Consider the following 161,544-nt stretch of genomic DNA (forward strand, 5'->3'; position numbering starts at 1 on the left):
AAACAAATAAACCCCCCGACCAAGGGTCGGGGGGTTTATGTAAGTCCGGCGGCGTCCTAGTCTCCCACAAGGTCCCCCTTGCAGTACCATCGGCGCTGAGAGGCTTAACTTCCGGGTTCGGGATGGGACCGGGTGTTTCCCTCTCGCTATGACCACCGAAACACTATGAGGATAGCATTCGAAGCCTACGAAAAGCCAATATTGAATTATTGCATTTTCGAGGTTCCCGACCGTATCCCGGGAACCTCACAGTGGACGCGTAGCATCTTTGTAGAAACAAGCCCTCGGCCTATTAGTATCGGTCAGCTCCGTGCATTACTGCACTTCCACATCCGACCTATCACCCCATGGTCTATAGGGGGCCTTACCAGATTAATCTGTGGGAGCCCTCATCTTGAAGCGTGCTTCCCGCTTAGATGCTTTCAGCGGTTATCACTTCCCAACGTAGCCAACCAGCCGTGCTCTTGGTAGAACAACTGGCACACCAGAGGTTAGTCCGTCCCGGTCCTCTCGTACTAAGGACAGCTCTTCTCAAGACTCCTACGCGCGCAGCGGATAGGGACCGAACTGTCTCACGACGTTCTAAACCCAGCTCGCGTGCCGCTTTAATGGGCGAACAGCCCAACCCTTGGGACCGACTCCAGCCCCAGGATGCGACGAGCCGACATCGAGGTGCCAAACCATGCCGTCGCTATGGACGCTCGGGCAAGATCAGCCTGTTATCCCCGGGGTACCTTTTATCCGTTGAGTCCTGGCGCTTCCATGTGCCACCAGAAGATCACTAGTCCCGACTTTCGTCCCTGCTCGAGATGTCTCTCTCGCAGTCAAGCTCCCTTGTGCACTTACACTCGAAACCTGATTGCCAACCAGGCTGAGGGAACCTTTGGGCGCCTCCGTTACCTTTTAGGAGGCGACCGCCCCAGTCAAACTACCCATCAGGCACTGTCCCTGATCCAGATAATGGACCTAGGTTAGATAACCAGAGTGACCAGAGTGGTATTTCAACGATGACTCCACCTGAACTGGCGTCCAAGCTTCAAAGTCTCCCACCTATCCTACACAAGTCACACCGATCACCAATACCAAACTATAGTGAAGGTCCCGGGGTCTTTCCGTCCTGCTGCGCGTAACGAGCATCTTTACTCGTAGTGCAATTTCGCCGAGTCCATGGTGGAGACAGCGCCCAAATCGTTACTCCATTCGTGCAGGTCGGAACTTACCCGACAAGGAATTTCGCTACCTTAGGATGGTTATAGTTACCACCGCCGTTTACTGGGGCTTAAGTTCAAGGCTTCGCCGTGAGGCTAACCCTTCCCCTTAACCTTCCAGCACCGGGCAGGAGTCAGTCCGTATACATCGTCTTTCGACTTAGCACGGACCTGTGTTTTTAGTAAACAGTCGCTTGGGCCTGGTCTCTGCGACCCTCAACGCTTTCGAAGTAAATTCTAATACGCATCAGGTCCCCCTTATCCCGAAGTTACGGGGGTATTTTGCCGAGTTCCTTCACCATGGTTATCTCGATCGCCTTAGTATTCTCTACCTATCCACCTGTGTCGGTTTGGGGTACGGGCGGCTCATATCTCGCTCACGAAGCTTTTCTAGGCAGCATAGGATCACTCTTACGGCCACAAAAGTGACCGACCCATCATGTCTCAAACATATAGAACGCGGATTTGCCTACGTTCCGTCCTACACACTTAGCCCGGGGATATCCAAACCCGAGAAGAGCTACCTTCCTGCGTCCCTCCGCAGCTTGCCTACTACAAGATTGGGTCACAGACTCAGCCAGCCACGATCCGAAGACCACAACCGACCTCGCATGCTTAGCATCACTCGCCTCAGCACGGACGATATTTCGCCGGTACGGGAATATCAACCCGTTGTCCATCGACTACGCCTGTCGGCCTCGCCTTAGGTCCCGACTTACCCAGGGCAGATTAGCTTGACCCTGGAACCCTTGGATATTCGGCGGACGGGTTTCTCACCCGTCTTTCGCTACTCATGCCTGCATTCTCACTCGTGTGCTCTCCACGGCTGGGTCACCCCGCCGCTTCACCGCGCACACGACGCTCCCCTACCCATCCACGCAGCCTTACGGCCTAAACACGTGAATGCCATAGCTTCGGCGGATAACTTGAGCCCCGCTAAATTGTCGGCGCAGAATCACTTGACCAGTGAGCTATTACGCACTCTTTCAAGGGTGGCTGCTTCCAAGCCAACCTCCTGGTTGTCTCCGCAACTCCACATCCTTTTCCACTTAGTTATCGCTTAGGGGCCTTAGCTGATGATCTGGGCTGTTTCCCTCTCGACTATGAAGCTTATCCCCCACAGTCTCACTGCCGCACTCTCACTTACCGGCATTCGGAGTTTGACTGATTTCGGTAAGCTTGTGGGCCCCCTAGACCATTCAGTGCTCTACCTCCGGTAAGAAACATGCGACGCTGCACCTAAATGCATTTCGGGGAGAACCAGCTATCACGGAGTTTGATTGGCCTTTCACCCCTATCCACAGCTCATCTCCTCGGTTTTCAACCCAAGTGAGTTCGGGCCTCCACGACGTCTTACCGTCGCTTCACCCTGGCCATGGATAGATCACTCCGCTTCGGGTCTAGAGCACGCGACTAAAACGCCCTATTAGGACTCGCTTTCGCTACGGCTACCCCACACGGGTTAACCTCGCCACGTACCACTAACTCGCAGGCTCATTCTTCAAAAGGCACGCCGTCACCCTTACAGGCTCCGACGGATTGTATGCGATCGGTTTCAGGTACTATTTCACTCCCCTCCCGGGGTACTTTTCACCTTTCCCTCACGGTACTTGTCCGCTATCGGTCACCAAGGAGTATTTAGGCTTAGCGGATGGTCCCGCCAGATTCATGCGGAATTTCAGGGGTTCCGCACTACTTGGGGTAACGCTCGAGAGTGAACAACTTACGTCTACAGGAGTGTTACCTTCTATGCTGTGGCCTTCGCAGCCACTTCGACTTCCCTGTCCATTTCTTACTCTCTGACCGCATGACAGCACGGTCCGAACGGCCCCACAACACCCCATGTGCAACACCTGTCAGCTATCACACACATGAGGTTTGGCCTCTTCCGCTTTCGCTCGCCACTACTCACGGAATCACAATTGTTTTCTCTTCCTGCGGGTACTGAGATGTTTCACTTCCCCGCGTTCCCTCCAACTACCCTATATATTCAGGCAGAGGTTGCCGGACATGACTCCGGTATTTCAAGGTTTCCCTATTCGGACATCCTCGGATCAAAGCTCGTTTACCAACTCCCCGAGGCTTATCGCAGGTTACAACGTCCTTCTTCGGCTCTTGGTGCCAAGGCATCCACCGATCGCACTTAGTAGCTTGTTAATCTACAAAGATGCTCGCGTCCACTGTGAAGTTCTCAAAATACGGGCGAGCCCACACCCAACCACCCACAAACAGATGATCAGACCTGGTCCGCACAGAAAAGCCGCCGCACAAGCGACCGACCCTTCAAAACCCAACAGTGTGCTTAACCCAACCTCCACCCGACCCGCATTCCACTCCCCCAAAAAAGGAGGCTGTACTAACGAACCAGACTTCTGACCAGGCATACAAAATCAATGTTCCACATTCCGGTGCCGGCCGCGCCGGGAACAGACGCCCCAGAACACGACCATGAGCCCCACCACACAGTGATGACGCTACAGGCTCCTTAGAAAGGAGGTGATCCAGCCGCACCTTCCGGTACGGCTACCTTGTTACGACTTAGTCCTAATTACCGGTCCCACCTTCGACGGCTCCCTCCACAAGGGTTAGGCCACCGGCTTCGGGTGTTACCGACTTTCATGACTTGACGGGCGGTGTGTACAAGCCCCGGGAACGTATTCACCGCAGCGTTGCTGATCTGCGATTACTAGCGACTCCGACTTCATGGGGTCGAGTTGCAGACCCCAATCCGAACTGAGACCGGCTTTTTGAGATTCGCTCACCCTTACAGGTTCGCAGCTCTTTGTACCGGCCATTGTAGCATGCGTGAAGCCCTGGACATAAGGGGCATGATGACTTGACGTCATCCCCACCTTCCTCCGAGTTGACCCCGGCGGTCTCCTATGAGTCCCCGGCATTACCCGCTGGCAACATAGGACGAGGGTTGCGCTCGTTGCGGGACTTAACCCAACATCTCACGACACGAGCTGACGACAGCCATGCACCACCTGTAAACCGACCAAAAAGGGGCATCCATCTCTGGATGTTTCCGGCATATGTCAAACCCAGGTAAGGTTCTTCGCGTTGCATCGAATTAATCCGCATGCTCCGCCGCTTGTGCGGGGCCCCGTCAATTCCTTTGAGTTTTAGCCTTGCGGCCGTACTCCCCAGGCGGGGTACTTAATGCGTTAGCTGCGGCACGGAGAACGTGGAATGTCCCCCACACCTAGTACCCACCGTTTACGGCGTGGACTACCAGGGTATCTAAGCCTGTTTGCTCCCCACGCTTTCGCTTCTCAGCGTCAGGAAAGGTCCAGAGAACCGCCTTCGCCACTGGTGTTCCTCCTGATATCTACGCATTCCACCGCTTCACCAGGAATTCCATTCTCCCCTACCTTCCTCAAGTCTGCCCGTATCAGAAGCAGGCTCAGGGTTAAGCCCTGAGTTTTCACTCCCGACGCGACAAACCGCCTACAAGCTCTTTACGCCCAATAAATCCGGACAACGCTCGCACCCTACGTATCACCGCGGCTGCTGGCACGTAGTTAGCCGGTGCTTCTTCTGCAGGTACCGTCACGTTAGCTTCGTCCCTGCTGAAAGCGGTTTACAACCCGAAGGCCGTCATCCCGCACGCGGCGTTGCTGCATCAGGCTTCCGCCCATTGTGCAATATTCCCCACTGCTGCCTCCCGTAGGAGTTTGGGCCGTATCTCAGTCCCAATGTGGCCGGTCGCCCTCTCAGGCCGGCTACCCGTCGAAGCCTTGGTGAGCCACTACCTCACCAACAAGCTGATAGGCCGCGAGTCCATCCATGACCGCCGGAGCTTTCCAACCAATCCCATGCGGAAAAGGCTCATATCCGGTATTAGCACCTGTTTCCAGATGTTATCCCAAAGTCAAGGGCAGGTTACTCACGTGTTACTCACCCGTTCGCCACTCGTGTACCCCCGAAGAGGCCTTACCGTTCGACTTGCATGTGTTAAGCACGCCGCCAGCGTTCGTCCTGAGCCAGGATCAAACTCTCCGTTGAAAAATATCGGAAACAAACCACCCCAAAAGAGGCAGCCCGCAAACCGTCACAAACAACTTCGAATCAAACACTGACCAAAATCCATCACTGGATCAATCAAAATTTCACTCAAAGAAACCCAACACGCAACCCCAAAAAAGAGGCCACGCGACGGGAAAACGCAAAACAAGACCACAAAGGCCCTGCAGTGCAAAAAAAATTGGCATTGACTTAAAGCACACTGTTGAGTTCTCAAGATTCGGGCACTCCCAGACATCAACCACGAAACCGTGACATCCACCCTGGGGCAACTCGACCAACCTTACCCACACACGACCAGTCCGTCAAATCGAACCGACAAGCACCAGAACGTTGTGTGAGATGGTAGAAACCTCTGTGACAAGGAGTCTTCCGGTTGAGCACCGCCGAAGCGGCCCGACCAACTTTACCTACACCGTCTGCGCCTGTCAAACCGACAGATCCGCGACCGATCGCTGTTGAGTTGTTCCCAGCCTTCCCGGCCCGACCCGGGACGTTGAGCGGGCTCCATGCGAGCGCACACTCATCCCGTTCGCGATGAGAAGGATGGTGCCTCTGGTCCGTCCTGAACGTCCGGTGCACCAACAAGGCTCGACGAACAGTACACGCGTCCCCGCGCCCGCGCAAACCCGAGCGGTCGTGGTGGGCGCACCGTCGGTCACGTCGTAGCCTTGGCCCATGCAGAAGCGTGCCTTACTCCTGCCGGCGCTGGCGGCGCTGGTTCTCACCGGTGCGTGCGCGCCCACCGGCCTTGGCCCCGCCGGACCGATGCCCGGCAGCGGGACGCCGGCGGCGTCGCCCTCCGCGTCGGCCTCAGCTCCGTCGCCCGAGGCGCCGTCGCCCTCCCCCTCGCCCACCTCGTCGTCGCCCGCCCCCATGCGGGAGGTGACCATCAATGTCAGCGGTGACCTGCTGTGGCACAACTCGCTGTGGAACAGCGCCGAGGTGGACGCCAAGAGCACAGGCGAGCCCCGCTTCGACTTCTTCCCGCAGCTCGCCTCGCTGCAGGGTTACGTCTCCGCCGCGGACCTGGGGATCTGCCATTCGGAGGTCCCGTTCGCCGAGAAGGACGGCCCCTTCCGCAACTATCCCCTCTTCGCAGCGCCGCAGGAGATCGCCCCTGCCATCAAGGAGGTGGGATGGGACCTGTGCACCACCGCCTCCAACCACACCATGGACGCCGGGTGGGAAGGGCTGGTGCGCACCATCGACGTGCACCGCGCGGCCGGCATCCTGACCGCCGGGTCCTACGCCACCGAGGAACTCGCCGCCACCCCCGTCATCTACACCACGGAGTCAGGCGTCGATGTCGCCGTCATCAGCCAGACCTACGGCCTGAACGGCATTCCGAAGGCGAAGGGGAAGGACTGGTCAGTCGAGCTGCTCGACGCCGATCTGGCGATCGCGCAGGCGCGGCGGGCCCGCGAAGCGGGGGCGGACATCGTCGCCGTTCACATCCACGCCGGCGACGAGTACTCCAGCACCATCAACGAGCAGCAGCGCGCCTACGCCGAGGCGGTCACCGCGTCGCCGGACGTCGACTTCCTGTTCGGCCAGCACGCCCACGTGGTGCAGCCGATCGACAAGGTCAACGGGAAGTGGGTCGTCTACGGCGCCGGCAACCTGATCGCCGCAAGCGGTCCGGCGAAGCCGCGCACCTACGACGGGTACCTCGCCCAGGTCACCTTCACCGAGCAGGCGGACGGCTCCTTCGTCGCTTCAGCGGCCGAGTACGCCCCCACCATGATCACGAAGCACTCGGGCTCCCGACCGGCGAGGGTCTACCTCATCCCCGACGAGCTGGCGGCCGGCAACCCGCTCGCCGAGGAGATGCAGGCGTCGGCTGCCCGCACCCGGAAGACGGTCTACAGCCTGGGCGTCGAAGGGCTGACCGAGCGCAGCTGACTCAGGGACGGTAGACGCCGCCGACGGTCTTGCGCCCGCGACGCAGGACCGCGAATCGGCCGTGGACGAGGCGGTCCCCGGTGAGGACCAGGTCCGGATCGTCGATCTTGACGTTGTTGAGGTAGGCGCCGCCCTCGGCGATGGCCCGCCTGGCCGCCCCCTTGGACTCGACGATCCCAGCCATGGCCATCGCCTCCACGATGGTCAGGTCCTCCTCCACCGGCTTCCCGCCGACCTCCCGGAGCACCCCCTCCAGCGTGGACGGCGCGAGCCGCTCCAGCTCACCGCGGCCGAACAGCGCCGACGCGGCCGCCACCGCGGCCTCCCGCTCGGCGGGGCCGTGCACGAGGTCGGTCACGTCGTCGGCGAGCGCCCGCTGCGCCTCACGTTTGAAGGGCGCGTCGATCGTGGCCTGCTCGAGCGCCTCGATCTCCTCACGTGACCTGAAGGAGAACACCTTCAGGTAGTCGACGACCTTGGAATCCTCGGCGTTGAGGAAGAACTGGTGGAACGCGTACGGCGAGGTGAGCGTCGCGTCCAGCCAGACGGTGCCGGACTCGGTCTTGCCGAACTTCGTGCCGTCCGCCTTGGTCAGGAGCGGCGTCGCCATGGCGTGCACGCGGCCCTGATCGCTGCGCCGGATCAGCTCCACACCGGCGGTCAGGTTGCCCCACTGGTCCGATCCGCCCGTCTGCAGCGTGACGCCGTGACGCCGGTAGAGCTCGCGGTAGTCCATGGACTGCAGGAGCACGTACGAGAACTCGGTGTAGGAGATCCCGGACTCGAGACGCCGGGCGACGACGTCCCGGGCGAGCATCCGGTTCACGGGGAAGTGCTTCCCCACGTCGCGGAGGAAGTCGAGCACCGACATCCGGCTGGTCCAGTCGAAGTTGTTGACCATGGTGGCGGCCGCGGGGCCGTCGAAGGTCACGAACCTCCCGACCTGCTCGCGGATCCGCTCGACCCAGCCGGCCACCACGTCCGTGGAGTTCATGATCCGCTCCCCGGACTCCTTGGGATCCCCGATGAGGCCCGTCGCTCCGCCCACCAGCATGAAGGGCCGGTGCCCGGCGTCCTGCAGGCGCCGGGCGAGGAGGAGCTGAACCAGGTTGCCGGTGTGCACGCTCTGCGCTGTGGGGTCGAACCCCACATAGAACTTCACGGACCCCTCGTCGAGATGCGCGGCCAGCGCATCCGGGTCTGTCGAATGGGCGAGTAGCCCACGCCAGCGGAGGTCGTCGAGGAGTGCGTTCACGCCGGTCAGCATAGCCTCATGGCGCCCGCGGTCAGCCCGCCAGGAAGTCCGCCAAGCCACCCCGCGCCGCGTCGAGCTCCAGGAGCTGCTCGCGGACCCGCGACGGCGCGGTGCCGCCCCGGCCGTCGCGCGAGGCGACGGAACCCTCCACGGTCAGCACCTCAAGGACCGACCCGTCCAGCACCGGAGAGATCGCCGGGAGATCCTCGAGCGTCAGGTCCTGCAGCGTGATTCCACGCGACTCGCAGTACCGCACCGTCTCCCCCGCGACCTCGTGCGCCACGGCGAAGGGGACCCGCGAACGGACCAGGTGGTCGGCGACGTCGGTGGCCAGCGAGAAGCCGTGGGGCGCCACCTCAGCCATGCGCGTCGGGTGGAACGTCAGCGTGGCGACCATCCCGGCGACGGCGGGCAGCAGCACGTGGAGTTGGTCGATGCCGTCGAAGATGGGCTCCTTGTCCTCCTGCAGGTCACGGTTGTAGGCCAGGGGAAGCCCCTTCAGCGTGGCGAGCAGCCCCGACAGATTGCCGATGAGACGCCCGGCCTTCCCACGGGCGAGCTCCGCGACGTCCGGGTTCTTCTTCTGCGGCATGATCGAGCTCCCCGTCGACCAGGCGTCGTCGAGCGTGGCGAAGCCGAACTCCGCGGTGCACCAGAGGATCACGTCCTCCGACAGCCGCGACAGGTCCACACCCACCTGCGCCAGGACGAACGCGGCCTCGGCGATGAGATCCCGCGAGGCGGTGCCGTCGATCGAGTTGGCCACCGAGGAGGTGAACCCCAGCTCGCGGGCCACCAGTGCAGGATCCAACCCGAGCGACGTCCCCGCCAGCGCCGCCGAGCCGTAGGGGCTGACCGCGAGTCGACGGTCGAGGTCGCGCAGACGCTCGATGTCGCGGACGAGCGGCCACGCGTGCGCGAGCAGGTGGTGGCTGAGCAGGATGGGTTGCGCCGACTGCAGGTGCGTCCGCCCCGGCATCACCGCCCCCAGGTGGCGCTCCGCCTGGCCGCTCAGGGCCTCGACGACGCCGTCGATGTCCTGCGCGATCAGCCGGACCTCCTCACGCAGGTAGCTGCGGATCAGGGTGGCGATCTGGTCGTTGCGGGACCGGCCGGCGCGCAGGCGTCCGCCCAGGTCCGCGCCGACGATCTCCTTGAGGCCCCGCTCAAGGGCCCCATGGACGTCCTCGTCGGTGTCCGCCGCGACGAACGCGCCCGACTCCACGCGCCCGGCCAGCTCCGCCAGCCCGGCGTCCATCGCCGACGCCTGGTCCGCGTCGAGCAGGCCCGCGGCGTGCAGCGCCTTCGCGTGGGCGCGCGAGCCAGCGATGTCGTGCAGCGCCAGCCGCCAGTCGAACTGGGTGGACCGGCTCAGCGCGAACATGGCCTCGCTCGGACCGCCGGCGAACCGGCCTCCCCAGAGTCTCCCCTGCTCAGTGCTCATCGTCGCGTCCTCTTCCCGGTCGGCCACTCTTCGTCATCTCGGATATCCGCACCACCACGTCCTCGGCCGCCCCCTCGTCGGTGGCGATCACCAGGATGGTGTCATCCCCGGCGATCGTACCCATCACCCCCGCGAGCGCGGCGGCGTCGAGGCTTGCCGCGAAGTACTGGGCGGCGCCGGGCGGCACCTTCAGCACGATCTGGTTGCCGGCGGCGCGCAGGGACTGAAGCATCTCCGCGCAGAGGCGGGCCAGCTTGTCCATGGTGACGCCCCGGTCCTCGTCGGACCCCGCGGCGTAGACGAGCGAGCCGTCCGCGGCCCGCTGCCGGACGGCGCCGAGGACCAGGAGGTCCTTCGACAGGGTGGGCTGGCTCACGCTGATGCCCTCGGCTGCCAGCGCCTCGATCAGGTCCGCCTGCGAGGCGTATCTGGCCTCGTTGACGAGTTGACGCAGGGTGGCCAGCCGGCCGGCCCTCGTCACGTCAGACATGCGGGTCCAGCAGCCCTGGGAGCGCGTCGAGGAAGCCCTGCAGGTCCTCCGGCGCCGAGATCAGCGGCGGCGCCAGCCGGAGCACGCCCGGCCGGGGCGCGTTGATGACGAAGCCCGCGTCGAGCGCCGCGTCTGCGACCTCGCCCGCGACCGGCCTGGTCAGCAGGACGCCCAGCAATAGTCCGCGGCCGCGCACCCCGTCGATCAGCGGATGGCCGAGGTCGCGCACGGCCGCGGCCAGCCAGGCACCAACGGAGCGGGCGTTGTCGAGGACGCCGGACTCCAGCGCGTCGAGCACCGCGTTGCCCGCGGCCGCCGCGACCGGGTTGCCGCCGAAGGTGGTGCCGTGGAGGCCCGGCTGCAGAAGCGACGCCGCCTCCCCCGTGGCCAGGCAGGCTCCGATCGGGAACCCGTTGCCGAGGCCCTTGGCCAGCGTGATCAGATCCGCCACCACCCCGTCGGCCCGATGCGCCAGGTACTCGCCGCAGCGTCCGAGGCCCGTCTGCACCTCGTCGATCCACAGGAGGGCACCGTTGGCGGTGGCGATGTCACGCGCCGCGGCCAGGAATCCGTCCGGCGCGGGGACCACGCCGTTCTCGCCTTGGACCGTCTCCAGCACGATGGCGGCCGTCCGCTCGTCCACCGCCGCGCTCAGGGCCTCCACGTCACCGAACGGTACGAAGGTCACCTCGCCAGGGAGAGGCTCGAACGGCTCCCGGTACTTGGCGTTGTGGGTGAGGGCCAGGGCGCCCATGGTCCGGCCGTGGAACGAGCCCTCCATCGCCACCAGCCTCGTGCGGCCGGTGAGCCGCGAGAGCTTGAAGGCCGCCTCGTTGGCCTCGGTGCCGGAGTTGGTGAAGAACACCCTGGTCTGGGGGTTCCCCGTGAACCCCGCCAGCCGCTCGGCGAGGCGGATCTGCTGCTCGCTGGCGAAGAAGTTGGACACATGGCCGAGGCGGCCGAGCTGCGAGGTGATCGCCGCCGTGACCGCCGGATGGTTGTGCCCCAGCGCGTTGACCGCCAGCCCGGAAAGAAGGTCGGTGTAGCGCCGGCCGTCGGCGTCGTACAGGTGCACCCCCTCGCCGCGCTCGAACACCCGCTTGGGCGGGCCGAACGCGTTCATCATGACGGCGCCGTAGCGGGCGGTGAGCTCGCTCTGGGTCATGGCTGGACCTCCTCGTTGGTGACCATCGTGCCCACGCCCTCGTCGGTGAAGATCTCCAGCAGCAGGCAGTGTGGGATCCTGCCGTCGATCACCGTGGCGGAGGTCACGCCGCCCTCCACGGCCCGGACGCAGGCCTCCATCTTGGGGATCATCCCCGCGTCGAGGCTGGGGAGCATGGCGCTGACCTCTGCCGTCGAGATCTGGGTGATCACCGACTCCTCGTCGGGATAGTTGGCGTAGACGCCGGCGACGTTGGTGAGCATCACCAGCCGCTTCGCCCCGAGGGCGACGGCCAGGGCGGCCGCGGCGGTGTCGCCGTTGACGTTGTGCACCTGGCCCTCCACGTCCGGCGCCACGGTGGCGACCACGGGGATCCTGCCCGCGTCGATGAGGTCGAGGATGGAGGCCGGGTCCACGGACTCGACGTCGCCCACCAGGCCGAGGTCGATCTCCTCGTCGTCGACCACCAGGCCGCGACGCTTGGCGGTGAACAGCCCCCCGTCCTCCCCGGACATGCCGACGGCGAACGCCCCGTGCTGGTTGATGAGGTTGACGAGCTCGCGGCCGACCTGGCCGACGAGCACCATCCGGACCACGTCCATGGCCTCCGGGGTGGTGACGCGCAGGCCGCCCCGGAACTCCGAGGCGATGTCCAGCCGCTTGAGCATCGACGAGATCTGAGGGCCTCCACCGTGCACGACGACCGGCTTCACCCCCACGCGGCGCAGGAAGACGATGTCCTCGGCGAACGCGAGCTTGAGCGACTCGTCGGTCATGGCGTTGCCGCCGTACTTGATGACGACGGTGCGGCCGGCGTACTCCGCCAGCCAGGGCAGCGCCTCGATCAGGGTGCCGGCCTTGGCGATGAGCTCGGGCTGTTGCTGGATGCGGGTCTTGGTCATCATGGTTTCCCCTGGGAGTGCGGCGCGGGCGGGACGTGGGCGGATGGTCGGCCCAGACTCACGTCGAGTACTCCGCGTTCTCCTTCACGTAGTCGTAGGTGAGGTCGTTGGTCAGGATGGTGGCCGTCTCGACGCCGGCGTGGAGATCCACGAGGACCCTCACCTGGCGGGGGCCGAGGTCCACCAGACCGCGATCGTCGCCGATCTGGCCGCCCCGGCACACCATGACGCCGTTGAAGGACACGTCGAGCTCGTCAGGGTCGAAGGCGGCGTCCGTCACGCCGATGGCGGACAGGACCCGCCCCCAGTTGGGATCCCCGCCGAAGATGGCGCACTTGAAGAGGTTGGATCTGGCGATCTCGCGACCGACGACCTCCGCGTCCCTCTCGGAGGCCGCCCCCACCACCTCGATGGCGATCTCGTGGGAGGCGCCCTCCGCATCGGCGATCAGCTGCCGGGCCAGGTCCTGGCACACCTCGGTCAGGGCGGCCTGGAAGGCCGCCGGGTCCGGCGACTCCCCCGAGGCGCCGCTCGCCATGAGGAGCACCGTGTCGTTGGTGGACATGCACCCGTCAGAGTCCGCGCGGTCGAAGCTCAGCCGGGTCGCCTCGCGCAGCGCGCCCTGCAGGGCCTCTGCGGGGACCACGGCATCCGTGGTGAGGACCACCAGCATCGTCGCCAGGCCGGGCGCGAGCATGCCTGCCCCCTTGGCCATCCCGCCGATGGCCCAGCCGCCTACCACGATGCCCGCCTGCTTCGGGACCGAGTCGGTGGTCATGATGGCGGTGGCGGCTGCGGCTCCGCCGTCGGGTGACAGGGCCGCGCATGCGTCGTCGACGCCGTTGAGGAGCAGGTCCATGGGGAGTCGCAGCCCGATGAGGCCGGTGGAGCAGACGGCCACGTTGTCGGTGATCACGCCCAGCCGGTCGGCCACCCTGGCGGCGGTGGTGGCCGAGTCGGTGAACCCCTCGGCGCCCGTGCACGCGTTGGCACCGCCGGAGTTCAGGACCACGGCCTGCACCTGTCCGTCCGCCACAGCCTGCCGGGACCATTTCACCGGCGCGGCATGGACGCGGTTGGAGGTGAACACCGCCGCCGCCGACATCCCGGGGCCGAGGTTGTGCACGACGGCCACGTCCGGCCTGCCGCTCGCCTTGAGCCCCGCGGTGACGCCGGAGGCGGAGAAACCCTGCGGGAGGGTGACTCCCACGCCCGCGTCCGACGCGGATTCAGTATGGGACATGTTCATTGCCTTTCAGGGCGCGACGCCGACGGAGGACAGGCCCTGGGTCTCGGGGAGCCCCAGCGCCAGGTTCATCGACTGGATGGCTCCGCCCGCGGTGCCCTTGGTGAGGTTGTCGATGGCCGAGATGGCGATCAACCGGCCCGCGGCCTCGTCGACGACGACCTGGACCGTCGCCCGGTTCGAGCCCGAGACGGCGGCCGTCTGCGGCCACACCCCCGGTGACAGCACCTCGACGAACGGCTCGTCGGCGAAGAACTCCGTGTACGCCGCGTACGCCGACGCAGTGGTGACGCCGGGGACGATCGGCGCGGAGCAGGTGGCCAGGATGCCTCGGGGCATGGGTGCCAGGAGTGGAGTGAAGGACACGTTGACCCGGGTGCCGGCCACGGCGGAGAGGTTCTGGACGATCTCCGGGGTGTGCCGATGCACGCCCCCGACCCCGTAGGGGCTCATGTTGCCCATCACCTCGGACCCGAGCAGGTTGGGCTTGAGCGACTTCCCTGCTCCCGAGGTTCCGCTGGCCGCGACGATGACGATCTGAGCCGGGTCGATGAGGCCGGAGGCGACCGCCGGGAGCAGCGCCAGAGTCGACGCCGTGGGGTAGCACCCCGGGACGGCGATCCTCGTCGCTCCTGCGAGGCGCGCCCGCTGCCCGGGCAGCTCCGGGAGGCCGTAGGGCCAGGTGCCCGCATGCGGCGTGCCGTAGAAGCGCTCCCAGGCGTCGGCGTCGGTCAGCCGGAAGTCCGCGCCGGCGTCGACGACGATGACGTCGTCGTCCAACTCCGCCGCGATCGCGGCGGACGTGCCGTGGGGCAGGGCCAGGAACACCACGTCGTGACCGGCCAGTTCCTGGGCGGTGGTGGCCGCGACCAGCCGGTCGGCGAGCGGATACAGGTGCGGCTGATGGTTCACCAGGCGGTCTCCCACGCTGGAGTTGCCGGTGAGCGCCCCGATCTCCACCGCCGGATGCTGGAGCAGCAGGCGGAGGAGCTCGCCGCCCGCGTATCCGGTGCATCCCGCGACTGCCACTGTGTAGGTCATGGGCGTGAGTATTCCACTTCTCCGATAGATATTCCACTTGCTGCGGCAACTACCCTGAGATCCGTACCCAAGGGAGGCATGGTGGCCGGTTTCGTGCGTTCGCTGCTGGCGCTGCTGCTCATGTCGGCGGGCGTCATGTCGGCGCTGGGCGGGGTGGCGGCGCAGTGGCTGGACACGACCGCCCGCACGTCCGAGCCCATGCGGGTCATCGTCGGGCCCGTGGCGTCGGATCCCCGGGTGCTCGGGGCCATCGCTGTGGAACTCACCGCTGCAGTCGTCGAACAACTCCCTCCCGTGGTGGATCGCATTCCCGGCGTGCGGGACCAGGTGGAGGAGCTCGTCACCCTCGCGATGAATCAGATCGCTGGGAGCGAGGGCTTCAACCAGGCCTGGGAGGAGAGCATCGACCTCTCGAGGGCCGACTTCGTGGCGGGCCTGGACCTCATGCGGTCAGGTGGGGACGCACCCACGCTCTGGCTGACCCTCGACCCCTTCGTCGAGCTGGGGATGAGCCGGCTGGTGGAGATCTCGCCGGAGATCCTGCGCCCGTACGTGACCCAGATCCCGATGAGTGGGGACCTGCGCGTCGCCCTGGGACGCCCGGACACCGTCCAGGCGGGGTATGCCGCCGACGCGCTGAGCCTGGCACGCCACTGGATCTGGTTCTACGCGGCAGCCGCGGCGCTGGCGGTCATCGGCCTGGCCGTCGGATCGTGGCGAGGACGCTGGGTGGCATGGATCCTCGCCGTCGCAGGAGGTCTGGCCGGCCTGACCTTCGCGCGGGGCCTCCTTGCCGAGCGTGCCGCCGCTGCGGGAGGAGACTCGCTTCAGGCGGTGGTCCAGGCCGCCCTCGTCGACGGCGCCACGTCGTCGCTGCTGACCTGGACCGCGCCGGCGGTCACCACAGGCTGGGTGCTCCTGGTGCTCGGCGGTGTGGCGCTGGTGGTTGCCTGGGTGTGGCGGCCACGAAGCCGCTAAACCGGGCTCGGCCGTCGGCCTCCGGCTGCCGCGCGATAGGTTGACGCGGTCGAGAGGACCGCCATGTCAGCCATCACCTACCAGGGCATCGCCATGGTCGTGTACTTCGCCGTGATGATCGCCATCGGGATCTGGGCCTACTACCGCACCACCGATCTGAGCGACTACATGCTTGCCGGACGAGGGCTGGGCCCAGTGGCAGCCGCGCTCTCGGCGGGAGCCTCCGACATGTCCGGCTGGCTGCTGATGGGCCTGCCGGGGGCCCTCTACGCCGCGGGCATGGTGGAGTTCTGGATCGCGATCGGACTCACCGTGGGCGCCTGGCTCAACTGGAAGTTCGTCGCCCCACGCCTCAGGGTCTACACGGAGGTGGCCGGCGACGCGATCACCATCCCCAGCTTCTTCGGCAACCGGCTGAGGGACTCCACCCAGATCCTGCGGATCACCGCCGGGGTGATCATCCTGGTCTTCTTCACCTTCTACGTGTCCAGCGGGATGGTGGCGGGCGGCAAGTTCTTCAACGCCTCCTTCGGCATGGACTACCGGTTGGGCATGGTGCTCGTCGCCGGCATCGTGGTGCTGTACACCCTCGTCGGCGGGTTCCTGGCCGTCTCCTACACCGACCTCGTCCAGGGGCTGATGATGGTGGCCGCACTGGTGGCGGTGCCGGTGGCCGGCGTCATCCACGTCGGCGGCCCGGTGGCCCTCTACGAGGCGGTCACCACCCTCGACCCGCACACCTTCGCCCTCTGGGGCGCCACGACCACGGTGCTCGGCATGGTGTCCTCGGTGGCGTGGGGCCTGGGCTACTTCGGGCAGCCGCACATCATCGTGCGGTTCATGGCCCTGCGGACCCCTCAGGAGGCGGCACCCAGCCGTCGCATCGGGATTGGCTGGATGGCGTTGTCGTGCCTGGGTGCCGCCGGGACCGCACTGGTCGGGATCGCGGTGTACGGGCGCGACGAGCAGCGCCTCGCGGATCCGGAGACCGTGTTCATCGCGCTCGGTCAGATGCTGTTCCACCCGCTCGTCGCGGGCTTCATGCTGGCCGCCATCCTCGCCGCCATCATGTCCACGATCTCCTCGCAGCTGCTGGTCACGGCATCAGCGCTCGTGGAGGACCTCTACCGCGGGCTCGCCAGGCGGAGCCTCGACCAGCGAACCGGGGTGCTCCTCGGCCGCGCGGCGGTGCTCCTCGTCTCCGTCGTCGCGGCGGCGATGGCCTGGGAACAGAACGACACGATCCTCGCCCTCGTCGCGTTCGCCTGGGCCGGGTTCGGCGCCGCCTTCGGGCCCACGGTCCTGCTCAGCCTCTACTGGCGCCGGCTCACCGCCTGGGGCGCGCTGGCGGGCATGGTGGTGGGTGCCGTCACCGTCGGCGTGTGGGGCTCGCTCGAGGGCGGAATCCTCGACGTCTACGAAATCCTCCCCGGGTTCGTGTTCAACCTCGTGGCGGCTGTCGCGGTGTCCGTGGCGACACGGCGCCCGGATCCTCAGATCGACGCCGAGTTCGACGAACAGGTCCGGCTGCTGGCCCGGGCGTGACCTGCGGCACCAACCGCCACGCCCACGCGGCCCCCGCCCAGCACAGCGCGCCGACGACCGCTCCCGCCATCGTGATGGGCCACGCCAGGGTCACGACCGCCACGAGCCCGGGCGCCAACAGCCGGCCCGCGCCGTTGATCGTGTTCCACCTCGCGAGGTGACGCGTGCGGTGCTCCTCCGGCGAGAGATCGACCCCCAGCGTCATCACGATGCCGGCCCCGAAGCCGTTCCCGAAGGCCACGAGCGAGGCGGCCGCGACGAGCGCCCAGAAGGCAGCCGTGCGCGACGCGTCGGTGAGGGTCGCGGTGAGCCCCGCGAGAAGGAGGTACCCCGCTCCCGAGAACACGAGGCATGGGACGAGGACGGCGGTGCGGCCGTAGCGGTCCATCAGCGTCCCCGCCGGCACGAACATCGCGATCTCGACCACCGCCGCGACGGCGAACACGAGCGAGATCTCGTCGCCGCGGAGCCCGAGCATCGCCCCGAGCAGCGGAAGGATGAGCGGCCGGCAGATCCGCGACATGGTCAGCGGGACAGTCGCCAGGCCCGCGAGGACCATGGTGACCCCGGCTGTGCGGTCCGGGGCGTGGGGCGACGGCGCGACCGGAAGCCGACCTGACGCCTGCCGGACGGTGGGGCGCCGGACCGTGCGATCCCCCGGGAGCATCGTGGCCGCGACCATGATGGTGGCCAGAGCCATCGCGGCGGCGTCGACGCCGATGACCCAGCCCTCGTGACCGATCGCGATGATGCCGGCGCCGAGCAGGGGGCCGATCACCAGCCCGATGCGCATCATGCCCCCGAAGGTGCTCATCCCGCGCGCGCGTAGTTCCGGGGGCAGCACGGTGCCCAGGTAGGCCTGCCGGCCGATGATCCACACCTCGTGGGAGAGGGAGGAGATCACGAGCGCCACGACGAACCCCACCTGATGCCAGAGCGTGACGCCGGCGGTTCTGGCGTGCTCGATCAGCAGAAGCGATCCGATCTGGGTGGCTGTGACGGCGGTCCCCGTCGCGATCATGGCGCGACGCTCCCCCACCACGGTCATCAACGTGCCCAGGGGGATGGGTCCGAGCACGCCGACCACGCCCGTGATCATCGCCAGGGTCGCGGCCCCGGGGACCGAGAACCCCAGCTCCAGCGCGATCAGCGGGATCACCGGCATGGTTGCGGCCATGCCGACGGCCTGGGCCAACGTCGGCGCGTAGACGGGCCAGGCCAGGGAGCGCATGACGGCCCCCGCGCTCCGTTCGCTCATGCGCCGCGCGCACCCCCCACGCCTGACGTGAAAAGGGCAAGGCCCCAGGAGAAGTCGCGCTCGTGTGCCGCGGCGTCGAAGTGCGGCACCACCCCCAACTCGTGCATCTGCGCCTTCGTCTGCTCCTCGAGGACGTGACCCAGCACGAAGTGCAGGAGTGCCGCCATGGTCGCGGCCGGCTCGGGGGTGCCGTGGCGCTCCAGCCACTCACGCCCGGGCGCGCACGGGTCCACGGCGCCCAGCCCGAGCGCGTGCGCCGACGCGACGAGCTCCGCCGCGTCGCGGTGCGCCAGCAGCCGCTGGCGCAGACCGGACGCCCATCCCACCAGCCAGTCGTCGATCGGCGAGGCCGGCTCAGGGCTTGCGGGAGGGCCGGCGAGGATCTCATCGGCAACCGCCGCCAGCAGCGACTGCTTGTTGGGGACGTGGTAGTAGAGGGCCCCAGCCTGTACCCCGAGGGCGTCGGCCACGCGCCGCATGGAGAGGTCACCCAGCCCGTACTCGTCCAGGATCCGGAGACCGGCCTCGACGATGGACCGCCGCGTCAGCGCCACGCGCCTCAGCCCTGGTCGCTCAACTCGAACCAGCCCGACGCCGCGATCGGCACGTAACCGAGGCGTCGGTTGATGTCGAGCATGTAGGAGTTCTCGGACGCGTTGCCCGTGATGAGCCTGTGGGTCTCCGGCCAGGCGGAGCGCACCTTGGCGTGGCTGTGGGTCTTGGCGAACCAGCCGAGCCCGCGGCCCCGATGGCCGCGGATGACGAGTGTCTCCCACTGGTCCACCACCGGGCGCCCGTGTTCCCTGATCAGCCTGGTGAAGGCGACGAGGCGCCCGCTCGGGACGTGACGCACCGCGGTGTAGAAGGACTCGCACCCGCCTCTGATGATCGCCTCGTCGGCGCTGGCCACCCGCTCCTCGTCGACGACCTCGGCCTCGAGGGCCGCGTCGCCCTTGGGGACGTCCGTGCTCATCGCGACCATCAGGTCCGCGACGTCGCCGCGCCAGTGCTGTGGAGTCGACCCCAGCCACTGGACGACGTCGTAGTCGTCTGAGGTGGCCGCCCGAGCCGCGGCAGCGTCCGCGTCCAGCCGCGACTGGGCGGGCAACGTCAGACCCGAGACCGTCTCGACCTGCACCAGCCTGAATCCGCGCCCGAGCAGGAATGCGGCGCCCGCTGAATCGGGATCGATCGAGCCGTCCCCCTCGGCGGCTGACAGGGTCCTGGTCCCCGACGGAGTGGCCGGCTCCCATGTCCAGGCCTGGAATGTGGTGCGCCCGTCTGCCCGCGCCTCCTCCAGCGCACGCTCCAGGAGTGCCGAAGCGATCCCGCGGCGGCGATGGGTCTCCGCCACCGCGATGCTGAGGAACGCCAGGTGACGGTTGTCGATCCTGGGCAGTTCCATGAACGCGACCGCGACGGCCTCCGAGGAGTCGTAGGCCACGAACGGCACATGGGTGGAGTACTCGGGACGGGTGCCCTCAGCCCAACGGCGCAGTGCCGAGTGGCTGAGGTCGTCGTTGCCGAAGAGGCCCTGGACCACGCCGGTCCAGAGCTTCTCGTCGAGGTCGAAGACCCAGAAGTCCGCGTCCTCTGGTCCCGCTGGGTAGTCGAGGCGGGTGATGTTCACCCCCGCAGCCTACTGGCCAGCCGGGTCCCCGCCTACGACTGCATCCCTGTGGTCAGGCCCTCTGCACGGCTCCGAAGCGCTCGACGGCAACGGCCACCGCTGCCTGGCGGGCGCCGGCGGCCTCTGCGTCGGTCAGCGTGCGGTCCGCCCTGAACCTGAGCGCGAACGCCAGCGACTTCTTGCCTTCGCCCACCTGGTCACCGGTGTAGACGTCGAACAGCGCGATCGATTCCAGCAGGTCGCCGGCTCCCTCCGCCAGCGCCTCCTCCACCTCGGCGGCCGGCACGTCGCGGTCAACGATCAACGCGACGTCCTCCTTGGCGAGGGGGAACGACGAGAGTGAGCTGATGGTCCCCCCGGGGACGGCCTGGGACAGCAGGAGGTCGAGATTGAACTCCACGGCGGCCACCCGCTCCGGCAGGCGCAGTGACGAGACCACCGCGGGGTGCACCTCACCCGCATAGCCGAGCACGATGCCGTTGACCGACAGTTCGGCGCATCGCCCCGGATGCCACGGGGCCATCTCGACGTTGCGCCGGGTGAGTCGCACCCCGACGGCGGCGGCCGCCGCCTCCGCCAACGCGACGACATGTGTCCAGTCAGCGGCGACGGCGGGGCCGGCCCACCCCGCGGCTCGCCAATTGCCCGCGACCACGGCCGCCACCGTGTGCGGTTGGGCAGGAATCGACGCGTCGATCTCGGCCACCTCCTGGTCAGAGGGGCGATGCGCGACGCCCGGGCGGGGCGCGGCGCCCTCGCCCCCGTCGAAGAAGGCCTTCCCCTGCTCGACCAGCGCAAGGTCCGTCAGGCTGCGCGAGGTGTTGCGGGCGACCGCGGCGAACAGGCCGGGCAGCAGCGTGGTCCGGAGGAAGGGGTGCGTCTCCGAGAGCGGGTTCGCCAGCCGGATCAGCCGACGGCGGGGATCGTCACCGTCGACCCGCAGCTGGTCCAGTTCCTCCGACGAGGCGAACGGCAGGGACATCACCTCGGTGAAGCCCAGCGCGGCCACCGCTCGGAGCGCGGCCCGCCTGTCGCGGACACGCGGGGACAGGCCGCGGCTCACTGGCGGAACCGGCACCTTCAGCCCGATCCGGTCGTAGCCGATGTGCCGGCCCACCTCCTCGACCACGTCATAGGGGTCGACGAGGTCCGCTCGCCAACTCGGGACCTCGATGGTGAGCGAGTCGCCCAGCGCGGTGACCGTCGCACCCGCGGCGGTCAGCAGCTTGACGCTCTCCTCCTGGTCGACGCGGGTTCCCAGCACGGTGGGGATCAGGCCGGCACGCAGCGAGACCTTGTGCGGGACCGGCGTCGATCCGACGACGGTCTCGGCCGTCACGGCTCCCCCGCCGTGGGTCGTGAGGAGCCGCGCCGCGCGGCGGGCGGCGGCGTAGGGAACCTGCGGATCCACCCCTCGCTCGAACCGCTTGGACGCCTCCGACGGCAGCCCGTGCCTGCGGAACGTCCGCGACACCGACGCGGGGTTGAAGTGGGCTGCCTCGAGCACGATCCGGACGGTCGTCGAGGAGACCTCGGTGGCCTCGCCGCCCATCACGCCGGCCAGCCCGATCGGACCGCTGTCGTCGGTGATCAGCAGGTCGTCGGTGTCCAGCTCCCGGTCCTGTCCGTCGAGCGTGCGGAGACGCTCGCCGGCGCGCGCCGCCCGGACCCTGATGGGGCCCTGCAGCGTGTCCGCGTCGTAGGCGTGGAGGGGTTGCCCGGACTCCAGCATGACGTAGTTGGTCACGTCGACGGCCAGGGAGATGGACCTCACCCCGCAGGCCCGCAGCCGGTCAGCCATCCAGGACGGGGTGGGGGCCGCGGGATCGATTCCGTCGATGGTGAGGGCTACGAAGGCGGGGCACCGCTGATCCTCGAGCACCACGGGATGGCCCCCGTCCGTGGCTGCGGGGAGGTGGTGACGGTACGGGTCCTCAAATGAGACGGCGTTGGCGATGGCCGCCTCCCTGGCGAGACCGCGCATCGACAGGCAGTAGCTGAGGTCGGGGGTGACCTCGAGGTCCAGCACCTGGTCGGCCGTCCACAGCAGGTCTACCGCGGAGTCTCCGGGTTCACCCGCGCCCGCCGGCAGGACGATGATCCCGTCGTGGTCCTCGCCGAGACCCAGTTCGAGCTGCGAGCAGATCATGCCGTCGGAGATGTGGCCGTAGGTCTTGCGAGCCGCGATGTGGAAGTCCCCGGGGAGGACGGTCCCCGGGAGAGCCACCACCACGAGGTCGCCCTCGGAGAAGTTGTGCGCCCCGCAGACGATGCCACGGCTGGCGGGGAACTCCTCGGTGGCCTCGTCGTTGTGCGAGCCGACGTCCACCCGGCAGTACCGGATGGTCTTGCCGTTCTTCTGCGGCTCGTCGACGGAGGTCAGCACCCGCCCGACGGTCAGCGGCCCGGTGACGGGCGACTCGGTGGACTCGATGTGCTCGACGGTCAGTCCGACGGCGGTGAGCTGTTCCGCCAGCCGTGCGGTGGTGACGGATGCGGGGAGCGTGACCAGGTCACGCAGCCAGGAGACGGGGGCCTTCATCGGGCTCCTCCCAGGATGGAACGGCTGAAGCGGATGTCACCCTCGACGAAGTCGCGGAGGTCTGGGGCGCCGGTGCGGAACATGACGGTGCGGTCCACGCCCATCCCGAACGCGAACCCGGAGTACACGTCGGTGTCGATGCCGCAGGCCGCGAGGACCCTCGGGTTGACGACGCCGCAGCCGCCCCACTCGATCCACCCCTCGGAACGGCAGGTGCGGCAGGGGCGGTCGGGATTGCCCACGGACTCGCCGTGGCAGACGAAGCATTGGAGGTCCACCTCGGCGCTCGGCTCGGTGAAGGGGAAGTAGTGGGGCCTCATCCGCGTCTCCACGTCTCCGAACATGGCGCGTGCCAGGTGGTCGAGCGTGCCGCGCAGGTCCGCCATCGAGATGCCCTTGTCGACGACCAGGCCCTCGAGCTGGTGGAAGACAGGAAGGTGGGTGGCGTCGTACTCGTCCGCCCGGAAGACCTTGCCGGGGCTGATCACATAGAGCGGAACCCCCCGCTCGAGCAGAGCACGCACCTGGACCGGGGAGGTCTGGGTGCGCAGCAGCTTGCCCGCGGACGGAGGGTCGATCCAGAGGGTGTCCTGCAGGGCCCGCGCCGGATGGTCAGGGGCGAGGTTGAGCGCGTCGAAGTTGTACCACTCCGCCTCCAGCTCGGGGCCGTCGGCCACCTCCCATCCCATGCCGACGAACACGTCGATCATCTCGTCGATGAGGGCGGTGACCGGGTGCTGGGCGCCCCGCGGGGACAGCTCCACGGGGAGGCTCATGTCCACCCGCTCGGCGACGAGGGCCGCCTCGAGCTCTGCGGCGGCGAGCGCCTCCTGACGCTCCGCGACGGCCTTCGCGACGGCGCCGCGGGCCTGCCCGACGCGCTGGCCGGCCTCCTTGCGGGCCTGCGGCGGCAGGGCGCCGATCTCGCGGTTGGCCAGCGCCAGCGGCGAGGTGTCCCCCGCGTGGTCGAGGCGGGCCTGCTTCAGTTCCGCCGTGGTGGAGGCGGCCGCCACCGCCGCGAGCGCGGCCTCGACGGACGCGGCGATGGCGTCCGCGTCGAGCGCCGCCACCTGCTTCGGATCAAAGTTGTCATTGGGCCCGGACATGGTCGGGTCCTCCTTCACCGGTTCGACGTTGCGCTGACGCGGTGGCGTAGAGGCACACCGCTGCCGCGCTGGAGAGGTTGAGGCTCTCCGCCTGCCCCCACATTGGCACGGCGACCACCTCGTCCGCCAGCCGGGCGTCCTCGTCCGGCAGCCCCCATGCCTCGTTGCCCATGATCCAGGCAACAGGGCCGCTGAGTTCGCCGGCAGCGGCCTTCAGGTCCAGGGGGTCCCCATCGCCATCGGCCGCGAGCACCTTCATACCGAGCCGCTTGACCCGATCGACGGCGTCCGCGAGGGGCACCCCCGTCAGGATGGGCATGTGGAACAGGCTGCCGACGGTCGAGCGGACCGTCTTGGGGTTGTAGATCTCGACGCTGCCGGACGTCAGGATGACGGCATCCGCGCCGAACGCGTCCGCGCACCGGATGACGGTGCCCGCGTTGCCCGGATCCCTGACCTGGGCGCAGATCACCACGAGGCGGGCGCCGTCGAGCGCGTCCCATCCGAAGTCCAGCTGCCGGCACACGGCCACGATGCCCTGCGGGGTCACGGTGTCGCTGAGTTGGCGCATCTCATGCTCGGCGGCGCGCCAGACCGGCACCCGCAGCCCGCTCAGGAGGTCTGCGTGCCTGGCCGGGTCGTCGACGATGATCTCCTCGACGACCGTGCCGGCGGCGATCGCCTCGCGTACCGCCTGCCGGCCCTCGACCAGGAACTTGCCCGCCAGCTCCCGACCGCGGCGTTGGGTGAGACGACGAACCGAACGCAGCACCGGGGCGGGGAGGCCGGGGGCGGCGTTCGGTTCCATCGTCACGGGGACGGCCTTCAGGCTGCGGCGGGCTGGTTGTCCTTGGCGACCGCGACCAGGGCGTTGAAGGTGGCGGTGTCGTTGACAGCGAGCTCGGCGAGGATCTTGCGGTCGACCTCGACGCCGGCGTTCTTCAGACCGTTGATGAAGCGGTTGTAGGTCATGCCCTCGGCGCGGACAGCGGCGTTGATGCGCTGGATCCAGAGGCTGCGGAAGTCGCCCTTCTTGGCGCGACGGTCGCGGTAGGAGTAGGTGGCCGAGTGCAGCAGCTGCTCCTTGGCCTTGCGGTACAGGCGCGAGCGCTGGCCACGGTAACCGGAGGCGAGCTCCAGGACTTCACGGCGCTTCTTGTGCGCATTCACAGAACGCTTCACGCGTGCCATGTGGGTTCTCCTTGAATGTGGTCGGCCTCGCCGACGGGTGGTCTGGGTGGGGATGGCGGCAGGGCCGCCGGGCGGTGTGGCTCAGCGGCCCTTGTGCTTGCCGAGCAGCTTGCGCATCTTCTTGGCGTCGGGCGCCGAGACGGTCTCGGGGCTGCCGAGGCGACGGGTGCGCGTCGACGACTTGTGCTCGTTGAGGTGGCCGAGGTTCGCCTGGCGACGCAGGAGCTTCCCCGTCCCGGTGGTCTTGAACCGCTTCTTCGCGCCGGAGTGCGACTTCATCTTCGGCATATCAAATGCTCGCTTTCTTTATGTGATCGACCTCGTCAGAGGTCGATGTCGGGGTCCATGTTGTCTGCGGGTCCGCGCCGCTTCTTCGGCGCCGGCGCCGAAGTGGCGTGGGCGCGCATCTCGGCCTCCGCCTGGCGCTCCTGCTCGGCGTGCTCACGCCGCTCGGCCATGCGCCGGTCGCGGTCTGCGGCCAGCTCGACCTTCGCTTCGGTCTTCTTCTTCGTGGGGCCGAGGACCATGATCATGTTGCGGCCGTCCTGCTTCGGCGAGGACTCGACGTAGCCGAACTCGATCACGTCTCCGGCAAGGCGCTTGAGCAGTTCCATGCCCAACTCCGGGCGCGACTGCTCGCGTCCACGGAACATGATGGTGATCTTGACCTTGTCACCGGCCTTGAGGAACCGGACGACGTGGCCCTTCTTGGTCTCGTAGTCGTGCGAGTCGATCTTGAGCCGGAGCTTCATCTCCTTGGTGCTCACGTTCGACTGGTTGCGCCGGGCGTCGCGCTCCTTCTGAGCGGCCTCGAACTTGAACTTGCCGTAGTCCATCAGCTTGGCAACCGGCGGCCGGGCCATCGGCGCCACTTCGACAAGATCCAGATCGTTCTCCGCCGCGAGACGCAAGGCGTCCTCGACGCGCACGATGCCTACCTGCTCGCCTTTGGGGCCGACGAGCCGGACTTCGGGTACTCGGATGCGATCATTGATCCGCGGTTCAGTGCTGATGGGTCCTCCAGTGTGAGATGTGTCTGTCATGCCGGCAACACAAAGGCCCCCGCACATGCGGAGGCCACTGTAGCCGGGCACACGGAAGACCGTCCGCCTCAGGCGACCCGGCCGCCTGGGGCGGCGCGGGTGGGAGTGACTCCACTTTGCGCGGCAGCATGAGCCGCCGGATAACTCGCAGGAGTCTACGCCGGTGCCGGAGCTTTCACCAAAAGCACCGCGGTCACTCGGCGCGGACCCAGGCGAACGACCCGTCCCCCAGCTCGGTGAGCGCGTTCCCGTCGGCCATGAGCGCCACCGCGTCCTCCCCGATGACGAAGGGCACCGGACCGGCCACGTCCAGGAGGAGTTGCGTGGCGCCTGCCGGCCCCACCGTCGCGCACAGTTCGTCGAGCAGGCACGGCACGGGGCGGGCATCAGCCTGCCACGCGCGCAGTGAGTCGTAGCCGGTGAAGGCCAGGAGGTAGGTGCCCGACGCGTCACTGAGGGTGACCGCGGCCATCTCCGCGTGCCTGTCCGGGTCGTGGTGGCCCGTGTCGTCGCCGCTGGCGACCATGGGCAGCAGCAGCCGGCCCGCGCAGAGCGCGACGAGCGCACGCGCGTATCCCACCTGCTCAACCGCACCGGCGATCGCCGCGCGCACCGCAGGGTCCGGGGAGCCGTCGTCCCCCTTGAAGCGGGCGCTGGGCTGGGCGAGGGAGCGCGGTTCGGGCATGGGCCGAGCCTATCCGTCCCCAGGGGAGACGAGGCGTTGTGCCAGACTGGGGGCATGCCTGTGACACTGCTGATGACCATCGGGTTGACCATCGTGATCCTCGCCGTGGCGGCGGGGTTGACGGCGCGCTCGCACCGCGCCCGCCCTGCGGTGATGGGCGTGGGCCTGGCCCTCCTCCCGGTGGGGCTGTACCTCACCGGCATCACCCAACTGGTGGCCGACGGCGTCCGCGCGCTGATCGACTGGTTCATGCGCACCCCCTGGACGGTCGTGACCAGTTGGGGCCTCGGCCTCTTCGTCGGCGGGGTGCTGCTCATCGTGGTGGCGGCATTCCTGCCGAAGACCCGCAGTGTCGCGGCTCCGGGCAGCCCGGCATCCAAGCCGCCCGCCCAGGGACGCCCCCAGGTGGCTCAGCCGGCGGCCAAGCCGGCACCCGCCAAGCCCGCGGCGAAGGGCGTGGATCCCGAGGACGCCGAGATCGAGGCGCTGCTCCGCAAGCGCGGCATCATGTGACTCATTCCTCCGGGCGCGGCACTCCGAGGTCGTCCAGGTGGCTCGGATCGACGTCGCGGCTCGTCGCGCCCTGCTCGACGAGCCATCGTCGCAACTCCACCACCTTGCGCTGAGCGGCCTCACCCTCGAGGAACTGGATGGCCAGCACTGGACGGCGCCGAAGCTCGTTCTCGCCCTTGATGAGCAGCGAGGACCAGGCATCGCCCGGGCGCAGCCGGACCCCGGCCACCTCGTCGATGCGGTAGCGGTGCAGGAACGGGCCGTTGCGAACCGTCACCCCGTCCTCGTTGGCCCAGAGCCGCGAGTACCCCAGCGACAGCATGATCGCCACCATGACCAGGACGAAGAAAAGCAGGGTCCCCGCCTGGGGCCAGGTGACCCGGTCCCTGACGTCCTTGCCCAGCGCCCACCAGAAGAACAGCGACGACGCCATCAGGACGATCGAGAGAACCACCCCGGTCATCAGCGCCGGAGGGCTCGTGTAGGAGAGCCGCTCGGGGCGCGACGCGCCGGTCACAGCCTGCAGGCCGCAAGCTCGGTCAGCAGAATGCCGCGAGCCCCGGCCTCGTAGAGGCGGTCCATCAGGAGGTGGGCGCCCTCGCGCGGGACGAGCACCCGCACTGCGCACCACCCGTCCTTGGCGAGCGCGGAGACGGTGGGCCCCTCGACGCCCGGTGCGAGCGCCGTGGTGTCGGCCAGGTTCTCCTGAGCCACGTTGTAGTCCATCATCAGGTAGTTCTGGGCCACCAGCACCGAGTTGAGCCGCGTCTCGAGGCCCGCGACCCCCGGAGGCAGGGCGCCGTCCGTGCGCCGGATGAGGATGGCCTCGGAGGAGCAGATCGAGTCCCCGAACAGCTCGAGGCCGGCCCGCTTCAGGGTGGTTCCGGTGTCCACGACATCGGCGACGACGTCGGCGACACCGAGCCGGATGGCCGACTCGACGGCGCCGTCGAGCTTGACCATCTCCGCCTGGATGCCGAGCTCGTCGAGGTAGGCCTGGAGCAGGCCCGGGTACGAAGTGGCCACGCGCTTGCCTGCGACATCCGACACGGAGAGGTCCCCGCCGCCGGGAGCGGCGAACCGGAACCGCGAACCGCCGAAGCCGAGCGCCATCATCTCCGTGGCGGCGGCCCCAGAGTCCAGCAGCATGTCGCGGCCGGTGATGCCCACGTCCAGGTGGCCGCGACCGATGTAGACGGCGATGTCGCGGGGGCGCAGGTAGTAGAACTCGACGCCGTGGTCCGCGTCGATCAGGGTGAGGTCCTTGGCGTCGGTGCGCTGGCGGTAGCCGGCGGCGCGCAGCATGGCGGCCGCCGGTTCGGCCAGGGCGCCCTTGTTGGGGACGGCGATGCGCAGGAGGCGGTCAGTGCTCACGAATAATGCCTTCGTCAGAGGTAGCGGTAGATGTCTTCGAGGTCCAGATCGAGCGCCAGCATCAGCACCTGGAGGTGGTAGAGCAGCTGGCTGATCTCCTCGGCGGCCTGTTCCTTCGACTCGTACTCGGCGGCCATCCACACCTCGGCGGCCTCCTCGACGATCTTCTTGCCGATCCCGTGCACACCGGCATCCAGCCGGGCCACGGTGCCGGAGCCCTCCGGACGTGTGCTGGCGGTCTCGGACAACTGCTCGAAGAGCTGGTCGAAGGACTTCACGGGGCGCAGCCTACCGCCTACAGCCGGATGCCCAGCAGCGCGTCGATCGCGGTGGTCATCTCCGCGACCGCCTCGGTGTCGTCGCCCTCGATGGCGAGGCTGCCGGCCACCCAGGTGTCCACCGCGTCCAGCGCGGCCGGGGTGTCGAGATCCGTGCGCAGCGCCCGGCGCATCGCGGCGATCGTCTCGCCGGCCGGCAGCGCGGCGGGGTTGTTGAGCACCCCGCGCCAGCGCTGGAGGCGCGCAGTCGCGGCATCGAGCTGGTCCCGGGTCCACTCCCAATCGCTGCGGTAGTGGTGGTTGAGCAGCGCGAGCCGGATCGCCATGGGGTCGGCGCCGCTGTGGCGCAGCCGGCTGACGAGCTCGAGGTTGCCCTTCGACTTGCTCATCTTCTCGCCGTCGAGGCCCACCATGCCCGAATGCACGAACGCCTCGGCCATGGGCTCCCCGGACGCCGCGATGGACTCGGCGGCGCACATCTCGTGATGGGGGAACACCAGGTCGGAGCCTCCGCCCTGCACATCGAAGTTGGCCCCGAGGAAACGCAACGAGATCGCGGTGCACTCGATGTGCCAGCCCGGCCGCCCGGCGCCGAGCGACGACGCCCAACTGGGCTCCTCCGGGCGCGCGAACCGCCACACCAGGCAGTCGAGCGGGTGGCGCTTTCCGGGGCGGTCCGGATCCCCGCCGTTCTCCCGGAAGAGCTCGATCATCCGCGCCTCGTCGAGGTTGCTGACCCCGCCGAAGCCCTGTGCTGCCACCGTGTTGAAGTACCAGTCGGGGTGCTCCTCGTCGTCGACCTGATAGACCAACCCGCTGGGGAGAAGCTGTTCGATGAGCTCGATGACGCAGGAGATGGACTCCACGGCGCCGATGTAGTTGTCCGGGGGGATGACCCGGAGGTCCTGCATGTCGCTGCGGAAGAGTTCGATCTGGTCCTCGGCCAGCTCCTCCCACTCCTGGCCTGTGGCCGCGGCCCGCTCGAGGAGGGGGTCGTCCACGTCGGTGACGTTCTGGGTGTAGTCGACGGCGACGCCGAGGTCCCGCCACACCCGGTTGGCCATGTCGAACGCGACGTAGGTGTTGGCGTGGCCGAGGTGGGTGGCGTCATAGGGCGTGATCCCGCACACGTACATCCGTGCCGCGCCCTCGCTCGGGCCTACCGGCACCAGGCTTCTGGTGGCGGTGTCGAAGAGGCTCAGACGGTCGGGAACGTCGCCCTGTGACTCGGGGAGACTGGGGACGGTGACGGGTGCCCACGCATACATGGGCCCAAACCTACCGCGTTGGTTGAGAGCTAAAGCGGTGGCCAGGGGATGCCCGGCCGCAGGCCGCTCGGCTCCGGGAGGCAACCGGCGGCCAGCAGCGCGTCGGCGCGCGCGACGAGGGCCTCCCACTCCTCGTCGGCCAGCCCGGGCGCGAGGGGTGCCGTCATGGCCGCCACTTCCGCGGCCAGGGCGCGCTCGGCCTCGTCGAGCGGATCCCCCGCCCAGCCCCACAGGACGGTGCGCAGCTTGTCGTCGGTGTGCATGCTCACGCCGTGGTCCACCCCCGCGAGCCGGTCACCGCGGTCGATCAGGTGCCCGGCCTTCCGATCGGCGTTGTTGAGCAGGGCGTCGAACAGCGCCACCCTGCGCAGCAGGGGGTGATCGCGATGGGCCAGGACGACGGGTTGGTCGTCCTGCGTCACGGCGCTGAGGATGGGCATCCAGGCCTCGGTGATCTCCTCGGGCCGGAGCAGGTCGATCAGCCCGGTCGGCTCCCCCTCGACCCATGCCTGGGCGGAGCCCTCCCCCAGCGGGCCGTCCACCCAGAGGGTGAGCGGGACGAGGTCCAACCCCAACGCGTTCGACAGGGCGTAGGCCGCCACCTCTCGCCGGCCCAGGGTGCCGTCGGGGAAGTCCCACAGGGGCGCCTCCCCCGCCACGGGCTTGTACACCCAGCGGCCGCCGGCTTCGTCGAGACCCAGGAACGTGCCGTTCGACGCGCCGACGAGGCGGCCGATGAGGCGCAGTTCGCCCTGGGGGCCGGTCATGTGAACAGGGGTCCCCGGTAGCCGTTGGCGCGGGGGCAGATGTGGCCGGCCGGGTCCAGCGGCTGGGCGCAGGCCGGACAGGCGGGCCGTCCGGAGGCGACGACCTGCTCTGCCCGGACGGAGAAGTCCCGCGCCATGGGCGGGGTCATGAGGACCTGGAGCAGGGAGGTCTCCCCTTCGTCGTCCACCTCGTCGGAGAAGAGCTCCAGCACCAGCCGGCCGCGCTCCTGATCCCAGGCCAGCCCGATCGCCGCGGCTCGGAAGGCCACTGTGACCGGCGCGTCGAGTGGACCCATGTCCGCCGGGGTGCGCCGCTCGGGGACGTCGTGCCCAAGCTCGGCCAGACGGTCCAGGACCTCCCCCACGCGCATGCCGAGGAGTTGAGCCTGCTGCTTCTCAAGCGCGACGGCCGCCAACCGGCTGCCCTGGGCCACCTGGATGAGGAACAGGCGGTGGCCGGGCTCCCCGATGGTGCCGACGACGCATCGGTCGGGGCGCTCGAACTCCAGCAGCATGCCGTCCAGCCTAACCCTGGTCCACGGACCCGGGGGCGACGTCGCCGCCCCCGACCACCGGAGGCGCGGAGGAGCTGAGCAGGGCGGGGAGGTCCGAACCCGCGTTGACGCACAGCACCATGGGGCGGCCACCGGCGTAGTCCACCACGCTCAAACCTGCGGGGCCGACGTGGAGGCGCTGGAAGTCGTCGAGGGCCATCCCGAAAGCGTGGGCGAGGATGGCCTTGATGGGGTCGCCATGGGAGAAGACCACGACCGTCTCACCGGCCCTGTGCCCGGCTGCCAGGGTGGTCACGGCCTCCACTGTGCGCTCGAACATCTCGACCATCGACTCCCCTCCCGGGAACGCAACGGACGACGGGGTGGACTGGATCTCGGCCCAGAGGCTCTCCTCCCGCAGGGTGGACAGCGATGCGCCCGTCCACACGCCGTAGTCGCACTCGCTGAGACCCTCGAGCACCGCGGCGTCCGGGTAGCCGGCGAGGAGCGCCGTCTCGCGGCAGCGCTCGATGGGCGAGGTGTAGGCGGCGGCGATGGCGGCACCCGCCAGCAGATCCCTGATGTCGCGGGCCTGGCGACGCCCCACCTCGTCGAGCCTGACCCCCGGCATCCGGCCGGCCAGCACGCCCTCGGCGTTGGCAGTGGATCTCGCGTGCCGGATCAGGACCACCTTCGTCATACGTGCCAGCGTAGTCGTCGCCAGATCGGCGCCCGGCGGTACAGTGTCGCCCGGCGTCGACGAAGGGGACTGTGACGTGAACTGGTTCGAAGCGATCGTGTTGGGCATCGTGCAGGGGCTGACGGAGTTCCTGCCCATCTCGTCGAGCGCCCACGTCTCGATCATCGGACAGCTGCTGTTCGATGGCCGCGACCCCGGTGCCGCCTTCACTGCAGTCACCCAGCTGGGCACCGAGACGGCGGTGCTGGTCTACTTCCGCAAGGACATCTGGAGGATCATCACTTCGTGGGTGGGCAGCCTGCGCGGCACCGTCGACCGCTCCGATCCGGACGCCCGGATGGGTTGGCTGGTGATCATCGGCTCGGTCCCCATCGTCGTGTTGGGGCTGCTCTTCCAGGACGCGATCGACACGTCGCTGCGGAACCTGTGGATCACCGTGGCGATGCTGGCGGGTGTCGCGATCTTCCTCGCGGTGGCGGACCGCATGGCCGCAGACAACACCCGGGAACTCAAGCAGCTGACGTGGCGCGACGGGGTGCTCTTCGGCCTGTTCCAGGCCGCGGCCCTCATCCCCGGCGTGTCCCGCTCCGGCGCCACCATCTCCGGCGGACTGTTCATGGGCTACAAGCGCGAGGCCGCCACCCGCTACGCCTTCCTGCTGGCCATCCCCGCGGTCTTCGGCTCCGGCCTCTACAAGCTCAAGGACATCGGCGGGGAGCAGGCCACCGCCTGGGGGCCGACGATCGCCGCGACGGTGCTGGCCTTCTTCATCGGCTACGCGGTGATCGCCTGGCTGCTGCGCTACATCTCCACGCACGACTTCCGCATCTTCGTCCTGTACCGGCTGATCCTCGCCGCCGTCGTCGCCGTGCTGATCCTCACCGGCGTGCTGTCCGCGTAGGGTCAGGCACATGCAACTGCGGCCCCTCGGCGCTTCCGGCCTCCACGTGTCGCGGCTCGGCCTGGGGACCATGGCCTGGGGCCGCGACGTGGAGTGGCCCGCCGCCAGGGACCTCATCGCGGACTTCGTCGACGGCGGCGGCAACCTCGTGGACACGGCCCCGGCCTACGGTGCGGGGGTCGCCGAGAGGATGATCGGGAAGGCTCTCGCCACGGGAGTGCCCCGAGAGTCTCTAGTGATCGCCACCAAGGCCGGATTCGTCATCCGCGACGGCAAGCGGGTCATCGACACCTCGCGCGGCGCCCTCCTCAGCGACCTCGAGCAGTCGCTGCGCCGCCTCAAGACCGACCACGTGGACCTGTGGCAGGTCCACGCCTGGGGCGATGCCCCCCTGGAGGAGACCCTGTCCGCGCTGGACTCCGCGGTGAGCCGCGGCATGGCCCGCTACGTCGGCGTCTCGAACTTCGTCGGGTGGCAGACCGCGACGGCGGCCACCTGGCAGCAGGCGGACCGCGGGAGGACGCCGCTGTCCAGTGTCCAGGTGGAGTACTCGCTCCTCGCCAGGCGCGCGGAGGTCGAGGTGGTGGGATCGGCGCAGCATCACCGCATGGGGGTGCTGGCCTGGTCCGGCCTCGGCCGCGGCGCGCTCACCGGCAAATACCGCGACGGGCGTCTCCCCCGGGATTCGCGGGCAGCGTCTGACCACTTCGGATGGTTCCTCGAGCCGTATCTGCAGCCCAGGTCCGCGGCCATCGTCGACGCGGTGGCGCACGCCGCGCAGGGGCTGGGGCTCACCCCGGCGCAGGTGGCCCTGATGTGGGTCCGCGACGCTCCCCAGGTGGCTTCGGCGCTGGTCGGCCCCCGGACCTCGGACCAGCTGGCCGAACTGCTCGACGCCGAGGAGAAGGAGCTCGTGGCACCCATCGTGGCAGCCCTGGACGACATCTCCGGCGGGACCAACGCCTACCGCTGAGACCGCTCAGCTGATGTCGAACGCGATGTGATGCACCCCGTCGGGATCGATCTCCAGCGTCAGCGTCCCGGTCACGCCCTCCAGCTCGCCCGTGCCCGACCCGGGCACCAGCTCGTAGCGCACCTCCTGCTCGCCACCACGCATGGTGCCGAACTGCTGGAAGGCGACGCTGCCGGTGCGTGAGCCGATCCGTCCCTCGAAGACCTCCAGGGCGACGTATCCAGCGGTCCCGTCGGCGGGCTCGCCGGCCGACAGCATGACCCCACGGCTGGCGCCGACGGCCTCACCCTCCCAGACCTTGGCGAACTCGAAACGTCGAGTCTCCGGCAGCAGCGCCTCTTCGGGCGTGATAGCGATCTCGAACGTGGCGTTGACCATCATGGCGTCCTCCTCGGGTGCCCCCAGCCTAGGGTGATTTGCGCAGACCCGGTGGGCGCCTGCTAGAGTTCCTTGTCGCTCCCCCTTGGGGGACACCACCAGTCCGGGTGGCGGAATAGGTAGACGCGCTAGCTTGAGGTGCTAGTGCCCGTAAAGGGCGTGGAGGTTCAAGTCCTCTCTCGGACACAAGTTGAAACCCCCAGTCAAACCGGCAAATAGCCGCTCTGACTGGGGGTTTTGTCATTCCAGGCTTCCGCCACTCTCCGCCAGGAAGCGCCCATCCGTAGCATGTTGACGGCACGCTCGCCGCACGATCGTCACCGACGTGGGTCGAGAGGCCGAGCCGGTCGCTGACCGACAGTTCGATGCGCGACTCGAGCACAGTCGTCACCAGAACCAGACTCAACGCCAGGATCCGCGCAGAAGGCGCGTTCCCAGAGCGGTTCTGAGCCGGACGCGCCAGTTCACCCCGTGTGGGTCAGGGGTTGGTCGGAGGGCCGGCCGGGAACCGTTTCCACACCCGGTGGGCGGCCAGCAACTTGGCCAACTTCGCCACGGCCTCAGCGGGCGGGGCGATCACCACCCCTGCCGCCGACTCCGGGACCCCGGCCGCGACCAGCGCGGCCGTGGCTTCGGGCGCCACCGCGATCGCCTTGCAGTGGCGGTACATCTCGGAGAGCATCTTGGCCACTCGCGGATCGACCGGCTCCCCGGCCGTGTCGTGCCCGGCCTTGGCGTCGAACGTCTCCACCGCGTCGGGTGCCGGAGCAGGCGCGTCGACGACGAGAACGGCGTCGAACTCGATCGAGGCCGCGGTGAGGAACGCCCGGTCGATGACCACCTCACCCAACTTCCCGCCGCGTGGTGCTGTCACCAACGGCAGCATGCCCGCGGCGCGCACCGCGTCCCTGGCTGCCGCGACGGCGTCGGGCGGGGTATCGGCGTCCACCACGACGGCGATCTTGCGGCCGGTCACCGGCCAGCTGCCTCGAATCTGTGACAGTGCGGCGCTGGGCGGGGCATCGGAAGCAGGCGGGATCGTCGGTTCCGGCGCCGGCAGGCCGAGACCTTGGGCGACCTCGGCGCAAAGGTCGGCGTCGATGTTGGCCAGGCACTGGAGCTGCCGGACCCGCACCGACTCTTCGTAACACTTGCCCAGCTCGAAGGTGTAGGCGCGGGCCATGTGCCGGCGCTCCACGTCGGTCAGGGAACGCACGAACAGGGTCGCCTGGCTGAAGTGGTCGTCGAAGCTGGCCGAGAGCTCACGCACCTTGTCGCCGGCCACAGGGGTGGGCACGTCGATGAAGGCGCCCGCCTTCCCGTCGGCCTCGGCCGGGTTGCCGCCGTCGAGGGAGTTGGGCCGGTAGGGGGCCACCCCGCCGTGCACGGCGCTCTGGTGGAAGCCGTCGCGGAACATGTCGTTGACCGGGCATTGCGCGCGGTTGATCGGGATCTGGCTGAAGTTGGGGCCGCCGAGGCGCGTGATCTGCGTGTCGATGTAGGAGAACAGGCGTACCTGCAGCAGCGGGTCGTTGGTCACGTCGATCCCGGGCACCAGGTTGCCCGGGTTGAACATCACCTGCTCGGTCTCGGCGAAGAAGTTGACGGGGCGGCGGTTGAGGGTCATGGTGCCGATGATCTGAACCGGGCACAGCTCCTCGGGCACGAGCTTCGTCGGATCCAGCAGGTCGATGCCTTCAAAGGTCTCGTCCTCGGTGTCCGGCATCACCTGCACTCCAAGGTCGTAGGACGGGTAGGCGCCGGCGTCGATGGCGTCATAGAGGTCGCGGCGGTGGAAGTCAGGGTCGTTGCCCGCCGTCAGCTGCGTCTCCTCCCACAGTTGCGAGTGGATGCCCTGCTTCGGCTTCCAGTGGAACTTCACGAGCGACGTCTCGCCGGCGTCGTTGATCAGCCGGAAGGTGTGGACTCCGAATCCCTCCATCATCCGATATGACAACGGGATCCCCCGGTCCGACATCACCCACGCCACGTGCGCCTGCGCCTCCGTGTGCAGGGAGACGAAGTCCCAGAAGGTGTCGTGCGCGCTCTGCGCCTGCGGGATCTCCCGGTCCGGCTCCGGCTTGACCGCATGCACGATGTCCGGGAACTTGATGCCCTCCTGGATGAAGAACACCGGCATGTTGTTGCCGACGAGGTCGTAGTTGCCCTCGGAGGTGTAGAACTTCGTCGCGAACCCGCGCGTGTCGCGGACCGTGTCAGACGACCCGCGGAAGCCCTGCACGGTCGAGAACCGGACGAACACCGGCGTCTCCACCCCGCGCTTGAGGAATGCCGCCTGGCAGAGCTTGGTCGCGCGACCGTTGGCCACGAACACGCCGTGAGCCCCTGTCCCGCGCGCGTGCACGACGCGCTCCGGGATCCGCTCATGGTCGAAGTGGGTGATCTTCTCGCGCAGGTGATGGTCCTGCAACAGCACCGGGCCCCGGGGCCCCGCCTTCAGCGCGTGATCCGTGGTGCGCAGCCGCGCGCCCTGCGAGGTGGTCAGGTACTCGCCCTGCTGCGCCATCGCCTCCGCGGGCGCCCCGGTTGGGGCACCCGTAGGCGTGACGGTGGCCGGCCCCTGCTGCGACGGCTTCGGCGGAGGCGGCGCCACCGGCGCGGTGGGCTCCTCGAGCGCGGGCCCGGGGACGCCTGGCCCCTGCGGCGGGGTCAACGGCTCGGTGGGCTTCGATGGGGTGGGCGACATCTCTGGTGCTCCTTCACCTCGACACCCGGGGCAGGCCGCCATCGGACTGCCGACGGGTCACTGCCTGTCAGGTCACTGCCTCGCCGGAACCAGCCCGCGGGCCGGTCCCGACGTCCCCCTCGTACCCAGGCCAGTGCGACCTCAAACAGGAAGGCGCCGCCCGTGCCCGGTCCGCTCGGCTCATCGGCGCCGCGAGGAGGGGGTCAGCAGTTCGTCAGATCCAGGTCGACGTCAGTCGTCGTCGTCGGAGACCGTCCGCAGGAAGTTCTCGAATTCGGCGCCGAGCTGATCGGCTGAGGGGATCTCGGAACCCTCGGCGGCCCACAGGTTCGGACGGTGCTGCCCCTGGACGAACGCGTCGTACTGCTGCTCAAGCGCAGCGACGACGGCGCGCACCTCGTCGTTGCCTTCCACCTCGGAGGCGATGGCGCGACGGTTCTCCTCGGCCAGGGCGACGAGGTCGTCGTTGGGGAGGTTGAGCCCGGTGACGTCGACGATGGCGTTGAGCGCCGCGAGGGCGCCCTCGGCGAACTCCGATGCCGCGAGGTAGTGGGGGACGTGGACGGCGAAGCCTGCGGCCTGGTGCCCGGACTCCCCGAGGCGAAGCTCGAGGAGCGCACCGATCGAGGCGGGCACCTGCACGCGCCCGAAGGGTGAATGGACGTCGCGGATGAGGGCGGCGTCCGTGGCGTGCGCCGTCATCCCCACGGGCCGCGTGTGCGGCACGCCCATGGGGATGCCGTTGACGGTGACCACCAGCCTGACCCCGAGCTCGACGACCAACTCGCGGATGGCCTCGACGACCCGCTCCCACTGGAAGTCCGGCTCAGGGCCGGTCAGCAGGTGATACGGGTGGCCGTCGCGGTCCGTGAGCCGCTGCAGCACCATCGACGGCGCCTCGTAGTCCGACCACCTGTTGGTGTCGAAGATCATGGTTGGGCGCCGGCCGCGATAGTCGAAGAGCTGGTCGATGTCGAACGTGGCCACCATCGAGGCATGCCCGGTCCCGATGAGATGCTCACTGAGCATGCGTTGCACCTGTCCGGCGTCGATGAAGGCGCCGAGGGCCACGACGAGAACCCCGGAGCCGCGCTCGCCGCGGTGAGCGTCGGTGGTGAACCGGTAAAGATCGGAGGGGTTCTGCACGGCACGCGCCTTTCACGACAGGTGGATCTTCTCCTGGGCCAACGACCGGATGCCCCCACGGATTCCCGCATCACGTCACACGAATCGTTGGGAAACAGGTAGTCCGACTCTACCCTCCAGCCGTGGGGGCCACGACGCCCGGAACGGGCGGCTGGGCGTAAGATCCGACGCCAGACTGAATCGGCGAAAAGCGAGGCGTGCACGTGCGGCAGGAGCGGGACACTGCGACACCGGCCTCGCGCGCCCACGCGGTGTGGACCACGGAGACGGGCCCGACGCCGTCCACCATCGTCATCGGCGACCTCTGCCTGGACCTGAACGAGGAGGGTGGGCGGGTTCTCGAGCCCGCGTGGGGGTCACCCGCGCTGTTCATCGCCCGGCAGTTACAGACCTCATATGGGCTCACCGCCCTGGTGAGCGGGTCCTACGGGACAGACCTGCTGGGCCTGCTGGGCGACTTCCGGCTGGACCGGGGGCCGGACGGCCTGCGCTCGCTGTCCTACAGCAATGTCGTGGAGGCCGCGCTCCGCGACAATGACTCAGCCGGGTGTACGCCCCCACGGGTCCAGTACTGGCGCCCCTCGGATCGGGAGCCCGCGCCGATCAGCAGGCAGGCCCTCGACACGACCCACGACCTGCTGTACTTCTGCCCCCTGATCCCCGACCTGGATCGGGCCGCCGACATCGCGGCGATCAGGGATGCCCACGGGGGCGCCGCCGAGGTTCGGGTCCTGTTGGCGCAGGGACTGATGCGAACCAGCGGGACGCCCGGGGACCGCTCGTACACGCCCGTTCTCCGCCGCGACATCGGCGACGAGGAGGCCGCGACCTGGTCCTGCTTCGACATCGTCGTCTTCTCCGACGACGATCAACCGACGGCGGTGGAGAGGGCGACGCGCTGGTCTGCATCCTCCCCGGGCACCGGTTTCATCGTGACCCGCGGGCACCTGGGCGCCACCCTGTGCATCGAGGGCACCGCGACGCCGATCAGCACCCGGCCGCTGCTCCATCCCGCCACCACCGTCGGGGCGGGCGATGTCTTCGCGGCCGTCGTAGGGGTGGAGTTCCATCGGGCCCACGTGGTGGCGGGCATGCCACGGTCACCGGCGATGTACCGGGCCGCGGTCAGGGCTACGGCCGCCGCATCGGCCTTCGTGCGTTCGGGGCCGGCTCCCGCGCGCAAGGACAGCTCGGACAGCTCGAACCTCCTCGTGCACGATGCGATGATGGCGGAATGAGCCTCCCGCTGCGCATCCTGTTCGACTCGCCGCGGATCCCGAACAACACGGGCGCGACGATGCGGCTGGCTGCGGTGACCGGCGCCGAGCTGCACCTGGCCCGGCCGTTGGGCTTCGACATGGACGAGGCCAGGCTGAGGCGCGCGGGCCTCGACTACCGCGACGAGGCGGCCACCTTCATCCACGAGTCCCTCTCGGCAGCGTTGAGCGCCTTGGCGCCGGCGCGGGTCTTCGCCTTCACCGCCCACGCCGAGACGGTCTACACAGACATCGCCTACCTGCCCGGCGACGTCATGCTCTTCGGTCCTGAACCCACGGGGCTGGCCGAGGAGGTTCTGGCTGATCCTTGCGTGACCGCTCGGTGCCGGATCCCGATGCGGCCGGGCATGCGTTCGCTCAACCTGGCCAACGCCGCCGCCATCGCGGTCTACGAGGCCTGGCGCCAGCTGGGGCACCCCGGCGCGCGCGCCTGAACGCTGGGGGCAGGTGGTTGCACGTGCCCCGGACGGGGACGTCAGCCCTCGACGAGCGCCCTGCGGGGCAGGGCTGGCTCCACCACACCGTCCGGGACAGGCTGGTCTGACAGTGTCGCCTCTCCGCCCGGCTCCATCATCTGCGCGACGACGGCGGCGGAGGGCCGCTCCGCGGGATCCTTCGCCAGGCATGCGGTCACCAGCGCCGCCAGGTCCGACGGCGTCTCCTCAGGCAGCGGGGGCGGGGTGTCGCGGACGTGGGCCAGCGCCGTCGCGATCGGCGTCCCGCGGTCGAAGGGGCGGGAACCGGTCAGCATCTCGTGCGCCAGCACCCCGAGCCCATAGATGTCGGAGGCAGGGCCCAGCTTCTGCCCGAGTGCCTGCTCCGGGCTCAGGTAGTGCGAGGTGCCGAGGACCTGCCCGGTCAGCGTGTGCGACTCCCCCTCGACAGACCGGGCGATCCCGAAGTCGGTGAGCTTCGCGCCGGTCTCCGGCACCAGCACGTTGGCGGGTTTGATGTCGCGGTGGATGATCCCCGCCTCGTGCGCCACCACCAGTGCCGACGCCAACTCGTAGAGAAGGGTGCGGGTCGCGTCGTGACTGAGCGGACCGGAGGACAGGAGCGTCGCGAGCGTGGGCCCGTCGACGAACTCCATCACCAGGCAGGACAGGCCGTCCACGTCGACGTAGTCATGGACGGTGACGATGTTGGGGTGCACCAACTGGGCGGCGAAGCGCGCCTCGTCACGGAACCGCTCCACGAGAGCGAACTCGTCCTGGGTGTGGGGGTGCATGATCTTGAGCGCCACCCGCCGCTCCAGGACTTCGTCGAAACCCTCCCAGAGCTGCCCCATCCCGCCGGAGGCCACATGGCCGATCAGACGGTAGCGCTCCGAGAGCACCAGTCCCGGTTTCAGTCGCTGCACCCAATCCTCCGATCCACCCGCCGGAGGGGCGTGAACCTACCGAGCATAGCCCGCGCGGGCCCCCGAACCCGCATGGCCGCTCCAGCGTTGCCCACCGCACCGGCCTTCAGGCCATGGACGCTGCGTAGATGTCGGCGATCGAGGAGTCCAGCATCGCGTCGAACTCCTCATCGCTCTGGCTGACCTGCAGCCCCTCCATCAGCGCCCGAGCGAAGCTCGCGACAACGCCGTGCTGCCTCGCCAGGCGGGCCGTGGCCTCGGCCCTCGAGTACCCGCCCGAGAGGGCGAACACCCGCAGCACGCGAGGATGCGACACGAGGTCGGCGTACAGGTCGTCGGTCTCGGGAAGGGTCAGCTTCAGCATCACCCTCTCCCCCTCCGGCAGCTCGTCCAGGCCTGCCGCGAGGAGATCGTGGACGTGCCGCTCCGCGTCGGCCTTGTGGGGTGAGGCGATGTCCACCTCGGGCTCCAGGATGGGCACCAGACCGCCCGCGAGAATGCGCCGCCCCAGGTAGATCTGCTGCGCGACGGCGGCCTCGGCGCCCGCACCGGCGGCCCGCACCACGGAGCGCATCTTGGTGCCGAAGATCCCCTTCTGACCCGCGGCCCGCACCATCTCGTCCAGACCGTCGATGGGCTTCATCAGCTGGGCGCCGTCGACCTCATCCTCCAGCCCGCGATCGACCTTGAGGATGGGCACGATGTGCTTGACATCCCACAGGAAGCGCGGCGTCGGCTGCCCCTGCACCTCTCGGTCCATGGTCTGGGCGAACAGGATGGTGGCGAGGATCCGCTCGCCGTCAAAGCTGGGGCTCGACATGATCCGCGTTCGCATGGCGTGCACCAGATCGAACATCTCCGCCTCGTCGGCCCACTTCTCCAGGCCGTAGCGCTGCAGCGTCTTCGGGGTGCTCCCGCCGCTCTGGTCCAGCGCCGCCACGAAGCCGGGTGCCTCGGCCATCTTCTGATACTGCTGCTCGAACATCTTCAGCCTCCTCGTCACGCGCGAGCATGAGGGGCGGCGGGCCGTCGGGCGTCGTCGCCCGCTCCTGTCCTCCCAGTGTCCCACCGCTCATCCTCCGGTGCTGCGAAACGGCCCCGCCCCATGGGCTGGACGCGTAACGTCATTACCCCATGGAGAGGAGCCACCATGACCGGCGAGCAGCACGACGAGGTCTACGACCCCGAGGTCCACCCCAGCCAGGACATCCTGCAGCCGGACGCGGCGCCTGGCCACACCGTCCTCGACCCAGACGCCGGCGGCCACGCCCACCATCCCGTCTCGGGCGAGTTGCCTGGAGACTCGCTCGGAGGACTGAGCAATGCGGAGAGCGAGACGCGCTTCGACTGACCCCGCGGACGGCCCGGCACCGGAGGCCTGGGGGCAGGCGCTACGGTTGGGGGATCGACGACGAAGGGCGGACCATCATGGGCTTTCTGGACAAGCTGCTGCGGCGCGATACCGGTGACGACGACGGGCCGGTGCAGCTCTCCCCCTTCAGCTCCGAGGCGGTCCAGCCCGCGCTCAGCGACCTGATCGAGGCGCTGGAGGCGCTCATCGACGCGATGGACTCGGACGAGGCCCCGCTGTCCAATCCGGGCTGGCGGGGCAGGCTCCACGACCTGCGCGAGTCCCGCGGAGGGTTGCGGATGCTGGCCCGCAAGCCCTCGTTCACCAAGGAGGACCTCTTCGAGGAGCTGGTGTGTGTGCGGCCGCTGTACCGCGGAGCCCCGCCGAAGGACTTCGCCAACCTTGCACCGCTCAATGATCGGGTGATCGAGACCATCGAGGCCGTGCACCGGGCCGCCGCATCCTAAGGGAGCCACCCCGGGGCTTTCCTGGCACCCCCTGCTTTGTCATGACGAGGGGTGAGTCCATAGTGAATCATGGCGACTTTCGCGGACACAGCAGCTATCAACCTCCGCCTCGGCCTGCTCGGTCTTCCGCTCCCCTCTGAGGGTGCGGCCGGGCGCGCAGTGGACCTGGTGAGGCCCATCCTGGCCCGCCAGCGGGAGCTCAACAGGCGCCTCGCCCACCGGCTCCCCGCCGTCGACACCCGAGTCCAGAACTTCCTCGACACCTACCTCGAGGGCACCGGGACCCGGCCGTGCCTGCCGCGCCAGACGCTGGTCCTGGACCAGGCCGGCCTCGCCCGCGACATGTCACTTCCCGTCGACGGCGACACGTTCACCTCCGACCTGCTGACCAGCTACCGCCTCGTCAACGGAATCCTGCACAACCCGGCCAACGACCGCCGCACCACCAAGGGCGTCTTCCACATCGCCGAGGGCGGCCTGCCGATCCAGGACGACAAGATCGCGGTGCCGAGGGAGACCTTCGGGCGGCTCATGGAGCAGGCGTTCCAGCCGCCGGACGAGGCGATGGTGTTGCCCTACACCTCGAACCACCCTGACCGGCCGAGGTGCTGGGTGTCCCTGCTGCTGCGGCCGATCGTGGTTCCGGCGGTGCCCGGCTACACCGTCGAGCGCCGGATGGAGACCCGCTTCATCGCGCCCGCCACGATGATGGCCAACCTCGACTTCGTCGAGGGGATCTTCGGCAACGGCGGCGACCCATACCTTCCGGAGAACGACGCGTCGCTGAACCCCGAGACCTGGACCGGGCACACCGGCCTCGTGGTCCTCGCCCCCCATCTGACGCGGCTCACCAAGAAGGAGCTCGGGCTTCCGCACTTCGACGAGGCCACCGACCGCCAACGCCGCGACGGCATGTGCTGGCGCACAGAGGACGAGCGCTACAACAACGGTTCGGCGTTCAAGGCGTGCGCCCGCGACGAGCGTGGCGTGATCGTCACCGTGATCGCGGACAACTACTTCGGCTACTGCAAGAAGGAGGTCAAGGCCCAGATCAGCTACTCGGCGAACCTCCTCGGGCTGGTCGAGGAGGAGCACTCCGGCGGCGCCATCACCTTCCCCCGCTACAACCTCGGCCAGACCTACACCCACACGTACTGGGATCCCTCCTACCGCTTCGACGACGTCATCGCACGCGACCCCGACCGGTTCGAGCGCCGGCCCGAGGGCCACGCCGTCGACCTCGAACAGCGCCACATCGTGCTGGTGCCAGGGACCGCGACCTTCTCCCTCCGCGACAGCACCATCACGTGGACCGTCGACGGCGTCCCCCAGACCATCGCCCTGCGTGCCGAGACCCACTACGTGCTGCCGGACGGCTACGTGGTGGAGCTGGCCCACATCGAGGCCGACGGCGACCAGTGGACCCTCCTGGGCACCTCCCCCGTCGCCACCTCGTGCCACAAGCCGGCCACCGTCTCCGGCGGCGGCAAGTCCGAGATCTCGAAGTCCATCACCGACGCGTTCGTGTTCGGCAACGCCTACATCGCGGACTTCGCCGACGACATGGCGCAGGTGGCGGCCATCGTCGACCGCGACTTCACCGACCGGTTCCGCGACTCCTCCGCCGTCGACCCGAGGCCCCTCCTCTCGGATGCGCGGTCCGTGGGCAGCGTGATCAAGCTCCTCACCCCCAGCCCCGACTTCACCGACGGCTACAACGCCTGGGTGGAGTCCATCCCGCACCACATCAAGGAGCTCGTCTTCGTCGTCAAGCGGTTCTACCGCCCCGAATGGGGCTCCGACTGGGCCTCGCACTTCTCCGTCGGCCGGATCAACGGCCGCGCGGGTCACGCGCTGCGCCTGGACGGCGACAAGATCACCGTCAACATGCTGCGGGTCGGCTTCGCGCCGGACGGCTCATGGCGGCTGTTCGGGCTGCGGCACGACTTCCACCCCGCGGCCAAGGTCCAGACCGAGGACGACATCACCGCGAGCATCGTCGTGCCGGGCGACGTGGCCGGCCGCGAGGACGGGCTGTCGCGCAAGTTCGTGACCAACTGCGAGCAGCTCCTGTTCCAGCGGCCCGACGACGCCATCCACCGCGGCTACGACAAGCAGGCCGAGTACGACATCGCGCACGGCGCCTTCCTCAGCAACTTCGAGCCCCTGACGACGGCCGACGCCCGCGACCTCGTCAACGACGCCATCGCCTTCTCCCGGTTCTCCAAGCCCATCCAGAAGCTGATCCGCAAGGTGGCCAAGGGGGGTCCGGGCGTGCCCGGGTACTTCGTCTCCTCTGCACACCCCCGCCTCATCAACGGGGCGCGGTCGAAGAACCCGCGCTATCTCCAGGTCCGCCAGGACCTCGCGCGCCCCCGCGGTACCGCGTTGGCGGAGATGGTGGCGCGGCTGCATCGCCGACTGCCGATGCGGGCGCCGCTGCGTCTGCCCGTCGACGTGGTCGCGGCCGGCCGGCGCAACAACGCGGCCGAGGACGGCGTTCCCCCGCTCTGCGCCTACGCTCCCCTCCACTACATGGAGCTGCCGGAGCTGTTCATGGAGTTCATCTCGTCGATGACCGGCAAGTCGCCGTCCACAACGGGCGCCGGCTCCGAGGGCGCCATGACGAAGGGCCCCTTCAACGCGCTCCCCTCGGTGATCGACCTCAACGCGGCCTTCCTGTCGTTCGCCCTCACCGGCTACGACGGCTGGCTTTCGAGCGCGGGGGTCATCGGCCCCAACGTGCGGGTCGACCACGACATCTCGCTGCTGGTGCCGGAGGTGTTCTCCAGGATGACCCCGGACGAGCGCAGCGCCGCGGCACTGATCGCCGAGGGCGCCCTGGAGCGGGTGCCCGACTTCGAGCACGACGGCGAGACGATCGAGGCGAGCCGGCTCGGCTACCGGATGACCTCGAAGTTCCAGTCGAAGTACTTCGGCCGGATCTTCATGCACCCCCACGTCGTGTTCTCGGAGAACATGCTGAAGCCCGAACTCCAGGATGTGGAGGCCTACGTCGAGTCAGTGCGCACCATCGTGACCACCCACAAGCGGGTCGCCCAGTCCTACATCGACGACGGCACCATCGCGCTGGCCGTCCCGCCCATCCGAGCACTTCTGGAGATCATGGCCACCGGCGTGTCCGACGGCATGACGCTGGCTGACGAGAGGTTCAGGCGGCTGTTCGACCGGGACGAGGTCCTCAACTCCGACTGGTACCGGGCGCGGCTCGAGTCGCAGTGCGCCTCGGACGCCACCCACCAGCGCAACGCGGTGGCGTCGATGACCAGGTTCGTGGAGGAGCCCACCAACGCCGCCGCCGCTGAGCGGCTGGGCATCCGGTCTCGGATCGAGGCGATGCAGGCGGGGCTGGAGGCCTCCACCAGCCCCGACGCGGCCGACCGGCTGAGCGGCACCCTGGGGCGTCAGGTCACCTGGCAGCTGCGGTAGGCACGAGGCCCTCGACGAGTTCGTGCGTGAGCTCGTCGAGGGTCGCGATCACCCTCGTCCGGGCCAGCAGTTCGGGCGCGGGCGGGTGGAAGTGCGGGGGGACGGCGATCACCGTCATGCCCGCCGCCAGGGCTGACAGCAGGCCGTTGGGTGCGTCTTCGACGGCGATGCTGCGCAGCGGGTGGGCGCCGAGCAGCTCGCAGGCCCGCAGGTAACCGTCGGGCGCCGGCTTGCCCCGCTCCACCTCCTCCGTGGACACGGTCGCGGCAAGGACATCGGCCAACCCGAGCGCCTCCACCGCCGCGTCGATCAGCGTCCGGGGCGACGAGCTGGCGATGGCCACGGGGTACCGCTCGGCCATCCGCCGCACGGCCTCGACGGCCCCAGGCAGGACCGTGATGCCCGTGCGGTAGTGGGCTGCCATGGCCTCCACCGTCGACTGCGCGGCGCGTTCCGGGGTGACGGGCAGCCCGACGGTCTCGACGAGGAAGGTGCTCCACTCCCTGGTGCTCATGCCCATCATCGCCTGGGTGGCGCCGTCGGGCCAGGGCAGTCCGGCGTCGGTGGCCAGCTGGCGACGCACCACGTCCCAGGTGGCCTCCGTGTCGGTCAGGGTCCCGTCCATGTCGAAGACGACGGCGTCTGGCAGCATTTCGCACTCCTCGGGGGTGGGGTGCTGGCCAGCCTACCGGTGGGGTAGGGTGTGGCCGTTGGCAGGTGAATCCGGTGTGATCCCGGAACTGTCGCGCAACCGTGATCCCACTGGTGGGGAGTCGGACCGCCCGTCAACGCGAGAAGGATGTTCACTTCCGTCGCGACCAGCGGAGAGGCCTTGGCCGACGGACCTAACGGATAGAGGTCCACATGTCCCCCACCCCGTCGACTCGGCGACTGGCCATCCCCGCCGCCCTCCTGCTCGCGGTCGGCCTGGCCACCTGGGCGCCCACCGCCTCTGCGGAGGTCACCGCCTCGGAGTGCGTGGAGGCCGGTAATGTCTGGGTCCACGTCGAGATCGAGGACGAGTACACCGGCGCCTGCGCCACGGAGTTCTCCACCGGCACCGAGGCCATGATCAGCAGCGGTCTCGCCGAGGACCAGGGGAACTGGGTTCAGACCATCGCCGAAGTGACGGCTGAAGACCCGGAGTGGTGGAGCCTCTGGACCTCGGTCCCTGAGAGCGACGGCGCGTTGAGCGAGTGGGAGTTCTCTCAGGTCGGCATCGCGGACCTGGAGCCGGAAGCGGGCAGCGTCATCGGCTGGCGCCTCCTGCCCGACTGGAACCTCGAGGCCGAGGCCCCAATGTTCAACCCCGCAGCCGAATCGGATGAGGCCCCGGAGGGCGAGACCCCCCTCGAGGAGACCGACGACGACACTTCCGCAACCCCCCAGCCCGAGGACGACTCCGCTCCTGCCCCCGGCCTGCCCAGCACCGGCAACTGACCCGATGTCCCGACGCCTCGGTTCCCTGGCCTCGGCTGCGGCTCTCGCCGTGGCCGGGGTGTGGTTCCTCGCACCCCAGGCCGGCGCCGAGGTGTCGGACGGGCACTGCAGCACGGCCACCGGTGTGACGGTGGTGGTGGACTTCCAGGAGTTGGGAGGTGGCACCGTCGTGCGCTGCGTCGAGGACGTCGAGGCGGGCACCACCGGGCTCCAGGTCCTGCGCCTGGCGGGCCTGTCACCCGAGGGCACCATCAAGGAGGGCCCCTCCTTCGTATGCAGGATTGCCGGACGCCCGAGCGCCACCGAGACGCTGCCGGTCACCGGCACCGACGGGTACCGGGAGAGCTGCGTCCAGGCGGCGCCAGACACGGCGTTCTGGTCCTACTGGCACGCCGACAACGGCGGCTCCTGGGCATTCTCGAACTACGGGGCGTCCGCGCGGGAAGTGATCCCCGGCGGCTACGAGGGATGGTCGTTCTCCCTCAACAACACCGGCTCCAGCAACCCGGCTCCGGGTGTGACCCCCGCCCACGACGTTGCGAAGCCCACCCCCAGCGCCAAGCCGACCACCCCACCTCCCCCCACGGCTCAGCCTGCGCCCACCGCCAAGCCGAGCACCACCAAGGCGACCCCCTCCCCCACCCGCTCGTCCACCGCGCCGACCACCCTCAACCCGGCCGCCAGCTCCACCGCCGCCGCGCCACCCAGCGCCACCCCGTCGGCGCCGCCGAGCGCCTCGCCGTCAGCGTCCGCGGCCCTGGGCACCTCGTCGGCGACGGCTGCTGCCGACACCCCGACGGCTGAGCCCGACGCGGTGTCCCCCTCGGCCCCGCCGGCCGCCCCACCTGTGGCCGCGCTGCCGCCCTCCGGCGTCCCGACCGGAACGCTCATGGGTGCCGGCGCCGTCGTCGCGTTGGGAGTCGGCGGCGGTGTGGTGTGGTGGCGCCGTCGCGGGCTCTGATGCTCCGGCGCGCACTCCCCCGGCAGCTCCACCCCTTCGCCTGGTGGGCCTACGCACTCACGCTCACCGTCGCGGCGTCCTCGACGACAAACCCCCTGCTCCTGCTGGCCCTGATCGGTGTCGCCTGCCTGGTGACGATGTCGCGCCGCGGTGACACGCCCTGGGCGCGGTCCTTCTCCCTGTACCTGTGGCTGGCCCTCTTCATCGTGGTCCTCCGCGTGGCGTTCAGGGTGCTCTTCGGCGGCGGCGACGGCCCGACCATCCTGTTCACCCTTCCCCAGATCCCGCTGCCCTCATGGGTGCAGGGGATTCGCCTGTTGGGACCGGTGTCGCTGGAGTCCCTCCTGGCTGGCCTCTACGACGGGTTGCGCCTGGCCACGATCGTCGTGTGCATCGGCGCCGCCAACGCCCTGGCCAACCCGAAGAAGCTGCTGGCCAGCCTCCCCGGCGCCCTCTACGAGCTGGGCACCGTCATGGTCGTGGCCGTCAGCGCGTTGCCGCAGCTGGGAGAGTCGCTGCAGCGGGTGATGCGGGCTCGCAGACTCCGCCGGACGCCTGCGCGGCGGACGCGGCGAGACCGCCTCCGCGCCGTCGAGACCATCATCGTGCCGGTGCTCTCCGATGCGCTGGAGCGCTCGCTTGCGCTGGCGGCGTCCATGGACGTGCGCGGCTACGGGCGTGCCGGGCTCGCCACCAGGGGCGGGCGCTACCTGTCGGCAGGCCTCGGCCTGCTGGGGATGATGCTGCTGGCCGTGTGGTCCTTCCGCTTCCTCGCGGCGGCGCCCGAGCCGACCGTGCTCGGCATCCCCCTGGTCTCCGTCGCGTTGGTCGGCGGTGGCATCGCGTGCGCTGTCGCGGCCCTGCGGATCTCCGGGTCCACCGTCCATCGGACCCAGTACCGGCCCATCCGATGGAGGCTGGCCGAGAGCGCGACTGTCGGCTGCGGCCTCGCCGCGGCGGGCATCGTCGGATGGATCGCAGCCCGGGGCAACGCCGCCGTGCTCTACCCCTCCATCATCCCGTTCGTGTGGCCGACGCTGACTCCGCTCCTCGTCGTCGCGCTGACCATCGCCGCGCTGCCCGCCTTCTTCACCCCTGCACCCGTCGCCGCGAGGACCCCGACATGATCCGATTCGAGGACATCTCATTCCGCTACGCCGGCAACGACACCCTCCGCCTGCTCGGCGCGTCCTTCCGGATCGAGGAGGGCGAGCTGTGCCTCGCCGTCGGTCCCACGGGGAGCGGGAAGTCCACCCTGCTCGGCTGCATCAACAACCTCGTCCCACGGTTCACCGGCGGCGTCCGGACGGGCCGGATCCTGATCGACGGCCGCGACACCACCATGCTCCAGCCCCGCGAGCTCGCCACGACGGTGGGCTACGTGGGCCAGGATCCGCTAGCTGGATTCGTCACCGACACCGTCGAGGACGAGATCGCCTACTCGATGGAACAACTCGGCTTCGCCCAGGCCGATATGCGACGACGGGTGGAGGAGACCCTCGATCTGCTCGGCATCGCGGACCTCCGCCACCGCGCGCTGCGGACGCTGTCCGGGGGGCAACAGCAGAGAGTGGCGATAGGCAGCGTCCTGGCCGCGTCACCGAGGGTTCTGGTGCTCGACGAGCCCACCTCTGCGCTCGACCCCATCGCCGCCGAGGAGGTCCTGGCCACCATCAGCCGCCTCGTCCGCGACCTCGGCACCACGGTGGTGATCGCCGAGCACCGGATGGAACGCGTCATCGAGTTCGCCGACACCGTCCTGCTGGTGGGAGACACGGTCCTCCACGGCCCCACCCGTGAGGTTCTCGCCCACGCCCCGATCCGCCCGCCGTTGGTGGAGCTGGGCGCTGAGCTCGGATGGACCCCGCTCCCGCTCACTGTCCGCGAGGGCCGACGCGCGACCGCAGAGCAGCGACGGGCCTGGGTGGAGGTGCCGCCGACGCTTCCCTCCGCTCCGGCGCACTCGGGCCCGGCCCTGTCCGGTCACGGCGTGGTGGTCCGCTACGGCGCGAAGGTGGCGGTGGCCGACGTGGACCTCACGCTCCACGCGGGCGAGGTCACGGCCCTCATGGGCAGGAACGGATGCGGGAAGTCCAGCCTGCTCTGGGCGCTGCATGGCGCCGGGCGCCGCGAAGCCGGCACGGTGCGGCTCAGCGATGACGCACGGGTTGCCCTGGTGCCGCAGACACCGGCCGATCTGCTCTACCTCACCACAGTCGAGGCGGAGTGTGCCGCCAGCGATGACAGCTCCGGCCTCCGCGCGGGCTCCACGCTGGCGTTGCTCAGGCGTCTGGTCCCGACGATCGACGCCTCGGCCCATCCACGGGATCTGTCTGAGGGACAGAAGCTGGCGGTGGTCCTCGCCGTGGAGCTGGCCGGCGACCCGCCCGTCGTGCTGCTCGACGAGCCGACGCGCGGCCTCGACTACGCGGCGAAGGCCGTGCTCACCGACATCGTCGAGTCCATGGCGGCGGCGGGACGGGCGGTACTCATCGCCACCCACGACGTGGAGATGGTTGCTCAGACCTGCTCACGCGTGGTGGTCATGGCAGAGGGCGAGATCGTCTCCGACGGGCCCACGCGCGACGTGCTTGCCGGGTCGGCGCTCCTGGCCACCCAGGTGGCGAAGCTGGCCAACCCCACCCCGGTGCTCACGGTGAAGGAGTACCTCGATGCCGCCACGTGACCCCACCCTGGCCGTTCCCGCCCCGATCGTTGGCGTGCAGCTGGGCCCCCGGACCTGGGCGGTGATCCTCGCCTCGTCCCTGCTCGGGCTCTTCGCCCTCGGCTGGCCACTGCTCATCCCCGCCGTCGGCGTCGCTCCGGAGCACTCGGGCGACGCACCGTTCGTGTTCGCCGCCCTGCTCCCGATCGTCCTCCTTCTGGTCGTCGCGCAGTTGAGCGAGGGAGGACTGGACGCCAGGTCCCTGGCCGTTCTGGGGGTGCTGTCGGCCGTCAACGCGGCCATCCGTCCCGCGCTGGGCGCCGGCACCGCCGGGGTGGAGTCTGTGTTCTTCCTCCTCGTGCTGGCAGGGCGGGCATTCGGGCCAGGTTTCGGGTATCTCCTGGGCTTCACCTCGATGTTCGCCTCGGCGCTGCTGACGGCGGGGGTCGGGCCCTGGCTCCCCTTCCAGATGCTGTGTTCCGCGTGGGTCGGCCTCGCTGCTGGATTGCTTCCCAGGCGGGTGACGGGCAAGGCGGAGATCGGCATGCTCATCGCGCTGGGCATCCTGGCGGCCTACGCCTACGGCGCCCTGATGAACATGTGGTTCTGGCCGTTCATCAGCGGCATCGGCATGGAGGGCGCGGGTGGCAGCCTCGACTACGTGCCAGGTGCTCCCATCAGTGAGAACCTGGTGCGTTTCGGCTGGTTCACCCTCATCACGTCGACGGCCAGTTGGGACACGGGGCGCGCCATCACGACATCGTTGGCGCTGCTCATCGTCGGGCGGCCCGTGCTCACGGTGCTGCGCCGGGCGTCCGGGATGGCGCGAGTCGTCGCCCCGGAGGCGGGGTCCCCCCTTCTGGCCGCGAGCGCGGACCGCGGTGATACGCTCAGCGGGCAGGCCCTGAACCCGGTGCGATCCCGGGACTGACGCGCAACCGTTACTCCGTTCGGAGGAGTCGGACCAGGGTCGGCTGATCATCTCCGATCATCCGCCCGTGGGCGGCGACGCGAAAGGATCTCATGAGAGTCCATCTGCGCCTGGTGGCGCTCCCCCTCATCCTCGGCCTCGTGGTCGGATCGGCTGCGCTCCTCCCCGCCCCGGCCCGGGCGGACACCAGCGACCTTCCCAAGGCCGCGCCGGCGATGACCTGGCTGGCGAACCAGACCAACTCTGCCGGGCTGCTCGAGTCGAGCGCCGGGTACGGCGATGTCGGGCTGACGCTGGACGCCGTCCTTGCCGGCGCCGCGGCCGGCGCGCCCCAGGCGACCTTGGACCGGTGGATGGACGGCGTGGCCGCGGCGATCCAGCCGAAGGTGATCTTCGACGACGGGTCGGGCACGCTCACCAGGGACACGGGCACCATCGCCAAGGCCCTCCTCGCTCTCGCGGTCACGCGCCGCAGCACCACCTCCTTCGGCGGCATCAACCCCCGCTCCCTGACGGAGGAGGCACTCACCCAGGGCGCAGAGCCGGGCTGGGCCGGTGCCCCTGCCCAACCCACCGGCACCAACGCGTTCGGACAGGCGTACGCGATGCTCGGCCTGGCCCGCACGGGGGCGCTCGATCCGGCAACTGTCGGATTCGTCGCCGCCAAGCAGTGCGCCGACGGCGGATTCCCGATGTTCTTCTCCGCCGGGAAGACGTGCGCGGCAGCCGGGTCCTCCTCGGACCCCGACGGCACCGCCATCATGATCATGGCCCTGCGTGCCGCACAGGCCGAAGGCATCGCCGCCGCCACGACGCCACTGACCGATGCGGTGAGCTACCTCACCGCGGTCCAGGAGACCAACGGATCGTTCCGCTCGGCCAGGGTGGTCGCCGGACAGGACCCCCCGCAGAACTCCAACACCTCAGGTCTGGCGGCCGCGGCCCTCGCCGACCTCCGCTCCGACGCCGTGGCCGACGTGCGCACATGGATGGCCACCATGCAGCTGACCACCGGCGCCGACGCGGGCGCGATCGCCCACACCGCCGTGGACAAGACAAAGGCGATCACGGCCGCCTCGCGTGGCGTGTGGGTCCGGGCGACCACGCAGGGCGTCCTGGCCTTCGCACCCGTCGACTTCTCCACGCTCACGCCCTTCAGCGTGTACACGCGACCCGGCACGCACACCTTCAACGGACGCCAGTGGCGCACCCGCTGCGAGCCGTACTCCCAGACCACACGCTGCTTCACCGACATCTGGGCCAGCCAGGTGCGCCAGGAGAACGGCCGCTTCGTCCTGGTGAACGGCTGGACATTCAACAATCTGTCCTACCTCCCGTCGCCCCGCTCGCTGTGGGCGGCGAACAACCTCGCCAACGCCGCGCCGGGTACATCGAAGACCTGGACAGCCGAGAACGGGCGGCTGTGGAAGACCGAGTGCGACACCGCGGTGACCGGCCGCAATGGCTGCCGCGCCTACATCTGGGGCAGCTTCATCGCGAACGTGGCCCCCGCCGGGCAGCCTCCCCGCTACCAGTGGAAGCAGGACTGGGTTTTCAACAACCTGGTCTACTTCTCCTGATTCACCCGCCCGCTCTCCTCACCCGTCCGGGAAGCCGGAACGTTCCACCCTCGCCGTCGGCGAGCCACCCGGATTCCACCAGCTCCCATGCGTTGGACAGCACGTCCAGCATCGTCTGACCCGTCCGGGCGGCCAGCTCGGCGGCCGTGACCTCCTCCTTGCTGCGCACCGCCTCGCGGATCTCCCGCAGATGAGGCGCGAGCGTGTCGATGGGGCGGCGCCCACCGCGACCGGTGGGCTCAGGGAGGGACCCGATCGGGGCCAGCAAGGCGCTGACCTCCTGTCCGCTGCTCACCAGCACGGCCTCGCCGTCGCGGATCAGGCGGTGCGGCGTGGCAGACAGCGACGACGTGATGGGGCCTGGTACCGCCATCACGGGGCGGCCCATGGCCAACCCCCAGGACGCGGTGTTCTTCGCGCCCGACCGGCTCGACGCCTCCACCACCACAACCGCCTTCGCCAAGGCGGCGATCATCCGGTTGCGGGCCAGGAAGGCATACCTGGTGGGCCGGTGACCGGGTGGCAGCTCGGAGACCAGTGCTCCGCTCCGGCTGACCGCGTCGGCGAGCCTGGAGTTGGCCGAGGGGTACGGGTCGTCCAGCCCGCTCGCGACGACCGCCAGCGTGAGCCCGCCCACCCCCAGCGCCCCGCGGTGTGCCGCGGCGTCTATCCCGAAGGCCAGGCCCGAGACCACGGGCGTCCCGGACGCCGCGAGGTCCGCGGCCAGTGTGACGGCCGCCTGCTCCCCGTACGACGTGCAGGCCCGCGCCCCCACCACGGCGACGCCTCCCGCGAGTCGGTGCAGCGGCTCCCCCTTCACCCACAGCCCTAGAGGAGCGCCGGTCTGGCTCGAGACCACCGCCCCGGACAGATCCGACAACGCCGTGGGCCACTCCTCGTCCGCTGGGGTGAGGAACCGGGCGCCGCAGGTCCCGGTGTCCCGCTCGACGGCACCGAGGTCCACGGCCGCAGCCTTGCGCGACAGCGGCCCACCCTCCGGGTCCGCCAGGAGTCCGCGCCACACGTCCACGGCCCCGAACTCCTCCACCGCTGCCACCAGCGGGGCCGAGCCCATCGTCGCCAGCGCGCACAGACCCATGCGCGCCTCACGGTCCGTGACCGTCATGCCGCCCCCCTCCGCTGCTCGCCCTGCCTGAGGTGCAGGGCCGCGCGCAGTTCGCGCTCGCCGATCGCGTCCTGCCCGGCCAGATCAGCCAGCGTCCACGCCAGCCTGATCACCTTGTCCACCCCTCGTGCGCTGATCAGGCCTCGTTGCAGCGCGGTGTTGAGCACCCCGAGATCCTCCGGGAGGCTGAGCTGCTGCCTGAGGTAAGAGCCCGGCACCTCGCCGTTGGTGGCCCAGGGCGTGCCCGCAAGGCGACGCCTCTGCCTGTCACGCGCCTCCACCACCCTGGCCAGCACCGTGGCGCTGGACTCGGAGGCGTCGGCCGCGACGTCCAGGAGCACCCGGTTGACGGTGGCCATCTGGTGCTTGATGTCGATCCGGTCCAGGATGGGCCCGCTCAACCGCTCCTGGTACTTCCGCACCCGGACGGGTTCGCAGCGACACTCCAGCCCTGCCACCCCGTGATTGCCGCACGGACACGGGTTCGCTGCCATGACCAACTGGAATCGGGCCGGGAACCTGGTGCTGTGCCGGGCCCGGCTGACGGTGACGGTCCCGTCCTCCAGCGGTGTGCGCAGCGCGTCGAGCTTGGAGCCGAAGTCCGGGCACTCGTCGAGGAACAGCACCCCCCGGTGGGCCAGGGAGATGGCGCCGGGCTTGAGCTCGGCGGTCCCCCCACCGACCAGCGCCGCCGGGGTAGCCGAGTGGTGGGGATCCGAGTAGGGCGGCCGGACGATCAGGCCGGTCAGCTCACGCCCTGCCAACGAGTGGATGGCAGACACCTCGACGGCCTCGTCCTCGGCGAGATCAGGGAGGATGGATGGAAGCCGCGACGCCAGCATGGTCTTGCCAACGCCCGGAGCGCCGTGCAGAAAGAGGTGGTGCCGGCCCGCCGCGGCCACCTCCAGCGCGAACTTCCCGTCCTCGTGGCCGACCACGTCCGCCAGATCCGGCGTGAACGCCGCCGGCTGTTCCAGGGGCGGTGACGACGACGGCGCGGCCTCCGTTGGGTTGAAGACGGGCTTGCCCTCCAGCAGGTCCACCACCTCCGCGAGGCGACCGGCCCCCCAGACAGTGATGCCTGGAACGAGGGATGCCTCCGCCTGCTGCCCCGCGGGGACGATCGCCCGCTCGAATCCCGCCCGGGAGGCCGCCAGCATGGCCGGCAGCACGCCACGCACCTTGCGGATGCGTCCGTCCAGGCTCAACTCTCCGATCAGAACGGTGCGGGTGTCCGAGACCAGCTCCATCTGCTCCTCGGCGATGAGGGCCGCCACCGCGATGGCCAGATCGAAGTGGGTGCCGGCCTTGGGAAGGCTGGCCGGCGACAGGTTGATGGTGACCAGGCCGGGCGGCCAGGACAGGCCGGTGGCCAGGACCGCGGCCCTCACCCTGGCCTTGGCCTCGCTCAGCGATGCGTCCGGAAGCCCGACGAGCTGAACCCGTGGGAGGCCACCCCCCTTGGCTGCCTCCACCTCGACAGGGAAGCCGTCGATCCCTGACAGCGCAACGGACCACACCCGCCGGCCTACCACTCGTCGATCCCCCGGGCATAGGTGAACTGGCACTCGCCGCCCCGTGGCCATAGCACCCCGACGGCGTCCACCCTGATCAGCCGGGGCCGCAGCCCGGACTGTCTGACATAGAGCGCCGCCAGCCGGCGTAGCCGACAGGCCTTGGCGTAGGTGATGGTCTCCAGTGGGGCACCGTAACGCAGACCCGCCCGGGACTTGACCTCCACCACCACGAGAGTGCTGCCGTCGGGTTCCAGGGCCACGATGTCGATCTCGCCCTCGCGGCACCGCCAGTTTCTCTCCACGACGCGCCACCCACGCGCTTCCAGGAACTCGGCCGCCCGGTCTTCACCCCGACGGCCGAGTGCTTGCGTTGGGCTCTCCATCGCCACCACCTCCGATCACCTTGATCGGAAACGCGACGCCCTATCTCCCGTTGTCCACAGGAAGACGGGTCACTGGTTCTCGGGCACCTGAAGATCCGAGTGCGCGATCTCCTCGATCGACACGTCGCGGAAGGTCAACACCTTGGCCGACTTCACGAACCGTGCAGGCCGGTACATGTCCCAGACCCAGGCATCCCCCATGGACACCTCGTAGTAGACATCGCCACCCTCGGTCCGGACCTTGAGATCCACGACGTTGCACAGGTAGAAGCGCCGCTCCGTCTCCACCGCGTAGGTGAAGATCCCCACCACGTCCTTGTACTCGCGGTACAGGTCAAGCTCGAGCTTGCTCTCGTATTGCTCTAGGTCTTCGGCGCTCATGGTCCCATCACTCTAGCCGTTCGGGCCACGTTGTCGAAGCACCACCTGTGGATCTCCGACGGGCCGTGCTCGTCGAGTGCCGCCTGGTGCAGCGCCGTGCAGTAACCCTTGTGGATCGCGAAACCGTAGGCCGGGTACGTGGGATCGTGCGCGACCATGATGCGGTCGCGGGTGACCTTGGCGACGATGGAGGCCGCGCTCACGCAGGCCGCCACCTTGTCCCCCTTCCACATCGCCAGTCCGGGCACGCCCAATCCGTCGACGGCGAACCCGTCCGTGAGGACGAAGTTGGGCGCCACGTCCAACCGCCCCACCGCCCTGCGCAGCCCCTGGAGATCTGCCTGATGCATGCCCAGCTGGTCGCACTCGTCGGCCTCGACCACCGCCACCGCCACCGCGACGGCCCGGCGCATGATCAGGTCGTGCAGGCGCTCCCGCGTGGCCTCGCCGAGCACCTTGGAGTCATCCAGGCCGGCGATCGGACGATCCGGATCGAGGATGACGGCAGCGGCCACCAACGGACCCGCGCACGCGCCGCGGCCGGCCTCGTCGGCGCCGGCCACCGGGCCCAGCCCTGCCCGCACCAGTGCCCGCTCGTACCCGTAGGCGCCTCGCCCGAGACGGATCATCAGCAGCCAGGCTCCACGTGGATGAGGTCCGGGTCCTCGGGTGCGGGACCGTCGGCAACCGGCACGTCGAGGAAGGTCCGCGGGAGCGTGAACGTCGCCAGCCTGTCCAAGGGCGCGACGATGGCGACGGCCGCACCCACCACGTTCGAGACCGGGACGAACGCCCGCTCCCCCGGTGTCTGGGACACCTCCGCCAGGCGGCATCGCGAGTCCGCGGACGCGTTGCGGTGATCACCCATCACGAACAGCCGGTCCGCGGGGACAACGATGTCGAAGGGCACCGTCACCGGCGCAACCTGGATCCCACTCTCGCTGTAGAGGTACGACGTCTCGTCCAGGACCGATCCGTTGACCTCGATCTTCCCGTCCTCCGTGCTGCGCACATGGTCTCCCGGCATCCCGATCACCCTCTTGATGAGGTGCTCGGTGCCGGAATTGGGCAGCACGCCGACGAACTCCAGGGCGATCTTGACGGGATTGGTCGACGGCACGCTCGGGGCGAGCCACTCGCCGGGGTCTTCGAAGACCACGACGTCGCCGCGCTGGAATCCCCCGAACTTGGCCACGAGCACCCGGTCGTTGACCTGCAGGGTGTTCTCCATGGAGCCGGAGGGGATCACGAACATCTGGCCGACGAAGGTGCGCAGGAGTGTGGCGATGACGATCGCCCCGACGAGGATGAGTACGCCCTCGGTGAGCCACCCCAGCAGGCGTGCCCCGAAACTCCGGGTTCCCGGCCGGGCGTCATCGGTCGGGTTCGTCGTCGGTTCCACAGATCAGTCCTTCAGTGGCATGGGCGTAGCGCTCCCCTGAGCATACCGCGACCCCACACCGGGGCCGGACGCGAGGAACCGCCGGCGGCCCAGGGCCACCGGCGGTTCGTGAAGTGCGCGGAGCGAGGCGCTCAGTAGCGCTTCTCCTTGATCTTGGCGGCCTTGCCGCGCAGGCCGCGGAGGTAGTACAGCTTGGCGCGACGCACGTCACCGCGACGCTCGACCTCGATCTTCTCGATGATGGGGCTGTGCAGCGGGAAGGTGCGCTCGACACCGACGCCGAAGCTCACCTTGCGGACCGTGAAGGCCTCCTGCACGCCACCCGCGTTGCGGGCGATGACGACGCCCGCGAACACCTGGACGCGGGAGCGGGTGCCCTCGACGACCTTGACGTGGACCTTGACCGAATCGCCGGCGCGGAACTCCGGGATGTCGTCGCGGAGCGAGGCCTTGTTGATCTCCTGGATCAGCTGGTTGGTCATTTCCTAACCCTTCCGTCAGTGCCACAGGTCACCGCGGTTCGTTCTGACCGGACCGCCTCAGACAGTCCCCCAGTGGCAGGAGCTGCGACGAACCCGGGCTGCCCGAGTGCGGGCAACGACTAGTCATTATGGCAGAGGGAGACGAGGGGCACGAAATCGAGGCGGGGACGCCGTCGGGCGACGCCCCGGCTGACAAAGAGGGCCCCTGGGACCAAGTCCCAGGGGCCCTCTCAGTGGCGGATCAGATCTTGCCGTCCTTCTTGAACAGCGCGGAGATGAGGTCCCTGTTGAGCTGCGAGATCGACTCCAGCGGGATGCCCTTCGGGCAGACCGCCGCGCACTCGCCGATGTTGGTGCAGTTGCCGAAGCCCTCTTCGTCGTGCTGCGCCACCATCGACTTCACGCGACGGTACCGCTCGGGCTGGCCCTGCGGCAGCATGGCCAGGTGCGTGATCTTCGCCGCCGTGAAGAGCATGGCGGAGGAGTTCGGGCAGGCGGCGACGCAGGCGCCGCAGCCGATGCACGTGGCGTTGTCGAAGGCGACGTCGGCCTCCCGCTTGGGGGCGGGGGTGGCGTGCGCGTCCGGGGCCGATCCGGTGTTCGACGAGATGAACCCGCCGGCCTGGATGATCCGGTCGAACGCGGTGCGGTCCACGGCGAGGTCCTTGAGCACCGGGAAGGCGCCCGCCCGCCACGGCTCGATGTCGATGGTGGCCCCATCGGCGAACGAACGCATGTGCAACTGGCAGGTGGTGGTGCGGACACCCTCAGGTGCGCCGTGCGCGACGCCGTTGATGACGACGCCACACATGCCGCAGATGCCCTCGCGGCAGTCGTGGTCGAAGGCCACCGGCTCCTCGTTGCGCTCCGTGAGGTTCTCGTTGAGCAGGTCAAGCATCTCCAGGAAGGACATGTCGTCGGACACGCCGTCCAGGTCGTACTCGACCATCCGGCCGGCTGCACCGGGGCCGGCCTGACGCCAGATACGTAGCTTGAGCTTCACTTGTAACTCCGTTGCTTCAGTTCGATTGCCTTGTAGATCAGCGGCTCACGGTGCAGCACGGGCTTGCCGCCCTCGCCACCCCACTCCCAGGCGCCGACGTAGAGGAACTCGTCGTCGTGACGCAGCGCCTCACCCTCCTCGGTCTGGGACTCGCCGCGGAAGTGACCACCGCAGGACTCGCGTCGGTGCAGGGCGTCCACGCACATGAGCTCGCCGAGCTCGAAGAAGTCCGCAACGCGACCCGCGCGCTCGAGCGCCTGGTTGAAGTCCTCGTTCACGCCGGTGACGCGCACGTTCTTCCAGTAATCGGCCTTGAGCTCCCGGATGAGGCCGATGGCCTTCTTCAGCCCGGCATCCGTGCGGTACATGCCGCAGTACTCCCACATGATGTGGCCGAGTTCCTTGTGGTACGAGTCGACCGAGCGGGTGCCCTGGATGGACAGCAGCGTGTCGATCCGCGCCTGAGCCGATTCCCTGGCCTCGACGACCGCGGGGTGATCGTCGGCCACCTTCTCGAACGGGGCGTCGGCCAGGTAGTCGTTGATCGTGTTCGGCAGGACGAAGTAGCCGTCCGCGAGGCCCTGCATGAGCGCCGAGGCGCCCAGGCGGTTGGCGCCGTGATCGGAGAAGTTGGCCTCACCGGTCACGTACAGGCCGGTGATCGACGACTGCAGGTCGTAGTCGACCCAGAGGCCGCCCATGGTGTAGTGCACCGCGGGGTAGATGCGCATGGGGGTCTCGTACGGGTTCTCGCCAGTGATCTGCGCGTACATGTCGAACAGGTTGCCGTACTTGTTCTCGACAGTCTTCTGCCCCATGCGGTTGATGGCATCGGAGAAGTCGAGGTACACGCCGCGACGGACCTGACGCTCGGTGCCGTCCGAATCGCGCTCGGTGACCGCCGGGCCCACGCCGCGACCCTCGTCGCACATGTTCTTGGCCTGCCGCGACGCGATGTCGCGGGGAACCAGGTTGCCGAAGGCCGGGTAGATGCGCTCCAGGTAGTAGTCGCGATCCTCCTCGGCGATCTGGCGGGGATCCTTGGCGCAGTCCTCGGCCCGCTTCGGCACCCAGATCCGGCCGTCGTTGCGCAGCGACTCAGACATCAGCGTGAGCTTCGACTGGGTGTCGCCGTGCACCGGGATGCAGGTGGGGTGGATCTGCGTGTAGCAGGGGTTGGCGAAGTAGGCGCCCTTGCGGTGCGCACGCCACGTGGCGGTCACGTTGCAGCCCATGGCGTTGGTGGAGAGGAAGAACACGTTGCCGTATCCGCCGGTGGCGAGCACGACGGCGTCCGCGGTCCACGTCTCGACCTTGCCGTTGATCATGTTGCGCGTCACGATGCCGCGGGCACGACCGTCGACGATGATGATCTCGACCATCTCGTGGCGGGCGTACATCTTCACGGTGCCGGCCGCGATCTGGCGCTCCAGCTGCTGGTAGACGCCGATCAGCAGCTGCTGACCGGTCTGGCCGCGGGCGTAGAAGGTGCGCTGCACCTGCACGCCGCCGAACGAGCGGGTGTCGAGCAGGCCGCCGTACTCGCGGGCGAAGGGGACGCCCTGGGCGACACACTGGTCGATGATGTTGGCCGACACCTCTGCCAGGCGGTAGACGTTGGTCTCGCGGGCGCGGTAGTCGCCGCCCTTGACCGTGTCGTAGAACAGACGGTGCGTGGAGTCGTTGTCGTTGCGGTAGTTCTTCGCCGCGTTGATGCCGCCCTGGGCCGCGATCGAGTGCGCGCGACGGGGGCTGTCCTGGTAGCAGAAGTTGAGGACGTTGTAGCCGGCCTCGCCCAGTGTCGCGGCGGCCGCGCCGCCGGCCAGGCCGGTGCCGACGATGATGACGCTCAGCTTGCGACGGTTGGCCGGGTTGACCAGGCGGGCCTGGAACTGACGCGTCTTCCACACCTTGTCGATGTCGACGCCGCGGGGGGCCTTGGTGTCGGCGATATCGGCGCCGTCGACCCAGTACTGGTCGGCGACCGGGGGGGTCGTGGTGGTTGCAGTCATCAGATACCAACTCCAAACAGGACGGCCAGAGGCATGATCATGAAGCCGATGAACAGGACCACGGCCACGATGATGGCCAGCAGGTTGAGCAGCGAGGCCGCCTTGGCGCTCGTGTTTCCACCCAGGGTCGTGAACGCGCTCCAGAAGCCGTGACGGACGTGCATGCAGATGAGCACCATGCACACGGCGTACAGAACCACCATCCACCACAGCTCGAACGCGGCCAGCACCATGGTGTGGGGCTCGTCGCCCGTACCGCCGCTGACGGAACCGGGGACGATGGTGAACTGGATGAGGTGGAAGATCAGGAAGGCCGCGACGATGATGCCGCCCCAGCGCATGGTGCGCGAGGAGTAGGTCTGGACCTTCTTCTGGCTGTTGACGTACTTGCTGCCGCGGTTCCGGCGCGTCTCCATCGAGAGCGTGTACGCGGACCAGATGTGCAGGATCACGGAGAGGACAAGGGCCGACCGGAAGATCCAGATGAACCAGCCGGCCGGGAGGATCGGATAGAGGATCCCACCGTCTTCGGTGGTTCCCTTCAGCCAATGGGCGTAATGATCGAAGGCCTCGGGACCGAGGAACATCTTCAGATTGCCGTACATGTGCACGAGGAGGAAGGCGATCATGATCAAGCCGGTCACTGCCATGATGACCTTCTTGACGACCGTGCTTCGCAACGCCCGTTGATGAATGGTGAGTGTTGTTGCCACGGGGTCACTCTAGCCAACGGGACGAACATTCGGGCAGTGGGGTGACCTTATCGAAGGGGCGATTCGCTAGGGCATTTACGTTCCGATTGACTCACGAAATGTCATGCGAGAAGGTCCGGCCGGCGCTCCGCCGTCCGGCGGAGCGCCTGTTCACGCCGCCACGCCTCGATGAGGGCGTGGTGGCCGCTCAGCAGCACCTCCGGCACCGGCCTGCCCCGCCACACCGGAGGCTTGGTGTAGTTGGGGTATTCCAGCAACTGCTCATGGCCCTGCGAGTGGGATTCCTCCACAAGCGACTCCGGATTCCCGAGGACCCCGGGCAGCAGGCGCACCACCGCCTCGACGATGGCCAGGGTGGCCACCTCACCGCCGTTGAGGACGTAGTCCCCCAGCGAGACCTCACACAGCTCGTAACGCTCCGCGCAGTGGTCGATCACCCGCTGGTCGATGCCCTCGTAACGCCCGCACGCGAACACGAGCCGCTCCCGGCCCGCCAGATCGTAGGCCATCTCCTGAGTGAATGGCACGCCCGCGGGGCTGGGCACCACCACTGTGATGGGGAGTGGCGATGCGGACTCGAGCGCGTCCAGGGCCTCGCCCCAGGGCTCAGGCTTCATCACCATGCCCGCGCCTCCCCCGTACGGCGTGTCGTCGGTGGTGCGGTGCCGATCGTGGGTCCAGTCCCGCAGGTCATGGACGGCGAGGTCCACGATCCCGGTCGAGATGGCCTTACCCACGAGGCTCAGTCCGAGCGGGCTGAAGTAGTCGGGGAAGATCGTGACGACGTCGAGCCTCATTCGATGTCCTCCAGAAGGCCCTCGACGTCCGCGAGCCGGACGTGTCCGGACTCCAGGTCCACCTCGGGGACAAGGGCGCTCACGAACGGGATGAGCCGCTCGCCGCCCTCCACGGCGACCTCCAACACATCCTGGGCCGGGAGGTGCAGCACCTCACGGACGGTGCCCACCCGGCTGCCCGCGTGATCCAGCACTGCCAAGCCCACCAGCTGACGGTCGAAGTACTCCTCCGCCTCACTCGGGCGCTCGTCAGCGGGCACCCTGGCGCCCAGCGACTGCCCCACCAAGGGCTCGACGGTGGTGCGGTCGGGATACCCGAGGAAGGTCAACATGAGCCTCCCGCGGTTCCAACGCACCGTCGCAATCTCGACGGTCCGTCCCGACTCGCCCAAGCTGAGCTTCGTGCCGACGGCGAATCGCCGGCCCGGCTCGTCGGTGCGAAGGTCGATGAATACGTCGCCACGCACTCCATGCGGGCGGCCGATGATGCCGACCGTCACGTCCACCATGTCGCCCACGGTTCACTCCTTACGATCAGGTCCACGCTCCGCGGGGACGACGATGCCCCGGACCCGTTGGGGTTTCCGGGGCATCGCACGGGGTTGTGTCAGGGGCGACGGGGACGGTCCACGTCCACGAAGTCCACCCGGACGCTCTCCTTGCCGGCCAGAGCCGCGACCACGGTGCGCAGGGACTGAGCGGTGCGGCCCTGGCGGCCGATCACCTTGCCGACGTCGTCCGGGTGCACCCGCACCTCGAGAAGACGCCCGCGGCGCAGATCCTTGTCCTTGACGCTCACGTCGTCCGGGTTCGACACGATCCCGGCGACGAGGTGCTCAAGAGCCTCGGCGAGCACTCTCAGGCCTCTTCGGACGGAGCCTCGGCCGCATCGGCCGCGGGGGCCTCAGCCTGGGGGGCGTCGTCAGCGGGCGTGGCCTTGGCGGCGGCGTCGTCGGCCTTCTTCTTCGCCTTCGAGATGGCGGGCGCGGTGGCGCCGCTGTCCTCGGCGAGCGCCTTGGCGAACTCGGCCTCGCGGTCGCGGCGCTCAGGCTGCGGGTCGACACCGGAGGGCGTCTTGTCGCCGGTGAACTGCTGCCAGTCCCCGGTGCGCTTGAAGAGGGCCACAACGGCCTCGGTGGGCTGGGCACCGACCGACAGCCAGTACTGAGCGCGCTCGGAATCGACGCGGATGACCGACGGATCGTTCTTCGGGTGGTAGAGGCCGATCTCCTCGATGGCCTTGCCCTCACGCTTGGCGCGCGAGTCGATGACGATGATGCGGTAGTGGGGCGAGCGAATCTTGCCGAGTCGCTTCAGGCGGATCTTGGTTGCCACGGGTGTGGTTCTCCTGTTGATGAAAGTGTCTGCCAGCAGACGATGCGGATGGACGCTCACGACGTGTGGGGCACGCCGCGCGCAAACCTAGGGGCCTCGACGCTCGGATGAGAGGGCCCGGGCAAAGAGGTGCATCCGACATTGTGCCAGATCGGCGGGCGAGGGCCAATCCGGGTGCCGACGCAGGCGACGTACCATCTGCCACGTGCACATCTCAGAAGCCCGGTTCGAGGCGATCGTGGACGAAGCGCTCGGCGCGCTTCCCGAACAGCTCGTCGCGAACCTCGACAACGTCATCTTCGTCATCGAGGACGAACCGGAGGACGGTTCCGACTCGCTGGGCTGGTACGAGGGCACGGCCCTCACCGAGCGTGACCAGTACGGGTACGGGCAGTTGCCCGACAGGATCGTCCTGTTCCGCGGCCCGCTCACGCGCATGTGCCACACCGAAGACGAGCTGTACGAGGAGATCTGGATCACCCTGGTCCACGAGCTGGGCCACTACCACGGCATCGACGAGGAGGCCCTCCACTCACTCGGGTGGGGCTGAGCAGCGGGGCGGCGGGTCGCCTCACCGTCAGCACAGGCCCTCGACGCTGCCGGAGAGCGCCAACGGCTGTGCCGCGCGGCAGAAGGCGGGGCTCAGCACCGGCACCACCCCGTCGCCGGTCTCCACTGCGGGCGCGGCGCCGAACGGCCTCCCGACACCCAGGAACACCTCCCACGTGCTGGGCTGGCGGATGGCCTCCACCCGCGTGTCGGCCGGGTCCAGCCCGGCTGCCTCTGCGGCGTGGCGGAAGAACTCGTCGCGGCCGAGCACGCCGTCGATCAGGCCGTACTCCTGCGCGCGCACCGAGTCGTACAGGTGCGCCCCGATCTGATCACGGATCGCCGCCTCGCTGATGTCGCGGTGCTGCGCGACGTGGGCCACGAACGTGTCGTACTCAGCTGCCAGCCCTGCGGTGTAGACGGCCCGCTCCTCGTCGGTGATGGGCCGGAAGGGATTGCCGAAGTCCTTGCCCTCACCCTGGGTGAGGTACTCGCGCGTGATGCCTCCGGTGGTGGTCACCCCGGACTCGAACAGGGTGCCGCTGGTGGCGACCACGTCCGTGTACTGGTCGAACGGGCCGAAGATGACGCCGATGGAGCCCACCAGCGCCCCATGGTCGACGATGATCTCGTCCGCCGGCGCCGTGGCGTAGACCCCGCCCGAGGCGGAGATGGAGCTCACGTGAACCAGGACCTTCTGACCGGTGCGCTCCTGGTAACGAAGCACGGCATCGCTGATGGCGCGGGATCCGGCGATGCTGCCTCCCGGGGTGTTGACCAGCAGCACCACCCCGGCCGCATCGTCGGTGGTCAGTTCGTCGAGCTGGGCCGCGATCTCGTAGCCGTACGATCCAGCGCTGAGCAGCGCCCCGTCGGAGGCGTCCGCCAGGATGGGGCCGGCCACCGTGATGGCGCGGAGGCTCTGGCTCCCACTGCCCCAGATGGTGGCCAGCTGCGTGGTGGCAACCCCCCCGGCTGTCGAGACGAGCGTCATCGAACCGATGATCGTGACGGCGCCGAGCACGAGCGCCATGAGCAGCGACGCCGCCCCGAGGCCCAGCCCGATGCCCGCTCCGATGCCGAACCCGCGGCCGAATCCGCCCTGGGCCCTTGGCGCGGGGGGCAGGACCGGCCCCGGAGCCACGGGACGAGCGGGCTGGGGCGAGGGTGCCGGCTGGGGCAGATCTGTTGAGCGCTGATCCACGCTGGGTGGCGGGAACGACTGGCTGGGGTCGGACACGGTGGGGCCTCCTTCGGTCAGCCGCCACAGTACCCAGTCAGCCGACCACCGTGCCGCGGAGGATCAACGCGCGAGGCCGACGGAGTGTCGAGAGGTCCTCGCGGGGATCGGCATCGAGCACGATGAGGTCCGCGCTCGAACCTTCCGTCAGCGAGTCCGCACCGAGCCAGGACCGCGCCCCCCAGCTGGCCGCGCCCAGCGCGAACTCCGTGCCGCCGAGCTCCGCCAGTGCCTCGATCTCGTCGCGAATGCGGCCGTGCTCGACGACCGTCCCAGCGTCGGTCCCTGCGAACACGGGCACGCCGGCCTCGATCGCGGCACCGATCGTCTGCTTGCGGCGAGCGTAGAGATCCATCATGTGCGCGTAGTAGGAGGGGAACTTGTCGCGCGCCGGGGTTGCGTAGCGGGGGAAGTTGTCCAGATTGATCATGGTGGGCACCAATGCGGTGCCCCGCTCGGCCATCTGCGCGATCCCGTCGTCCGAGAGCCCCGTGCCGTGTTCGATGCAGTCGATGCCGGCGGCCACCAGCTCGTGGACGGACTGCTCCCCGAAGCAGTGGGCCGTCACGCGTGCGCCCTCCTCGTGCGCGGCGGCGATGGCCGCGGCGGCCACATCCGCCGGCCACAGCGGGGCCAGGTCTCCCACTGACCGGTCGATCCAGTCCCCCACGAGCTTGACCCAGCCGTCTCCGTCGCGCGCCTCATGCCGCGCCTGCTCGACGAGCTGCTCGGGCTCCACCTCGACGCCGAGGTAGCGGATGTAGCGCAGCGGACGGGCGATGTGCCGTCCAGAGCGGATCAGGCGTGGCAGCCCGGCGGTCCGCTGGATCCACCGGGTGTCCGACGGCGATCCGGCGTCGCGGATGAGCATGGTCCCGGCGGCCAGATCGGTCTCGGCCTGCCCGCGGGCCGTGTCCGCGCTGACTGCGCCCTCAGGACCAAGCCCGATGTGACAATGCGCGTCGACGAGCCCTGGGAGCACCCAGGCGTCCGAGGCGACCGTCTCGGCGCCCGCCACCGGCTCCTCCGAGATCACACCGTCGGCGATCCACACCTCCCTCGGCTCGGCGTCGGGGAGGAACACCCCGGTGAGATGAAGAGCTGACATGGAGGCTCCTAGAACTTGGGCTTGTTCTCGTTGAACATCTTCTGCAGGTCGGGCGGCAGCTGGAAGTCGTCGATGGTCTGCGGGACCGGCGGCAGCCCCGCCTGCGCGGCCGGCTGCTGGCGCACACCCTTGGGGCCCTTGCGCTGCTGCTTCTTCGGCTGCTGCTTCCTCTGCTGGGCCCGGCGGCCGCCGCCGATGCCGGGCGCTCCAGGCATTCCGCCCATCCCCGGCATTCCGCCGCCCGCCATGGCCTCCATCATCTTGCGGGCCTCCACGAAGCGGTTGACCAGCTTGTTGACCTCGGAGACCTGCACGCCCGCGCCCTTGGCGATGCGGGCGCGCCTGGAGCCGTTGAGGATCGAGACGTCGTCGCGCTCCTTCGGGGTCATCGAGTAGATGATCGCTTCGATCCGGTCGATCTCCTTCTCGTCGATCTCGTTGATCGCCTGCTTGAACTGACCTGCACCGGGAAGCATGCCGAGGATCTTCGACATGGGGCCCATCTTGCGCAGCTGCTGCATCTGGGAGAGGAAGTCCTGCAGGCCGAACTTCCCCCGGCCCATCAACTTCTCGGCAGCCGCGCGGGACTCCTCCGCGTCGAACGTCTTCTCAGCCTGCTCGATCAGGGTGAGGACGTCCCCCATGCCCAGGATCCGCGACGCCATCCGGTCCGGATGGAACATGTCGAAGTCGGCCAGGCCCTCGCCGCTGGAGGCGAACATGATGGGCTTGCCGAGCACCCGCGCCACCGAGAGCGCCGCGCCACCGCGAGCGTCGCCGTCGAGCTTGGTCAGGACGACGCCGTCGACTCCGACGCCCTCGTCGAACGCCTTGGCCGTGTTGACTGCGTCCTGACCGATCATGGCGTCGACGACGAACAGGGTCTCGTCAGGGTTGACGGCCGCCTTGATGTCCGCGGCCTGCTGCATGAGCTCCCGGTCGATGCCGAGGCGACCGGCCGTGTCGACGATGACCACGTCGTAGAGCTTCGACTCGGCATGGGCGATCGCCCGCCGGGCCACCTCCACCGGGTCTCCGACCCCGTTGCCCGGCTCCGGCGCGAAGACGTGCACGCCGGCGCGCTCCCCGACGATCTGCAACTGGTTGACCGCATTGGGGCGCTGCAGGTCAGCGGCGACGAGGAGTGGGGTGTGCTGCGCGGACTTCAGCCAGCGCGCGAGCTTGCCGGCGAGGGTCGTCTTGCCGGCGCCCTGGAGGCCGGCGAGCATGATGACGGTGGGCGGGCGCTTGGCGAACCTGACCTGGCGCGCCTCGCCTCCGAGGATGCCGATCAACTCCTCGTTGACCACCTTGATGATCTGCTGCGACGGGTTGAGTGCCTTCGACACCTCCGCATCGAGCACCCGTGACTTGACCGCGGCGACGAACTCCTTGACCACGCCCAGGTTGACGTCTGCCTCGAGCAACGCGATGCGGATCTCCCGCATCGTGGCGTCGATGTCGGCCTCGGTGAGGCGCCCCTTGGAGCGCAGCCCCTTGAATACCGACGACAGCCGGTCCTGCAGCGTGTCGAACACTGATCTGAGCCCTTCGGAGATGATGCAACCGCACCAGGATAGGCGAGTGGGCCCCGCCCGGGACAACGGCCCACCCGGGCGTTAGGCTCCTTCAGGACTGAACCCGCCGGCGAAAGGACCCCCACGCATGAGGATCGGCATCCCCAACGAGGCCCCCGGGACGCGCGTCGCCGCGACGCCCGTGACAGTGGCCGCGCTGCTGAAGCTGGGCTACGACGTCGTGGTGGAGAAAGGGGCCGGCGTCCTTGCCGCCCTGCCCGATGCGGCGTTCGTGGAGGCCGGGGCCACCGTGGTGGACGCGGCCGAGGTGTGGGCGGCCGACATCGTCGCGATCGTCGGGGAACCGACACCCGATCAGGTGTCGCGGCTGCGCGCCGAGCAGATCCTCATCGGATTCCTGCACCCACGCACCGGCACGGACCTGGTGGAGGCGCTCGCCGCCCGGGGCGTGACGGCGCTCTCGATGGACATGGTGCCGCGGATCTCCCGGGCGCAGTCCCTGGACGCCCTCAGCTCCATGGCCAACATCTCGGGCTACCGAGCCGTGATCGAGGCAGGTCACGCGTTCGGCCGGTTCTTCGCCGGCCAGGTGACCGCTGCAGGCAAGGTCCCCCCTGCGAAGGTGTTCGTGATCGGCACCGGGGTCGCGGGGCTCGCCGCGATCGGCACCGCCGGCAGCCTCGGCGCCGAGGTGTACGCCACGGACGTGCGGCCGGAGACCGCCGAGCAGGTCGAGTCGATGGGCGCCAGGTTCCTCACCGTGGCACACGACGATCAGGGCGTGTCGTCCGACGGGTACGCCAAGGCCACCACGGCCGATTACGCCGCACGTGCCGCCGAGCTTTACGCCCAGCAGGCCCGCACGGTGGACATCATCATCACCACCGCGGCCATCCCCGGCCGCCCGTCGCCGAAGCTCATCACCGCGGAGATGGTGGCCTCGATGCGTGCCGGGAGTGTCATCGTCGACCTCGCCGCCAGCGGGGGCGGCAACTGCGAACTCACCCGCCCCGGCGAGTCCTACGTGACCGACGGCGGCGTGCACATCGTGGGGTACACCGACCTCGCCAGCCGCCTCCCTGGTCAGGCGTCCCAGCTGTACGGCACCAACGTCGTGAACCTGATGAAGCTGCTCACCCCCGGCAAGGACGGCGTCGCGCAGCTCGACTTCGACGATCAGGTGCACCGCCAGATGACCGTGGCCCGTGGCGGCGAGGTCACCTTCCCGCCACCGCCCATCGAGGTCTCGGTGGCCTCCGCCGCCCCGGTGGCGAGCCTTGCCGCCGCGCCGCCGCCCCCCGCTCCGCCGCGCTCCGAATGGTCCCGGTTCCGACTCGTTCTCATGTTGGTTGCCGCGTGGCTCCTGCTCTCGCTCGTCCTCCCGGTCAGTTTCCTGTCCAGCATTCTCGTGTTCGGTCTGGCGTGCGTGGTGGGCTACTACGTCATCTGGGGCGTCCAGCCCGCGCTGTACACGCCGCTGATGAGCGTGTCCAACGCGGTCTCCGGCATCACCATCGTCGGTGCCATCACCCAGCTGACCTCTGACCTGCTGCACGTGCAGATCCTGGCCCTCGTCGCCATCGTGCTGGCGGGGATCAACTGCGTCGGCGGGTTCGCCATCACCCATCGCATGCTCGCCATGTTCCAGAGGAGCTGACCCAAATGCTGGCCAACATCGTCTACGGCGGATACATCGTCGCGGCACTTCTGTTCATCCTCGGCATCGTGGGGCTCGGGAAGCAGGAGACGGCCCGCAGCGGCAACGCCTACGGCATCGTCGGCATGACGCTGGCCGTCGTGGCCACCGTCCTGCACACCTTCAGCCAGCGGTGGGACACCACCGGCTTCATCCTGCTTCTCGTCGGTCTCGCCGCAGCATTCGCGGTCGGCCTTCCCTACTCCGCTCGGGTGGCGATGACGGGCCTGCCCGGCCTTGTCGCGCTGTTCAACGCATTCGGCGGCCAGGCATCGGCCCTGGTGGGCATCAACTCGGCCCTCGGGACCGACGCCTACCCCGTCCTCGCGGACCAGATCGTCCACGGCGTGGAGGTGTGGTTGGCCGTCTTCGTGGGCGCGCTCACGTTCTCCGGATCGGTAGTGGCCTGGGGCAAGCTCGGCGGCAGGATCACGTCCAAGCCGGTCACGGTGCCCGCCAGGGGCGTGGTCATGACCCTGTTGGGCATCGGGCTGCTCGGCTCACTCGCCTGGCACCTGGCCACCCCGAATCTGTGGGCCCTGATCCTCACCCACCTTCTCGGCTACGTGGTGGGCATCGTCATGGTCATGGCCATCGGCGGAGCCGACATGCCGGTGGTGGTGAGCTTCCTGAACTCGTTCTCCGGCTGGGCAGGGGCGCTGTCGGGGTTCGCAATCGGCTCCGATCTCCTCGTCGTGGCGGGCACGATCGTCGGCATGTCGGGCATCATCCTCTCCGTCGTCATGGCCCGCGGCATGAACCGCTCGATCACCAACGTGCTCCTCGGAGGCTTCGGCACCGCCGACTCGACGGGCACATCGGCCCCCGTCCTCGACGCCCAGGGGAACCCGATGACCGCCGTCAGCGCCGACGCCGACGAGGTCGCCGGTTGGTTGCGGGACGCGGACTCGGTCATCATCGCACCGGGATACGGCATGGCCGTTGCCCAGGCGCAGCACCCCGTCGCAGAGCTGACACGCCGCCTCATCGCTCAGGGCAAGACCGTGCGGTTCGCCATCCACCCCGTCGCGGGCCGGCTTCCGGGACACATGAACGTGCTCCTGGCGGAGGCGAGGGTGCCCTACGACATCGTGCTCGAGATGGACGAGATCAACGACGACTTCCCACGAACCGACGTGGTGCTGGTCATCGGGGCCAACGACACCGTCAACCCCGCGGCGATGGAGCTGGGATCGCCCATCTCCGGCATGCCTGTCCTGCACGTGTGGGAGGCGCGTCAGGTCGTGGTCTTCAAGAGGTCCATGGCCGCCGGCTACTCAGGCGTGGAGAACCCGCTCTTCTTCCGTGAAAACACCGCCATGCTGTTCGGGGACGCGAGGTCCAGCGCTGACGCCCTGGTGGCGGCCATCGGTGCACCTGTCCCTGCCGTCTAGACGGTGTGGGGAAGAGCGACGTCGAGCACCCAGGTGTCCTCGGCGTCGGAGACCTCGAACCGTCCCCCGAGGAGGTCGACGCGCTCGCGGATGCCGGCCAGCCCGTAGCCCAACGACAATGCGGAGCTTCGACGGCGACTCGGGAGGGCATTGGCGATCCGGAGCGAGACCTCGTCGTCGTGCACGGTGAGCGTCAACCGGCACGTCGCGTCCCGACGGCCGTACCTGAGGATGTTGGTCACGCCCTCCTGCATCACGCGGGTGAGGGTGCGCAGAGTAGGGGCGGGAAGCGAATCGGAGAGCGGATCGACAGAGACGGCGACTCGGAAGCCGTTGTCCCGCAGCGTCTCGGCCAGAACGCCGACGACGGTCGTGGGACGCACCAGTGCCATGCCGGTCGCCTCTCCCCCGGTCTCTGCCATGATGCGGCTCAGCAGTTCCATCTCCTCCTCGGCGCCGGTCATGGACCGTTCCATCCTGGACAGCGCCGTCCGTAGCTCATCCGGACTGTCGCTCTCGCCGTACGCCATCGACTGGAGCGTGGCCACCGACAGATGGTGCGCCACGACGTCGTGCAGTTCGCGCGCCAGAAGGTTGCGCTCCTCGGTGCGGATGCCCTCCGTGGTGCGACGCAAGGCTGCCATCATGTCCAGCTGGCGGCGCCTCGTCGTCAGGAAGTGGCGGGCTGCGACGAAGACGGGAAGGGCCACCAGGACCACTGCCGCCACGATCGCCCTCTCGCGCACGGCCCCGACGTCCGCCACGGTGGCGGCGACCAGGGCGAGGAAGGAGACGACTCCCAGCACGACGGCCACCCAGCGCTGCGACAGCCGGGCCGCCTGCCAGCACGCGACCAGCAGAATGGCCGCCAGGGCCGCGTCATCGGAGTGCGGCGTGAGGAGCATTGCGACGGCCGCGACGCCGGCAGGCACGAATCCGACGATCGGCCACCACAGCAGGAGACCGGCGGCGATGAACCCCGCCACCTCCCACACCGCGTCCCACGGAATCCTGCCGTTGAGGAAGGCATCTGCGAGTCCAGCCCCCGCCGTCAGCCCGCCGATGGTCAACAGCATCGTCAGCGCACCGCGCGCGGTGCCGGCCGTGACCCAGCGCCGCCATCCGGACTGAGGTGCGTCCCTGTTCTCCCCGCGAGGTGGTTCGATGCCGGGCGGGAGTGCGAGCTGCACGCTCCTCCCGCCCGCATGGCGCTCCCACCTGAGGCTTCCACCCAGCGCCTCGGCCCTCTGCCGGAGCCTGTCCATGCGATGCTCGTGGCCGTCCGCGCTTCCCCGAAGGTCCGGATAGTGGGCGTCCATGGTGATCCAGCCACGGCGTCGGTCGATCGTGACGAGCACCTCGGCGCCGTCGGCGTCCGACGCGAGGACCGCGTCCACGACCTCCTCCATCACGCGGGTCAGGGTGGTCTGCGTGACGCTGCTCACCCGGTCGAGCTCGACGAGGACCGAGGCCCTCACCCTCACGCCGTGTTCCTCCAGGCGATCACGGAGTCGTCTCAGCGAGGTGGTGGCGGCCGGACCGGCAACCGACTCGTCCTGTCCTGCGGCCATCGGGTCTTCGCGGAGGATGCCCACCAGGGCCCGCACCTCGCCGAGGGCGCCGAGGCAGGCCTCGTTGACCCGGCTGATCGCGGCCCTCATCGCCTCTGGATCTGTGAGCCCGTGGGCCGCCTTCAGCACCGAGGTGCTGTCGGCCAGCCTCACCGAGACCAGGGAGCGCAGCTCGGCCGCGAGCAGGGCGCGCTCTTCACCGCGGATCCGGAGAGCGTCCTCCTCCATCACCTGGACGCCCCCCTGCCCGCGACGCCGCGCAACCAGCATGGCCCGCAGCAGAAGGCCGGCCGTGACGCTCAGGGTGAGCAGGATGAGGTAGGCACCCGCGACTTCCCACTGCTGCGCCTGGAGACTCCGGGCAGCGGCGTATCCCAGGAAAATGCCGACGACGCCGACCACCTCACGCGGACGCGCCACCGCCGCGAAGGTGGCGGGAACCAGGAGGTGCACAAGGAGGTCGGCCTCCATGGTGCCGAACCACAGCGTCAACGCCATGGGGACCAGTGCGGCGATGAGTCCGGCCCGCGGACGCCACAGCACCAGGACGCAGGCGACGCCCTCAGCGAACTGCGCGATCGGCGAGACGGCTGTCTGCCAGCCCACCCGCTGCCATGTCACGAGGCCGCTGAAGGACCCGTACAACACCATGGCGGCAATGACATAGCGGGCGAGGTTGAGCAGCGGGGCGTCAGATGAACGACTCACAGGACTTCCTGCTGCGTCACCGGACTCCCAGAGTGATCGTGCGCGGTCAACACTGACTGGCAGAGTCCGCGCGGTGCGAAGGCTGGGGGTCAGTGACGGCACACGGGGAAGGACGGCCAGATCTGGCAGATGAACTGCGGGCTGACCTCACCGGTCGACCCACCGATCGGCGCGGGCGCAGGATCGGTCTTGGGGGCTGCCAACGCGGTGGGAGCGATCGCCACTGCGAGGAGCAGGCCTGCCGCAAATGTACGGAGTCTCATGGGAATATCCTTTTCGCGGGAGAAAGACATGTTCCGTCATAGTCAATCGCTGTCTCGCCAATTCTGATACTGACTATTGGCCAGAGTTTACTGTCGCTGGGCCCGACAATGACGGGGACGCACCACCCCGATAGGGTAGTCACATGAACATGGCGCGGCGCATCCTCGTCGTTGATGACGACCCCGTGGTACGCGAGGCCTACCGGACCTTCTTCTCCCGACACGAGAACTTTCAGGTGGTCGGAGAGGCCCGGGACGGCAGGGAGGCAGTTGAGGCGTATCGCCGCCTCCGTCCGTCCATTGTTCTGATGGATCTGCAGATGCCCGAAAAGTCAGGGGTCGACGCCACGCGTGACATCTGCCGTGAATGGCCCAGCGCCTGCATCGTGGCCCTGACCACGTTCGGCACCCGCGAGTACATCGTCGCCGCTCTGCGCGCGGGCGCCTCCGGCTACCTGCTCAAGGATGCCGGCGGGCCTGCGCTGCTCGCCGCCATTGACCAGGCGATCGACGGTGACATGCCACTGTCGGCGGCCGTGCGCAAGGAACTCGTCTCCAACGTGGTGGACACACCAGACCCCGCGCGTTCACCGCTGCCGGACCCCGGCCTGGCTCCGCGCGAGAAGGAACTGCTCAAGTGGTTGGCCCAAGGCCTGACCAATCAGCAGATCGGCGGGCGAATGTTCGTGTCGGAGGGAACGATCAAGCAGTACCTGTCCCACATCGGGGACAAGATGGGCCTGAAGTCGAGGACACAGATACTCGTCCGGGCGATCCAGCTGGGCGTGGTCGACCTCACTGAGACAGATCCCACCAGCGGCCTCTGACGACGGCGTAAGCCGGGCGACCGGACTCAGCCCAGGCCGCCCCGGGCGAGCGTACCCACCGTCGGGACACTCATCCCCGTGACCTCCAGCAGCGTGCGCTCGGTGGCCACGTCCTCCTCCGCGAGCTCCAGCATGCCGAAGTTGACGGCCGCTTCCGCCACACCTTCCACCGTGAGGCCCCGGACGAGAAGCGCGACCCCGTCCTCGGTGATGCGCGGGGTGACCGTGGCGCCCATCCCGGCTAGGAGGTCGTAGAGCTCAGTCTGTCGCTCGGCGCGCACCCGAACAGCGCGCCTCCCGCTCCGGGCGAGGAACTCGTCGACCGTGCACTCAGCAACCAGCCTGCCGTTGCCGATGACCACCAGGTGGTCCGCGACATGCGCCATCTCAGTCAGTGAGTGCCCCGACACGAGGACCGTCTTGCCGCGGGCCGCAAGGCCCCGTAGCACCTGGCGCATCCACCGGGCGTCCTCGGCGCCGAGGCCTGCGAACGGCTCGTCGAAGATGTAGTGGTCCGGGTCGGACTGCACGGCCGTCGCGACCGCGGCCCGCCTCCGGAGCCCGGCGGGGGTCAACCATCGCCGGTGATGAGACCTGCCGATGCCGCTGAGCCAGTGACCGTCCATCATCGCGCCCACCGTGTTGGCAGGACGCTCGAGATCGGCGAACTGACGGCCGTTGATCAGCGCCCGACCGGCCGAGGGGCGCTCGAGCCCGAGGATCATCCTCAACGTGGTGGTGACGCCGGCCCCGGAGGGTCCGAGCAGTCCGGTGACGACGCCTGGCAGGACGCGGAAGTTGAGGTCGTCCACCACTGTCCGGCGGCCGAAGCTCTTCGTCAGATGGATCACCTCGATCATGATCCGATCATGGCTGCGCGCCTGTGTAGGACGCCATGCACGAACGTTAGCTGTCGGGCGTCCGGACGGCCACGGCCCTACTCCCCCAGGATGCCGTGGACGAATCCCTGGGGATCGAACGGCGCGAGATCATCGACGCCCTCGCCGAGGCCCACCAGCTTGACGGGGACCCCGAGCTCGCGCTGCACCTGGATCACGATGCCGCCCTTGGCCGAACCGTCCAGCTTGGTCAGGACGATGCCGGTGACGTCCACCACGTCCGCGAAGATCCGGGCCTGCGTCATGCCGTTCTGGCCCGTGGTGGCGTCGAGCACCAGAAGAACCTCGGTCACGCCCGCCCTCTTCTCGATCACGCGCTTCACCTTGCCGAGCTCGTCCATGAGTCCCGCCTTCGTGTGCAGCCTTCCGGCGGTGTCGACGATCACGACGTCGACGCCATTCTCCGCGCCGACCGCGACGGCGTCGAAGGCGACCGACGCCGGGTCCGCCCCCTCATCTCCACGGATCGTGTCCACGCCGACGCGCGCGCCCCAGGTCGCGAGCTGCTCGGCGGCGGCGGCCCGGAAGGTGTCGGCGGCACCCAGGATCACGCTGCGCCCCTCCGCCACGAGCACCCGGGCCAACTTACCGACCGTGGTGGTCTTGCCCGTGCCGTTGACGCCCACCACGAGGACCACGGCCGGGTCCCCCGGCTTGGCCGGGGTGAGGTTCAGCGAGCGGTCCAGCGAGGGATCCACGAGCTTGAGGAGCTCGTCGTAGAGCACCGCCCTCGCCTGCGTGGCATCGGCCACGCCGTCGACCGCGAGGCGTCTGCGCAGCGCCTCGGTCAGCTCGGTGGCGGGGCCGACTCCCAGATCCGACGTGATGAGGGTGGTCTCGAAGTCGTCCCAGGTGTCCGCGTCGATCCGGTCGACCGACAACAGGTCCGCCAAGGCCCGCGCGAGCGCGTTGTTGCTGCTGGAGAGGCGGCGGCGCAGGCGCGCCCAGCGGGACGCAGGCGCCTCAGGATGATCGATCGTGGGTGCCGGGGGCTCGACGACCACCGGGGCCTCGGGCTCGGCGACGACCGGCTCGACCGGCGCAGGCTGAGGCTCCGGTGCAGGCTCCGGGCTGACCGCAGGCTCGGCCTCGGGCGGAACCACCACATCCGGGCGGCGCTCGGGCTCTGCGAGCTCCGGCTTCTCGCGGTGTTCGAGTTGTCGGCGCCGGTCCAGCGCGACGACCAGACCGCCGATGAGGATCGCCAGACCGACGATCGCGATGATGACCCAGAAGAACCAATCCACGCGGTCATCCTAGTGGTTGGCTCAGCCGGCCCGATTGTCCAGTCTCTCGAGGAACTTCGGCACCTCGCCGACGCCGTTGAGGTGTCGGTTGGCCTCGTCGATGGCTCGCCCCCATTTGGCGTCCTTGACGTCGAGACGTCCGGCGGAGACGGCCACCACGACGAGCAGGGCGACGGCGAGGAGGAGGACGAGGACGAGAAAGACCGCGATGACGGCGACGCTCATGGGCAAGACTCCTTTCGGAGGGCTGGGGAAGCTGCTCCATACTGCCGAACGCCCGGCGCTGCGCGTGAATCCTCGGCGTGTCCCCCGGGCGGGCGACACCCCATTGTGCGTCTCAGCGTTCGTGCAGGCGCTGCGACACGACGGTGGATATCCCGTCTCCGCGCATGGTCACGCCGTACAGCGAGTCCGCGATCTCCATCGTCCGTTTCTGGTGGGTGATGATCAGCAGCTGGGAGGACGCGCGCAGCTCCTCGTAGATGGACAGCAGCCTGCCCAGGTTGGCATCGTCGAGGGCGGCCTCCACCTCGTCGAGGATGTAGAAGGGGCTGGGGCGCGCCATGAAGAGCGCCACGAGGAATGCCACGGCCACGAGCGACCGCTCGCCTCCGGAGAGGAGCGACAGCCGCTTGACGTGTTTGCCCGCCGGTCTGGCCTCGACGTCCACGCCTGTGGTAAGCCAGTCCCCCGGATCGGTGAGGATCAGCCTGCCTTCGCCGCCCGGGAACAACCGGCCGAAGACGTCGGTAAAGCTGGCCTCGACATCGCGATAGGCCGCCTCGAAAACCTCCTGGACCCGACGGTCCACCTCGCCGACGATCTCGAGGAGGTCCACCCGGGTCTGTTTGAGGTCGTCCAACTGCTCAGCCAGGAACTGGTGCCTGGCGGTCATGGCGTCGAACTCCTCCAGCGCGAGCGGGTTGACGCGCCCCAGCACGGCAAGGTTCCGCTCCGCGGAGCGCAGCCGCGCGGTCTGCTGGTCGCGCGAGTAGGGCACGGGGTCCGGCTGCTCGTCCTCGTCGGACAGCGCGGAGCCGTCCGGGCGGGTCAGGACCGGAACCGGCTGGTCCGGGCCGTACTGGGCCACCAGATCGTCGGCCTCGAGCCCCAACTCGCTCAGCGCCTTGTCGACCAGCTGCTCCACACGCATCCGGTGCTCGATCCGGACCATCTCGTCGCGGTGCGCCCCTCGGACGATCTCGTCCAGGCGGGCGGAAGCCGCTTTGGCGGCGTGCCTGGCCTGCGTGGTCGCGGATTCCGCCGCACGCCGCGCCTCGTCAGCCGCGTCGCGGCTCGCGGCCGCCCGCCCGCGCGCACCCTCCACCAGCTCGGCGAGCCGCAGCGCCGCCTCGTGCACGGCGGCAGCGACGGCGGCCTCGCGCCTCAACTGCTCGGCGCGGGCCTTGGCCTTGGCGCGGGACTGACGCTCGTTCTGGGCGGCCCGGGCCAGCGATTCAGCCCGTCCGGAGATGGCCTTCACCTGTTCCTCCGCGGTGCGCAGGGCCAGCCGGGCCTCCATCTCGGCCTGCCTGGCGCGGCGCGCCTCCGCGGCCTTCTCGTCCCGATCGGCGGGCTCGGGTTCGACGTCGTCGCCCTCAGATGACGCAGCCGCCAGGCGATCAGCGAGCTCGGCCAGCTGCTCCTCGTCCCTGGCGCGTGCCGCGAGGGCGGCGTCGATCGCCTCGCCGAGCTTCTCTGCCTCGCGCAGGGCTGCGGCCTGGCCCTGCCGATGAGCGTTGAGCTCCTCGGCGACGGCGGCAAGCCTCGCATCGGATGCGTGCAGTTCCGCCAGAGCATCCGCGGCCTCGCGGGTGGAGGTCGCGAGCCGTTCGCCCACCTGCCCGGCCTGGAAGCGTGCGCGGTCGGCGTCGTGACCGCAGGCCTCGAGTTGGGCCTCGGCTTCGGCGAGCTGTGCCTGGACCTCGATGAGCGACGGGGCGGCCGTGGATCCCCCTTCGACGAGCCACGACGAGTAGAGGTCCCCGGAGCGGGTCACCGCGACGACATCGGCGTGCGCCGCCACCACGTCCGCCGCCTCATCCGCGGTCTCGACGGCCACGGCCGCCCCGAGGAGACGCGCGAGCGCCCCGGACAGCGCCTCTGGGGCCCGGACGAGCCCTTGGAGCGGGCGCCCGGTCCCTACCCGCACATCGTGCGGCGGCGCGCCCGCCACGACGAGCGGCGCGCGCCCGAGGCCCCCGTCGGCCAGGTAGCGCGACGCGGCAAGGGCCCCGTCCATGCTCCGCACGACGACCGACTCCGCCATCCCGCGCAGTGCGGCCGCCACCGCCGCCTCCCATCCCGGCTCGACGGTGACCAGATCGCTCAGCCGTCCGAGGACGTCGTCGTGACCCGAGTCGATGAGGTCCGCCGACCCGTCACGGCGCTGTGCCATGAGGCGCAGCGCATCAACCCTGGCCCCGAGCGCGGCCCTGCGGCGCTCGATCTCCGCAATCCGCTCACGCAGATCGGCCGCCTCGGCCTCGGTCCTCTCCACGACCCCGGCCGCCCGCTCGTAGACGTCGTCGAGGTCCGACTCGGACGCGCCGAGCCCCGCGAGAGACGACTCGGTGATATGGAACCTCCGTTGCGCCTCCTCGGCCCGGGCCAGCGCCTCGGCGCGCCGCGCCGACAGGCGTTGGACCTCTTCGTTGGAGGCCTCGAGCCTGGACTTCATGGCGTTGACCCGTCCGGTCAGCCGGGCCAACCCCTCGCGTCGATCCGCGATGGCCCGCAGCGCCGAGCTGTAGGCCTGCTCCGCGGCGGCATGCCTCTGCTCCGCTGCCGAGCGCCTGAGCGAGGCGTCCGCCAGGTCCGACTGGGCCTGCTCCACGCGGGCCCTGAGCGCCAGCTCTCTGCCCCGGACCTCGGCCGCCTCGGCCTCCATCGCCTCGGGATCGCGTCCGCCGACATCGAGGGTGGGCTGGTTCGCGCCCGCGCGCATGCGCTCGGCGGCGATGGAGACGGTGGTGGTCACCCGCTCCCGGAGCCCGGCCAGCGCGTACCAGCGCTCCTGGGCCGCATCGAACTCCGCGGCGGCCTCCCTGAGCCGCCGTCCGGCCTCCTCCTCGGCCTCCAACGTCCGCCTCACGGCCTCTTCGGCCCGCTGCTTCGCCTCAGCCGCGGCGGCCTCGTCGGCCAGCTCCGCCGACAACTGCGCCTGGGCCGCGGCGAGATCGTCGGCGAGCAGCCGGGCCTTCGCGTCGCGTAGCTCTGCCTGGATGACAGCGGCACGACGGGCGGCCTGAGCCTGCCGCCCCAGTGGCTTGAGCTGGCGCTGCAGTTCGGAGACCAGGTCGCCGAGGCGCTCCAGGTTCGCCTTGGTCGCCTCCAGCTTGCGCAGCGCCTTCTCCTTGCGCTTGCGGTGCTTCAGCACCCCCGCGGCCTCCTCGATGAAGCCGCGGCGGGACTCCGGTGTGGCCTGGAGGATCGCGTCCAGCTGACCCTGGCCGACGATCACGTGCATCTCGCGGCCGATCCCTGAGTCGCTCAGCAGCTCCTGCACGTCGAGGAGCCGGGCGGGAGCTCCGTTGATGGCGTACTCGGAGCCACCGCTGCGGAACATGGTGCGGGTGATCGTCACCTCGGCGTACTCGATGGGCAGTGCGCCGTCGGAGTTGTCGATCGTGAGCTCCACCTCGGCGCGGCCGAGGGGAGCACGCTTCGCGGTGCCCGCGAAGATGACGTCCTCCATCCTCCCGCCGCGCAGGGTCTTGGCGCCCTGCTCCCCCATCACCCAGCTGAGGGCATCGACGACGTTGGACTTGCCCGAGCCGTTCGGGCCCACGACGCACGTGATACCGGGTTCGAAGACCAGCGTGGTGGCCGACGCGAAGGACTTGAACCCTCGGAGGGTGAGCTGCTTGAGGTACATGGCGCGCTCTAGGCTGCCTCGACCGGCCTGGGGGTGCGGATCGACCGGAAGGTCCAGAACTTGTTGAGCAGGAAGCTCACGGGGATGGTGAACATGATCATGATCAGCTGCGCCCAGTAGAACTTGGTGCGCAGTCCGCTGCTGTTGTCGAACACGTCGCTCGGCAGGGCGATGGGCGACTGCTCCCACATCAGCAGCGTCAGCAGCGCCATGCCGATCAGCTGCGCGATGAGGCCGACGGTCAGGAACGGCCAGTACTCCCGCCACCAGCCTGAGTGCCGGTGGGAACCGAAGGTCCACCACCTGTTGAGCTGGAAGTTGAACAGGTTGGCCACCACGAAGGCGACCATGCTCATCACGTGGTACCACCGGACGTTGAACTCGGTCCCGGGGATGGCCCACCAGGCCCCACCGCCGAACGCGGCGCCGGGCCAGAAGATCGGCAGGGTGTGGCGCTGCACCCAGATGACCGCCATGTTGACCACCACGCCGAGACCGCCGACGAGCCCGAAGCGGAGGAACTGACCGATCGAGTGCCGGTAGCGGTGCACCACGTCCCTGATCACGATCGTTCCTTCCGTGGCCTCTGACACCTCGGACAAAAATAGCTGCTGCGGTTCATGAAGGCCCGCCTGACGATGGGCGTGGCGCACCGCGGGCAGGGCGCGCCCTCACGCCCGTAGGCCGCCAGCGCGCGTGAGAAGTAACCGGACTGGCCGTTGACGTTGACGTAGAGGGAGTCGAACGACGTGCCACCCTGGGCCAGCGCCTCCTCCATCACCTCGCGCGCGGCTTGGAGCACGCCCCGGGCCTTGGCGGGGGTCAGCGTGTCAGTCGGCGTCTCGAAGTGGAGCCGTGCGCGCCACAGCGCCTCGTCTGCGTAGATGTTGCCCACCCCGGAGACCAGTCGCTGATCGAGCAGCGCGCGCTTGACGCCCGTGCGCCTGGCCAGGAGCCGGGTGCTCACCGCCCGTTCGTCGTAGGCGGCGTCGAAGGGGTCGAGGGCCACGTGGGGCACGGGACACTCGGAGGCTCCCGGGCGCCAGTCCAGGCCGCCGAACATGCGCTGGTCGACGAATCTCAGCTCGTGACCGTCGTCGAGCGCGAACACCAACCGGGTGTGGCGGACGTGCTCGTCTCCGGGCTGGTTGATCCGGAACTGCCCACTCATGCCGAGGTGCACCACCAGCGCATCCTCACCGAGGACCCACCACAGGTACTTGCCCCGGCGGCGGATGCCGTCGACGGGTCGTCCGGTCACTGAGGCGACGAAACCGTCCGGGCCTGAGGGATGCGTGCGCACCGGGCGGGGGTGCAGGACGGTGACGCCCTCGATGCGCCGGCCGCCCAGGTGGGTGGCCAGGCCGCGCCTCACCACCTCCACCTCCGGCAGCTCAGGCACCGGCTAGCGCCTCGCACGCCACTCTGGCAGCGATCTGCTCGGCATGCTTCTTGCTGGGGGCCGTGCCATGGCCGCGCGGTTGGTCCTCGACGACCACGACGGCGGTGAAGACCCGCTGATGGTCAGGGCCCTCACCACTGACGTCGTAGCGGGGCAGCGCCCAGCCCTGCTGGGCGCAGAGTTCCTGCAGGGCGGTCTTGTAGTCGGCGTAATCGCGGCTGCGCTCGGCCTCGAGGATGAGGTGATCGAGATTGCGGTGGATGAATCGACCCGCGGCCTCAGCGCCGGCCGAGATGTAGACGGCGCCGATGACCGCCTCCATGGTGTCGGCGAGGATCGACGTCTTGTCGCGGCCACGGGTGGCGATCTCGCCCTTGCCGAGCAGGAGGTGGTCGCCGAGTTCCAGCGTGCGGGCCACGTCCGCGAGCGCGACGGAACTGACCACACGAGCCCTGAGCTTCGCCAGATGCCCCTCCGGCAGCTCCGGATAGCTCCGGAAGATGTGCTCAGTCACCACGATCTGGAGGACCGCGTCGCCGAGGAACTCGAGCCTCTCGTTGGACTCGATCCCACCGTTCTCGTAGGCGTAGCTGCGGTGGGTGAACGACAACTCAAAGAGCTGGGCGTCAACCTCGACGCCCAGCTCCTCCAGCTGTGTGTGCAGTCTGCTCATCCCCGCCGAGACCTCGCGGGAACCAGTTCCGCTCAGGCCTCGAGGACCTGGCGACGCTGACCACGCGGGCCGTACTGGCCGCAGCTGGTGCAGGCGGTGTGCTGCAGGTGGGGCTCGCGGCAGGCCGGGTTGGCGCACACGACGGTGGGAACGACGGTAGTCTTCCACTGCGCACGGCGCGAACGGGTGTTGCTGCGCGACATCTTCCGCTTCGGAACGGCCACGATCTTCTCCTTCGTCAGGAACTACAAAAGTCTGCTCATTGGGGATTGTCCCCGCTCAGCCCGGTCAGCTTCTCCCACCTGGGATCGATGCGCTGATCGTGCGTGTGCTCGGGATCGTCATTGAGGTCTGCTCCGCATTCGGGGCAGAGACCCAGGCAATCATCCTCGCACAGGGGCGTGAACGGCAACTCGAGCACCACGGCGTCACGCAGGGCCTCTTCGAGGTCGATCAGCTCATCAACGATGAGGCTCTCGTCCTCCTCCATCTCCTTACCGGGATAGAAGTAGAGCTCCTGCACATCGAAGGAGGCCTGCTCCTCGATGCTGTCCAGGCAGCGGGCGCACTGGCCGTGGAGTTCCACGGTCGCCGTGCCCGTCACCAGGACGCCTTCGGTCACCGCCTCGAGCCGGAGATCCAGCTCGATGCCGGTGCCCTGTGGCACCCCGATCACCACGGTGCCAAGGTCGGCCGGCGCGGGCACCGTCGCGGACACCTGTTTCATCGTCCCAGCCCTGCGCGCCAGCTCGTGGACCTCGAACACGAGGGGCGAGCGGCGATCCGGGTGGGGATGCACGGGTGACACGTCGGAAAATCCCTTCGTAGACCGTCCATGACCTCGTCATGACCGACCGCCAACTCTACCGACGGCGGGGCCGATTCCCAAAATGGCGAAGGGGTGGGCCTAGGCGCGGTTCGCGCGCCGCAGTTCGTCGATGGCCGCGGCGACGTTGGCCGGGACGTACGCGGTGACGTCGCCTCCCAGCCGCACCACCTGCCGGATGATGGTCGACGACAGGGTGACGTGCTCCTTCGCCGCCGGGAGGAGCACCGTCTCCACCGGCCCCATGGCGTGGTTCATGTGTGCCATCTGGAGCTCGAAATCGAAGTCCGAGCCGAACCGCAGGCCCTTGACCACGGCGGTGATCTGCCGTTGGCGACAGAAGTCCACCAGGAGGCCGTCCATGGGCTCGACCGTGATGTGGTCCAGGTCTGTCGTGGCCTCCTGGACGAGACGGACCCTCTCGTCGAAGCTGAAGAGGTAGTTCTTCGTCGAGTTGTTGCCGATCGCCACGACGACGGCGCCGAACAGCGCGTGCGCGCGGCGGATGACGTCGAGATGACCCACCGTGATCGGGTCGAACGACCCGGGGCACAAGACCGGCATGCGTTGCTCCTAGTCCACAGCTCCGAAGAAGAGCGTCGTCTCACCGTAGCCGCGATGCCAGGTGTCTGTGAACCGGTCCGGCCACGCGGGGGCGCGGTCCCGGGCTGAGCGTTCGACCACCACCAGGCCGCGCTCCGCGACGGCACCATCGGCGAGCACGCCGAGGAGAGCCTCCACGTTCTCGGTGGGCAGGTCGTAGGGAGGGTCGAGGAAGACCAGGTCGAACCGTCCCCCCGGGGCCTGGGCCGCCGCCTCGGCCTTGACCGCGCGGACCTCCACCGCGAGGCCGGTGGCCCTGGCGTTGTCCTGGATCAGCCGCGCGGTGGGCCTGTCGTGTTCGACCAGCACGACGGGGCCCGCCCCCCGGCTGGCCGCCTCGAGGCCGACCGCGCCCGATCCCGCGAAGAGGTCCAGCACGGACACCCCGGCGAGGTGCTCGGACGCGTCCGCGTCGGCCGTGCCGAACCAGCTCGCGAGCGCCGAGAAGAGGGCCTCCCTCGTGCGGTCGGTGGTGGGCCGGGTGCGGGCACCCTTCGGGACGGCGAGGCGGTGACCCTTCGCCCGTCCGGCGATGATCCTGCTCATGTCTTGTCCATCCACTCTCCGGCCGCGACCGCCTCCGCCTTGGTCATCAGGTCCGCCAGGAGCGGGTCTGCGGCGGCCCGCTCGTCGGCCAGGACACGTTCCGCGAGGACCTTGGCCGCCTTGATCACCTCCGCGTCGTCGAGGGCGCGCAGCAGCTTGAGGGTGCCCCCGCCCGACTGCGCCGCGCCCAGGACGTCGCCCTCTCGCCGGAGCCGCAGGTCCAGCTCGGCCAGCTCGAAGCCGTCCGTGGTGGAGACCATGGCCTGCAGGCGCGTCTCCGCGTCGAGGTTCTCCCCCACCGCGGCCAGCAGCAGGCAGAGCCCTGCGTGCCCACCGCGGCCGATCCGCCCGCGGAGCTGGTGGAGCTGGCTCAACCCGAATCTGTCGGCATCCAGCACCACCATCACCGAGGCGTTCGGCACGTCCACGCCCACCTCGATGACTGTGGTGGCCACGATGACGTCGAGGCGCCCCTCGGCGAACGCCGCCATGGCCTCGTCGCGCTCCGCCGCCGGCTGCTTTCCGTGGACGGCCCCCACCCGGAGTCCCGCGAGCGGGCCTTCCGCCAGCTCCGGCGCCAACACCTCGACGGCGGCCACCGGCCCCGCACCCGCGCTCTCTGCCTCCTTCGCGCTGATCGCCGGACACACCACGAACGCCTGGCGGCCCTGCGCAACCTCTTCCCTGATCCGCTGCCACGCCCTGGCGACCCAGTGCGCGTTCCTGGCGGTGTCCACGAACACGGTCTGCACCGGCGCGCGCCCCGCGGGGAGCTCACGCAGCTCGCTGACCTCGAGATCCCCGAACACGGTCATCGCGATCGAGCGCGGGATGGGGGTGGCGGTCATGACCAGCGTGTGCGGCTTCCGCTCCGCCTTGGCCGACAGCGCCGCCCGCTGCTCGACGCCGAACCGGTGCTGCTCGTCGACCACGACCAGGCCGAGGTCGAAAAAGGCGACCGGATCGCTGAGCAGCGCGTGCGTGCCGATGACGATGCCCGCCTCACCGGTCACGATGTCGTTGAGGACGCCCCGCTTGGCCGCGGCGGAACGGCTGCCGGTGAGCAGGACCACGCCCGTCGCGTCCGGGTGCGCACCGAGCTGGCGCCCCTGGCCGAGATCCCCCAGCAGCCTCGTGATGGTCTGGTGATGCTGCTTGGCAAGCACCTCGGTGGGAGCCAGGAGGACCGCCTGACCCCCCGCGTCGACGACGGCGAGCATGGCCCTCAGCGCCACCAGCGTCTTGCCCGAGCCCACCTCGCCCTGCAGCAGCCGGTTCATCGGGGCGCCCTTCGCCAGCTCGTCGAAGACGGTCTCTCCGATCTCCCGCTGTCCGGCGGTGAGGGTGAACGGCAGCCTCCGGTCGAACTCCTCCAGCAGCCCGCCGCGCCGCCGTGGCCGGGGCGTCGCCAGCTCACCCGCCGCGTCCCGCCGCCGCGCGGCCATGGCGAGTTGGATGCCGAAGGCCTCGTCGAAGCGCAGCCTGGCCTGACCGAACTCCGCCTGGCGGAGCTCGACCGGCTCGTGGACCGCGCTGAGGGCCTCCGGGAAGGGCAGGACGCCGGCCTCCTCGACCACCCAGCCGGGCAGCGTGTCTCCGGTGAGCGACGGCAGCACCAGCTGAACCGACTCGGCGATCACCCAGGTGGGCAGCTTCGAGGAGGCCGGGTACAGGCCGATCATGGTGGCGCGCTGGACGCTGCGCGCCATCGCCGCCTGCTTCGTCGAGGACTTGCGCCCCGAGACTCGCGTGCCGTCGAGCATCACGAAATCGGGGTGGGCGAGCTGCAGCTCCCCGTTGAAGCTCCCCACCCGGCCGATGAAGATGCCCCTGGACCCTGGCTGCAGCAGGCTCACCCACCACTTCAGGTGACGCTCATACCGCGCGAACAGGGTGACGGACAACCTGCCGTGCCCGTCGCTCAGCACCGCCTGGACCCGGGCGCTCGGGATGGTGCCGAAGGTCTTCGCCCCCAGGACCTCGGCGACGACCGCGACCTCCTCGCCCACGCGCAGCGTCGCGAAGTCCGACATCCCGGTGCCGGAGATGTAGCGGCGAGGCACGTGGCGCACCAGGTCGTCGACGGTGACGAGGCCCAGCTTCTCGAACCCGTCGGCCGTCTTCGAGCCGAGCACATCGACGAGGCGGCGGCCCAGCTCGCGGTAGATGGGGGTGCGCCAGGAGGACATGACCCGACCCTACCGGGCGCCCCCGACGCTCCGGTGGGCCGACCGCAGGGGACACGGGAACCGGCGGCCCGCCGAAGCGGACCGCCGGTTACTGCGTTCAGGGATGCGGACTAGCGCGAGACCTTGCCGGCCTTGAGGCAGGAGGTGCACACGTTCACGCGCTTCGGCGTGCCGTTGACGGTGGCACGCACGCGCTGGATGTTCGGGTTCCAGCGGCGGTTGGTCTTCTTCTTCGACCAAGGAACGTTGTGACCGAAGCCGGGTCCCTTGGCGCAAACATCACACGTGGCGGCCACTGGAATCTCCTTGTTGTCTGTGCCCAGGATTGAAGCCTGGATTGCTCTTGAGGTGTAGCCCACGCGAGCAGGCAACCGCACAATGTTAACCCGCCCGCGTGGAAATGGCCAAATGAGGCCCTACTTGCGGCCCCGTCGACGGGGCGACCGGCGCTCGCCGCCGTCCGAGGGCGCCTGCGAGTCCACGGGCTCCTCGAAGCGCACGTAGCCGGCGCCCTGACAGTGCTCACACGGCTCGGTGAAGGCCTCCTGGAGGCCAGTGCCGATGCGCTTGCGCGTCAGCTGCACCAGGCCGAGGCTGGTCACCTCCGCCACCTGGTGGCGCGTGCGGTCCCGGCCGAGGCACTCGACGAGCCGGCGCAGCAGCAGTTCGCGGTTGCTGGGCAGGACCATGTCGATGAAGTCGATCACGATGATGCCGCCCAGGTCCCGCAGGCGCAGCTGCCGGACGATCTCCTCCGCCGCCTCCAGGTTGTTGCTGGTGACGGTGGCCTCGAGGTTGCCCCCGGCGCCGGTGAAGCGGCCGGTGTTGACGTCGATGACCGTCATGGCCTCGGTGCGGTCGATGACGAGCGAGCCCCCGGAGGGGAGGAACACCTTGCGGTCGAGCGCCTTGGCGATCTGGTCGTCGATCTTGAACTGCGCGAAGGCGTCGCGTCCGTCCTCGGCCGCCTCGAAGCGGACGAGGCGCTCGGCCAGGTGCGGCGCGACGTGGCTGACGTAGGCCGAGATGGCGTCGTAGGCGTCGTCGGGGCCACCGTCGCCCTGGACGATGAGCTGGCCGAAGTCCTCGGTGAACAGGTCGCGGACGATCCTGAGGGTGAGGTCGGGCTCCGAGTAGAGCGCCTGAGGCGCGCTGCCCTGCTTGGCCTTCTTCTCGATGACCTCCCACTGCGCCTTCAGCCGGTTGACGTCGCGGATCAGCTCCTCCTCGCTGGCCCCCTCGGCGGCGGTCCGCACGATGACGGACTCGTCGTCGGAGATGAGCGAGCCGAGGACGGTGCGCAGCCTGCTGCGCTCCTGGTCCGGCAGCTTGCGGGAGATGCCGGACAGGTGGCCGCCGGGCGAGTAGACGATGTAGCGGCCGGGCAAGGAGATGTGGCTGGTCAGCCGCGACCCCTTCGCGCCCACCGGGTCCTTGGTGACCTGGACGAGGACGCTCTGGCCGGACTTCAGGACGTTCTCGACCTTGCGGTTCTCGCCGGTCACGCCGAAGGCGGCCCAGTCCACCTCGCCGGCGTAGAGCACGGCGTTGCGTCCCCGGCCGATGTCGATGAACGCTGCCTCCATGCTCGGGAGCACGTTCTGGACGCGCCCGAGATAGATGTTGCCGATCAGCGAGGTGGCAGAGGCCTTGTCGACGTAGTGCTCGACGAGGATGTTGTCCTCGACGACGGCCAGCTGCGTGTAGTCCTCGGACTGGCGGATGACGAGCTTGCGGTCCACCGACTCGCGGCGCGCGAGGAACTCGGCCTCGCTGAGGATCGGCGCACGCCGGCGGCCCGCCGCGCGCGACTCCTTGCGGCGCTGGCGCTTGGCCTCCATCCGCGTGGACCCCTCGATGCCGGTCACCTCGTCGGAGGACGTGGACTCGGCGTCCGCGCCCTCGCCGCGACGGCGACGACGGCGGCGACGGCGGGTGGTGCCGGAGTCGTCGGCTTCGGTATCGGACTCGCCCTCGGCTTCACCCTCGGGCTCCGCCTCCGCCGACTCGTCGTCGCGGGGGGTCCCGGAGGCGTCGGCCTCGGATTCGTCGGCCTCGTCGGCCTCATCCTCGTCGGCGTCGTCGCGGGCGCTGCCACGGCGGCGACGACGGCCTCCGCGCCGACGGCGGCGGCGGGACGGGCGGTCACCGTCGGCCTCGTCCTCGACGACGTCCTCGTCCTCGGGCTCCCCCTCCAGGTCCGGCTCCTCGGCGCCGGGCTCGAGCGAGGCGTCCTGAAGGTCCTCGTCGGCCTCCGGCTCGTCCTCCTCGGCGGCTCCCGCGATGGCGCCCGCCAGGGCCGCCAACTGCTGCTCGCGCGCGGCGGCGGTCAGGAACGGATCCGTCAGCAGAGCCCTGCGGGCCTCGGCCAGCTCCTCCGCGGCACGGAGCGCGTCGCCGATCACATCCTCACCGTCGCCCTCGACGGGCGCTGCGGGCGCGGCGGCGGCGCGGGTGGCGCGACGACGACGCCCACGACCCTGCTCGGCGGCGGGCTGCGTGGGCGCAGCCTGCTCCTCAGGTCCCGCCTCGGGCTCAGGCTCCGGGGAGGTGGCCACCTGTACCTCGGAAGCGCTCGGGGCGGCCACCGGCTTGGAGGCAGCCACCGGCTCGGGGGCAGCCACGGGCTCCGGGGCGGCGGCGGGACGCGACGCCCGCCGGCGGCGCGCCGGGGGCGGCGACTGCGGGGCCTCCGCTATCACGGCCTCGGCGGCCGGCTGCTCGGCTTCGGGCTGCTCCGCCGGGGCGGGAGCCTCGTCCGGTGCGACGGCCACGGCCTGCTCCGGCTGAGCGGCGGGCTCGGGCGGAGCCGTTCGGCGCGTGGCCCTGCGGCGCACCGGCTTGACCGGGGCCTCCTCGGCAACCTGCGCCTCCTGGGCAACCGGCGCCTCGTCGGCAACCGTCGGCTGCACGGGCTCCGCGACCGGCTCGACCACGGGGGTGTCCTCCGCGGACCCGGCGGGCTCCACGGCCTTGACGCGACGGCGGCGCGCGGGGGCCGCTTCGCCGTCGGGCTTCGACGCCACCCGTCGGCGCTTCGGGGTCAACGTGGGCGAGTCCGCTTCGGCCGGGGCGGCCGAGGTGTCCGCCGGGGTGGCCGAGGTGTCGGCCGGGGCGGCCGACGCAGCGGCTGCGCCCTCCTGGGGCGGACCGGCCGGACGGCCCGCCGCGCGGCGGCGCCTGACCGGGGTGGCGGGGATGGTGGTGTCTTCGGCGGTCGTGCCGTCGTTTTCAGTGTCGAGCATGGGGCTCCTTACACGCGGATGCGCGGACAGGCACAGACGCGCTGTGCGCTAAGACTGAGGCCATCCGGGGCAGTGCGAGCAGTCGCGGCAGACATGCCGCGGTGCAGCCTCGCTGCTCCAGGGTGACACCGGGCGGTGCCGTGACCTGTTCGTTATTCTCGCACACCGACCAACCCCATCGCGTATCGCGACACGATCAACGCAGCGGATCCCCGATGCCGTCCTCCCCCAGCGGCCCCTGGCCCAGACGGGTCAGCAGTGCCTGCGACGGCACCCGCGGGTCCAGCGCGCGGAGGGCGGTCACGACGTCGTCGGGGCGCACCAGCGGAGTCTGGTGGATCGAGCGAAGGTGGAGCGTCTCGTCGTCGGCGACCTCGAGCGAGACGATGGCGTCGCGGACGTCGAACAAGCGGATGCCGTTCTTGGTCATGCGCTCAACGACGTGGGCCTCCTGGGCCAGCAGCGCGGTCACGGCCTGGGCGAGCACGCCCGCTTGGGCCCCGGCCAACGAGACCACCCAGTCGGACGCCTGCAGCAGGTCGCCCAGCGGCGCCTTGAGGGCCTCGGCGACATCGAGGACGACGAAGCCGTGCGGCAGGACCTCGTTCAGCGCCTCCATCACCCTGACCGGGTTGCACACCTCACTCAGGCCGAGTTCCACGTACTCGGCCTCGGAGGCCGCCGATGTGGGGGCGGCGTTGGCATAGGAGATGCGCGGGTGGGGCGAGAAGCCCGAGGAGTAGGCCATGGGGATCTCCGCACGTCTCAGCGCGCGCTCCAGGGCGCGCCCGAAGTCGCGGTGCGAGGTGAAGCGCCCCGGCCCGCGCTTGGCGTAGCGCAGCCTCAACTTCTGCGCCGGAGGTGCCTGCTGGACCGGCGGCTGTCGATTTCCCACGCGGCGCAGTCTAGTGGGCGTGCATGGGGACGCCGGTCACCGCTTCCGGTACAGCTTCTTGCTCTGGAAGACCGGCTCGCTGGTCACGTTGACGCCGAGGTTGCGGAAGATGGCCTCGTCCACCGGCCCGAGGATCACCGAGGTGTGCACGTCGCACCCCCGCAGGTGGGCGAGCTCGGCCAGCGCGCGCCGGGCGTTCTCGTCGTAGGTGGCGCCCACGGAGAGGGCGATGAGCACCTCGTCGGTGTGCAGCCGCGGGTTCGCGCTGCCCAGGTGACGGGTCTTCAGCGTCTGGATGGGCCCGATGGTCTCGGGCGCCAGGAGGTGCACGTCGTCCGGCAGGCCCGCGAGCAGCTTGAGCGCGTTGAGCAGCAGCGCCGATGAGCTGCCGAGGAGCGCCGAGGTCTTGCCGGTGACGATCGAGCCGTCCGGGAGCTGCAGCGCGGCCGCGGGGCCCTTCGTCCGGCGTTCGAGCTCCAGGGCGGGTCCGACGACGGGTCGGTCGTCGGCGCTGATGCCCAGCTTGCTCATGGTGAGCGCGATCCTGTCCGAGAGGGTGGGCTCGAGCTCGTCGCGCCGCTCGTGGACCAGCGCCTTGTAGTAGCGGCGGATGACCTCCTGCCGTGAGGCCTCCCGGCAGACCTCGTCGTCGGAGATGCACAGGCCCGCCATGTTGACGCCCATGTCGGTGGGCGACTGGTAGGGCGAGCTGCCGGTGAGCTGCTCGAACAGCAGCTTGAGCACCGGGAAGATCTCGACGTCGCGGTTGTAGTTGACGGCCTGCTCACCGTAGGCGGCGAGGTGGAAGGGGTCGATCAGGTTGACGTCGTCCAGGTCCGCCGTCGCAGCCTCGTAGGCGAGGTTGACGGGATGGTCGAGCGGCAGGTTCCAGATCGGGAAGGTCTCGTACTTGGCGTAGCCGGAGGGGATTCCGCGCTTGTGGTCGTGGTAGAGCTGGGACAGGCAGGTGGCCATCTTGCCGCTGCCCGGGCCTGGGGCGGTGACCACGACCAGGTCGCGGGTGGTCTCGATGTAGTCGTTGCGGCCGTAACCGTTGTCGCTGACGATCAGGGCAACGTCGCTGGGGTAGCCCTTGATCGGGTAGTGCCGGTACACCTTCAGCCCCAGGCGCTCGAGCTTGCGCTTGAAGGCCCGTCCCTGGCGGTGCTCGTCGGTCATCTGCGTGAGGACGACGCTGCCCACGTAGAGGCCGTAGGACCGGAACTCGTCGATCAGCCTGAGCACGTCGGACTCGTACGTGATCCCGAGATCGGCGCGCACCTTGTTGCGGGCGAGGTCGTGGGCGCTGATGACGATGACCACCTCGACCTCGTCCTTGAGCGTCTCCAGCATCGTGATCTTGTTGTCCGGGGTGAAGCCGGGCAGCACGCGGGAGGCGTGGTGGTCGTCGAACAGCTTCCCGCCGAACTCGAGGTACAGCTTGCCGCCGAAGCGCTTGCGCCGCTCGTCGATGTGCTGAGACTGGAGGGCGAGATACTTCCCGCTGTCGAACCCGATCCTGCGCGCGCTGTCCACGGACCGCGAGCCTAGCGCTTCCGCTATGCGAGCGTGGGCCGGGTCACGGAGAGCGGCAGCAGGACCTTGCCGGTGGGGCCGATCTGGATCTGGGTGTCCATCTGAGGACACACCCCGCAGTCGAAGCACGGCGTCCAGCGGCAGTCCTCCACCTCGCGCTCGTCGAGCGCGTCCTGCCAGTCCTCCCACAGCCAGTCGCGGTCGAGGCCGGCGTCGAGGTGGTCCCAGGGCAGGACCTCCTCATATCCGCGCTCGCGCGTGGTGTACCAGTCGAGGTCGACGCCGAAGGCGGCGAGCTCCTCCGCCGCGGCGGCGGTCCAGCGCTCGTAGCTGAAGTGCTCACTCCAGCCGTCGAACTTGCCGCCCTCGCGCCACACCCGCTCGATCACCCGACCGATGCGGCGATCGCCCCGCGACAGCAGGCCCTCGATCACGCCGGGCTTCCCGTCGTGGTAGCGCATGCCGATGGCCTTGCCGTAGTTGCGGTCCTGGCGGATGGTGTCGCGGAGCAGCTGGAGCCGGTGGTCGATCGTCTCCGCGCTCGCCTGCCCCGCCCACTGGAACGGGGTGTGGGCCTTCGGCACGAACCCGCCGATGGACACGGTGCACCGGATGTCGCGCGTGCCGGAGGCCTTGCGGCCGGTCTCGATCACCCGGCGCGCCAGGTCCGCGATGGCCAGGACGTCCTCGTCGGTCTCGGTGGGCAGCCCGCACATGAAATAGAGCTTCACCTGGCGCCAGCCGGAGGAGAAGGCGGCGGCGACCGTGTCGATGAGGTCGTCCTCGGTGACCATCTTGTTGATCACCTTGCGCATCCGCTCGGAGCCGCCCTCGGGCGCGAAGGTGAGCCCCGAGCGGCGGCCGTTGCGGCTGAGCTCGTTGGCCAGGTCGATGTTGAAGGCGTCCACGCGCGTCGACGGCAGGGAGAGTGAGACGTTGGAGCCCTCGTACCGGTCCGCCAACTGGCGGGTGACCTCCGCGATCTCGGAGTGGTCCGCCGACGACAGCGACAGCAGCCCGATCTCCTCCAGGCCGGTGGCCTTCAGCCCGCCGGCCACCATGGCGCCGATGGTCTCGATGGACCGCTCCCGGACCGGGCGGGTGATCATGCCCGCCTGGCAGAACCGGCAGCCGCGGGTGCAGCCGCGGAAGATCTCCACCGAGTAGCGCTCGTGCACCGTCTCGGCCATCGGCACGATGGGGTGCTTCGGGTAGGGCCACTCGTCGAGGTTCATCAGCGTGTGCTTGCGCACCTGGAACGGCACACCCTCACGGTTGGGCGCGATCCGCTGGATGCGCCCGTCGTCGAGGTAGTCCACGTCGTAGAACCGGGGCACGTAGAACGCGCCGGTGGAGGCCAGGCGAAGCAGCAGGCCGTCGCGGCCGCCCTCGCGCGCGTCGAGCTTCCACTCCCGGACGATGTCGGAGATCAGAAGCGACGCCTCCTCGCCGTCGCCCAGCACCGCGACGTCGATGAAGTCCGCGATGGGCTCCGGGTTGAACGCCGCGTGCCCGCCGGCGACGACGATCGGCTCACCGTCCTGGCGATCTGCCGCGTGCAGCGACATGCCGGCCAGGTCGAGGATGTTGAGCAGGTTCGTGTAGCCGAGTTCGGTGGAGAAGGACACACCCAGCACGTCGAACATGCCGACGGGGCGGTGCGCGTCCAGCGTGAACTGCGGCACCCGCGCCTCCCGCATCCTGGCCTCCATGTCCGGCCAGACGCAGTACGTCCGCTCGGCCAGGATCCACTCGCGCTCGTTGAGGATCTCGTAGAGGATGGCCACGCCCTGGTTGGGCTGGCCCACCTCGTAGGCGTCCGGGTAGGACAGGCACCAGCGCACGGCGACCGACTCCCAGTCCTTGACGACGGAGTTGTGCTCCCCGCCGACGTACTGGATGGGCTTGCTCACCTGCGCGAGCAGGGGCTCCAGCCGTCCGAAGAGCGAGTGGGTGGGCAGCGCGGGAAGTGTAGTCATGGCGCCGCCCAGGATAACCGCGGCTGCCGGTTTGACCTAGAGCTCGCCGAACCAGAGCGCGATCTCGTGGGCCGCCGATTCGGGCGAGTCGGAGGCGTGGACCGCGTTGCGCCGGGTGGACTCGGCGAAGTCCGCGCGCACCGTCCCGGGCTCGGCCTTGGCCGGATCCGTCGCCCCGTGCAGGGCTCGGACGCGCGCGACGGCGTCGTCGCCGGCCACCACCATGGCGATGAGGGGGCCCTCGGTCATGAACTCCCGCAGCGGGGGGTAGTACTCGCGCTCCACGTGTTCGGCGTAGTGCCGGTCCGCGAACTCCGGGTCGATCCGGCGGAACTCCATGGCGGCCAGGCGCAGCCCGGCCTCCTCGTACCGCGACACGATGGCCCCCACGTGGCCGGCCGCCACGGCGTCGGGCTTGATGATGACGAACGTCTGCTCGCTCATGTGTTGTCCCTTCCGGCCTGCGCCGCTTCCAGTCTCTTGCCGAGCACCATGCAGGTCACCCAGATCATGGCGAAGATGATCCCCATGGCATACATCCACGGGGTGAGCAGGCCCAGCCCGATGATCACCACCTGCGCCACCCACCCGACGACGTAGCCCCACCTCTTCCTGAGGCCGGCGGACGCGGCCACGCACAGCAGCGTCGTCACGGCGCACCAGGCCGCCGCGACCCAGAGGTTGACCCCTGAAACCTGGATCATGCCGATGAAGGCGAGCCAGACCACGATGATCTCGAAGACCAGCACGGACATGGCGGCCGAGCGGAGCGGGTTGCCGGGGTCGAGGGTCACGATTCATCCTTCTTCAGCAGGTCGCGGGCCTCGCCGGCCGCGATGACGGACCCCGCTACCAGGACGCCCGCCTGGGCGCTGGAGGTGTCGGCCAGCATCACGGCCAGGTCCAGGGCCTCTGCAACGGTTCGGGCGCGGTGGACCTGGTGCGTCGACCAGATCGTCTCGGCCACCGCCGCGAGGTCGTCGACAGACCGGGCCCGGGGCGAGGAGGACACCGCGGTGATCACCACCTGGTCCATCTGCTCGGCGAAGATCTCGAGCGTCTCCTCGGCGTTCTTGTCCTGCATCATCGCCACCACCCCGATGAGCGGATCGAAGGTATAGGACTCGGCGACGGCGTCGATGGTGGCGCGGGCGGCCGGCGGGTTGTGCGCCGTGTCGATGACGATGGGAGGAGACGTCCGGACCAGCTCGAGCCGGGCCGGCGCCTCGACCGCGCCCAGCGCCTCGACGATGACCTCAGGGCTGAGCGGCTGCCCGCCCAGGAAGGCCTCCACGGCCGCAACGGCCAGGGCGGCGTTGCGGGCCATGTGCTCCCCGAAGAGGGGTAGGAAGATGTCGGCCACCGGGCCGCCCGCGGTGTCGATCCGCAGCAGCTGGCCGCCGACGGCGAGGCTGCGGTCCAGGAGCCCGAAGTCCGGCCCCTCGACCTTCACGGGGGCGCCCACCTCGATGGCCCGCTCCAGCAGCACCCGCGCGGCCGCCGGGTCCTGGCCGGCCAGCACCGCCGTCGACCCGTGCTTGATGATGCCCGCCTTCTCCCCCGCGATCTCCACGATGGTGGAGCCGAGGATGTGCATGTGGTCCAGCCCGATGGGCGTCACCACCGCAACCGCGGCGTCCGCGATGCTCGTGGCGTCCCATCGACCGCCGAGACCCACCTCCATCACCGCCACATCGACGGGGGCGTCGGCGAAGGCCGCGTAGGCCATGCCGGTGATCACCTCGAAGAATGTCATCGCGACGCCGTCCAGCTGCTGCTCGTCGACCATGGCCACGTAGGGTTCGATGTCGCGCCAGACCTCGTCGAAGCGCTCCTCGCTGATGGGCTCCCCGTCGATGCTGATCCGCTCGCGCACGTCGCTGAGATGTGGGCTGGCGAACCTGCCCGTGCGCAGCCCGGCCGACCGCAGGAGCGTCTCGATCATGATCGCGGTGCTGCCCTTGCCGTTAGTGCCGGCCACCTGGATCACGGGGAAGGCCCGCTGCGGGTCCCCGAGAAGGTCGACGAGGGCCGCGATGCGGGTCAGGCTGGGCGCCACCCGGTGCTCGGGCCAGCGGCTGGTCAGGGCGGCTGTCAGCTCGGCGTGCGTGGAGTGAGTCATCGTGGCCCCAGCCTAGTGGCGGCCCGCAGCGGCACGGGCATCCTCCGTCGAGCGGCAGGACGGCGCACGGGTCCGGTTGAGCGTCGCGGTTAGGATGACCTCGTATCAGCCGCCCGGCCTGGCCGGGCATCTGACTGCCTTCATCACGCCCCACAGAGGAGCTTCGTCCTATGGCCAACAATTCGCAGATGAGCAAGCGTGCGGCGCTGCGCCAGCAGCAGGAGCTGGAGGAACGCACCAAGCGGACCCGGCGCATCCTCGCCGTCGGGGCAGGGCTGGTGGCGGTCACGGTCGTCGCGGTGCTCGCCATCGTGATCATGCAGGCCCTTGCCAAGCAGGCGCCCGTCGCCACGGAACAGCTGACGCCGCCCAACGCCACGGAGTCGACGGGCATCGTCCTGGCCGGCAAGCAGCCGCAGGAGGGAACGCCGCACCTCGTGGTCTGGGAGGACTTCCAATGCCCGGCGTGTGCCGCGCGTGAGGAGAGCTACGGCCCCGTCATCGAGCAGCTGGTCGCCGACGGCTCCATCACCGCCGAGATCCGTACCGCCTTCTTCCTCGACGCCGGCCTCCGCAACGACTCGTCCAAGCGCGCCGCACTGGCTGCTGCCGCCGCCGACGAGGTGGGCGCGTTCGACGAGTTCCACCGCGTGGTGTACGCCAACCACCCTGCGCAGGAGGGCACGGGCTTCACCGAGCAGCAGCTCCGGGTGGACTTCCCCACCCTTGCCGGGATCGAGGGCGACAACCTGACCCGCTTCCAGGAGCTGTACGACACCCGCGCCTTCAACGACTTCACGGACAAGGCCAACCAGAAGTTCAACGACGACCAGATCGGCGCCACCCCCACCTTCCTGGTGAGCGGGCAGCAGCTGGAGTTCTACAACCAGGAGACCCAGGAGGTGCTGATCCAGCCCACCGCCGAGTCGATGATGGCGGCCATCACCGCCGCGTTCGAGGCCGGGGGCCAGCAGCTCGAGAGCTGACCAGACGACGGTTCGGGAGGGCGCGCGCGGCCCATTAAGATCGGGTCCCATGACCGATCCGAACGCGTCGACGCGCGCCCTCCCCGACAAGCCCGTCCTCGAAGGCCTCGAGGCCAAGTGGGGCCAGGTATGGGCAGGGGAAGGCACCTACGCGTTCACCCGGCCGTCGAGCCGCGACGAGGTGTTCAGCATCGACACGCCCCCGCCCACGGTCTCGGGCTCGCTCCACGTGGGCCACGTGTTCAGCTACACCCACACCGACACGGTGGCCCGCTACCAGCGGATGCGCGGCAAGCACGTGTTCTACCCGATGGGCTGGGACGACAACGGGCTCCCCACCGAGCGGCGGGTGCAGAACTACTACGGCGTGCGGTGTGACCCGTCCATCGCCTACGACGCGGACTTCCAGCCCCCCGCGAAGCCGGACCCCAAGCGTCAGGTCCCGATCAGCCGCGCCAACTTCATCGAGCTCTGCCACGAGCTGACCGCCGTCGACGAGCAGGCCTTCGAGGACCTGTGGCGCCAGCTCGGCCTGTCGGTGGACTGGTCCACGCTCTACACCACCATCTCGGCGGACTCCCAGGCCGTGGCGCAGAAGGCGTTCCTGCGCAACCACGCCCGCGGCGAGGCCTACCTCAGCTACGCGCCCACGCTGTGGGACGTGACCTTCCACACCGCGGTCGCACAGGCTGAGCTGGAGGCCCGCGAGTACCCGGGCGCCTACCACCGCGTGGCCTTCCATCGCGAGGGGGGCGAGCCGGTGCACATCGAGACCACGCGCCCGGAGCTGCTGGCATCGGTGTGCGCGCTCATCGCGCACCCGGACGACGAGCGCTACCAGCCGCTCTTCGGCACCACGGTCACCTCACCCCTCTTCGGCGTGGAGATCCCGGTCCTGGCGCACGAGGCGGCGGAGCCGGACAAGGGCGCAGGCATAGCCATGTGCTGCACCTTCGGCGATCTCACCGACGTCACCTGGTGGCGCGAGCTGAACCTCCCCACCCGCACGGTGATCGGCCGCGACGGCCGGATCCAGGGTGAGACCCCCGAGTGGATCGTGAACGCCGCCGCCTTCGAGGCCATCGCGGGCAAGACCGCGTTCTCGGCCCGCGAGGCCACCGTCGCGATGCTGCGCGAGAGCGGAGACCTCGACGGGGAGCCGAAGCCCACCACCCGCATGACCAACTTCTACGAGAAGGGCGACAAGCCGCTCGAGATCGTGGCCACGCGCCAGTGGTACATCCGCAACGGCGGCCGCGACGAGGACATCAAGCAGACCATGCTCGCGCGCGGGCGGGAGCTGAAGTGGACGCCGGAGCACATGTCGCACCGCTACGAGAACTGGGTGGGCGGCCTCAACGGGGACTGGCTGATCTCGCGTCAGCGCTTCTTCGGGGTGCCGTTCCCCGTCTGGTACCGCCTGGACGCCGACGGCGAGCCCGACTACGACGCCCCCATCGTCGCCGACGAGGCAACTCTGCCGATCGATCCGGTCACGGACTGCCCGCCCGGCTTCACGGCTGAGCAGCGGGACCAGCCGGGCGGGTTCATGGCGGACCCGGACGTCATGGACACCTGGGCCACGTCGTCGCTCACGCCCCACCTGGCCACCGGCTGGGAGCGCGACGACGAGCTCTTCTCGCTCACGTTCCCGATGGACGTGGCGCCGCAGGCCCACGACATCATCCGCACCTGGCTGTTCAGCCGCGTGGTGCGCGCCCACTTCGAGAACGGCTCGCTGCCGTGGAAGCGGGCCACCATCTCCGGCTTCGTGGTGGACCCGGACCGCAAGAAGATGAGCAAGTCCAAGGGCAACGTGGTGGTGCCCACCGACATCCTGGACAAGTACGGCTCCGACGCGGTGCGGTGGCGCGCGGCGATGGCCCGGCCCGGCATGGACTCGCCGTTCGACGAGACCCAGATGAAGGTGGGGCGCCGCCTCGCCATGAAGATCCTCAACGCGGGCAAGTTTGTGCTCACCATGGCCGAGAACCCGGGCGGCGTCCCGGCCGTGACGAACCCCGTCGACCTGGCGATGCTCGCCGGGCTGCGGGCCGTGGTCGAGGCCGCCACAAGCTCGTTCGAGGAGTTCGACTACACCGGAGCCCTCGAGGCGACGGAGTCCTTCTTCTGGTCCTTCTGCGACGACTACCTGGAGCTGGTCAAGGAGCGCGCCTACGGCGCCCAGTCCCCCGCCGAGCAGGCGTCGGCTCAGGCGGCGCTGGCGCTTGCGCTCGACGTCCAGCTGCGGCTGTTCGCGCCCATCCTGCCCTTCGTGACCGAGGAGGTGTGGCGGTGGACCAACGACACCTCCGTGCACCTCGCCCCCTGGCCCACGGTGGACGAGCTACCGTCGGGTGACGCCACCCTCATCGCGGATGTGGCCACCGCGCTCATCGCCATCCGGGGCGCGAAGTCGACGGCCAAAGTGTCGATGAAGGCGGAGGTGGCGCGGGCGGCGTTCTCCGGCCCCGCGGCCGTGGTGGCGCGCCTGCGCACCATCGAGGCGGACCTCCGCGCGGTGGGCCGGCTCGTGGGCGAGGTCACCTGGGCCGACGTCGAGGCACCCCTCGGCGTCGAGGTGGAGCTCGCGCCCCCTGCCGATCACTAACCTTCGGGTGCTTGTCACACCTAAATAGGCATTGAACACACAATTTCCTGTGAACCCCTTGTGGGGAATTGTGTGTTCTGCCTAAGCTCCCCGTAGATCGATCTACAGCCCCTCCTGTCGGCGCCGACCGGAGGGCCCCCTGCAGTCTCTGTCCGAGGAGATCACCCATGTCCCCCACCCGACGACGGGGCGCGGCCATCAGCATCGCCGCCGCCCTGACCCTTCTCTCGACGGCCGTCGTGCCGGCGTTCAACCAGCTGGCCGCGGCCGACGGCCCAGACCTCAGCGTGTGTCCCTGGATGGACACCACGCTCACGGCGGATCAGCGCGCGCAGCTGCTGCTCGACGCGAGCTCGCAGCATCAGAAGTACCGCTGGATGAACGAACACTCCGCCAACTCCCCCACCCAGACGGTGTTCTCGGGCGGTGTGCAGTACCCCGCTCAGCTCCCGTGCACTCCCCGCGTCGTGTATGCCAACGGCGCCGAGGGCGTCCACAACAAGGCCGGCACGACGGCGTGGCCGGCCCCCATCGCCATCGCCGCGACCTTCAACGAGGCCCTGGGCGAGACCAAGGCCGCCATGCAGGGATCGGAGGCGTTCGACGGCGGCAACGCCGTCATCCTCGGCCCCGGCATCGCCTCCGGCCGCACCCCGCTGTCGGGCCGCACGCCCGAGTACTTCGGCGAGGACCCGGTGCTCAGCGGTGTCATGGGCGCCGCCGCGGTCCGCGGGCTCGAGGACGGCAACCCGGGCAAGGGCGTCATCGCCAACCCGAAGCACTTCGTGGGCAACGAGCAGGAGCTGGACCGGCAGTCCAGCTCGTCGAACATCGACGAGCGCACGCTCCAGGAGCTGTACGTCCTTCCCTACGAGATCGCCGTGCGCGAGAGCGACCCCGATTCGGTGATGTGCTCCTACAACCAGATCAACGGGATCTGGGCGTGCGAGAACCCGATCATGAACGAGGATCTCAAGGACCGGATCGGCTTCAACGGCTACGTGATGAGCGACTTCGGCGCCGTGCACTCCACCGCCGACGCACTCAACGCCGGCCTCGACCAGGAGCTGAACCGGCCGATCTGGTTCACGCCAGAACGCCTCGACGCGGCCCTGGACGCCGATGAGATCACCCAGGACGCGATCGACGAGGCCGCCTTCCGGGTTGTCCGGGCCTACATCAACGTCGGCCTGTTCGACAACCCCGTCCCCTCGCCCGGGCTGACCGGGGTCTCCACCGCCGAGCACAAGGCCGTGGCCCGCGAGCTGGCCGAACAGAGCACCGTCCTGCTGAAGAACGACGACGTCCTCCCGCTGGGCAAGGCACCGAGCGTGGCCATCCTCGGTCCCACCGCCTCGTTGCTCCCCAACGATGCCCTCGTGACCGCCAAGAGGGCCTGCGCGGCCAACGGCTTCCGCGGGAACGCCCCCCTGCTGAACTGCGATGCACTTGTCGACCCGCTGACCTCGATCACCGAGCGTGTCGAGGCCGCCGGCGGTTCTGTCGTGTTCAACGACGGTGACGTGCCCGCCGAGGCCGCCGCACTGGCCGCCTCCGCCGACGTGGCGATCGTGTTCGGCCATATCGGCATGGGCGAGTTCTCCGACATCACCGATATCCGCCTCGACCACAACGGTGATGCTCTCGTCGAGGCAGTCGCGGCGGCCGCCGAGCGCACGGTCGTGGTGCTCAACTCCGGCACCGCCGTCGAGATGCCCTGGATCGACGACGTCGACGCCGTCCTCCAGGCCTGGTACGGCGGCGAGCAGTTCGGCCCCGCCCTGACCGGCATCCTGTTCGGCGACGTGAACCCCTCGGGCAAGCTCCCGATGAGCTTCCCGAAGTCGCTGGCCGACACGCCGACCTCCACCCCGCAGCAGTACCCCGGCATCTTTGCCAACGGCTCCACTGTGCGGGCACAAGGCTCGACCGAGATCCGCCAGGTCAACTACACCGAGGGCCTCAAGGTGGGCTACCGCTGGTACGAGGCTGAGGACATCGACCCGCTCTTCGCCTTCGGCCACGGCCTGTCCTACACGGACTTCGAGTACTCGAAGGTCAACGTGACCCCGAAGAACAGCGACGGGTCCACGGCCATCCGGGTCAGCTTCCGGATCACCAACACCGGCAAGGTGGCGGGCACCGACGTGGCGCAGGCCTACGTCGACCTGCCCGCATCGGCGGACCTGCCCTCGCAGCGCCTGGTGGGCTGGGAGCGGGTCACCCTCAAGCCCGGTCAGCACAAGAACGTGACGATCGAGCTCACCCGTGAGGACCTGGCCAACCGGCACCTCCTACAGGTCTGGGACGTCGAGTCCGACGGCTGGGTCACCCCCACCGGCACCGTGTCGTTCCGCGTCGGCGGCGCGTCCGACGATCTCTCGGCCCCGGTGTCGATGACGCTGCGCTGAGCTGATCCCGGCGGTATCCCGCCGGGTGATGGAGGGGCGGGTCGCGCGTGCGGCCCGCCCCTTCGCCGTCCGGTCCGGCCGACCACTACGCTGACAGCCACACCCCGAGCAAGGAGAAGCCATGGCGGTTCGTGCCAACGCCACGATCGCCGACGTGGCCGTGCAGGCCGGAGTGTCCCGCGCCGCCGTGTCGAAGGTGATCCGCAACGCGTACGGGGTCAGCGACGACATGCGCAGCCGGGTCGAGGCCGCCATCGAGGTGCTCGGCTACCGACCCAGCGTCGCGGCCCGCGCGATGCGTGGATCCAGCTTCACCCTGGGCGTCGAGCTGCCCACCCTGGCCAACAACCTGTTCGACTCGGTGGTCCAGGGCGCGATGGCCCAGCTCAGTTCCACCGACTACCAGCTGATCATCGCCCCCGCCGGTCCGGATCACGACAACGGGCCCAAGGCGATCCAGGCCCTCGCCGACCGGCAGGTGGACGGCATCCTGGCCGTCTCACCCGCCGTCGCGCCCGACTGGTTGGAGGCGCTCGGCCGCTCGGTTCCGCTGGTGATGCTGGGCCGACACGATCAGGCCCAGCACTACGACACCGTCGTGGGCGATGACCTTCAAGGCAGCCGGCTGGCCGTGGACCACCTCATCGGGCTGGGGCACCGCCGGATCGCGCACGTCACCCTGACACCGGAGGCCGAGCGGAACCTGCCCCAGGCGCCCCACGCGCTGCGCACCGAGGGTTACCGGGCGACCATGCACGCCGCCGGGCTCGACGACTTCACTCGCGTCGTGCACGTGTCCCCCACCGAAGAGGCGACGTATCGCGCCGCGCTCGCGCTGCTGGACGAGCCGCACCCGCCCACCGCGATCGTCGCCGGGCACGACGAGCTGGCGATGGGCGTGCTCAGCGCGGTTGCGGAGCGCGGCCTGACGCCGTCCCAGTGCTCGGTGGTGGGCTACGACGACACCAACATCGCCGCCCATGCGCTGGTCTCGCTGACCAGCGTCAATCAGTGCGCCCCGGAGATGGGCGCGGCGGCCGTGCAGATGCTGCTCGAGCGCATCGACGGCCGCACAGCCCCGGTGCACCGGATGTTCACGCCCTCGCTGGTGGTGCGCCGCTCCAGCGCGCCCCCGCCCATCGGCTAGAGGCCCAGCCTGGCCAGGTAGGCGTTGATGAACCGCCGGGCCGGGTCCATCCGGCCGAGCAGCGCGGCGAAGTCCGCCCAGCGCGGGTACCGGGCGGCCACCTCGTCGCCGGGCAGGGTGAACACCTTGCCCCAGTGGGGGCGCGCCGTGGCCGGCAGCGCGGCCTCCAGTTCGGGCAGGAGTGCGCGCACCGCCGCCTCGTCTGGCTTCCAGGTGAAGTGCAGCCCCACCGTGTCGGAGCCGTAGGCCGGGGAGAGCCACAGGGTGTCCGCGGCCATGGTGCGGATCTCGCAGACGAACAGCAGCGGCGAGATGCGCTCCGCCATCCGCGCCACCGCCTCCACCGCCGCGACAGCATCAGTCCGCGGCACCAGATACTCCGACTGCAGCTCGGCACCCACCGACGGGGTGAACTCCAGCCGGAAGTGGGGCAGGCGGTCGTACCAGGGGCCGTACTCACCCAGCTGCGGCGTGCAGGGAGTCGGGTCGATGCCCGCGATGGGATGCCGCGGCCCGTCGGAGGGCCGGCCCCCGGCTGCGACGATCCCGCCCACCTCGGGCTCCCCCGCCGACTTCACCCACACCTGCGAGACGACGGCGGGGTCCTGCCAGGTGGTGAACATGCTGACGCTGTCCCCGGCGCCCGTCACCGCAGACAGGTCGTCTAGCACCGCGTCGAGGCGCACGCCTTCGAACACGCGCTGCGCCACCGGCCGGGCCGGGGCGACGTCCAGCTCGACGTGCGTCAGAACCCCCAGCGCACCGAGCCCGACGACGGCGCCGTCGAAGTCCGCGTCACCCCGCGCGAGGCGGACCAGCTCGCCGCGACCGTCCACCAGGTCCAGCGCGGAGATCTGCGTGGCCAGCGAGCCGATCCGGTCCCCGGAGCCGTGCGTGCCAGTCTGGACCGCGCCCGCCACCGAGATGTGTGGCAGCGAGGCCAGGTTGGCCAGCGCCACGCTCTCTGCGCGCAGCGCGGGGACCAGGTCCCCGTAGCGGAGCCACGCCGGGACCCGGAAGGTCCCGTCGGACACCCTCGCAGGGCCCTCCGTCCGCAACCGGGCCAGGGAGACCTGCACCCCCGAGGTGTCGGCGATGTCGTTGAAGCAGTGCCGCGACCCCACCACCCGCACGCGCTCTTCGGAGCGCACCAGCTCTTGCAGCTCCTCGATGGAGGTGGGCTCTGCCAGGCGCGTGGCCGAGTAGGTGATGTTTCCCGCCCAGTTCGTGGTCATGCCCGGTCCGCCTTACGTGCGAAGCGGGCCGCGTCCAGCTGCGGTGCCCGCGCGGCGGGGCGCTCTTCCAGGCGCCCGAGCGCCTCGTCGATCGCCCGGTCCAGCTGGACGTCGCCATCGGACTCCCACTCGGCGGGCCCCGTCTCCACCACGATGTCGGGGTCCACGCCGTGGTTCTCCAGGCCGAACCCGTACCGGTCGAACGCGATCCAGTACCGCGGCTGGGTGACCTCCGTGCCGTCCACCAGCGTGAACCGCCCGTCGATGCCGACCACGCCGCCCCAGGAACGCTCCCCGACGACCGGGCCCAGCCCCAGCTCCTGGGCCGCGGCCGTGACGATGTCGCCGTCCGATCCGGCGTAGGCGTTGGTGAGGAACACCACCGGGCCTCGCGCCGCCTGGCTGGGGTAGGTGGTGACGTCGTCGTGGTGCCGGGCGCCGTTCCAGCCCACGGCCCGCCTCGACAGGCGCTCGATGACCAGCTCGGAGGTGTGCCCGCCGGCGTTGAACCGGACGTCGACCACGACGGCCTCGCAGCGCATGGCGGCGTCGATGAGGCGGTGGAACTCGGCCCATCCCCTGGCCACCATGTCCGGCACGTGCACGTAGCCGACGCGGCCCCCCGAGCGGGCCCGGGTGTAGGCCACCCGGCCCGCCACCCACTCGTGGTAGCGCATCGGAGCCTCGCTGGAGGTGGGCACCACGGCGACCCGCCTGCGCTGGCGGCCCTGCACGAGTGTGAGCTCCACTACCTTGTCGGCCGCACCCTGGAGGAGCGCGCCGATGCTCGCCACGTCGGCGGTGGATCGGCCGTCCACCGCCGCGATCACGTCGCCCGGCTGGGCCGCGACACCGGCGGCCCTCAGCGGTGACCGCGCGGACGGGTCCGAGGTCTCACCCGGCAGGATGCGGGCGATCACCACCTCGCCCTTGGCGTTGCGCGAGTACTCGGCGCCGAGGAACGCCACGTGCCCGCCGTCGTGGTGGTGCGACGGCCCGTCCACGTAGGCGTGCGAGGTGTTGAGCTCCCCGACGGTCTCCCACAGCACGTCGACCAGCTCGTCGTGGGTGGTGATGCGGTCCAGCAGCGGGCGGTAGCGGGCGACGGCGGCCGCCCAGTCCGTGCCATCGAAGTCCTCGCGCCAGAAGTGGTCGCGCATGAGGCGCGAGTTCTCCTCGAACATCTGCCGCCACTCGGCCCGCGGGTCCAGCTCGCGGCGCAGGCGGCCGAGGTCCACCGGGATCTTGGCGTCGTCGCCGTCGGGCTCGTGGTTCGCCTGCTGGACCCAGATCTCGTCCCCGTTGCGCACCACCAGTCGTTCGCCGTCGCCGCTGACGGCCGCGCCGTCGCAGCCCTCGACCACCACGGTGAGCTTGCGGGTCTTGAAGGAGAAGTGCTCGATGTGGTCCTTGACCTCTCCCTCGACCCCGGCCCGCACCGCCCCCAGCTCCCCGGTGGAGCGGAGCGCCAGCCAGACCAGGCCGTCCTTGGCGGCCTGGAGCGACGCGTAGCGGGCCGAGGCGACCGGCAGCGGCACCATCCGGTCCTCCACGCCGTCGAGGTCGAAGACCACCGACGGCGGGGCGTCCTCCGCCTGCTCCTTGGGGTCGGCGTCCTTCTTCTGCTCGTCCTTCTTGTCCTCGTCCTTGTCGTCGGGCTCGCTGATGGGCCAGCCGTCGGCCGACGGTCCGAACGGGGCGGGCTCGGTGGCGCGCAACGGCACGAGCCACGGCCTGGTGGAGTTGGTGAACGACAGGTCGAATCCGAGCTCGTCGTAGGTGGGGTCGATGGTGCGGCTGGAGAGGAAGCACAGGTACTTCCCGTCCGGCGTGAACACCGGGGAGAAGTCGTTGAACTGCCCGCGGGTCAGCGTGAAGGACGACTCCTCAGTGAGGTCGTATCCGACGAGCTGGCCGAGCATGCCCTCGTGCGCCACGGCGTTGCGCCAGACGAGGTAGCGGCCGTCCGGCGACCACGTGAGCCCGGTGGGCTCGCCGACCGGCGAGCGGCCCACCCGCTTGGCGGACCCTCGGGCCACGTCGACAACGGAGACGGTGCCGTCGTGGCTGCCGACGGCCACCTTGGTCCCCTCCGCGTTGGGTTCGAGCGTCATGACGCGGCCGAGCCGGCCGGCCGCGAGCCTCCGGGCGGGCCCGTAGCCGTCGAGCTGGCGCACCTCCAGCGCGTCCTCGCCGGTCTCGTCGGTCACCCACACGCCCCGCCCGGTCTGCGCCAGGAAGTGGGGCTCCCGGATCCTCGCACCGGGGGTGTCGGCCACGGCCCGCGCGGGCCCGCCGCGATGCGTCAGCAGGTAGGCCGCCCCACGCCACTCGATCAGAGACGAGTCGCCGCCGTGGTCCGGCGCGATGGTTTCGAGGCGGTCGGTGGGGGCCACCGGGATGGGCTGGGGGCGTCCCACGGGGACGGTGATGTCCAGGACCTGGGGCTCGGCCTTGAGGGAGGCCATGTAGTGGAGGCGGCCGCGCGAGTGGTAGACCACCGCCTGGCCGTCCGTGGTGGCGTCGCGGACGTAGCCCTGTTCGGGGGTGTGGTGCGTGTGCTGGCGGAGATCCTTGCCTGCGGAGTTGACGGACCACACCTGGGCCTGCACGTCCGGGCCGTCGCCGAGGTCCGAGGTGAACATCAGCCGTTCCCCCACCCAGGCGGGCCAGAACATGCCGGCGGTCACGTCCGGGAGGAGGCGCTTCCAGTCTCCCCCACCGTCGGGCGAGAGGTGGAGCCGGGCCGCCATGCCGCCTCGGTAGCGCTTCCATCCCGACGGGTCGCGGAAGTTCGCCGACGCCACAGCCACGCGCCCCTTCCGGTGCACGGCGGCGGAGGTGGCCAGGCCCCAGGGCAGGCGCGTCAGCTCCCCTTCCAGGGAGAGCGAGTACATCGAGGAGTCCACGCGGTGGAAGCCCTGGTGCTGGGAGCAGAGCAGGATGTGGTCCGCGTCGAGCCAGCCGGAGACGAGCATGGGCCTGCCGCTCAGCCAGGTGAGCCGCCTCGTGCCGCCGTCGAGGTCCACCACGTAGGCATCCCATCCGCCGTTGGTGGTGGCGGTGAACGCCACCCGCGCGCCGTCCGGCGACAGCCGCGGGTTGCGCGGAGTCTCCTCGCCCAGCGTGATGCGCGACGCGCGGCCCCCCTCCAGCGAGCCCAGCCAGAGGTCGTCATCAGCGACGAAGACGACGGTGTCGCGGTTGAGGTGGGGAAAGCGCAGGTAGCCATCAGTCACCGCCCCACGATACCGCCTACGCGAGAGCCCGGACCGCCTCCAGGGTGTCGGCCTCGGCCGCCGTCTTGTCGTCGCGGTAGCGCAGGACCCGGGCGAATCTGAGGGCCACTCCACCCGGGTAACGGCGGGAGCGCTGCACCCCGTCGAAGGCGATCTCGACCACCTGCTCGGGACGCACGTGGACGACGTGACCCTCCCTGCGCGTCTCCAGCTCGAGGAAGCGGGCGGTCTGCCAGGCGAGCACGGCGTCCGTCATTCCCTTGAAGGTCTTCCCCAGCATCGTGAACCCGGCCCCGTCGCGTGCGCCGAGGTGGATGTTCGAGAGCAGGCCCTGCCTCCGCCCGCTCCCCCACTCCACCGCGAGGACCACGAGGTCCAAGGTGTGTCTGGGCTTGACCTTCACCCAGCCGGAGCCGCGACGCCCCGCGTCGTAGGGCGCGTCGAGATCCTTCACGACGACGCCCTCGTGGCCGAGCCCGATCATCCGGGCGCTGAATCCGCTCGCCACTACGGGGTCGTCCGTGACGATGCGCGGCGCCCGGGCCGCGTCGGGCACCACGCGCCCGAGAGCCTGGAACCGCTCACTGGCCGGCGCGTCGATGAGGTCGGTGCCGTCCAGGTGGAGCACGTCGAAGAACAGCGCCGTCAGGGGCACCTTGTCGCTGAGGCCGGCGTCGCGGCTCATCGCGCGCGACCCCGTCTCCTGGAACGGCCTCGGCCGGCCGTCGGCACCCAGCACGACGGCCTCGCCGTCGAGGATCACGGCTGTGACGTCGAGCGCAAGAGCGTCCTCGACCACCTCTGGCAGCCGGGCGGTGATGTCGTCCAGGGATCTGGTGAAGACGGTCACCTCACCGCCCGAGCGGTGCACCTGGATGCGGATGCCGTCGATCTTGCAGTCCACGGCCACCTCGCCGCCGAAGCCGGCCAGCGCCGCGTCCACGTCCGGGGCCGACGAAGCCAGCATGGGCCTGACCGGCCTGCCCACCTCGAGCCGGAAGGCCGCCAGCGCCTCGCGGCCGCCGAGCAGGGCCGCGGCCGCGACGGGGCCGGTGGGGGCAGAGAACATCGCGGCCCGCCGCACCACGCCCACCGGGATCTCGGCCGCCTCGGCGATCGCCTCCAGCAGCAGCGCGTCCAAGGCTCCCTGGCGCAGCTCCCCCGAGATCACCCCACGCAGCCACTCCTGTTCGGCCGCCGTGGCGGCGCCGAAGAGCGCCCCCACCTCCCCGGCCCGCTGCTCCTGCGAGCCCGGGCCCGACAGCCCGGCGATGCGATCGAGCGTGTCGTCGACGACGGCCGGGGTCAGCGTGGGTACGGGAGCCGGCCCGGGAAGGTCCGAGAGGGTGCGCCACCCCACCCCGGTGCGGCGCTGCCGGATGCCGCCGGAGAGGAATGTGGCCACCACGTCCACCTCGTCGGGGCCGGCCGCGCGCAGCGCCCCGGCCAGGAGGCGTCTCTTCTCGAGGCGTGACCTCGTCGCCGAGACGGCCGACGACGTGGCGACGAGATCATGCAGGAGCATGGTCCCGATCATGCCCGTGGACGGGCGCCCGCGGAAGGTCAGGCGGAGAGGTCGCGGCGCCGGGCGAGCTTGGCGCGGGGCACCATGGTGGGCGGGGCCACGCCGTCGACGGCGTCCCGGGTGACCAGCACCTGCGCCACGTCGTCCTCGGAGGGTACGTCGAACATCACGTCGAGGAGGAGCTCCTCGAGGATTGCGCGCAGGCCGCGCGCCCCGGTGCCGCGGGCGAGAGCCAGGTCCGCGATGGACCCCACGGCCTCGTCGGTGAACTCGAGCTGCACGCCGTCGAGCTCGAAGAGCTTCTGGAACTGGCGCACCAGCGCGTTCCGGGGCTCCACGAGGATCCGCACGAGCGCCTCGCGGTCCAGCGGGGAGACTGAGGTGATCATGGGCAGCCGACCGATGAACTCCGGGATGAGGCCGAACTTGTGGAGGTCCTCCGGGCGGACGGAGGCGAACGGGTCACCGTCGGGCCTGCGGGCGTCGGCCGAGTTGTTGAACCCGAGCGGCCGCTTCCCGATGCGTTGGTTGATGATCTCCTCGAGGCCGGAGAAGGCGCCGCCGACGATGAACAGCACCTTCGTGGTGTCGATCTGGAGGAAGTCCTGGTGGGGGTGCTTGCGTCCCCCCTGGGGCGGAACGGAGGCGACGGTGCCTTCGAGGATCTTCAGCAGCGCCTGCTGCACGCCCTCACCCGACACGTCCCGCGTGATCGACGGGTTCTCCGACTTGCGGGCCACCTTGTCGATCTCGTCGATGTAGATGATGCCGGTCTCGGCCTTGGCGATGTCGAAATCCGCCGCCTGGATCAGCTTGAGGAGGATGTTCTCCACGTCCTCGCCGACGTAGCCGGCCTCGGTGAGCGCGGTGGCGTCCGCCATGGCGAACGGCACGTTGAGCATCTTCGCCAACGTCTGTGCCAGGTAGGTCTTGCCGCAGCCGGTGGGGCCGATGAGCAGGATGTTGGACTTGCCCACCTCGACGTCGTCGTGCTCCGCGCGGCGGCCGTGCGACTCGTGCTGCGACCGGATGCGCTTGTAATGGTTGTAGACCGCCACCGACAGCGCCTTCTTTGCGCCGTCCTGGCCGATCACGTAGGTGTCGAGGAAGTCACGGATCTCGCGAGGCTTGGGCAGCTCGGTGGCCAGCGTGCCGGCATCCGAGGGCTCGGGGAACTCCTCCTCGATGATCTCGTTGCACAGGCCGATGCACTCGTCGCAGATGTAGACGCCGGGACCTGCGATGAGCTTCTTCACCTGCTTCTGGCTCTTGCCGCAGAAGTTGCACTTGAACAGGTCGCTCGACTCGCCGATGCGTGCCATGTCGTCCACCTCCCTCGCTCTAGAAAGCGTTGCTGCCTGGTCTCTCCCCACCCTACCTGCGACCACCGGCCCCGGGGCGGCGAAACGCCCTCCCGGGGCCGGAGGTCATCGGGTGCCTCAGCCGAGCCCCTTGAGGGACGGCAGGATGTCGTCGACGATGCCGTACTCGACCGCCTCCGGGGCGGTGAGATACTTGTCGCGCTCGATGTCCTTGCTCACCTTGGCGAGCTCCTGGCCCGTGTCGGCGGCGAGCATGTTCTCCATGAGTGCGCGGATGCGCAGGATCTCGCGGGCCTGGATCTCCAGGTCCGAGGACTGCCCGTAGCCGCCCTCGGTGGCCGGCTGATGAATGAGGATGCGCGAGTTGGGCAGAGCCAGACGCTTGCCCTTGGTGCCCGCGGCGAGCAGGACGGCAGCCGCTGAGGCCGCCTGGCCGAGGCACACGGTCTGGATGTCCGGCTTGATGTAGCGCATCGTGTCGTAGATGGCCGTCAGAGCGGTGAAGGATCCCCCGGGAGAGTTGATGTAGATCGAGATCTGACGCTCGGGGTCCATCGACTGCAGGCACAGCAGCTGCGCCATGACGGCGTTGGCCACGTCGTCGTTGATGGGGGTGCCGAGGAAGATGATGCGGTCCTCGAACAGCTTGGTGTACGGGTCCACCCGGCGCATGCCGTAGCTGGTGCGCTCCTCCCACTGCGGGATGTAGTAGCTCATGTCCATTCCGGTGGGTGCGGCGCCCTGGGGCAGGTTGGTCATCACTGGTTCGGAGCCTCCGACTTGATCTGGGATGCGCGCTCGTAGACGTGGTCGATGAACCCGTACTCGAGGGCCTGTTCGGCGGTGAACCAGCGGTCCCGGTCCGAGTCGGCCTCGATCTGGTCCACCGTCTGGCCCGTGTGCTTGGCGATCAGCGAAGCCATGGTGCGCTTGATGTGCAACGACTGCTCGGCCTGGATGCGGATGTCCGACGCCGTGCCGCCGAGGCCGCCCGACGGCTGGTGCATCATGATCCGGCTGTGGGGCAGCGCGAACCGCTTGCCGGGCGTGCCTGCGGAGAGCAGGAACTGGCCCATGGACGCGGCCAGGCCCATGGCGACGGTGGCCACGTCATTGCTGATCCACTGCATGGTGTCGAAGATGGCCATGCCCGAATCAACGGACCCACCCGGGGAGTTGATGTAGAGGTAGATGTCCTTGTGCGGGTCCTCCGCGTTCAACAACAGCATCTGCGCACAGATGGCGTTGGCGTTCTCGTCGCGCACCTCCGACCCGAGGAAGATGATCCGGTTGGCCAGGAGGGACGAATACACGTTGTCGGTCATGCCGAGGCCGGCGCCCGAGGGCCCGGCCATCCGGATGTCGTTTCGAGTCTCAGTCACCCCACTAACCTACCGGCATTCCCGCCGGACCCAAGCGCGCGGGGCAGTGTTCGCCCGAGGCGTCACCCGAGACGGCGAGATCGCCGCGGGCGTAGGCCCACGGCGATCTCGGTGAAGGGGTTGGTGACGGCTACTTGGCGTCGACCTCGGCCTCTTCGGCCTCCTCCTCGGCGATGACCTCTTCGGCCGCCTCGATGGCGTCCACGGCCAGCGAGGTGTCGACGACGTTGCCCTCGGCGTCGGTGACCTTCGCGGCCGCGCAGATGGCCGCCAGCGCCTTGCCGCGGCGGATCTCCTGCATCCACTCCGGCATGTGGTTGTGCTCCATCATGTGGTTGATCTCGTCCTGCGGGCTGGAGCCGTTCTGCTGCGCCTTGCGGAAGATGAGCTCGGTCAGGTCCTGCTGGGACACGTCGATGGTGTTGGTGTCGGCGTAGACGTCGAGCACAACCTGGGCCTTGAGTGCCTGCTCGGAGCGCTTGTCGATCATGGCCCAGAACTCGTCGGCGTCCTTGGCCTCCTCGTCCTCGGCGTTGGCGAGGTAGTCCTCGACCGTCATCCCGCCACCGGCGAGCTGGCGCTGGACCTCGCCCCGGCGGGCCTCGAGCTCCCGGGCCAGGATGGCCTCCGGCAGCTCGAAGTCCGTGGCGGCGAGGACCGCCTCAAGCACCTTGTCGCGGGCGTCGGCCAGCTGGTCGGCCTTCACCTGCTGCTCGGCACCCTTGCGCAGGTCCGCCTTCATCTCCTCGACTGTGTCGAACTCGGAGATCAGCTGGGCGAACTCGTCGTCGACCTCGGGGAGCTGCTGCTCGGAGACCTTGACGACGGTGACCTCGATCTCCGCATCCTGGCCGCGGAACTGCCCGCCCACCAGGGTGGAGGTGAAGGTCTTCGTCTCGCCGGCCTTCAGGCCCGTCACGGCCTCGTCGAGCCCGTCAAGCATGTTGGACTCCTGCCCCACCTTGTAGGTGAGGCCCTCGGCCGTCGCCTCGGGGAGCGGCTCGCCGCCCTGGGAGGCGACCAGGTCGATGGTGAGCACGTCGCCCTCGGCGGCCGCGCGGTCCACCTCGCTGGTGGTGGCGAAGCGCTCGCGCAGCAGGCCGATGCGCTCGTCGACAAGGTCGTCGATGCTGGCCGCGTTGTCCACGGTGGCCTCAACCGTGGTGAAGTCCGGGAGTGTGACCTCGGGGCGGACGTCGACCTCTGCGGTGAACTCGACGAGCTCCTTGTCCTCCAGCTTGGTCACCTCGACCTCCGGCTGAGCCATGGGGACCACCTTGTGCTCCTCGACGGCGGCGTTGTACGCCGGCGGGATGGCCTCATTGATGGCCTCCTGCAGCACGACGCCACGCCCGAAGCGCTGGTCGATGACCGTGGAGGGCACCTTGCCCTTGCGGAAGCCGGGGATGTTGACCTGCTCGGCGATCCCCTTGTAAGCCTGATCGAGGTAGGGCTTGAGGTCGGCGAACGGGATCTCGACGGTGAGCTTGACCCGCGTCGGGCTCAGCTTCTGGGCGGTGCTAGGCACGAATGGACTCCTGAACTTGGATTGATCGGGGTTGAGTCTATCCGTCAATGCCCGGCCGACCAATCGGCCCGGTGGCCGCGCATCCGCCGTGCTCGCCGGCCCTTCTAGAGTGTGTGGACGTGATCACCACCAACGTGTCCGATACCGCGCTGATCTTCGAGGGCGGCGGCATGCGCGCGGCGTTCTCTTCCGGCGTGGCGGCCGCGCTGCTCGAGGCCGACATCCATCTGGACTGGGTGGGCGGCATCTCCGCCGGTTCCAGCTGCACCGTCAACTACGTCTCGCGTGACCCCGGTCGGGCCGAGCGGTCGTTCGTCGATGTGGCGGCCCACCCGCAGTTCGGCGACTGGCGCACGTGGGTGGCGGGCAAGGGCGTGTTCAACGCTGAGTGGATCTACGAGCACACCTCGCTCCCCCACCAGGTGCTTCCGCTGGACCTCGACACCTTCCGCGTCAACCCGGCCCAGGTGCGCATCGGAGCGGTCCGGTGCGCCGACGGCCAGATGGTCTACTGGGGCCGCGAGGATCTGATGGACGTCGCCTCGCTGGCCAAGCGGGTGCGGGCTTCGTCGACGATGCCGCTCCTGATGCCGATCACCACGATCGACGGGGTGGACTACTGCGACGGCGCCCTCGGTCCCACCGGAGGGTTCGCCGTCGACCAGGCGGTGGCCGACGGGTACGACCGGTTCCTGGTGGTCATGACGCGCGAGCGCGGGTACCGCAAGCCTCCGGTCCGCTCCACGGCCGCGATGAGGATGCTCTTCCGGCGCTACCCGGCAGTGGCGAGGGCGCTGATCGAGCGACCCGCCAACTACAACCGCTCCGTCGCGGAGCTGCTCCGGCTGGAGCGCGAGGGCCGCGCGTACCTCGTCTTCCCCGACTCGATGCCGATCCGCAACTCCGAGCGACGCGTTCCCGTGCTGCGCTCGGTGTTCCAGGCGGGGCGCTCCCAGACGGAGCGCGAACTCGGCGCCATCCGCGCCTTCGTCGGCCTCTGAGCGGCCCCGCCAGACGACCGCTCTCCCCCCCCCCGACCCGGCCCTCGTGTGCACGACACGCCGTCGGACGTTGAGCCCACACCTCCCACGAGTCGCGTGCAGGTGGTGCGACGGCGTTTCGTGCGCGCGTCGAGTAGCTCAAACCGGCACATTCGCGCCGTTCTGCGCCGCCAGGCTCCCGCACGAGGGCCGGGGGACCCATAACGGTGCGAACGTGCCGATTTGATCTTGACGGAGCCCCCTCGCCGGGCCACAATGGATCAACCGGCACGCTCACGCCGATTGGAGATGCTGTGGATCTCGCACACACGGTTGAAACACGACGCAAGGCCATGCGTCTCACACAACTTGACGCCGCCGAACTCTCGGGGGTGTCCGAGCGCTTCGTTCGCGCAGTCGAGGCGGGCAAGGGCTCAGTCCAGTTGGACAAGCTGTGCGCCCTACTCGACGCCCTCGGGCTGGAGCTCTCTGTGACGGTGAAGCGGTGACGAGCGCCGAGGTGTACAAGGACGGCCTCCTTGCGGCCACCCTGACCGCCGACGGCACGGACACCACCTTCGAGTACCGGGGCGGTTACGGTGGTGCGCCCGTCGCGCACACACTCCCGTTCGGCACGCGATTCGTCCGCCCCGGCCGCACGCTTCCACCGTTCTTCACCAACCTCCTGCCGGAGGGCCGGCGCCTCGCGGCGCTCCAGCGCGCCGTCAAGACCTCGGGCGACGACGACCTCAGTCTCCTGCTGGCCACAGGCTCGGACACCATCGGCGACGTGCAGGTGGTGCCCGCAGGTCAGACTCCCGGGCCGGCGGCGCCCCTGGTCAGAGCAGATGCTCCACTGGACTTCGCCGCGCTGATGCAGGACTACGGAATCGACCCGGTCGCCATCCCGGGAGCCCAGGACAAACTGTCGGCCGGGATGATCACCCTTCCAGGCCGGTCGCCCTCGGGTGCCCCCGCGATGGTGAAGCTCACGCCCCCTGACTACCCGTTCGCCGTCGAGAACGAGGAGTACTTCCTCCGCCTGGCGCGCTCCCTCCGGGTCGCCGTCGTCGAGGCTGCGATCGTGCGAGACGTCCACGGAGCCCCGGGGCTCGTCGTGCGACGCTTCGACCGGGAGCGCGGGCGCCGAGCCGTGGAGGACGCGTGCCAACTCCTCGGGCGCTATCCCAGCGACAAGTACCTCGTCTCCGCGGAGGAGGTGGCGACGGCGGTGGCGGACGTCTGCGCCGCCCGGCCCGTCGCGCTGCGCAACGTCTTCATCCAGGTGGCCTTCGCGTGGCTGGTCGGCAACGGCGATCTGCACGCGAAGAACATCTCCGTCCTGCAGGAGCCTGGCGGGGAATGGCGGGTCTCCCCCATGTACGACGTGTTGAGCACCCTGCCCTACCGCGATCACACGCTGGCCCTCACCGTCGGCGGGCGCACCGACGGCCTCATCCGGCGGCACCTTGTGGGATTCGGGCGCGACATCGGTCTTCCGACCGGCGTCGTCGAACGCGGCATCGATCTGGTGCTCCGCGCGACGGCGTCGCTGGACGACGACCTTGCCTCCGGCGCCCTGCCCTTCAACGACTCGATCACCCGCGACGTCCGGCGCCAGTTGGCCAGGCGTCGCCGCGATGCCGAGGCCTGACCTCGTCGAATCGCGCGACCTCGCCGACGGCTGGTACACTCATCGACGGTTCTGCGGATGTAGCTCAATGGTAGAGCCCTAGTCTTCCAAACTAACTACGCGGGTTCGATTCCCGTCATCCGCTCGAAGTTGCTGGAGCCCTTGTCAGACGTCCGTTCTGCAAGGGCTCCAGCCTTCACCGGGGCGTAGCGTAGTGGCTAGCGCGCCTGCTTTGGGAGCAGGAGACCGCAGGTTCGAGTCCTGTCGCCCCGACCACAAAACCCCTAGCCAAAGGGGCCTTCGTTCCCGTCATCTCTGGTTCGTGCAATACACGTGCGATAACTGATCGGGCCGGTGTCGGCAAGCAGCTGCGCCCGCATCACGCGGCGCAACTCCACTGCCGATCATCCGGCGTCGCTGGCATCGAGGGCTGGTGGACGCATCGCGTCCACGTGGGAGAGGGCCGACAATATCCGCTTATCCGCATCCACGGATATGGTGGGGTTGTGAAGAGGCATGTCATTGACTTCCCGCCGCCCGTTGATCGACTGGATGTGACGGCCGGACTGTTTCGCGCGATGTCGGACCCGACGAGGCTGCTGCTACTGATGGCTCTACACCAGGGCGAGCGGACGGTGGGTGAGCTGGTCGAGTTGTGCAGTCGGCCCCAGAGCACTGTGAGTCGCCAGTTGGCTCCTCTGCGGCAGGCCGGTCTCGTGATGGCGCGCAGGGAGGGGCCGCGCGTGCATTACCGTCTCACCAACGTCCATGTGGCCGACATGTTGGCGCAGGCGTTGGGTCATGCTGAACACCTTGTGGGCGACATTCCGCACGACCACGGGGACGAGTCTTGAGCTCAAGCATGGTGACGGTCCTTCGCAACCCGCGCTTTGCGCGTTTCTACGCGGCGCAGGCTGTGAGCCAGTTGGGGGATGCGATTCTGTGGGTGGCCCTGGCGCTGTTGGCGGTGCGGCTGGAGGGGGCGGCGCGGGCGCCGGTCGTGGTGGCCACCGCGTTGACATTGCGGGTCGTCGTCTATGTGGCGTTGGGGCCGGTGGCGGGGGTGGTGGCTGACCGCGTCGATCGGCGTCTCCTGTTGGCCGGGTGCCATACGGGGCGCGTGGTGGCGGTGGCGTTGATGTTCTGGGTGACGGCACCGTGGCAGGTCTACGTTCTTGTTGTGCTGGCGAACGTGTTCACCGCCTTCTTCACGCCGGCCAATCAGGCGACGGTGTCGTTGGTGGCGGGCCCGGGTCACGCTCGGGCTGCTTTCGCGCTGTCTGCGGCGACGACCGAGGTGTTCGGCATCGTGGGTCCCGGGTTCGGTGGTCTCGTGGCGCTGGGTCTGGGTGGCCGGTCACTGTTTATTGTGATCGCCGCTTTGTTCGCTGTTGCGGCGGTGCTCGTGCTCTCGCTGGGAGTGCTGCGGGTCAGTGCCCATGACATGTCGGCGACCACGTGGGCTGACGTGCGTGACGGTACCTCTCGCCTGTGGCGTGACGCGCCGGTGAGGTTTGCGCTCCTGGCCGAGTTGGTGGCGGCTCTCTCGGGTGCCCTCGTGCTCACGGTCACGGTGGCGCGGGTGCAGGACGGATTGGGGTTGACGGAGGCGCACTTCGGCTGGGTGATGGCGGCCTATGGGTTGGGGGCGACGGTTGGCTCTCTGGCGGTGGCCCACCTCGTGCGCGTGTCGCTGGTGCGCTGGATCGCGATCGGCGCGGCCCTGAGCACCCTCGCGGTGCTGCCCGGTGACGTGGCTCCCTATGCGGGACTCGTGGCCTTGTGGGCCCTGGCCGGGGTGGGTCAGAACTGGGTGAACCTACCCACCGAGACGCTGATCGCGGAGCGCACCCCCGCTGCGGCCCAGGGGCGGGTGTACGGCGCTCACTTCGCATGGAGCCACCTGTGGTGGGGGTTCACCTACCCGCTGGCTGGAGCGCTGGCGGCACTCTTCGCCGGGTACACGTTCCTAGCCGGGGGCCTCATCGCAGCCGGGCTGTTGGCGGCGATCCTTCTGGTGCACCGAGGGATGCTTCGAGAAGGGCGACACTGAGTCCATGCCTCACGACGAGCGTGGGTTATGCACGGCGGCGAGCCTGGCTAGGTGGGCGTTGTAGGCAACGAGTTCCTCGTCGTCGGTCCGGTCGGCATGGCGATCGGTTCGCTGTGCCAGCAGGCGGTCATGACGCACCCACTGAATGGCCACAACGACGATGAGCGCCAGCAGAGGCAGCTCACCTGATGCCCACGCCAGGCCGCCGGCCAGCGACTGATCGGCGCTCGGATCCAGGCCCAGCGCGAGGGTCCGTGCGGCGAAGTGCTGACTCAACCCGCCGCCGGACGACATGACGATCACCCCGAAGAACGCGTGAAACGGAACAACCGGCAGCATCACGAAGAGCCGTGCGGGAGGGCTGAGTCTTCGGCGCAGCGGCTCGACGGCCAGAATCGGCGTGAAGTACAACAATCCCACCAGCAGGAAGTGGACCAGCATCAACTGGTGGCCGAGATGGGTCCGCATCAGCCAATCAAGAAGGGGGCTGAAGTAGAGGCCGTAAAGGCTGGCCACGAACAGCACCAGGGTGATCAGCGGATGGGTCACGGTCGCCACGAACCGGCTATGGACCAGGCGCAGCAGCGCCGCCCGTGCAGGTCGTGCTGGAGTGCCCAGCGAGCCCAGAGCCCGCAACACCAAGGTCACCGGTTGGCCCAGGATCAGCAGGATCGGGGTGACCATCGACAACATCATGTGTTGGGCCATGTGCCAACTCAGCAGATCTGCCGCCTTATCGGCCCACGAACCCAGCGTGCTCGCCAGCAATGACGCCACGCCGATGTACCAGGAGGCTTGCTTCCCCCACGCCCACCTGTGGCCCGAGCGACGCTGGACGACCGTGGCAGCGAGATAGCCGACGGTAAGAACGAAACCTAGGATCATCCACAGGAACCCGGGATCCAAACCCATCCCGCTGCCACCGTGAGAGCCATGATCAACAGGCATTTCATCCCTTCAGTGCCGACGGGTGAGAATGACAACCCCATTTGGCCCCGTTGTGCTGGTTTGTTTTGGCCCCACTCTCGGGGGGTTTCAGGCGGCGGTGTTGCGTCTTCGGGTGGTTGAGGTGAGCCGGTAGGAGGTGCTGCCGGTTTGGATGATGTGGGCGTTGAAGGTGAGGCGGTCGACGACTGCGGCGGCGAGGCGGGGGTCGGTGAACGTGGCGCCCCATTCGGAGAAGGGGGCGTTGGAGGCGCAGGCGATCGAGGCTCGTTCTTCGCGGGCGGTGATGATTTGGAACAGCAGTTCCGCGCCGCGGGGGTCGAGGTGGACGTAGCCGAGTTCGTCGAGGCAGAGGAGGTCGAGATGTGCGTAGCGGTTCACGACGCGGGAGAGTTGTTTGTCGTCGGCGGCTTCGATGAGTTCGTTGACCAGGGCTGCGCAGGTGATGTAGCGGACTCGGCGTCCTTGTTCGGCTGCCGCAGTGCCCAGGGCTATCAGGAGGTGTGTTTTCCCGGTGCCGGAGTCGCCGAGCAGGACCAGGGGTTCTCCTTTGTCGATCCATGTCCCGGTGGCCAGGTGGGCCAGGGTGGCTGGGGGGAGGTCGGGCAGGTGTCGGGTGTCGAAGTCGGTGAGTCGTTTGGTGCGGGGGAACTTGGCTTCCTTGACCCGGCGGATCTGGCGGCGGGCGTCGCGTTCGTCGCATTCGGCGAGGAGGACCTCGGCGAGGAAGGCTTTGTGGGTGAGGCGCTGTTTGGCTGCTGCGTCGGCCATGGCGGGGGCTTCGGCTCGGATGGTGGGCAGTAGCAGGGTGCGGCAGGCGGTGTCGATGGCTGCGGTGGCGGCGGGGTCGGACATGGCCGACAGGGTCGTGGCGGGGGTGGTCATGCGGTGGCCTCTTTCAGGAGCTGGTCGTAGCCGGCCAGTGAGGGCAGGGGGCGGGTGATGGCGGCCTGGGGTGCGGCGCTGGCCGGTAGCGGTACTGGTGCCGGGATCAGGGTGATCAGCGAGCGGCGTGCTTCGACCGCGACCACTTCTGGGTCGTAGGCGGTGATGGCCCCGGCGGCGTCCATACCGGCGATCACGGCCGTGGCGGGCAGGGTGCGGTGGAGCAGCAGCACTCCGACCAGTGCGCGGGTCCCGGGGCCGTCGCCGAGGCGGGCTCGGGCGGCGTCCCAGAACCGTTGATGGGCGGGTGTGAAACTGCCGTTGGCGCGGGCCGCGGCCAGCGCGGTGGCCCCGGACATCGCGCCGGGTTTACGGGTCAGGACCTCCAGGTAGTGGTCCAGGACGAGGTCCTGGCTGCCCTTGTGGAGGGATCGGGTGTGGGTCGCGACGACCCGGCCGGCCTCCAGGATCCGGATCGTGTCAGCGCCGAGACGGACCTCGAGCCGGCGGCCGGCGTAGCGGGCCGGGACCGAGTAGTAGGACTGGCGGACACAGACCCTGGCCTTGGTATCGACCCGGCACGACAGTGTGGCTGCGACGTCGAAGACCGTCTCGGGCAACGCTCGCAGGAGCGGTAGTTCACGGGCCGCGGCGGCCCCGACGGTCTCGGCCCGGGCCCCGATCCGGCGGGCGTCATCACGGGCATCAGCGGCCGCCATGGCGCCGTTGAGCGCCGCCAACGATCCCGCGTGCGGGACCGGGGTCAGATGACGCCGCCGGAACCGGCCGATCTCACCCTCGACGCCGCCCTTCTCATGGGCGCCCTCGATGCCGGGGATACAGAAGAACGAGTCGTAGCCGTAATGCGAGCGCAACGCCACGAACCGCGGGTTCTCCAACCGTTGACGGCCCAGCGTGACCCGGACCACCGCTGGGGTCAGGTTGTCGTAGCGGATCATCCCCACCGGAACCCCGCCCAGCAACGCGAACGCGCGGACGTGGCCATCGAGGAACGACTCCTGGGACTGGTTCGCATACGCCACGTGGATCGCCTTACCCGAGTGCGACAAGCGCAGACAGAACATGAACAGCTTCATCACCACTCCCGCGATCACGGCCTGGAACTCACCGAAATCGACCTCGGCCTCCTCCGCCGGCGGATGGGTCTGCGGGACCATCACCTGGCCCCGAGTACCGTTGATCTCGACCCTCAGCGCGGCCACCAGGTTGCGGACACTGGACTCGGCCACCACCACCGCTTCCTCCTCCATCAGCCGCTGCCAAACCCGGCGGGCAGTGTGACGCTGCTTGCGTGGAGCCTCCAGATCCTCGATCAACCAACCTCGGATCAGACCCTGATACGGCCCCAGCACCGGCGCCGCCCGCTCCGGAGGCTTCCGGGCCGGGGGCACCGCATCACCCAACGCCGCCCGGACCGTGCGACGGTGAACCCTGTGCTTGTCCGCGAGCGCTCTGATCGACAACCCTTGGTCGCGCGCATCACGTCGGATACTTTCGAACTGTTCCACTCTCGATCTCACTTTCACCCCTTGCATCTCGTGACTCGCCTTGGCAGACGAACACGAAACTACGGGGAGCTGGTAGGTCGAGGGTGGGGCCACATCAAACCAGCACTACGCCCCCAAGTGGGGCCACTTCAGACTGTCACACTCAGACGGGCCATCGCGGAATCTAGCTGTGCCGACCCAACGGGTAGAACTGCACGACGCGAAGTCCTGGATCCACGAGGGACGTCAAAATGATCAGACGACGCCGCGACGCCGCCGATATCAAACTCTATCCGGTCAGTCCCCCATCACGACCGTTCAGACCGCGCGCGAACGCACCCCGCCACCCCGCTCAGAACGACCGAGATTGCCGTCGGTGGTCAGACCGCACCAACCACGAAGTGCCTCGATACTTCCGGGTCAGTCGCCGTCCCGCTGGCCACGGTGATCACCAGTGGTGACGACCCCTCGACGCCGACAGTCCTCTGGGGCAGGGCGGCCAGGCCCTCAAGTCCGACGGGTGCTTATTGACGACGCCCAGTTTTGCACCGCACGAGAGGTCACCGCCCGTCTCGGGGAAGCCAGCTTCTCCGGGTTTGAGTACCGCCAGACAGTGTTCGGTTCCGAGCACGCCCCATACCCCGTTCTCGCAGGCCATAGTGCGGGCGGGTTCGTGGTCATCAATGCGAGGGCCGCCATTGGCGCGGACGCCGACCTTCGGGGAGTCCTGAGTGGCGTGGAGCACTGTCTCGACCTGGAGCGATTTCTCCCCACACTGACATCAGTTGGCGCTGTCGGACCGCGGGCCGATGGTGGCTGCTCCGGACTGCGGGAAATGTCGCGGAGGTTCTCAGCCGGTGTGGATGGTGGGTCGTCCGGAGTCGCGCCACTGGGGGTATCCGCCCTCGAGGCGGAGGGCTTGGTGGCCCGCCTCGCGGAATCGGGTGACGGCGGTGGCGGCCATGACGCAGTAGGGGCCGCGGCAGTACGCGACGATGGTGGCGTCATCGGGTAGTTCGGACAGCCGGTTGGCCAGCTCGGCCAGCGGGATGTTAAGCGCGCCGTCGACGTGGCCGGAGGCGAACTCCGTCTCGGGTCGCACATCGACCAGGATGACGTCGCCGGAGCGGCTGAGCGTGTCGAGTTCGTCGAACGCGACGGGATGGGTGCCGTCGGCGTCGGCGAAGAACGCCTCGGTCAGCGCGGTGACCTCGGCGACCCGGCTCTCGGCGAGCCCGACCAGGGTGCGGTAAGCGGTTTCGACGCCGGGGTCGGACAACCGGTAAACCCGCGAGGTGCCCTCCACCCGACGGTTCACCAGCCCGGCGGCCGACAGGATCTGCAGGTGGCGTGAGGTGTTCGCCAAGCTCGCGGAGATCTGCTCGGCCAACGACTCGACGTTGCGTTCGCCCTGGGCCAGCACGTCGATGATCTCGACCCGCTTGGCATTCCCGAACGCCGCCCCCATCCGGGCGAAGTGCCCGAACACCTCGTCCTTGAACTGACGTCCGTCCACCCTTGGCACCTCCTCAACGATTCATGTGAATAGTAGTGCACGTTTGGCGGTGTGGTGCTACGCTCCTCCTTGATCAAGTAGATCGTTGAATAAGGAGTGCGTGTGAGACAGAACAACCTCGACCTAGACGTCCTGGCCGGCGTGATGGAACGCGGCCAAGACGATGCCTCGGTGTTCCGGCTGCACAAGCGGGTGGAGGGCCGGTGGAGCTTCACCGCAGGCGAGCCGGCGTTCACCGCGTCAGTGCAGCACGGAAACGCGTCGACCGACCTTCACATCGACATCGCGCCGGGCTTCGGCGGGCAGGGACTGGCCCCCGACCCACTGCAGTACCTGCTGGCCGGCCTCGGCGCCTGCTACGCCTCCACCCTGGTGACGATCGCCGCCATCGAAGGGACCGCTCTGGAGGCGGTCAGCGTGGTCGCCCAGCAGGACGTCAACGTCGCGGCGGTCTACGACCTGGGCGATGCGCCGCTGATGGAGAAGATCAGCGTCACCGTTCAGGTCGCCGCCGATGTCGACGATGCCACCCTGACCCGGTGGCAGGACGCGGCCCGCGCGAAGTGCCCCTTCGTCTACACCATCGTTAACCCGGTCAGGCTGACCACCACCGTCGAACGCGCCTGACCCACTGTCCTCGAGAGGAACATCTCCATGAAGGCCCTGATGATCATCAACGGTTCCGCCTACGGGCTGGACTCCACCTACAACGCCATCCGCCTCGCGGCGTCCATGGCCAAACGCGACGGCGTCGACATGACCGTTTTCCTCATGGGCGACGGCGTCACTGCCGCCATGGCCGGCCAGAAGACCGCTGATGGCTACTACAAGCTCGACCGCATGCTCGGCTCCGTGACCCGCGGCGGCGGGGAGATCCTGTGCTGCGGCACCTGCATGGACGCCCGCGGCATCACCGCCGAGATGCTCATCCCCGGCGCCCGCCGCTCCACCATGGAAGAACTCACCGACCACACCCTCGCCGCCGACAAGGTCCTCGTCTTCTGACCAGCCCGTGCTGGACGCCGCGCCACGCCACGCCGCCTCCGGCGTCCACCACCAAACCGCCTATTCTGACCCCACGCTCCCACCAACCTCTTTAGGGGACAACCGCATGAACCCGCATCCCGGGCTGGCAGCACGGCCCGTCTACCTCGACTACAACGGCACCACCCCCGTTGACCCAGCGGTGGTGGACGTGATGCTGCCCTACCTGCAGGTCGAGTTCGGCAACCCGTCCAGCGGCCACGCCTATGGGCGCGCCGCCCGAGCATCCGTCGACACCGCCCGCTCGCAGGTCAGCGACCTCATCGGTGGACACGACGGCCGCATCCTGTTTACCGGCAGCGGTTCCGAAGCCGACGCGCTCGCCATCACTGGAAGCTCCCTGGCTAACCGGCACCCTGGTCGACGGCCCCACGTGATCACCCAGGCCACAGAACACCCCGCCGTGCTCGCCGCCTGCGCCGACCTGGCCGACCTCCACGACGTCGACGTCACCGTACTCCCGGTCGACCATCACGGGCTCGTCGACCCCGAGGCGGTCGCTGATGCGATCACCGAGGCCACCGTGCTGGTCTCCGTGATGCACGCCAACAACGAGACAGGCACCATCCAGCCGATCGCCGACATCGCCCGGGTGGCCCACGCCCGCGGCGTCCTCGTCCACAGCGACGCGGCCCAGTCGATCGGCAAGGTGCGCGTCGACGTCGAGGAACTCGGGGTCGACCTGCTCACCGTTGTGGGGCACAAGATGTATGCCCCAAAGGGAGTGGCCGCACTGTGGGTCCGCGACGGCGTCGCGCTGCGTCCGCTCATCGGCGGCGGCGGACAGGAGGACGGGCTCCGCGCCGGCACAGAGAACGTCGCCTACATCGCCGGACTCGGGCACGCCGCCCACCTGGCAGGCCGGGCCCTCGACGATGGGGAGGCCGAGCGCCTCACCGGTCTCCGCGACCATCTCCAGCGCGCGCTCGAGCAGCTTCTCCCAGGCCGCATCCACCTCAACGGTCACCCCAGCAGGCGGCTGCCGAACACCCTCAACCTCAGCATCGACGACGTCCGCGCACTTAGCCTGCTGGGCAACGTCACCGAGGTCGCCGCCTCCGCCGGCTCCGCCTGCCACGCCGGACACGACTCGCCCTCACCCGTCCTCACCGCCATGGGTCTCGACCCGGCCCGAGCCATGAGCGCCCTCCGGCTCTCTCTCGGACGATGGACCACCACCCACGACATCGACCGAGCCGCCACTCAGATCTCGGCCGCCTGCCGTCACCCATCCTGACCACCCCAAGCACGAGGGCCACGCGGCGGTCGACCTTGAGCTCGGCGAGCCGTCGTTCCGTTACCGGCGAGCCCTCCCAAGCCTTGGCTTTCGGCGTGCTGGTGGTGTCGGCTCATTCGGCGGCGTAGTGGACCCGCACGATGTCGAGCAGTTCGCGGCTGACGCGTTCGCTGCCGTCCTCAATCGCGACGATCGCCGCGCCGCAGACCATTGCGAAAGGCTGCGGATCATTCCGCCGCTGCGCCAGCGCAGGTGTTCGTCTTGTGCAACGAGGGCATCGGGTTTGTGCCGGTGCAGCCGCAGAGTGGATTCCAGCAGCGCAACCAGCGCGCGCGACTGGTCGCGCTGTTCGCCGGTGCCGTAGGCGAACTGCCGTGCGGGGCGACGGTGAACGGGCCGACGACCTGTCGACCAAGGGCGCCGGCGAACAGCCCGGCTTCGACGTCGCCGCAGCGACGCGCAGCTTCCACCGGAACGACGAACAGTTGACCGCAGCTTCACCCGCACAGCGAAGTGTTCACCCGAACGCGACAGCAGTGCCGTCGTCCGCTCCCGGCATACCCCCTCTCTAGATGTCCGATACACCCCTTGCACTGTCGGTTCGCTGTGGCGGGGGCGAGTGCGGGTTCAAAGGGGGTATGACGGCGTCTCTGCACAAGCTGACGGCTGGGTCGGGGTATGACTACCTGACCCGGCAGGTCGCTGCGCAGGACTCGACGGAGAAGGGGCACGCGACGCTGACAAGCTACTACACCGAGAAAGGTGAAGCGCCCGGACGGTGGGTCGGCACCGGCCTGGACGCACTGGAAGTGGAGCCGGGCAGCCCAGTGTCGGAGGTGCAGATGCGGGCCTTGTTCGGGGCGGGGAATCACCCCGACATGGAGGCCCGCCTCGCGGCCCTGCCGAAGGGCGCCACCGTCGAGCAGATCCGCCACGCGGCGCGGCTGGGGTCCCCGTTCAAGGTGCACGAGGCGGCCACGATGTTTCAGCAGGAGGTCGCGATCCGATGCAGCCAATGGGCTGCTGCGAACGGTCTGGGCAGCGACGCCACGGTCCCCGTCGATGTCAGGGCTGGGATCCGGAACGAGCTGGCCACGGCGCGGTTCGAGACCCGGATGGGACGGGCGCCGAGCAGCCTGGAGCTGTCGTCGGAGGTGGCGCGCCTGACGCGGAGCGCGACGACGGCCTGTGCGGGGTTCGATGTGACGTTCACGCCGGTGAAGTCCGTCTCGGCGCTCTGGGCGGTCGCACCGCAGGCGATGGCAGCGCAGATTGAGGAGGCTCACAACGCTGCCGTCGCCGACGCACTGCGGTACTTGGAGGAGCGGGTGCTGTACTCGCGGAGGGGTGCGGGTGGGGTGCGGCAGGTCGAGGTGACCGGCCTGATCGCGGCCGCGTTCACGCATCGGGATTCGCGGGCGGGGGATCCGAATCTTCACACCCATGTGGCGATCGCGAACAAGGTCCAGACCCTGGACGGGCACTGGTTGGCGATCGACGGCCGCCCGCTGCATGCGGGGATGGTCAGCGTCTCGGAGGTGTACAACACGCAGTTGGAAGCCCACCTCACTGCCCGTCTCGGTGTGCGTTTCGCTCCGGATCTGACCCGTGATCCGGCGAAGCGACCCGTCCGGGAGATCGTCGGCGTCCCGGAACAACTCCGGGAGGCGTGGTCCAGCCGTCGGGCTGCGATCGTGGCCCGTCAGGCCGAGCTCGCCGTTGACTTCCAGCGCGCCCATCACCGTCCGCCGACCCCGGCCGAAGCGATCGCGTTGGCGCAGCAGGCCACGTTGGAGACCCGCCAGGCCAAGCACGAACCCCGCAGCCTCGACGAGCAGCGGACCACCTGGGCAGCGCAAGCCGCAGCGGTCCTCGGCGCCAACGGCGTGACGCGCCTGTTCGCCGACGTGCACGCCGCGGGCCGCGTCGCCAGGCCGGCGGCAACGGCGGAGTGGGTCGAGCAGGTGGCTGATGAGATGGTGCAGCGGATGGGTCTGTCGCGTGCGTCGTGGACGGTGTGGCACCTCCAGGCGGAAGCCTCCCGGAGAGCCAGGGAACACGCCACCAGCCCCGACCACGCGACCCAACTCACCGCCGAACTGCTGGCTGCAGCGACCGATCGCTGCATCGCGCTGGAGGGGTGGGTGGATCCGATCAGCGACCCGCAGGTGCTGCGTCGCTCCGATGGTAAGTCGGTGTACACCACCGTCGGCAGCCCACGGTTCACCTCCACCGCCGTAATCGAAGCCGAACAGACCATCACCGACGCAGCGACCCTCCTCGACGGCCGGACAGCAAGCGAGGCGGACGTGTCGCTGGCGCTACTCTCGGCGACCGCCAACGGTATGACTCTCACCGCCGGGCAGGTCGCTTTGGTGCGCGAGATGGCTACCAGCGGAAGGCGGGTTCAGCTCGCCCTCGCCGCCGCCGGCTCCGGGAAAACCACCGCCCTGGCGGCCCTGGGGCACGCCTGGCAGGACAGCGGCGGAACCGTGATCGGGCTCGCCCCCTCCGCCGTCGCCGCCCGGTTACTCGCCGACCACGTCGGCAAGGCGACGACGCTGGCGAAGGTCGCCTACGACCTCCACCACCAACCCCTAAACGTCAACGCGACGATCGGACCTGACACGCTGATCATCATCGACGAAGCCGGCATGGCCGACACCCCCACACTGGCCGCAGTCATCGACTTCGCGGTTGAGCGGGGTGCGTCGGTGCGTCTGGTCGGGGATGATCAGCAGCTAGCCGCAGTCGGCGCCGGAGGGGTGTTGCGTGACATCGCCCACAGCCACGGCGCCGTGCAGCTCACTGAGATCATGCGGTTCGTTGATCCCGCCGAAGCAGCCGCCTCCCTGGCGCTGCGCGACGGCCGACCCGAGGCACTCGGCTTCTACCTCGACCAGCAGCGGATCCATGCAGGCTCGGACGAAACCGTCCTGCGCGACGCCCTCAACGGCTGGCTCCGAGATCGCACGGCAGGACTCGACACGGTGATGCTCGCCGGCACCCGCGACCAGGTCGCCCAACTCAACCAGTGGGCCCGCGAGCACCGCCTCACCGTCACCGGCGGCCAGGCGGAGGGCCCCGTCGCCGTGCTGTCGGACGGGAACCTGGCCTCCGTCGGGGATGTGATCGTGACCCGGCTCAACGACCGCCGATTGTCGATCAGCGCGACTGACTGGGTGAAGAACGGCGACCGCTGGACCGTCACCTCAGTCGAAACCTCTGGGGCAATCCGCGCGCAGCATCGCGTCACCGGGCTGAGGGTCAGCCTGCCCCCGACCTACGTGACCGAAAACGTGGAGTTGGGCTACGCGGTGACCGTTCACGGCGCCCAAGGAGTGACAGTCGACACCACCCACACCGTCCTCACCGGCGCCGAGTCGCGACAGCAGCTGTATGTGGCGATGAGCCGAGGACGCCACGCCAACCATGCCTACGTCGAGGTGGTCGACGGCGGCGGGGAGAACTCCCCGATCCACCCCGCCACCCTGCGGCCGGTCACCGCAGGCGACATCCTCGAATCCATCCTCGCCCGCGACGGATCCTCCCGCTCCGTCACCACCGAAACCTGCCACGCAGGAGACCCCCACACCTGCCTCGGCCACGCGGTGGCCCGCTACGCCGACGCGCTGAGCGTCGCCGTCGAACACCTCCACGCCGACGCCGCACGCGAGCTGGATCAGCATGCCGACGACGTCGTGGACCAGCTCACCTCCAGCCCAACCTGGCCCACCCTGCGCGCCCACCTCCTCTTGCTCTTGGCAGCCAGCGAGACGTCCCCTTCACCGCTTCAGCTGCTGCGTGACGCCGTCGATGCGCGCGAACTGTCGAGCGCCCAGGATCCGTCGGCAGTGCTGACCTGGCGACTCCCCCACCCCGACACAGACGGGCCACTCCCCTGGCTCACCGGAATCCCCCAGCCCCTCGCCAACCATGACCAGTGGGGCCCCTACCTCACCGCACGGGCCTCCCAGGTCCGTGGTTTCGCCGCCGAAGTCCGCGACGCCACCGCTGCCATCGGGCGGCCGGTGTGGGCGTTGCCGGGTCAGACGTTGACCTCGTCCAGCATCGCGGAGGTGGAGGTGTGGCGGGCCGCGTGGCAGGTTGAACCCGCCGACCGCCGACCCACCGGTGCGCTGCAATTGGGCGCAGCCGCGCACCACTGGCAACAACACCTCACCGACCGTCTCCGACCCGCCCACCCCGTCGCGATCTGGACCGACCTACTGCGCGACATCCACCCCGACCTCTCCCGTGACCCCTACGCCCCCGTGCTCGCCCACCGCCTCGCCGCCCTCCACAACGCCGGGGTGCCGATCACCGAGCACCTCGCCGCAGCCGTCGCCGACGGACCGCTGCCCGCGGAGCATCCCGCGGCAGCCCTGTGGTGGCGCCTCGCCCGCCACCTGTCCGCCGTCGACGGACCCACTCTCCCCTCCTGGGAAGGCGCTCTGGTGGAACGTCTCGGCTACCAGGCCGTCGCCGATCTGGAAGCCAGCCCCTGGTGGCCAGACCTCGCTGCCGCCATCAGCCACGGCACCGATCAAGGGCTCACAATTGAGGACCTGATCGCCCCTGTGGCGGATGTGTCCGGGTTCGATGATGTGTGCCAGGCGATGCTGTGGCGCGCCCACCAGGTCACCACCACCCCGCCCCCGGACGAGCTGGAGCCGCCACATCCGGACCGCCTGCCGCCTGAGGGGATCGAGGACATCGACTGGTCCACCCACACCGCCGACCTAGCAGCCGCCGCGCGGCTGCGGGAGCGAACCGAGCCGGACTTCACCGATGTCGAGCTGCGGCGGGAATTCGCGGCCGTCGACCGCTGGGCCGATGTCCCCCACACCCCGGAGCGCCTCGCACAGGTCACTGAAGCGGCGGCCGGCTTCTTCGAGGCCCAGCTGGCCGGGAACTGGAGCCACCAGTACTTCGCGCAGCGGTTCGGGCAGGATCTCGCCGGCGACCCACGGTTCCGGATCGGTCACGCGCCCGCCGGCTGGACCAGTCTGGTCAGCGCCCTGCGCAAGGAGGGGTTTACCACCGCGGAGCTGCTGGCGGCCGGGGTGGCCACCACCACCCGGCAGGGCACGGTAATCGACCGGTTCCGCGACCGCGCCATCCTCCCCATCCACCACGAAAGCGTCATCGTCGGGTTCGTCGGCCGACGGCACCCCGAAGCCGACGACGCCTACGGGCCGAAGTACCTCAACAGCCCCGCCAGCCCACTGTTCGCGAAACGCGACGTCCTCTACGGCCACCACCTCCTCACCCCGGAGGCTGTGCCGGTGATCGTCGAAGGACCGATGGACGCGATCGCGGTCACCCTCGCCAGCCACGGCGCCTTCATCGGCGTCGCACCCCTCGGCACAGCCCTGACACCGGAACAGACACTCCTCCTCCGTGGCAGGCCGACGCCGCTGATCGCCGCAGACGCCGACACCGCGGGACACACCGCAGCCGAGAACGCCTTCTGGCTTCTCGCCCAGCACCGCCACGACCCCCACCGAGTCGTACTGCAAGCCGGCGCCGATCCGGCCCAGCTTCTCGAACAGCAGGGACCCACCGCTCTGCTCGAAGCGCTTACCGGCGCCACGACAGCGCAGGCGATGCTGATGGTCCGCGACCGCGTCAGGTTCCTCGACCCGACCGACGCCGTCCGGCAGATCGCGGAAATCACTGCAGCCCGCCCCGCCACCACCTGGGGCGAAACCCTTCACCTGATCTCCACCGAGCTGTCCAGCCATCTGGCGGGGCGGATCAACGCGTGGACCACCACGCCCTCGACGGCTGGCGACATCGCCCGGGAACAGACCCGCGCGATGCGACGCCGCCTCGACCAACACCCCGCAGAACGCTGGCAACCGTGGGCCACCGCAACCAATCCCCGACTGCCCTCTACCGACGAGTGGAAGGCGATCGCCCACCGCCTCGACCAGCTCCACAGCCAAGGCGTCGACACCAGTTCGCTGTCCGGTTACCTCAAGGGCGTCCCAGCGGCGGTGGCGGTGGCGACCTTGACCGGGCAGAGGCCCGGCGGGCCGACGGAGATCGACTGGCGCCCCTGGGCTCGGACGGTCCAACCAGACCTGCTCACGGCCCCGAACTGGGCGGAGACCAGCGCACACCTGACCCACCTGCAGCCCTACGGAGTCAACTACGATTCCCTCGCCCACACCCTCACCGGCCGCACACCCGACCAGATCGCCAGCGGCTTGCGGCGGATCCTGATGCACCACCTTCAGGCACCCACCCAGTCGACGTCGACAACGCTTCCCGCCACCCGAACCCGGACGATCAACCAGAGGGCTCCGAGCATCTAGACAGACCCAGACGGCACCCAAATCGGCGGGACGAGAAGGGCCGAACCGCTCCTGCTGGGGGCAAGGACCCGGTGATGAGCCCGGATGTCCTGCTGAACCGCAGCATGCTGGCTCTGCACTCGATGCACAGTCGATCCGGCAGGGACTGGGCTGGACCTTGCATCAGGCGCAGCACGAGGTGGGGAGTTCATTGCGGAAGAGGTTCGCTGTGAGGCGGATGCCTTCGGCCATGGTGAGGTACGGGGCCCAGGTGTCAGCGAGTTGGGTGACGGTGAATCCGGCTTTGATGGCGTAGGTGGCGGCGAGCATGATCTCGCCGGCGGTCTCGGCGAGGGCGTGGATGCCGAGGACTTTGCCGGTGTCGGCGTCGGCGACGATCTTGATGCCGCCTCGGGTGTTGTGGTTGGTGATGGCTCGGGGGACGTCGGACAGTGGCAGGTAACGGCAGGCGCACCGGTACCCGGCGGCGATGGCTTCGGCTTCGGTCATCCCGGCGGAGGCGAGCTGTGGCGAGGTGAACAGTACGGCGGGCATCCCGGTGTAATCGACGTGCTCGTGGTGGTGGCCCAGCGCGTTGCCTGCTGCGATCCTCCCGGCCATGGCGGCGACGTACACGTACTGGGGCGCGTCGGTGACGTCGCCGGCGGCGAACACGCCTGGATTTGTGGTCCGCTGGTGTTCGTCGACGCTGATGAAGCCGCGGTCGTCGGTTGCGATGCCGGCGCTTGCGAGGTTGAGTCCGTGGGTGCGCGGGGTGCGGCCCGTGGCGATGAGGACGCGTTCGCCGACGGCCTCTCTCGCTGTGTGGGTGCGCACCCGGACCCGGGCTTGGTCTTGGGTGACCGCGACGGCGCGGTCGTCGATGACGGTGATCCCCTCGGCCTCGAAGGCTTTGCGGAGCGCGGAGGATGATTCCGGCTCGGCATGCGGGGCGAGCCGGCCGACGATGGTGACCTGGACACCGAGGCGGGAGAAGAGTTGGGCTTGTTCGAGCCCGACGAAGCCGCCGCCGATCACTACCAGCGAGGCGGGCAGTGCGGCGAGCGCCATTGCGGTGGTCGACGTGAGGTAGTCGACGTGCTCGAGGCCGGGGATGGCCGGCACGTGAGGTTCGGCGCCGGTGGCCACGAGATACGCCCCGGCATGAACCGGCCGCCCGTCGACGAGGAGGGTTGCCGGGTCTGCGAACGAGGCGATCCCGGGGAGAATGTCGAACCCGTACGCGGCGGCGACGTCTGCGTATTTGGTCTGGCGGAGCTTGCCGACCATGTCTTCCTTCTGCCGCATGAGCGTGACGAGGTCGACGCTGCCGGCGGACGTGGGGACGGCGGGGAACGGGTTCGAGAGGGCCGCGTGGCGGGTGTGCGCGGCGGCGAGGAGGGTCTTCGAGGGCACACAGCCCACGTTCACGCAGGTCCCGCCGAGCGTTCCCGACTCGATCGCGACCACGCTGGCCCCTTCAAGTCGAGCATGGATGGCGGCTGACATCGCCGCCCCGCCTGTGCCGATCACCGCAAGATCGAACTCGTTGTGCAGCGTCATGAATGTCTCCTCCGGGTCGGCCGCCCCTGCGGCCACATTCGGTCAGAATGGACCTTCAAGCATGCTTGAAGGTCAAGCCGGCGTGGAGGTGCGGGATGCTGATCGGCGAGCTGGCAGAGAAGGCGGGGACGAGGCCGTCGACGCTGCGATATTACGAGGAGCGTGGGCTGTTGCCGCCCGCCGTGAGGACGGCCTCTGGGTACCGCAGCTACGACGATGGCGCGGTGCAACGGCTCCAGTTCATCGACCGGGCCCGCGCGGCGGGTCTGACCCTCGCGCAAATCGCGAAGATCCTCGATGTTCGAGATGCGGGGGGCTCGCCCTGCGCGCATGTTCGGGACTTGCTTGACCGCCAGCTGGTCGACATCGAAAAGCAGCTCGCGCGGCTCAATCTTCTGCGTGCCACCATCTCCGGGCTTCGAGCGCATGCGGCACAGACAACTTCGGAGGCCTGCGCACCCGAAACGATCTGCCGATACCTCTGAGCCTGGTCGGCTGCGCTGCCTGCCTTCCGCAGCTCGGGAATGAACCCAGCGCCGCGGCAGTGTCATCGGTACGCCGTGATTGCCGAGGAGACCCTCCGAGAGCCGACGGATCTGGTTACTTCTGCGGGGCTTGTCGACGGCTAGGTACAGACTTGGTCAAGGTCTTCTCAAGATGCTCTTCAGAACCGGGATTCTGGCGAATCGGGTCGGTGGCGGTCGGTGAGGATGGGGCGGTCATCCATCCCGAGGAGTTTCTGAATGCGCCGGTTGTTGAGCACCGCCCCAGCCGTCGCCGTGGTCGTGTGGGCGATGATCAGTCTCTCCCCGCAGGCTGTGGCGAACGAGGCGACCGAACCTCCCACCGCGACCCCGACGACCAGCAGCCAACCCGGCGTGGTCGGTGACCAGCCCTCTGGGCATGGACACGAGGCGGCAGCGGAGGAGAGCGCACCCGGCTCGACCCCGGCACCCGTGACGTCCTCAGCGCTGCCCGTCCCGGCTCCCGATGAGCACTCTGAGCATGGCGAGGGCCACAATGCTGCGTCCGGGGAGCAGACGTCGGCGGCCGGCGATGAGGCCGCGGCTGAGGAGCATGGCGGCGGCGCCGCCGAGGAGCACAGCGAGGCTCCTCCGGTGGAGCGGCCTCGGGCTCTGGTGTTGGGCGGGTTCGCCGTGTTCAACGGCGCGGTCATGCTGTACGCGGCCCTGTTGCGCCGGAAGAAGGCCCCCGACCACAAGCGCCGCCGTGACGCGCGCGCCGCCGCACTGACCACCAACACCCGCAGCGCCGCGAAGGAATCCTGATGAGCGCCCCCACTTTGCCGAAACTCGACGGCCCTGGCGAGAAACCCGGGGACGGGCCTGGTCCGGTGTTCATCGACCTGGACGAGAAGCCGGACCTCACTCCCCCGCCTGTGGGTCGGAACCTGATGAGTATCCCGTGGGTGGCGCGGGTGCTGCGGAGCAGGCTCTACCCCGGCATCATTCAGGTCCCGGTGGCAATGGTGTTCGGGCTGGTGGCCTACCAGTTGCTGGTGGGTCCGGACTCCGCCCACGACAACGCCGGCACCGCGTTGATGTGGGTGCTGTGGTGGCCGCTGATCCCGATCGTGTTCGTCCTGCTCGGCAGGTTCTGGTGCGCGGTGTGCCCGTTCGGATGGCTGTCCGACCAGGTCCAGAAGCTGGTGGGCGTGAACCAGCCCGTCCCGGCATTCCTGAAGAGGTATGGCATCTGGATCATCGACGCCTCCTTCCTGCTGATCACCTGGGCTGATCATGTGTGGGGCATCGTGGAGTCGCCGTGGGGCTCGGGTGTGCTGCTCCTCCTGCTCACCAGTGCCGTGATCGTCTCCGGTGCCCTGTTCCAACGGCGCACGTTCTGCCGCTACCTGTGCTTCCTGGGCGGCCTGTCGGGCAACTACGCCCGGACCGGCATGGTCGAGCTTCGCGCCGACGAGGGCATCTGCCGCACCTGCAAGGCGCGGGCCGCGTGCTACAACGGCAACGAGAAGGTCGCGGGCTGCCCACTGTTCACGTTCCCCCGCACCATGGACACCAACGCCAACTGCAACCTGTGCGCCAACTGCATCAAGGCCTGCCCCAATGATGCGATCCAGGTTCGCCTGCGGAAGCCGACCAGCGAGCTGTGGTTCGTCAACAAGCCATCAATGGAGGAGTCGTTCCTCGCGATGGCGATCATGGGCATCGTGATCGTGCAGAACGTCACCATGCTGGAGGTGTGGAACGTGGCGCTGGCGTGGCTGGAGGCCACCACCGGCATCACGAACTACGCCCTGATCTTCACCGTCGCGTTCGCCGTCGCGGTCAGCCTCCCGGTCGGTCTCCTCGCCGGCGCGTCGCGTCTGGCGGCGGGCCGCAACCTCGAGACAACGATGAGGAACTTCGCCCGATTCGGCTACGCCCTCATCCCACTCGACGTCGCCGGCCACATCGCCCACAACCTGTTCCACCTGCTGGCCGAGGGCGGATCGGTGATCGCCACCGTCGCTGCGCTGTTCGGCATCAGCTACGGCGCCGGGTCGCCGGCGCTGGCCAGCACCTTCACCATCCAGATCCTGCAGTTCGCCCTGCTGGCGTTGGGCATCGCCGGATCCCTCTACACCGCGCGGCGCATCACCCGCCGCCGCTACCAGACGCAGAAGCGCCGGACAAGCACCTTCGTGCCGATGGGCGTACTGATCGCGTTCCTCGGTGCGGTCAACATCGGCCTCTTCCTGCTGCCCATGGCGCACCGCATGTAAGGGGCCGCCGTCTGGACCCGCACCCACGCCTGACACCATCTCCCCTACCCGACCTTCCCGGAGGAACTCCTGATGAGCACAACGACTAGGGCATGGGTGTTGAGGAAATCTTTACTTCACCGGCGCGATGATCCTTACATGTGACCGTCAAGCTGGTTCCATCGGGTGGTCACGGGACCACCCACTCGGTCCTGGAGGATAGACATGATGGGTTACGGCGGTTTTGGCGGGATGGGGTGGGGCGGCATGCTCGGCATGGTGCTGCTGTGGGCGGTGCTGATTGGTCTGGTGGTGTGGGCGGTGACTAGGCTCTTGCCGACGCGCCCCTACGGTGGCGGCATGCAGCCCGGGCCGGAGACGCCGGAGGAGATCCTGGACCGTCGGTTCGCCCGCGGCGAGATTGACGTCGAGACGTATCAGGTGCAGCGGGCTGCGCTGGCCTCGGCCCGGGGTGAACGCCGATGACTGGGCGGGGCCTGACTCAGGCCGGCCCACGCTGGCTGGCGTGGCTGGTGTTGGTGGTCGCGAGCGTGCTGTTCGTAGCCTCGGTCGTCTTTGCCGCTTGGGGAGGTGCTCGCCCTTACCCTGGCGCTGCCGGTATCACGCCGAACTGGGACGGGCATGGTCCGATGATGCGAGCCAACGGTCGCGGGTGGGGCGGACCGTCGGGCGGAATGATGGGCGCTGGGGGCGGCTCCATGATGAGCGGCTCCATGATGGGCGGCGGGGTGTGGCTGGCCGGCGACGGGGTCCGGGTCGACACCATGACCCAGGCCAGGGCTCGTGCCACGCAGGCCGCGGCGGTCAGTGGGCTCATACCGGGCGAGGTGATGCAGTTCACCAACAACTTCTACGTCGAGTTGAGGAACGCCTCCGGTGAGGCCACCACCGAGGTGCTCGTGGACCCGGCCACCGGCGCGGTGTCCACCGAGTACGGGCCGGCCATGATGTGGAACACCGGCAGCCGGACCGCGGCCCTGTCCGCGGATGAGGCCGTCGCGATCGCCGACCGATGGCTGCAGGCCAATGCCGCCGGCGAGACGGCGGCGGGGATGGCCATGGAGTATCCGGGGTACTACACCCTCGACTCCGCCTCGGGCGGTAAGACAGTGGGCATGCTGTCGGTCAACGCCACCACCGGGGCAGTCTGGTACCACACGTGGCACGGCGAGTTCGTCGCGGAGGAGGACTCTTGAGCGTGGGTTCTGACAAGCAGCCGAGCGTCCTGGTGGTCGACGACGAACCCAGCCTGGTCAGGGTGGTGGAGGGCTACCTGACCACGGATGGGTTCACCGTGCGCACCGCCGGCGACGGCGAGACGGCGCTCACCCTCGCGCGGGAATCAGAGCCTGACGTGGTTGTGCTCGACCTGGGGCTGCCCGGCATGGACGGCGTCGAGGTGTGCCGACAGCTGCGGACGTTCAGCAGCTGCTACATCCTGATGCTGACCGCGCGGGCCGACGAGGTGGACATGCTCATCGGACTCGCGGTGGGAGCCGACGACTACGTCACCAAACCCTTCTCCGCCCGCGCACTGGTCGCGCGGGTCAGGACGCTGCTACGGCGACCGCGGACCCCAGCCGGCGCCACGGCACAGGAAGCCCCGGAGGCACGCGTCTTCGGGGACCTGACGGTGGACGTTCCGGCGCGCGAAGTGCGGGTTGCCGGCTCACTGGTGGCCTTGACGCGCACCGAGTACGACCTACTGGAGGCGTTGAGCGGGAGTCCCCGCATCGTGTTCACCCGCCAACAGTTGCTCGACCGCGTGTGGAACGACACGACGGGCTCCGCCGCGAGCGACGAGCACCTTGTCGACATCCACGTCGGCCACCTGCGTCGCAAGCTCGGCGACGACCCCCGCGACGCCCGCTACGTGCTGACCATCCGTGGGGTCGGCTATCGGATGGGCCCGGGATGACCGCCCCCCGAAAGGAGCCGGGACTGGCACGACTCGCCCTGGCCCCCCGACTCCTCCTCAACAACGTGCTCGTCATCCTGGCCGGCGCCGGCACAGTGCTCGTAGTTGTGCTCCTCGTCACCCCGTCGGTGTTCCAGCTCCACCTGGAAAGGGCCGGCGTCGCGACCGACTCAGACGCCCTCCAACACATCCTCATGGCGGTCCAGGACGCCGTCCTCGTGGCCGTGGGGATCGGCATCGCCGCCGCGGCGTTCACCGCCGCAACCATCAGTTGGGTCGTGGCCCGCCGGCTCGCCGCTCCTGTGTGGGCCGCGGCAGACACCAGCCGTCGACTCGCGGACGGACACCTGGACGCCCGAGTGCTCGACCCCGGTATGGGCCCCGAGTTCGCCACCCTCGCCGCGTCGGTCAACGAGCTGGCCGAGCGACTCCAGACCACCGAGGACACCCGCCGCGCACTCACCGCCGACCTGGCCCACCAGCTCCGCACCCCCATCGCCTCCATCGAAGCCACCATCGAGGCCGTCCGAGACGACGTGCTGCCCGCCGACCACCAAACCTGGGACACCCTCGCCGCCCAGAGCACCCGGCTCCGGCGCCTCGTCGCCGACCTCGAGGTTGTCTCCCGCGCCGAGGAACGTCAACTGCTCCTCAGCCCCGAACCCGTTCCTGTCCGCACCTTGGTCCAGGCGGCCGTTGCCGCGCACGGGGAGAGCTACCGGTCCGCCGACGTCCGGATCGATGCCAGCGTCGCCGACAGCACCCCTCGCGTGCTGGTCGACCCCGAACGAATCCAGGAAGTCCTCGGCGGCCTACTCGACAACGCGCTCCGCTGCACCCCGGCCGGCGGCACCGTCACCCTGGCCGGTCTGCCCAGCCCCTCCGGGGACTCGGCGGTCATCACAGTGACCGACACCGGCATCGGCCTCACCCCCGCCGAGGCGGGGCAGATTTTCCGACGCTTCGCGAAAGCTGCCGACAGTCCCGGCACCGGCCTAGGGCTGACCATCGCCCGCGCCATCGTCGAGGCCCACCACGGGACCCTCACCGCTGACAGTGCCGGCCCCGGCACCGGCGCCCGCTTCATAATCACCCTCCCTGCCAGCGTTTCCCGGCGAACCCCACACTGATACAGGCAGAACGAGAAAACAATCCCCTGGATCCACCCGTTGAGGCTGTTCAGGCCGGTGACGGACAGGAGAATTCCCTTCTGACTTGGGATAAAGGTAGCTACGACCAGGAACCTCAAGCCGAGTCCGAATCGCGCGACCCGGCCCTCGACTTCTTGATCGAAGCCGAGGGGATAGTTGAACAGATCCATACATTGCCAAGGGACAGTGGTCTTATCGGCCGGAAGGACCGGCACCCTAACGAAGGAGACCACCATGATCACCAAGCGCAAGATCGCCGCCCTCGCCACCGCGGCCGCGGCCGTCGTCGCCATGACCGCCACCACCGCCGGAGCAGCCGAACCAACCGGACGCGAGTTCGCCGGTCACGTCCGCATGATGACCCAGTCAGACATGGGCTTCAACGGCACCCACAACCCCGGCATGCACCAGGGATTCTCCGGCTGGGAGAACCATCACTCCTCCTGATCAGAAGGGTCAGATCGTCAATGGGATCCCCGCCAGGCCCCAGGCCGGGCGGGGATCCCATTGACTCGAGCGGCTCAACGCCGCACCACTGGCGCAACGAGCGTCGAAACACCCTGCCCTACACAGAACCTCCTCGGCGCGGCGCCCCAGCAAGGCTCACACCCCCGGACTACAGAAGCTGCAGTGAGGTCAGACAGGTGGGGCCCTCAGCGTCGGAGGAGAAGCGGCTCTCGGCGCGCTTGCCGTCCTTGGTGACGACGACGGTGCCCGCGACGCCCTTCGGGATCCAGAAGCCGATGAACCCGTTGGCGTAGGTGGTCGCGTCCTCGTCGACGAGCACCTCCCCCGAGTCGGTGGTGATCTTCACGCGCACCTCGGCGTTCGCCAACTCCCCCTGGCACGTGCCGAGGTTGTGGAAGTAGCACTCGTGCGTGGTGGTCTCATACGGCGCGATCGACAGGTAGAACTGGTCACCGTCGAGAGGCAGCGCGGCCTCGGTGGTGCCGTCGCTGAGCAACACCTCGTCGTAGCGCACCGATGCGGCCAGCGGCAACGGTCGCTGAGCGTCGAGCTGGTCCAGCGCCTCCACTACCTCGGCGCCGCTCTTGCCCTCCAACCCCTGCGCAGCGAGCAGCGTCCCTGCGTCCCCGGCTGCGACACCCGACGTCGCCGGCGACGCGGACGTGATCGGGGTCTCGACAGCCGCCTGTGGGGTTGAGCAGGCCGACAGCGCCAGGACGGCGGTGAGCGGCACAGCGATGGCCAGCTGAATGCGGCGCATGCGTATCTCCATAAGCTAAGGGGTTACGGAACAAGTCCACGTGTGGAGGAGGTTCCGCGGCCCAGTCTCGGACGGGTCGTACGACCAGCATGCCCCAGCTGTTGAGTGAGCCAGTCGCACGCCCGGTCAAGATTCGGTCAAGAAGATCCCAGGGGTGCGTGGGCTTCCATACGCTGGCAGCCCACCAGCTAACATCGTCTTATGACGATGACATTGGGTTTTGATGATGGCGCTGCGGTGGGGGACCTGTCGGTGGCTGCGGCGTTCTTTCACGGCTTGTCGGATCCGTCGCGGCTGGCGATCCTGCAGCATCTGACGTTGGGCGAGCATCGGGTGCGTGATCTGACGGAGCATCTGGGGTTGGCGCAGTCGACGGTCAGTGCCCATCTGGCGTGCCTGCGGGAGTGCGGACTGGTGTCGTCGCGGCCGGAGGGACGCGCGTCGGTGTTCTCGCTGGTGGGCGCCCCGGAGTTGCTGGCCGTGCTGGCGGCCGCGGAGCGGCTGTTGGAGTCGACGGGGCAGGCGGTGGCGTTGTGCCCGAACTACGGAGTGGGCACCACCACGAATCCCACCCCTGAGCAGTTGAAGGCGCATGGGCCGGAGGGCCGGCGATGACCGGACCAGCGTTGAGCGCACGCGATCCTGAGGCAGGCGACGCCTGCGAGAGCGCGTGCGGGTGCGAGGCCTCACCCGGCGCCGGCCGTGATGATGATGACGACGCGCCGGAGCGGTGGTGGCAGGTCCGCGACATCCAGCTCGGGCTGGCGTCAGGGGCGCTGCTGTTGGCCGGCTTCGTCGCTGGGTTGCTGGGCTGGGAGGCCGCCGGGCTGGTGTTGAGCGTCGCGGCGCTGCTGGTGGGGGCGTCGACGTTCGTGCCGGGGGCCTTGATTCGGTTGGCCCGCGGCAAGGTCGGCGTCGGGCTGCTGATGACCATCGGTGCCGTCGGGGCGACCGCCTTGGGGCAGATCGAGGAGGCCGCGATGCTGGCCTTCCTGTTCTCCCTGGCCGAGGGCCTGGAGGACTACTCGCTGGCCAAGACCCGACACGGGTTGAGGGCGCTGCTGGATCTGGTTCCGCGGGAGGCGACGGTCCGGCGCGGCGGCCGCGATGTGGTGGTGAGCCCCGACGACCTGGTGGTCGGGGACCGCATGATCGTCAAGCCCGGCGAGCGGGTGGCCACCGACGGCGACATCCGGGCCGGAAGGACGTCGGTGGACACATCCGCGATCACCGGCGAGTCGATGCCGGTCGAAGTGGGTCCCGGCGACCAGGTGTTCGCCGGTTCCATCAACGGCTCCGGCGTCCTCGAGGTCGACGTGACCGCCGCGGCCAGTGACAACTCCCTTGCCCGGATCGTGCACATCGTGGAGGCCGAGCAGTCCCGGAAGGGTGACACGCAGCGGCTGGCCGACCAGATCGCCAAGCCCCTGGTTCCGGGCATCCTGATCGCCGCCGCCCTCACCGTCGTCGCGGGCTTCCTGCTCGGGGAACCGGCGGTGTGGCTGCAGCGGGCCCTGGTGATGGTGGTGGCCGCATCCCCCTGTGCGTTGGCCATCTCGGTTCCGGTGACCGCGGTGGCGTCCATCGGCGCGGCGAGCCGTCGCGGGATCCTGGTCAAGGGGGGCGCCGCGCTGGAGAGCCTGGGCAAGGTCCGCACGATCGCCCTGGACAAGACCGGCACCCTGACCCGCAACCAGCCGGCGGTCATCGACGTAGCGTCCGCCGACGGCCACTCTCCCGCCGAAGTGCTGGGCTGGGCTGCCGCACTCGAGGCGCGCAGCGACCACCCATTGGCCCGCGCGATCCTGGCCGCCGTCGACGACGTGCGCCCAGCCGACGAGGTGACCGCCGAGGTCGGATCCGGACTCATCGGCAGCCTGGATGGGCGCGGCCTCAGGCTGGGACGCCCCGGCTGGATCGACCCCGGCCCGCTGACCGCGCGGGTGACGCGCATGCAGGACGCCGGCGCCACCGCGGTCGTCGTGGAGTTGGACGGTGCCGCCGTCGGGGCGATCTCCGTCCGCGACGAACTGCGCCCCGAAGCCGCTGAGGTCGTGGCGCAACTCCGCACCGACGGCTACACGGTGGTGATGCTGACCGGCGACAACGACGCCACCGCCCGCGCCATCGCCGCGGAGGCGGGGATCGGCGAGGTGTACGCCGAGCTGCGCCCCGAGGACAAGTCGACGATCATCGACCGTCTCCGCAGAACCGGACCCACCGCAATGGTCGGTGACGGCGTCAACGACGCCCCAGCGCTCGCCACCGCAGACGTCGGGATCGCGATGGGGGCGATGGGCAGCGACGTGGCCATCGAAACCGCCGACGTCGCGCTCATGGGCGACGACCTGCGGCTGCTGCCCCACGCGCTCGACCACTCCCGAGGCACCCGCCGCATCATGCTCCAGAACGTGATCCTCTCCATCGCCCTCATCACGATCCTCATCCCGCTCGGGCTGTTCGGGGTGCTGGGCCTGGCCGCGGTCGTCCTGGTCCACGAGGTTGCCGAGGTGTTCGTGATCGGCAACGGCATCCGGGCCGGCCGCACCACCGCCCTCGCCCCGATTGGCGCCCCCGCCCACCTGACAGAACCGGAGTTCGCCCGAGCATGAGCGAGACCCACGACCACGCCCACGCGAATCCGGCCACCAACCGGACCCGGCTCGCGATCGCCTTCGGCATCACCGCCACCATCCTCATCGCCGAGGTCATCGGCGCATGGTGGACCAACAGCCTCGCCCTCCTCGTCGACGCCGGCCACATGCTCACCGACGCCTCCGGCCTGCTGATGGCGCTGATCGCCGCCTCCCTGACGCTCCGCCCGCCAACACCGGAGCGGACCTGGGGATACCGCCGCGCCGAGGTACTGGCCGCCGGCGCCCAGTCGGCGATCCTCCTCGCCGTCGGGATATACGCCTTCATCGAAGGCGCTCGCCGGCTCTTCGACCCGGCAGAGGTCACCGCCGGCGGTCTGCTCGTGTTCGGCATCGTCGGACTCGTCGGCAACATCATCGCCATGCTCGTCCTCAGCACGGGCCGCTCCGCGAACCTCAACATGCGCGCCGCGTTCCTCGAAGTGGTCAACGACGCCCTCGGATCCGTCGCCGTCATCATCAGCGCGATCATCATCTCGCTCACCGGCTGGACCCGGATCGACGCCATCGCCGGCATGTTGATCGCCGCCCTGATCGTCCCCCGCGCGATCACCATCCTCAGAGAAGCCGGCGGGATCCTGCTCGAATCCACCCCCACAGGTCTGAACCTCGACGACGTCCGCCGGCACATTCTTCAGGTCCCACACGTGATCGGGGTGCACGACCTGCACGCCTCCACCATCGCCACAGGCCTGCCGGTCCTGACCGCCCACGTCGTGGTCGACGAGAACTGCTTCACACAAGGCCACGTCTCCCAGAAGCTACGAGACCTCCACACCTGCGTCGCCGAACACTTCGACGTCAGCGTCGAACACTCCACGTTCCAGATCGAGCCACCTTCTCACAGCGCCCTGGAACGCTCCGCGCACCATTGAGAAGCGGTCCCCCACGGAAACTGGGCCCGGCCGCTACTGTCGCTACACCCTCAGCCGGAGAGAAGGCACCATGCCGACCCGTTCCATCCTTCTGTTCGTCGTCGCTGCGTTCTTCGAGATCGGCGGTGCCTGGCTGGTCTGGCAAGGGGTGCGTGAGCACAAGGGCTGGGTCTGGATCGGCGCCGGGGTGATCGCTCTCGGCCTCTACGGGCTGGTTGCCACCCACCAACCCGACGCCAACTTCGGACGGATCCTGGCCGCCTACGGCGGCGTGTTCGTGGCCGGCTCGCTCGCCTGGGGCATGATCGTCGACGGGTTCCGCCCCGACCGGTGGGACATCGTCGGCGCCCTCGTCTGCCTGGCCGGCGTGGCGGTCATCATGTACGCGCCACGGCCGGCGTGAGCGCCGGCGATCACCCAACACCCTGTAGCACCCACCAGGTCGTGGCAGGACTGTGCCCGATGCCGGCCGCGGGGGGTCACTTCAGGCGGGTGGTGACCTCGTCGAGGAGTTCCTGGGGGTCGAGCCACATGGAGGGGTAGTTGCCGTACCAGCGTTGGACGCCGTCGCCGTCGATGAGGACGAAGCCATGCCCGGGCATCCCGGGGTGCATGCCTTTGTCGAGGACGTCGTAGGCCTTGGACACGGTTCCGTCGTCGAGGAGGTAGGGGGTGGTGACGTCGAACTGCTGCATGTCGGGCAGGATCTGCTCGGCGCTGTTCATGACGATGGGCAGCACCTCGATGCCGGCTGCGGCGAATCCGGGGTTCTTCTCGATCTCGGCCATCTGCATGGTGCACGACGCGCAGCCGGCGCCTTCGTTGAAGTAGATCAGCACCGGGTTGGGGCGCAGGTCGCTGAGGGTGACCGTGGTGCCGGCGGTGGTGGTGAGGGTGAAGTCGGGGGCGAGTCGCTGGGTGTCGCCCTGCTCGGGGCGTGCTGTCCAGAGGCCGTAGCCGACGACGGCCAGCACGGCCACGACGACCAGCGCTCCGAGGCTGCGGGTCCAGGTGCGGCGACTCCTGTCGCGTTGCGTCTCGGCCTGCTGCCGGGCCTTGAGTTGCTCGCGCCGCGAGGTCGGGGGGGTCGTGCTCGTCATCGGGGCTCCTGGGAGGGGGCGGTCGGCGCGCCTGATTCGACAGGCGCGGCGGTAGGGGTGGGGTCGGTGTCGCAGCAGTCATGCCCGGTCGCGGGCTGTTGGTGCCTGCGGCGGTCGCGGAGGGTGGCTACGACGAACACCGCCACCAGCGCGAGCAGCGCGAGGCCGAGGAGGGCTTCGGGGATGGGGGCGGTGATCGCGATCAGTCCGGCGAAGACGTCGGAGAGCCAGGCGCCCATGCCCACGAGGGGGGCGTCGGCGCCGGTCATCTCGGTGGCGCCGGCTTGGCCGATCACGAGGATGCCCATGATCACGAACCCGACGGCGACCACCAGGTTGACGGTGTTGGTGGCCAGCGTGAAGCGGCCCAGGTTGATGCGGATCGGCTTGGCGCGGAGGCGGCGCATCCTTTCGGGGCGCTTGTCCCACAGCAGCGCCATCACGAACAGCGGGATCACCATCCCGAACACGTAGGCCAGGCCGAGCACCAGCCCGCCGACGGGTGAGCCGGACAGCGCGGACAGGGTCATCACCCCGGCCAGGACCGGTGCGCAGCAGCTGGAGGCGATGCCGGAGAACACGCCGAGGCTGAAGAAGGTGGCGGTGTCGCCGCGGGCGGTGTCCGGGGCCCGGAGGAACGAGGGCATCGACCACATCGCCCCCGACAGCGCGAGCAGGCCGAGCCCGATCATCAACAGGCCACCGGCCCAGTACAGGACGACGTGGTACTTGGCGATGGCGCCGGCGATCAGGCTGACGCCCATGGTGATCGGGACCAGGACCAGCGCCAGGCCGGCGGCGAACACGAAGGTGAGCGGGATCAGTCTCCAGCGTCGGTTCTTCGCCGCTGCCGCGAGGTAGCTGGGGGCGAGGAACACGATGCAGCACGGCGCGAACAGCGCGACGCCGCCGGCGAGGAACGCCGCCAGGATGCCGCCGGCGCTGAGGAGGTCGGCGCCCATCAGCGGGCACCCAGGTGGTCGACCAGCCGTGCCAGTTTGCCGCGCGGGATCCGGCCGTCGTGGAAGTAGCGGCCCGCCACCAGGGTCAGCGGGAACATGCCCGGGCGGTGCTCGGCGATCAGGGCCTCACCCTCAGGGGATTCCGCCTGGATCGTCGTGAGCCGGAGCAGACCGGCGCGGTCGAGGGAGCCGAGGCGCTGGTGGGCGTCGTCGCAGAAGTGGCAGGCGGGCGCGGTGACCAGGGTGACGTCCACCACGTCGGTCGGGATAGCCGCCAGGGCAGGTGCCGGGATCTCGTTCACCCTTCCAGACTCAACCCTCCAGATCAGGGAACGGTTCAGGCCGGGTCAAGGTTCGGCCAAGAACACTCCCCCAGCCCTGTGAGGGGGTGGGTTCGCGGGCGCACGTGTGCCAATAATGGGCATATGGCTGAGCCCCGCAGGTCGAGTGTGCTGGTGATCGACGACGAGCGCCCGCTGGCCGGGATCGTCGCCTCCTACCTCACCAAGGCCGGTTTCGACACCGCCCTGGCCTACACCGGCCCTGACGGGGTCCGCTCAGCGCAGGAACTCGATCCCGACGTGATCATTCTTGACCTGGGTCTGCCCGGCATCGACGGCATCGAGGTCTGCCGCCAGGTCCGCCTGTTCTCCGACTGCTACATCCTGATGCTGACCGCCCGCGCCGACGAGGTGGACAAGCTGATCGGCCTGTCGGTGGGCGCCGACGACTACCTGACCAAGCCGTTCAGCCCCCGCGAACTCGTGGCCCGCGTCAACACCGTCCTCAGGCGTCCCCGTCGCCCGGACGACCGTGCGGTGGTGGCGCTACCGCCGCGCGAGTTCGGGCGGTTGCGGGTGGACGCGGAGGGCCGCGACGTGTGGGTCGACGACCAGCAGGTGGGTTTGACGCGCACCGAGTTCGACATCCTCGACGCCCTGTCGGCCCGACCCAACGTGGCATTGAGCCGGCGGCAGATCATCGACGCCGTGTGGGGCGCGGGCTGGGTCGGCGACGACCACGTCGTCGACGTCCACGTGGCGAACCTGCGCAAGAAGCTCGACGACCCGCCCGCGGAACCCCGGTACATCCTCACCGTCCGCGGCGTCGGATACCGGATGGGACCAGGATCATGACCAGACTGCGCGGCTACGTGGGCCGGATGCGGTGGGGCACCCGCACCTTCCTCACCCAGGCGCTGGTGGTGGCCGTCGGTGTGATCACCGCCGCCCTGGTCGCGATGGTTGTCGGGCCTCCGCTGTTCCACGATCATCTGCAGCAACTGGGACTCGCGGACGGCACCGCCGAGATGGGACACGTGGAGCAGGCCTTCCTCGACGCCGGCGTACGGTCCCTGGGCATCGGGCTGGTGGTGGCGCTCGCGCTGGCCATCGGCCTGGCCTGGCTCGAGACCAGGCGGCTGCGCCGCCCACTCGAACAACTCACCGCGACCGCCGCCCAGCTGGAGGCCGGCGACTACACCGCCCGCGTCCCCCAGACCGCAACCAGCCCGGAGTTCAACGCCGTCGCCGACGCGTTCAACGACATGGCCAGCCGCCTGGACTCCACCGAAGCCAGCCGACGCCGACTGCTCTCCGATGTGGCGCACGAGCTCCGCACCCCTCTGGCAACCCTGACCGCTGAGTTGGAGGCCGTGATCGACGATGTGGTCCCCTGGGACCGCGACAGCCAGCAGCTGCTCGTCCTCCAGGCAGCCCGGCTCAAGAAGATCGCTTCCGACCTGGACGACGTGTCCCGCGCCGAGGAGGGCCGGTTCACCCTCGACACCCAGACCCAGCCGGTGTGGGATCTCATCGAGCCCGCCGTCGCCTCCGTCGCCACCCGATACGCGGCCAAGGGCGTGGCGTTGTCTGCGGATTCGGACCCGGGCTCCGTGGCAGCCGATCCGCAGCGGGTGGGTCAGGTCCTGGGCAACCTCCTGGACAATGCGCTGCGGCACACCCCCACCGGCGGGATCGTGCACATCAGCGCCCGCGAGTCCAGGGACGAGGTGGTGATCACGGTCACCGACACCGGCGACGGCCTCACCCCGGAGCAGCTCTCGAAGGTGTTCGACCGGTTCTACCGCGCCGACACGGCCCGGGCCCGCGATGCGGGCGGTTCCGGGATCGGGCTGACCATCGCCCGCAGCCTCGCCCTGGCCCACGGAGGCTCACTTGCCGCAACCAGCCCCGGCCCCGGACACGGCTCGACGTTCATCCTCACCCTCCCTACCGCCACCGCCACCGCGCCAGAAGCGGAGCGGGTCTTGATCGATTCTTGACCCTCCATGGGTTGGATTGCGGGCTGAGGGTTCATAGCCTCGGAATCAAGGACCGGCGACAGGCGTCGGCCAGGAACGGAGCACGAACATATGTCACGCACGAAGCGGATCACCGCCACGCTGGCGGGGCTGGTCCTGACGGCCACCCTGTCGGCCTGCGCAGACCAGGGCGCCACTCCCCCGGCCGCGACCACCACTCCGACCAGCAGCACCTCCGCCACAGCAACGGCGTCGGCTAGCGCCTCCTCGGACGTCGCCACTGACCACAGCGAGCAGGACACGACCTTCTCGCAGATGATGATCATCCATCACGAGGGCGCCATCGAAATGTCCCAGCTGGCGATCGAGCGCGCCGAATCCCCCGAGGTCGTCGCGATAGCCGAGCGGATCGCCGAGGCCCAAGGCCCGGAGATCGAGGAGATGACCGCCTGGCTCAGCGCCTGGGGTGAAGACGTCTCCCCCGCCGGGCATGGCGGCATGGACATGGGCGGGATGGACATGAACGGCGTGAGCCAGGAGGAGATGATGACCCAACTCGACGGCATGTCCGGTGCCGACTTTGATCAGGCGTTCCTCGAGGCCATGATCGCCCACCACGAGGGCGCGATCGGGATGTCCGAGCAGCAGTTGGCCGACGGGCAGAACCCGGATGCTCTCCTGTTGGCGGAGAAGATCATCGCCGACCAGCAGACCGAGATCACCGAGATGCAGGACATGCTTAGCAGCCTCTGACCCCCATCCAGGCGGTCAGGCGACCGACAAGGGCCCCCATACAGCCGTCGTGGCTGGATGGGGGCCCTTGTTGCTGCCCGCAGGGGGCGCGAACGCCGTACCTGGCGGGTTAGGCGGCTGGGCTGCCGGCGAGATGCTCGGCGTCGAAGAGGTCCTGGCAGCGTCGGCAGCAGAAGTAGTACCGCTGGCCTTCAACGTCGCGGAACAAGCCGGCCGTCTCTGCGGTGGACTTCAGGGTGGTGGTCCCGCGGACAGTGCAGGTGACCAGTACGTCGCCTGGGCCGGCCACCACATCATGCTGACAGTGATGGCCCCCACCCTGACCGCCGCAGCAGCCTCCCTCCTGCTGGTTCCCGTGCTGGTGTCCATGCTCGTGATTGCACATGTGCTTGGTTTCCTTTCATTTCATTGTGGTGTTGATCATGGGGTGGGCGAGGCGCTGTGGTGCCCCTCGTGTTCCTCGGTGCCGGACGCGCTGGCGGAGGCCGCCGGTGACGGCGTGTCTGGTTGGTTGGGGGTGGCGGGGTTGAACAGTGGCCCGATCACGAACGCGGACAGGGCGAACAGGGCGGTGAACACCGCGACCCCGATAGCGGGGGCCTTCCAGGTGCCGAACCGGCGATGCAGCCGTCGCAGCAGCGGGATGCTCAACGCCAATCCGACCACGTAGAGCAGCGTGTTGCCGAGGAACCCGGTCAGGACCGCGGCCCCGGCCAGAAACCCGATGTGATGCATCACGTGCGGCGCCAATCCCATCAGCGCACCGACGGTGGCCCTGGCGCCTGCCCACAGGGCACCCCAGAACCCGCGACCACCCCTCACGGCGGTGGCCGGCTCGGTGATCGTCTCCATGCTGTTCACCTCCCGACCGGGTGCGGGCTGGGGAGAGCCGATTCGGCGCCGGCCGGGGCATCTGAGACCGCAGCGTCGGCGGGGCGGAAGGCATCGTGGAGGATCAGGGCGGCGCCGAGGATGATGCTGGCGATGCCGATCAGCTGCGCCTCGGTGAGGCCGAGCAGGACATGTGGGTTGATCCGGACGACCTCGGCGAGCAGGCGGGCCGCGCCGCTGAGCAGCAGGTAGGACCCGAACACGGCCACCGGCCGCAACCGGCGACCCAGCGCCCACAAGATGCCGGCGATCAGGATCGCGCCGGCGGCCTCATACAGCTGGACGGGATGCACCGGCACGTCGACCGGCACCACCCCGTTGGGGAACGCCATCCCCCAGGGCAGATCGGTGGGTGTGCCGTAGGTGCCGTCGCCGGCGAGGAAGCAGCCGATCCGGCCGATGCCGTAGGCCACCGACAGCGGGGCCGCCATCGCGCCCGCCACCCGTCCAAGTGGGAGGTCGTGGCGTCGGGTCATCACGATCACCGCGATCGACCCCGCGATCAGGCCGCCGTACCAGACGAACCCCGAGCCGCCGAGCAGGTGCCAACTGAGGTTGTCCCAGTTCGCGATCAGGTAGTACACCTTGGCGCCGGCGAATCCCCACACCGTGGCCCACAAGGCGATCGAGTGCGCCAAGTCCTTGTCGTAGCCGATCCGCGTGAACGCTCGACCCAGCAGATACGCGCCGACCAGCAGCGCCAGCGCTTTACTCAGCCCATAGGACTGGATCCCTACACCGAATATCGAGAACACCTCAGGCCACACAGCCCACTCCCATCGTCAAAGAAGTTCCAGGCGCGCGACGTGACCGCGCGGCCCCTCAGTGCCCAGTCTCAACCGGTCACCTCAAGCAACGAACAGGACCCGGACAAGGTTTGGTCAAGATCCCCGTCCCCAGCCCGGACGAGGTGTCGCGGCCTTAAGGCCCGGAATCTTGACCGAAGCCTGACCCCATGACGGTGACTTCCGCACTGGAGCGTGCCTACCCTGATGACCTACCCCTTGGGGGTGTCGTGGCGCCGCCACGGGTCACCCGACACCACGGCTCGGGTCGTTGAGGAATGGACCTCTGTGGCGGTCGGGCGAAGCCCACTCGCGGGCGCTTGGCAAAGTCACAGGATGCGAAGGCGGTGATCGACATGGGTTCAAGCGACCCCTCCTCTGATGACGTTCGAGCGGATGTGGTCCTCGAAGGGACCGCGATCTCCAAGACCTACCGGCAGGGGCTGTGGCCGTTCGTGCGGCGCAACCATGTGCTCGACGGTGTGTCCCTGTCGCTGAGCCGCGGCGAGGTCGTCGGGCTGGTCGGGGAGAACGGATCGGGCAAGTCGACGCTCATGCAGATCCTGGTCGGGGCGTTGGCAGCCGACGCCGGCGCCGTGGAGGTACAGGGGGCCTTGGGGTACTGTCCGCAGCGTCCGGTGGTGTTCGAGCGACTGACCTGCGATGAGCATTTCGAGCTGTTCGCTGTGGCCTACGGGATGAGCCGGGATCAGCGGCTCCGGTCGCAGGGAACCTTGTACGAGGAACTTGACTTCGGGCGATACGCGCACGAGCGGGAGGACCGGCTCTCCGGGGGCACCATGGCGAAACTGAATCTTGCCCTGGCTCATCTTGCCCTGGCTCTGCTACCGGACCCGGCGGTGCTGCTGCTGGACGAGCCGTACGCCGGGTTCGATTGGGACACCTATCTCCGGTTCTGGGAGCTCGTCGCGGGCGGGCGCTCATCCGGTCGGGCAGTGCTGGTGATCAGTCATTTCATCGCCGACGAGGCACGGTTCGACCGCATCATCGAGCTGCGTGACGGGAAGGCGACCCGGAAATGACCGCGGTCGGGGTGCTGACCCGCCGATTCCTCCTGGACTACGTCCGCAACCCGGTGAACCTGGTGGTCCTGATTCTGATCCCGGTCGTGTTCGTGTTGGTGGCCGCGGAACCGATGGCCGACGCCGCGAAACTGCTGGGCGGTACTGGCCGGGCAGTGGAGACCGCGACCACCGGCTGGGCCGCCGCGTTCCTGGCGGCGCTGGCGATGTTCTTCCAGGTCGGCCAGTCGAGATCGGCGGACCGTCGGCTGGTTCTGGCGGGCCTCCTCGCCCCGGCCCTCGTGGTCGCCAGAATGTCGACCGGCCTGCTGATCGCGGTGCTGGCCTCGGCGGCGGCCTTGGCGACGCTGTTTCTCCGCGGCGGGGTCGACGATCCTCTCCGGGTCGCGGCCGGCACGCTCATGTTCGCCGTCATCTACGTCGGGATCGGCGCCGCGGTCGGATCGGTCGTCACGGACCAGGTCAACGGCACGGTGGTGATCCTGCTCGTCTGGATCCTCGACGTGTTCTTCGGGCCGGCGCTCACCTCGCCCGACCGGGTGGAGATCACCCGGTGGATGCCCACCCACTTCGTCACACTGTGGATGGTGGACCTGCCCTCGGGCCACGGGGGAAACCTCGGAGACCTCGCCATCGCATTGGTGTGGGTCGGCGGGGCGCTCCTGGCCAGCGGACTGCTCCTCGCGCGCGACACGCAACGTCCGACGCCCGGACGGATCGCGTCGACCGGGCTGGGCGGGGCAAGCCGGGAAGAGCTTCCGGATGGGGATGCGGCAGTACCGACGCGACCCAGCCCTCTGGGTCCTCCTCGTGACGGTGCCGGTGATCTTCATCTGGATGTCGAGACTGATCACCGAAGAGCGGTTCTCCGTGATGCGCGTGATCGACGGCGGGCAGGAGGTCGACATGCGGTTCTGGCTGCCTGACACGCACGCCGGAACCATGGCGCCGATCGCGGTGGCCTCGCTGGCCGCAGTCGCGGGGCTCTTCATCGCCCTCAACAACCGGGATGGGGATCGCCGCCTGGTCCAGCCGGGATGCGCCGATCCGCCCTGCTGGTCGGCCGCTTCGGGGAGGTCGCCGCCGCGGTCCTCGTTGCCGCGGCCGCATCCCTGAAAATCACGGCCATGGTGTTCCCGGCCCGTCAATGGGCGGGATTTCATCACCGGCACCTTACTGATCGGAGCCGTCTACGCACTGCTGGGGATGTGCCTCGGATTCCTCCTCGGACGCGTCACCGGAGTACTGATCGCATTCGTCATCCCCTTCCTGGACCTCGGCATCACGCAGAGCCCGATGCTGCGGCTGGAACCACCCGGCGCCGCAGCGTTCCCCCGGCTACGGGCCCTACCGCGTCCTCATCGACACCGGCCTCACCGAGACCTTCGACGAAACGGGGGGACTCCTCATCGCCGCGTTCTGGATCCTCGGGCTCACCACAGTCGTCGCGGTCATGTTCAGCGCCCGCACAAGCACCACAAAACCGATGCCCATAGCGAAGCATGCACGGCTCAACACCGGTCTTGCCTAGAACTTGACCACACCCAGACCGGTTCCGGACACAGCCCGGGGCACCATCGACATGGAGACGCGAAACCGACCAGAGAAGCGAGGGTGATCCGACGTGACGACGATGACACAGACCACCTACGGGGTGCGTGGGCTCAGCTGCTGGCGCTGCATGATCAGCGCCGTCGACGCAGTGCGGGCACTGCCCGGGGTGCACACCGTCGGGATGGAGCTGGAGCCGCACGGCGAGTCGCTGTTGACCTTGGCCCCGGCCGGTGCCGTGACCTGCGACCAGGTCCGGGCAACCCTCGACCGCTCCGGGTTCGAGCTGACCCGACGCCGGCGCCGCCCACGATCCCGCCGACACGCCACCACCACAGCCTCGGTAGATGGTGGCCCGGAAATCTTGACCGAAGCCTGACCTCCTCTGGGTCGTTTCCGGACCTCCCCGGGTCTACCCTCGATGTATACCCCCCCAGGGTAATGGGTGGGAGTCGAGAAGAAGTGGAGATTTGTGATGCTCTGGCTGGTCATAGGTGGGGCGGTGGTCCTGACCGGGCTGCTGTTGTGGTTCTTCTTCGGCCCGAAACGGGCCGGGAAAGTCCGCATCGAGGACGGTGTTCAGGTGGTCGATGTGACCGTCGACGGGGGCTACAACCCCGGTGTGATCGAGGGGGTGCGTCCCGGGATGCCGGTGCGGATCATGTTCGACCGCCGAGAGGGCGGCGAGTGCACCTCGCGGGTGGTGATCCCGGACTTCAAGGTCAACGCGAGCCTTCCCGCGTACCGCACCACCGCCGTCGAGTTCACGCCCACCGAGGCCGGCGAGTTCCGGTTCGCCTGCGGCATGAACATGGTCTCCGGCCTGATCCGCGTCACCGGCGACCCCCACACCGCACCAGCCCCCACCTCCACCACACCGGAGCACCACGCGCAGGAAACCGCCTCCACGGCGGTGGCCGGTCTGTCCACCGGCGACGATGATGAGGCGGAGCGGGCCGCGGAGATCAGGGACCTGACCCGTCGGGTGATCATCGGCGCGATCCTCACCGCCCCGGCGCTGATCGCGGTGATGGCCGTCGAGCTGTTCGGCGCCACCTGGGTACCTGAGGTCCTGATGAGTCCGTGGCTGCAGTTGGCGTTGATCGCGCCGGTGATGCTGTGGTCGGGGTGGCCTATCCACCGCGTCGGGTGGCGGGCCTTGTCTCACCGCACCGCCGACATGAACTCGCTGATCACGCTGGGCACCGTCGCGGCGTTCGGCTACAGCTTGGTGGTCACCTTCGCCCCCGGCCTCCTGCCCGAGGAACTGCGCCAGGTGTACTTCGAAGCCGTCGGGGTGATCATCACCCTGATCCTGCTCGGCCGTCTCCTGGAAACCAAGGCCAAGGCCGGCACCGGTGAGGCGATCCGCAAGCTGATCGGTCTGCAGCCCCGCACCGCCCGCGTCCTACGCGACGACACCGAACTGGAGATCCCGGTCGAGGACGTCGTCGTCGGTGATGTGATCGTGATCCGCCCCGGGGAGAAGATGCCCGTCGACGGTGAGGTGATCCACGGATCCTCCGCTGTCGACGAGTCGATGGTGACCGGCGAATCCATCCCCGCGGCCAAGACCGTCGGCGACACCATCATCGGCGCCACCATCAACGCCACCGGCGCACTGCGCTACGTGGCCACCAAGGTCGGCTCCGACACCCTCCTCGCCCAAATCATCCGTCTGGTCCGTGAAGCCCAAGGCTCCAAGGCCCCCATCCAACGCCTCGTGGACAAGGTCTCCAGCTACTTCGTCCCGGTCGTCATCGTCATCGCGGTGTGGACCCTGGCGATCTGGCTGCTGGTGGGTCCCCCGCCGGTGTTCGTGTTTGCGCTCGTCGCCGCCGTCTCGGTCCTGATCATCGCCTGCCCCTGCGCTTTGGGGCTCGCGACCCCGATGTCCATCACGGTGGGCACCGGCAAGGGAGCCGAACACGGCATCCTGATCCGCTCCGCTGAAGCACTGGAAACCGCCCACAAGCTCGACGCGATCATCCTCGACAAGACCGGCACCATCACCAAGGGCGTGCCGACCCTCACCGACGTCGCCACCGTCGCAGCGTTCGACGAGGACCTGCTCCTCGGCTGGGTCGCCGCCATCGAGAACAGCTCCGAGCACCCCCTGGCGGCGGCGATCGTCACCGGCGCCACCGACCGCGGGCTCACCCTGGGCCAGGTCACCGACTTCGACTCCATCACCGGACAAGGCGTCCGCGGCCACGTCGACGGCCACGACGTCCTGATCGGCAACCGTCGGCTCCTGGAGGAGTCCGGTGTTGACCCCGACACGTTGCTGCCGCTGCATGACGCCTTGGCCTCCGGGGGGAAGACCCCGATGCTGGTGGCCGTCGACGGACTCCCAGCCGGGATCGTGGCCGTGGCCGACACCATCAAGGACGGCTCCCCGGCCGCCGTCGCAGCCCTCCAGGCACGCGGCATCGAGGTCATCATGATGACCGGCGACAACCGGGCCACCGCCGCCGCGATCGCCGCCCAGGTCGGGATCCCGCGCGTGGTCGCCGAAGTAATGCCCGCCCACAAGGCCGCCGAGGTCCGCCGACTCCAGGACGAAGGCAAGATCGTCGGGATGGTGGGCGACGGCATCAACGACGCCCCCGCCCTCGCACAGGCAGACGTCGGCTCCGCCATCGGCACCGGCACCGACGTGGCCATCGAATCCTCCGACATCACCCTGATCTCCGGCGCCCTCTTCGGGGTGGTCACCGCCGTCGACCTGTCCCGGGCCACCATGCGCAACATCAAACAGAACCTGGTGTTCGCGTTCCTCTACAACACCCTCGGCATCCCCATCGCCGCCGGTCTGCTCTACCCCGTCTTCGGGATCCTGCTCAGCCCCATCGTCGCCGCCGCAGCCATGGCGCTGTCCTCCCTGTCTGTGGTCACCAACGCCAACCGGCTCCGCCGCTGGGCACCCCACCCCATCGACGAGACCCCCACCACCGGCACCCCCGTCACCCCCGTCGTCGAAATCGGCGGCGAAACAACGACCACCCAGCACCACACAACCGGAAAGGACACCCCCATGTTCGGCAAGAAGACCACGGCCCAGATCGATCCCGTCTGCGGAATGAAGGTCAAGCCCGCCAGCGCCGCCGCCACCCGCACCATCGGCGAGACCACGATCTACTTCTGCTCCACCCACTGCGCCGAAGCCTTCGACGCCGACCCCGCCCGATACGGACACCCCCACGCCGCGGCCGAGCAACACCAAGAGCCCGCCCACACCCCCGCCCCGCACCACCACCACTAGGCGCCGAACCAGACCAGGTCCAGGACAATGACCAGCAACCCACAGCGTCAGGAACTCATCGGCCAACTCGCGGTGGTCGAAGGCCACATCCGTGGTATCGCCCGCATGGTCGACCAGGACGCGAACTGCATCGAGATCCTCACCCAGACCTCAGCAGTCACCGGCTCGCTGCGCTCAGTCGCCCTGGACCTGGTCGGCACCCACCTGCAGCACTGCCTCACCCAGGCCATCCAGTCAGCAGATCCCGCCTACCGGGACGCCAAGGTCAGCGAAGCCTCCATAGCCATCTCACGCCTGGTCCGCAGCTGAACCGTTCTTGATCAGAGGTTGACCAGTCGCGGACCTGATCTGAATCCGGACCGCGCACAGTGGAAGTAACACCCGAACGAGAGGAACCCGGCTCATGAGCCTCCACAGCCACCACCGCCCCACCGACACCGGACCCGACGCCCCACCCGCGGACACCGGACCCGCCAAGCAGCATCAAGGCCACGGTGGCCACATGTGGCACATGCTGCTTATGTGCCTGCCGTTGATCGGTTTCGGGCTGTGGTCCCTGTTCAGCGGAGGCGGCGCAGGCGCCCTGATCGGAGGCCTCCTCTGCGCTGGCATGATGCTGCTCATGCACGGTGGCCCAGGCTCCGGGCACCAACACTGAAACTTGGCCGCGGCGGAGGCTCCGACCCCACCACACAAACCAAGCGAACGCCCAAGGCAAGGGGGTACCAGTGACCAGAAGCGCCGCTCCCCACGGCATCCACCCGTCTGGTACCACGGCGGCACGACGACGGGACCTGCACACGGCATCTGTCCAGTCGGCCCACCCGTCCCAGGCGACCTCGCACGGAGAGCCTCCCTCGGCGATCGTGATCGGCGATCTGTGCATCGACGACAACACGGTGGGCAGGCAGGGCCTCGCCTCGACGTGGGGGTCACCGACGCTGTTCATCGCCCGACACCTTCGACTGGAGCATGGGCTGCGCCCCGTGGTCAGCGGCCCCTACGCCTCGGATCTCCTTCCACTCCTCGACGATTTCGGCTGCGACCGGGAACCCTCCGGCCAGCGCTCCTTGTCCTACAAGAACGTCGTCGAGCCGACCAGACGAACCGGCACCGAGCACGTCGCCGCCCAGCAACGAGTCCAGTACTGGCGCCCCGCCGACCGCCCACTCCAGCCCATCGCGTGCCAGCCTCTCGGGGGGTCCTTCGACCTGATCTACTTCTGCCCACTGGTCCCCGACCGTGATCGAGCCGACGACATCGGGACCATCGCCGCAGCACACCAGGACAGAATCGTCCGCGTGCTCCTGGCCCAAGGCCTGATGCGATCCAGCGGCCCCACGACCCATGACTTCTACCGGCAGGTTCTGCGTCGCGACATCGATGACGATGAGGCCGCGACGTGGTCCTGCTTCGACCTCGTCGTCTTCTCCGACGACGACCTGACCGACGCCCTCACCAAGGCCACACGCTGGTCAGCAAACGACGCCGCGCGGGACACCGGCTTCGTCGTCACCCAAGGACCACGCGGCGCCACCCTCTGCCACCACGGCACCGCAACACACATCCCGACGCAACCAGTCGCCGACGAACTGGCCCCCGTCGGGGCCGGCGACGTCTTCGGTGCCACCGTGGGACTCGAGTTCCACGCGGCACACGTCGCCGAAGGCATGGACAGATTCGCGGCACTGCTGCGAGCGGTGGCCAGGGCCGCCGACGCGGCCTCTACATACGTCGACTCGGGTTTGACCGCTCCTGTCCCGGAGAGCGTCAGCCTTGGGGGCCGGCGATGACAGCCCTGTTCGGGGAACTGCTGGTGACCCGTGCGAGGACCCACCGGCATGATCGATGGACCCGAACCCAGCTCGACACCTACCAACAGCGGATGTTGGCGCGTCTGCGCGACCATGCCTCCCACCACTCGCCCTTCTATGCCGACCAGCACCGCGGCATGCAATCCGCATCGCTGGCGCAGCTGCCGCCCTTGACCAAGACACAACTGATGGCGCAGTGGGACAGGCTGGTGACCGCCCCAGTGCTTCGCCTCGATTCGGTGACGCGACGGTTGCAGGATCTGGAATCCCTGGGTGGTGATCCCGGACAGCCCTGGCAGGGTCGGTGGTGGACAGCGGCCACCGCCGGTTCAACCGGACAACGGGGCGTCTTCGTGTGGAACCGTCGCGAATGGATCCGCTGTCAAGTGTCGGGTTTGATGGAGGCATCCAAGTCACGAAGGAGGGCATCGGATGCCAGCACTACGGAAGTATCCCGACGAGTTGCGTGAGCGGGCGATCCGGCTCACATTGGAGGCGAGGAAGGACCCGGCGTCACGGCCGGGGGCGATCCGCCGGATCGGGGAGCAGCTAGGGATCAACCCGGAGACGCTACGCGGCTGGGTGTCCCAGGCAGAGGTCGACGAGGGTACCCGGCCGGGCACCACGACCTCGGACGCGCAGCGGCTGGTTGAGCTTGAGCGGGAAGTGCGCGAGCTGCGTCGGGCCAACCACATCTTGAAGACCTCGGCGGCTTTCTTCGCGGCGGAGCTCGACCGCCCCAACCCCAGGTAGTCGCCTACATCGACGCCCATCGCCATGACGTGGTCGATGGGCGCGAGGTCGGGGTCGAGCCGATCTGTCAGGTCCTCACCGAGGCCGGCGCCAAGATCGCCCCGTCGACGTACTACTCCGCCCGGTCGCGGCCACCCTCGCCGCGCGCGGTGCGCGATGAGGAGTTGAGGGTCGAGATCGCCCGCGTGCACCGCGACAACTACGGCGTGTACGGGGTGCGCAAGGTCCATGCGCAGCTGGTTCGCGAGGGCATCGCCGGGCACGCCTGCCACCCGACGGGCTCCGGCCTGATCGCACGATGCACCACCCGTCGGCTGATGCGCGAGCTGGGGTTACGCGGCCTGATCCGCTCGAAGAGCCCCCGCACCACCCAGCCCGGCAACGGGCCGGACCTGCGCCCCGACCTGGTCGAGCGCCAGTTCCGCGCCGACACGCCGAACCAGCTGTGGGTCGCCGATATCACCTATGTGCGCACCTTCGCCGGCTGGGTCTACGTCTCCTTCGTCCTCGACGTGTTCTCCCGCCGCATCGTGGGCTGGCAGGTCTCCACCAGCTTGCGCACCGATCTGGCCCTCGACGCCCTCGAGATGGGCCTGTGGACCCGGGCCCGCGACGGACACGACACCAGCCAGCTCGTCCACCACTCCGACAGAGGAACCCAATACGTGGCCATCCGCTACACCGAACGGCTCGCCGAGGCAGGAGCAGTCGCCTCGGTCGGCTCCCGCGGCGACTCCTACGACAACGCCATGGCCGAGGCCCTCAACTCCCTGTTCAAGGGCGAACTCGTCCGCAATCGCGGCCCCTGGCGCTCGATCGACGACCTCGAGATCGCGGTGGTCGAATGGGTCCACTGGTACAACCATCGGCGCCTCCACGGAGAGATCGGCCTGATCCCACCCGTCGAATACGAGACCGCCCACTACAGCGCCAGAGCACACGCGACGGCCTGCACCCAGCCCTTCGACGAGCCCGAGCGTGCAATCCATGCCTCCATCAAAGCCGGAACTTGACA

General features: G+C 69.0%; 146 protein-coding genes, 3 tRNA genes and 3 rRNA genes. 61 read left to right on the forward strand and 91 right to left on the reverse strand.

Features of this window, described 5'->3' with window-relative positions; all coding sequences use genetic code 11:
• Window positions 1-43 precede the first annotated feature (43 nt).
• The 3 genes from rrf to ACZK5D_RS13205 form a co-directional block, all read right to left on the reverse strand.
• Window positions 44-160 (reverse strand): 5S ribosomal RNA (gene rrf / locus ACZK5D_RS13195).
• A gap of 112 nt (window positions 161-272) precedes the next feature.
• Window positions 273-3,365 (reverse strand): 23S ribosomal RNA (locus ACZK5D_RS13200).
• Between the two features lie 332 nt (window positions 3,366-3,697).
• Window positions 3,698-5,216: ribosomal RNA gene (locus ACZK5D_RS13205) — 16S ribosomal RNA — on the reverse strand.
• Together the 16S, 23S and 5S rRNA genes form the textbook arrangement of a ribosomal RNA operon.
• Window positions 5,217-5,912: 696 nt before the next feature.
• On the opposite strand from ACZK5D_RS13205, the gene ACZK5D_RS13210 reads away from it, so the two are divergent.
• Window positions 5,913-7,139: a CapA family protein gene (locus tag ACZK5D_RS13210; RefSeq protein WP_458993641.1), complete on the forward strand. Its 1,227-nt coding sequence runs from the start codon at window positions 5,913-5,915 to the stop codon at window positions 7,137-7,139.
• A 1-nt stretch (window position 7,140) separates the two neighbouring features.
• Here the strand turns inward: ACZK5D_RS13210 and tyrS are convergent, their stop codons facing one another.
• The 7 genes from tyrS to argC are packed head-to-tail and all read right to left on the reverse strand — an operon-like array spanning window position 7,141 to window position 14,682.
• On the reverse strand, window positions 7,141-8,394 hold the full coding sequence (gene tyrS / locus ACZK5D_RS13215) for a tyrosine--tRNA ligase (RefSeq protein WP_458993640.1): 1,254 nt from the start codon (window positions 8,392-8,394) through the stop codon (window positions 7,141-7,143).
• 31 nt (window positions 8,395-8,425) lie between these two features.
• Entirely contained in the window at window positions 8,426-9,838 is a 1,413-nt protein-coding gene (argH, locus tag ACZK5D_RS13220; protein ID WP_458993639.1) for an argininosuccinate lyase, read from the reverse strand.
• Window positions 9,828-10,328 (reverse strand): arginine repressor, encoded by a 501-nt coding sequence (locus ACZK5D_RS13225; protein WP_458993638.1) that lies wholly within the window; start codon window positions 10,326-10,328, stop codon window positions 9,828-9,830. Before ACZK5D_RS13225 ends, argH begins: the two co-directional genes overlap by 11 nt.
• Window positions 10,321-11,493, reverse strand: coding sequence for an acetylornithine transaminase (locus ACZK5D_RS13230; protein ID WP_458993637.1), 1,173 nt, complete (start codon window positions 11,491-11,493; stop codon window positions 10,321-10,323). The genes ACZK5D_RS13225 and ACZK5D_RS13230 overlap by 8 nt, the downstream gene beginning before the upstream one ends.
• Window positions 11,490-12,395: an acetylglutamate kinase gene (gene argB / locus ACZK5D_RS13235; protein WP_463665700.1), complete on the reverse strand. Its 906-nt coding sequence runs from the start codon at window positions 12,393-12,395 to the stop codon at window positions 11,490-11,492. The genes ACZK5D_RS13230 and argB overlap by 4 nt, the downstream gene beginning before the upstream one ends.
• Window positions 12,396-12,453: 58 nt before the next feature.
• Window positions 12,454-13,605 carry a bifunctional glutamate N-acetyltransferase/amino-acid acetyltransferase ArgJ gene (gene argJ, locus ACZK5D_RS13240; RefSeq protein WP_458996516.1) on the reverse strand — a complete coding sequence of 384 codons (1,152 nt, stop codon included), beginning with the start codon at window positions 13,603-13,605 and terminating at the stop codon, window positions 12,454-12,456.
• A gap of 45 nt (window positions 13,606-13,650) precedes the next feature.
• Complete coding sequence (gene argC, locus ACZK5D_RS13245; RefSeq protein WP_458993636.1) at window positions 13,651-14,682, reverse strand: N-acetyl-gamma-glutamyl-phosphate reductase; 1,032 nt, start codon at window positions 14,680-14,682, stop codon at window positions 13,651-13,653.
• 78 nt (window positions 14,683-14,760) lie between these two features.
• Between argC and ACZK5D_RS13250 the strand changes: the two genes are divergently transcribed.
• Window positions 14,761-15,660 (forward strand): hypothetical protein, encoded by a 900-nt coding sequence (locus ACZK5D_RS13250; RefSeq protein WP_458993635.1) that lies wholly within the window; start codon window positions 14,761-14,763, stop codon window positions 15,658-15,660.
• 63 nt (window positions 15,661-15,723) lie between these two features.
• A complete protein-coding gene (gene putP / locus ACZK5D_RS13255) occupies window positions 15,724-17,205 on the forward strand; it encodes a sodium/proline symporter PutP (protein ID WP_463665612.1) in 1,482 nt (493 codons plus the stop codon).
• Here the strand turns inward: putP and ACZK5D_RS13260 are convergent.
• The 10 genes from ACZK5D_RS13260 to ACZK5D_RS13305 form a co-directional block, all read right to left on the reverse strand.
• The gene (locus ACZK5D_RS13260) at window positions 17,102-18,463 is read right to left on the reverse strand and encodes an MFS transporter (RefSeq protein WP_458993633.1); all 1,362 of its coding nucleotides are present in this window, start codon (window positions 18,461-18,463) and stop codon (window positions 17,102-17,104) included. The two genes, putP and ACZK5D_RS13260, sit on opposite strands and share 104 nt — an antisense overlap.
• Window positions 18,460-19,017: a TetR family transcriptional regulator gene (locus ACZK5D_RS13265; RefSeq protein WP_458993632.1), complete on the reverse strand. Its 558-nt coding sequence runs from the start codon at window positions 19,015-19,017 to the stop codon at window positions 18,460-18,462. The genes ACZK5D_RS13260 and ACZK5D_RS13265 overlap by 4 nt, the downstream gene beginning before the upstream one ends.
• Before the next feature lie 5 nt (window positions 19,018-19,022).
• On the reverse strand, window positions 19,023-20,093 hold the full coding sequence (locus ACZK5D_RS13270) for a GNAT family N-acetyltransferase (RefSeq protein ID WP_458993631.1): 1,071 nt from the start codon (window positions 20,091-20,093) through the stop codon (window positions 19,023-19,025).
• Window positions 20,094-20,145: 52 nt separating this feature from the next.
• Window positions 20,146-22,635 carry a phenylalanine--tRNA ligase subunit beta gene (gene pheT / locus ACZK5D_RS13275; RefSeq protein WP_463665613.1) on the reverse strand — a complete coding sequence of 830 codons (2,490 nt, stop codon included), beginning with the start codon at window positions 22,633-22,635 and terminating at the stop codon, window positions 20,146-20,148.
• Window positions 22,632-23,741, reverse strand: a complete 1,110-nt coding sequence (gene pheS / locus ACZK5D_RS13280) for a phenylalanine--tRNA ligase subunit alpha (protein WP_463665614.1) — start codon at window positions 23,739-23,741, stop codon at window positions 22,632-22,634. The genes pheT and pheS overlap by 4 nt, the downstream gene beginning before the upstream one ends.
• Window positions 23,725-24,549 (reverse strand): TrmH family RNA methyltransferase, encoded by an 825-nt coding sequence (locus ACZK5D_RS13285; protein WP_458996515.1) that lies wholly within the window; start codon window positions 24,547-24,549, stop codon window positions 23,725-23,727. The genes pheS and ACZK5D_RS13285 overlap by 17 nt, the downstream gene beginning before the upstream one ends.
• 17 nt (window positions 24,550-24,566) lie before the next feature.
• Entirely contained in the window at window positions 24,567-24,932 is a 366-nt protein-coding gene (rplT, locus tag ACZK5D_RS13290; protein WP_458993628.1) for a 50S ribosomal protein L20, read from the reverse strand.
• Between the two features lie 81 nt (window positions 24,933-25,013).
• Complete coding sequence (gene rpmI / locus ACZK5D_RS13295) at window positions 25,014-25,220, reverse strand: 50S ribosomal protein L35 (RefSeq protein WP_458993627.1); 207 nt, start codon at window positions 25,218-25,220, stop codon at window positions 25,014-25,016.
• 35 nt (window positions 25,221-25,255) lie between these two features.
• On the reverse strand, window positions 25,256-26,002 hold the full coding sequence (gene infC, locus ACZK5D_RS13300) for a translation initiation factor IF-3 (protein WP_463665615.1): 747 nt from the start codon (window positions 26,000-26,002) through the stop codon (window positions 25,256-25,258).
• 166 nt (window positions 26,003-26,168) lie between these two features.
• Window positions 26,169-26,660: an SseB family protein gene (locus ACZK5D_RS13305; RefSeq protein ID WP_463665616.1), complete on the reverse strand. Its 492-nt coding sequence runs from the start codon at window positions 26,658-26,660 to the stop codon at window positions 26,169-26,171.
• 54 nt (window positions 26,661-26,714) lie between these two features.
• Between ACZK5D_RS13305 and ACZK5D_RS13310 the strand changes: the two genes are divergently transcribed.
• Window positions 26,715-27,173: a hypothetical protein gene (locus ACZK5D_RS13310; RefSeq protein WP_458993625.1), complete on the forward strand. Its 459-nt coding sequence runs from the start codon at window positions 26,715-26,717 to the stop codon at window positions 27,171-27,173.
• A gap of 1 nt (window position 27,174) precedes the next feature.
• On the opposite strand, the gene ACZK5D_RS13315 is transcribed toward ACZK5D_RS13310, so the two are convergent.
• Genes ACZK5D_RS13315 through ACZK5D_RS13345 form a run of 7 tightly spaced genes read right to left on the reverse strand, consistent with a single transcriptional unit; the run spans window position 27,175 to window position 32,054 of the window.
• Window positions 27,175-27,690 carry a PH domain-containing protein gene (locus ACZK5D_RS13315; protein ID WP_463665617.1) on the reverse strand — a complete coding sequence of 172 codons (516 nt, stop codon included), beginning with the start codon at window positions 27,688-27,690 and terminating at the stop codon, window positions 27,175-27,177.
• Window positions 27,687-28,547, reverse strand: a complete 861-nt coding sequence (hisG, locus tag ACZK5D_RS13320) for an ATP phosphoribosyltransferase (protein WP_458993623.1) — start codon at window positions 28,545-28,547, stop codon at window positions 27,687-27,689. The genes ACZK5D_RS13315 and hisG overlap by 4 nt, the downstream gene beginning before the upstream one ends.
• Window positions 28,548-28,561: 14 nt before the next feature.
• Window positions 28,562-28,825, reverse strand: coding sequence for a phosphoribosyl-ATP diphosphatase (locus ACZK5D_RS13325; protein ID WP_458993622.1), 264 nt, complete (start codon window positions 28,823-28,825; stop codon window positions 28,562-28,564).
• Window positions 28,826-28,842: 17 nt separating this feature from the next.
• On the reverse strand, window positions 28,843-30,093 hold the full coding sequence (gene mshC / locus ACZK5D_RS13330; protein ID WP_463665618.1) for a cysteine--1-D-myo-inosityl 2-amino-2-deoxy-alpha-D-glucopyranoside ligase: 1,251 nt from the start codon (window positions 30,091-30,093) through the stop codon (window positions 28,843-28,845).
• Window positions 30,094-30,122: 29 nt separating this feature from the next.
• On the reverse strand, window positions 30,123-30,860 hold the full coding sequence (locus ACZK5D_RS13335; protein ID WP_463665619.1) for an Rv2133c family protein: 738 nt from the start codon (window positions 30,858-30,860) through the stop codon (window positions 30,123-30,125).
• On the reverse strand, window positions 30,857-31,375 hold the full coding sequence (locus ACZK5D_RS13340) for an Rv2134c family protein (protein ID WP_458993619.1): 519 nt from the start codon (window positions 31,373-31,375) through the stop codon (window positions 30,857-30,859). Before ACZK5D_RS13340 ends, ACZK5D_RS13335 begins: the two co-directional genes overlap by 4 nt.
• Before the next feature lie 10 nt (window positions 31,376-31,385).
• Window positions 31,386-32,054, reverse strand: a complete 669-nt coding sequence (locus ACZK5D_RS13345) for an Rv2135c family putative phosphatase (RefSeq protein WP_458993618.1) — start codon at window positions 32,052-32,054, stop codon at window positions 31,386-31,388.
• A 76-nt stretch (window positions 32,055-32,130) separates the two neighbouring features.
• Here ACZK5D_RS13345 and ACZK5D_RS13350 point away from each other — a divergent pair, with 76 nt between their 5' ends.
• Both ACZK5D_RS13350 and ACZK5D_RS13355 read left to right on the forward strand, forming a co-directional pair.
• Complete coding sequence (locus tag ACZK5D_RS13350) at window positions 32,131-32,955, forward strand: undecaprenyl-diphosphate phosphatase (protein WP_463665620.1); 825 nt, start codon at window positions 32,131-32,133, stop codon at window positions 32,953-32,955.
• Between the two features lie 10 nt (window positions 32,956-32,965).
• The gene (locus tag ACZK5D_RS13355) at window positions 32,966-33,928 is read left to right on the forward strand and encodes an aldo/keto reductase (protein WP_463665621.1); all 963 of its coding nucleotides are present in this window, start codon (window positions 32,966-32,968) and stop codon (window positions 33,926-33,928) included.
• A gap of 6 nt (window positions 33,929-33,934) precedes the next feature.
• Here ACZK5D_RS13355 and ACZK5D_RS13360 read toward each other — a convergent pair whose 3' ends face one another.
• Window positions 33,935-34,309, reverse strand: coding sequence for a DUF3224 domain-containing protein (locus ACZK5D_RS13360; RefSeq protein WP_463665622.1), 375 nt, complete (start codon window positions 34,307-34,309; stop codon window positions 33,935-33,937).
• A 98-nt stretch (window positions 34,310-34,407) separates the two neighbouring features.
• Here ACZK5D_RS13360 and ACZK5D_RS13365 point away from each other — a divergent pair.
• Window positions 34,408-34,492 (forward strand) — tRNA-Leu (locus tag ACZK5D_RS13365).
• 292 nt (window positions 34,493-34,784) lie between these two features.
• Here the strand turns inward: ACZK5D_RS13365 and ACZK5D_RS13370 are convergent.
• The gene (locus tag ACZK5D_RS13370; RefSeq protein ID WP_463665623.1) at window positions 34,785-37,013 is read right to left on the reverse strand and encodes a catalase; all 2,229 of its coding nucleotides are present in this window, start codon (window positions 37,011-37,013) and stop codon (window positions 34,785-34,787) included.
• 231 nt (window positions 37,014-37,244) lie between these two features.
• On the reverse strand, window positions 37,245-38,159 hold the full coding sequence (locus ACZK5D_RS13375; RefSeq protein ID WP_463665624.1) for a proteasome assembly chaperone family protein: 915 nt from the start codon (window positions 38,157-38,159) through the stop codon (window positions 37,245-37,247).
• Window positions 38,160-38,356: 197 nt separating this feature from the next.
• Between ACZK5D_RS13375 and ACZK5D_RS13380 the strand changes: the two genes are divergently transcribed.
• Window positions 38,357-39,397, forward strand: a complete 1,041-nt coding sequence (locus ACZK5D_RS13380; RefSeq protein ID WP_463665625.1) for a hypothetical protein — start codon at window positions 38,357-38,359, stop codon at window positions 39,395-39,397.
• Window positions 39,394-39,870 carry a tRNA (cytidine(34)-2'-O)-methyltransferase gene (locus ACZK5D_RS13385; RefSeq protein WP_463665626.1) on the forward strand — a complete coding sequence of 159 codons (477 nt, stop codon included), beginning with the start codon at window positions 39,394-39,396 and terminating at the stop codon, window positions 39,868-39,870. Before ACZK5D_RS13380 ends, ACZK5D_RS13385 begins: the two co-directional genes overlap by 4 nt.
• 41 nt (window positions 39,871-39,911) lie before the next feature.
• Here the strand turns inward: ACZK5D_RS13385 and ACZK5D_RS13390 are convergent, their stop codons facing one another.
• On the reverse strand, window positions 39,912-40,796 hold the full coding sequence (locus ACZK5D_RS13390) for a serine/threonine-protein kinase (RefSeq protein WP_463665627.1): 885 nt from the start codon (window positions 40,794-40,796) through the stop codon (window positions 39,912-39,914).
• Between the two features lie 106 nt (window positions 40,797-40,902).
• Window positions 40,903-41,781, reverse strand: a complete 879-nt coding sequence (locus tag ACZK5D_RS13395) for a fructose bisphosphate aldolase (RefSeq protein WP_463665628.1) — start codon at window positions 41,779-41,781, stop codon at window positions 40,903-40,905.
• Between the two features lie 165 nt (window positions 41,782-41,946).
• Between ACZK5D_RS13395 and ACZK5D_RS13400 the strand changes: the two genes are divergently transcribed.
• The 3 genes from ACZK5D_RS13400 to ACZK5D_RS13410 all read left to right on the forward strand — a co-directional run bounded on the left by ACZK5D_RS13400 (window position 41,947) and on the right by ACZK5D_RS13410 (window position 46,064).
• Window positions 41,947-42,147, forward strand: coding sequence for a hypothetical protein (locus ACZK5D_RS13400; RefSeq protein ID WP_458993573.1), 201 nt, complete (start codon window positions 41,947-41,949; stop codon window positions 42,145-42,147).
• A gap of 77 nt (window positions 42,148-42,224) precedes the next feature.
• Window positions 42,225-42,614, forward strand: coding sequence for a hypothetical protein (locus ACZK5D_RS13405; protein ID WP_463665629.1), 390 nt, complete (start codon window positions 42,225-42,227; stop codon window positions 42,612-42,614).
• A gap of 69 nt (window positions 42,615-42,683) precedes the next feature.
• Window positions 42,684-46,064, forward strand: a complete 3,381-nt coding sequence (locus ACZK5D_RS13410; RefSeq protein WP_458993571.1) for a PPi-type phosphoenolpyruvate carboxykinase family protein — start codon at window positions 42,684-42,686, stop codon at window positions 46,062-46,064.
• Here the strand turns inward: ACZK5D_RS13410 and ACZK5D_RS13415 are convergent.
• Window positions 46,045-46,716, reverse strand: a complete 672-nt coding sequence (locus ACZK5D_RS13415) for an HAD family hydrolase (RefSeq protein ID WP_458993570.1) — start codon at window positions 46,714-46,716, stop codon at window positions 46,045-46,047. The genes ACZK5D_RS13410 and ACZK5D_RS13415 overlap by 20 nt on opposite strands.
• A 212-nt stretch (window positions 46,717-46,928) precedes the next feature.
• Here ACZK5D_RS13415 and ACZK5D_RS13420 point away from each other — a divergent pair, with 212 nt between their 5' ends.
• The 6 genes from ACZK5D_RS13420 to ACZK5D_RS13445 all read left to right on the forward strand — a co-directional run bounded on the left by ACZK5D_RS13420 (window position 46,929) and on the right by ACZK5D_RS13445 (window position 53,641).
• Window positions 46,929-47,504 carry a hypothetical protein gene (locus ACZK5D_RS13420; protein WP_458993569.1) on the forward strand — a complete coding sequence of 192 codons (576 nt, stop codon included), beginning with the start codon at window positions 46,929-46,931 and terminating at the stop codon, window positions 47,502-47,504.
• 4 nt (window positions 47,505-47,508) lie between these two features.
• Entirely contained in the window at window positions 47,509-48,465 is a 957-nt protein-coding gene (locus ACZK5D_RS13425) for a hypothetical protein (protein WP_458993568.1), read from the forward strand.
• On the forward strand, window positions 48,465-49,592 hold the full coding sequence (locus ACZK5D_RS13430; protein ID WP_463665630.1) for an energy-coupling factor transporter transmembrane component T: 1,128 nt from the start codon (window positions 48,465-48,467) through the stop codon (window positions 49,590-49,592). The genes ACZK5D_RS13425 and ACZK5D_RS13430 overlap by 1 nt, the downstream gene beginning before the upstream one ends.
• Complete coding sequence (locus tag ACZK5D_RS13435) at window positions 49,589-51,151, forward strand: ABC transporter ATP-binding protein (RefSeq protein ID WP_463665631.1); 1,563 nt, start codon at window positions 49,589-49,591, stop codon at window positions 51,149-51,151. The genes ACZK5D_RS13430 and ACZK5D_RS13435 overlap by 4 nt, the downstream gene beginning before the upstream one ends.
• Window positions 51,138-52,061, forward strand: coding sequence for an ECF transporter S component (locus tag ACZK5D_RS13440; RefSeq protein ID WP_463665632.1), 924 nt, complete (start codon window positions 51,138-51,140; stop codon window positions 52,059-52,061). Before ACZK5D_RS13435 ends, ACZK5D_RS13440 begins: the two co-directional genes overlap by 14 nt.
• A 92-nt stretch (window positions 52,062-52,153) precedes the next feature.
• Window positions 52,154-53,641 (forward strand): hypothetical protein, encoded by a 1,488-nt coding sequence (locus ACZK5D_RS13445; RefSeq protein WP_463665633.1) that lies wholly within the window; start codon window positions 52,154-52,156, stop codon window positions 53,639-53,641.
• A 1-nt stretch (window position 53,642) separates the two neighbouring features.
• Here the strand turns inward: ACZK5D_RS13445 and dprA are convergent, their stop codons facing one another.
• The 14 genes from dprA to rpsP all read right to left on the reverse strand — a co-directional run bounded on the left by dprA (window position 53,643) and on the right by rpsP (window position 64,792).
• Window positions 53,643-54,767, reverse strand: coding sequence for a DNA-processing protein DprA (gene dprA, locus ACZK5D_RS13450; RefSeq protein ID WP_463665634.1), 1,125 nt, complete (start codon window positions 54,765-54,767; stop codon window positions 53,643-53,645).
• Complete coding sequence (locus tag ACZK5D_RS13455; RefSeq protein ID WP_463665635.1) at window positions 54,764-56,302, reverse strand: YifB family Mg chelatase-like AAA ATPase; 1,539 nt, start codon at window positions 56,300-56,302, stop codon at window positions 54,764-54,766. Before ACZK5D_RS13455 ends, dprA begins: the two co-directional genes overlap by 4 nt.
• Window positions 56,296-56,667 (reverse strand): YraN family protein, encoded by a 372-nt coding sequence (locus ACZK5D_RS13460; protein WP_463665636.1) that lies wholly within the window; start codon window positions 56,665-56,667, stop codon window positions 56,296-56,298. The genes ACZK5D_RS13455 and ACZK5D_RS13460 overlap by 7 nt, the downstream gene beginning before the upstream one ends.
• A 69-nt stretch (window positions 56,668-56,736) precedes the next feature.
• Window positions 56,737-57,048 carry a DUF2469 domain-containing protein gene (locus ACZK5D_RS13465; protein ID WP_458993560.1) on the reverse strand — a complete coding sequence of 104 codons (312 nt, stop codon included), beginning with the start codon at window positions 57,046-57,048 and terminating at the stop codon, window positions 56,737-56,739.
• On the reverse strand, window positions 57,045-57,677 hold the full coding sequence (locus ACZK5D_RS13470) for a ribonuclease HII (protein WP_463665637.1): 633 nt from the start codon (window positions 57,675-57,677) through the stop codon (window positions 57,045-57,047). Before ACZK5D_RS13470 ends, ACZK5D_RS13465 begins: the two co-directional genes overlap by 4 nt.
• Window positions 57,677-58,450 carry a signal peptidase I gene (gene lepB / locus ACZK5D_RS13475; protein ID WP_458993558.1) on the reverse strand — a complete coding sequence of 258 codons (774 nt, stop codon included), beginning with the start codon at window positions 58,448-58,450 and terminating at the stop codon, window positions 57,677-57,679. The genes ACZK5D_RS13470 and lepB overlap by 1 nt, the downstream gene beginning before the upstream one ends.
• A 131-nt stretch (window positions 58,451-58,581) precedes the next feature.
• The gene (gene rplS, locus ACZK5D_RS13480; RefSeq protein ID WP_458993557.1) at window positions 58,582-58,932 is read right to left on the reverse strand and encodes a 50S ribosomal protein L19; all 351 of its coding nucleotides are present in this window, start codon (window positions 58,930-58,932) and stop codon (window positions 58,582-58,584) included.
• A gap of 241 nt (window positions 58,933-59,173) precedes the next feature.
• Window positions 59,174-59,935, reverse strand: coding sequence for a succinate dehydrogenase/fumarate reductase iron-sulfur subunit (locus ACZK5D_RS13485; RefSeq protein ID WP_458993556.1), 762 nt, complete (start codon window positions 59,933-59,935; stop codon window positions 59,174-59,176).
• Entirely contained in the window at window positions 59,932-61,947 is a 2,016-nt protein-coding gene (locus ACZK5D_RS13490) for a fumarate reductase/succinate dehydrogenase flavoprotein subunit (protein WP_458993555.1), read from the reverse strand. Before ACZK5D_RS13490 ends, ACZK5D_RS13485 begins: the two co-directional genes overlap by 4 nt.
• A complete protein-coding gene (locus ACZK5D_RS13495) occupies window positions 61,947-62,597 on the reverse strand; it encodes a succinate dehydrogenase cytochrome b subunit (RefSeq protein ID WP_458993554.1) in 651 nt (216 codons plus the stop codon). The genes ACZK5D_RS13490 and ACZK5D_RS13495 overlap by 1 nt, the downstream gene beginning before the upstream one ends.
• 164 nt (window positions 62,598-62,761) lie before the next feature.
• Entirely contained in the window at window positions 62,762-63,457 is a 696-nt protein-coding gene (gene trmD / locus ACZK5D_RS13500) for a tRNA (guanosine(37)-N1)-methyltransferase TrmD (protein ID WP_463665638.1), read from the reverse strand.
• Window positions 63,454-63,966, reverse strand: a complete 513-nt coding sequence (gene rimM / locus ACZK5D_RS13505) for a ribosome maturation factor RimM (RefSeq protein ID WP_463665701.1) — start codon at window positions 63,964-63,966, stop codon at window positions 63,454-63,456. The genes trmD and rimM overlap by 4 nt, the downstream gene beginning before the upstream one ends.
• Before the next feature lie 98 nt (window positions 63,967-64,064).
• A complete protein-coding gene (locus tag ACZK5D_RS13510) occupies window positions 64,065-64,313 on the reverse strand; it encodes an RNA-binding protein (RefSeq protein WP_458993552.1) in 249 nt (82 codons plus the stop codon).
• 2 nt (window positions 64,314-64,315) lie between these two features.
• A complete protein-coding gene (gene rpsP, locus ACZK5D_RS13515; RefSeq protein ID WP_463665639.1) occupies window positions 64,316-64,792 on the reverse strand; it encodes a 30S ribosomal protein S16 in 477 nt (158 codons plus the stop codon).
• Between the two features lie 205 nt (window positions 64,793-64,997).
• On the opposite strand from rpsP, the gene ACZK5D_RS13520 reads away from it, so the two are divergent.
• Window positions 64,998-65,342, forward strand: coding sequence for a metallopeptidase family protein (locus ACZK5D_RS13520; RefSeq protein ID WP_463665640.1), 345 nt, complete (start codon window positions 64,998-65,000; stop codon window positions 65,340-65,342).
• Between the two features lie 27 nt (window positions 65,343-65,369).
• Here ACZK5D_RS13520 and ACZK5D_RS13525 read toward each other — a convergent pair whose 3' ends face one another.
• The 3 genes from ACZK5D_RS13525 to ffh are packed head-to-tail and all read right to left on the reverse strand — an operon-like array spanning window position 65,370 to window position 69,227.
• Entirely contained in the window at window positions 65,370-66,581 is a 1,212-nt protein-coding gene (locus ACZK5D_RS13525; RefSeq protein WP_463665641.1) for a S49 family peptidase, read from the reverse strand.
• A gap of 37 nt (window positions 66,582-66,618) precedes the next feature.
• Complete coding sequence (locus ACZK5D_RS13530; protein WP_463665642.1) at window positions 66,619-67,689, reverse strand: amidohydrolase family protein; 1,071 nt, start codon at window positions 67,687-67,689, stop codon at window positions 66,619-66,621.
• Between the two features lie 8 nt (window positions 67,690-67,697).
• Window positions 67,698-69,227: a signal recognition particle protein gene (ffh, locus tag ACZK5D_RS13535; RefSeq protein ID WP_463665643.1), complete on the reverse strand. Its 1,530-nt coding sequence runs from the start codon at window positions 69,225-69,227 to the stop codon at window positions 67,698-67,700.
• 127 nt (window positions 69,228-69,354) lie between these two features.
• On the opposite strand from ffh, the gene ACZK5D_RS13540 reads away from it, so the two are divergent.
• Both ACZK5D_RS13540 and ACZK5D_RS13545 read left to right on the forward strand, forming a co-directional pair.
• Window positions 69,355-70,884 (forward strand): Re/Si-specific NAD(P)(+) transhydrogenase subunit alpha, encoded by a 1,530-nt coding sequence (locus ACZK5D_RS13540; RefSeq protein WP_463665644.1) that lies wholly within the window; start codon window positions 69,355-69,357, stop codon window positions 70,882-70,884.
• A 5-nt stretch (window positions 70,885-70,889) separates the two neighbouring features.
• Window positions 70,890-72,317 (forward strand): NAD(P)(+) transhydrogenase (Re/Si-specific) subunit beta, encoded by a 1,428-nt coding sequence (locus ACZK5D_RS13545; RefSeq protein WP_463665645.1) that lies wholly within the window; start codon window positions 70,890-70,892, stop codon window positions 72,315-72,317.
• Here the strand turns inward: ACZK5D_RS13545 and ACZK5D_RS13550 are convergent.
• Both ACZK5D_RS13550 and ACZK5D_RS13555 read right to left on the reverse strand, forming a co-directional pair.
• Window positions 72,314-74,596 carry a sensor histidine kinase gene (locus ACZK5D_RS13550; protein WP_463665646.1) on the reverse strand — a complete coding sequence of 761 codons (2,283 nt, stop codon included), beginning with the start codon at window positions 74,594-74,596 and terminating at the stop codon, window positions 72,314-72,316. The genes ACZK5D_RS13545 and ACZK5D_RS13550 overlap by 4 nt on opposite strands.
• An 89-nt stretch (window positions 74,597-74,685) precedes the next feature.
• Complete coding sequence (locus ACZK5D_RS13555; protein ID WP_463665647.1) at window positions 74,686-74,859, reverse strand: hypothetical protein; 174 nt, start codon at window positions 74,857-74,859, stop codon at window positions 74,686-74,688.
• Window positions 74,860-75,002: 143 nt separating this feature from the next.
• On the opposite strand from ACZK5D_RS13555, the gene ACZK5D_RS13560 reads away from it, so the two are divergent.
• On the forward strand, window positions 75,003-75,686 hold the full coding sequence (locus tag ACZK5D_RS13560) for a response regulator (RefSeq protein ID WP_463665648.1): 684 nt from the start codon (window positions 75,003-75,005) through the stop codon (window positions 75,684-75,686).
• 26 nt (window positions 75,687-75,712) lie between these two features.
• Here ACZK5D_RS13560 and ACZK5D_RS13565 read toward each other — a convergent pair whose 3' ends face one another.
• The 20 genes from ACZK5D_RS13565 to ACZK5D_RS13660 form a co-directional block, all read right to left on the reverse strand.
• Window positions 75,713-76,546 carry an ATP-binding cassette domain-containing protein gene (locus ACZK5D_RS13565; protein WP_463665649.1) on the reverse strand — a complete coding sequence of 278 codons (834 nt, stop codon included), beginning with the start codon at window positions 76,544-76,546 and terminating at the stop codon, window positions 75,713-75,715.
• A gap of 77 nt (window positions 76,547-76,623) precedes the next feature.
• A complete protein-coding gene (gene ftsY, locus ACZK5D_RS13570; RefSeq protein WP_463665650.1) occupies window positions 76,624-77,832 on the reverse strand; it encodes a signal recognition particle-docking protein FtsY in 1,209 nt (402 codons plus the stop codon).
• A 21-nt stretch (window positions 77,833-77,853) separates the two neighbouring features.
• On the reverse strand, window positions 77,854-78,057 hold the full coding sequence (locus ACZK5D_RS13575; RefSeq protein WP_463665651.1) for a hypothetical protein: 204 nt from the start codon (window positions 78,055-78,057) through the stop codon (window positions 77,854-77,856).
• A gap of 112 nt (window positions 78,058-78,169) precedes the next feature.
• Window positions 78,170-81,709 (reverse strand): chromosome segregation protein SMC, encoded by a 3,540-nt coding sequence (gene smc, locus ACZK5D_RS13580; protein ID WP_463665652.1) that lies wholly within the window; start codon window positions 81,707-81,709, stop codon window positions 78,170-78,172.
• A gap of 8 nt (window positions 81,710-81,717) precedes the next feature.
• On the reverse strand, window positions 81,718-82,275 hold the full coding sequence (locus ACZK5D_RS13585) for a GtrA family protein (protein ID WP_463665653.1): 558 nt from the start codon (window positions 82,273-82,275) through the stop codon (window positions 81,718-81,720).
• Window positions 82,272-83,111 carry a bifunctional DNA-formamidopyrimidine glycosylase/DNA-(apurinic or apyrimidinic site) lyase gene (mutM, locus tag ACZK5D_RS13590; RefSeq protein WP_463665654.1) on the reverse strand — a complete coding sequence of 280 codons (840 nt, stop codon included), beginning with the start codon at window positions 83,109-83,111 and terminating at the stop codon, window positions 82,272-82,274. The genes ACZK5D_RS13585 and mutM overlap by 4 nt, the downstream gene beginning before the upstream one ends.
• Entirely contained in the window at window positions 83,104-83,784 is a 681-nt protein-coding gene (gene rnc / locus ACZK5D_RS13595) for a ribonuclease III (RefSeq protein WP_463665655.1), read from the reverse strand. The genes mutM and rnc overlap by 8 nt, the downstream gene beginning before the upstream one ends.
• A gap of 32 nt (window positions 83,785-83,816) precedes the next feature.
• On the reverse strand, window positions 83,817-84,008 hold the full coding sequence (rpmF, locus tag ACZK5D_RS13600) for a 50S ribosomal protein L32 (protein WP_458993534.1): 192 nt from the start codon (window positions 84,006-84,008) through the stop codon (window positions 83,817-83,819).
• A gap of 35 nt (window positions 84,009-84,043) precedes the next feature.
• On the reverse strand, window positions 84,044-84,592 hold the full coding sequence (locus ACZK5D_RS13605) for a YceD family protein (protein WP_463665656.1): 549 nt from the start codon (window positions 84,590-84,592) through the stop codon (window positions 84,044-84,046).
• A gap of 99 nt (window positions 84,593-84,691) precedes the next feature.
• Complete coding sequence (gene coaD / locus ACZK5D_RS13610; protein WP_463665657.1) at window positions 84,692-85,174, reverse strand: pantetheine-phosphate adenylyltransferase; 483 nt, start codon at window positions 85,172-85,174, stop codon at window positions 84,692-84,694.
• Between the two features lie 9 nt (window positions 85,175-85,183).
• A complete protein-coding gene (locus tag ACZK5D_RS13615; protein ID WP_463665658.1) occupies window positions 85,184-85,759 on the reverse strand; it encodes an RsmD family RNA methyltransferase in 576 nt (191 codons plus the stop codon).
• Window positions 85,756-87,948: an ATP-dependent DNA helicase RecG gene (locus tag ACZK5D_RS13620; RefSeq protein ID WP_463665659.1), complete on the reverse strand. Its 2,193-nt coding sequence runs from the start codon at window positions 87,946-87,948 to the stop codon at window positions 85,756-85,758. The genes ACZK5D_RS13615 and ACZK5D_RS13620 overlap by 4 nt, the downstream gene beginning before the upstream one ends.
• Before the next feature lie 110 nt (window positions 87,949-88,058).
• A complete protein-coding gene (rpmB, locus tag ACZK5D_RS13625; protein ID WP_458996510.1) occupies window positions 88,059-88,244 on the reverse strand; it encodes a 50S ribosomal protein L28 in 186 nt (61 codons plus the stop codon).
• Between the two features lie 120 nt (window positions 88,245-88,364).
• On the reverse strand, window positions 88,365-91,193 hold the full coding sequence (locus ACZK5D_RS13630) for an Rne/Rng family ribonuclease (protein ID WP_463665660.1): 2,829 nt from the start codon (window positions 91,191-91,193) through the stop codon (window positions 88,365-88,367).
• 196 nt (window positions 91,194-91,389) lie between these two features.
• Window positions 91,390-92,088, reverse strand: coding sequence for a TIGR03936 family radical SAM-associated protein (locus ACZK5D_RS13635; RefSeq protein ID WP_463665661.1), 699 nt, complete (start codon window positions 92,086-92,088; stop codon window positions 91,390-91,392).
• Between the two features lie 36 nt (window positions 92,089-92,124).
• Window positions 92,125-93,624 (reverse strand): DUF1846 domain-containing protein, encoded by a 1,500-nt coding sequence (locus ACZK5D_RS13640; protein WP_463665662.1) that lies wholly within the window; start codon window positions 93,622-93,624, stop codon window positions 92,125-92,127.
• Window positions 93,625-93,647: 23 nt separating this feature from the next.
• Window positions 93,648-95,585: a TIGR03960 family B12-binding radical SAM protein gene (locus ACZK5D_RS13645; RefSeq protein WP_458996509.1), complete on the reverse strand. Its 1,938-nt coding sequence runs from the start codon at window positions 95,583-95,585 to the stop codon at window positions 93,648-93,650.
• A 54-nt stretch (window positions 95,586-95,639) separates the two neighbouring features.
• A complete protein-coding gene (gene ndk / locus ACZK5D_RS13650; RefSeq protein WP_458993526.1) occupies window positions 95,640-96,047 on the reverse strand; it encodes a nucleoside-diphosphate kinase in 408 nt (135 codons plus the stop codon).
• Window positions 96,044-96,397: a DUF4233 domain-containing protein gene (locus ACZK5D_RS13655; protein WP_458993525.1), complete on the reverse strand. Its 354-nt coding sequence runs from the start codon at window positions 96,395-96,397 to the stop codon at window positions 96,044-96,046. Before ACZK5D_RS13655 ends, ndk begins: the two co-directional genes overlap by 4 nt.
• On the reverse strand, window positions 96,394-97,725 hold the full coding sequence (locus tag ACZK5D_RS13660) for a bifunctional folylpolyglutamate synthase/dihydrofolate synthase (RefSeq protein WP_463665663.1): 1,332 nt from the start codon (window positions 97,723-97,725) through the stop codon (window positions 96,394-96,396). The genes ACZK5D_RS13655 and ACZK5D_RS13660 overlap by 4 nt, the downstream gene beginning before the upstream one ends.
• A 188-nt stretch (window positions 97,726-97,913) precedes the next feature.
• Here ACZK5D_RS13660 and ACZK5D_RS13665 point away from each other — a divergent pair, with 188 nt between their 5' ends.
• The 4 genes from ACZK5D_RS13665 to ACZK5D_RS13680 all read left to right on the forward strand — a co-directional run bounded on the left by ACZK5D_RS13665 (window position 97,914) and on the right by ACZK5D_RS13680 (window position 104,880).
• Window positions 97,914-98,711, forward strand: a complete 798-nt coding sequence (locus ACZK5D_RS13665; protein WP_463665664.1) for a DsbA family protein — start codon at window positions 97,914-97,916, stop codon at window positions 98,709-98,711.
• 49 nt (window positions 98,712-98,760) lie between these two features.
• Entirely contained in the window at window positions 98,761-101,322 is a 2,562-nt protein-coding gene (gene valS / locus ACZK5D_RS13670) for a valine--tRNA ligase (protein ID WP_463665665.1), read from the forward strand.
• A gap of 167 nt (window positions 101,323-101,489) precedes the next feature.
• Window positions 101,490-103,733 carry a beta-glucosidase family protein gene (locus tag ACZK5D_RS13675; RefSeq protein WP_463665666.1) on the forward strand — a complete coding sequence of 748 codons (2,244 nt, stop codon included), beginning with the start codon at window positions 101,490-101,492 and terminating at the stop codon, window positions 103,731-103,733.
• A gap of 121 nt (window positions 103,734-103,854) precedes the next feature.
• Window positions 103,855-104,880 carry a LacI family DNA-binding transcriptional regulator gene (locus ACZK5D_RS13680; protein ID WP_458993520.1) on the forward strand — a complete coding sequence of 342 codons (1,026 nt, stop codon included), beginning with the start codon at window positions 103,855-103,857 and terminating at the stop codon, window positions 104,878-104,880.
• On the opposite strand, the gene ACZK5D_RS13685 is transcribed toward ACZK5D_RS13680, so the two are convergent.
• The 7 genes from ACZK5D_RS13685 to tig all read right to left on the reverse strand — a co-directional run bounded on the left by ACZK5D_RS13685 (window position 104,877) and on the right by tig (window position 115,111).
• Entirely contained in the window at window positions 104,877-106,115 is a 1,239-nt protein-coding gene (locus ACZK5D_RS13685) for a D-arabinono-1,4-lactone oxidase (protein WP_463665667.1), read from the reverse strand. The two genes, ACZK5D_RS13680 and ACZK5D_RS13685, sit on opposite strands and share 4 nt — an antisense overlap.
• Window positions 106,112-109,354, reverse strand: a complete 3,243-nt coding sequence (locus ACZK5D_RS13690) for a S41 family peptidase (RefSeq protein WP_463665668.1) — start codon at window positions 109,352-109,354, stop codon at window positions 106,112-106,114. Before ACZK5D_RS13690 ends, ACZK5D_RS13685 begins: the two co-directional genes overlap by 4 nt.
• Window positions 109,355-109,370: 16 nt before the next feature.
• Window positions 109,371-110,879 (reverse strand): ATP-dependent DNA ligase, encoded by a 1,509-nt coding sequence (locus ACZK5D_RS13695; protein ID WP_463665669.1) that lies wholly within the window; start codon window positions 110,877-110,879, stop codon window positions 109,371-109,373.
• A gap of 38 nt (window positions 110,880-110,917) precedes the next feature.
• Window positions 110,918-112,201 (reverse strand): ATP-dependent Clp protease ATP-binding subunit ClpX, encoded by a 1,284-nt coding sequence (gene clpX / locus ACZK5D_RS13700; protein ID WP_458993516.1) that lies wholly within the window; start codon window positions 112,199-112,201, stop codon window positions 110,918-110,920.
• A gap of 117 nt (window positions 112,202-112,318) precedes the next feature.
• Complete coding sequence (locus ACZK5D_RS13705; protein WP_463665702.1) at window positions 112,319-112,918, reverse strand: ATP-dependent Clp protease proteolytic subunit; 600 nt, start codon at window positions 112,916-112,918, stop codon at window positions 112,319-112,321.
• A gap of 41 nt (window positions 112,919-112,959) precedes the next feature.
• Window positions 112,960-113,556 carry an ATP-dependent Clp protease proteolytic subunit gene (locus tag ACZK5D_RS13710; RefSeq protein WP_463665703.1) on the reverse strand — a complete coding sequence of 199 codons (597 nt, stop codon included), beginning with the start codon at window positions 113,554-113,556 and terminating at the stop codon, window positions 112,960-112,962.
• 157 nt (window positions 113,557-113,713) lie between these two features.
• Entirely contained in the window at window positions 113,714-115,111 is a 1,398-nt protein-coding gene (gene tig / locus ACZK5D_RS13715) for a trigger factor (protein ID WP_463665670.1), read from the reverse strand.
• 119 nt (window positions 115,112-115,230) lie between these two features.
• On the opposite strand from tig, the gene ACZK5D_RS13720 reads away from it, so the two are divergent.
• The 7 genes from ACZK5D_RS13720 to ACZK5D_RS13750 all read left to right on the forward strand — a co-directional run bounded on the left by ACZK5D_RS13720 (window position 115,231) and on the right by ACZK5D_RS13750 (window position 119,777).
• The gene (locus tag ACZK5D_RS13720) at window positions 115,231-116,112 is read left to right on the forward strand and encodes a patatin-like phospholipase family protein (protein ID WP_463665671.1); all 882 of its coding nucleotides are present in this window, start codon (window positions 115,231-115,233) and stop codon (window positions 116,110-116,112) included.
• 293 nt (window positions 116,113-116,405) lie between these two features.
• Window positions 116,406-116,600, forward strand: coding sequence for a type II toxin-antitoxin system RelB family anti-toxin (gene relB, locus ACZK5D_RS13725; RefSeq protein WP_463665672.1), 195 nt, complete (start codon window positions 116,406-116,408; stop codon window positions 116,598-116,600).
• Window positions 116,597-117,745, forward strand: coding sequence for a type II toxin-antitoxin system HipA family toxin (locus ACZK5D_RS13730; RefSeq protein WP_463665673.1), 1,149 nt, complete (start codon window positions 116,597-116,599; stop codon window positions 117,743-117,745). The genes relB and ACZK5D_RS13730 overlap by 4 nt, the downstream gene beginning before the upstream one ends.
• A gap of 53 nt (window positions 117,746-117,798) precedes the next feature.
• Window positions 117,799-117,869, forward strand: a tRNA-Gly gene (locus ACZK5D_RS13735).
• Window positions 117,870-117,924: 55 nt separating this feature from the next.
• A tRNA-Pro gene (locus ACZK5D_RS13740) sits at window positions 117,925-118,000 on the forward strand.
• A 230-nt stretch (window positions 118,001-118,230) separates the two neighbouring features.
• A complete protein-coding gene (locus ACZK5D_RS13745) occupies window positions 118,231-118,578 on the forward strand; it encodes an ArsR/SmtB family transcription factor (protein WP_458993511.1) in 348 nt (115 codons plus the stop codon).
• Between the two features lie 8 nt (window positions 118,579-118,586).
• A complete protein-coding gene (locus tag ACZK5D_RS13750; protein ID WP_458993510.1) occupies window positions 118,587-119,777 on the forward strand; it encodes an MFS transporter in 1,191 nt (396 codons plus the stop codon).
• A gap of 9 nt (window positions 119,778-119,786) precedes the next feature.
• On the opposite strand, the gene ACZK5D_RS13755 is transcribed toward ACZK5D_RS13750, so the two are convergent.
• The 4 genes from ACZK5D_RS13755 to ACZK5D_RS13770 form a co-directional block, all read right to left on the reverse strand.
• Window positions 119,787-120,725, reverse strand: coding sequence for a cytochrome c oxidase assembly protein (locus ACZK5D_RS13755; RefSeq protein ID WP_458993509.1), 939 nt, complete (start codon window positions 120,723-120,725; stop codon window positions 119,787-119,789).
• A gap of 87 nt (window positions 120,726-120,812) precedes the next feature.
• Window positions 120,813-121,607, reverse strand: a complete 795-nt coding sequence (gene istB / locus ACZK5D_RS13760; protein ID WP_463665674.1) for an IS21-like element helper ATPase IstB — start codon at window positions 121,605-121,607, stop codon at window positions 120,813-120,815.
• Window positions 121,604-123,148, reverse strand: coding sequence for an IS21 family transposase (istA, locus tag ACZK5D_RS13765; RefSeq protein WP_463665675.1), 1,545 nt, complete (start codon window positions 123,146-123,148; stop codon window positions 121,604-121,606). The genes istB and istA overlap by 4 nt, the downstream gene beginning before the upstream one ends.
• Before the next feature lie 817 nt (window positions 123,149-123,965).
• Window positions 123,966-124,631 (reverse strand): metalloregulator ArsR/SmtB family transcription factor, encoded by a 666-nt coding sequence (locus tag ACZK5D_RS13770; protein WP_458993508.1) that lies wholly within the window; start codon window positions 124,629-124,631, stop codon window positions 123,966-123,968.
• A gap of 102 nt (window positions 124,632-124,733) precedes the next feature.
• Between ACZK5D_RS13770 and ACZK5D_RS13775 the strand changes: the two genes are divergently transcribed.
• From ACZK5D_RS13775 to mobF, 4 genes are all read left to right on the forward strand, one after another.
• Window positions 124,734-125,258 carry an OsmC family protein gene (locus ACZK5D_RS13775; protein ID WP_458993507.1) on the forward strand — a complete coding sequence of 175 codons (525 nt, stop codon included), beginning with the start codon at window positions 124,734-124,736 and terminating at the stop codon, window positions 125,256-125,258.
• A 27-nt stretch (window positions 125,259-125,285) separates the two neighbouring features.
• Window positions 125,286-125,636: a DsrE/DsrF/TusD sulfur relay family protein gene (locus tag ACZK5D_RS13780; RefSeq protein WP_458993506.1), complete on the forward strand. Its 351-nt coding sequence runs from the start codon at window positions 125,286-125,288 to the stop codon at window positions 125,634-125,636.
• Between the two features lie 106 nt (window positions 125,637-125,742).
• Entirely contained in the window at window positions 125,743-126,912 is a 1,170-nt protein-coding gene (locus ACZK5D_RS13785; RefSeq protein WP_463665676.1) for a cysteine desulfurase family protein, read from the forward strand.
• Between the two features lie 638 nt (window positions 126,913-127,550).
• Window positions 127,551-133,235, forward strand: coding sequence for a MobF family relaxase (gene mobF / locus ACZK5D_RS13790; protein ID WP_463665677.1), 5,685 nt, complete (start codon window positions 127,551-127,553; stop codon window positions 133,233-133,235).
• A 162-nt stretch (window positions 133,236-133,397) separates the two neighbouring features.
• Here the strand turns inward: mobF and merA are convergent, their stop codons facing one another.
• The gene (gene merA / locus ACZK5D_RS13795; protein WP_463665678.1) at window positions 133,398-134,777 is read right to left on the reverse strand and encodes a mercury(II) reductase; all 1,380 of its coding nucleotides are present in this window, start codon (window positions 134,775-134,777) and stop codon (window positions 133,398-133,400) included.
• Between the two features lie 95 nt (window positions 134,778-134,872).
• On the opposite strand from merA, the gene ACZK5D_RS13800 reads away from it, so the two are divergent.
• The 8 genes from ACZK5D_RS13800 (at window position 134,873) to ACZK5D_RS13835 (ending at window position 141,039) form a co-directional block, all read left to right on the forward strand.
• Complete coding sequence (locus tag ACZK5D_RS13800; protein WP_182782067.1) at window positions 134,873-135,262, forward strand: heavy metal-responsive transcriptional regulator; 390 nt, start codon at window positions 134,873-134,875, stop codon at window positions 135,260-135,262.
• 258 nt (window positions 135,263-135,520) lie between these two features.
• A complete protein-coding gene (locus ACZK5D_RS13805; RefSeq protein WP_463665679.1) occupies window positions 135,521-136,066 on the forward strand; it encodes a hypothetical protein in 546 nt (181 codons plus the stop codon).
• Complete coding sequence (locus tag ACZK5D_RS13810) at window positions 136,066-137,523, forward strand: 4Fe-4S binding protein (RefSeq protein WP_182782065.1); 1,458 nt, start codon at window positions 136,066-136,068, stop codon at window positions 137,521-137,523. The genes ACZK5D_RS13805 and ACZK5D_RS13810 overlap by 1 nt, the downstream gene beginning before the upstream one ends.
• A gap of 204 nt (window positions 137,524-137,727) precedes the next feature.
• Window positions 137,728-137,988, forward strand: a complete 261-nt coding sequence (locus tag ACZK5D_RS13815; protein WP_182782064.1) for an SHOCT domain-containing protein — start codon at window positions 137,728-137,730, stop codon at window positions 137,986-137,988.
• 167 nt (window positions 137,989-138,155) lie between these two features.
• On the forward strand, window positions 138,156-138,719 hold the full coding sequence (locus ACZK5D_RS13820; protein ID WP_463665680.1) for a hypothetical protein: 564 nt from the start codon (window positions 138,156-138,158) through the stop codon (window positions 138,717-138,719).
• Between the two features lie 2 nt (window positions 138,720-138,721).
• Entirely contained in the window at window positions 138,722-139,441 is a 720-nt protein-coding gene (locus ACZK5D_RS13825) for a response regulator (RefSeq protein ID WP_463665704.1), read from the forward strand.
• Window positions 139,438-140,571 (forward strand): HAMP domain-containing sensor histidine kinase, encoded by a 1,134-nt coding sequence (locus tag ACZK5D_RS13830; protein WP_463665681.1) that lies wholly within the window; start codon window positions 139,438-139,440, stop codon window positions 140,569-140,571. The genes ACZK5D_RS13825 and ACZK5D_RS13830 overlap by 4 nt, the downstream gene beginning before the upstream one ends.
• A gap of 255 nt (window positions 140,572-140,826) precedes the next feature.
• On the forward strand, window positions 140,827-141,039 hold the full coding sequence (locus ACZK5D_RS13835; RefSeq protein WP_463613915.1) for a hypothetical protein: 213 nt from the start codon (window positions 140,827-140,829) through the stop codon (window positions 141,037-141,039).
• Window positions 141,040-141,208: 169 nt separating this feature from the next.
• Here the strand turns inward: ACZK5D_RS13835 and ACZK5D_RS13840 are convergent, their stop codons facing one another.
• Complete coding sequence (locus tag ACZK5D_RS13840; protein ID WP_463665682.1) at window positions 141,209-141,820, reverse strand: CueP family metal-binding protein; 612 nt, start codon at window positions 141,818-141,820, stop codon at window positions 141,209-141,211.
• A 201-nt stretch (window positions 141,821-142,021) separates the two neighbouring features.
• Between ACZK5D_RS13840 and ACZK5D_RS13845 the strand changes: the two genes are divergently transcribed.
• The 4 genes from ACZK5D_RS13845 (at window position 142,022) to ACZK5D_RS13860 (ending at window position 145,752) form a co-directional block, all read left to right on the forward strand.
• On the forward strand, window positions 142,022-142,435 hold the full coding sequence (locus ACZK5D_RS13845; protein WP_463613913.1) for an ArsR/SmtB family transcription factor: 414 nt from the start codon (window positions 142,022-142,024) through the stop codon (window positions 142,433-142,435).
• Window positions 142,432-144,432: a heavy metal translocating P-type ATPase gene (locus ACZK5D_RS13850; protein WP_463665683.1), complete on the forward strand. Its 2,001-nt coding sequence runs from the start codon at window positions 142,432-142,434 to the stop codon at window positions 144,430-144,432. Before ACZK5D_RS13845 ends, ACZK5D_RS13850 begins: the two co-directional genes overlap by 4 nt.
• Window positions 144,429-145,349, forward strand: coding sequence for a cation diffusion facilitator family transporter (locus ACZK5D_RS13855; protein ID WP_463665684.1), 921 nt, complete (start codon window positions 144,429-144,431; stop codon window positions 145,347-145,349). The genes ACZK5D_RS13850 and ACZK5D_RS13855 overlap by 4 nt, the downstream gene beginning before the upstream one ends.
• 70 nt (window positions 145,350-145,419) lie before the next feature.
• A complete protein-coding gene (locus ACZK5D_RS13860; protein ID WP_463665685.1) occupies window positions 145,420-145,752 on the forward strand; it encodes a YnfA family protein in 333 nt (110 codons plus the stop codon).
• A 76-nt stretch (window positions 145,753-145,828) separates the two neighbouring features.
• On the opposite strand, the gene ACZK5D_RS13865 is transcribed toward ACZK5D_RS13860, so the two are convergent.
• From ACZK5D_RS13865 to ACZK5D_RS13875, 3 genes are read right to left on the reverse strand one after another with little or no spacing between them, the layout of a single operon-like run.
• Window positions 145,829-146,449 carry a peroxiredoxin family protein gene (locus ACZK5D_RS13865; protein ID WP_463613909.1) on the reverse strand — a complete coding sequence of 207 codons (621 nt, stop codon included), beginning with the start codon at window positions 146,447-146,449 and terminating at the stop codon, window positions 145,829-145,831.
• Window positions 146,446-147,411 (reverse strand): cytochrome c biogenesis CcdA family protein, encoded by a 966-nt coding sequence (locus tag ACZK5D_RS13870; protein ID WP_463613908.1) that lies wholly within the window; start codon window positions 147,409-147,411, stop codon window positions 146,446-146,448. Before ACZK5D_RS13870 ends, ACZK5D_RS13865 begins: the two co-directional genes overlap by 4 nt.
• Window positions 147,411-147,713, reverse strand: coding sequence for a hypothetical protein (locus ACZK5D_RS13875; protein ID WP_463665686.1), 303 nt, complete (start codon window positions 147,711-147,713; stop codon window positions 147,411-147,413). The genes ACZK5D_RS13870 and ACZK5D_RS13875 overlap by 1 nt, the downstream gene beginning before the upstream one ends.
• 123 nt (window positions 147,714-147,836) lie before the next feature.
• Between ACZK5D_RS13875 and ACZK5D_RS13880 the strand changes: the two genes are divergently transcribed.
• The 3 genes from ACZK5D_RS13880 to ACZK5D_RS13890 all read left to right on the forward strand — a co-directional run bounded on the left by ACZK5D_RS13880 (window position 147,837) and on the right by ACZK5D_RS13890 (window position 150,427).
• Window positions 147,837-148,547, forward strand: a complete 711-nt coding sequence (locus ACZK5D_RS13880; protein WP_463665687.1) for a response regulator transcription factor — start codon at window positions 147,837-147,839, stop codon at window positions 148,545-148,547.
• Entirely contained in the window at window positions 148,544-149,695 is a 1,152-nt protein-coding gene (locus ACZK5D_RS13885) for a sensor histidine kinase (protein WP_463665688.1), read from the forward strand. The genes ACZK5D_RS13880 and ACZK5D_RS13885 overlap by 4 nt, the downstream gene beginning before the upstream one ends.
• Window positions 149,696-149,785: 90 nt before the next feature.
• A complete protein-coding gene (locus ACZK5D_RS13890) occupies window positions 149,786-150,427 on the forward strand; it encodes a DUF305 domain-containing protein (RefSeq protein WP_463665689.1) in 642 nt (213 codons plus the stop codon).
• 109 nt (window positions 150,428-150,536) lie between these two features.
• Here the strand turns inward: ACZK5D_RS13890 and ACZK5D_RS13895 are convergent, their stop codons facing one another.
• From ACZK5D_RS13895 to ACZK5D_RS13905, 3 genes are all read right to left on the reverse strand, one after another.
• On the reverse strand, window positions 150,537-150,716 hold the full coding sequence (locus ACZK5D_RS13895; protein WP_463665690.1) for a hypothetical protein: 180 nt from the start codon (window positions 150,714-150,716) through the stop codon (window positions 150,537-150,539).
• A gap of 131 nt (window positions 150,717-150,847) precedes the next feature.
• Window positions 150,848-151,279: a hypothetical protein gene (locus ACZK5D_RS13900; RefSeq protein WP_463665691.1), complete on the reverse strand. Its 432-nt coding sequence runs from the start codon at window positions 151,277-151,279 to the stop codon at window positions 150,848-150,850.
• A gap of 5 nt (window positions 151,280-151,284) precedes the next feature.
• Window positions 151,285-152,085 (reverse strand): prolipoprotein diacylglyceryl transferase, encoded by an 801-nt coding sequence (locus ACZK5D_RS13905; protein WP_463665692.1) that lies wholly within the window; start codon window positions 152,083-152,085, stop codon window positions 151,285-151,287.
• A 374-nt stretch (window positions 152,086-152,459) separates the two neighbouring features.
• On the opposite strand from ACZK5D_RS13905, the gene ACZK5D_RS13910 reads away from it, so the two are divergent.
• The 9 genes from ACZK5D_RS13910 to ACZK5D_RS13950 all read left to right on the forward strand — a co-directional run bounded on the left by ACZK5D_RS13910 (window position 152,460) and on the right by ACZK5D_RS13950 (window position 161,542).
• Window positions 152,460-153,146 (forward strand): ATP-binding cassette domain-containing protein, encoded by a 687-nt coding sequence (locus tag ACZK5D_RS13910; RefSeq protein WP_463665705.1) that lies wholly within the window; start codon window positions 152,460-152,462, stop codon window positions 153,144-153,146.
• Window positions 153,143-154,072 carry an ABC transporter permease gene (locus ACZK5D_RS13915; protein WP_463665693.1) on the forward strand — a complete coding sequence of 310 codons (930 nt, stop codon included), beginning with the start codon at window positions 153,143-153,145 and terminating at the stop codon, window positions 154,070-154,072. The genes ACZK5D_RS13910 and ACZK5D_RS13915 overlap by 4 nt, the downstream gene beginning before the upstream one ends.
• A gap of 698 nt (window positions 154,073-154,770) precedes the next feature.
• On the forward strand, window positions 154,771-155,076 hold the full coding sequence (locus tag ACZK5D_RS13920) for a hypothetical protein (RefSeq protein ID WP_463665694.1): 306 nt from the start codon (window positions 154,771-154,773) through the stop codon (window positions 155,074-155,076).
• Window positions 155,077-155,172: 96 nt separating this feature from the next.
• Complete coding sequence (locus ACZK5D_RS13925) at window positions 155,173-157,962, forward strand: heavy metal translocating P-type ATPase (RefSeq protein ID WP_463665695.1); 2,790 nt, start codon at window positions 155,173-155,175, stop codon at window positions 157,960-157,962.
• A gap of 27 nt (window positions 157,963-157,989) precedes the next feature.
• Window positions 157,990-158,271 carry a metal-sensitive transcriptional regulator gene (locus ACZK5D_RS13930; RefSeq protein ID WP_463665696.1) on the forward strand — a complete coding sequence of 94 codons (282 nt, stop codon included), beginning with the start codon at window positions 157,990-157,992 and terminating at the stop codon, window positions 158,269-158,271.
• A 94-nt stretch (window positions 158,272-158,365) separates the two neighbouring features.
• Window positions 158,366-158,620 carry a hypothetical protein gene (locus tag ACZK5D_RS13935; RefSeq protein ID WP_463665697.1) on the forward strand — a complete coding sequence of 85 codons (255 nt, stop codon included), beginning with the start codon at window positions 158,366-158,368 and terminating at the stop codon, window positions 158,618-158,620.
• A gap of 208 nt (window positions 158,621-158,828) precedes the next feature.
• Window positions 158,829-159,755 carry a hypothetical protein gene (locus tag ACZK5D_RS13940; RefSeq protein WP_463665698.1) on the forward strand — a complete coding sequence of 309 codons (927 nt, stop codon included), beginning with the start codon at window positions 158,829-158,831 and terminating at the stop codon, window positions 159,753-159,755.
• Window positions 159,752-160,246, forward strand: a complete 495-nt coding sequence (locus tag ACZK5D_RS13945; protein WP_463665699.1) for a phenylacetate--CoA ligase family protein — start codon at window positions 159,752-159,754, stop codon at window positions 160,244-160,246. Before ACZK5D_RS13940 ends, ACZK5D_RS13945 begins: the two co-directional genes overlap by 4 nt.
• Window positions 160,209-161,542 (forward strand): IS3 family transposase gene (locus ACZK5D_RS13950; protein ID WP_463664529.1). Its coding sequence is split into 2 segments (ribosomal slippage): window positions 160,209-160,488 and window positions 160,488-161,542, totalling 1,335 coding nucleotides; the frame shifts between segments, so codons are not numbered across the junction. The genes ACZK5D_RS13945 and ACZK5D_RS13950 overlap by 38 nt, the downstream gene beginning before the upstream one ends.
• Window positions 161,543-161,544 lie beyond the last annotated feature (2 nt).

The organism is Tessaracoccus yangjingae, from assembly GCF_055326235.1.

Coding starts and splice junctions, on each gene's coding strand:
- ACZK5D_RS13210 (WP_458993641.1), top strand. CDS start 5,913: ATGCAGAAGCGTGCCTTACTCCTGCCGGCGCTGGCGGCGCTGGTTCTC.
- argH (WP_458993639.1), bottom strand. CDS start 9,838: ATGAGCACTGAGCAGGGGAGACTCTGGGGAGGCCGGTTCGCCGGCGGT.
- ACZK5D_RS13225 (WP_458993638.1), bottom strand. CDS start 10,328: ATGTCTGACGTGACGAGGGCCGGCCGGCTGGCCACCCTGCGTCAACTC.
- ACZK5D_RS13230 (WP_458993637.1), bottom strand. CDS start 11,493: ATGACCCAGAGCGAGCTCACCGCCCGCTACGGCGCCGTCATGATGAAC.
- argB (WP_463665700.1), bottom strand. CDS start 12,395: ATGACCAAGACCCGCATCCAGCAACAGCCCGAGCTCATCGCCAAGGCC.
- argC (WP_458993636.1), bottom strand. CDS start 14,682: ATGACCTACACAGTGGCAGTCGCGGGATGCACCGGATACGCGGGCGGC.
- ACZK5D_RS13250 (WP_458993635.1), top strand. CDS start 14,761: ATGGTGGCCGGTTTCGTGCGTTCGCTGCTGGCGCTGCTGCTCATGTCG.
- putP (WP_463665612.1), top strand. CDS start 15,724: ATGTCAGCCATCACCTACCAGGGCATCGCCATGGTCGTGTACTTCGCC.
- ACZK5D_RS13260 (WP_458993633.1), bottom strand. CDS start 18,463: ATGAGCGAACGGAGCGCGGGGGCCGTCATGCGCTCCCTGGCCTGGCCC.
- pheT (WP_463665613.1), bottom strand. CDS start 22,635: ATGAAGGCCCCCGTCTCCTGGCTGCGTGACCTGGTCACGCTCCCCGCA.
- pheS (WP_463665614.1), bottom strand. CDS start 23,741: ATGTCCGGGCCCAATGACAACTTTGATCCGAAGCAGGTGGCGGCGCTC.
- ACZK5D_RS13285 (WP_458996515.1), bottom strand. CDS start 24,549: ATGGAACCGAACGCCGCCCCCGGCCTCCCCGCCCCGGTGCTGCGTTCG.
- rplT (WP_458993628.1), bottom strand. CDS start 24,932: ATGGCACGCGTGAAGCGTTCTGTGAATGCGCACAAGAAGCGCCGTGAA.
- rpmI (WP_458993627.1), bottom strand. CDS start 25,220: ATGCCGAAGATGAAGTCGCACTCCGGCGCGAAGAAGCGGTTCAAGACC.
- infC (WP_463665615.1), bottom strand. CDS start 26,002: ATGTGCGGGGGCCTTTGTGTTGCCGGCATGACAGACACATCTCACACT.
- ACZK5D_RS13305 (WP_463665616.1), bottom strand. CDS start 26,660: ATGCCCGAACCGCGCTCCCTCGCCCAGCCCAGCGCCCGCTTCAAGGGG.
- ACZK5D_RS13310 (WP_458993625.1), top strand. CDS start 26,715: ATGCCTGTGACACTGCTGATGACCATCGGGTTGACCATCGTGATCCTC.
- mshC (WP_463665618.1), bottom strand. CDS start 30,093: ATGTATGCGTGGGCACCCGTCACCGTCCCCAGTCTCCCCGAGTCACAG.
- ACZK5D_RS13335 (WP_463665619.1), bottom strand. CDS start 30,860: ATGACCGGCCCCCAGGGCGAACTGCGCCTCATCGGCCGCCTCGTCGGC.
- ACZK5D_RS13340 (WP_458993619.1), bottom strand. CDS start 31,375: ATGCTGCTGGAGTTCGAGCGCCCCGACCGATGCGTCGTCGGCACCATC.
- ACZK5D_RS13345 (WP_458993618.1), bottom strand. CDS start 32,054: ATGACGAAGGTGGTCCTGATCCGGCACGCGAGATCCACTGCCAACGCC.
- ACZK5D_RS13355 (WP_463665621.1), top strand. CDS start 32,966: ATGCAACTGCGGCCCCTCGGCGCTTCCGGCCTCCACGTGTCGCGGCTC.
- ACZK5D_RS13360 (WP_463665622.1), bottom strand. CDS start 34,309: ATGATGGTCAACGCCACGTTCGAGATCGCTATCACGCCCGAAGAGGCG.
- ACZK5D_RS13370 (WP_463665623.1), bottom strand. CDS start 37,013: ATGTCGCCCACCCCATCGAAGCCCACCGAGCCGTTGACCCCGCCGCAG.
- ACZK5D_RS13385 (WP_463665626.1), top strand. CDS start 39,394: ATGAGCCTCCCGCTGCGCATCCTGTTCGACTCGCCGCGGATCCCGAAC.
- ACZK5D_RS13395 (WP_463665628.1), bottom strand. CDS start 41,781: ATGTTCGAGCAGCAGTATCAGAAGATGGCCGAGGCACCCGGCTTCGTG.
- ACZK5D_RS13400 (WP_458993573.1), top strand. CDS start 41,947: ATGACCGGCGAGCAGCACGACGAGGTCTACGACCCCGAGGTCCACCCC.
- ACZK5D_RS13405 (WP_463665629.1), top strand. CDS start 42,225: ATGGGCTTTCTGGACAAGCTGCTGCGGCGCGATACCGGTGACGACGAC.
- ACZK5D_RS13410 (WP_458993571.1), top strand. CDS start 42,684: ATGGCGACTTTCGCGGACACAGCAGCTATCAACCTCCGCCTCGGCCTG.
- ACZK5D_RS13415 (WP_458993570.1), bottom strand. CDS start 46,716: ATGCTGCCAGACGCCGTCGTCTTCGACATGGACGGGACCCTGACCGAC.
- ACZK5D_RS13420 (WP_458993569.1), top strand. CDS start 46,929: ATGTCCCCCACCCCGTCGACTCGGCGACTGGCCATCCCCGCCGCCCTC.
- ACZK5D_RS13425 (WP_458993568.1), top strand. CDS start 47,509: ATGTCCCGACGCCTCGGTTCCCTGGCCTCGGCTGCGGCTCTCGCCGTG.
- ACZK5D_RS13430 (WP_463665630.1), top strand. CDS start 48,465: ATGCTCCGGCGCGCACTCCCCCGGCAGCTCCACCCCTTCGCCTGGTGG.
- ACZK5D_RS13435 (WP_463665631.1), top strand. CDS start 49,589: ATGATCCGATTCGAGGACATCTCATTCCGCTACGCCGGCAACGACACC.
- ACZK5D_RS13440 (WP_463665632.1), top strand. CDS start 51,138: ATGCCGCCACGTGACCCCACCCTGGCCGTTCCCGCCCCGATCGTTGGC.
- ACZK5D_RS13445 (WP_463665633.1), top strand. CDS start 52,154: ATGAGAGTCCATCTGCGCCTGGTGGCGCTCCCCCTCATCCTCGGCCTC.
- dprA (WP_463665634.1), bottom strand. CDS start 54,767: ATGACGGTCACGGACCGTGAGGCGCGCATGGGTCTGTGCGCGCTGGCG.
- ACZK5D_RS13460 (WP_463665636.1), bottom strand. CDS start 56,667: ATGGAGAGCCCAACGCAAGCACTCGGCCGTCGGGGTGAAGACCGGGCG.
- ACZK5D_RS13465 (WP_458993560.1), bottom strand. CDS start 57,048: ATGAGCGCCGAAGACCTAGAGCAATACGAGAGCAAGCTCGAGCTTGAC.
- ACZK5D_RS13470 (WP_463665637.1), bottom strand. CDS start 57,677: ATGATCCGTCTCGGGCGAGGCGCCTACGGGTACGAGCGGGCACTGGTG.
- rplS (WP_458993557.1), bottom strand. CDS start 58,932: ATGACCAACCAGCTGATCCAGGAGATCAACAAGGCCTCGCTCCGCGAC.
- ACZK5D_RS13490 (WP_458993555.1), bottom strand. CDS start 61,947: ATGACTGCAACCACCACGACCCCCCCGGTCGCCGACCAGTACTGGGTC.
- ACZK5D_RS13495 (WP_458993554.1), bottom strand. CDS start 62,597: ATGGCAGTGACCGGCTTGATCATGATCGCCTTCCTCCTCGTGCACATG.
- trmD (WP_463665638.1), bottom strand. CDS start 63,457: ATGAGGCTCGACGTCGTCACGATCTTCCCCGACTACTTCAGCCCGCTC.
- rimM (WP_463665701.1), bottom strand. CDS start 63,966: ATGGTGGACGTGACGGTCGGCATCATCGGCCGCCCGCATGGAGTGCGT.
- ACZK5D_RS13530 (WP_463665642.1), bottom strand. CDS start 67,689: ATGTCAGCTCTTCATCTCACCGGGGTGTTCCTCCCCGACGCCGAGCCG.
- ACZK5D_RS13540 (WP_463665644.1), top strand. CDS start 69,355: ATGAGGATCGGCATCCCCAACGAGGCCCCCGGGACGCGCGTCGCCGCG.
- ACZK5D_RS13545 (WP_463665645.1), top strand. CDS start 70,890: ATGCTGGCCAACATCGTCTACGGCGGATACATCGTCGCGGCACTTCTG.
- ACZK5D_RS13555 (WP_463665647.1), bottom strand. CDS start 74,859: ATGAGACTCCGTACATTTGCGGCAGGCCTGCTCCTCGCAGTGGCGATC.
- ACZK5D_RS13560 (WP_463665648.1), top strand. CDS start 75,003: ATGAACATGGCGCGGCGCATCCTCGTCGTTGATGACGACCCCGTGGTA.
- ACZK5D_RS13565 (WP_463665649.1), bottom strand. CDS start 76,546: ATGATCGAGGTGATCCATCTGACGAAGAGCTTCGGCCGCCGGACAGTG.
- ACZK5D_RS13575 (WP_463665651.1), bottom strand. CDS start 78,057: ATGAGCGTCGCCGTCATCGCGGTCTTTCTCGTCCTCGTCCTCCTCCTC.
- smc (WP_463665652.1), bottom strand. CDS start 81,709: ATGTACCTCAAGCAGCTCACCCTCCGAGGGTTCAAGTCCTTCGCGTCG.
- rnc (WP_463665655.1), bottom strand. CDS start 83,784: ATGAGCAGACTGCACACACAGCTGGAGGAGCTGGGCGTCGAGGTTGAC.
- coaD (WP_463665657.1), bottom strand. CDS start 85,174: ATGCCGGTCTTGTGCCCCGGGTCGTTCGACCCGATCACGGTGGGTCAT.
- ACZK5D_RS13615 (WP_463665658.1), bottom strand. CDS start 85,759: ATGAGCAGGATCATCGCCGGACGGGCGAAGGGTCACCGCCTCGCCGTC.
- ACZK5D_RS13620 (WP_463665659.1), bottom strand. CDS start 87,948: ATGTCCTCCTGGCGCACCCCCATCTACCGCGAGCTGGGCCGCCGCCTC.
- ACZK5D_RS13630 (WP_463665660.1), bottom strand. CDS start 91,193: ATGCTCGACACTGAAAACGACGGCACGACCGCCGAAGACACCACCATC.
- ndk (WP_458993526.1), bottom strand. CDS start 96,047: ATGAGCGAGCAGACGTTCGTCATCATCAAGCCCGACGCCGTGGCGGCC.
- ACZK5D_RS13660 (WP_463665663.1), bottom strand. CDS start 97,725: ATGACTCACTCCACGCACGCCGAGCTGACAGCCGCCCTGACCAGCCGC.
- ACZK5D_RS13665 (WP_463665664.1), top strand. CDS start 97,914: ATGAGCAAGCGTGCGGCGCTGCGCCAGCAGCAGGAGCTGGAGGAACGC.
- valS (WP_463665665.1), top strand. CDS start 98,761: ATGACCGATCCGAACGCGTCGACGCGCGCCCTCCCCGACAAGCCCGTC.
- ACZK5D_RS13675 (WP_463665666.1), top strand. CDS start 101,490: ATGTCCCCCACCCGACGACGGGGCGCGGCCATCAGCATCGCCGCCGCC.
- ACZK5D_RS13680 (WP_458993520.1), top strand. CDS start 103,855: ATGGCGGTTCGTGCCAACGCCACGATCGCCGACGTGGCCGTGCAGGCC.
- ACZK5D_RS13685 (WP_463665667.1), bottom strand. CDS start 106,115: ATGACCACGAACTGGGCGGGAAACATCACCTACTCGGCCACGCGCCTG.
- ACZK5D_RS13695 (WP_463665669.1), bottom strand. CDS start 110,879: ATGCTCCTGCATGATCTCGTCGCCACGTCGTCGGCCGTCTCGGCGACG.
- clpX (WP_458993516.1), bottom strand. CDS start 112,201: ATGGCACGCATCGGCGAGTCGAGCGACCTGTTCAAGTGCAACTTCTGC.
- ACZK5D_RS13705 (WP_463665702.1), bottom strand. CDS start 112,918: ATGAGCTACTACATCCCGCAGTGGGAGGAGCGCACCAGCTACGGCATG.
- ACZK5D_RS13710 (WP_463665703.1), bottom strand. CDS start 113,556: ATGGCCGGGCCCTCGGGCGCCGGCCTCGGCATGACCGACAACGTGTAT.
- ACZK5D_RS13750 (WP_458993510.1), top strand. CDS start 118,587: ATGGTGACGGTCCTTCGCAACCCGCGCTTTGCGCGTTTCTACGCGGCG.
- ACZK5D_RS13755 (WP_458993509.1), bottom strand. CDS start 120,725: ATGCCTGTTGATCATGGCTCTCACGGTGGCAGCGGGATGGGTTTGGAT.
- istB (WP_463665674.1), bottom strand. CDS start 121,607: ATGACCACCCCCGCCACGACCCTGTCGGCCATGTCCGACCCCGCCGCC.
- ACZK5D_RS13780 (WP_458993506.1), top strand. CDS start 125,286: ATGAAGGCCCTGATGATCATCAACGGTTCCGCCTACGGGCTGGACTCC.
- ACZK5D_RS13785 (WP_463665676.1), top strand. CDS start 125,743: ATGAACCCGCATCCCGGGCTGGCAGCACGGCCCGTCTACCTCGACTAC.
- mobF (WP_463665677.1), top strand. CDS start 127,551: ATGACGGCGTCTCTGCACAAGCTGACGGCTGGGTCGGGGTATGACTAC.
- merA (WP_463665678.1), bottom strand. CDS start 134,777: ATGACGCTGCACAACGAGTTCGATCTTGCGGTGATCGGCACAGGCGGG.
- ACZK5D_RS13800 (WP_182782067.1), top strand. CDS start 134,873: ATGCTGATCGGCGAGCTGGCAGAGAAGGCGGGGACGAGGCCGTCGACG.
- ACZK5D_RS13805 (WP_463665679.1), top strand. CDS start 135,521: ATGCGCCGGTTGTTGAGCACCGCCCCAGCCGTCGCCGTGGTCGTGTGG.
- ACZK5D_RS13810 (WP_182782065.1), top strand. CDS start 136,066: ATGAGCGCCCCCACTTTGCCGAAACTCGACGGCCCTGGCGAGAAACCC.
- ACZK5D_RS13815 (WP_182782064.1), top strand. CDS start 137,728: ATGATGGGTTACGGCGGTTTTGGCGGGATGGGGTGGGGCGGCATGCTC.
- ACZK5D_RS13820 (WP_463665680.1), top strand. CDS start 138,156: ATGCGAGCCAACGGTCGCGGGTGGGGCGGACCGTCGGGCGGAATGATG.
- ACZK5D_RS13830 (WP_463665681.1), top strand. CDS start 139,438: ATGACCGCCCCCCGAAAGGAGCCGGGACTGGCACGACTCGCCCTGGCC.
- ACZK5D_RS13835 (WP_463613915.1), top strand. CDS start 140,827: ATGATCACCAAGCGCAAGATCGCCGCCCTCGCCACCGCGGCCGCGGCC.
- ACZK5D_RS13840 (WP_463665682.1), bottom strand. CDS start 141,820: ATGCGCCGCATTCAGCTGGCCATCGCTGTGCCGCTCACCGCCGTCCTG.
- ACZK5D_RS13845 (WP_463613913.1), top strand. CDS start 142,022: ATGACGATGACATTGGGTTTTGATGATGGCGCTGCGGTGGGGGACCTG.
- ACZK5D_RS13850 (WP_463665683.1), top strand. CDS start 142,432: ATGACCGGACCAGCGTTGAGCGCACGCGATCCTGAGGCAGGCGACGCC.
- ACZK5D_RS13855 (WP_463665684.1), top strand. CDS start 144,429: ATGAGCGAGACCCACGACCACGCCCACGCGAATCCGGCCACCAACCGG.
- ACZK5D_RS13860 (WP_463665685.1), top strand. CDS start 145,420: ATGCCGACCCGTTCCATCCTTCTGTTCGTCGTCGCTGCGTTCTTCGAG.
- ACZK5D_RS13865 (WP_463613909.1), bottom strand. CDS start 146,449: ATGACGAGCACGACCCCCCCGACCTCGCGGCGCGAGCAACTCAAGGCC.
- ACZK5D_RS13870 (WP_463613908.1), bottom strand. CDS start 147,411: ATGGGCGCCGACCTCCTCAGCGCCGGCGGCATCCTGGCGGCGTTCCTC.
- ACZK5D_RS13880 (WP_463665687.1), top strand. CDS start 147,837: ATGGCTGAGCCCCGCAGGTCGAGTGTGCTGGTGATCGACGACGAGCGC.
- ACZK5D_RS13885 (WP_463665688.1), top strand. CDS start 148,544: ATGACCAGACTGCGCGGCTACGTGGGCCGGATGCGGTGGGGCACCCGC.
- ACZK5D_RS13890 (WP_463665689.1), top strand. CDS start 149,786: ATGTCACGCACGAAGCGGATCACCGCCACGCTGGCGGGGCTGGTCCTG.
- ACZK5D_RS13900 (WP_463665691.1), bottom strand. CDS start 151,279: ATGGAGACGATCACCGAGCCGGCCACCGCCGTGAGGGGTGGTCGCGGG.
- ACZK5D_RS13910 (WP_463665705.1), top strand. CDS start 152,460: ATGGGTTCAAGCGACCCCTCCTCTGATGACGTTCGAGCGGATGTGGTC.
- ACZK5D_RS13915 (WP_463665693.1), top strand. CDS start 153,143: ATGACCGCGGTCGGGGTGCTGACCCGCCGATTCCTCCTGGACTACGTC.
- ACZK5D_RS13925 (WP_463665695.1), top strand. CDS start 155,173: ATGCTCTGGCTGGTCATAGGTGGGGCGGTGGTCCTGACCGGGCTGCTG.
- ACZK5D_RS13930 (WP_463665696.1), top strand. CDS start 157,990: ATGACCAGCAACCCACAGCGTCAGGAACTCATCGGCCAACTCGCGGTG.
- ACZK5D_RS13935 (WP_463665697.1), top strand. CDS start 158,366: ATGAGCCTCCACAGCCACCACCGCCCCACCGACACCGGACCCGACGCC.
- ACZK5D_RS13945 (WP_463665699.1), top strand. CDS start 159,752: ATGACAGCCCTGTTCGGGGAACTGCTGGTGACCCGTGCGAGGACCCAC.